Genomic DNA, 230,686 nt, shown 5'->3' on the forward strand with positions numbered 1-230,686 from the left:
TGTTCAACTTTAACGCTTCTGAAACCGCGATATGTTCTTTCTTAACGTCGATCAGGAATAATGCTGCAGGTAAACGGTTCAAGTCAGAGATACCACCTAACAGTGTTTCTAATTTGATACGCTCACGTTGTATCATCAGTCTTTCTTTTTTAGAAAGGTTGCTGTAAGTACCGTCTTTAGTCAATTTATCGATGTTTGACATCTTTTTGATCGACTTACGAACAGTTGCAAAGTTAGTTAACATACCACCCAACCAACGCTCGGTGATGTATGGCATGTTTACTGTTTTTGCGTAATCAGCAACAATATCTTTCGCTTGTTTCTTTGTAGCTACGAATAATACCTTACGGCCTGATTTTACAATTTGTTTGATAGCTGCAGCAGCTTCTTCAACCTTGGTTAAGGTTTTATTTAAATCAATAATGTGGATACCGTTACGCTCCATGAAAATGTACTGTGACATTTTCGGATCCCATTTGCGGGTAAGGTGACCAAAGTGTACACCTGCATCAAGTAAATCCTGATATGTTGTTCTTGCCATTTTGTTGTCCTCCTTTGATTAACGTTTACTGAATTGGAATCTCTTACGTGCTTTCTTGCGTCCTGGTTTTTTACGCTCAACCATACGGTCATCACGTGTCATTATACCTTTAGCGCGTAGTGAAGGTTTCTTTTCAGGATCAAGTTCAACAATGGCTTTCGCAATAGCTAAACGAACGGCTTCTGCCTGTCCTTTTACACCACCACCTGCAACATTTACTTTAACATCAAATTTTCCGGTTGAGCCAGAAACCTCAGTGCTCTGAGTAACGATGTATTGTAATGGCAATGTTGGGAAGTACTCTTTGTAATCTTTACCGTTTACGATGATCGCACCATTACCCTCGGTAAGATAGATGCGTGCAACGGCTGTTTTTCTTCTGCCTGAAGTGTTAGTTGTTGGCATTTCTTTTCTCCTTTAAAATTAAAAGTTAAATGGTTGTTGGGTTTTGTGCTGCATGAGGATGCTCAGAACCTGCATATACATACAGATTACCAAATAATGCTTTACCCAAACGACTTTTAGGTAACATACCACGAACGGCTTTTTCAATTACGCGCTCAGGATGTTTTGCCATTAACTCCTTAGGAGAAATGAAACGCTGACCACCTGGATAACCAGTGTAAGAAACATATTGCTTTTCGCTGAATTTGTTTCCGGTCAACTTTACCTTGTCTGCATTGATAACTATTACATTATCACCACAGTCTACGTTCGGGGTGAAATCTGGCTTGGTTTTCCCCCTGATGATCATTGCGATCTTAGTGGACAAGCGCCCCAAAATCTCGCCTTGTGCGTCAACAACAACCCATTGTTTGTTAACGGTTTTTTTGTTGGCTGAGACAGTTTTGTAACTTAACGTATTCACTTGCTTTAAATTAAATTGTTTAAACGTTTATTATACCCCGCATTTTCGGGACTGCAAAGATACGCTTATTTGTTTTATAAGCAAATAGTTTTGAGGATTTTATTGGAGGATAATTAATGATATGGATATTGTATTGAATGCCTTTACAAATTTATCTAAGTTTTTGAGGAACGACTTCCCATATCCAATACAGCCCATGACGATGAAAAAATAAATGAAGCTCTTTATAAATTTCTATTATGTAATAAATTCCCGCAATGCAAGTTCCAGCTGCTATCCAAACCGTCAGATTCTTTATGCTCTTTTCACCTTTTATTTTGTCAACTTCTAAGGTATTCAATCGAGCGTCTTTATAAGAAATCAATTCATTCTCTTTAGCGTAACCTGAAGTTAAAACAAAAAACCTTCCATCAAAAGTGATAATGTAATACCGTACTTTTGATGAATACTCCCCTTCCTCATCTTCGTAAAATATTTGCCTATCTTCAAATTGAGCATATCCGTCACTTATCAGTTTATTAAGGATTAAAAGCAACTCACTTTCATTTGTCAGACTAACCAAATCCTTAGAAATCTCACCAATACTCTTAATTGGTGGTTGCTTTTGTTTTTCAAGATATATTAAAACGCTATCGAGCTTTTGGAGCAGTACATTTTTATCCATAAATAGGTTTAGTTAAAACTGTTAATATAGTAATAGTTATCTGTTTTTAATTACTTATCGGCTCAGGTCTAATTATTAAAGCTAACGAATTTTAGGGCGTTGCCTGCGGCCGGGCTATCCGCTCATACTGCACACCACAAGCCGGTATCCGCTCCTATCCCTAACGCGGGTGGCGTTTTATCTAAAAAAAAATCAGTAAAATATAACGATCAATTAATGGCCGGCTATTTTAATCCTCCCTATATAATTTTATATTAGCGGGGAACTCTAATAAATCAACCCTAATTGATACTATTCATTTGCAGGTATGCGCTTATAGTATGCTTTGTGATTTTAAGCGTCTGTACGCTGTTTGCCCAAACAGAGGTAAACACTACAGATTCCTTAGAGTCGCAACGGGATGCCAATGGCATTTTAAGTTCTTTTTTCAGCGGCAATAGCAAGCCAATCAACCCTGTTAATATGAGCAAGGTAGGTAGTTGGTCTGTTCTGCCATCTGCTGCTTATAACCCCAGCGTTGGTTTCGCTATCGGGGCAATTTCGTCAGGTGGTAAATACTTTGGCGATCCGGTCAATACTACGCTATCCGTAATTAATGCCGGGGCATATATTTCAACCAACAAGCTTTCTACATTTGAGTTTAAGCACAATGCTTTTTCTTCCCAAAATCAATGGAACCTGCAGGGTACCATGCAAATTGGTAAAACAATAGCTAAAGATAACGGCCTGGGCACCGGGCGCAAAAGCTTTGGCGATGGAGAGCTCCACATGAATGACCAGCATTTTCCAAACAACCCCAATGAGTTCCCGGTGAGGTATGTATATATAAAAATGAATGAGCGTATTTACAGAAAAGTTGCTCAACATTTCTACGTAGGCGCTGGGCTCAGTTTCAATTTCTATAGCCATATTGATGACGATCGCAAAAACATCCCGATAACTGAAACACACAATTTCAGGTATAGTATTAAAAATGGCTATCCCGTTAATGCTTATCAGGCCAATGGTATATTGGTAAATTTCCAGTTCAACAACCGCGATCAGCCCAATCGACCCTTCAGGGGGATTTATGCGGATGTTATTTTAAAGGAAAATGAAATCTGGCTGGGGAGCAACCGCAAAGCCATGCAATTAAAAGTAGAATTCAGGAAATACTGGAGCCTCTCAGACGCCCAGCCCGAAAACGTATTGGCCTTTTGGCACTGGGCAAGCTACCTGATCAATGGTTCGGTACCTTACCTTGACCTGCCGGGTACAGGCAGCGATGCTTATGGCCGCATAGGCAGGGCATTTATTATTGGCCGTTTTAAGGGTTTATCATTTGTATATAATGAAGCCGAATATCGTTTCCCGCTTACTGCCAACAAACTGCTGAGCGGTGTAACCTTTGTAAATGTGGAATCGGCTAATAACCAGCGCGACATCAAACTATTCAGGTATTGGGAACCGGGGGCGGGGGTAGGGCTAAGGTTGCTGTTTAATAAATATACCCGCTCAAACCTGTGTATCGATTATGGCCGGGGCAGCTATGGCTCCAGCGGCTTTTTCTTAGGGCTTAATGAAGTGTTTTAAAACGCATATCAAAACAAAAGGGGTGCATTTTGCACCCCTTTTGTTCTATATTAAAATTTAAATATGTCTTGATTAAACAGATAATCTGCCTTCATGTGCATCTGTTGACATGAGCGAACCTTCACGAAGCGGCTCATGCGGCCCATCTGTAAATGGCGAACCCTGAACAAAAATACCCATTACTAAAATTAAACCACCTAAAATTACTTGTGGCCAAAACGTTACTGAAGCATAATCATATATCCATGGTGAGCATAACAGGAATGAACCAGAAAGTACATCCAAAAAGTTATGCATTTGCATAGGGAACTGCTTAATAAAACCCAGTTTGTTATTACTGAAAATAGCCATAATAAGCTGGAACCATCCTATGATCATGGGTAGCAGTAAAGCGGCGCCTATTTTATGACCTTCAAAACCAAATAACCATGGAGATGCGATCAGTACAATAGCAACTACATAGTTTAAACCTGCATAAAATGTTGTTGGAATAAAACTTTTCATTTTTTAGCGAATTGTTGTAATTTATCTATATAAATATATGTGTATCAAAAATTGTGTCAAAGTTAGCATTTATGCGGGCAGTTGGCAAATATAATTACCCTACACCATGCTTATTATTAATTAAAAAAACTACCTTTAATTAATTGCTGCAATATTGAGCTAAAGATATACGTTTCAAAAATTAAAGCAATTCTTTTTCTTCCTGTAAGTCGGGCATTAACTACCATTAGCCCGCAAATTACTGCAATAATACACACTAACGGATGCAAATATCAGCATCCTGTTATAATTTATCATTAAAAAACTATAAAACTATGAGCAAGGACAGACAAGCCGTAAAAGAGAAAAAGAAACCCGCTGCAGAAGGCAGTAAAAAAGCTCCTTCTGATTATCAATCGGGTAAAAAGGATTCCGTAAAGCCAATTGGCGATCCAGCCAAAAAGAAAAAGTAATTCAGAATAACAATAAAAGCCCTTTCACTCTTGCTATGAAAGGGCTTTTATCGTTTAAGATTATTAGTCAATTAATTGTCCTTAGTAGGCTCAACTGCTTTCTTTTTGCTTTTAGAGGTGATCACGATAACGCCGTTAGCTCCCTTATCGCCATAAATTGCAGCAGCTGATTTATCTTTTAACACATTTATGTTTTGAATAGTGTTCGGGTTAATCATTTTCATATCACCTGCTGTTATTTCTTTACCATCCAATACATATAATGGCTCATTAGACAATTGCGGACCAGTTAAAGACCTGCGAATCAAGACAGAATCATTTTCATCTTTCGAGCGTTTTACATTTGCATAAGTATTCGCATTGTTATCGCTTTTAATAGCTCCGGTTTTATTGGATGCTGGTTTATCATCAGCTAAAGTAAAACTGATAGGGATAGAATATTGTACCCTCACCTTTTTACTGTTCTCTATGCCCGGCTCCCATTTTGGAGATATCGCCATTACCCTTAATGCTTCTGCATCAAGATCTGGACTAACCCCCCTTAAAATTTTAAAGCTTGATAAAGAACCATCCGCCTCTACAACAAAGGTCAAAATGACCCTTCCCTGTATATGTTTTTCACGTGCTGCACTGGGATACCTGATGTTTGTTCCTAAAAAACGGCCTAAAGCATTGAGGCCTCCCGGAAACTCAGGCACCTGCTCAACCGATGTGTAAATAACTCCCGTTCCCTGCGATGCATTTTCATTAGCAGTAGCTATTTCCTTTGTTTTATCTGAAACAGGCTTACCCGATTTGTCATTAGCTAATGTAAAACTTATTGGAACAGAATATTGAACCCTTACTTTTTTGCCATTCTGTATGCCCGGTTTCCAGTTTGGTGACTGTCTGAGCACCCTTAATGATTCCTCATCCAAACCCTTACTGATACCCCTTGCAATTTTTAAACCCAATAAAGAACCATCTGTTTCAACAACAAAGGTTGCAATAACCCTCCCTTGTATACCTTTATCCCGTTCGGCTTTAGGGTACCTGACGTTTGTACCTAAAAAACGACCGAAGGCATCAAGCCCACCCGGAAATTCAGGAACCTGTTCAACCTCAGTAAATATTTGCCCACTTTTCTTTGTGGTGTCAACAACAGTGGTTTCATTAGTTCCAGAAGTTCCTTTTTCAGCTACAGTTGGTTTATCACCAGCAAGTGCATCCCCTAAAATCACAGGTGTGGCAGGTGTTAAAAATATTTGGTGCGCCTTGTTATTAATAACCGTAACCGTTTTACTGTTATTTATTGTTGCTGATGATAAAATAAGCATCAGGATAAATAAAGGGGCCGAAAGGCCATATTTGATAAGCGATATTCGCTGTGATTTATTTTTTTGCAACATGATAATACGCTGTTTTAATAAACTGTGATTAAAAAATGGATTTACCAGCTGATGTGCCGGCGTGTTAAATGTTTGACTCAGCAGTAATAAGGCGTATTCGGCTTTGTTGGTACCAGCTTGTACAGCCTGCCTGTCGGCAATGTATTCATGAATGTGTTTAATGGCAAAACGATACATATATACCACCGGGTTAAACCAGTTAATGATCATGATGAGCTCAATAAGCAGTACATCGGCCGAGTGCCACTGCTGTGCGTGCACCTGCTCATGTGCCTCTATGATCAGGTTGTCGGCATTTTCCTCATTTAGTTTAACCTTCTTAAAAAAGGAGTAAGCGGCAGTTGCCTGCGGTTGGTTGATCACTCTTTTTAATTTAATAAGCTGCCAAATGAGCCGTACTGATAAAAACAATATACCCGCGCCATATAAAACGGCAAGTATCTGACCTATGCTAATGTGGGTGGCTTCTATCGGCTTAAAACCATAAACCATTACCGGACTGCTATAAATAGTATATTTTACTTGCTGCGTAATAAACAAATTCCTAACCCAATCTACCTGTATAAGAGGTATAAAGAACGATAGTAACGCGGCCGTTACCAGGTAAACCCGGTTAAGTTGAAAGAAAGTTTCTTTCCGTAGCAGTAAAACATAAAACGCATAGAACAGTACCAGGTAAATATTTACCAGTAATAAGTATTGCCACCAGCTCATGATTATTTGTCTTTAAGTTTCTCTATCAGTTTCATTATGGCATCAGCCTCTTTCAGGTCAATCTTTTCCTTTTTCACAAAAAAGGACAACATGCGGTTTACCGAGTTATCAAAATATCCGCTCAATAACTTATCAGCGGCAAAGTTTTGGTATTGATCTTTACTTACCACCGGATGGTACTGGTGGCTTTTGCCAAATGCAGTATGCCCTACAAAACCTTTTGTTTCCAATATCCTGATAATGGTTGATACCGTATTATAAGCAGGCTTGGGTTCAGGTAACAGATCGATCACATCCTTTACATACCCTTTTTCAAGTTGCCATAATACTTGCATAAGTTGTTCTTCGGCGCGCGTTAGCTCTTTAATTTCCATAGTACTTTATTATAAAATTTTGATGCATTAACCAACACTGCATCAAATATCCAATTGGTTAATTCGAAGATAAATACTATAAATGAAAATAACAACTAAAACTTTAGTTTTTATTTTTTAGGCTTTTATTATCATCTTGCATTAGCATTTTTACACCACTTATAAATGAATATAACCTTTCATGGCGCTGCCCGCAATGTTACAGGCAGCAAACACCTGATCCGACTTAAAGACGATACCTCTATTTTATTGGATTGCGGCATGTTTCAGGGCATGGGCGAACATTCTGAAGACATGAATGAGCATTTTGGCTTTAACCCTAAAAAGGTTGATTACCTGATACTATCACATGCGCATATTGACCATTGCGGCCTAATACCCCGCCTGGTGGCCGAAGGGTTTGATGGCCCCATATTTTGCACATCGGCCACTATGGACCTTACCCGCATCCTCCTGATGGACTCAGCACATATACAAATGCAGGATGCTGCCTACAGCAACAAGCACCGTGCCCGCAAAGGTTTGCCGCTATTAACCCCGCTGTATACCGATGAACAGGCGATGGATGCGCTTAGGCTTTTTAAAATTGTGGAATATCACGAGGAGTACGAAATAACACCCCGCGTAAAACTCACCTTTACCGATGCCGGGCATATTTTGGGCAGTGCCGCCGTACATTTATCCATACTGGAAGATGGAAAGCTTACTCATATTACCTTTAGTGGCGATGTTGGCCGTTATGATGATATGCTCCTAAATGACCCCGAAACATTTGAGCAGGCCGATTATATTCTGCTGGAATCAACCTATGGCGATTCGCTGCATAAAGACCTTGGCCCTATTGAGGATGCATTGCTTGATATCATCAAACAAACCTGCGAGATAAAAAAGGGTAAGGTAATTATTCCCGCGTTTAGCGTTGGCCGCACACAGGAATTACTGTATGCTTTAAATACACTCGAATTAAATGGCACGCTACCCGATATACCTTATTATGTTGATAGCCCGCTGTCGCAAAAGGCTACCGAGGTGCTCATGAACCATCCCGAGGTATATAATAAAGGTGTTAAAGAAGTTTTAAAAACCGATGTTAATCCGTTTGGGTTTAAGGGTCTGCGGTTCATACAATCAACAGAAGAATCAAAAGCGTTAAATAATGACCCGAGGCCTTGTGTTATCATTTCTTCATCGGGCATGGCCGAGGCCGGGCGTGTAAAGCATCACATTAAAAACAATATCAACAGCAATAGGAACACCATTTTAATGGTAGGATACTGCGAACCCAACTCATTGGGCGGTCACTTACTAAATGGCGACCACGAAGTACATATTTATGGCGAGATGTATGAGGTTAAGGCCGAAGTACGGTCGATCAAATCAATGAGCGCCCATGGTGATTATGAGGACCTGCTGCATTTTCTGGCTGTGCAGGACCCTGAAAAGGTTAAAAAAATATTTCTTGTTCATGGCGAGTACGAAGTACAACAGCACTTTAGTGGCAAACTGAAGGAGAAAGGGTTTAGGCATATCGAGATACCATATCAGCATCAAAAGATAGAGTTGGAGTAGAATGTCTTAATCTACAATACGTCGTTGGCACGAAGCAATCACGTTCACAACTTTGTCATCCTGAGGAGCGAAGGATCTATTCGGCGATAGATTCTTCGCTATGCTCAGAATGACAAGTTTGTTATTTGCTTCGTTCCTCAATGAGGCGGCTTATAAAAAAAGCGATGGGTAACTAAACCCATCGCTTTTCTTTTTTACCTTGCCAGCTGCACTTTTGGCAACTCTTTGCGGGGTATCATTTCTGTACGTTCCGAAGTATTGTAAACAAAGGATGCTATGATGGTTGCAGCCTGCTTAAGGTCATCCTCAATCAGGCGGTCATAAGTATCCTGGTTACTGTGATGGGTACGTGAGCCATAATCAATGGCATCCTGTATAAACTGGAAACCGGGGATGCCCACCGCATCAAACGATTGGTGATCGGTTCCACCAGTATTCCTGATAGTTACGGTAGTAGCGCCCAGGTCTTTAAACGGTTCCAGCCACGATTTAAATATCGGTCCGGCCGCCGAATCGCCCTGTAAATAAATACCGCGTATTTTACCCGTACCATTATCCAGGTTATAATAGGCCGATAATTTGGCCTGTTCTGGCTTTAACTGCATGGTTTTAGGATCGCCAAAATGGTTTAACACATACCCGCGCGAACCAAACAAGCCCTGCTCTTCTGAGCTCCATAACGCTATACGTATGGTACGTTTAGGTTTAAAGTTGATGGCTTTTAAAATACGCATGGCCTCCATCATTACCGCGCTGCCTGCGGCATTATCTGTAGCGCCTGTGGCCGCGTGCCAGGAGTCGAGGTGGCCGCCTATCATGATCACCTGTTCTTTTAATTTTTTATCGGTACCCGGTATTTCGGCCACTACATCATAGCCTTGCATATCGTCGGTTAAAAACTGGATTTTAATATCAGCTTCCAGTTCTACTTTTTGTCCGGCCTTTGCCAGGCGCAAAATGCGCTGGTAATCCTCGCTGCTGGTTTCCAGTTCTGGCGCTACAGCTTTAGCGGTATCGGCGTATGATGCGCCGTTGGTGGTAAATACGGTACCATCAGTTCCGCGGGCCTGGCTTAATATCAGCGCCGCTTTTTCGTCATATATAAAAGCACGTAAGGTAGTTTGAAAAGCACGTAACTTACGCATGGCAGCAAACTGCGGCGAGTTCATATCGGGTGCCCTGCGCCCTTCAGATGGCTGCATAGTGGCGTTAGCCATTTCGGCAAGTTCCTCATCAGTATCCCGGGCCGCATCTGATTTAAAGCTGCGTTCAACCAATGGCTTTACATCAAATATCACGATCTTGCCTTGTAGTTTCCCTTTATATTTATCCAGGTCGATAGCTGAATCGGCCTTTACTATTACTACATCGCCTTTGATCAATCCGCCGGTGCCGGGTGTCCAGGCTTTAGGGATAGCTATAATAGCATGGTAGTAGGGAACGGTAATGGCGGCATAGTTTTTTTGAACTTCCCAACCCTTGCCAAACTTACCCCAGGGCTCCAGTTTTGCGTTGGCCATTCCCCAGGTTTTCAATTGGCTAACCGCCCAGTTTTGAGCGCGTTTTAATCCGGGTGAACCCGAGAGGCGCGGTCCCGAAACATCGGTTAAATAAAAAGCGGTTTCCATTACTTTTGAATGGTTTAAACCTTCTTCCCGGATCTTTTGAACAATTGCCGGGTCAACGGTTTCCTGCGCAAATACGGGTAGGCTTATACCCGCCGAAATGAGACATGAAAAAAGTAGTTTTAATTTCATAACAATAAATTAATGTGATCAGTTAATAACAAACCTATTTATTAATCATCATAAAAACCACCATCAAGTGTTAACAAAGTTGTTACACGTAAGTGTAATATCGAATTAAGGTGAGTAGTATTTTATATATTAGAGAAACTATTTGTATTTGGGAAACCTAACTCTGTTACCATGCTCCAAACCGCCATTCCTGTTTTAGCTTCGCTTAATGAAGACGAAACCGTAAAATTTTACACCGAAAAGCTGGGATTTACCTTTCATGCCAGTTGGGATGGCTACCTGATCATGAGCCGCGATGGGGTTTTTATACACCTGTGGCCCTGCACTGATTCTGCAATTGCAAAAAGTACCAGCTGCTATATGAATGTAACCGAAGTAGAAAAGCTATATGCCGAATACAAATCAGCGGGCGTTGTCCATCCCAATGGTGAGCTGCAGGACAGACCCTGGAAAATGAGGGAATTCAGTATCCTGGACAATAACGGCAACCTCATCCATTTTGGCCAGGATATTTCGGGCAATTAATTGATGAGTAATTTATAGCCCCTGCCGTGCACGTTAATGATTTCCACATTAGGATCGTCTTTTAAATACTTGCGTATCTTGCTTAAAAACACGTCCATACTACGGCCGTTAAAGTAATTATCATCATGCCAAATGTTCAGCAACGCTTCCTCGCGGGTAAGCACTTCATTTTTTCGCATACACAGTAAACGGAGCAATTCGGCCTCCTTGGTTGATAGCTTTTGCTGCGCATCGCCTATGATGATGATCTGAGTGGTATAATCAAAAGTATAGTTTCCTATTTTAAACGTAGTTTGCTTTTCTTCTTCCCGTTTGTCGGTATTTTCGGTTCTTTTAAGCAAAGCATTTATACGCAGCAGTAATTCCTCTATACGAAAGGGTTTGGTGATATAATCGTCGCCGCCCAGGTTAAAGGCCTGCATTTTATCTTCTATCATGCCTTTGGCAGTGGCGAAAATAATAGGCACATGCGGGTTTATTTTCCTGATATCCTTACCCAGGGTAAAGCCATCCTTTTTGGGCATCATTACATCCAATATTAACAGGTCATATATTTGTTTGGTAAAAGCGCGCAAACCCTCTTCGCCGTCTTTACACAAAACAACATCAAATTTACCCTTCAACTGCAGGTAATCCTGCAACAGTAAACCCAAATTGGCGTCATCCTCAACCAGTAGTATTTTCTTCATATTGTATAGTTAGGCCAGCGGAAATTTCAGTTCAAATTCCGAGCCTTTTTCTTTTTCAGATCTTACACTTATTGTACCGTTAAGCCTTTTCACTATGGTATTTACATAGCTCAATCCTAATCCAAATCCTTTAACATCATGAAGGTTCCCGGTAGGGATACGGTAAAATTGTTCAAATATTTTTGTTTGCTGATCCCTGCTCATGCCTATGCCCTTATCGGCCACCCTGATAAGCACCTGTCCGCCTTTAACCAGCGTGGTTATGGTTATATCAGGTGCAGTTATACTGTATTTTATGGCATTATCTACCAGGTTATACAACACGTTCGAAAAATGCAGTTCATCAGCTATGATCACTGTGTTTTCTTCGGCAACGTTCAGGGTAGTTTTGGCACTGCACTTGTGCAGTTTAAGGGCCATGCTATCCAGCACTACAGCCACCATATCGTTCACATCCAGCGGTTTTTTATCCAGCTTAAAATCGTTCTTTTCAATACGGGCAATGTTCAGCACACGTTCAATATGGCTGCCCAAACGCTCGTTCTCTTCAAAAATAATATTAGCCAGACGTGATACACGGCTTTTATCCTCGGCAATTTCCTTATCCTTTAAAGCCTCACTGGCTATCATGATGGTTGATACCGGGGTTTTAAACTCGTGGGTCATATTATTAATGAAATCAATCTTCATTTCGGATACCTTTTTTTGCTTAAGGATGGAAAAAATGGTATAGCTGAAACAAAATATCAATACTGCCAGTAAACCGCCGGTGGTACCCATAGTGGCGGTCATGTTTCTTAATATCAATGAGTTTTTTTGAGGGAAGGCCAGCTTGATCTTACCCGGGTCATTGATTACATCCTTACTGAATATGGGGGTTTGATAAGTATTGGCTGCAATGAATATAGGTTTATTACCATCATTGTCATATGCGCTCGAAAATATAAGCGAATCGCTGTTGGCGGTTGTTACCTCGTAGCTAAATGGCAGATAGATCCCTTTGTTATGCAGCTCGAACCTTAACAAGGAATCTATCCAGAAAGGGTTTACGCGCTTGTTTAAAGGTTCGCCGGTTTTACGGTATTCCTCGGCCAGGTTTTCGATCACGGTTGTTTTACCACTGTTTAAATTTTGCAGCGAATCTGTCTCCAGCATTTTCTTTATCTGCACAACCTGCCGTTCCTTTTGCTTACGTAATTGTTCCTGCTGCCACAATGGGTTGATGCGTGGTTGAGAAATTAATTGTTTACCAAATTGTGGATCAATATAAACATATCGTAAAGTATCATACTTGTGCAGTTTTTTAGGCCGGTTTATGGTACGGGTTCGTACTATTTGCGGTGTAAAACGACCATGTACAACGCCAAGGTCATCTGTATATTCCTCTACCCTTACCTGAAACTCAACAGTACCTTCCTGTTGCAGCAGATTGGCCAGTTCATCATCCATCTTTTTATGCATGATCATCCGCTCCAAACTATCGCGTAAAAGGGCTATTTTCTTTTCGCGTAAGGTTTGCTTTTTTCTTGTTTTGGATGCATACTGCCTGTTATCCTTGCTTTTTACTATCCTTAAGCCTGCATCACTATCACTTCCTGCTGCAACATTCCTTTGTGCTTTGTTACTTAAAAAATTAACAGCATCCTGCTTGCTAACTTTTGACACCACGTTGTTAAGTGCCTCGCTAACAGATCGGTCAAACAATTCGGATTGCATCTGGTACGATTGCCTTAAAAAGTACAATTGCATGGCCATTACACCCAAAAGTGCAAAACCCATTAACCCAATAATTAAACCGATACTTCTTTTCTTCATTTGTTAACAAACAAAATTATTTTAAATAACCGGACAATAACTGCTTTTAACAAAATTTAACAATTGATAAGCTGTAATAACCGTTTGAAATATAACTCGTTGCTATTTTAACCGACCAATATCCAGGCCGTAATTACACAATATACAAAATGGGAGGGAAAGGCGGAAATTAAACGCCGCTGGGAGAGATGATGTGTGCTATAGCTACACAAAACAACTATAGCCAAAAAGATCCCTTTTTAGTTTTTAAAAAAGGGATCTTTTTATTTACATAATTACCTTATTGTTTAGGCACTAATTAAAACGGCAGATCATCATCATCGCTTGATGAGCTGATATCTGATGCCGGTGCTGCATATTCTGGCGTAGTAGCGCTACCGGCACCTGCTGCCAATGCATTTACTCTCCATAACTGTAACGAGTTAAAATAACTTTTTTTGCCCGCTTTATCGGTCCATGGACGGCCTTTCAGGTTAAAGAAAACTTCAACATCATCACCTACCTTAACATTATCCAATAAGCTGCAGCGATCCTGTATAGCTTCAAATTTCAAATATTCAGGATATTGAGGATTCTCAATATATTCAAGTATTAATTCGCGTTTTTTAAGTGACTCAGTTACCTGCACTGTTGGCGACACTTCATATACTTTACCTTTAACTTCCATAATAATCTTCTCAAAAAAATTTAAAATGTAAAGTTAATAGATAAGAAATTAAAATAGGGTGTTTTTAATTCATAAATTCGCAAAATATCATGCAAGTTTTCCACACCGAGAGTAAAATCATCATTACCTGTAATAAAAGGCTGTCATCATACCTGCAACAGGAAGTAGAAGCATTAGGCTTTACGCCAGTCCGCGTTTTTCAAACCGGGGTTGAGCTTAAAGGTACCGTTACCGATACTATTGCACTTAACCTTAACCTGCGCTGTGCAAGCCAGGTGCTTTATTTAATAAAAAGTTTTAATGCCGATGATCCCAATCAGCTTTATGATGAACTTGTTACCATTGAATGGGAAAAACTGATCGACTTCTCGGGATATTTTTCCGTGTCGTCAAATGTTAATAATGAGCATATTCTTACGCCTTTGTTTGCCAACGTAAAGGTAAAGGATGCCATTGCCGACAGGATAAAATCAGTAAAAGGTATCAGACCAAACTCAGGCGCCGAAGCCAATAAAACACTAATACACCTGTACTGGCAGGATAATGAGGCCGATATTTTTATTGATACATCGGGCGAAACACTGGCCAAACACAGTTACCGCAAAATACCGGGCAAGGCTCCTATGCTGGAGGCCTTGGCCACATCAACCATCATGGCAACCCATTGGGACAGGCAAAGCACTTTTATTAACCCCATGTGCGGTTCAGGTACGCTGGCTATTGAGGCAGCCCTGCTGGCAACTGATAAATGCCCTGGTTTATTCAGAATGAATTATGGCTTTATGCATATTTTAGGCTATGATGAAACCGTATTTTTTGCCGAACGCCGTAAGTTAAAGGACAAAGCAAAAAAAGAAACAGGCTTTAAAATTATAGCTACAGATATATCTGAAGACGCGGTTGACATAGCTCAAAAAAACGCAAAAACCGCCGGGGTAGAACATTTGATCGACTTTAGCGTTTGTGATTTTGAAGATACCGAAGTGCCCGAGGATGCAGGCGTGGTAATGTTTAACCCCGAGTATGGCGAACGATTGGGCGTACACTCCAAACTGGAAGCTACCTACAAACGCATGGGCGATTTCATGAAAAAGAAATGCCTGGGATACCGTGGCTATATTTTTACCGGCAACCCCGACCTAGCCAAAAAGATAGGCTTACGCCCGGCACGGAAAATTGAATTTTACAATGGCAAGCTGGATTGCCGTTTATTGGAATATGAGCTGTACGAAGGCAGCAAAAGAGAACCAAAAGAAGTATAAATGAAGAAGATCGTATTATTTACTATAGCTGTTTTATCATCCGTTTACTGTAGCGCACAAACCGAACTGGCTTTCCCTTTTCAGGGCGGCGGTACGGTAATGACGCGTTTTTTTAGGGATAGCCTAAAGGTTTCGCCCGAGATCATTAAAAAGAAAGCTACCGGCACCGCAGTATTTAAGTTTACTGCTGATGAAAAGGGAACTATTAAAAAAATAATCGTTTACTATGCCGATGATTATCTTTTAACCTTACCAATTATTGAAGCGCTTAAAAAATCAAATCATAAATGGGTTATTCCTGATCATGAAAAATTCCATGATTTTATTATCCCCTTTTCCATCAGTTTTAATCCGCCGGCTATGGCAAGTAACGCTACTATTAAAGACGCTTATAAATTTTATAGTCAGCGTAAACCCATTATATCCTACAACCAGGTGCCATTAGAGTATGCTACTTTATTGCCAACGATTGTGGTAAGCTATGATGTGCCGGAGTAAGGTTGTACCTTATTTTCTTATTATTTTGTTGTCCTGAACCAGGTGAAGGATCCGTTGATCTATACATATTTAACGGTAGATTCTTCGTTTCCCTGACACCACTTATTCCCCAAATTATTCCCCAAATAAAAAAATATTTTAATTTAAACTAAAAATCAGCAATCCTTTTAGTGGTTAATCTCGTTAATAATACATTATCAATACACTAAATGCATGAACGAGAAGCTGAATTATAAAATAAAAGCAATTGCAGCTAACATCAGAAACACAAGGGAGCGCCTGAATTATACCCAGGAATACCTTGCTGCAAAATTGAGTATATCTCAAAATGCTTATAGCAAAATTGAACTGGGCTATACTAAAATAACTGTTGAAAGGCTTTTTCAAATAGCTGCCATATTAGAGACAGATGTTCACGAGCTGATTGATACCGAAAAAGTAGCAGCTGCTTAATTAGCGCAAAGCCAAAGGCAAAAGCCCAAAGCTTTGATGAGTTATACGACGAAAGATCATTTCCTTCGCTTTGAGCTTTCTGCTTTAAGCTTTTTGCTCAAATTCGGGCTTTTCGCTTAAATTTGCGGCAGATGGAATATGATAACCTTATTAAAGCAACCGTACAATTTGTACGCGATACCCTTCAAAACGCCGAAGGTGGGCACGACTGGTGGCACATTAACCGGGTTTGGACCAATGCCAAACTGATAGCCCAAACCGAACAAGCCCACTTGCTTACTGTTGAACTGGCAGCCTTACTGCATGATATTGCTGACAGTAAATTTCATAACGGCGACGAAGAGATTGGCCCCTTTACTGCCGGTCAATATTTGCGCAGCATGAGTGTTAATGCCGCTATTGTTGAGCATGTGCAACAAATTATAAGGCACATGTCGTTCAAATCAAGTTTTGACAAACCCGCGTTTCACTCCCCCGAATTGGCCATAGTACAGGATGCCGACCGTCTGGATGCCATTGGCGCCATAGGTATTGCCCGCGCATTCACTTATGGAGGATTTAAAGGCCGGGAGTTATACAATCCTGAAATTAAGCCCAACCTGAATATGAGCAAGGAGGAATACAAAAACACATCGGCCCCCACCATTAATCATTTTTACGAAAAGCTTTTGCTACTAAAAGACAAAATGAACACCCAAACGGGAAAAGAGCTGGCCCAACAACGGCATGATTTCATGACAGCTTATTTACGACAGTTTTATGCGGAATGCGGATTGTAAACTAAATAAAGTTTGCTTTCTTTGCGCAAAAATTGGGCTTATGAAAAAAACCTTACTACTTATTGCTCTCCTGCTGAATATTGCAGGTATGGTGCGGGCGCAGGATACCTTGAAACAACAGCGTTTTAACTTTCATTTTCAACAAACCGTTATTACTCAATATAAACCATCCTTTGGTGCTGATTATACCGGCGCAAACAGTTTGCTTACAGGTTCAGAAACACAAAGTTCTATAACTACTACACTTTTTGGCGGGGCCAGGTTATGGAAGGGGGCCGAGGCCTATTTTAATCCGGAGCTGTCTGGCGGATCGGGCTTAAGTAAAACTCTTGGTGCAGCCGGCTTCCCTAATGGAGAAACCTTTCGCGTTGGTGGCGCTGAGCCTAAAATTTATATCGCACGACTATATTTTACACAGAATTTTGAGTGGGGTACGGAAAAGGACACCATTCAGGATGATGCCAATCAGCTGGGCGGACTAAAAAGCAAACGCTATTTCTCTGTTACCGTGGGTAAATTTGGCATGGCCGATTTTTATGATGGCAATGAGTTTAGCCATGATCCCCGTACACAGTTCATGAACTGGTCATTAATGGATAATGGCGCTTGGGATTACCCGGCCAATACCCGCGGCTATGTAATGGGCATCCATACCGAATTAGGACAACCTAACTGGACGCTGCGTTTTGCCTTCACCATGTCTACCACTACAGCCAATGGGGCTATATGGGATGCCAAATTAGGCAAGGCCAATACCCAAACTTTGGAGTATGAAAGGCGATACACCCTTAACGGGAATAAAGGAACAGTAAGGCTTTTAGCATTCAGGAACAATGGTAAAATGGGTGATTATCGCCAGGCACTGGCTGCAAGTCAGGTAAACCCGGTGGTTGATACCAATCTGGTATACGGCAAACATAAATATGGTTTTGGCATCAGTGCAGACCAGTATCTGAGCAAAGATTTTGGTGTATTTGCCAAACTAAGCTATAATAACGGCCGTACGGAAACCTGGTACTTTACCGAGATTGACCGCTCGCTGAGTTTTGGGGGCGTACTTAAAGGCAGTTCATGGAAACGAGCCGATGACGAACTGGGCCTTGCATTTGTGGCAAATGGCCTGTCCAATCCGCATAAAGATTACCTTGCCGCCGGTGGCTATGGCTTCATTATAGGCGATGGCAAACTGAATTACGCCCCCGAACTGATTGCCGAACTGGATTATAAAATAAACGCTTTTCAAAAGAAATTCTGGCTTACACCCGGCTACCAGTTTATCCTAAACCCCGCCTACAACAAAGACCGCGGACCGGTAAATGTTTTCTCGATAAGGGCGCATGTGGAGTTTTAATGGGATGGTATAAAATAAAAAAAGTAAGGATTCGTGCGATTCCTTCCCCCGCAGTCGCTCGGCTCCAGCCGAGTGAAGATTATCTCACAGGCCTCCGGCCTGTGATTACAGACGCACTTGATTTGCAATTGCGGCCAGAGGCCGGGTAATAGTAGTCACTCGGCTGGAGCCGAGCGACGGCATGGAGGTATTCGCTAATTAAGAGTCATCAGCTAATTGATATGCTCCGTAGGAGCTACCCATTTGTAGACGAAAAAAATCCATTATTTTTTGCCCCGTAGGTGGCTACCCTATAAAACATTTGGTAGCTGGCATCAACAACATTAAATTTGATTATGCCTAATACCTATACTCAACTATACATCCATTGTGTCTTCGCTGTAAAATACCGGATGGCGATTATTCAATCTGAATGGGAAGATCATCTACATAGATATCTTACCGGCATTGTGCAACGTAACGGCCATAAATTATTGGCAATAAATTCAGCCACAGATCATTTGCATCTTTTTATCGGTCTTAATCCCCAACAATCAATATCTGAAATGATGCGACTTGTAAAAGGTGATAGTTCTGAGTTTATAAACAAGGCAGGATATACGAAACGGAAATTTCAATGGCAGGAAGGGTATGGTGCTTTTAGTAACAGCAATTCGCAAATTGACGCTGTTGTTAAATATATTAATAACCAGAAGCAGCACCACCTTAAAAAATCTTTTAAAGAAGAATACCTTGATATATTAAAAGATTATTCAATCAAGTACGATAAAAAGTATATTTTCCAGGATTTAATGGATTAATTACTATTGTATAAGGGTAGCTCCTACGGAGCAAAAATAAAATGAATTATTTGCTACAAACGGGTAGCCTCTACGAGGCATATCATCCTCAGTATAATATTTCAACTGCCTTTAAATCATTTATATATCCTCGCAGAAGAATTACCGCCTTGAGATAACGTTTCAACTGCCTTTAAATCATTTACATATCCATAGAGAACAGAATTACTGCCTCATAGAGACTACCCATTTGTAGACAAACCAACCAAAGATTCTTTTGCTCAGTAGGGCTATCCTCATAAGTGGTTCCCGTTTGCAAAGAAATCTCGCATAGAACAAAGAAAGCTATTCTTGTTATCCTTCACGATGCCTCGTAGAGGCTACCCATTTGTAGACAAACCAACCAAAGATTCTTTTGCTCCATAGGAGCTACCCTGTCATCATGCTTCTCCACTACCCAAATATCGCCAGCGCCCCAAAATAAATCAGCATACATGCCGAGCTAAGGAAATTCATCCTCATGGCGTTTTTATAGTTAGCATTTTCGGTTGATTTGCCCACTTTGTAAAACCAGTAGTTAAAAAACAAAAATATAGGCAGCGCGCAAAGCAGAAAAAAGTAAAAATTCAGCATTGTACCCGCCAAATGCCAGTAATACCAGGACAAGGCTATCCCCATGGCAAATAAGATCCCTGAAAAAATAAAAGAACCTTTATAGCCCAGCAACAGGCTCAGCGTCCTATCGCCCCGGCGGCTATCCTCAGCATGTTGATAAACCTGGGTAAGCGGGTACGATGCCCCTATTAAACAGGAGCATATAGCTCCGGCCACCACAAAACCCGTATCCCAATGCCTTATCAAACTTAAACCGGTCAGGGCCGAATAGGTTGTATAATAAATGAATGCCCCCTGAAAAAAGAAAACTACTAAAAAACTAATAATTGGATACTTCTTTAGGCGTGTAGCCGGGTGACTATATAGTTTGGACATAATGCCATACAACAATACCGCGAATGCAAATTCCCAGTTGATCAAGAATCCCAATAAAAAAGCTACGGCTTCCAGCAGTATCGAAAAATAATAAAGACTGATATCCACTTCGGGGGGTTTAGCTAAAAGGGCAATGCTTTCTTCATCGCGATCAAAATAGCTGTTATAGCCATTACTTGCCGGGAAGGCCAGCAAATGCCAGATAAAAAATATCAGTATAGCCTGAGCCGGGTGAACAACATCGGCCTGACTAAAGGCAAATAAATATACCGGGAGCAAAAAAACAGAAAAAACAAAACGCAGGTGCGCCCATGCCGATGGGGTGGGTATTAGCTGTTTAAATTTCATTCAAAGCAGTTTGTTTTTTTTTAAAGAAGTAAACATTATTAAACTTTTAAGGGCAACCTTTTGTAGTTATAACAACGTGATAATATTAAACATAGTTGCTTCGTCTTCGTCTAATATAAAAATTTGTATTGTATAAAATGTTATGTTTGAAATGACGTTCGTATTCATGATGAAAAAGATTTATATCACCGTAATTTTAATTCTTTTAGTAACCAGCAACTTTGCACAGGTAAAAACCACGGTTACCCAATCAACAATTTCGTTTAAAATTAAAAACCTGGGTATTAATACCAGCGGAAGTTTTAACGGTTTACAGGCCGATATACAATTTAAACCCCAGGATCTGACTGGCAGTATTATTGAAGCATCGGTTGATGCGGGCTCTATTAATACCGACAATGATATGCGCGATAGCCACCTGAAAGGTGCGGATTACTTTGATGTAGCCACCTACCCAAAAATCAAGTTGAAATCGATATCATTTAAACATAAAAACGGAGGCAACTATACCGGCAACTTTAACGTAACTATAAAAGATAAAACAAAGTTGGTTGAAGTACCTTTTACTTATACTGAAACAGGCAATACCGCTGTATTTAATGGTAGCTTTAAGGTAAACAGATCTGATTTTGGCATTGGTGGCAAAAACATGATCTTATCAGACGAAGCCACAATTACAGTGAATACCGAGATCAGTAAGTAACAGGGTTTATAAAATTTAAATGGATAGTTGCATAAGTGCTATTGGGATAGCAAATCCCGACAACCGTATTGCGCAAAATGACATTTACCATTTTATGGTGAACGCGTTTGGGTTGGATACAAGTAATGCTTCGCGGCTTAAAAGTATTTATGATCATTCGGGTATTGATTACCGCTACTCGGTGATCCCTGATTTTGGCATCAGTGATCCTTCACAATACACTTTTTTTGAACAAACTGCCAATCTTGAACCTTTTCCCGGCACGCAAAAACGGTTAAAGTTTTACGAAAAGGAAGCCATAACTATTGCCATTAATGCCGTACACAACTGCCTGATTGGCTTTGAAGATGGTATTTTACAGCAGATAACCCACCTGATAACCGTTAGCTGTACCGGTATGCATGCCCCCGGTATTGATATTGAACTGGTTGAAAAACTACAACTTAACCGCGATACCGAGCGTACCTGCATTAATTTTATGGGATGCTACGGCGCTATAAACGCCCTAAAGGTGGCCGACTATATTTGCCGTGCCGAGCCAAGTGCAAAAGTACTTGTGGTAAGTGTTGAACTTTGCACGCTGCATTTTCAAAAAGATAATACCCTTGATAACTGGGTGGCCAACTCGCTGTTTAGTGATGGCGCGGCTGCAGTACTGGTCGAAAACACCGCTAATCGTTTGGGTAAGGGAACATACCTGTCATTAAAAAACTTTTATACAGAGTTTGTAACCGAGGCCCGTGATGATATGGGCTGGTATGTGGGCAATACCGGGTTCGAAATGAAACTCACCTCGCGGGTTTCTAAGCAGATCAAAAAACATATCAAGGCATTGATGGGTCGTTTTTTACAAAAAGTTAAGGTTGATGCCGGGCAGATCACCGCTTATGCTGTACACCCTGGTGGCCGTAAAATACTGGAAGCTGTTGAAGAAGCATTGGAACTGCCCGAAGAAAGCAATGCCTTTGCTTATCAAACACTGCAGGAGTATGGCAATATGTCGTCGGCTACAATACTGTTTGTTTTAAAAAAAATGCTGGCAGCACAAAATCTCAATGGTCAAAAAATAATGAGTTTTGCCTTTGGGCCGGGTTTAACAGTTGAGGGCATGATACTGGAAATGCATTAACCCATGAGCGATGTAATTGTAGTTGGCGGCGGTTTGGCAGGTTTATTCAATGCTATTTTGCTTAACCGGGCCGGTTTGCAGGTTACAGTCGTCGAAAAAAAAAGCTACCCCATGCATCGTGTATGTGGGGAGTACATATCTAACGAGGTAATTCCCTTTCTCAGTAAACTGGATATTGACCTGGAACCGCTGAATGTGGCACGCATCAACCGGCTGGAGGTCACCGCGGCATCGGGCACCAAACTTTCGCAAAAGCTTGATCTGGGGGGCTTTGGTTTAAGTCGTTTTACTTTTGATAACTTCCTTTACCGCAAAGCCCTTGCCGAAGGGGTAAATGTGATGACCAATACCAGGGTAGAAGATATCCGTTTCATGAGCAATCATTTCGAAGTGGTTACACCCGGCGATGTATTAACTGCTCCATTGGTGATCGGTTCTTTTGGCAAACGCTCCAATCTGGATCAAAAATTAAAACGGCCATTTTTTTATAAACGCAGTCCGTACCTGGCCGTAAAGTTTCATGTCAGGATGGATTTCCCCGATGATCTGATACAGCTCAACAATTATAAAGATGGCTATTGTGGCGTAAGCAAAACCGATGGCGACCGCTACTGCATGTGCTATATGGCCCACCGCGATGACCTGCGCAAGTATGGCAATCTGCCCGATCTGGAAGAGAACGTGATCCGGAAGAACCCATATCTCGATGACATTTTCCGTAATGCTGAATTTTTACTGGATAAGCCAGAGGTGATCAACGAGATTTCCTTTGAAAAAAAGGCACCGGTTGAAAACCATATCCTGATGAGCGGCGATACCGCCGGTATGATAGCCCCGCTTTGCGGTAACGGCATGACCATGGCCATCCATTCCGCTAAAATACTGTCCGAAAAGATCATCAGCCATTATCAGCGCGGTAAATTTACCGACAGTACCCGTGCAGCTCTCGAAGCCGATTATACCCAAAGCTGGAACGGTGAGTTTGCCCAGCGCCTGTGGGTGGGCCGCCAGTTGCAGCGCTTATTCGGCAATAACAATACTACCGCCCTTACCCTAAATATTTTAAATGGCCTGCCCGCCGTATCCCGTTTTTTGATCAGTAAAACACACGGCAAACCTTTTGTATGAGTCTAACGTATCTATTGCATGGCTGATTTAAAAATGCGTGTCTTCGACGCTGAAATAATGGACGATTTTGACCTACCTAACAGTGAGATCGCACCCGTTTTGATAGGGTTAGGCAAGGTTAACGCATGGTTTGGCGGGCATAACAGCTTAATAAAAGCCTTAAAAGACTTCCCCGTGCGTACAAGTTACTCCATAAGCGATTGGGGCTGCGGCGGTGGCGACACCTTAATTGCCATTAACAAGTGGGCTGCTAAAAATAACCTAAAGCTAAAATTAACAGGGGTAGATGCAGCACCGGCGGCCATCAGTTTTGCACGTGAAGCATCAGCCGGGCTTAATAACATTGACTATTTACAAGCCGATGTTATTGATGATGCAGACCGCATCAGGCCATGTGACATCATCATCAGCAGTTTATTTACCCATCATTTTGACGATGAACGCTGGATAAAGCTCATCAAAAACATGCAGGCATCGGCACGTAAAGGCATCATCATTACTGATCTGCACCGGCATTGGTTATTGTATTATGGCGTTATGGCCATAACCCATATGCTCACCCGCAACAAAATGGTGCGTAATGATGGCCCGCTTTCTGTAAAACGAGCCTTCAAAAAAGGGGAATTAGTGGCTTTATTAAAAAATGCAGAAATTGATAACTATAATTTAACATGGCATTGGCCATTCCGCTGGCAGTTAATTGTCTACAAATCGTAACTTTACGGATATGAATTTGCGTGTACTGGTTTTAATAACCGCCCTGGGCGTGGCTATAACGCTATCAGCTGTTAACTTTTATTTTCAACATAAGTGGTATGATGTAATGGTGACCTTTGTAGCCACACTGGTTACCAGCTATGTAGTTTTTTATTACCTCATTGAAAAATACATTTACTCCCGTATAAAACTTATTTATAAGCTTATTCACAATTTAAAACTGGGCCGCGATCTGCGCGATGCACTGGGCGAGCATGTAAGCGCCAACCCCATTAATGATGTGGAAGAGGAAGTGAAGGAATGGGCCAAACAAAAGAAAATAGAAATTGACGAGTTGCGTAAACAGGAAAAATTCCGCCGCGACTTTCTGTCAAACATATCGCATGAGTTTAAAACCCCACTTTTTGCTATACAGGGTTATATTGAAGCCCTGCAGGATGATGATTTTGACGACCGCGAAATGGCCCGTCAATTTTTGGATAAGGCATCAAAAAATGTAGATCGCTTAAGCTATCTGATCAAGGATCTTGACGAGATCTCTAAACTTGAATCGGGCGAAATACCTATCAATTACAGCAAATTCAAGATCAATGATCTTATTAAAGAGGTTTTTGAATCATTGGAGATAAAAGGCAAGCAATACCATATTAAATTAATATTTAAACAAAAATACGATGAAGGCATCCTGGTATATGCCGACCGTGAAAAAATAAGGCAGGTGCTGGTTAACCTGATTGATAATTCCTTTAAGTATGGCAAAGAAGAAGGCAGCACCTCCGTAAGCCTTTTTGTATTGCATGACCAGGTTTTAGTTGAAGTGACCGATGATGGCATTGGTATTGAAGAAAAGTTCCTTCCGCGTCTGTTTGAGCGCTTTTACCGCACAGACACCAGCAGATCAAGGCAAATTGGCGGCTCGGGGTTGGGGCTGGCCATTGTAAAACATATTATTGAAGCCCACCAGCAAACTATTAATGTGCGCAGCACCGAGGGGCTTGGTTCAACATTTGGATTTACCTTGCAAATTGTTAAACAAACCTTACCCTTTCCCCACATACCAGCGCTAAAAAGTTAACATTAAATTAACATAAGCAACCGTACCTTTATCCCAATTTAAAGCATTATGTCACTTAACAGTATATTCCAATATTTTGTACCCAAGGACAAAAAAATATTTTTTCCTTTATTTGAGCAAGCGGCAAGCAATGTAGTTACCATGGCTACGGTATTGGTTGAGGCTGTTAACTCCAATAACCCCGCCACCCAGGAGGAACTGTATAAACAGATTGATAAATTAGAAAATAAGGGCGATGAGTTAACCCACCAGATATACCTGGAACTGGGCAAAAACTTTATTACCCCCTTTGATCGCGAAGACATACATGCATTAGCTACAGCGATTGATGATGTGGCTGATTATATTCATGGGGCTGCTAACCGCATGAGCCTTTACAAAATTGACGACTTTAACGAGCATATCCGTAAACTGTCTGACCTGATATTGCAAGCCAGTATTGACCTGGAAAAAGCGGTTAAGGAACTAAAGGACCTTAGGAACGTACGTAATATTGCCGATTCATGCATCAGGATAAACAGCGTGGAAAACCAGGCCGATTATGTTTTTGACCGCGCCGTGGCCGATCTGTTCCTGTACGAAAAGGATGCTATCCGCCTAATAAAATATAAAGAAATACTTGCTGCCCTTGAAACCGCTACTGATATGTGCGAAGATGCAGCAAATGTTATGGAATCAATTTTAGTTAAAAACGCTTAAGCATACCTAATCATCATTAAATGGTTACTTCCCTACTTGTTGTTGTTATTGCCCTTGCACTTATTTTTGATTACACCAACGGCTTTCATGATGCAGCCAACTCCATTGCCACTATAGTATCAACCAAAGTGCTAACACCTTTTCAAGCGGTGTTATGGGCAGCGGTCTTTAACTTTATTGCTTATTTCTTTATAAAGGAACACTCTGTGGCTCAAACTGTATCAAAAATAGTTTTAGAGCATTATGTAACTATTCACGTTATACTGGCTGGTTTAATAGCAGCCATATCCTGGAACCTGATCACCTGGTGGTTCGGGATTCCTTCCAGTTCATCCCATACGCTTATTGGTGGTTTTGCCGGCGCCGGTATGACCAATGCGCTTTATATGCATGCCAATCCGCTAAACGCTATTGAAATGCACTACGTTTTAACCATTATAGCCTATATCGTGTTAGCGCCGTTTATTGGTTTGCTTATAGCCTACCTGGTTACTATTGCCATACTACACATTTGTAAAAGGGCAAAACCTGCCGTTGCTGAGCGCTGGTTTAAAAGGCTGCAATTAGTTTCGGCTGCAGCATTAAGTTACGCGCATGGTGGTAACGATGCGCAAAAGGTAATGGGTATATTATATGTAACCCTGGTTACATCAAACGTAATTAAAAGCGGTGCGCCAATGCCTGAGTGGATCCCGCTGGCTTGTTATTCGGCCATTGCTGCCGGAACCATGTCGGGCGGATGGAAGATCGTGAAAACCATGGGATCAAAGATCACCAAGGTTACACCACTTGAAGGTGTAAGTGCCGAAACCGCAGGTGCAATAACCCTGTTCATTACCGAAAGATTTGGTATCCCGGTATCAACCACACATACTATTACAGGTTCAATTATAGGTGTAGGCTTAACCAAGCGGGTTTCGGCCGTGCGCTGGGGGGTAACTATTAACCTGGTTTGGGCCTGGATCATTACTATCCCTATATCGGCCCTTATTGCTGGTGGCGTATTCGCTCTATTAAAGGTGATAGGGTAATTTTTTGTGGCAGTAACTTTTTAATAATTTTAACCGCTTATGAGATCAAAAATTTTAGTAATAACCTCTTTGTTAGTGTTTATAACATTAACCAGTTGTGATACACTGAACCAGGCAGCACAGGCAGCTGTGCAACAACAGGGAACCCCATCAACATTAGAGATAGGCAATGGCCTTAAACAAGCCCTTGAAATTGGCACTGGCAAAAGCTCTGACCAACTATCGGCATTGAATGGTTTTTTTGGTAACGCGGCTATTAAAATCCTCTTCCCTCCTGAGGCTCAAAAGGCCGAAAAAACATTGCGCGGACTTGGCCTGAACAGTTTATGTGATAACGTGATATTATCACTTAACCGTGCTGCCGAAGACGCAGCCAAGCAAGCGAAACCCATTTTTGTTGATGCCATTAAGCAAATGACACTGCAGGATGTCACCAACATTTTATTAGGTAACCAGGATGCGGCAACTCAATACTTTAAGCGCACTACCACCTCACAATTATCTATTAAATTTAAACCGGTGATACAGGGCAGCCTGAATAAAGTAAACGCTACAAAATACTACACAGATGCAGCCACTGCATATAACAAGGTACCTTTCGTATCCAAACTTAATCCCGATATCAGCGATTATGTAACTCAAAAAGCCATTGATGGTTTATTTGTAGAGATAGCGAAAGAAGAACTGAACATCCGCTCAAATTTGGGCGCACGTACCACACCATTACTGCAAAAAGTGTTCTCTTTTGCTGATAAGAAGAAAAAATCCTGATAAGGAAATATAGCATAAACAAAAAGCGCGATGGTGATCACCATCGCGCTTTTTGTTTATGGTCAATAACCCTTTCATGAAACACAAATCTTATTTCTTTTCTTCCCGTCAGCAGATAAGCTTCGGATGAAAGCAGACAGAACATGCTGGACTTGTGCGACTGCAGGGGCATTAGCAATTTTGCCAGAAGCGATGGCTATGAGCGAACGAAAGTGGCGGCAAAATTAAGCAGCCCGTGGTTCTGGCTGATTTGCGAGGCGAAGGCCTTGTGCGGCAAAGAAGCATTTCTGCGGAAAGCCCTTTGGTTACTTTGTGGCTACAAAGTAACTGGCCCACCCGCGGCCAAGAGCGGGTCTGCTATAGGCATATTCGCTCTGTATAGCATAAAGATTGCTTCGTTCCTCGCAATGACGAGTTGGGAGGCAATGTCTATATTAAGCTTATTTTTGTTTTTGAAACTTCACCTTAACCGTAACCTGTTCAGGTTGGCGGTTGTTATTGCCAACCCATGAAGGGCCAGCCTTAATCAGATCGATAGCTTTTTGATCAGCAGTGGCATTCAGGCTCTTTTTAATTTTAAAATCGCTAAGGTTACCATCTGTATCAACAGTAAAAGCAACACTTACACTCCCCGTTGTACCATCGGTTAAAAAGGCATTTGTTTGTAAATATTTTTTAAGCGAACTCCATCCATCCTGCGGATGTGCACTTTCAGCGGCGGGTTCATCATTTGCATCTTTTTTAGTCACTACAACTTCACTAAGGGCACCTTTAATCTGATCGAGTTCTACTTTTAAGCTATCACCTCCTTTTGCACTTACCTGCTTGTGCTCATAACCAATAGATGCAATATCCAATGTTTCTTTATTTCCTGACACGGGTAAAGCAAAATACCCGTTGGTATTGGTTACTGTTGATTTATTTGTTCCCTTAATGCGTATAGCGGCGCCGATCACAGGCTGACCATCATCCTTTGAAATAATGATGCCCGAAATATTAGTACCGGCAATGTGTCCGGGGCCAAATTGCGTTTTTGAATCTTTTGATGTAATTACCGTTAAACCCTCTACTTTACCCTGCAACTTTGAGTCGATAGTCGCTGCGGAAGATCTTGCTTTTCCCCTGGCCAATTCGGCCTTTTCCAGACTATCCTGTTTACTTTGCTGATTATAGTTCATGACCACAACCTCGCTTAGTTGTTGCGTATTATCCTTTTTCTCTTCCTGCAGTTTAATTGTTGGCGCGGCCGGAGGCGTTTCATTCGCCGTGTACCCATAGTTTGAATCAGAAGCAACTTTACTATCATTCGCTGATATTTCCTGCTGATATAAGGCCTTATCGCTTAGCTTACCGGCCGGTTTTAATACGGCGGCCGGTTTCGCATTTTGTGTAATTAACGGAGCTTGTGCAACAGAAGCAGCGGGCGCTTTTAAAGTGTCTTTTGATTGTTCAACCTTGGTCTTATCAGGGACGGGCAGCGCAATATTGGCTATTTTCTCTGCCGGAGGTGTTTTTTTAAGCCACAAGCCGCCAATAGTTAATACCACAATAATTGACGCGGCTATTGACAATATCTTCCATGGAATAATGCGAGCTTTTTTTACACTGGTACGCTGTTCCAATCGTTCAGATAGCTCATTAAGATTAGTCTGCTGATCTTTACCGGCAGTTTCATATCCTTCTAACGCGTCCATCAAAAATGGATCGTCAAGGGCCTCGCGTTCAAGCTTATGCATGGCAGTGGCACTAAGCTCCCCGTTATGGTACTTCCTGATCTGCGCTATGTCTACTTTTTTATTGCTCACTGTTCTTCTCCAGGCAAATTTTCAGGTTTCGTTTGCCGTTTTGTATATAACTTTTTACCTCATTTAAACTAAAACCGGTAACATCTGCCACTTCCTTATAGCACTTCTCTTTTAAATAAAACAAATCAATGCTTTGTTTTTGCGCCCCGGTTAGTTTATCAATACAACGCTCCAAAGCGTTATAAGCTTCTTCGCGGTTATTATCATCAGGATGCAAAAGCGGGGTAAATTCCATAACCTCATCCAAAGCAACCGTTTCTAATTTTTTACCGGCCCTTAATTGCATTAAGCAATAATTGCGCCCAAGTACATATAACCAGCTCCTGAATATGCTGATATCATGTTGTTTAACTTTGGTCACCAACTCTTCAAATATCCCCATCACCGCATCCTTTGCCAATTCTTCATCCTTCAGGTATTTTAAACAAACGCCATAAACTAAAGGCATATACCTTTCATACAGTTGCCCTAAAACTGCAACATCACCGCTACTACGATAAATAGATAGCAGTTCATCGTCGGTTGATGAGCTTTGTTTATTTGGTTTGATAGAATTGGCCATTAAAAAGCGCAAAATAAATTTTTTAAATCGTTTATGGAAATTAACAGTTGCATACATCCTTATTAAAAACAAAAATGTTATGAAACAGCTATTATTCATTCTGATACTTGCGGGCTTAACAGGCTTTAAGCCAACCAGCAGCCGTCACATCAGCGGAACCGTTTATGATGATACCCGCTCGGTATTGCCGGGTGTACAGGTATTAGTAACAGGTACCCGTATTGCCACACAAACAGACACCAAAGGGCACTACGCCATTGACGTACCGGAGGGTAAAACCAGTTTAACATTCAGTTTTATTGGGTTTGAGCCTCAAACCATTAAAATAAGTAAAAGCAATACCATAAATGTTTACCTCAAAGCATCATTTAAAACACTTAACGAAGTAGTAGTGACAGGTTATGGAACGCAAAGAAAAGTAAACATTACCGGCAGTGTAGCAACCATCAATCAGGCACCTGCTTCAGCTAATCAAAAGCTGGCTGGCAAGGTAGCCGGGATTGCTGTCAGCAAAAGCAAAATGTCCTCAAATGGTTATATAACGGCTGATGCAAGAATGATGCCCCCTCCGACAGAAAACGATGAAAGCTATAAGGGCATCAACGAAAATGGCTTTAAAACTGTCGACAGCGAACCCTTATCTACCTTTTCTGTCGATGTTGACGCAGCCTCGTATAGCAATGTAAGGCGCTTTATCAATAACGGGCAGTTGCCGCCTGCCGATGCCGTAAGGATTGAGGAAATGATCAATTACTTTCATTACAACATACCAGGTCCAACCAACAATGAACCTGTAGCCATTAATACCGAACTATCTTCCGCACCCTGGAACAGCAAACATCGTTTACTTCGCATCGGCTTAAAAGCTAAAACCATTGCTACCGATAAACTGCCCGCTTCAAATTTGGTGTTCCTGATTGATGTTTCGGGATCGATGAATGATGTTAACAAATTGCCGTTGGTACAGTCGTCATTAAAAATGCTGGTTAACCAATTAAGACCACTGGATAGAGTTGCTATTGTGGTTTATGCCGGAGCAGCCGGCGTGGTATTACCAGCCACCACCGGCGATAAAAAAAACACCATAAACAATGCCATTGATAATTTACAAGCCGGCGGCTCTACAGCCGGGGGAGCTGGTATTACACTGGCCTACAAAATTGCACAGGAAAACTTTATGAAAGGCGGCAATAATCGCGTGATGCTGGCAACCGACGGTGATTTTAATGTTGGCGCATCCAGCGATGATGATATGGAAAAACTGATTGAAAAGGAACGTGAAAGTGGCATATCGTTATCTGTTTTAGGTTTCGGGATGGGTAATTATAAAGACAGCAAAATGGAAACCCTTGCCGATAAGGGTAATGGTAATTATGCCTACATTGATAATATTACCGAAGCCCGCAAAACCCTGATCAGCGAATTTGGAGGCACCTTATTTACCATTGCCAAAGATGTAAAGCTGCAAGTAGAATTTAACCCGGCCAAAGTACAGGCCTACCGCCTGCTGGGTTATGAGAACCGCGCTTTAAACAAAGAGGATTTTAACAATGATAAAAAAGATGCCGGCGATATGGGTTCTGGTCATACGGTAACCGCGTTTTATGAAATAGTGCCAGCCGGAATTAAGGATGATTATTCGGGCAGTGTTGATCCGTTGAAATATCAAAAACCAAAACCTGTTACCTATATAAGCACTACCGACGAAATGCTGACCATTAAATTCAGGTACAAACAACCAACCTCATCAGTTAGTAAAGTGAGCCAGGTTATCGTTAAAGATACTCCGATAGCGTTAAAAGCAACATCAATTGATTTTAGGTTCGCGGCCGCTGTTGCTGAGTTTGGTATGGTGTTACGTGATTCGCAGTTTAAACAACATTCAAGCTATGACCAGGCCATACAAATGGCCCGCGCCGCAAAAGGAGAGGACACCGAGGGTTACCGCGCCGAATTTATAAAACTGGCAGAAAGTGCCAAACTACTAAGTCCGGGCAAAGTACTGGCATCTGACGAAGAAAATTAATGTGTTTATCGATTAGAATTTTCAATGGGTAAAAAAATAGATGTCATTTCGAACGTAGAGAGAAATCTTATACTACTTGCATTATTCGCCCTTTGTACATTTTATAAGATTTCTCCTCGTTCCTCATTCGAAATGACATTCAAGATTTGTTTTTAATTAAAGGTACTCGGGAGCATTTATCGTTAAACACATTAAAACTACTGCAGAACCAGGTATACAGGATCAATAAGGGGAATGTGGCTGATTTGTATCACCTGCCTGTAAAACAAGGCCTCTGCTTATGCAGGGGCTTTTGTTGTACCATAAGTTTATCCGTAATTTGCACCACATTTATAATCTGTGAAACTCTACGTTAAAAATATGGTATGCAACCGCTGTAAAATGGCGGTAAAAACCGAACTGGAAAAAGCCGGTGTCGAGCCACTGAGTGTAGAACTTGGTGAGATAACCCTTAACGAAAATCCAACAGGAAAGCAACTCGATGGATTGGGAAAAGCATTGAACGCTTTAGGATTTGAAATTATTGACAACCAGAAAAGCCGCCTCATAGAGCAGATCAAAACACAGATCATTAAGCTGGTGCATTATACCGATACGTCAACTCCATTAAAACTCTCAGCCATATTAACAGATCAGTTGCACCACGATTACAGCTACCTGAGCAATTTATTTTCGGCGGTGGAGGGCACTACTATTGAAAAATACTACATCGCCCAAAAAATTGAACGGGTAAAAGAGCTGCTGGTTTATAACGAGCTCAATCTGTCAGAAATAGCCAACCTGATGGGGTATAGTAGCGTGGCTCACCTTTCGGCACAATTTAAGCAGGTAACCGGCATGACACCCTCAAAGTTTAAAAGCCTGCAGATACATCACCGTCAAAATCTCGACGATGTGTAAACTATCTCTTAACGAAGTGAAATCTTATAAAATCCATCTATAATTCTGTAAAGTCTACAGGGGCTTCGGCGGGTAAATTTGTGTTATCAATTTAATTATTTAAATCAAATGACACATACTTATCAAATAGCCGGCATGACCTGCAGCGGCTGCCAGCATAAAGTCCAAACCTTGCTTTCGCAGGTAAAAGACGTGCGGAACGTAGATATTTCACTTGCCGAGGGCACAGCCGATATTACCATGGGCCGGCATGTCCCTACATCAGCATTACAGGATGCTTTAAAAGATTTTCCTAAATATCAGCTAAGCGAGGCTGCGCACAATCACATGGCCAGTATGGAAATGGATGATATCGAAAGCAGATCATGGCTGGCTACCTACAAACCCATACTGCTGATATTTGGCTATATATTAACCATAGCGCTTATTGCTGGTTACACCGCGCATGGTTTTATGACCATGACCGCCATGCGCATATTCATGAGCGGCTTTTTCCTGGTGTTCTCCTTTTTTAAACTACTTAACCTGCAGGGCTTTGCGGATAGCTACTCCATGTATGATATTATAGCCAAACGTTTCAGGCAGTGGGGATATATTTATGCTTTTATCGAACTGGGCTTAGGCCTGGCCTTTGCCCTGGATATTCAACCGTTCACCGTAAATTTGATCACCTTTATAGTAATGAGCGTGAGCCTGATAGGTGTGCTGCAAAGCGTGCTGAACAAAAGAAAGATACAATGCGCATGTCTCGGCGCTGTTTTTAATTTACCCATGAGCACGGTTACCATTGTGGAAGACGCTTTGATGATTGTGATGAGTGCAGTAACATTATTTAGTGTTTTTTAAGCCATACATTCAAAAGCAAAGGTCTTCCCATCATATCGGCCTTTGCTTTTGAATAATGTAACACACTGCCAGGAGTAACTATAGTTTTACTTACTTAAATGTCATTTATTTTACATGTTAATGTACCGATACGTTAAAAACCATCTTATTCCCTACATTTGCGGTTTGCCCAAAATATAAACGTACGGAGGGCAATTTATCATAAACAGAAACTTCATGTACGATATTTGTTGCATAGGGCATATTACGTTAGATAAGGTGGTTACACCAAGGGCGGTGGCACACATGGCCGGTGGCACATCATTTTACTTTTCAAGCGCCATCCGCAATATGGATGTGAGCTATACACTGGTAACTTCGCTTGCCGAAAGCGAAATGCATACTGTTGAAACCCTGCGCGCAAAAGGCACCGAGGTACATGCTTCTACCTGTGCGCATACTGTATATTTCGAAAACATTTATTCAGGTAATCAGGATCATCGTACCCAAAGGGTATTACAAAAGGCCGATCCTTTTACTATTGAGCAATTGAATGGTATCAATGCCAGTATATTCCATTTAGGTCCGCTGCTTGCTGATGACATTCCGGTTAATCTGATCAAAGAACTAAGCAGCCGGGGCAGGGTATCGTTAGATGCACAAGGTTATTTACGCAAGGTTGAGGACAAAAATGTAATTGCTGTTGACTGGCCGGCCAAAAAAGAAGCTTTGCAATACATTGATATTTTAAAGGTGAATGAGCACGAGCTGGAAGCGCTTACCGGGCTTACAGACATCAAGAAAGGCGCTGAAGTATTGGCCGATTGGGGTGTTAAAGAAGTGGTAGTTACCCTGGGCAGCATGGGTTCTGTAATTTATGCTGATGGTATTTTTTATAATGTACCTGCCTACATACCAACTGCTGTTGTTGACGCTACCGGATGCGGCGACACCTACATGGCTGGCTATTTATATCAGCGTACCAAAGGCGCTTTGTTCCAGGAGGCCGGAGAGTTTGCCGCGGCTATGGCCAGCTTTAAAATAGAATCATCAGGGCCGTTTACCGGTACTAAGGAGGATGTAATGAATTTGCTGGAAATTGGGCAAAAGACTTTTAGTTACTAAATTATAATTTGTCATCCTGAGCGACAGCGAAGGATCTATTATTGAACGTGCCTATCGTAGAATAGATGCTTCACGTTGTTCAGCATGACAAAATAGTTTACTTATATTTCCTTTACATCAGTAGCGCTTATCCAGCCTTCGTTACCGTTGGATAGTCTTATTTTCACCCAGTCGTTACTGTGCTGTAAAATATCAACTTTGGTTCCGTCATGCAGCACAAACAAGTTTTTTGAAGTATTACTCGGTGCACTTTTTATGGTCACCGAACTACTAAAAATAATGGCCTGCCGATGGCTTTCAAAATAGTCGGCTTGCCTTGCGGCCACAAAAATGGTAGCCAAACCAAAAAACAATAGCAGGATAGCGGTATAAAAAGAGATCTTTTTCACGCTGACCGAATTGGTAAACCTGTAAAGGATAAAAACGAGTGAACCAGCCAGAAAGAACAACACGCTCAGCACTGCCAATGTACCTAACGAAGCTCCTAAAATAAAGGCATGCCACCATTTGCTTATAAAAAACTCCGGAGCTTCATCCAGCTTATCGCTGGTTTTTAAGTTGGCCAGCTGGATATTAACGCGGATATCCTCATCGCCCGGCGAAAGCTTATGCGCCTTTTCATAATACAACAATGCCGGTGCGATATCATCTGTTTTATAATAGGCATTACCCAAATTAAAATAAACCGCCGTTGACTGATAACCACCATCCACTAACTTTTGGTAAGATGTTATAGCCTCTTTATATTGGGCTTTGGCATATTGTTCGTTTCCCTTTTTAAACAGCGCAGCTGCTGCATCATCATTACTAAAAGCTAATAATGGCGATACAATGAGCAGCAACAGGTATATGATTCGTTTGATCATGTTATATTTTATTTTCAATGTCATTGATCATATTTTTTGCTTTGTCAAACATCTGTTGTTCAGATATCCCCGATACAGGTGCATAACGGGCCATATCGCACAGATCAAGCGTATCCAGTAGTTCATTGATCAACCCTTCATCAAGCGCCCGGATTTTTAGTTCGGTAGCTATCCTTTCACGGTTCAAATCAGCTGCAGCAATATTCAGTTTATCGCTTAAATAACCATATAAGCCCCTAAACACATTTTCATAAAATGCTTTTGAATTATTGGCCGATAGTTGCGCGTGCGCGCTGGCCAAATGTTTGGCTGCTATTTTACCGGCCTTGCGGCTTTTTACTTTAACAATATCGCTGTTGTTCTTTTCGTCCCATTTACCATAGGTCAAAGCTCCTAAAAACAAAAGCGGCCCAAAGGCAAGCAGGCTATAATATAAACCCGAGCCATAAAACCCTTCGCCTTTTTTGATGATATCGTCACCATCGGTTTTAATATAGCGGATGTCCTTATTCAGCATTTTAACATCCTGCCTATCAGCACCTGAATAAGCGGTAACATTACTTTCAGACAATCCCTTATTTACTTTTATAGAGAACGCCTTTGTTGGCAGTGTTACATATTTGCCGGTTGAAGGATCAAAATAAGAGAATTTTACAGGCTCAATATTGAAATTCCCTTCATGTCTCGGTATCAGCAGATAAGTATACACACGGCTGCCTGATACTCCGCTTTCTTTTTCGGCAATGGTATCAACCGTTTTAGGGTCATATTTTTCGAAATCGGCCGGGAACTCCTGACTTAATGGTTTCAATAGTTTAAGGTTCCCTGTTCCCGAAATTTTTATTTTATAGTTGAGGGGCTCATTGGCTTTAAGCTCTTTTTTATCTATACCGGTACTGATAGAAAAGCGACCAACGGCACCGCCAAAGCCATCGGGCTTACCCTGAGGCAGGGGCTTAACGTGTACAACTACCGGGGCGCTTTTTATTTTGTATTTAACATCATTGTACGAATCAAAAAACTGATCGAACGGATCGCGGGATGCTGCAGATTCCCTTACCACAAAAAACATGGACATGCCATCAATAGTAATGTCGCCTTCATGCTCCGGAAAAAGGATACTTTGCTTCATATCGGCAACATTATACTTTACGCCTTTGTAAGTCTCGGTACGCCAGTGTACATTTTGATCGGGGTTTTTAATATCCTGACTGTAAAATCCATTCAGATCGGGTAATTTCTCAGGCTCGCTACCAACAAGGGGCACCCTGGTGTATAACCTGTAAGTTAAGGTTATTTGTTCGCCCAGGTAAACACGGCTTTTATCAACCACCGCCTTAATGAATAATGATTTGGCGATATCAGTCCCGGGCTGGTGCATGGTTACGCCATTATTAGGACCATTTTGACTTTGCGCGGCCGCGTTATTATTTTGCTGAACAGCCTGCCCTTTAACCGCTTTAATTTTTATGGGATTGGTGCTCAGTTTTTTGCCGTTTACCACTATAGTTGCAGGCCCAATGGTATAGGTACCTTCTTTTACCGCAATCAGATCATAACTATAAGCCATGCTCGACGAGGCATTGCCATTGATAACCGACATGCTGGTAGACACATTAGGACCGGATACGACCAGGAAACCATTGAACGAAGGGGGAGTAAAGCGGTCGCCATTAGCATTTACAGTAAAAGTAACCTCAAACTGCTCCGTGGTACCCACCTCAGTTTTACTAACCGATGCGGTGAATTTTATATCGGCAGCAAAAAGCAAACTTACCTGAAGCAGTAACAGCAATAATATGGAATATTTTTTTTTCATTGTTTACAACACTAACGCTTACCAGTCTTTTGTAATATTCACCTTAGCCCCTTTTAACTTTTTGTTTTTCAGCTTATCCTGCGTTTGTTTTTCATCGTTGTTCAGGGCTTCCAGCATCCGTTCCGCATCTTCTTTGGATACATTATTTGGCTGTGGCTGCTCACCATTTTGCTGGTCTTTTTTATCCTGATCTTTATTCTTGTCGTCCTGGTTCTTTTTGTCTTTGTCCTGATCCTTCTTGTCTTTATCTTTATTTTTATCGTCCTGATTCTTCTTATCCTTATCGTTCTTGTTCTTATCTTTATTCTTATCGTCCTTATTCTTTTTGTCCTGTTGCTTTTGTTGCTGTAGCTTTTTTTGAGCATAGGCCAGGTTGTACCTGGTTTCATCATCCTGCGGATTGTTCAGCAGTGATTTTTTGTAGGCGGCAATGCTTTCCTCCAGTTTTTTGGAGTCGAGCAGAGAGTTACCTAAATTATGGTATGCTTTGGCCAACACTTCTTTATTGTTTGATGAGGATGCAATTTTATTGAATTGCGCACCGGCCTCGGCATATTTCTTTTGCTTGTACAGGGCGTCGCCCAGGTTAAAGTTACCTTCAACCGTTTTGTCTTTTTTACCAACTGATAGCCTATAGCTGCTTTCGGCATCTTTATAATTTTGCTGCTGGTATAGCTCATTACCCTTTTTGATGAACTTTTTTTCTTGCTGGGCAAAAAGGAAAGAAGCTTGCAGTACTAATAATACAACTATGATAAATTGCTTCATGGCTTTTTTACTTCAAATAATTTCAACCCGCTCAAGCGCATATTTTTGCGGTTCGAGATAAAAAACTCTATCATCAATAACACCAGCGTAATGGCCACAAAAAACTGGAAACGATCTTCAAAATCCTTATAAGTTTTGCTATCGTACATTTTACGCTGTACTTTACCTATCTGGTCCATCACAATGCTTAACCCGCTGTTGGAATTGTTGGCTCTTACATACACGCCATTACCCGCCGCTGCAATATCCTTACACATATCCTCATTTAACTTACTTACAACGGGTTTACCCGCGCTGTCGGTATGGAAACCTGCGGGTTGCCCGTCCTTGTAAATGGGTATAGGTGCACCTTCAGCAGAACCAACACCTACTACATTGATGGCTACGTCCTTGTTTTTAGCCAGTGTAGCTGCCTCAATTGCATTATCCTCATGGTTTTCACCATCGGTTATAAGGATCATAGCCTTACCGGTCCCGTTCTTAAAATCAAACGATTTCATGCCCAGGTCTATTGCCGCACCAATAGCTGTACCTTGCGTAGGCACCATATTGGTATTGATGGTATTTAAAAACAGCTTAGCTGCAGAGTAATCAGTAGTAACCGGCAATTGTACATAGGCCTGACCTGCAAAAACAATGATACCTATCCGGTCGTCATGCATTTTATCAATCAACTGCGCAATGGCTTGCTTGGCATTCTCCAGGCGGTTTGGGGCCAGGTCCTGTGCAAGCATACTGTTTGATACATCCAGCAGGATCATCAGATCGGCGCCCTTGCGTTTTACTTCCTCGGTTTTGGAACCCATCTGCGGATCGGCCATGGCTACTATTAAACTGGCATACGCTACCAGGAAAAAGATGAACTTAAGCCATGGTCTTGAAAAAGAAACCTGGGGCATCATCAGTTTCACTACATTTTTATCCCCCAGGGAGGCAACAGCCTTCTTTTTCCAGCGACTTACCACTAAAAACAGCAGGATAAAAACCGGAATTACCAGCAGTCCCCATAAAATATCTATATGTGCAAAACGTAGCATTTTATTAAGTTAAGGCCCCTTTAAACAGGGTGTTTTTTAATAAAAATTCAAGTGATAACAATACCAGGGCTATAATGGTCCATGGCAAAAACATTTCTGTTTTTTTGCGGTACTGGGTTACATCAATTTTAGCTTTTTCCAGTTTATCTATCTGGGTATAAATTTCTTTCAGCGTTTCGTTATTGGTGGCCCTGAAATATTTACCCCCCGTTATGCTGGCAATTTTTGATAGTGTACCCTCGTCAATATCAACCTTCATGCGCTGGTATTGAACCCCAAAAGGCGTTTGAACCGGATACGGCGCATAACCGTTAGTACCAAGCCCTACCGTATACACCCTTACATTAAATTGTTTGGCAATCTCAGCAGCGGTAATGGGTGGTACCGATCCGGCATTGTTTGAACCATCAGTAAGCAAAATGATCACTTTGCTTTTTGCTTCGCTGCCCCGCAGGCGGTTCACCGCGGTTGCCAGGCCCATGCCAATAGCGGTACCATCCTCAATCATCCCGTTTTTGATATCAGCATACATGTTAATCAGTACATCATGATCAATAGTTAGCGGACATTGCGTAAAGCTTTCACCGCTGAATACGACCAGGCCAATCCGGTCGTTGGGGCGGTTTTTTATGAAGTCAATAGCGATGTTCTTGCCGGCTTCCAACCGGTTGGGTTTAAAATCCTCCGCCAGCATACTGCCTGATATATCTGAGGCTATCATAATATCAATACCCTCGGTAGTGCTGTCTTGCCAGCTTAATGACGATTGCGGCCTGGCCAGCGCAACTATTAACGCAATTAGGGCCAATGATCGCAATACAATACCCGAGTGCCTGTAAGGGGCTATATTGCTTTTTTTAATAGTGAAACCCTTAAGCGTAGGCACACTTAAATTCCCTTGCAGCTGGCGCTGTTTCCATATATACCAGCTCACCATTAAGGGTATGATGATCAGTAACCAGAAAAATCCGGGATGGGCAAATTCGATTCCGTTTAACCAGCTCATTTCTTATCCTCTTCCTTTACAACAGGTGCTTGAATCACTTGCTTTGTGTTGTTTACAAAAGCCACAGCATTATCCAGACTTTGCTCATTTTCATAAGGCAACGGTTTTTCCTTGGCAAACTTCACCAAATCGGCCAGGATCAGCATCTGGCGCAGCATGTTTCTGTTCTCCTCGGTAATATCCATGTACCGCAGACTGGCAAATATTTCATCAGATGTTTGCTCCTGTGCCTGTATGGTGTAGCGGTTCTCTAAGTATTCGCGTATCACATCGCTTAATTCCGTATGGTATTGTTTTACCTGTTCCTGCTGCCATAGTTTTTTATCACGCAGTTCGGTTAGTTTTTGTAAAGCGGTAATGTAGGCTGGTATAACAGATTTGGGAGCTTCTACAATAACTTCCTTTTTAGGTCTTTTCCGTAAATAGTAAATAACCGCGCCAATCACCAGTAAAACTCCTAAAACAATAACCACCAATTGCCAGTTATCGCGCAGCCAGTCCCACAAAGAATATTTTATGGCAAGCGGCTGCTTAATATCATAAATAGCTTTGGTGGTATCAACCGCTACCGGCGATACCTGCAGCCTTAATGCCTCAGTTTTAGAATCGCCGCCCGTTGCGTGGAACGCGTATGATGGGATCACATAATCGCCGCTATCAAACGAAGTGATGGTATAACTCCTTCTGATGGTTTCCATACTTACATCCTCTTTATCAAATGTAGTATCGGCCTTAACGCTTACAATTTGAACTTTACCGCTGATGGTATCCGTTAACACCGGGAAATCAACCTTATCCTTTACGTGGAATTTAACGCTCAAATGAAATTGGGTTTGCTCGCCTATCAGTATCACTGCCCTGTCGAGCTTGGCCTCGGCCCTGATGCTTTGCGCGCCGGCCTTATAAAAAGAACCCATTAGTACTATACACAGGATCAGGGTGTATTTAAAACTCCGCATAATCATCTTCTGCCTTCCCGCTTTTTAAATAATGTCATTAATGGCTTTACATATGATTCATGTGTACCCACGCTGGTAAAATCAACACCTGATCTTCGGAAGGTTTCTTTCAGCAAGCCATTCCTTTTCAATGCTTCTGCTTTAAAGGCATTGCGCACGGCCTGGTCGGAGGTGTTAATCCATAACAGCTCCCCGGTTTCTTCATCCTTCATCGGGATCAGGCCCAGGTTCGGGAACTCTTCTTCATGTTTATCATACAGCCTTAAAGCGATGATGTCATGCTTTTTATTGGCGATCTTTAATTCATCATCAAAACCGGGGCTTATAAAATCGGAGAGAATAAAAGCCGTGCATTTTTTCTTGATAACCCTTGTAAAATATTTCAGGGCTTCGGCAACATTGGTGCCCTTACTCTCCGGTTTAAAGTCAATCAGTTCCCTGATGATCATCAGGATATGGGTACGGCCCTTTTTAGGCGGAATAAATTTCTCGATCTTGTCGCTAAAGAAGATCACCCCCACCTTATCGTTATTCTGTATGGCCGAAAATGCCAGCACTGCGCAAAGCTCGGTAGCCAAATCCTGCTTTTGCTGGTTTTGGGTACCAAAATTTTCAGAGCCGCTCACGTCCATGAGCAGCATTACGGTAAGTTCACGTTCCTCGTCAAATACTTTAACGTAAGGGTGATTAAAGCGGGCGGTAACATTCCAGTCAATAGTTCTTATCTCATCACCCAACTGGTATTCACGCACCTCACTAAAAGCCATACCACGGCCCTTGAAAGCCGAATGATATTCGCCCGAGAATAAGTGGTTACTTAACCCCCGGGTTTTGATCTCGATCTTCCTTACTTTTTTAAGCAGTTCTTTGGTATCCTTAGCCATATTGAGCCCCCTCTAAATCTCCCCCTGAAGGGTGAGACTTTTGATCAGCATTTTTAATAATTAGGTGTAATTCCTTTTAAAGCCCTCTCCTTTGGAGAGGGCCGAGGTGAGGCTACGGCACCTCTACCGCGTTTAAAATCCCTGTGATTATATTTTCGCTGGTAATGTTCTCTGCCTCGGCCTCGTAACTTAAACCTATACGGTGACGCAACACATCATGGCAGATGGCACGCACATCCTCAGGGATCACATATCCCCTGCGTTTAATAAAGGCGTAAGCTTTGGCAGCCAGCGCCAGGTTAATGCTCGCCCTTGGCGACGCGCCAAAGGTGATCAGATTTTTATAATGAGCCAGCTTAAACTGTTCAGGGTAACGGGTAGCGAAAACAATGTCAATAATATACTGCTCAATTTTTTCGTCCATGTATACTTCCCTTACAATTTTACGGGCACGTACAATTTCTTCGGGTTTAATGATGGCCGTAGGTTTAGGCATACCATTAGGTAATATATTGGCACGGATAATTCTTTTTTCTTCTTCCTTATCCGGGTAATTGATAACTACCTTCAGCATAAAACGGTCAACCTGTGCTTCGGGCAATGGGTATGTACCTTCCTGCTCTATGGGGTTTTGCGTAGCCAGTACCAGGAAAGGGTTAGGTAGCGGGAAAGTATTATCGCCAATAGTAACCTGGCGTTCCTGCATAGCCTCCAATAACGCGCTTTGCACTTTGGCGGGAGCACGGTTTATTTCATCGGCCAGGATAAAGTTGGAGAACAACGGTCCTTTGCGAACAATGAACTCTTCCTTTTTTTGATTATAGATCATGGTACCCAGCAAATCGGCTGGTAAAAGATCGGGAGTGAACTGGATACGGCTGTAATCGGCCTGTATGGCTTTTGCCAGCGTGTTGATGGCCAGCGTTTTTGCCAACCCGGGAACACCTTCTAAAAGGATATGGCCATCGGCCAATAAACCGATCAGCAATCGTTCTACCATATATTTTTGTCCGATGATCACTTTATCCATCTCCATTTTAAGCAGATCGATAAATGCACTTTCTTTTTGTATCATTTCATTCAGTGCCCTGATATCGGTTGAATACGATAAGTTACCAGGAATTGTGCCTGATGAAACGTTTTCGGTATTACTTTTTAATTCTTCCATGCAATCTTTTTAATTCGGTAGGCAAACTTAAACACACAATCATTTTTTCGCCAAAAAAAAACGGTGCTTAAATGTTAAATTTTGTTAAATTTTCATCTGCGGCCATAAATATATATGTTATAGCAGGCATTAAAGCTTAATTCTGGCTTAAATGTTAAAACTAAACGCATATAGTTTGACGATCAATATATTGTGCATCACATTATATCTTAATGAATATGATTTATAAGTTATATTTATGCTATATATTAACCCCTGCCTTATGTATAAAAACTATTACTGGTATGTACTGCTGATAGCGGTAACTACATGCACTTCGATCGGCGTAAGCGCTCAAAGCTCCTTCAAACCCATTTCTTTACCACCCAGTATTAACAGTGTAAATGAGGAGTACTCGGGCATAACCATGTATAATAACCGGCTTTATCTGGAACCGCAGTATGGCAGTCGCAAAGAAACCAAACTTGACGGCGACTTTTTTATATATAGCATACTGGCCGACAGCATAGGTAGGGTTATAGATGGTAAAGACACCTCGCTAACCAGCTACAGAACCATCAGCGTTAAAAACCTGAATAAACTACCCGATTCAGTAAAAACCTGGTATGAGGGATTCGAAGCTATAGCCTTATTCAACAATACTGCCTACTTGTCCATAGAAACCAATGATACCTCTGACTACTGCTTTTTGCTGAAAGGAAAACTTGATACAGCTAAAAATATACTGACAATTGACCCGCTGAATTTCATAACGCTTAAAAGACCGGTTCATATTGAAAACGCCGGATTTGAAAGCATGACCTGGCTGCCTAAAGAAAAAAAACTTTTGGCATATTACGAGTTTAACGGAGCTCCTAAAGGTGGCAGCGGGTATTTAATTGATACTGCTTTTAAAAAGGTTGAACAAATAAAAACGCCATCGCTTTATTTTAGGATAACAGATATTGCCACTACCAGCGATGATAAAATTTATGGCATCAATTACTTTTGGAACGGCGACTATAATGCCTACCTGAACAACGATATCATAAAGAACCAGGAAGAAAAAATTAAAAAAACTATCCCTGATCTGAAAGACAGCCTGACCAGTAACCCCGACTATTTAAAAGCAAAAACCACCAGCTACGGCCGTATTGTAATGCTCGATAACCGTAAGGATACTAACTGGAAACAGGTTACATCAGCCTTCCCGGCACCAAAAAATAATTGGGAAGGTATAACGCTTTACAGAAAAGGCGCTTTGATCATTACAGATGCCAACAGGAGCAGCAGGCAGTTAAGTACGTTTGGATATATTGCTTTTTGAGTAATGATGAGGGTGATTACATTTTTTACCTGGTCATCCTGAGCGTAGCGAAGGATCTATTCGCAGACATGCATATTGAAGAGTAGGTTCTTCGCTATGCTCAGAATGACAAATTATGTTTTCCTAACCAACTTAATGTTTATCTCCCAAACCAAATTCCCTGTAAGTATTAGGTTTACTATCGGCATTGCTGAAAGCAAAGGTGTAGGTAGAGCCCCAGCTTTCAAAATCAGCATTTTTATCGGTAGATGTTTCTACATGTACTGAACTAACCATATATATACCCTCACGGCTCAGTTTAAAGTAAACTTGTCCCAGGGCATCAGAACTTAACTTTTGCGGAAACACATTGCCGTTAATGGTTCTTACATAAACTATAACAACGGCATCTTTTAATATCTTGCCTTTAAATAGTATTTGAGCAGTCACATCATCACCATAGCTGGCCTTATATGGGTTTTGTTGCAGCACTATTTCATAATCTTCGCCCAGCGGTTTATCAAAATCTTTACCGTTAGCTTTATCAATAGCAATCAATGTTTTTAAATAGCGGTTTGACTTTTCAACAAAATACTGCTGATTACTGTTTTTAGCGTCTTCGGCTATCTTATCCAGTCCTTCGTTATCCAGGTATTTTAAAAATTTGTTTCTTTCAGATTCTATGCTTTCACTTTTCACCAGTTCTATCAAGGCTAAACCGCTGTTTTCAAACTGATAATTAAGTATGTTGGCCGATGTGTCTTTCGGAGCCGGAGCCTTGCTCAGGTCAGTTTTTTTTGATCCTTCATACAGCATAAATTTCGAGATCTTGCCGGCCTCGTATTTATATTCCGCGTCTTTTTGAAATTCATTGCCACTCAATAAATGCAGATTAAGCTTATCGCCTTTTTTCAGATAAAAACTTTGGGGCAATAAAAAATAATCCTGAGAACTGGCCGCAAAACCAATGATCAATAATAACGCGAACAATAAAAAACCGATTCGTTTCATAGTTTTTAGATAGGATCATCAAACATACAAAGTTTTAAAAACTTCAGTAGTTTTACGCTATGATTTTTGACCGTAAAAACCTTAATAACGAAGATTTAACATTTTTTTACAAAAAATTGTTGCTGCCGCGCCTGGTTGAGGAGAAAATGCTGATCCTGTTACGACAGGGACGCATTGGCAAATGGTTTTCGGGAATAGGGCAGGAAGCTATTGCTGTTGGCAGTACACTGGCCATGCAAAGCGACGAATATATTTTACCCATGCACCGAAACCTGGGCGTTTTTACATCGAGAGATATCCCGCTTTCGCGATTAATGGCGCAGTGGCAGGGTAAGCCATCAGGCTTTACCAAGGGGCGCGACAGGTCCTTTCATTTTGGCACGCAGGAATATAAGATCATCGGTATGATATCGCACCTGGGGCCACAGCTGGCCCTTGCCGATGGCATTGCATTGGCGGATGTTTTATCAGAGCGGAAAAAATCAACCCTGGTATTTACAGGCGAAGGAGCCACCAGCGAGGGCGACTTTCATGAGGCCCTCAATATCGCTTCAGTATGGAAATTGCCTGTTATATTTTTGATCGAGAATAATGGCTACGGTCTTTCAACCCCGGTTAATGAGCAATATAACTGCCTTAAACTGGTGGATAAAGCTATAGGTTATGGTATAGAGGGCCGTAGAATTGATGGCAATAACATACTGGAAGTTTACCATACCATCAAAGATATTAACCAAAGCATTCGTGAAAACCCACGACCGGTGTTGCTGGAATGCATGACCTTTAGGATGAGGGGTCACGAAGAAGCTTCGGGCACCAAGTATGTTCCGCACAATTTATTTGAGTGGTGGGAAGGTAAAGACCCGGTGACTAACTTTGAAAATTATTTATTGAGCGAAGGTGTGCTGCAGCCCGAATTGATCCCGGTGATCAAAAAGGAAATGACCACGCTCATCGAATCGGAATTTGAAAAGGTATACAGCGAGGCTGATATTGTTCCGGATATAGAAACCGAAATAAGGGATATGTACCAGCCTTATCAGTTCCCTGCCGCACAACCGTCTGCGTCACCAGCAACCAGCAAACGGTATATTGATGCTATAAGCGATGGATTAAGGCAGGCTATGCGCAAACATACCAATCTGGTGATCATGGGTCAGGATATTGCCGAATATGGCGGGGCTTTTAAAATAACCCAGGGCTTTGTTGAAGAATTTGGCAAAGGCCGGGTGCGTAACACCCCTATTTGTGAGTCGGGCATTGTAGGGGCAGGCATGGGTTTGGCGCTAAACGGCTACAAAGCCATTGTTGAAATGCAGTTTGCCGATTTTGTTACCTGTGGCTTTAACCAGATCATTAACAACCTGGCCAAAACCCATTATCGCTGGGCGCAGGGCGTTGATATGGTGATACGTATGCCAACCGGTGCGGGTACGGGTGCAGGCCCTTTTCACTCGCAAAGCAATGAGGCCTGGTTTACAAAAACTCCCGGACTTAAAGTGGTATACCCAGCTTTCCCGGCAGATGCCAAAGGGTTGTTATTGGCTGCTATTGATGATCCCAACCCTGTAATTTACTTCGAACACAAATACCTTTACCGCAGCATCAGTGGTGAAGTGCCTGACAATGATTGCCTGATTGAGATAGGTAAGGCCAATATTGTAAAACAGGGAGAACAGGCCAGTATTATTACTTTTGGACTGGGCGTACATTGGGCTTTAGAGCATGCAGAAAATCACCCTGAACAATCTATTGAGATCATTGACCTGCGCAGCCTACTACCCTGGGACAAGGAGGCGGTAGAAAAAAGCGTAAAGAAAACCGGGCGCGCTTTGGTTTTGCATGAAGATACTTTAACCAGCGGTTTCGGTGCGGAGATAGCCGCTCATATTGCTGAGCATTGTTTTAAATACCTGGACGCCCCTGTAATGCGTTGCGGCAGCCTGGATACTGCCATCCCCATGAACAAAGCATTGGAAGACCAGTTTTTGGCTAAGGCAAGGCTGGAAGGAACAGTGGGGAAATTGCTGGCGTATTAGGCCCCCTAGCCCCCTAAAGGGGGAGCTCTAAGCGGTCGCACTAATCAAAAGTTCCCCCTTTAGGGGGGTAGGGAGCTCTCCATTTAAAGCTCTTGATCATCACCTCCATATCCTTTTTTATAAAATTGAGCACAGGTTGTATGGAATCAAGGCGGGGCTCGGTATTAAAATAGAGCGCTCCACGCAAGTAGTTTTTGGTGCTATCGGTCAGGAAAAATTGTGCCGATGATGCCGCGTTGCCATCAATGGTATAGTAAATACCATAAACCTTACGGTCGGCAAAGCTGATCACACCTTCATCAATAGAGGTGGCTTTTACGGTATGCTTAAAGGCAAATGTGCGAGCATCCTCCACCAGTTCATTAAACACTTTTTTTGATGTTACGGGCTGGTAGCTTAAATGCAGCGTGGCCCCAAACTGCGGAAACTGCATATTTACCCAGCAGGGTTTTGCGCCTTTGGTTTTATCAGGTTCAATAAAGGCGTATTTGGGGTAGCTGAATGTATACGGGCAACCCGCATTATAATCCTGGTATTCCTTTTTTGGGAAAACAATGCGGTAATACCCCCGCGGCTTCGGCGAATAATCGTGGTTACCACCGCAAGCCGCAAAAAATATCATTACTATGATCATTAAACCTATATATTTCATAGGCGGTTATCTTTTGCATTCCATATCTCCCATGATCTTTCGGCCTGCAAAACAAGCATTTCGTAGCCATTTTTGGTAACAGCCCCCTGTTCACGCCCTTTTCTTAAAAACAAAGTTTCTTCGGGATTATATATCAGGTCGAACAACAAATGACCATCAGTTATGGCCTCATAAGGTATGGGCGGGCATTCATCAATTTTAGGCGATGTGCCAACCGGTGTGGTATTAATAATGATCTTGTGCTGTTTTATGTGGTGCGGTTTAAGGTCGCTAAATAAAATATGATCAGGATGAGGTTTGCGGGTAACCGTTTTATAGGTGATGCCCAGGTTTTCCAACACACATTTCACAGCTTGTGCCGCCCCGCCATCGCCAAGTACCAGTGCTTCATCATTGGTATCTTTAATTAATGGCCTTATCGACATTTCGAAACCGTAAAGATCTGTATTGTAACCCTCCAGCCTGAAATCATGGCCTTGTACGCCCACCTCGCCCGTAAAAGCCGCCTGCAATGGGCTTTCAGCAATTACGCAAATGCAGTTTACCGCACCGGCCTTGCGGGCATCATGCTCTATCCAATCAAGATAGGGCAACACCGCCACTTTATGCGGGATGGTTACATTTATTCCTAACAAGTTGGGATTTTCATCAAGCAGATCCTGCAGGTCTTTGATATTTTCAAGCGGGTACAAATCATAAACCGCGTCTTCAATATTTTCGGTTTTAAATTTTTCGGTAAAATACTTCTTTGAAAAAGAGTGTGAAAGCGGATATCCTATAAGTCCGTATTGTTTCATGTGGTAATATTAGCAAGAAAACAGCTAAAGATAATTATTGATTTATTTTTAATAACCCTTATAAATATCTATTTAAAAGGATTACCTGTAACATACTGACTAAAAGAAATCTCCAATTTCATTTTGGCCATGCGGTTGATATTTAAAATATCAATATGCGGACCACCAATAAGACCATTTCCGTAATGAATATCTTTATCAACCTGTATATATGCATCCGTATTGTTTACCAAAGCTTCTACACCTTTTTTGTCTTACTCTAAATAATCGAGTAAATTTTTAAGCTTATTTTCAAAGGTGTCCGGCTCAGGATTAGGTTCATAGTTAGCACAACTGTATTTATAAACAGCCGTACCAGATCTTCTTTTGTCCCCTTTATTAAAAGTTTCAGTTGCTTTTAATGTTGTCATTGCGGTAATTTCCTGCCAGGTAAGTGTATCTGAAGTGGCACGCAAATAAATCTTAGTATAATCTTCTGTTCCTATATACCTGATTGAAACCTCAGGAACAGTATCAAAATAAATAGCAAGATAAAATCTTTCCCCTTCTACAGGAAGATAGGCAATTGCGCCTTCGTCCTCATTTTTTAAATCAACCCTTTCAATCTTTGGAATCCCATTAATTCTTACCACATCATGAATTTGCATATATTGTTCTGTAGCTCCCCAGCTTTTTTGCTCAATTTCCAGTATGGCAGCTTGAATAATCTGGTCTTGTAAATCCATTAAGAGTTATTAATTAAATTATAAAACTATAAAATGTGTGCAGAATAAAAAAGCCCTCAGAAATTAATCCGAAGGCTCCGTTAACTTTATAGTAAGATCAGTCAAAAGTTACAAATTTAAAAAATGGTCAAAAGTATCGCTCCTGATACCCAGGCGCAATGTTTCGAGTGGGATAATATCTGCCGGGGCAATATTGCCCAGGCTTACGTTGGCACCAATCAGTTTAATAAACCAAACCTGCTGTGCCTTTTGCGGAGCCTCCCAAATAATGGTTCCTTCGGGTATCTGGGTCAATATTTCATCAACCAGGCCCTGTCTTACCTCGCCCGAGTCGCGGTATATACCCACGTTACCGCTTTCGCGGGCCTCGGCTATTACCTTCCAGGAGCCGGCCTCAATTTCGGCGTTCATCAGCTTGATCCATTTGTAAGGGGCAAATATCTTTTGAACGTCTTTTGAGCCTACCTCTGATATTACCGTTACCTGTTTGGCCAACTTGCTAATGTATTCACATTTAACCTCGTGCTCAATAGTGATCGACCCATCAGATACTTCACAGTGCTCCAGTTTGTATTTATCCAGTATACGACAGTAGTCATCAAATTGTTGCCTTACAATAAAGGCCTCAAACAATGTACCCCCAAAATATACGGGAATACCCGCCTGTTGGTACAGCTTTATTTTTTCGCTTAGGTTTGATGTAACGTATGATGTTGCCCAACCCAACTTAACGATATCTGTATATGCCCCTCCAACCTCAATAAAATCTTCAACCTGCCTTAAACTTAACCCTTTATCCATCACCATAGTAATGCCTTTATCACGGGGTTTGCTTGTACGTTCGGGTAGATCATTGATGGTATAATTCATACAGTAGTTGGTTATAGCCTATAACTAAAAGTTCTAACGACACAAATGTCGGAAAAAAAACTGAAATCAACTATGCTAATTTCAGATATGCAGATGTGTAAATGATGAAGTTTTTGTAAACTCAGCCATCCGGATAAAAGATGTACAGATCAGAGATTTGCAAACTTCAAATGTGCCGATATGCAAATTTCAAATCTAAAGCATAAAAAAATGCAGATAATGATCAATTAAAATATCAATCATCATCTGCACATTTTAAATCTGCACATCTGCATATCCGGGATCTGCAAATCTACTTCGTATACCTGTTAATAATATCCACAATCACCTTATTCTTTTGTAGTTGCGGCAGGTAATCAAAAAGTATATAATGCTTTTCGGGGTCACTGGTAAGTGCCATTTCCAGGTGGTTCAGGGCTTCGTTATATTCGCCTTTGGCAAATAAATAGGCTACCATCCTGTAATATAGCTCGGCCGCTTCAGGGTTGTTTTTTATGGCTTCCGAAATTATTTCAATAGCGCCAACCAACCTGTCCTGTTCATATAGTATAGACGAATAGTCCAACCAGGCGTCAATATCCAGCGGATTTAGCTCAACCACTTTTTCATAGGCCTGCTCAGCTTCGGTCATATGGCCCAGCTTATACTCGGCATCGGCAATGGCAAACCAGTAGTCGGCATTGGCAATATCCAGGTCAAGCGCTTTTTTATAAAAGTGCAGGGCCTCAAAATAGCGTTCCTCAAAATCAAGTGTAACACCAATCCCAAACCAGGCATCGGCCAGTTTAGGATCCATTTTAACCGATTTTTTGTAAAAGGCACGCGCATCGTCCATTTGCTCCAGCTTTTCATAGCATTCGCCAATGGCACAATACGTATCGGCATTAGGCTGTTCATACTCAAAGGTATGACGGTACACCTCAATAGCTTCGGCGTATTTTTCCAGGTTAACCAGGGCATTACCTTTGTTAAAATAGGCTGATGCAAAGCTGTCTTTGATCAGTATGGCGTAATCATAAGCGTCAATGGCTTTTTCAAACAGGCTCAGCTTGGTATAGGCGTTGCCTAAGTTATACCATGCGGCATAACTGTAAGGCTCATTATCAATATATTGCTGATAAAACTGCACGCTTTCCTGCTGGTTGTCCATTACGTCGTAGCAAAAAGCCAGTTCGTAAAGAGCATCCTGATTTTCCATGTTTTGCTTAAGGCATAGCTTAAGGTAAGTTATCGCGGTATCATAATCGCCCATGTTTTGATAAACGTAGGCAATATGCAGCAGGATCTCGTCGGTTTCTTCGGCAAGGCCCAACGCTTTTTCATAGTTTTCCAGGGCTTCGCCAAAACGCTCCATGCTCTCGTACAAATTGCCGCGAATAATATAAATATCAGCGTCAGAAGCTTCGAGCATGGCCGCTTTATCTAAAGCCGCAAAAGCCTCGGTTACTTTGTTGGTTACTACCAGTAACTGGGCTTGTTTAATTAAAAAAACCGCTGCAAAAGGGTGCTGGTTACGCGCGTACTCTGCTACTTGCAGTGCTTTGGCCGGATCATTTTTTTCGATGTAATAGTCGATAATGTTCTCAAACGCCTGGGCATCAAAAAAGTACTGGTCGTGATTACGAATCATCTCCTCGTACCGTTCTACCGAAAACTTTGGATCTTCGGTAAAACCAAATTCAAATTCTTCTTCCATTCAATTTTGTTTGCAGAACATCCGCTTTAGGTTAACAATTGTTATTGCCTTGTAAAGACTTATTGAGTTCAAAATACAACAAGTAAGTGTCCATACGGCAATTTAGTTTTCAACATTCACACATTTTTAACACTGTTGGTTTGCAAAGCATTGATAATTAATTAACAATCAATTATTAGGCCAAGGGTGAGCGAACAAAAAATTGCCTTAAGATTTTTACCTTTGACAAAAGTAACAATTATGACCCTCGATATTTCAGATATTCTAAAACGTTTACATATAAACGATATAAATGATGCTTTTAGTACGGGCAGTACCTGGGGCAGCAGTGCCGGCGCTACTGTAAAAGATATCATATCCCCGGTTGACGGGCAAAAAATAGCATCGGTAAAATTTGCTGCCGAAAGCGATTATAACCAGGTTGTTGAACAGGCTGCCAAAGCTTTTAAAACCTGGCGTACCACTCCCGCCCCAAAACGGGGCGAAATTGTACGCCAGATAGGCGAGGCCCTGCGCGTCAATAAGCATGATCTGGGTACCCTGGTATCCTACGAGATGGGTAAAAGCCTGCAGGAAGGCCTTGGCGAAGTACAGGAAATGATAGATATTGCTGATTTTGCAGTTGGTATTAGCCGCCAGCTTTATGGTTTAACCATGCACTCCGAAAGGCCCGAGCACCGCATGTATGAGCAATACCATCCTTTAGGTATTGTGGGTATTATTTCGGCATTTAACTTTCCGGTGGCCGTTTGGAGCTGGAATGCTTTATTAGCCTGGGTTTGCGGTGATGTTTGTATCTGGAAACCGTCAGAAAAAACACCTTTAACCGCCATTGCCTGTCAGCACATAGCGCAGGAGGTATTTAAAAGGAACAATATTGACGAAGGCGTATCAAACCTGATCATTGGCGACCGCAACATCGGTGAGATGATGGCTGCTGATACCCGTGTACCATTAATATCGGCTACCGGATCAACCCGTATGGGGAAAGCCGTTAGCGCGGCAGTAGGTGCCCGCCTGGGCAAAAGTTTGCTGGAGCTGGGCGGCAACAATGCTATTATCATTACTGAAAATGCCGATCTGGATATGTCGCTCATTGGCGCTGTGTTTGGTGCGGTAGGCACTGCCGGGCAGCGTTGTACCAGCACCCGCAGGCTCATCATCCATGAAAGTGTTTACGAAGCATTTAAGCAAAAGCTGGTGAATGCCTACGGACAGATCCGTATTGGCAACCCGCTTGATGAGCATAATCACATGGGGCCACTGATTGATCATGATGCGGTGAGTCTGTATTTGGATTCTATTGAAAAATGCAAAGCCGAGGGCGGTAAATTTGTTGTTGAGGGCGGTAAACTCGAGGGCGAAAACTATTTATCGGGATGTTACGTAAAACCCTGTATTGCTGAAGTGGAAAACCATTTTAAAATTGTACAGCACGAAACCTTCGCACCTATACTTTATCTGATAAAATACAGCACGCTTAATGAGGCTATTGAGCTGCAAAATGGTGTTCCACAGGGTTTGTCATCGGCTATCATGACTAATAATTTGCGTGAGGCAGAACAATTTTTATCTTACGCTGGTTCTGATTGTGGAATTGCCAATGTAAACATAGGTACATCGGGTGCAGAAATTGGCGGCGCGTTTGGTGGCGAAAAAGAAACCGGCGGCGGTCGCGAGTCAGGATCTGATGCATGGAAAGTGTACATGAGGCGTCAAACTAATACTATTAATTATTCAAAAACGTTGCCATTAGCGCAGGGGATCAAGTTCGACCTCTAAAATTTTTTTATTACTAACTTTTATACATGTTTAATTTCCCTAAGTACATTACCGGCGCCGCTCTATTAGTTTCATTAACCTTAAGCCTACCCGCTTCGGCACAAATACTTCCAAAACCAGAACCCGAACCACCCAAAGGCTGGCAGCTGATGGACCTGAAAGAAAACGGGTTCTTTGGCATCAGCTTAAAACCAGCCTATCTTTTTTTACAGGGCAAAAAAAGCAAACCCGTTGTAGTGGCCACTATTGATAGCGGTATCGACACCTTACAGCAGGACCTGAAAAGCATTTTGTGGGTAAACACCAAAGAAATTCCGGGTAACGGCATTGATGACGACCATAACGGTTATATTGATGACGTACACGGATGGAATTTTTTGGGTGGCCCAAATGGCAAAGCCGATTTTAATGAAACCACCGAAGAAGTGAGGGAATATAATAAGCTCAAAGGCAAATACGAAGCTATTACCGATACCAACTCCGTAGATAAAAAGCAATATGCCTATTGGAAGCGTGTAAAAACCATTTACGATACTACGACCAACAAGGCCCGTACCGAAACTGAACAGCTGCAACCCATCATGAATGCGCTCATGGTAACCAGTGGTTATATTAAAAGAGGACTTAACTTACCGGCTAACGGAACTTTTAAACAGGCCGATCTGGTAAAACTTAAAATGACCAATGATACCCTTACTCAAAGTAAATACGTATGGGATTCTATATTTTCGCAGGAGGGTGGCAACCAGAACAATGCCGCTATTATAAAGGACCTGAGCGAATACCTGGCCAAATTGAATAATGATCTGTCGCCTGATCTGGAAGCCCGCAAACGTATAGTTGGGGATAACGTTGATAGCATGGATCACAAACCATACGGTAACAACCTGCTTAAGTTTGCTGATGCATCGCACGGAACAGGCGTGGCCGGGCTTATTGGCGCGGTACGTAACAATGGTTATGGCATTAATGGTGTTGCCGATAATGTAAGGATCATGGCCATAAAAGCTGTACCTAACGGCGACGAATATGATAAGGATATTGCCAATGCCATACATTATGCTGTTGACAATGGCGCGCAGATAGTTAACATGAGCTTTGGCAAAAAAATATCGCCTCATAAGGAATGGCTTGACGAGGCCTTTAAATACGCGGCGTCAAAAGATGTGCTGCTGGTGCAGGCCTCAGGAAATGACAGTGAAGATATGGATGTAAATCCCGATTTTCCGAACGATACATTTTTAGATGGCTCAACCGATGCTGACAATGTGGTTAACGTTGGCGCATCGGGCCCCAAATTAGGCGAACATCTTGCCGGCGATTTTAGCAACTACGGCAAAACCAATGTTGATGTATTTGCCCCCGGCGTTAAAGTAACCACCGTTGATACCGATGCCGAGTTCATGACAGAAGATGGCACCAGCTTTTCATCGCCTATTACAGCCGGCATCGCGGCTTTGGTACTGGAGTATTATCCAACCCTTAGCTCCAAACAACTTAAGCAGGTTATCCTTCAATCGGCCACGCCTTTAACAGGCACCATGGTACTTAAACCCGGCAGCAAAACCATCAAGGTTGATTTTGCCAGCTTAAGCAAAACCGGCGGCATTGTAAATGCCTATAAAGCTTTGCAGATAGCATCAAAAATGAAGGGTGAGCGGGTTCCATTGCCATAAAAAATAGCTCGTCATTGCATGACGTGTTTTAAAGTTTAAATAAAAAGAGCCGCTAATTGCGGCTCTTTTTATTTCCCCCTCTGTTTGTGTCCTCACAAACAGGTTGCCTGTGAAGACACAGGCAACGGGAGAGAAAGGAAAACAATACAACACAAAAAAGCCGCGATAAGCGGCTTTTCATATTTTAAATGCATCTTAAATTAGCTTACTCTTCAACCATCTCACTGTTGGGGCTGTTTACTTCAGGAACTTCATGTTTGAAGTAATGCTTCTGAAAAATCAGTATCATAATTACCCCTACGCATATCGCCGAGTCGGCAAGGTTAAATACCGGCCTGAAAAACTCGAAAGGCTCATTGCCCCATATCGGGAACCATGAAGGATAAGTGCCTCTAAACAGCGGGAAGTAAAACATATCAACTACACGCCCGTGAAAAAGCGGGGCATAATTATACATCACACCATAAAAGGTTGAATCAATAATATTGCCCACCGCACCGGCCAAAATAAGCGCTACGTTCATGATGAGGCCGCGGTGGTATTTATGCTTTATCAGGTAAATAAGGCAGTAAACAATACCACATACCGCAAAAATGCGGAAAAGCGTTAAAGCCAGTTTACCGGCATCACCGCCCCATTCCATGCCAAAGGCCATTCCATTGTTTTCGGTATAGTGCAACATACCGCGGCTGCCCAAAAAGCGAATCTCTTCGCCCATAAACATATGTGCCCTTACCCAGGTCTTTATGATCTGGTCAATAAGAATAATAAATATAGCAGTTAGAAAAGGTTTGGTGTAAGCGGCCTTCATTTATTGCTTTAATTTAGCTTCCATAGTAAGGGTGGTATGCGGCACGGCACGTAAGCGCTCTTTTGGTATTAGTTTGCCAGTTTCGCGGCAAATACCATAGGTTTTGTTTTCAATACGTACCAGGGCAGCTTCCAACTGGTCAATAAATTTTTTCTGACGGGCAGCTAACTGGTTTATTTGTTCTTTTTCCAGTGTTGCAGACCCATCTTCAAGGGTTTTATAAGTACCGGCAGTATCATCGGTTCCGTTAGCGTTAGGCGAACTTAACGAAGTTGCCAGGGAGTTTAACTCTTCTTTGGCAATACGCAGTTTATCAAGAATAAGAGCCTTAAACTCCTGCAGATCTGATTCAGAATATCTGGTTTTTTCGTTTTCTACTTTCATTTATACTTTACTAATAACAATAAATATTTCATTTCCATCAATCTCTACTTTATCACCCTCATTTAACTGAGCATCAAGCACTATACTGTCAGCTAAAATTTCGGCGCAAATATAAGATAAATTATTTTTTACCGCTTCTCTAATATAAGGATGATCGCTAATGCGCACATTTATCCTGTCTGTAACTTCAAATCCTTTCGCCTTACGCAGATTCTGGATGCGGTTTATCAACTCGCGCGCTATACCCTCCTCCCTCAATTCGTTGGTTATGGTAACATCTAAAGCTACAGTTAGTTTTCCTAAATTTGCAACTTGCCACCCGGGAACATCTTCTGCTATAATTTCGACATCCGAAGCTTGTATTAAGTACTTATTATCAAGTACGTTAACGGCCCCTTCAGTTTCCAGTTTAGCAATGTCGTCCTGTGTAAAATTATTTATAGCCTCTGCTACAGCCTTCATGTCCTTACCAACTTTTTGTCCCAGGGCCTTAAAGTTTGGTTTTATCTTCTTTTTAATGAAACCAGCCGTATCGGTAATGTACTCAATATCCTTAATATTTGTTTCAGATAATATTAATTCTTTTACCTGCTCCACATGCAGCTTAAACCCTTTATCTAAAATAGGTAACAATATTTTACCAAGCGGCCGGCGTACCGGAATTTCAATTTTTTTACGTAACGATAGCACCAGCGATGATACATCCTGTGCCAACTGCATGCGCTCTTCCAGGTCGGCATCAACCAGTTCATCATGATAGGTTGGGAAGTATGCTAAGTGAACTGATTCAAATTCCTCTTTACCGGTTACCTTGTTCAGGTCTTTATATAAACGATCAGCAAAGAATGGCGCTATAGGCGACATTAATTTGGCTATAGTAACCAAACAAGTATATAGCGTTTGGTAAGCAGACAATTTATCATCCAATTTATCAGACCTCCAGAAGCGGCGGCGGCTTAAGCGGATATACCAGTTGCTAAAGTGTGCGTCAACAAATTCCTGTATGGCACGGGCAGCTTTGGTAGGCTCATAATCGGCATAAAAACCATCAACCTCGCGGCTCAGGGTGTTTAATAATGATATAATCCAGCGGTCAATCTCCGGGCGTTGCGCTAACGCTATCTCTGGCTCGCTATATTTAAACTTATCAATATTGGCATACAGCACAAAGAACGAGTAAGAGTTGTACAGGGTACCAAAAAACTTACGGCGAACCTCATCTATGCCTTCCTCATTAAATTTAAGGTTGTCCCATGGCGATGCATTGCTGATCATGTACCAGCGGGCAGCATCTGCACCATATTGTTCAATGGTTGCGAAAGGATCAACAGCATTGCCTAAACGTTTAGACATTTTGTTGCCGTTTTTATCCAACACCAAACCATTTGAGACCACGTTTTTAAAAGCAACTCCCTTGTTACCAACCTGGGCATTTACCGCTTTTACTTCATCACTGCATTCACTCAGCATTACCGCTATTGCGTGCAGGGTAAAAAACCAGCCACGGGTTTGGTCAACACCTTCGGCAATAAAATCGGCCGGGTAGGCTGTAGCAAACAACTCCTTGTTTTCGAAAGGGAAATGCCATTGCGCATAAGGCATAGCACCTGAATCAAACCAAACATCGATCAGATCGGGCTCACGGAACATTTTGTTACCGGCTGATGAAGTTAAAATAACATCATCAACATAAGGGCGGTGCATGTCTTCCAACTTAAAGCCTTCGGGCATAAAGCCGGCTTTAATTGCTTTGGCTATTTCCTGCTCCAATTCGGCAATGGAGCCTATGCATTTTTCTTCCGAACCATTCTCTTCACGCCAGATAGGTAGCGGTGTTCCCCAGTAACGTGAACGCGACAGGTTCCAGTCAACCAGGTTCTCCAGCCAGTTACCAAAACGACCAGTTCCGGTTGATTCCGGTTTCCAGTTAATGGTTTTATTCAGCTTCACCATTTTATCCTTTACCGCTGTGGTACGGATAAACCAGCTATCGAGCGGGTAATATAATATCGGTTCGTCTGAGCGCCAGGAGTGTGGGTAGCTGTGCTCATATTTTTTAACGTCGAATGCTTTATTCTCTGTTTTTAATTTGATAGAGATAAGCACATCGGTACCTTTAAAACCGGGTACTGCACGTTCTTCGTCGCTGTAATATTCATCTTTAACATAAAAACCGGCAAAGTCGGTCACTTCATCAACAAAACGGCCCTGTTTATCAACCAGGGGAACATCCTTGCCAAATTCGTCCTTCACCATTACCGATGGTACGTTATTCTCTTTACAGGCCCTAAAGTCATCGGCACCAAAAACAGATGCGGTATGTACTATACCGGTACCATCCTCGGTAGTAACAAAATCGGCCGGGATCACGCGGAAAGCATTTTTCTCCAGGTCCTCGTTAGTTACATAAGGCATCAACTGGTGATAGCGTAAGCCGATCATTTCAACACCTTTAAACTCAGCCCTTACTTCCCAGGGGATAACCTTATCGCCACCTTTATAGTCCTGGAACGACGCATTTTCGCCCTCGGCTTTAAAATATTTGCCAACCAATGCTTTTGCAAGCACCACGCTAACCGGCTCATAAGTATAAGGGTTGAAAGTACGCAGCTTTACGTAGTCAACATTTTCGCCAATAGCCAGTGCGCAATTTGCCGGTAATGTCCACGGAGTGGTCGTCCATGCCAATATGGTAGTATCTTCGTTTGTATCCTCAAATAAAACCGGTATTAAGGGGTGCTGCTGGTCATTCTTTAAATGAAACTGGGCCACTATCGAAGTGTCCTTCACCATTTTGTAAGTACCCGGCTGGTTAAGCTCATGCGAGCTTAAGCCTGTACCTGATTTTGGCGAGTATGGCTGTACGGTGTAACCTTTGTATAAAAGGTCGTTCTTATAAAACTCCTTCAGTATCCACCAAAGGCTTTCAATGTATTCGTTTTTGTAGGTGATATACGGATCGTTAAGGTCGACCCAGTAGCCCATCTTTTCGGTCAGGTCGTTCCATACGTCGGTATAACGCATAACCTCCTTGCGGCAGGCATCATTGTAATCTTTAACGCTGATCTTTTTGCCGATATCGTCCTTGGTTATTCCCAAAGCTTTTTCAACAGCCAGCTCAATAGGCAAACCGTGGGTATCCCAACCGCCTTTACGCTTAACCTGAAAGCCTTTTAATGTTTTGTAACGGCAAAAAATGTCTTTTATTGACCGTGCCATTACGTGGTGAATACCTGGCATACCATTAGCACTCGGCGGCCCTTCGTAAAACGTGTAGGGGTTATTTGCCGGGCGACTGCTGATACTTTTTTCAAAAATGCTGTTCTGCTGCCAAAAATCCAGTATCTCTTTGCCTGTTTGCGATAAGTTTAACTGCTTATATTCTTTGTACATCTATATATTCTACCTTTTATCACCTCTTTTTTAAGAGGTTGCAAAAATACGGAATTTATAAATGATTTTTTTAATTTAGACGAGTGAAAAATAAAGTAAAGCGTACTATATTAATGCTATTAATTGCCGTGATACTATTTTCGGCATCAATGGTGATCCCCGCGTTACATAATTCAAAATTTAAAGACCTGGTACAGGGCGGCGCGTTGGGCTTAACGCTTGCCGGTATCATCAGCATAATTACCCTGATCATTGATTATTTGCGGGAAAGTAAACGGGGAGCTTAGCTAAGCTAATAAATACTCCTGTTAGCTCCCCCATCAACCTGTATGGTGGTTCCGCTAATATAGGCTGCCTGTTCCGATGCTAAAAAGGCAACCAGGGCGGCCAGTTCTTCGGGTTTGCCTATGCGGCCAAGCGGTATACCTTTTGTTTTTTCTTTTAAAGCCTGTTCGGGGTCAATATCCTGAGGTAGTGTATGTTTGATCCTGTCGGTAAGGACCAGGCCCGGGGCTACGTTATTTACGGTGATGTTATAAGGTCCAAATTCGTCGGCCATTAATTTGGCCATGCCCACCACGCCCATGCGCATACTGGTTGACAATACCGAATTGCCCAGCACCGCCTTTACCGAGCCGCTGATGATATTGATGATACGCCCGCTGCCTGTTTTTTGCATGTGCGGCAACACCAGCCTGCTCAAACGCGCAAAGCTGAGCAGGTTTAGCTCAAATGCTTTTTGCCATTGTTCATCATCAAAGTTCTCGAACTTATCAAACGGCGGACCGCCGGCATTGTTCAATAAAATGTCTATCTGCCCAAATGCTGCAGCCGCTTTTTTAATAAATGCATCTATCTCATCGGCTTTTGATACATCAACCGGTATATCGATCACCACGTTACCGGTAAGTTGTTTTATCTCGGTTGCTGTTTTGGCAAGCTCCGTTTCATCGCGCGAACCAATGATCACTCTTGCACCTTCGGCAGAAAGTGCTGTGGCTATAGCGTTCCCTAATCCTTTGCTGGCTGCCAATATTACAGCTACTTTATTATTGAGTTTAAGATCCATAAAACCTCTCCTAAATCCTCTCCTAAGGAGAGGACTTTAATTAACATATTTAAAATTATTGTTTCCAACTCCCTCTCCTTTGGAGAGGGCTGGGGTGAGGTTATTCCTCAATATCTGGTCCTTTAATTTTTTGGCGATCGATACCACGCTCCAGGCTTAGTAAAAATGCAGGCAGCAGGGTCAGGTTGCTGATCATGGCTACCAGCAGGGTAATAGATAGCAAAACACCCAAAGCCACCGTACCGCCAAATTTTGATACCGCGAATATACCGAAGCCAAAAAACAATACCGTTGCAATAAATATCATGCTCACCCCGGTTTCTCGGATGGTATCTGATACGATGTGCGATATGGTTTTTTTGCTGTGCCGCAGTTCATGACGATAACGCGTTATAAAATAAATGGTTTGATCTGACGAGATACCCATCGCTATACTAAAGATCAATATAGTTGATGGTTTTAACGGGATACCAAAAAAGCCCATGATACCGGCCGTAATGATAAGCGGCACCAGGTTGGGCAATAGCGAAACGGCAATCATTTTTACCCCTCTGAACAGGATCCACATTACCCCGGCAATTAATAAAATGGCCCAGGCCAAACTTTCGTACAGATTGGTTAGCAGGTAATTGGTACCCTTTATAAATATAATGCTGGAACCAGTAAGCTCCACATGGAATTTTTTAGGATCGAAAATAGAATCGATACGTGGCTGCAGTTCGGCCAGCACGGCATTCATTTTTTTAGACCCGGCATCAATCATTTCGAACGTTACCCGGGTTACCTGGCGGGTACTATCCAGGTAACTGTTTAATGTACCGGAGCTTTTACCGGAGTTACCTGCATAGTTGAGGATAAAATTTTGCTCCAAACCATCGGGTAAACGATAGTATTCAGGGTTGCCCCCATAAAATGCCTGGGTCGAAAATTTCAATACCTGTATCAAAGATATTGACCTGCTAAACTCAGGATAGGATGAAATAAGCTTTTCCAGTTTTTCAACCTTGCGAATGGTACCCAGGTTCATGACACCGTTTTTACGCTTGGTGTCAATACTTACCTCCAAAGGCAGCACCCCGTTAAAGTTCGATTCAAAGAACCGAAGATCGCTGAGTGTATTGTTATGCTGGGGCAGGTCATCAACCACATAGCCATTAATGTTGATCCTGAATATTCCAATAACCGAAATAACGATCAGTATTAGCGTTACAATGTAAATACCTTTACGTTTATGGTGCACCAGGGTATCCAATTTAATCAGGAGGGTTTTCATTAATTTACTATCCTTAATGCCCGTTTTTGCTTTGGGGCTTGGCAAATAGCTAAAAACAATGGGTACCAGTATAAGGCTCAGTGCAAATGTAGCCAGTATGCTCAGCGAGGCTACCAGGCCAAACTGGGTCAATAATTCGCTATTGGTAAAGCAGAGTACGCCGAAACCAATAGCGGTAGTAATGTTGGCTATAAAAGTGGTTATCCCGGCTTTTTCAAGGGCAATTGTCAGGGCATCCATTTTATTGCCCGATATTTCAAACTCGTGGTAATACTTATTCAGGATGAAAATAGTGTTTGGGATACCAATAACCACCACCAGCGGCGGGATGATACCCGTAAGGATGGTCATTTCATAATGCATTAACACCAGTGTCCCCAGGCTCCACACTACCCCAAGCACCACAATAAGCACCGGGAAAATAACTGGAAAAACCGACCTGAAAAAAATTGATAATATCAATGCTGTGATCAATATCGACAGACCTAAAAACATCGAGAACTCGTGCGCAACCAGATCGCCAACAACAGTACGTATAAGCGGCAGGCCAGAGTAATGTACCTTTATGCCATGTTTTTGTTCAAACTGCTGGCCAAGCTGATTTATCTTTTTAATGATGGGTACACGATAAGGTGTATTGATAATTTTATCATCAAAAGTAATGGCCATTAAAGTTGATTTGCCATCATCGCTCAATACAAGGCCTTTATAAAATGGCAGATTTAAAAGCTGTTGCTTTATACTATCAACAGCCTGCGTGCTTGGCAATACTCCGTTAACCAACGGTTTAATTAAAAAGCGATGGTGCGTGGTGTCTTTTTGCAGGTTGTAAACATTAGCTACAGAAACTACTGCTTTAATGCCTTTTACCTGCTTTAACTGGGTGCCTATCTGATACCAATCGTTAAATACATCCTTATCAAAAATTTTATCAGATTTAATACCAATCACCATGGATGACGCATCCTGGCCAAAGGTTTTTTTGAATTGGTTGTAACGTATATAGGCCGAATCGGTAACCGGGAGCACCTTGCCGCCATTAAAGGTTATCTTTACTTTTGATGCCTCAAATCCCATAAAAGCGCTCAGTGCTATAACGCAGACAAATACGATAAGCCTGTTTTTAAGGATAAAAGAAGCAGTATGTTTCCAGAACATTATTTGTGATATTAAGGGCGGTGCTAAACTACGAATTTTGATCTATGTGACGGTTGAAGATATTGACTTTGTGACAATGCCATAACCGCCAGCACTTTTTTATAGCCACCAGAGGGTAAATAATTAAGTTAATAAGTACCAATAACAATGTATTTTTGTACATGAAAAGACTGATACGCAGTTTTGGCTTTGCCTTTAAAGGCTTACAATATGCAACAGCTTCCCAGCTCAATTTCAGGATACACCTGGTGGCCAGTATTGTTGTTATAGGTTTGGGCTTTGCACTGCAAATTTCTGTTGATGAATGGCAATGGATCATGCTGAGCATTACTTTGGTGCTGGTAACAGAGCTTTTAAATACGGCTATTGAAACATTAACCGACCTGGTTTCGCCTACTTATAATATTAAAGCCGGGCACGTTAAGGACGTAAGCGCCGGAGCTGTGGTAGTTGCTGCCGCGTTTGCCTTTATTACAGGCCTCATCATATTTATACCGAAACTTCTTTTACTGTTACCACATGCTGCATAAAACCAGGGGCATTGTATTTAAGGCAACCGACTATGGCGAAAGCAGTGTTATTGTACAGATCTTTACTGAAAAATTTGGTCTGCAATCATACATAATCAATGGTGCTAAAAAGCCAAAAGCCAAAATTGGCCGCAATATGCTGCAACCCCTCCACCTGCTTGACCTGGTGGTTTATCATAAAAATACAGGCAGCGTACAGCGAATAGCCGAACTTAAAAATTCGCCGGTACTGCAAACTATTCCTTATGATGTAATAAAAAGCTGCCTGGCTATGTTTTTGAACGAAGTATTATATAAAGCCATAAAGCAGCAGTCGGCCGATGAAAATTTGTTTGATTTTGTATTTAGCGCCATAGAGTGGCTTGATCATCAAACGGACAATGTGGCCAATTTCCACCTGTTATTTTTAGTACAGCTTACACGGTACCTGGGCTTTTACCCCGATAGATTTTTGGCCGGCAACGCCGATTACTTTGACATGAAGAACGGCACATTCAGCAAATACAAACCCGACAGTGTTTTATACCTGTCGCCGCCGCATACACAAAACTTTAGCCTGCTGCTGCATTGGAGTTTTGAAAATATGCAGCAATTAAAGTTTAGTAATGACGAACGCCGGTATCTGATACAAAAACTATTGGAATATTACGCCCTGCATATCGAGGGCTTTGGCAATATACGCTCGGCAGATGTGCTGGAAGAGGTGCTTGCTTAGTGAGATGAATAACCGGCATCGCAATAAAATTACTGTGTCCCATCTGAATCTGATCGAGATACCGGTATCCTGAATTACTGTTCAGAATGTTCTAAAACATGTTTTTTTATAAACTCAATACTGGAATCTGGCAAATCACTGCCTCCAGTTTGAACGATACTACCATCAGGCTGAATCGCCAGTTCAGCTTTAATATTACTATCTATAAAAACATGTAATTTGTTTTGTTCTTTTTCTACCCGACAGGCCAGCTCCCGGCCCGAATAATTGATGTGAAATTCGTATTTACCATCTTTAGCTGCAGGTGAGGTGTCTTTTGGATCGATCATGATACAGTGTTTATTGGTGTTAACACACTAAGTTGCATGATGTTTAATTTATCGGTAAATAAAATTATAAAACCCATTTAAAACAAAAAAAGAGAAAGCCAGGGCTCTCTCTTTTTTTTAGTTGACTGACCTCATTATTTACCATAAAGAACTAATTGGTTAGATCGATAATAACAATTGTTACAAATATATGCACTATAGAGTTAGTAGACTAATTTTTTAATAAAAATTTAACATGCATTTTGCTTATAATGTGCACTATAGCTAATAAACAGGTTATTTAAGACGATATCTATTTAACAAATACACATTATAACATGCCTGGTGGGGTGGCATCCGCTCCATGCTTACAGGAGTTTTATTGTTTTTAATCCATCAAAGATATTTACTTTTGTCATCGCTGTAGCATAAGTGGTTATTTATTAAAAAGTTAAGAATTACTTAATGCTTATATAAGTAGATTCGCGTGGTATAGCTATTATATAATTTGGAAAAGGTAAAAGCAAAGTTTAATGTGTTGTGGGGTTATGTGGTCAATTTTTTCACTACCCTGTTTAGCAAAGAGAAAAGCAGACAATTTATAAAAGATCATCTGTTTAACCCTCATCATTCTGCCCGGCTCAAAGCATCATCAATTGGTTTTGGGGTATTTATGGGCATAGTTCCAATTTGGGGATTTCAGCTCTTAGTGGCCTTTTCGCTGGCTATGTTATTCAGGTTAAATAAAGCCCTGGTTATTTTAGCAGCACATATCAGCTTTGCACCTATGATACCTGTAGTAATTTTTCTGAGCTATAAAGCAGGTGGTTACTGGGTGGGAAACAAAAATACAGATATTCCTTTTACCGCTAACATGACTATAAAATCAATTAGCCTTCACATGGAGCAATACTTATATGGCAGCATATCCCTTGCCATAGTTGCCGGGATAACGGCGGGCTTATTAACCTTTGCATTACTTAAAATATTTAAAAAGGAAGTTGTTATTACTACAACTTAAGTTGTCAAACAGCTGATACTACAAACATTTATTCCCCCATCGCATCATCAAAGTTCCATCCATTATTTAAAGGGACGTCATTGTAAAACCATTTACCAATAAGTTAAAAGGATTTACCCTATCAAGCAACTTACGCGTTATCAACGAAAACGTTATCGTAAATAAAAACAGGTAAAGCCTATGAAAAACTGTTCACTCGGAATATTTTTGATAAGTACAATAACAAAATTTTAACCAATTGTAAATAAATAAGCGCTTTAATTAAAAACGACTTAATTATTAATTGTAAATATTGCTTTCTATATTCCGTGAATTTTCATTGTCCTGCAGACATGAATACTGTTATGCTGCATATTGCATGACAGGGTAAATAGTAGCATATTGATAAACCATTAACCTTAGATCATGAAAAAATAAATCAAGGCTCACCAAAAAAAAGAATCGGTAGTGGGTTCAGCACTACCGAAATCTGTATTGTCCCGTTAAGCCAAACAACAACATTAAATGTTGCAGGGGACTCTTTTGCCTAATTCAAACGGAAATTTAAATAAGCAATACAAATATGAAGAAAAAACTTTCACAATTTGTCGTATAAACGGCTTTTACGCAGGATATTATCTGTAATAATTAAGATACCTAACCTATAACTCCGGGTTTTAAATTCCCTGTATTGCATCAATTAAATTTTATGGTAAGCTAAACAGGTCCTGCATGCAGGATCTGTTTAGCTGTTTGCGTAGCAAAATGAATCAGGTAATTGCTTTACTGAATCAAAACAACCTACAAACCAACCAATTAAGTATTAAAATTATGAGAAAACAAATTACTCTCCTTATTTTATTTTTACTGGCAAGCTGTACGCTTGCCCTCGCCCAGGATATATCTGTAAAGGGTACTATTAAGGACGATAAAGGATTGCCAATACCTGGCGCAACTGTCAGGTTAAAAGGCGGCACCAAGGGCGTCGCGGCCGATTTAAAGGGTAATTATACCCTTAACGCACCATCAAACGGCACACTGGTATTCAGTATAATTGGCTATACAACGCAGGAGCAACCTGTAAATGATCGCACAACTATTAATGTTAACCTGGCCGAAGATAACAAACAGCTAAACGAGGTAGTTGTGGTTGGTTACGGAACGCGGCAAAAAAAGGACGTTACCGGCGCGGTATCCAGCGTAAAGGCTACACAGCTTGAAAACGAAAACCCCAACAGTATTGGCGATGTGCTTAAAGGCAATATCCCCGGGCTTTCCGTAAGCATGAATACATCGGCAAAGGGCGGCGGCGATCTGCTGGTGCGCGGAAAAACCACGCTAACCGGTAATACATCGCCATTAATAGTATTGGATGGGGTTATTTATCCTGGTCAGCTTGCTGATATCAACCCTAATGACATAGCATCAATTGATGTACTGAAGGATGCAAGTGCGCTTGCCGTATATGGTTCAAGATCAGCAGCCGGTGTGGTTGCCATCACTACAAAAAAGGGCAAAAACGGCCCGCCGGTTATTACACTTAATTCCAATTTTGGTATAGCACAATTAGAAAAAGAGCAAAAAGTATATGGCCCTCAAGGGTTTTTAGACTGGCGTGCAGATGTAATGAGAAGCATCAACGTCAACAACCCTGGTTATCAATATACTGACCCCAGAAATTTACCTGCCGGTGTTACATTGCAGCAATGGATGGATTTAACAAAAGCCACCGGCGACCCGGTTGATCAATGGTTAAGCAGACTTGGTTTGGTAGCAAATGAAAGAGCTAATTACACAGCCGGCAAAACAGTTGATTGGTTTGATAAGGTTTTTCGTAATGGTTTTAGACAGGATCATACGGTCAGCATGTCGGGCAAAAGGGAAGATGTTAGTTATTACATGTCATTAAACTATACCAATAATCAAAACCTTATTGCCGGGGGTAAATATAGCAATATACGCGCCCGGTTAAACCTGGAAGGACAGGCCACTAAGTTTTTAACCGTTGGTATTAATGCACAGTATGCAGTAAGAGATGAGAGCGGCCTTCCAACTATTAGTAATGTTACTGATAATACGGTTGACCGGACCCATACCACCGAAGCTGACTGGACCCAGATCACCAATAACTCTCCTTATGGCGATTTTTATAACCCTGATGGTTCATTAAGAAGGATACCAACCGACGATGCCGGGCTAAACGCCAGGAACCCCTTTTTAAATAATTATTACGATGAAAGTATGAATGTGCAAAATACACTGTTTGCAAATTTGTATGCCAGGGTAACATTGCCATTGAATATTACTTTTCAAACAAATTTTACACCCAGTTTTGACTCCTACCGCAATTTTTATCACAGTTCATCACATAACCCCAATGTGACTGTACCAGGCGGTCAGGCTCAAAGGTCAATGGAAAACAGGTATAACTACCAGGTAGATAACTTACTCAAATGGAACCAAACCTTTAATAATATTCATAATATTGATGTTACCTTATTGGTTAATACAGAAAAATATCAATCATGGCTCACCAGGGAAACCAATGAAGGTTTTAGTCCTGATGACGACCTGAGTTTTCATAACCTTAGTGCAGGTAATAAACCAACAGCAAGCAGCGATGACCGTTACTCCACTGCAAATGCATACCTGGGTCGTATAGGCTACACCTTAATGCAGCGTTATTTGCTTACTGCTTCCATCCGGCGGGATGGTTATTCGCTCTTCGGACAAAGGCATCCGAGCGACAACTTTCCCTCAGTGGCAGCAGGCTGGATATTTACCGATGAGGAATTTATGAAATCAAATAAGTGGCTAAACTATGGAAAGCTACGTTTATCATACGGTGTTAACGGTAACCGTGATATAAGAGACGCTACCGGTACAGTTGACCCTAACAGGGCGCTGGCCGTAATCACGAATGAGAAATATCCAACGGTAACGCCTGGGGGTACAGCCACTGCAAACGCCGCCCTTTACATCAGCAGGATGGCAAGCCTTGAATTAAAGTGGGAACGAACCACTTCATTAAACGCTGGTATTGATTTCACGATCTTTAACAACCGCTTAAATGGTTCAATAGATGTTTATAATAAAAAAACAACCAACCTGCTTGTCCAAAGAGCATTGCCAGATGTGGCGGGCTTCTCAGATCCTAATAACGCCGGCAACAGGGGTGTTATATCAAATATAGGCGAAGTAAACAATAAAGGGTTTGAATTTAACCTTACCAGTAAAAACATAGCATCAAGTAATTTTATCTGGAGCAGTACACTCAACTTTTTTTTAAACCGCAATACCATCAAACATTTATATGGTTTAGCTAATGTTATTAACGCCGACGGAACCACAAGTCGTGTTGAAAACAGTGATAAGGCCAATGGCTGGTTTATAGGAAAAGATATTAACGCTGTATGGGATTATAAGATATTAGGGGTTTGGCAAACCAATGAAAAGGACCAGGCTGCCCTATACGGTGCTGTACCTGGCGATTTTAAGCTGCAAAAGCTGGTAAACAGCGGCCCTAATCAATATAAATACACTGATGATGATAAACAGTTTTTAGGTTCAAAGTCGCCAAGATTTACCTGGACCTTACGCAATGATTTCAATATCTATAAAAACTTTGATTTTTCCTTTTTGCTGCTTTCAAACTGGGGCCAGCTCAGACAATATAATCAGTCTATAAATAATCAGGGTGGTGTAAGTATTTCAAGAACATCCTCATATGTACAGCCATACTGGACACCGGCTAATCCCATAAATGATTATGCCCGCTTAAATTCAGGCTCAAGTGGTACCACTATCAATGTATGGCGAAAAGCTTCGTTTATACGGCTTAATACAGTTTCAATAGGCTATAATTTCCCTAAAACCTGGCTTACACCTTTAAAAATACAAAGTGCAAAATTATATGCTAACGTAACCAATGCCTCGGTATATGCCCCCAGCTGGGATTATTGGGATCCTGAAAATGACGGACCAACTCCAAGGTATATATCAGTAGGCGTAAACGTAGTATTTTAAAAATTGAACTGATGATCATGAAAAAGATAAATAAAAAAATAGCAGCAATGATTACTTTAACAGCATTGTTGATTACAGGAAGCTGTAAAAAGGACTTTTTAAAACCTAAAGATCTTTCTGACTTTACTCCGGATCTTACCTATAACTCTGTACCTGCTATGCAGGCGGCGCTTAATTATCTGAGCAAGAATTTAAGAGCAGAGTTTTTTGGCGACTCGGCACCGATGCTTACTGAGTCTATTTTTTCCGATGTTGCCGTTGAGGGTACTACAGATAAAACAACGCCAGCCCAGGATCTGAATGTGCGTATCACCCCTACTGCTAATTTGAACAGTGATGATTATAACAAAATTGGCTGGTATTGGCGACAATGGTACCAGGGAGTGCGTTATGCCAATACTATCATATCGCGCATTGATAATGTTAAATATACATCTGATGCACAGCGAAATTTGATTTTAGGCACCGCATATTTCCATAGGGCCTATTGCTATTACCGCCTGGTTCATGAGTTTGGCGATGTACCCTGTCCAATTAAAGAAGAAACGGTTCCTAATGTTGCTTATGCCACGGTAAAACGGGAGGTAATACTTCAGCAAATGAAAACTGATTTGGAGTTTGCACAGCAATGGGTAACCGATGGCGGCAATAAAGGTGATGTTACCAAGGGAGCCGTTAACCACTTACTTACCAAAGTTGATTTGGCTTTGGGTAAGTTTGATGATGCCATTGCAGCTGCAAGTTCTGTAATAAACAGTGGCCCATATCATTTAATGACTGGCCGTTTTGGAAGCACCGGCGCCGACGCAAGCAAGAATGTTATCTGGGATTTGCACCGCCCGGATAATAAAGCCATTGCTGCTAATACCGAGGCTTTATACCTGGTAATTGACAGGGATAACCTGGAAGGTAACACAGCCAATGGTTCACAACTCATGCGTAATTGTACGCCATTTTATTCTCAGGCTAATACGATACTTACGCCAGGTAAAAACAAAGCAGGAATAGTTGACGCGGTAACGGCCGAAATTCCGCTTACACTTTATTACGGCAGGGGAATAGGCAGGTACAGGGGAACACCATATAGCACACAATACATCTGGACAGACAATACCGATTTAAGACATGCTCCCGGAAACTGGATAAACATGACCGACCTGGTTTATAACAACCCGGCTTTAAAATCAGGTTCAAACGCAGATCCCGACTGGTATGGCAAGCACCTGGAACAATGGACAAAAGACAACGTAGCTACAAGATTTATAAATGGTCCCCGGGATACCATACGCTGCTGGTTTGGCTGGCCTCATTATAAGGTATTTATAAGTTCAACTAATTTAGCTACTGATAAGTATTGGAGTCCGCCACGTGGTACCAATACTGACTGGTATGTGTTCCGCTTAGCCGAAACATATCTGTTAAGAGCCGAAGCATATGTATGGAAAGGCGATCTGGTGAATGCAATGGCCGATCTGAATGTAGTTAGGGCACGGGCGCAGGCAGCCCCGTTAACCGATCCCAGTAAGGTTAATATAGGCACCGTACTTGACGAGCGGGCCAGGGAGCTTTATTGGGAAGAGCCCCGTAAAACCGAGCTCACCCGTATGGCCTATATTTTTGCTTTAACCGGTAAAGCATCAAACAGCGGCAAAACATACAACCAGAATAATTTTTCTGAATCCAACTTCTTTTATGATCGCATTATTGAAAAGAATGATTTTTATAATAAAGGGGTAATTACCAATTCAGGAAACACTTTTACCATATCGCCATATCATGTTTTATGGCCTATACCCAATAGCGATATTCAGTTAAATATTAACGGGCATATCAATCAAAATAAGGGATACTCAGGCTCAGGAAGTAACGTTCCGGCATTGGATAAAATTCCATAGTTTACCTATAATGCGGATAAAGCCATAATGGTTTTATCCGCATTATTTAAACCGGTAAGGTTTGCATTCATTGTTTATTAAACCCAAATAATAAACATTTTAAAATGTTACCAACAGCCAAATAAATTATTGATTAACATACAATTACAAAGCAGCATAACAGTTATTAACACTACCGTGTTAATAAACATCCCGGCTATAAGCTCATATGTACCTTTTCATATCAAGTAGGCCTCGTATGTGATTTTATATCAAATGTCTCTTCTAAACCGGTCAGGTTTTGCTTACAATTATCAGCACATATAAATGCAATTAAAATAATTTTCACAATTACCTTGTTTTGTTGTTAGTCAATAAATAAGTAATCAGTGATGAGGAATTTCGAAGTAGTAATAGGCCACGGCAAAGAATCTGAGGTGTTTGATGTTAGGGATAATAAGGACCATGGTAACGGTAAATGCCAGTTTGAGGTATTTCGTAATGAAGCTATAGTACTGAGCTTAGAACCGGAAGGTCCTTATCTACGCACATGCAGCAATCCCGGCAACCTGGCTGAGGAAATCATTTATCAGATCATCGCAAAAATAAAATTAAACCGACTATAGCTGTGTAGTTTTATTAATCAGTAGTTTTTTTACCCAGAGCAAATCTTCAGGCAACAAAAAACCCCTCAGAATTTAATCTGAAGGGCTTAAAAGTGTGGGGGTTACTGGGTTCGAACCAACTTCCTTAAATTTGATTTCTTGAATAGTTTAAAGAATGAATCTACCTTTAACTGACAATATATCATTAAGGGTGTTCTTACCACGCGAAAATCCTTTGATTCGGCGTGTGAAAATAATTTTTCCATGAGGTTTTCCTTATAGATATCAGCCTCAACGGGGGTAAAATATGGCTTCGAAATATTTTTTATTTCAAAAAGATTGATACAATCGCTGGCAGGTGTTTGCCTGTTAGGGTCGGCTAATCCAAGCCATGACTCATAATAATATCTAAAATCGGATATTTCAGGCGCAGTACAACTTGCCAAATATCCTCCTTTAGCATACCAGAAGTTATACCAGATCCATCCTTGTTCTGATGAAAATAAACCCACCTTATTTATTCCTTCCTTGTTCAAAAGCTGGATGTTTTTCCTCCAATTTTCAAAGGTTTTTGTAAGCAACATTATTTCTTGCAGAGATCGTGAATGCAGGTTATGGGTCATCCCCTTACTATGAAAATATATGAAATTATTATCGGGATATTGTATTGCCAAGTCATATAAAAGTTTAATTGCAGGATACTCAAATTGATTGTTATACGAGGCGCTAATTATAGCGGCAGGTACTATGCTATTAATTAGCCCTTTTATTTCTTCAAGGTAATTATTACTGTCCGTAACATGAATATACAAATCGGCCTCTGATAATATACCATAGCTTTTCAATTGATATAATTGGCCTGAAACTATGGCACGCCAGTTTGAATTTGGACTTGTGTATATATAATATATGATCTTTATTCTATTAATTTTGTTTGTCAGATCAAGTTTTATATTTTCAATATATTCGTCTTCTGCTAAATTGAAAACTTGATCATTGACTGATATTTGCAGGTAGTTTCTTTTGTTATTGCCAACTTTACCAAACAGCGTATCAAAATTAGTATGTTTTGGAATTTCAATTATATTACCATTCAAATACCTCTTAACTTTGTCGGTAACATCGATAACATCAGAAGGTAACATATCAATATTAAACTTTCCATACAAGGCATTCATTTTTTAAAGACGATAAGGTTTATAAACAAAATAATATAATTAGTTTCTTATACATAACAAGAAACTAATGCAATCATAGTAATAACATATATATTATATTTTTATTATGACTGTTATTATTTAAATAAAATAATGCATCAGAAAGAGCCTATTAGCAGGGGAAATCAACAAAAAACCCCTCAGAATTTAATCTGAAGGGTTTAAAAGTGTCGAGGGTTATTTATTTTTACGCTTTCTTTTCTGTACCATAATTGACCATCCAGCATACCCCGTATTTATCTTTAAAGCTGCCAAAATAATCACCCCAGAACTGATCCTGCATGGGCATTTCCACCTCGCCGCCCTCTGATAAACCTGCAAATAATCGGTCTGCTTCGTCTTTGCTTTCCGGGCTAACGCAGATGTAGTTGTTATTGCCTACTACCAATTTTTGCCCCATAGAAGGCATAGTGTCCGAAGCCATTAGCACATCGCCACCTGTTATTGGCAAGGCAACATGCATCACCCGGCCTTTTTCTGCTTCAGTAATATTTTCGCAGCCCGGCGCTTCACCCATTCTCATAACACCTCCTGCAAACTCACCACCGAAAACGGATTTGTAAAAAATGAACGCTTCTTCGGCATTGCCGTCAAAGTTCAGATACGAATTCAATTTTGCCATGATAATTATTTAAAAAAGTTATTTATTATAATCAATTCACAATACTGTAAACCTGCCGCTTAATAGCCTAAGCCATCATCCATATCATATTTTACGGCTCCATAATCCAACACCTTACGCATCAGGCCCAATTGCCCGAAAAGATAGCTTTCACGGTCTATGCACATACCCACCGTGTTCAGCTTGTTCTCTTCTACGTAAGAAACATTCATCCCGAATTCATGGGCCTGCACAAGTTCCGCCTCCTCCACGGATAGTAACTTTTGATATAACAGCGGTGATATCTTATGCCATTCCTTTTTTAGCACATCAAGCGATGGATATTTGGCGTTTATATCCAGCGCTTTTGCATCCTTAAACAGATCTTCGTTCGGATCTTTCCCTGGAATGCCCAAAACACCAGCCAGCCAATACCGGCAGTTAACCAGGTTCCCCACCATCCAGGCCAAATGGTTGGTTTTATTTTCAATACGCGTTTGGGCATCCTGTTCCCGAACACCATACAGCATGTTGTTAAACATCTGGCTATGCATGCGGTAAGCCGGGATAACGATTGTCAATGATTTAGCTACAGGCTTTTCCATTGTGTTCTTTTTATAAAATTAAAGTTTACTGTTCTGAGAGTTCCTTTACTATTTCCAGGCCTTTGGTAAAGCCATTGTTCATCATCTCTTCCCATTCTTCTCCTGTTTGTACAGAAGCTTTGAGGGTGGTAATGCCGTTGTTTTCGGAAAGGTGATATTCTTCTAAGGAGCCCGCCCAGCTCTTCACTTTTTCGCTGGAGGTATCTTCTTTTCCATCTATTACTTCGCCCAGGTGCTCAAACACAATTTCATGTGGTTCGTTCTTAGCCTTTAGGGTACTCACCATGCCGTTGCCTTTAGTATCCAGAAAAAGTGTTTTCCCGCCTATTTTCCAATCACTTTGCATAGTAGAGCCGCCGTTAGGATTAAAGGGGGCCGTCCATTGGGAATACGTGGCTTCATTCCAAAGCGTATCCCAAACTTTTTGGGCCGGTGCTTTGATTTCTTTTGTGTACTGTAACGTTTTCATAAGCTTATTTTTAAGAGCTTTGTGTTTTATTACAACAAAATTATAGTATAATACAAGAGGCCGTGAGGCATAAAAAGACAATTTAAGGGGTAGATTGCGACATTATTCAATCGCGGCCGATGAGATACACCAAATATGCTTACCCAACCGCTTTATCACATATGAACAGTTTTCTGGCATGGATGGTTTTTATTTATGCAGATTTCTTCAGCACATCAAAGTTTAGGTCGTGTGGTGTTAGCCACAAGTCTGGATTATTACTCAAACTATATATGGAAAAGAGCTCTTATTTAGAGCTTACCTTATATCGAACCATTTCCTTGTTGATTTGCGGTTAATAGCGGATTTGAACCAATAAATTATTTACTATATTTATTTGCAATGATTATTAAAATTATATTTATCTAAAATTATAAGGCAATTAATTTAATGATCACTCAGGAGCACATAGACAATTTTAGTAGTGAATTGACGAAGATTTTAAATTCCGAACTTCGACTTGGTAACGAAATTGTTGAAACCTCCAAAGGTTGGCCGAACGAAGAAACTATTATGGTTTTTCTAAAATCCCCATTTATTGGGTGTTACAAACTTAACGATATCGATTATCGGGACATCAATGATATCCACTATTGGAAAGCTGAGTATTTTGACAAGTCGACAAATCATGGGCTTGCCTGCAAATTTGATGTAGATCGGGTTTTTAATTTTTACCATAATACAATCGCTCATTCTCGGCTAAATACGCACATTTGGGGTTCGATTAGCCGTCAGTTTGGCTACTTTATTTTAAAATAGTTTCCATTTGATGCAGATCTGTTAATGAACATTTTCCTATTTGGAAATTTTTAAGGATAAGATTCGCAATTGAGAATTGAAAATTGTCTACCAAATCGTCGACTAATTTTTCCAGATAGCCTTCCTTGGAAATCTGCGGAATATAAATGTGTGCTTTAGCAGTCGTATTAGTTGTTAAGAAACCTTTTTTTACAAGAATTCTGACAATGGTTGAAATAGTATTGTAAGCGGGGAGTGGTTTTTTTTTCCAATTTTTTATAATTTCATTTACATTGCCACTTTCTAATTCCCATATAATTTGCATTACCTCTTCTTCTAAGCGCGTAAGTTTAATTATCTCCATTTTAGATGAATTTTTTGTACAGCGATTTTTGTTGACTCCATTAATCTAAAAGCAAATATATCTTTAATAAATAATATTTTTTTATTAACTGTTTAAATTTCTAACTTCATAAAAATATAACTCGTATTATGAAAAAAAGAGGCATTCAACACGCTTATTGGCTGTTATTATTAATTATTTCCTCATGTGTTTCAAAAAAAGAAATACTCCCGGGTTTTGTAATGTATAATTCATTAAACGATATGGATAGCCCTGGAGGAATATATCGGATTGGACAAGACAATAAAACTGTCCGATTAGTTGAATATAGGGATAACACGCCAGCTCCCAATCCCATTCAAGTAAGCAACTCGGAGAAATCTAAGGTTATAAACATTAAAACCCTATTATCATTTCTTTCAAATGGCGACACAACTATAGTCGGCAGTCTTGGAGTCAATTCAAAAAAAAATATTAAGATAAATATTAAGATCGTGCAAGGTCAGCTTTATAAAATGACGGATGAAGACATGAAAATATATAATAAAGATCTAAGAAAAAGGCTAATAATTGACACATCACTTCCAGAGAATAAGCCTTCAATGTATTTTATTTTAAGGGAAGCGGTATCAGCAAAAGAAATTTATCTTGACCTCAGGAAACTCCCTGCTATTGACTCATCATATAAAGAAAAAATAAGGCAGGTAACAGAGGGACGGCCTAATATAGTCTGGTTAAATTCAAATGAGATAAAAATTTCTCTTAAAGAGGATGAACTTGTATTTTACAAAACGGACAGAATTTTACTTGTTAGCGACCCAAGCGGCAATGCTGAGTTAAAGTTCGAGCCATTGGATCCTAAAAGTACCAAGCTGTTGAATTTTGAAAATTAATTTAAATTTCTGAAAAGTTATTACTCAAAATATAATGTGAAAGTACTAATGAACAAAAGGTTCGAATGCTGAATAATGGATGGCTATAACCGTTAAGCTATTGCTGTGGAAACTGTTTGACCGAGCCAATCATGCGGGTATGGAGCTGACTTTTTATGAGCAGAACAAGATCAACCTGCATTAGAGTAGATGGCGGCCCCAAGTTTATCGACAAAGAGTTTAAGGGGCGATTTGAAAGCAAAGAATCGCAGTGTAATATTCACAGCTTGACAAACCTATGCAGAACAGTTATTTCGAACGGTTCAGTAGAGCCTACAGTGAAAACATACAGGATACGCACTATTTTCCATTCATTAACCAAGTACAACTTTCTTGGGTAATAGCGTCAATGCCCCTTTCGCGCCTTCGATGATATGGCCCGTATATCTATTGGTTTAAAAAAACGGATAGCTGAAAATAGCAACCTTGAAATTGAGTTTCGCTATTTCAAGGTTAAAGAAAAAACATTTAATATCCTAAAAATCTATCAATTAGGCTTTTATTACCTATCACAATCTCTGCCGATAACTGCATTCCTGCTGTAAGTGAGTTTGCGATTTTTTTTGACTTGACAGGCAAATCCTTTATAGGTATGTCAACAGTAACCAAGACCTTTTCACCATTAAGACTTGCGATGGCAGCTATCTGCGCCTTTAGATAACCTATTTCTTGAAATTTATATCCGGTTACTTTCAACAGCACTTCTTGCTTAGGTATTATCTTTAAAGCTCTTTTCTTTGTAACTATTCCCTCAGCTTGTAGTTTAGCGACTTTTGAGGGTGTCAATACGAATAATGGCTTTCCTATTGAAACTGAGTAATGGTTAGGCTGCAAGTAGCTGACCTTTCCGTTATATGTTGCTGTTATTATATATTTAGTTTTATAACTTGCAACCGCTTTGTTCAACGCGGTGAAAGATTGCCATAACCGATCTTCTGGTGAGGACAGCCGAGCTAAATGTCTTAAGGTATCAAGTTTGGTTCGTATTACTGTGAGATTTTCCGACAATCTTTCCGTTTCAAGCTTCTGGTTCTCCAGTGCTTTAGTTCTTTTGTTAATTGTAGGTTTAATTGTCTCAGCATATTTTGCAGCCAACTGAATGCTAACTAGTAATCTGTTCCTTTCATCAAGGGTCCGATTAATTTCCTGAAGCGCTTCAAGAATATTGCTATAACAATTGAGTTCTGTCTCATTATGTCCATCCAACAATATATGGTATTTTATAAAAAGTGTTTTGAATAATGCCAACGGCTTTGCTAGCTCGCCTACATCTTTTATAGAAAGCAATCCATCCCTGAATTCCGGTAATTTTATTGTAGAGCTATCTTTCGTTAATCTATTTAAGAGCGAGTCTAAATAGCTGATCTGCCGCTCATCAGCACCACTCGTAATCAGTGCTAATAATTGGCCTTTGCGTACCATTCGGCTTTCCAACAAAGGGCTTAAACTAAGCGTGCCTGAAGATTTGGCATTAATTATAACAGGAGCGCTACCGTTGGTTAACTTAAGATTTACGTTTATCGACTCTGGTGTTTTAATGCTATTGAGCAATAAATAAATTGCCACTAGGGTTGTAAAGATTGTCAATATCCCCCACCGGAGGATCCAGGACGGCACTCGTGTAATAACCTCATCGACTTTCTCATTGTGGCTAGTAATGTTGATTGGCTTAATTTTGCTCATTTAGTTTCCAAGCTCCAATTGATTTTTTATTAATTCAAAATATTTCCCGGCTTTCTTTACCAACGAATCATGCGTCCCTATTTCTGTGATTTCTCCCTTGTCTAGCACGATGATCTTATCAGCGTCTTTAACCGTACTTAGCCTGTGGGCAACAACAATAACGGTGCGATTCTTAAAGAATGTTTGAAAATTCTTCATAATTTCCTTTTCATTATTGGCATCAAGAGAGTTCGTTGCTTCATCCAGAAAGAGAACCTTGGGGTTTTTGTACACGGCCCTCGCAATAAGAATGCGTTGCTTTTGGCCTTGGCTAATTCCATTTCCTTCGGCACCTATCAGCGTGTCGAGACCTAGCGGCAGTGAGTTTATGAATTCATCAATATTAGAAATTCTCGTCGCTTCTGCCAATCTCTTTTCATCGGGATTTTCATCCCCTAAGGCGATATTATTTGCTATGCTTTCGGAAAATATAAATCCATCTTGCATCACTACACCACACTCCGAACGCCAAGCCGAATTATTGATTGATTGTAAGTCGTGACCATCAATTAAAATTTTCCCGGCCGTTGGTAAATAAAATTTCAACAACAATTTGAGTAACGTCGTTTTTCCACTACCGCTCACGCCGACAATTGCTGTCAATGTTCCTTCCCCGATTTCAAGATTTATATCATTTAATACGGGCTTTGATAATTGGTTCGATCCAGGGTAGTTAAATCTTAAGTTGTTTATACTAATAAGTTTCTGATGTGGCACTTCCTTAAGTTCCTTACCTGTTTGCCAGTCATCACCCCTTATAGCATAAACTTCGTTAAGTCTTTCGATGCTTATTTTGGCATCTTGAGCTGACTGGGAAAACTGAATTAACTGCTCAACTGGACTATTTAACTGCCCTATTATATATTGTATAGATAGCATAGTGCCAAGTGAGAGGTCTCCTTCAAGTACATATTTAGCAGCTAGAAAAGTTATAATTATATTTTTTCCCTCGTTAACAAAGAGCCCGCCAATCTGTTGATATTGACTGGATGTCATGATCTTAACATTTACATCAAATAATATCAAGCGCAGTTTCTCCCAACTCCATCTTTTCTGCATCTCAGCATTTGCCAATTTGATATCCTGCATTCCGCTGATGAGGCTAAAAAGGCTTGATTGTTCCTTTGACAGAATATCAAACCTCTTGAAATTGAGGTTCCTGCGTTGTTGAATAAAAAGTAAGACCCACACGCCATATAAAGCACTCCCGAAAAGAAAAACTAAAAAGATCGTCACCGAATAATAGCACAGAACAATGCCGAAGACGAGCATGTTGAGCACTGAAAAAAGCATGTTAAGAGTCGAATTGGTGAGGAATGCCTCAATATATGAATGATCCCGGATCCTTTGTAAGATGTCTCCGTGCTTCTTGACATCGAAAAAGGACAAGGGTAAATTCATGAGCTTGATTAAAAAGTCAGAAAGTATGGAAAGGTTGATACGGGTGCTTATGTGAAGCAGGATCCAATTTCTTATAAATTCGGTAGAAACTCTGCCTGTGAAAAGCATCAGTTGGGCAAACAGAATTAGATAAATAAACTGAAGATTGTTTTTGTTAATTCCGTAATCAACCAGTGCCCGCGTCAGAAATGGAAATATTAGCTGAATCAAGCTTCCGACAATTAGTCCAAGTAGTAATTGGATAACTAACTTTCGGTAGGGCCGCAAATATTTGATAAGATATTTAAAACTCACATTTTTTGCTTCACCCTCATCAACAGATTCGTAAAATGAAGGTGTTGGCTGCAATAGCATCACTATGCCATTCTCACCAGACCGTTCCCATTTTTGAAAAAATTCATTAAGTGTATAAGTAATAATTCCGATTGCTGGATCAGCAACTTTAACTGCGGTAACTTCGTTTCGCACCTTATGGATTACGGTACCGATAACAACGACAAAGTGGTTTTGATTCCAATGGATAATACAGGGCAAGGGAGCTTTTGTTAGTAATGTTTCCCCATTAACTTTAGCGGACATCGTACGAAATCCTAGTTTTTCAGCTGCTTGTCCGATCCCATACATGGACACACCTTCTTTGCTTATAAAAGATTTTTCGCGAATGCTTTGAATACTATAAGTCTTGCCATAGAATTCGGAAATCATTTTCAGGCACGTGGGACCACAATCCATCACATCCAGTTGTTTGTAAAACTTAAATTTCATATTGTATTACCAAGTATAAAAAATAATATGGTAATTTTAAATTATAAATGCAGAAAGCCGCAGTTTTAATAATTATTTTTTCGCTTACCGTCAGTTGTCGTCGTAATTCATAGTTCAGCAAGATATATTAAGGCAATGATGAGTAAGTTGTCGAAGTGGCCTTTACACATTCATACAGAAAGGCAGCTATAATGAGCGCATTTTCAGTAAATAATATTCATTACTTTACTAACGAGGGCTTCAAAAGTCAGATTTTTTTATTCGACAAGCAACGGGAAAAAATAGTTTCAAACTGCTATTTGCAATGAATTAGTAGAGAAGTTATCAGTTTAAACGCAAACATAATGATCATATATGGAGAGTTTCGAATTTTATTAAATAATATTATTATATTGCATCAACGACGATTTTGGCTAATTTATGACAAATGGATGCGTTGAAACCAAATGGAGCAATTTGAAGAGTTAAATGACACCCTTTTTCAAAGGATTAAACAGGAAGAACTTGTGCTTATTCGTGGCGGAGTCTCTGAAGCCAATGTTCGGACAATTACGACTATTGGGCACGAGGTGAGCGATTACGCCAATGATCCCGGCAATTGAGAACCAGGTTTTTATTAAACGGCATGGGGTTTGAATAATAAATAGTTCGAATCTACATGCCGCTTAAATTTTAGACTAATTACGAATTTCGTTCAAAATTGCTTTTTAGAGTAACCCGCTGAATAATATTGATGACAGAAGCATGGTGATTGGTGAAATTCATAGGCGATGATGGTGACGTCATGTTTTTCTTAATCATATTTATTTCAGAATGACGAGATTTGATACATACTGTAATACACTTGTTTAAGAGCGAGGTTTAGAACATAGTATTAGGGCAAATCAGATATGACGAAGGGATATTTAAAAATTTACCAAAGTATCCACACGCTGAATTTCATTAGAGTGCTTATTGAGATTAGCGCATATGATTGAATGTTATAGTAAGAAGAAATATACTCAATAGGAAAGTAATCTCAGTTTTTGCAAGAAGAACAACCTTAACATTATTAATATTTAATTAGCTGAAATATGATTTTAATCCTGTCAAGATCGTCCGATTATTCAAGTTATGCGGTAATTGAGTGGATCGAGGCATTAGGAGGTAAGTATAAAAGACTCAATGAAAATCAATTTACGAGTCTAAAATCTGATTTTGAATTTAAACTATCCAATGATGATTTCCATTTTGATGATACAAATATCTCCATGGAGTTAGATCAAACTACAATTGTTTGGTTTCGCCGATGGTTTTACCAAGAAGCGTTTAATGATCTTTTTAAACTAACGGATAATAAGATATGGGCTTCCTATATTTACGATTACATATACAAGGAAATGAATGCCTTCGGAAATGCATTTCTTTCGTCGATCGTCGGTGCTAAATGGTTCGACCACCCTGAAAACGTAAGGAAGAATAGGAAAATGGAAATTCTAGTTAAAGCAAAGGAGTTTAATCTTTTGATACCGAATACAATCATTGCGAATAATAAAAAAAGTGCCTTGCAGTTTTTATCTCAAAATAAAAGAATTATTTCTAAGCCTATCACAGAAATTCCTTACTTTCATGATATCCAATACGAGTTCTTTCTCTTCACGTCTGAAATGACTGAGGATATACTTAATTCAGGACCCGCTAATTTCTACCCCACACTTTTTCAGCAGCTTATTGAAAAAAAGTATGACATAAGGGTTTTTTTCATGAATGATGAATGTTATTCGATGGCAATCCTTTCTCAAAACGATTCCAAAACAACTATAGATTTTAGAAATTATGATTTCGAGCGGCCTTCCCGAACAATTCCATATAAATTGCCGGCTGAGATCGAAAATAAAATATGCAAATTGATGAGGTCAATAAACCTATCAAATGGTTCATTAGATTTTGTGCTTTCCCAAGACCATAAGTTTTATTTTTTAGAAGTCAATCCCATTGGTCAGTTTGGAATGACCTCGTATCCCTGTAATTATGAAATAGACAAGAAAATAGCCCAATTTTTAGTTAATTATGACCGACAACAAACTCAATCCTGAACTAATTGATCTTTTCAATCAAGAAGAGGAACTGATTAATCACTTACCCGCAAATTTCTCTCAATTCAAATGCCGAACGTCAGCGGAATGGGAGAATGATTTTAACTACACCAAAAAATTCGCGCTAATTTCGGATCCTGACCACATCGTTTTTTGCCAAGCTTTTAATAAAAGAATTTCCAAATGTTTTTAATTTAACATATGTTAAACAAATCAGTTTTTAAACTTTTTGCCAACTGTTTACCAGTAAAAGGGGCGAAAAGAAGCGTTATATGTGATCTTCAATATTACACTTATAAATTCATACCGAATATCTTATTTAAGATTCTCACTGAACATAAAAACCTGACAATGGAATCAATTAAATCTTATTACAACAATCAATATGATTCTAAAATAGAAGAGTATTTTAACACTTTGATTGAAGAAGGTTTAGGTTTTGAATGTGGCGAAGAGGAAATTGAACGGTATCCAGATTTGAACCTTAACTGGGAACGCCCGGAAAAGATAACAAATGCGATCATAGACATTGATGCCCAGAGCACCTATGATTTAAGCAAATTTGTAATGGAAATTGATTCCTTAAGATGCAAAGCGGTCGAAGTTCGTTTGTTTTCAATGGTTGGCTTAAGCCGAATAAATGAAATATTAAAAACCTTTGATGTTACAAAAATTCCAGGCATTGAAATATTAATGCCTTTTGATGATTCAATTAGTGAACAAGCCTTAATCGAATTATGTGAGCTGTTTCCAAGAATTAACCTAATTACCCTGTTCAAAAGTCCTCGATCTTATTTAAAAGAAATAAACAGGGTTGGCGTGACAATTAATTTTATCGATACCAATATTACGTCAGCCGCTCACTGTGGAATTATTAATCCTGCATATTTTAATGTTAATCAAGCCATGTATCGGGAAGCGCTCAAATTTAATACTTGCCTCAATAAGAAAATATCTATTGATGTTAACGGTTATATAAAAAATTGTCCATCCATGGATAAATCGTATGGCCAAATATCACAAACAAATTTAAATGAAGTATTAGAAATATTAAAATTCAAAGAATATTGGAATATAAATAAAGACGAGATAAATATCTGCAGGGATTGCGAGTTCAGATATATTTGTACCGATTGCAGAGCTTACACACAAAATCTTACAGTTCAATATAATAAACCACTCAAATGTTCTTATGATCCTTATCTGGTTAAATGGGGGTTCTAGTTAAGTGTATTGACTCCGTAAACGAGATTTACGAAAGACACCTTAAACGGAAAAGGGCAGCTATTGCCACCCTTTTCCGCTGTGTTAATCCATTTTTAATGGGATTAGTCGCGTGATGAGCTGTCTTGGAAGGTAGGATCACTGCTCTTAGCGGTAATAGTAACTTCGTAAGCAGGTGCGTTGCCACCTTTCATTGAATTTAGTTCTTCCTTTTCAACTGGTTTGAAAAGCTCATCAGATAGGTTTTCGAAATTTTCCATAAGTATTTTTTTTATGCAACCAGTTAGTCTACAGTGAATAACGTCGTCATATACAAGTATATTTAATTTATTTAATATTATAAAATTATTTTAAATATATATTTTACTTTTTTTATTTTTTGAGTTTTGCTCTTTTCCATTCGAATCATATTTGATAATAACAATCTTTAATATTCCTTTTAGCGAAGATTTTCGTCTCAGTTTATAATTTAAAATCCCTTAGCGCAGCTGGTGCTAACGAGCCTAATTTACTCAGCGAACTCGTTAATTTTGACACCAATGCACGATAAGTGATTGGCTCGCCTTTGACAGGTGGGTTAATCATGCCGGCCCCAACTGGTTCTTCTATTACTTTAGTAGCAAACCAAGTCACATTCTCGTGAGGAAGCGCTACCCCAAGAATCATTCCCGGTAATCCATAAAAAGATTCAGGCCCCGACGAAACATGAATTTGCTCACAATAAAAAGCAACCACATAAACTGAATCTTTTGTTAAGCCATTTGCTCTCCTGCATTGAAAACCTGCTATGTCCCGCCTTTCATCAGTAATCTTCCATTTGATGCTTCTTAAACTATCTCTTATCAGAAAGGTACTGCCGTAGACATCCTTTTGAGTGATAAAGGATTTAGATTTCATATTGCTATATGTAATATTATGTTGACTGGCCATGGGGTCCCTGTCAAATTGATCTATCTTGTCAATGTTACTTTCTGGCTCATAGACGGACTCCGCATTAAGAAAAGTTAACGTTCCCTTAAGTTTTTTGAACTGTGGATTTGAAGACTTATAGTCTTCAAATGCTTTGGTTCTGTAGATTTCGTTATCTTTATGAGTGTTTTTTGCAATTATTACATACATGTTTACCGTTCTCTCATATTCTATCCGACCTTGGGTTATGAACCGCTTTGCCTGCCCGCTAACCAGCGTTGGCACAAAAAATAAAAAACAGATTAAAATTCTCATAGCAGTTATTTTGGAGAATTAACTTTGTTAAAGTTGTAATTTATTGAAACCATAAAATATCTTCGGATGCTGGTATAAGTTGTTTGCGTAAGTATACCGGCAGCTGTGACCCGGTCATAGCCTTTGTTTTGATCAAGCAGGTCGTACCCCTTAAGCAATACTTTCAGGTTTTCATTCTTAAGAAAAGATTTGCTTAAAGTTGCATTCCAAAGAATACGGCTAAAGTTGTTATCAAAGGCGTCAGTTTTCGCCCTGAATTGATAATCGCCATCTGTCCCAACCTGAATTTTTCCCGGCAGGTAAATTGTGACAGAGGCGCTCCCGTTAAAACCTGGCCCATTGTTGTTTATCGCCTGCAGAGATGATTTGCTAACTGTATACTCCGGGCCTAACGCGACATAAAAGTCATATTTTTCTTCTTTGTATTTACTTATACTGAACAGCATGGAGTAATTGGCTCCCCTGGTGAAATTTTCTTGGTTGTTCACTAAATTATAATAACTGTTGCTATGAGCATCCAGCTGGATACCAAGCGTAGCATCTGATTTTTGTAATTTTTGCTGCATGATTACACTTAAATTATACGCTAACGAATTTTTATTGGTCATGTTTACATATTGGTAAGTACTCTTTCCTGAAGAGTCAGTCATAATATTAGACACAATTGGTTTATTGATAATTGAATAGGAACCACTTGCATTAATAAACTGGTCGTTCACTGCCTTGAAAGATGTATAATCCAGTCTAATTATATTTCTAAACGCTGGTTGCAGATTTGGATTTCCAACTGTTAAGTTGAGCGGATCCGTATTAACAGTTAGCGGTTGAAGTTGGTCTATTGTTGGCTGCAGCGTATTGCCGTAGTAATTTAATTTAAGCGAACTTTCTTTGGATAAAGCGTAGCTGATCCCCGCATGCGGGTTCCACACCGTAAAATTGCGATTGGCTATTTCGTTCGTAAAGTTATTAAGTTGTTCATATTTGGCATTTCCTAACGTCGTGCCAAGGTTGTAATTGACTTTCTTCTTAAAGTACTTAAAATTGAAACCGAGCTCATTATAATACTGATCAAAATGATAGCTGTTACTAAAAGCGGAATCCAGGATGCTTGGTGAAGCCCGGTCAAAAGAACGTTTATCGGAGCTGTTATTGGTGATGCCTAACGCATAGCTGAATATACCACTTAAGTCCTTTAAAATGGGTTCGGTATAACTGACATTCGCTTGTAACACAGTATTCTTCTCTTTGCTTACCTTCAATTGATTGGTAACCTGAACGCTGTCTAACCGTCCACCAGCGCCAAAAAAATTCGTATTCGAGTTGATATAGCCATTGGCATTATTTTGATTAAAGTACTCATCGAAAGTAAAAGAAATGCTCCTCCCTTTTTTCTTTAGCTTTTTAGTCAACAAGATATTACTGTGTAATATAGACCGATCGGCATCGTTGTACAATTCCCGGTTATTTTGGTTTAAGAGAACATCATCTTCCTTTGATCCGACTGTATTAAACCGATTAAGGCTTTTTCCATTAGTCGTTGCTTCATCAATCGCGATTTTTAGGATAGCTGTCGTATCTAATTTTTTCATGTAGGTCACATCAAATTTTTGTTTGAAAAAATCATTATCGAATACCTGGTTAACATCGCTTTTGAGATATCCTGATGGTAAGCTGTTTTGTGTCAATATATCTCGACTGCCATTAACAGATAAGGACCCCGCTTTATAATTAGCGTTGAGAGATTGATTGCCCTGATCCCATTTATCATTAAAATGCAGACCTCCTGCCGCCGCCTTTGGGATTCCCTGGCCGTTGTATTTGCCATTGTACGATTCCAATTCATCAGTACTCTCAATATTCACGACAACGGCGCCTCCTACATCCAGCATTTGAACGTCAGAGGACGATGTATAACGATTATTATCCTGATAACTTAGGCCAAGTTTGCCAGTGTTTGCAAGCGTACCATAAGCAGATATCTTTTGGTCTCCGTTAAATTTGTTGGCCAAAAGTTGATTTTGATAATATTTATTCGTGCCGATACCGCCATCTAATTTTCCAAATGTTCCCTTTTTCTTATTCGCTTTCAGTTTAATATTGATCGTTTTTTGTTTTTTGTTATCCTCAGCGCCTGTAAATGCAGCTTGATCACTCTTTTTGTCAAATAGCTGAATTTTTTCAACCATGTCTGCCCGTATATTTTGTGTTACCAGTGTAGGGTCATCTCCAAAAAATTCCTCGCCATCTACTAATACCTTATTTACAACCTGTCCCTGCGCTCGTATCTTACCATCTTTGTTTACCTGTATGCCTGGCAGTTGCTTGAGCAAATCCTCGACATTTGCATTGGGTTGAATCACGAAGCTGCCGGCATTAAATTCTAACGTGTCTCCTAAAAGTTTTGTGCTTGTTTTTCTCGCCTTCACAATGACCTCTTGGAGAATATGACTTTTCAGCTCGAGATCAATGACACCAAAATCAATTTGATGGTTTAACGAATCAAGCGTGATGCGTTCCACGAAGTCTGCGTAATCAGGATAAGAAACTATTAAAATGTATTTGCCCGGGTTTAATCCGGTCATTCGGAAACTTCCATTACTTAGGACATATGAAAAGTCTTTCAGGATCGAATCTTTTGCTGATAAAATAGTTATCGTAGCATTAGCCAAGTATTGATGGGAAGACGTATTCGAAACACTCCCCTTAACCTCATAATTTGATTGGGCCCATACCGCCTTGGTCAAACAAAGAAATATAAATAAAAATAAAACTCTCATGTTTGTATTTTTCGAATTGCTAATTGATTTGTGCTTTATATTGATGGATTTATTATAAGTAAATGTTATTAACCACCCGGTCAAGAGAGGGTAATTGACTGTTTTTGGTATAGATCAGTCAGAAAAATAATCGTTTCCCTGGCAGATAACTCTGGAGACAAATACTTTAATATATCAGCGACAGTTAGCTTTTCACGTGAGTCTAATTTTTCGATTAGTTGAAAAATCTTTGGCTCGTTTTTCAGTATCAAACTATGTCCCCGGTAATAGAGGTGACAATGATTCTCTTTTACCTCATAGTATATTTTATAAGGACTAACAATATGCACAAATTTCCCCAGGTCATTTTTTGATAACTGTTTCCCGCTTTCTATAAGGGTTTTAGAATTCCAGTAGGCATTGCTTGAAAGTTTTAGCTTTTCAGCATTGAAGTAGTTATACATCAAATCGTCAACAGAATTAAAAGACCCTTCTTGATTAATAATGTATTTCGAAAACGTGTCTTTATTCGTGACGAGTGAAAATAAATCGGCTGGGAGAATTGACTCATTTTCTTTAAGATCGTATTTCATTGTTTCCTCGAACAGCCTATGGAGATATGAAAATCTGGTAGGATTGTTAAACCAAACTGTAACACCTACAGAAAATTCACCTGTATAGCCTATGTGGTATTTATTCCATGGCATATAAAACAAGTCACCGCTTTTAATAACAAACTTATCAGCGTGAAGCAACTGTTCTTCCTGCGGTAGCGCACGTAAAGCATCAATGTCAAAATCATGTTCATTCCAATTGTACATAATCTTTTCAGATGGCCCCAGGTGATAATGTAAAACATTATTACCCGGCCCGTCCTGGTGTATTCCTAACGGAGTATAACCATAGTTCCCAAGAAATATAGTAATATTATATCCTCTTAAAGGTATACCGATGTGCTGAATCAGCGGCTGGAGGTCATGAAAAATTTGAGCAGATAAGAACTCAGATAGCTGTTCGCTTTGATTTATTATCATTCCGAATTTTCTTTCGCAAAATATTCTTTTTACCCAGTTGGTTAAGCTTTCTCCCATGTCAGGCATGGAAATGTTCATGACCTTATTGTCCTGCTGTACCCCATCTATGTATATCCTGAACTTATTTCCTAATGATGCCTGACCTAATAATTTTTTTAGCTCCTCATTGAAATTCTCTACCTGTTCAGAAGTCAATGCACTGCTTATTTTGACAGCATTCTTCATACCATCAGATTGTTCTAAAAAATCGTTCCACCACTCGGAACTAAATGTTTTGTGTGTCGTTAAGTATTCTTTTTTTTGCATAGGTTTTATGTCAAACGCTTCTCAACCTGGTAGTAAAGATTGAAAAACGGTATTGCTTTTAAGGAAAGGTAAAATAATAATATTTTTATTAACTTGACTATGGTTTTTCGAAATAATAAGAAAAATAATTTCAATTAATAATTTTGTCTTCAAAAACTATAAATAGAAACAATTTTGCTAGAATACCGTTTAATAAGTATTAAATATTGATTGCAGTTTAAAAACTTTTTATAGTGGTAATTAGAAAAAATGCAATATTGAAGTTTATTTCCATGTACTAAAAGTGTCAACCACAATTTATTTTATTTGAATGAAAACACGTTTTATGATTCCATTGGTATTTATTACGGTTAGCTCTTCTGCGCAAAATCTTGAATATTTCAGATCCGTATTCAAGGCGGATTCTCTATTGTTCCACAAAAAATATCTTGCCGCGGGTCAGTCTTACTCTGAAGCCATCGACAATACGGATATTATTGTTAACGAAGACTACTATAATGCGGTGGCTTCTTACGCTCAGGCAAATAAAAAAGATGTCGCGTTCAAATATTTAAAAGTATTAGCAGAAAAAGGAAGGTTTAATGATCTCTCTATAGTTGAAGATGATAACAACCTCAATCAGTTAAAAAAAGATGCCAGATGGAACTCGGTCACTGCAATAATTAAAGCAAATCAGGCGGAGGCTGAAAAAAAATATAATTTGAAGGTAAAAACAATATTGGACGAAGTTTATAAAAATGATCAGCAGCACAGGCGGTTGTTGAACGAAGCAATCAAACAATACGGAATCCAGAGTGACCAGGTAAATGATTTGCAAAGCAAAATTAGTAATGACGATGAGAAAAATTTTTCATTAGTAAGCCAAATTATTGACAAGTATGGTTGGCTTGGCTCTCACAAAGTGGGAGGAAAAGGAGAAAAAGCGTTATTTTTAACTATACAACATGCTGATAATCATCCTGATGATCAGGTCAAATATCTTAAAATATTTAAACAGGCCATAAAAAGCGGTATTTCTGATGAGAAGGCCGATTATGCTTATCTCGAAGATAGAGTTTCCATATATTTGCATAAGTATCAACTGTATGGTACTCAACTTAAACTGGAAAAAAATGGGTTGCTTATTCCACAGCCTATTTTAGACGTACGGAATGTAGATAAGCGGCGACAGCCGTTGGGGCTTCCTCCGCTCAAATATTATTTAAGTTCTGTTAACCAATACAAGTAAGTATATGTGGAGTTCAGGATTTCTAAACTTTAGTTTCCCCACTTTGCCTGATAAGGATCGTATGAGCATTTAAGCGGTTTATTCTGGCTAACATTCAGATCTTGTGTGAAAGCTCTGCAATCGGTACAAATGTATCTGAACTCACAGTCCCGGCATATGTTCACCTGATCCTTGTTTACAAACCACAAAGCCTTAAAATCATCATTTTTAACAACATCTGCTATATTCACTTCCGATGAGTGTCCGTAAGATTTGGACATACTTGGGCAGTTTTTGATAAAGCCACCTGAATCAACTGAAATTTTCCTGTTCAAACATGAATTAAAGTTCAGGGCTTCCAAATACATATCTAAGTTAACGTTGAAATACGAAGGGTTAATTATTCCGCAGTGCGAAGCAGAATCAATATTTTTTTGAATGTACATCATCGTGACGCCAAGGTGATTGATCTCCTTAATTTCTTCAAAGGGACTAGCATAATACGTTATTAGGTTTATTCTTGGAAATTCTTCACAAAGTTCAAAGTACTGCAAAGCCTTATCCGCATCATAGCATAGGATTAGCTGGATATCCTGTACAACTGTTGATTCAAACAAATTTAACAGCGTAGACAGTTTATCCAATTGCATCTTATGAAAGATTCGTATCTCAACGGCTTTGCACTTCAATGCATTAAGCTCGCCAATAATCTTCTTCAGGTTATAACAACTGATTGCATCTAAATCTATAATTGCATTTGTCAAAGTCGTCGGGCATTCCCAAAGCAAGTCCATATCGGGATAATTATCGACTTCCGATTCGCTACATTCAAATCCCAGATTGTTTTCCATCAGGAAGTCAAAGTAGCTATCGATCTGTGGATCATATTTGTTCTCGTAACAGCTTTTTACAATCCCGACCGGTTTATTTTTGTGAGCTGTCAAAATTTCGTATAAAATGTTAGGAATGAATTTGTAGGAATTGTAATGTAGATCACAAACCACACTCCTTATTGCCCCTTTTACCGGTAGACAGTTTGCATAGAGTTTAAAAATCTTATCGTTTTTCATGTACTTCTAATAGCACTTAGATATTCTTTTATAGAAAGGCCTTACAAATATCTTGTTTAAAGCATTGCTCCCTACGGATACACTTTTTGTCTGATTATAGCTTTGTTCCCATTCATTGGATGTTTTTGTCGTGAACAAAAAATAATTAATGGGCAATCTTTGAAAGTCAGGTTCATTCTGATTTAAAAAATCAGTCAAGCTTGGCACTTCTTTGTTATTTATCATTTTCTATCAAATATTGGGCTATCTTTTTTTCCAATTTATAATTGCACGGATACGACGTCATGCCGAATTGCCCTAATGGATTTACTTCTAAAAAGTAATGGTCACCGTTAGTTGTCAATACAAAGTCCAATGAACCGTTTTTAAGTTGAAGTTCTTTCATGAGATCATTTACCGACAATTCGATTTCCGCCGGAAGCTTATACGGAATCATCCTGGCAAATTTTTTACCATTATAATTTCTAAAATCGATAATCGTATCCGGATCAAATTGAGAAAGTATGGCCATCGCGTAGCATTGACCCGCCAAATAAAACACCCTTAAATCACTCCTTTTTTCGAGTAACTGTTGAAAAAGCGTAGGATAGAACCATTCATTACTTGCCAATAAAAGTTCTTCTGTTATCTCTGTGGTAAGCAGTTTAAACTCATAACTATCGTTATCAAAATAAGCTATATCTGATATTGGTTTAGATATTAGGCGCCCGTATGTTTTTAAAAATTCCAGAGCCCTGTCTCGATTATTGGTTATAAACGTTGTAGGAATTTTTAGCCCATACTTTTGGGCTAAATTAAGTACATCTATCTTTTTAACTCTTCTTATGTGTTCTGGTCGATCAAACCAATTCTTGTTTTTAAATAAAGAAAAGAAAGCATCACTCAAGGTGTTAACCTCTTTGTATAAATGTTCAAAAATACCTAGTGCCCAGTGTTTGTCTTCGGACAGATTCAGCAAATTGTTGAACGATTCAGGATATATCCATCTTCTGAACCATATTATTGAAACTTCTTCTATATCAAAATTTAACGCGGGATAATCAAAATTAATTCCTTCACCATCCCCCGATATTTGCAGGGCGTATCCTTTATCAAATGTTTTGAGATCTGTATCATTAATTTGCTTACAATTCCCTCCTAGTTTTTCGATCCACTCAATGATGCTGTTAGTAGAAGATTCCAGGTTTCTTGAGAATATTAGTATCATAATTTTGATTATGAATGTAAAACTATAATATTAAATGATTAAATAATAACTAGATGCATTTTTTTTATTATTATTTATTAAATATTCATTCAACTTTAATTAAAACTTTGATAATATTTTTTACCCTTGGTTTCAACTCTTAAATATTTTCACTTTGAAATTGATGGCCAAAAGCCTTGGCAAACCCCATAGCGTTATTTTTACTGCAACGTTTATCCACCGTTGTTTATGTATGAAGTAAACTTTTACGAGACCGGTAGTCTTTGAATTCATGCTACATTGGTTCATGGTCATTTCATGGCCCTTACGCTGGATATTCCGGGCCCCTTGACCACGTTATTCCGTGTTCCAGATTCATTCGTTTGTGTATAACGATTCAATAAACAACTATTGAATATAAGATTATTAGCATGGACAAAGTGTTCCAGAACGATTGGTTTGCCAATCCGGAATGGGCTGGTCAAGGGGCCCGGAATGTCCACTTATAGATGGGTGTTTTGGCTATGAAAAGGGAGAAAGCTCATTTCTTGAGCAACTTTTTTATTTATCAGTTCAAATCGCTTTATTGCTCTTTTCGAGCAACTCGCCATTAACTGTTCGGCCAGAATAACAGGGCGTTCGGTTAGTGTCGGTTTTCTATATTATAATGCGATAAATCAAAATACTTCATAGTCTCATAAATGAAAAACGTTCGCAAGTGTTTAGCAACTTGCGAACGTTTGTGGGAGTTACTGGGTTCGAACCAGTGACCCTCTGCTTGTAAGGCAGATGCTCTGAACCAGCTGAGCTAAACTCCCTTGCTTTTGGGTCTGCAAATATAGAAGTTCTAATCTATTCTTCAAAAAAATATTTTAATTTTATATTAAGCTACTGACAGTTAGGTAATTGAATTTTTTTAAATGTTTATTCCTCTCTTTTTTGGGTGCTTTACATGGCTATATTCTGACCCGGGCGTGGGTCTTCGGGTAGTATTTCCATCCTGGGGTAGTTAATATAATTAGCATACCATTTAATAGCATTAACCAAATCAATAGCATCTTCGGCTACAATATCAATGGTTTCAAATGCAAACAGTTTATTATTTGCATATCCATATAGTTGCAGTTCGTTATCATCAGGACTAAACCTTTCTTTATCAAGGCAAAACACTCTCACTTTCAATCGGGTATCTCTCGAATGAATAACATCCCGACAAGGATTTTTAGGGTCAGTAGCCAATAAATAAATATTATGGTCCATAAAAACAACAACAATCTTATTGATGTATGGTTTCTTTGAGCTATTATTTATATTAATTATCTGTTGCTAAAAATTAAACGGTGTAAATAATCACCTCATGTTGGGAAGTATTTTCTACAGCACATTGATTATCAGCAATTAAAATCCCCCTTTAAGCGCTTAATTACATTCATTTAGCAATTGGCATTGCATTTGAATTAAACTTATTACCCTTCTCAAAGGGTTGTTTTTCATAGGTAGATGTAGGGCCGAAACACTGCGAGAGTTTTTCGGCCTTTTTTTGTCTAAAAATCCCCCGGTAACCATTATCATTTTATTGTGATCCGAATATTCGTTTTCTGCTCACCTCAATAACGTTTTCACCAACAATAAATTTAACTAAATTAACCCGCGAGAAAATTACTCCCATTAAGAGTGAATTAATTATTCGTATTCAAAATCTGGCGTATTTAATTAGGCGTATATCATTTACAAAACAAAACTAATTGAAACACTTTTAAAAACTTATCTTATGAAAACAGAATCACAAGAAAGCATATTAAATGCAAATATGGCCCGAAGGTCATTTTTGCGGTATGCCGGGGTTGGGGTTGCATCAGTAGGCTTATTAGCTACTGCGGCCTGCCACAAAGACCACAAGATCATGCCTACATCAACCTGGATAGATCTTGGTGCTAAAAGCGACTTCGCTATTTTAAATTATGCTTACGCATTAGAACAACTCGAAGCCGCATTTTATTTACAGGTTGCAGCCACTCCTTATAGTGGTATAAGCGCGGCAGAAACTGCTTTGTTAACTGATATTCGGGATCATGAGGTTTTACACCGTGAATTTTTTAAAGCAGCCTTAGGAGCAAAGGCCATTCCTGCTTTAACACCTGATTTTTCGTCTATTGACTTTAGCAGCCGTGCAAAGGTACTGGCAGCAGCAAAAGCATTTGAAGACACAGGTGTTACCGCTTATGATGGGGCGGGATACCTTATTGAAAGTCCTGATTATCTTTTAATAGCAGGAAAAATTGTTTCTGTAGAGGCTCGTCACGCAGCATTGATCAGCAATCTGATCACTCCGGGATCTTTCGCCGGACCCGATGTGATCGACCCTACTAATAGCTTAAACAAATCCGCAACTATCGCAGAGGTTCTTAAGATTGCCAACGGTTTCTTAAAAACTAAAGTTAGTGCATCAAATTATGGTTACGTACCAGCTTAAACCCCATCGTCATGAATTTACTAAACATAATAGAAGAAATCGAAAACGTTGATCCGGAAGTTTACGGCAAACTAAGCCAGCGCCGTGATGTGATCAAAAACATAACCAGCTTTGGTTCAAAAGTGGCTATTGCCGCATTACCATTTGCTGTAGGTACCATGTTTAAAAAGGCTTATGCCGCTGATTCAACAGCTCCATCCGTAATTGATGTATTAAACTACGCCCTTACTTTAGAGTACCTGGAGTCAGCTTTTTACAATGCAGGCACAGCCAAAGGCACAGCTTTAATACCTGCAGCCGCGGCTACTAACTATTTTAACCAGGTAACAACAGATGAAAATAATCATGTTACATTTTTAAAATCGGTAATTGGTTCACTTGGCGGAACTCCCGTATCTCCGCCAGAAATTGATTTAACAGCAGGTAACGGAAGTGGAAACGGGCCATTTAAAGATGTATTAACAAATTACGATACATTTCTTGCTGTTGCCCAGGTATTTGAAGACACTGGTGTAAGGGCGTATAAAGGTCAGGCCGGCTTTTTGTTAAAAAACCAGGTTGTATTAACAGCTGCACTATCAATTCATGCAGTTGAAGCGCGCCATGCTTCTGCTATCCGCCAGATCCGTTTACAAAAACCATGGATCATCAGTACCGCGAGTTTAGGTAATGATACAGGTTTAGCGCTTGTAAATGGCAATTATGATGGGGAGCAGAATATAACTCAAGGTGGTGTGGATGTTACTAAACTGAAAAGTGTAACTGGCAGCACCACTTCGGTAGCCATAGCTACCGCGGCGTTTGACGAGGCACTAAGCAGTGATCAGGTTCTTGCCTTATTACAAGGAAGTTTTTTAGTTAAAAACTAACCCTCAATTTGCAGCGTATATAAAACCGGGAGCATATTTGCTGTCCGGTTTTATGCGTTTAAAATTCTACTTATTTAAAGCCTTTACACCAAACTTCACCAGGTCATCGGCTCCTATAAAACCTACTGTTCCCAAAACCGGCTTTCCCTTAGCATCAAAAATAATCATTGTTGGATAGGCGCGTAAACCCCATTGCGCTGCAAGGGCTGGCCCTTGTCCTTTTTCCATATCAATAGCTACATTAACAAAGTTACTATTATAAAAAGCAGCCACTTTATTGTTTTTAAATGTGGTGGCCTTAAGCATTTTACAGGGGCCGCACCAGGTGGCGTATGCGTCAACAAAAATATATTTGTGTTGAGCGGCGGCCTGTTTCAAAGCCTCGCTCCATGAATTTTCAATAAAATCAATTTGAGTTGATCGCTTAACGGTAGTTTTTGAAACACCCTGAGCTTTACTATCAAAAGCAACCGAAAACAAAAATAAGATGATAAAAAAGGTAAAAGATCGTTTAGAAAATAGGAATTTCATAGGATTTAGTGGCTCATATATAAATCATAAAAATAGCACATATAAACCGGATTGGTTTATATGTGCTGTGCTATTATAATTAAAATCTGTATTAATTATTAGGAGGCTGCGGTTTTGTCCGATGGGCATCCTGCTGTTGACGTTGCTGCTGTTGCTGTTGCTGCTGACGCTGTGCTTCCTGCTGCTGTTGGCGCTGTGCCTGTTGCTGCTGACGCTGTGCTTCCTGCTGCTGCTGACGCTGAGCCTGTTGCTGCTGACGCTGTGCTTCCTGCTGTTGCTGGCGTTGTGCCTGTTGCTGCTGACGTTGAGCTTCCTGCTGCTGTTGGCGTTGTGCATCCTGCTGCTGACGTTGAGCCTCTTGCTGCTGCTGGCGTTGTGCCTGTTGTTGCTGACGCTGTGCTTCCTGCTGCTGCTGGCGCTGAGCTGCTTGTTGTTGATGCTGCGCTTCCTGCTGCTGCTGACGCTGAGCTGCTTGTTGCCTTTGCTCATCAGGCTGCTGTTGGCGCCTTACTGCCTGTTGTTTCTTTTGTTCTTCCTGTTGTTGCTGACGTTGCTGTAATTGCTGCTGACGCTGTGCATCCTGTTGTTGCTGGCGCTGAGCTGCTTGTTGCTTTTGCTCATCAGGTTGCTGCTGGCGCCTTACTGCCTGTTGTTGCTTTTGTTCTTCCTGTTGCTGCTCACGCTGCTGCAATTGCTGCTGACGTTGTGCATCCTGCTGTTGCTGACGCTGAGCCGCTTGTTGCTTTTGCTCATTCGGCTGCTGCTGACGTCTTACTGCCTGTTGTTGCTGACGTTGAGCTGCTTGTTGCTTATTTTGTTCTTCTTGTTGCTGCAGACGTTGCTGTTGAGCCTGTTTTACATCAGGCTGTCCGGTTCGTTGTCCTGAGCCTGTTGGCTGTGCAGGGCGTTGGTTTGCCGGTTGTCCGGGTCTTGCATTTGGTTGATCAGGGCGTTGGTTATCAGGCTGACCTTGTCTTGATGGTCTGTTATTATTAACCTTTACTAAGTTGTTGTTATCGCTTTTTGCAACCTGTGCCAGTCTTGCGGCGTTACCACGGTTTACAGTTGCCTGTCCGCCAACTCTGTGAGCAATACCTTCATTAGGATGTTCCTTTCTGTATTCGGTTGCGTTCACTACCCTTGCAGGGCGCGCATCAGGTGTTCTTTTAATTTCGGGCCGATAAATATTAAGCCTGTTGTTGGTAATGCTTGTTTCCCTGGTTGGCCTGTTTACATTATTAACCCTGTAAACTTGTACATTTTGACGGGTAACACGCCTAACCTCATCAACACGCGGTCCGGTTACGTAAGTGCGCTTATTGTAAACATAAGTATTGTTAATAACGGTGGTGCGGTTTATGATGTTAACTACCCGGGTATGTGGCACATAATAATTATAAATATTAGGGCGGTTTATATAAGCCTGCGGAGCACATACCCAATAATAATCGGGCACACGGTAACTGTTACCAAATGACAGGTTGATACTTATACCTGGTTGTAAAGGGGCCCATCCATAATAACCACCACCACTGCGCCAGTTAACCCAGGCCGGTGCCCATTCATGGCCAGGAATCCATTCCCATCCGTAATAATCGTCATAGCGCCAGCGACCGTAATGAAAGGTCGCCCATCCCCATGGATAATCAGAAACCCAGGTATTACCATAATCAGTTACCACCCAATGGCCACGTGTGGCGTAGGGTCTAAATCCATCTTCGGCATCTGGTATCCAAACGTTACCATAGGTAGGGTCATCAACCCAGGTACCGTAAGGATCCAATTCATCATAAAACTCCTGGTCAGAAACATATCCACCTTCCTGTGCCCGGGTTTTATTTGGAGCGGCCAGCATTATTAAAAATGCTATTAAACTTAAACCGCATATTTTCTTTATAAATTTCATTTTCTATCAGGTTTAAAATGATTAATATACATAGGTATGACCAAAAAAATCCTAAAACGTTTAATGTAAAACATTTAAACCAAGAATTGTTTCGTTAGTAAATATTGTTTTGGCGTAGTTAGCAGGTCTTCATTTTTTTTATTTATACCTTGCATATGCTATATTAAAATTTAAATAATTTTACGTTTCATTATCCATACTATTACCATGAGCACAGTAAATATCCCAAGGCTTGATCTAAGCACTTATATAAATGGCAGCGCGGCCGACCGCAAGCAATTTTCAGATGATATTGGCAAGGCATTTAATGAAACCGGCTTTGTAACCATCACCAATCACGGCCTGAGCAAACAATTGATAGATGAGCTTTACGAGCAGGTAAAGGCTTTATTTGCTTTGCCCGATGCCACCAAATCAAAATATGAAATACCCGGCCTTGCTGGTCAGCGGGGATATACCGGTAAGGGCAAGGAAACTGCCAAAGGATTTAAAACACCCGATCTGAAAGAATTTTGGCAGATAGGCCAAACTGTTACAGATGGTTCGGCCATTAAGGAGCAATATCCTGATAATATAGTAGTTGATGAACTGCCCGCTTTTAATACCACAACACGCGAAGTATATAAAAAACTGGAAAGCGCGGGTATCCACCTGCTCAGGGCTATTGCGGTTTATTTAAATTTAGACGAAAACTATTTTGATGATAAGGTGCATAATGGAAACTCCATACTGCGCACCTTACATTACTTCCCTATCCTTGATCCTGATTCGGTTCCTGATGATGCGGTACGTGCCGGCGCGCATGAGGATATAAACCTCATTACCCTGCTTATTGGCGCAAGTGCCGATGGTTTGGAACTGCTTACCCGCGAGGGAGTCTGGTTCCCGGTTAAAGCCCATGGCGAAGATCTGGTAGTTAATGTAGGCGATATGCTGCAACGCTTAACCAACAACAAACTTAAATCAACCACGCATAGGGTAGTGAACCCACCGCGGGAGCTTATGAAAAATTCTCGTTTCTCGGTTCCGTTCTTCCTGCACCCAGTATCAGACATGGACCTTACGAGCCTGGAAACCTGCATTAATGCACAACACCCTAAATTATATCCAGACATTACTGCAGGCGAATACCTGGACGAGCGTTTGAGAGAGATAGGCTTAAAAATGTAAAAGATTCCCCATCGGGAAAGTAAAACGCGTCATGAACAACAGGCCATGACGCGTTTTATTATAATATATTTTGAACGTTTAATTTTTGGCGATAGATGGTGCCGCGACTTTCCCTTCCACATGCACAGATATAACGCTTGCATGCGGCATACCCAATGTTGTACCAGGCATTACTTTCAGGTAATATTTAAGATAGCTGTTCATGATACTTTGTGAAATACTTATATATGATTGCTTAGCATCCTTATCTCCCATAAAGTCAATCAGTGGTATCCGGTAATACATTTGCCCCTTATTATCAACATATACCGAAAACGAATAATTAAAATCCTGATACGCTTTATTAATAGTAATATCAAACGTAGGATCAAGATAATCATCTGACGAGTCGAAATTGTTCATAATGTCGGGCTTAGTATGCCACTGCTTTATGGTTACCAAAGGACTTTTACTTATTAATTGAACTGGCTGCCGGGCAGCGAATGCTTTGGTAATATTTTTATTAGCCTTTACTACCAATGATTTTACAAATAAAGTATCCTTACGGCTGGGATGCCTGAGTGTAGCTGTATCGGTATGCAAAACGTTCTTTACATAATTATCGGCGTAAAAAAGCATATAAACCTTAGCACCCGAAATATCAATAGAGTCGCCCCGGGCCTTGAGTATCTCCATCACGATGCTGTCTTTGCTCATCTTTTTAATTTTGAGCCATGACCGTGCGGCGTTAAAAACAGAATCATAACCGCGGGTAAGCGGAAAGTTGATGAATTGTTTTTTTGTGGGGCTGTAAATGCTCACCGAATCGTCAGAAACAAACTGTAGCTTCCATTGCGGCTCCAGCTGGTAACCATATTCATTAAATGACAGGCCGTTTAGCTGGCGTCTGGCCACCTCGCTGTAACTTATGCCATTAAATGATTTAAACGATATAAGTTCTTTTTTACCATTGCTTGAGCTTGCGCTATTACAGCCTGTATAAATAATAGTAACAAAGCTCACCAGTATTAATGTAATGGCATTTATTGTTTTTGGGGGCATTTTAAACATTTCGGCTTAAAGATATACATTTCGATAAACTGATATAAATAGATTTAAGTACACAATGTTTGATATAACATAAACTTTACAATACATAAATTTTGGATTGTAATTCTTTTTCTATGATTATGAAGCCGTTGCAAATGTTTTAAGCATCTTCGCATCAAAATTTATTAAAATGAAAAAAACCTTAACTCTTATCATTATTTGTCTTATTGCTTTTAAGGCGTCTGCACAAAACAAATTTTTGAAAGCCCTAACTTGAAAACGGCTATCAAAACCCAAAAAACGGTGGCTATTTTACCATTTGTAGTAAGTATCACTTATAAAAAACAGCCTAAAGGATACGACCCCGCTGCTAATAAAGCAGAGGAATTAAAATCTGGGAAATCTATCCAGGCAAGCATGTATACTTATTTGCTTCGCCGTGTTAGCGATTACACTGTTACTTTCCAGGATGTAGAAAAAACAAATATCCTTTTGCTTAAGAACAAACTTTTGGATAGTCTTGACTATCATACCAAAGATGAAATAGCCAAAATACTGGGTGTAGATGCCGTAATTTATGGATCCTACTCACAGGCAACTACCAGATCAGAGGCCGGAGCAATTGTTACAACCGCGCTATTTGGCTTTGGGGGTAAAACAGGTAATGGCATTATTACCATGCAGATAGCCAACGGGACTGATGGAGAAACTTTGTGGAGGTATACTAAAAGCATGAACGAAGGTTTGCTAACATCTACAGACGATGTAATTGAAAGTCAAATGCGGAAAGTTTCCAGAAATTTCCCCTATATGAAATAAGCATTACCAAGCAACAATTGATAAAATGGCAGTAGGGGAACCTGCTGTCATTCCTATTTTTTCATTTCGTCCTGTATCGCTCTTAAAAATTCATTGGCATGCTGAGAGCCGATGATATAGAGCAAGCCATCCCTGTCGGTTAAATGAATAGCATCATTACCGGCGGCATAAAAGCGGATAGTCCCTTTGGTGTGCAGGTTATATACCGGGTTATTGAACAGGTATCGGCTATATGATCCTTTTTCAACTTTTACAATACTGTTCAAGTCAATTTTTACCAGGCGGGCAGTCCATAAACCATTAAGCAGTATACTTTTATTTTCAACACGGGTGCCAAAATGAAGCAAAAACCCCATGATAATGGATATGATGATAATAGCAAAACCAACTACTACCAGCAGGTCGCCGTTGCGTTCACGTTCATCAGTAAAAAAATAGGCCGCAAAGCAAAACATAGCCAAAACCAGGCGTATTGTAATAGGTATAAATTCCCGGCCGAGATATTGTTTTTCTACAAAGGTGGTTTTATCGCTCATCTTAATTTATACAATTCGAAGATAGTAACTTTTTTAGTGTTATTGTTTACTTTATACCTTTCATCGGGCCGGTAGCCCCCAACCCACATCACATCGCCATTGCCATTTACCAGCAAAGGGATTTCATTTTTTTGATGCAGCGCGATCTTTTGCCCGATAAAAAAATCACTTAGCTTTTTCCGTCCTTTCATACCCAGGGGATAAAAATAATCACCCTCCTGCCAGGCCCTCAACGTTAAAGGAAATATCAATAATGCCGAATCAATAGATACCGCCATTGGGTTGTCCTTAACAATCAGCGGGCTATCATCATGCAATAAATTCAACTTGTAATTGCCATAATGTACCTCATGGGTTTTCTCGGCAATAAGCGCAACTCCCGGCTCCCTGCTTGTTCTTTTTTGCAGCACCAGCCTGTCGCGGTCAAGTATCAATATAAACCTGTCTGATTCAAAAACCCGCCCCGAATGTTTATCCAATACAGATATCAGATCATCAACGGAGGTTTCATTAAAACCGTATTCCTGTAATAACTTAAACAGTAATAAGCGCACTGGGTTTAACTGCTTTACCTCATCAAGTAATAAATATATACCGTCGGGCCCGTGTTTAATTAAGGTTTTCCTTAAGCCATCCACCTGGCTTTCGAGTAGTATTTCCAGGTTGCGGAAGTGTTTCAGGTTGCTTTCAAAAGTTTTTTCGAGGCTTGGGTTCAGCTCCTTTAGTTTAGGTATCACCTCCAACCGTATTTTATTGCGGGCATACTTTGTCGAAACATTGGAGCTATCTTCTACATAAGTTAAATTGTTATCGGCAACAATGGTTGCTATTTCGTCGCGGTTTAAAAATAGCATGGGGCGCACCAACCGGCCATTTTTGGGTAATATACCATGCAGCCCAGCAATGCCGGTTCCGCGGGTAAGGTTTAACAATATTGTTTCAATTGTATCGTTTTGGTGATGTGCCAGCGCAATAAGCTGGTAGTCTGATTGCTGGCAAACGGCATCAAACCATTGATAACGCAGTTCGCGCGCGGCCATCTGGATAGATACCTTATTATCGGCCGCATAATTCCGGGTATCAAAATTGATGGTATGGAAAGGTACACGAAGCTGATTGGCCAGGCTGTTGCAAAATTCCTGGTCGCGCAGGGCTTCGTCATCGCGCAGCTGAAAGTTACAATGGGCGATGCCAAAGTTAAAGCCGGCAGCTTTTAATAAATGGGTCATTAAAACAGAATCCATGCCACCGCTTACTCCAGCTAAAATTTTGCTGTTAGGCGTAAACAAAGTATTTTGTTCAATAAAACGGGCAAACTGTTTAACTGGTAGCATTCACCAAAATTATTAATTTAATAACCCCAACAAAAAACTAATTTTGCCAACGTGAGGAAATATGTTTTAAGCTTTTTGTTATTGATGTTGGCGGGCGCTGCTATGGCCCAAAAACAAAAAAAATCAATTGTAAATTTAATACAATCAGAAAGCAGTACGGGTACTAAAATTAAAGGCCGCGATGTAATTAAGGTATATAAAGGCACATTTAAGCAAGATTTTTCTACCTTACGGTCTGATAGTGCCTACTTTTACCCGCAGGATAATGCCTTTGACGCCTTTGGTAATGTAAATATAAACCAGGGCGATACGCTGAACATTTTTTCGGATAAGCTGAATTATAATGGCAACACGAAGCTGGCCATATTAACCGATAATGTAAAAATGGTTGATAGGGACGCCACACTAACAACCAATTATCTAACCTATAATACTGCCACCCGCATAGGTACTTACACCAGTGGCGGCAAACTGGTGAATAAGGATAACGTACTCACCAGTAAAAATGGGTATTACTTTGCTAAGTCGCGCGACTCCTATTTTCGTTATGATGTGGTGCTCACTACCATTGATGCCATTATTAAAAACGATACCCTCAGGTATAATACAGGCACCCGGATTGCCTATTTTTACGGGCCTACCAATATTTACGGCAAAAAAGATAAGGATACCTTGTATACCGAAAACGGTTTGTATAACACCGTAACCGAGCAGGCATTTTTTGGCAAGCATAATTTGTATAAACAAGGCACCAAATCATTAAAGGGCGACAGTTTGTTTTACGACAGGCTAAAAGGATACGGCCGCGCGGTTAAAAACATCACCTTTAATGATACCGAACAGAAAATAACACTCAAAGGTGACCTCGGTACCTATTATAAGGCCGATGAGCGTACCGTGGTTACACAGTATGCCTATGTGGTGATGATAACCGAACAAAAGGATACCACCAAAACAGATTCGGCTATTGCTAAAGTTCCTCCAACCGACTCTAAAAAAATTAAAGCGCCCCCTGGCTCTATGAGCGTTACCAATATGGCAAAAATGGCGCAGGACCTTAAGCCTAAAGGGATAGTAAATAAAGCTGATTCTACAAAAGCGGATTCGGCCATTAGGGCGCTGGCTGTAGAAAACAAAAATGTAAAAGTACCTACTGATGCTAAAAATTTCCCCAAAGTAATAAGCAAGGCAGATTCTGCAAAAGCTGATGCGGCTGTAAGGGCACTTGCTAATCAAAACAAAAATGTAAAGCCACCTGCTAATGCTAAAGACATCACTAACATGGCAAAGATGGCAGCAAATCTTAAGCCCAAAGTGATCAATAAGGCCGACTCTGCAAAAGCAGACTCAGTTGTTAGAGCACTGGCTTTGAAAAATAAAAATATTACGCCCAATAAGGATGGTAAAAAAATACCTGCAGATACCGGCAAGCAGCCTGAAAAAATAAAGCGCGATTCGATATTCATGACTGCCGACACGCTTGAAACCCAGATCATGACCTATAAAAACCTAAAGATATACCAGGAACAACAGCGTTTGTTGCATTTCAGAGACACTTCAGAATTGGGCCTGAAACTGGCTGTTTTGAATGCAAAGCTTAAGGGAATGCCAACGGTATCATTACGCATCCCCAAGGATACCACTTATTTACACCCTTATATTTTCGGGAAGCCTAAAGTTGATTCAACACAGATAAAAAAAGATGTGGTAACCGCCTTGCGAAAAGCAAAACAGGACAGTGTGCGGCGGATAGCCATGAAAAAAGATCCGGTTTTTGCAACCCGCGAGTTTAATATTAGCGATACGGCCAGGGTGCGGATATTAATTGCACATCATCATGCCAAAATATTTAAATCGGATCTGCAGGGCAAGGCCGACTCTATTTTTTACAGCAACAGCGATTCAACCATACGGTGTTATGTTAAACCGATGTTTTGGACAGAAGGCTCACAACTTTCGGGCGATACGGTTTACCTGCAGATGCGCAACAAGAAACTGGATAATATAGAGCTTTTTCCATCCGCCTTTATTGTTAATATCGAAAAGGACGATTCCGTCCATTTTAATCAGTCATCGGGCAGAAAAATGCGGGGCTTCTTTAAAAACGACAAGCTCCATAAAATGTATGTAGCTGTAAATGCCGAAAGTATTTATTTTAAGCGGGATAGTGGCAAAGTTGCCGGTATGCAACGATCACTCAGCAGCCGTATCAGTTCTACTTTTAAGGATAGCAAGGTGTCAGATATCACGTTTTTAACCAAACCCGAAAATAGGTATATACCGATAAATAAAGTATCGGATGATGATAAGGTATTGAAAGGCTTTATCTGGAAACCCAAGGACAGACCGGTGTCGAAGGAATCCATTATCCCATCGCGGCATAAAAAAGTACCGGCAGTAAAACCGCCGCCTAAAGATAAACCTGATAGTTTAACCAAAGCTAAGACCGATAGTCTGAAAAAGCTGGGCAAGGATACAACACAGCTCAAAACAGATAGCCTGAAAAAACCAGGCAAGGATACAACACAGCTCAAGACGGATACCTCCAAACCGCAACCCGTTAAAACTGCAAAAGACACGGTAAGCAAAGTGGGTGCAGGGAAATTACCTGCAATAAAGGCAGTTAAGGATACAACAAGCAAAGCTGGAGCGGTAAGTCTGCCATCAATAAAAGCCGTTATGGATACGACCAATAAAACAGGTACAGGAAAGCCGCAGGATAATATAAAAGCCGTTAAGGATACAGTGAAAAGTCCGGCTAAAAAACCGGGCAGTTAGTTGGATTAATACATCAAAATCACTTGTCATCCTGAGGAACAAAGGATCTATTTAGCGATTAGATTTTTCACTACGTTCAAGAAATAGTTCTTCGTTCCTACCCATGACGTGTTTGTTTTTAGCTCCCCTCTTAAGAGGGGGCGCGTAGGAATCGGGGTGGCAGGGGTGTGTTTATACGTGCGATGAAAAGGACACACCCCTCCACCCCCCTCAAGAGGGGAATAGCCCATCATATGACAGAAGGGTAGCCCACTACGGGGCACACCAAATTTTTACAATTATTTTCTACAAATATGTAGTCCCTACGGAACATGAAATACAGCCACATTTGCAGCTTAAATTGTTGCTCTATGTCCCGTAGGGACTACATATTTGTAGAAATAGAACCAAAAGGTTTTTTGCCCCGTTAGGGGCTACACCTCTTGAATTAGTACAGATACTGTCTTTTCATAGGCTAATTACTCTCAAGAGGGGAATCGCACAACCCTCCGCTTCCTACGTTATTTAACCTTAGATATCACTGGTTTTGATACCTCAGAATGACAAGCTTGTTATTTCTTCGTTCTAATAAAGTGATGGAGGTTTCAACTTTACTTTTTCCCTTTACCTCCAAATCCGTATTTAGCTGCCTTTTTTTGTACATAGCTTTGTCTCCGGTTGCCGGCTTCTGACAGGGTAGCCGAATCAGAAAAGCGGGTGCCGGATACTTTTGGCACTGCGATACGTTGCGCACTGTATATACCTGAATGCCCGCTGAAAAAGTAGGCCGTAAAGCAAGCCACCGCGAAAAACAAGGCATACTGCCCACCAAAAAGCTCCACGCCCATAAAGGTGCAGGCCAACGGTGTATTTGTTGCCCCCGCAAAAACTGCTATAAAACCCAATGCAGCAAACAGACTTACCGGTGCATCCATCAATACCGATAAGGTGTTACCCAACGTAGCGCCGATATAAAAAAGCGGGGTAACCTCACCTCCTTTAAACCCGGTGGCCAACGTAACTGTGGTATAAATGGTTTTCCACAACCAGCTCCAGGAATCAGCACCACCGGCATGAAAAGCAGATGGAATGGTAACCGCCCCCGCATGTTCCGGATCAATGCCTAAACTTAGGTAATCCGGTTTTCCAATAAGGGTGGTAAGGCCAATAATGATGAGTCCGCCTAATACAGGTATAAGCCAGGGTAAGGACACCCGTTTAACAAAAAAAGCTTTCATGCTATGCACCAAAATAGCAAACAGGTAACTGGCCAACCCAAACGCTACAGAGGCGATAATAATTTTAAAGAGCAATATAAAATCAAATGGCAGGTAGGCCGAAAACCAATGTGGCACAGCAGCAAAAGCGTCAATATGATAAGCGGTATGATGAACGCCCCACGCGGCTACAGTTACATCGGCAACAATACTGGCTATAAGGCATGGCAGCAAGGCATCGTATTGGATGCGTCCAATGGTGAGTACCTCCATGGCAAATATGGCCCCGGTTAAAGGTGTGCCAAAAACAGCTCCAAAACCTGCTGCCACACCAGCTATGAGGATAATGGCTGTATCTTTTTCGTTCAGTTTAAACCATTTGCCAAACATTTGGGCTATGCTGCCGCCAATTTGCACAGCTGTACCTTCGCGCCCTGCCGAGCCACCAAAAAGATGGGTGATGATGGTTGTAATGAGCACAATGGGGGCCATGCGTTTAGGTACGCCGCAGCCTGGGGTATGAATTTCGTCAATAATAAGGTTGTTCCCTTTTTCGGATGATTTACCTATCCATTTGTAAATAAAATGGATCAGCACCCCCGCCAGGGGTAAAAGATACAGGATAAACGGATTATGAAACCTAAAATGGATCACAACGTTAAGCAACCATAAAAATAAAGCCACCGTGCTACCAATTGCTATCGCGATGGGGATAATGATGAGTGTCCAGCGGATGAGGTGCTTCAGTATCGAAAAATGTTCGGACGTAAAAATTTTATCATTCATTTTATTGAAGGCTAATTTAGGTTATTTATGACGTGATTGGGGGATGAAGAATAAATTGCTTCCTTTAAATAAGGGCACAGGAAAGCTCCCTTATAAAGCATCAAGCCCATAAGTATCAGTGAAATAATAAAAGCAGGCAAATACCACCGGGAATTACGGCCGGATACTTTTAAAACAGATTTGTTGATTTTATTTTTCACCCACAAAAAATTAATACAGCGTAAACGCTATAAGTCAATTAATTGCAGGCGTCATCAGCTTTTTAAGGCGGTTAAATAGGAAGACACCATTTCCTTACTACGAATATAGCTTTTTTTGTGAAAATGCCATAATTATTCAGGGTAAGCTAAAAACAAACCCTATCCTAAATAATATGAAACTTATAGTTAAACAGCCAGTTCAACCTCTTTAATTGAAAGGAATAATAAACGACCCTGGTATTCAACCCAAACATCGGCGAAACCATTACCATCGTAACCTAAAAATTTCATGAAAGAGTTACCACTTATTATATTTAAATTCTTCCATCTTTTACCAATGTACTTAAGTAATTGACCACGCTTTAGGGTTGTGTGCTTTGCCATAAGTTTAATTTTTAAAAAGTGAAACAATAAACTAAGTTAATTAACATCCGCGATAAATTTTAACTTTTAGAAAATAAATTTTCAAGTGTATCAGGCATATTACATCGGCAGAAATAGTACGATCCCTTGCAGGAATTTACATGAAATCCGTAAAAAACTACATATCAATAAGTTGCATAATTATATGGCGTTTTTTACTACAGGAAAGAGGGCACATGGACTATTTTACTTATTTCCCATATCCCTGCACAGTTCCTTACATTTGTCTTTACAGTTATCAATTACCTCAAGATAGTAATTTTCATATAAAGGTAAAATGGTTGCCAGGTCAAACTCCCTGGCACGGGCCAGCGCATTATCTTTAAAAGTGTTAAGCCTGGTTTCGTCCTCTAATATGTAGATGGCTTTTTCGCCCATCCCATCAACATCGCCAACATCTTTCAGGAAGCCGGTTATGCCATCAACATTTAATTCGGGAAGGCCGCCGGCATTGGTACTGATCACCGGGACCTTACAGGCCATAGCCTCCAATGCTGCCAAACCAAAACTTTCTGACTGCGATGGCATCAGGAACAAGTCGGCTACAGAAAGTATTTCTTCAATAGCATCCTGCTTACCCAAAAAACGTACGTTATCAGTAACACCAAGATCGCGGCATAACTGCTCACAGGCAGAACGCTCAGGCCCATCACCAACCATCAGCAATTTTGAAGGGATCTTTTTAACCACTTTAGCAAATATCTTGATCACATCCTCGGTACGTTTTACCTTACGGAAGTTGGAGGTATGCACCAATATCTTTTCGCCCGATGGCGCTATAGCTTTTTTAAAGTGATCCTTTGCTTTAAGGCTGAAACGGGTAAGATCAATAAAATTTGGTATTACTCTAATATCGTTCTCGATCTCAAAAAACTCATAGGTATCGTGCCTTAGGTTTTCAGATACGGCGGTAACCCCATCAGACTTGTTGATGGAAAATGTAACCACCGGGTTAAAAGTTCTGTCTTTACCTACCAGGGTAATATCAGTACCATGCAGGGTGGTAACCACCGGGATATAAATACCGAATGTTAACAAGATCTGCTTGGCCATAAAGGCTGCGGATGCATGCGGAATAGCGTAATGAACATGCAGCACATCCAATTTTTCATGCCGCACCACATCAACCAGCCTGCTGGCCAGGGCCAGTTCATAAGGCGGAAAATCAAACAATGGGTAATTGGATACCGATACCTCGTGATAAAACAGATTTTCGGAAAAAAGATCTAACCGGGCTGGCTGGTTATAGGTAACAAAATGAACCTGGTGACCACGGTCTGCCAGGGCCTTACCAAGTTCTGTAGCAACAACCCCGCTTCCCCCGAAGGTTGGGTAACATACTATTCCAATTTTCATTAATGTTGGTTAATTATGGCTGCAAGTTTAACAGCAATTTACGGCAAATGTGTTAACACTGTGTAAAATGATTTAACTTAGTTAAGTTACTCAATTTTTTAATTTAGCTACATCAAAATTATCACCCATGCAAAACGCTATTCAATTAAAAATCAACAGCATACAACATATAGGCATACCGGTAACTGATATTAATATGTCACAATCTTTTTACAGCAGGCTTGGCTTTAGTAATGTAATGGAGGCCCCGTTTAAGCACGGGGGAGAAAAGGGCACCTGTGTAATGATGCAGCGCGGAAATATGATCATGGAGCTGTACCAGCTTCCCGATTCGGCATTGGCCGAGATCAGGAGCCGGGGCAACGGCCATGTTGACCATGTGGCTTTTGATGTGAGCGATATTGATGAAACTTTTAAAATAATTAAAGAGGCGGGGTTTAACATCATAGAAGAAGCACCCGTTTTTCTGCAGTTCTGGAAAAACGGGTGCAAGTATTTTAACATCACCGGGCCAGATGGCGAACGACTGGAGTTTAACCAGGTAATTTAGGGAGGCTTACCATTTCGGAATTGGGATGTTCGATTTGGGAATTATTTATTTGTGCCTGTTTAATACAAATCCGAAATCGAACATCCCAATTCCGAAATCAAAGTGGATTATTTATCCACCAGGTATTGCCAAAGGGGTCTTTAACTCCCGCGCTGCGGCCGTAAGGCTGGTCGGCGGGTGGCGTGATGCTTTCGGCGCCGTTATCCAATGCTTTTTTATAGGTTTCGTCGCAGCTGTCAACATAAATGAACATGCCGGCATTTTGCTGAGGGTATGCATCATTACAATCAGCAAACATAATGGTGCTGCCTTTAATATTTAGCTCAGCGTGCATAATATGGTTTTCATCGCGCATTTGTTTGTACTGCTCCTGTGCGCCAAATACGCTTTGCATAAATTCGATGAATTTAGGCGCATCCTTTACAATAAGGTAGGGCATGATACGCTGATAGGTTTCGGGGATGTTGTTTACTGTTTCCATGTTGATCTCTGTTTTTTATTCAAATTTAACCAGCCCGCTATCAGCAAAATTGTAAAAACCGGACATTTTGATGTCGGATCTTTAAACAATTACCTGTCAAGCATTCCGGTACTCTGTACCCTCGGCCTTGCCCGAAAAGTAAAAACCAGGATGGTAGCCGGTAAAGGCCTTCACGTCATGTATAAAATGCGACTGGTCATAATAACCGCACTCCAAGGCTATTTGGGTTAGTGATTTATTGCTGCCATATTGCTGAATGGCATCCTGCAGGCGTATTAACCGCAAATAAGTTTTAGGACTAAAACCAGCATATTCTTTAAACCGCCTGTCGAACTGCCTGGTAGAAAGGTTAAATGTATCGGCCAGTTGCCCTACTGTCCTGCGTTGTTTGGAATGAATTACGTGGCGTATAGAAGTGATGATGCGATCATCTGTGGGGGTATTGTGGCGCAGGCGCATCAGTAAAAAGTCGGTCAGTATTTCGGCGCGTTTCAGGTTATTGGGGGCCAGCATGATCCGCTCTTCCAGCTCGCGACCGGCGTTACCTAAAAAGGTATCATAATCAAGGGCCAGGTTACTGGTTTCACTGCTGGGGATATTAAAAAAGCGCGGAACAGCAAAAGGATATATATAGGCCCCAAAAATGCCGAAGCTTTCGCTCGTTATAAACCGCCGGTAGGTATCGGTTTGGAACTGAATACCTGAGGGGCCACCATTCTGTCTGCCATCATCAGTAATTTCATCAAAACTTGCCTGGTAATGAAACACCATTTCGGTACACCCATCAGCTATGGAGCGGTAAACATATTGAGGTTCATCTGCCGATAGCTCATGCTCCAGCACCCAAAAAAACCTTACAAAAGGTTTTAATATATCCGGTGGCTGAATGGTGTAGTAATTCATTTTTATTTCGGATATCGGATGTTCGATTGCGGATTTATCCTTTTTATAAAGTTAGTGCTAATTGTTTAATTTAAAAATTGATAATCAGGACCTTAATTTGATGGCAAAATTGCGCACAACTACCACGTCATTGCGATAGGTCCTAAAAGTCTCCCCTTTCCGGGGAGGATTAGGTAGGGCTAATTGCAATAATGTGTTTTTCAATCATAAAGTCACAAGCGCTCTTAATGTAAAGAGATCAATGCAGCTTATATAATCAAACAATTGTTAATAAGTAGAAAAATGAATTTTATTTAATGCCCAGCTTGGTTTTAACGGACACCATCAGATCGGTACCTTGATTTGAAACAAGCAGCGGTGAGCCTTGTGAAGCATCCAATACATAAGTAATACCTTTTTCTTTGGCAACATCATTAACAGCTGCACGAGCTTTATCTGATAATGGTTTTACAAGTTCGTTTGATTTAGCTTCAACCTGTTGCTGAGCGCTGGTTTGCAAATCCTGCATACGTTTCTGCAAATCCTGCAACTCGTTTTGCTTGGTTGTACGCACAGCATCTGTCATTGTTTTGCTTTGTGCTTGAAAATCCTTCCCTTTTGTTTGCAGCTCATTGTTCATGGTTGTTAGCTGATCAACAAACTGCTTTTGGTAAGCATCAATTTGTGGCTTAATTGTTTTGGCTTCGGGCATTTGACCAACTAAAGATTGAAAATCGATATAACCGATTTTTGTCTGTGCCTGGGAAAACGTCCCAACAAATAATAAACTCGCAGCAATTAGGGTGAATTTGAACATATTTCTCATACTTAACATTTAATTTCGTAAAAGGTATTAGAACGCCTTGTAAGTGAAATTGTTTTAAATATTGGTTAATTTTATAAAAAATAGCCGCTTATAAGCCATATCATTAAGCAGTTTCTGCTAATAATATTTTATCCTTATTTTTCATTTTAAAAATGAAAAACATAACCAGTGCCGACAGCAAAATGAGCATCAAATAACTGAAACTCAGGTTCCGCTCATCCTTTGCCGGAACAACATTAACGATGCCATAGCTCAAAAAAGAAACAATCACGTAAGTAATGCCCCCTGTAAGGCCCCCTGCAATGCCGGCATTTTTAGGAAACTTACTCAGGCAAAAAGTAAAGTAATTATTAAACGTGTAGCCTGCACCTACGTGAATAATAAATGCAAAAAAGATGAGCGAGTATAAATTGTTTATAAAGTTAAGGCTGATGATCATCAATATCACAAAAAGGAACTGCAGCACTACATTGATCACCAATCTCCTGAAAAATGGGCGGTTGATAGTTGCCTTACCTATAAAACCACCTACCATCCAGGCAAAACCCAGCACCAGGGAACTGTAACCTGCAATAATAGGTGATAAATGCAAATGATGTTCAATGATAAAAGGTCCGGTCATGTTGTAAGTCATTACCATACAATAAGCCAGCCCCAGCATAACAATGCCCAGGGTAAAACTGGTAGTTTTGATCATGCCGGTATAGATCTTTACGATCTTTTGGAGATGAAAATCTGAAAAATGTACCAGGGTTTCTCCACTAAATATGAATTCTAAAATGGCAAACACCAATGCAAATCCGGCCAAAAAATAAAAATTAGATTCCCAACCAAAAGCAGCTTGCAGATAGCCCCCTATAAACGGGGCCACAATAGGTCCGGTTGACCAAATAATAGAGAACAAACTTAAATAGTGCTTTAATTTTTCACCAGCAAACAGATCAACAAAATAAGCCCGCTTGGCTACTATAATAGCGCCTACAGTTACGCCATGTATAACCCTCATGAGGTATATGAGGTAAATATTATGGGTGATGGCTATGACTACACTGGCCACCGCGAAAATAATTAATGAGGCAAGGCTAACCTTATACCGGCCAAAACTATCTAATATGCTACCGATAAATAGCTGTGATACACCATAGCTTATCAAAAAAATACTCAATGTTAACTGCACCTGAATACTGCCAACATGCATTTCGCCAGCCATGGTAGGTAAGGAAGGAATATAAATGTCTGTCGCGAAACCGGATAATGGGATCAAGGCAAAGGCCACCAAGGTTGCTATTCCCTGGTGATGTTCTTTAATAGTTGTTGTTTTTGATGTAGACGTGATCATAGATGCAGCAAAATTAGTATTCTAAATCAGGAGGCATGTTTTGTGAATGTCAAACTAATAGTCACGCAATTCAGATCAAACCAGATCCATTATAAAATTTACATGATGTAAACAAACTGAGCCTCATAAGGGCATGCACAACACGCGTGCATCGGCTTATGGAAAGAGCTCTATACAATGTTGTAAATGTTTGATTTGCAACTTTTAATACTGTTATATTCGTATAACTAAAAGCCTAACCTTATCTATCACCTAAACCGACACCATGAAAAAGCTCACATTATTATTTTTTGTTGCGGTTATTATTTTTGCCGGCTGTTCTAAAAATAAAAACAACAAGCCCGATGATGGGAACAAACCGCCTGTTGAAACCCCGGCCGATACACTGCTCACATTAAATCTTGCAAACGAAGATTTTCATTTTTACAGCAGCACCTATTTTGTACTTACCGACGAAACCGGAGAAATACTGAATGAGGTTAAATATGTAAGCGGTACCAAACTGTTAAAAATAACCTCATTAAAACCATATAAAAAAGAGCGTTTCAATTTTTATGAGATTGATGTAAGTGCAGACGCTACAGTTACACCGTCTGTTATCAAGGGCTTTTTACAGGTAAAAAAAGGAAGCCACTATCTGGATTTTAGTAAGCGGCTATTGCAAAAACCCGTTCACGAATTAAAATACCATTTAAAAAATCCGGTATATTTTGATCAGTTAGATATTAGAGGCGATCAATACGGTTATAGTTTGGGCAAACTTGCAGATACGGTTTTCAGTCTTTATCCGGGATTAACTGATGATGGTAAACTGTATGTGCATTTACTCATAAATGAAAATCATCATTTATACAATTTCTTTGATGTTACTAAAGGGGCAACTGATTTTAATATAGATATGACCAAGATAAACAAGACCCCTTTAGTTAAAAGCATTACTTCGCCCGGATCAAATCTTATAGTAGAGGTAAATGCCAGGGCCGATAAAAACTATTACAGCAGTTATTATTTGGGATTGCTAAGTTCTAAAGGTAACCAGGTTAACTATTATTATCCGCAGGAACCATTTGCTGAGTATATTACTAAAATAAGGTATTCGCTCGACGAGTATAACTACTACTTTACCAAAAACACTACTGTTATTCCTGATAAAGCCGATACCTATAGTGCAGTTATTAATACTCCGGATGGAACCCTTACAACTTTTAAACCCTCTTTTTCGGGTCCGGTTGATTACTATACGGCCTATTTTGCAAGCTTCGACACGCCCGGTTTCTCTGTGCAATTGTCTGGCCCGGCTGCCGGAAGCGCTGTTAACATAAAATTCCCTGATTTTTCTAAATATCCGGAGATAAAAAATGTTGATTTGACCAAGCAAATACTTCAAAACGTTTCTGTGTTTAAGGATAGCGCCTTTGATGAAACATATTTTCCTTACAAAACCGATGGCAATCCGGTTTACCCAAATCTTGATTTAAGATCAGTTAGCCGTAATTATTAACAGCAGGGAGGTCATCAAAACAAATACAAATTAATCCCTTTTGTCGTGCTGAGCGATAAAATCCGGGGACTCTGAAGGGGAAATGACGTTGCTAAAAGGGCTGTCTGTAAGTGTTCATATGTACACCCGTGAACACCCATGAACACTAATTAATATCTGATAATCAATAATTTATACTTTTAGCCCTACTGACAAGTTTCTGTCACCACTTTCAATTTATTAAGGCACAATAGCATTTACCCCCTTGCCAGCCCAACATACTTGCGCCAGTTGGGGGGGAGTTTTTATTTTGTTCCAAATCGCCCCTATTGAAATTTTCTTCCCTACTCAGCAGATAAGCTTCGGGCGAAATCGGGCAGAACAAGTTGGGCCCGTGCGGTTGTAAGGGCATTAGCAATTTTTACTGAAGCGCAGGCGGGCGGGAACAAAGTGGAGTAAAAATTTGGCAGCCCGTGGTTCTGTCAGGTTTGCAGGGTAGTGGCCCTGTGTGGCAAAGAAGCATTTCTGCTGAAAACCTTTTTGGTTACTTTTGTGGCGACAAAAGTAACTGGCCTCCCGCGGCCAAGAGCGGGTATGCGACATCCTTTTTCGCCTTGCTCTGTAAGTCGGGGATTGCTTCGTACCTCGCAATGACGCATCTTTTATTTCTCCATCTGGCGCAAGTATGCAGTGGAGGGCTAAAGAGTGGAGTACTTGTGTCTCGTAAGGCACAAGTAGCATTTACACCCTTGCCAGCCCGACATACTTGCGCCAGTTGAGGATGTTCCATCAATTCCATTCAAAATCAAAAATATCTCAAATCCCAAATCGAACATCCGAAATCCCAAATCAAAAAATTACATCCCCATTCCCTTTGTTATCGCCTCATAAACCACATCCTGTATCCTCGGCCTGATGTTCAGGCTGCCCAGTTTATTACTGACATCGGGGTGTACCCGGTTTGACAGGAATATGTACACCAGGTTATATTTAGGATCAACCCAGATACAGGTACCCGTAAAACCGGTATGCCCATAAGTTTGCGGCGAAGCTAATTTTGAAGGGTAATGACGATCTTCAATAGGGTCCCAGCGGTCAAAGCCCAATCCCCGGCGACTTACAGCCGATTGTTTGGAGGTGAACAGATCAACCACTTCGGGTTTAAAATACTGGGTGCCGCCGTAGGTGCCGCGGTTTAGCACCATCTGGTACAATATGGCCACATCATTGGCGCTGGCAAACAAACCGGCATGCCCGGCAACGCCGCCCATTAAGGCCGCGGTTGGGTCATGCACGTAACCATCCAACAGCGACTGGCGGTATTTCTGGTCGTTCTCTGTAGGCGGTATCTGATTTTGGTTAAAACGGTGCAGCGGTAAAAATCCGGCGGTTTGCATACCCAGAGGGTTGTAAAACTGCTGCTGAACATATACATTTTCGGGGATAGCGGTAATACTTTCAAGCACTTCCATCATCAATAACATGCTTACGTCACTGTATACATATTGCCCCCTTGTTTTAAGCGGTGAGCTCAGCATATCGGGCAGCATTACATCTTTGTAATAATCCTTTCTTAAAAAATAATGATCAGATACATGGATAGGGTAAGCAGCCGACGAATCGGTACTATGGTCTGCAGGTTTTACCTTTTCAAACCCTTTAATATCCGGTATTAGTCCGGCCTGGTGCATTAATAGTTCGCGTACCTGTATATTATTCTTATTGCTATTACGTGCGAGGGGGATATAATCGCCAACGGTGCCTTCCAAACTCAGCTTACCCTCGTCGGTAAGCTTCATAGCCTCCATGGTAGTGGCCGATACTTTGGTCATGGAAGCCAGGTCGAAAATATCGGTTATCCTGTCGGGTATACTATTATCATAAGTATGATAACCATAGGCTTTATTAAAAATTACCTTACCATCCTTAGCCACCAATACTACACAACCAGGGGTAGCATGCTCAGCTATAGCCTCCCGGGCAATATCGTCAATACCCTTAAGGTTATTCGCATTAATCCCTGCATCTTCCGGAACGGTATATTGCAGCCTTATTCTATTGGTAATAAAACCCATGCCCGCGGCAAACTGCGGCGAATAGGTGCGAGTGAGCTTTTGTGTAACAGGCATTCCGCCAAAAATAGCCTGGGCGCTATACAATACCGAAACCGGTGTTAATCGTTCGCTCCATAAAATGGGCACGGTAACATTATTCAATTTACTTAGTATACCGCCACCGCCAAAGGCAGTCACGATCACATTTTTTAGTTTTTGGTTACTGCTGATAAAATCAATGATCTGCGGATTTGCCAGGTCGGCCTCAGTTAACTGCAGTATAATGGTATTATACCATTTCAGATCAGACGACAGATCAATCAATGTTTTTGAACCAGTGTACGCATTACCATCAAAGGTTTGCACCTTATTGTACTTGTTCAGCAAGCTATCAAAAACGGTAGCGTACTGGTTTGAAAAATGTACACTTGCAATTTTTAACTGGTCAAGGTTTTGCAGCGGTATCAGGTATTTACTATTGTTAAACAATACAGTGGAGTGTTCAACCAATCGTTCTTCGTTAACATAAGCCTGTCCTGTAGGGATAACAATAGGTGGGTTTTGTGCACAAGCCGTATTAAATAATGAAAACCCTAACAACACTAAAGGAACACAGCTCCATTTATTTTTTATCATATACTTTAACTCCGTTTATATAAGTTTTGATCACTTTAACTTTTGGTAATTGAGCTCCTTTTACTTTCATAATATCCTGATCAAGGATCACAAAATCTGCATATTTGCCGGGCTCCAGGCTGCCTTTTTCTTTTTCTTCAAAGTTGGCTTTGGCGGCCCAAATGGTAATGCCTTTCAACGCTTCGGCACGGCTCAGCGCGTTTTCGGGTTGAAAGCCCCCAGCCGGGAAACCCTTCAGATCCTTACGTTCCACCGCTGCATAAAACGTGTACATGGGGTTAATATTCTCTACCGGAAAATCGGTCCCTAAAGGGATCCAGCCATTTTGTTTTAATAATTGTTTATACACATAGGCCGATCTTAAGCGTGCCGCACCCAGCCTTTTGCCGGCCCAATACATATCTGATGTGGCATGTGTTGGCTGTACAGATGGAATAATGCTGTTATCGCCAAACACTTTGATATCATCGGGCGATAATACCTGCGCGTGTTCAATACGCCAGCGTCTATCGTTTTTACCTTTTAGTACGGATGCATAGATCTTTAACATGACCCGGTTGGCCGAATCGCCGATGGCATGGGTAGCCATCTGGAACCCCCGGTCATAGATCTTTTTGGCTACTTCCGCAAAATGCTGCGGACTGCTCAGTAAAAACCCATTCCAGTTTTTTTGATCGGCATAGGGCTTTAATAAACACGCCCCTCTTGAACCAAGGGCGCCATCGGCATAAACCTTAAATGCGCGCACATTTAAGCCTGGTGTTTTATAGGCGCCGCGCTTAAACAGGTATTCGTAATTCTCTTCCCTGTCGGCCAGCATCACATACATGCGCATTTTCAGGGAGCCTTTATGTTGCAGCTCGGCAATGGTATTTACCATGGTATAGGGCAGTCCGCAGTCATCAACCGTTGTTAAACCAACCGCGAAGCAATTTTTTTGAGCATCTAAAAGTGCATTTTCTATAATGTTAGCCGGCGGTTCGGGAATTTTGCGGGTTACAATACCCACGGCGTTATCAACCAATATGCCGGTAAGTTTGCCGTTAATGGTCTCAATTTCCCCGCCGTTAATAGTTTGCCCTGGTTTTACCCCGGCAATGTTCAGGGCGGCCTGGTTGGCAATGGCCGCATGGCCGTCAACCCTGCTTAATATCACCGGCCTTACCGGAAACAGTGAATCGAGCCTGGCTTTATCCGGGAATTGTTTTTTTGCCCAGTCGTTCTGATCCCATCCGTGGCCAATTACCCAGCCCTCGGTATTGCGGGTAGAATAAGCCTCCACCGAGTCAACAGCCTCGTCCCAACTATGTGTGCCCACCAGGTTAACTTCCTGCAAGCCCAGGCCGTATTCATAAAAATGGGCATGTGCATCAATAAATCCCGGATATACCGCATTACCTCCGGCATCTACAACTTCATGTGCCAGGTATTTTTGTTCCAGCGTATCTGCATTGCCTATGGCCAAAATTTTACCTGCTTTTACTACAAATGCATTGGCCGTGGTAAAGTTGCTATCAACCGTGTAAACCACAGCGTTTTTAACCAGGAGGTCGGCATTGTATTCTTTTTGTTTGCAGGCTACAGCAAAAAGGAGCAGCGCTGGCAATAATTTCTTCATAGGCGGTTTATATAATATATTGGTAATGTAATTATTAAATGTTAAATGTATATACAAGTATCAAATCATAAAGTTATGCCTTCAAATATTTAATTTAGCATCGAATTCGAAATTGGAGGGATTTTTTTTAAATGTCAGACATAATACAGCTTTTACCTGATGCCGTTGCCAACCAGATTGCCGCGGGCGAAGTAGTGCAGCGGCCGGCATCTGCCGTAAAGGAATTGATTGAGAATGCGATTGATGCAGGGGCCGGAAAAATCCAGCTCATTGTAAAAGACGCGGGCAAATCATTGATACAGGTTATTGATGATGGCTGCGGCATGAGCCTTACTGACGCGCGCATGTGCTTTGAACGCCATGCCACCTCAAAAATACGCAAAGCCGATGACCTGTTTGCCATACGAACCATGGGTTTCAGGGGCGAAGCCATGGCATCTATTGCCGCAATAGCACAGGTTGAAATGAAAACCCGCCGCCATGAAGATGAATTGGGCACCTGTATTTTTATTGAAGGATCAGAAGTGATAAGCCAGGAGGCGTGCTCGGCCAATACAGGTACATCCATCTCTGTTAAAAACTTATTTTATAATACGCCTGCCCGCCGTAACTTTTTAAAAAGCAACCCGGTGGAAATGCGCCATATTATTGATGAATTTCAACGGGTGGCATTAGCCAATCCGCAGATATTTTTCACGCTGCACCATGACGGGCAGGAGGTTTACCATTTGCCAGGCGCCGCGCTTAAACAGCGCATTGTGCACCTGTTTGGTAATAACTATAACCAAAGGCTGGTGCCGGTTGAGGAGGATACCACCATTATTAATTTACGCGGATTTGTTGGCAAGCCCGAATTTGCCCGTAAAACCCGGGGCGAACAGTTCTTTTTTGTGAACTATCGCTTTATACGCGATGCTTATTTAAACCATGCGGTGCTTACCGCGTTTGAAGAGCTATTGCCCGATGATTGCTACCCTTTTTATGTGCTGTTCATTGATATTGACCCTTCCAAGATCGATATCAACGTACATCCAACTAAAACCGAGATCAAATACCAGGACGAAAAAGCTATTTATGCTATTATACGGTCGGCGGTAAAACGTTCACTGGGCAGGTATAACATTACGCCCAGCCTTGATTTTGACCAGGAGAACAGCATTGAGCACCTGATTACCCCTAAGCCATTTGAGGAGATCATAGCGCCAACCATTTCATTCAATCCTGATTTTAACCCTTTTGCTGCCGAGAAGAAACCTGTACGTGAACATCCCTTTTTAAAGGATAGTAACAACTATCATAGCAATCCCATACCTAAAAACTGGGATACGCTATATGAGATCAGTAAAAAGGAAACCAGCCTGCAGCACGAAATGCACCAGGAGGAGAGCATCGCTGTTAATGAGCAGGAAATAAGTAAATCAAGCGAGCGGCAGTTATTCCAGATCCATAACCGTTTCATCTTGTCGCAAATCAAATCGGGTTTTATGCTGATAGGTCAGCAGGCGGCACATGAACGTATTTTGTATGAGCGTTTTTTACAGCAATTGCAAAATCATTCGGGAGTGAGCCAGCAAAGTTTATTTCCGCAATCGGTAACACTAAACGGAAGCGATTTTGAGTTATTAAGAGAACTTTTGCCCGATATAAAAGCACTTGGTTTTGATATACGCGAATTTGGCAAAAACACCGTAGTTGTTGAAGGTGTGCCTGCCGAACTGAATAATGTAGACGAACATGAGCTGCTGGAGCATTTGCTGGAAGGCTTTAAAAACAATATGGCCATTTTGAAATTAGATAAACGTGATAACCTGGCCAGATCACTTGCGCGCAACGCGGCTATTAAAACCGGGACCAAATTATCATTAGAAGAAATGAACCAATTGATTGATCAGCTTTTTGCCTGCCAAATGCCTAACCAGGCATTGAACGGTAAGCCCGTAATCAGTACCTTTACATTAACTGAATTATTAGAACGATTTGAAAAATAGCCTCGGGCTTTTATTATACTATGAATCAATCACCATTTGCCAGTATAACTCCAGTTGTAAAAAACCTGCTGATCATTAATGTTTTGTTTTTTATAGGCTCCTATGTCTTAGAAAGAGCGGGTATTAATTTGGATGTGTTACTTTCTGCATTTTACTTTAATTCGCCATTATTTCGCCCGTGGCAGGTAGTTACCTACATGTTCATGCATGCAAATTTTCCGCATATATTTTTTAATATGTTTGCCTTGTTCATGTTTGGCCCAACTCTTGAATATATTATGGGGCCAAAGCGTTTCTTGCAGTATTATTTTATTACAGGCATAGGCGCGCTGGCTTTGCAAATGTTGGTTCAGGCCATAGAAGTGCACGGCGTAATTGGGTCGTTCACTGTTGCAAACAGGGATATCGGTCCTTATGTTAATTATGCGGGCTTTAATAAACTAAAAGAGATATATTATGGGATCACTTTAGGAGCATCAGGCTCCATATTCGGATTGTTACTCGCTTTCGGGTTTCTGTTCCCCAATGTGGAAATGATGGTACTGTTTATCCCCGTTCCTATTAAAGCTAAATACTTAATTGGCGGATATATAGTTTTAGAATTAATTGGTGGTTTTGGGCAGTTTGCCGGCGATTCGGTAGCACATTTTGCACATCTTGGGGGAGCTTTATTTGGCTTCCTGTTGCTAAAGTACTGGAGAATGCAACGGCCCGACAATTTTTATTAAGAAACAGGAGTTATCAAAATAAATAGCGCTTTATTATGAGTACCCTTTGGCAAAATATTCAATACAAAATGCTGCGGTCGGGCAATAAGTTAAACCTGCTTATCGGTATTAACGTTATTGTTTATTTAGGTATTAATATCCCTGCAGTGCTTGAGCTTCTTTTTACAGGATTTGATCACGAAAGCATTATTGCCTTTTATGCTAATGAATACCTGCGCATGCCGGCCGATTTACCAAAACTGCTTACCCGTTTCTGGACGCCCTTAACCTACATGTTTATGCATGCAGGTATTTTTCATATCCTGTTTAATATGCTTTGGCTGTATTGGATGGGGCAAATATTTGAAGAATACCTGGGTAATAAACGCACCATAGGTTTATACATTATGGGAGGGCTTGGGGGCGCAATAGCTTACCTGCTATGTTTAAATACAATTCCTGCTTTTACAAACTTACATGCCGCTGTAAACAGTACAATTGTAGGGGCATCAGCCAGTGTTATGGCCATTGTTGTTGCCACAGCTACCTTATTACCCAACTATACCATATCATTAATATTAATAGGCCCTGTAAAATTAAAGTGGCTGGTGTTTGTTTTCCTGGTTATTGATTTTCTGAGCATTGTTGGGCCTAATGCCGGCGGCGAAATAGCACACCTGGGCGGCGCGTTATTGGGTTTTGTATACATTAAGCAGCTAAAAAGAGGACACGACTGGATCGGAGCTATCGGTAGTATTTTTAAATCCAGATCCAAACTTAAGGTAGTGACCAAAAATACCAGCAGAAACTCAAGCGAGTATCCCCGCCAGGAGGAAATTGACCGTATATTAGATAAAATATCACAATCGGGCTACGAAAGCCTGAGTAAGCAGGAAAAGGAAATTTTATTTCGCGCAAGCAATAATGAGAGTTAAAAGGAAACAAAGTTTTATCGGTAAAATATTACTATGGATAAACCTGTTGCTTTGCCTGGCATTACTTATCAGTTATTTAGCTCCTCATGTTAACCCTCAAAAAGTTTGGGTCTTTGCTTTTTTCGGATTAGCGTACCCTCCGCTACTGATAGCCAACCTTATTATGATGGCTTATTGGCTACTGCGTAAAAGATGGCAGTTCGTGCTATCACTTATCACTATTTTATTAGGGTACAATGTATTATTCAATAATATAGGCTTCAGATTTTCAGGGGCCGATGTAGCTAAACCCAAACAGGAAAATTCAATCAGGGTAATGACCTATAACGCACACAATTTTAAGCGTTATGGATCAGGCAATGATATACCAACCAAACATGAAATTTTGGCTATGCTCAATGAGCAGCAGCCTGACATAATTGGGTTCCAGGAGTTTTATACCAAAAACCGGGGTCAGTATGAAATGCGCGACTCCATTATAAAAATCATGGGTGCCAATAATTTTTATTTTGAGCCTATTAATTTTAACAATACAGAAGCCATAGGCATGGCCATATTCTCCAAATTTCCCATAGTAGCTAAAGGCATGATCCATTTTTCTGATACCAAATCAGAGAATCAATGTTTGTATGTTGATGTGAAAAAAGGTGAAAAAACTTTTCGCTTATATAGTGTACATCTGCAATCCATTCGTTTTGATCCCGAAGATTATAAATATCTCGACAGCGTTTCAAAAAAGGGCAAAACAGATATGGGGTCAACCAAAAGGCTGGGCGGTAAATTAAAAATAGCTTTTATAAAAAGAAGTAAGCAGGTATTCACGGTAAAGGATCATGCCGCCAAATGCCCGTATCCTTACCTCATCACCGGCGATTTTAATGATACGCCTACTTCATTTGCCGTTAACCAAATGGCTAAAGGTTTGAAAAACGCATTCCGGGAAAAAGGATCGGGTTTTGGGCGAACCTATAATGGCGATTTTCCAAATTACCAGATCGATTATATCATGGCCAGTAGGCAGTTTGATGTATTGACTTACAAGATCATCGAAAAAAAATTATCTGACCATTATCCCCTGCGCAGTGACGTGGTGCTGAATTGATAACTTAATCAGAATCAAGAGCCAGGAAAAATGGCCGTGGTAATTTATCACCATTAGCAACAATCTTATATCTTGTTTTTATCCTGATTCTTGTATCTTGATTTCAATTTTAAGATGATACACTTGTCAGCCCAAATACATTTCCCATTACTGCATTAGCTTGAAATTGAAAAAATCGTAAGTTTGCGCTCATGAAACAAAATTTGTTTGTTTACAACACTTTAACACGTAGAAAGGAAGAATTTAAACCACTTAACGCGCCACATGTTGGCATGTACGTATGTGGCCCAACTGTTTACAGCGATGTGCATTTGGGTAATAGCCGCACCTATATATCGTTTGATCTGATATTCAGATACCTTACTCATATCGGCTATAAAGTACGTTACGTTCGTAATGTGACCGATGCTGGTCACCTGGAAGGCGATGCAGGGGATGAGGGAGAAGACAAAATATCAAAAAAAGCTAAAATAGCCCAGCTGGAACCAATGGAAATTGTGCAGAAGTACACCGTTGGCTTTCATGATGTAATGCAGATATTTAATACACTACCTCCCAGTATTGAACCTACCGCCACAGGTCATATTATTGAACAGATAGAGTTGATAAAGGTTATACTTGAAAAAGGTTACGCCTACGAAGTTGATGGCTCTGTTTATTTTGACGTTGAAAAATATAACAACACCCAGAATTATGGCATATTAAGCGGCCGTAACCTGGAAGATCTGTTAAACAATACCCGTACACTGGGCGGCCAGCAGGAAAAGCATGGCAAGCTTGATTTTGCCCTGTGGATAAAAGCCAAACCCGAGCACCTGATGAAATGGCCGTCGCCTTGGAGCGTTGGATTTCCGGGATGGCACCTGGAATGCTCGGCCATGAGCCAGAAATACCTGGGCAACCAGTTTGATATACATGGTGGTGGTATTGACCTTGTACCAACACACCATACCAATGAAATTGCGCAGCATGTAGCCTGCTGCGGTAAAAATCCGGCCAATTACTGGGTACATACCAATATGCTTACGGTAAACGGTCAAAAGATGTCAAAGTCATTAGGGAATAGTTTTTTACCTCATGAGCTTTTCACAGGCAATAACTCTATACTCAACAAAGGTTACAGCCCCATGACCGTGAGGTTTTTTATGTTGCAGGCACATTACCGCAGTACGCTTGATTTTGGCAACGAGGCTATGGAAGCATCTGAGAAAGGTTTTAAGCGCCTAATGAACGCCTTTGCCCTGCTTAATGGCTTAAAGGCCGGTAACACTACAGAAATTGAGATAGAGCCCTTAATGGGCCGTTGCTACGCCGCTATGAACGATGACTTTAACAGTCCGGTACTTATTGCCGAACTATTTGAGGCATCGCGCATTATTAACTCCGTGCATGATGGTAAAATGAAGATTGATGAGCCCAATTTACAATTGCTTAAAACGCTCATGAACACTTTTGTGCTGGATGTGCTGGGATTAAAGGACGAACAGGCTGACAATGATGACCTACCAAACATCCTGAACCTGATAGTTGATTTGAGGAGTGAAGCAAAAGCCAATAAAGATTATGCCATGTCTGATAAAATACGTGATGGCCTGTCAAAAATAGGCTTTCAGCTAAAAGACAGCAAAGATGGTACACACTGGAGTAAGTCCTGATTTTTAAAGCGAGTTGTAATAGCTGAACAATTTGGCTAAAGCAGCATCGCTTTTACAATTCACTGTATTCCTTTTCATATAGTTTTGTAATTGATCTGCCTTATCACCCAAGGGAGCACGCTGAACAGTTGTTTTTCCATTAACAAAGTGAACAGACGCTACGACCCAATTAGTGAAAAGATGAGGCTGCCGTCAACTTCGGAAGCAGAAGATGCATTTATTCATCACACGGTAATTTTTTATAAATATGTTCACTGTGATATTTTAAATCCAAACATAATTATGCTTATTGGGTTAATTAGTTTTTATCCCGGCGCTTAAGTTAATAGTTTAGCGTTTTGTATAATGTATAAGTTTTTGCATGGTAAACTCCTCTCAATTACAATTAAATATAATCATATCCGTTTCAGATAAAAGTATATTTAGCTGCAATGCTATAATAGGATTTACGCATAGCAACGGCTCAAATTACATTCCTGACTTAAAATTTATTATTAAATTGCCCAAAAATCTAATATAACATGAAGAAAATAATATTAGCTGCTACATTTATTGGCTATAGCGTATTTGCCTTAGCGCAAACGGCCGCTGTTCAAGTAAATACGGTAGTTAGTGCCGAAGAAGCTTTTAATAAATTAGTTGAACGTAAAGGTATAAAAGATGGTTTTTTATCTGTTACTGATCCCGAGGGTATTGTATTTAAACCCAATGCCGTTAAAATAACTGATTTTTATAATAACATTGATAAACAAGCAGGCAAACTAAGCTGGCAACCAAAATTTGCCCGGATTTCGGCCAACGGCGACCTGGCATTTACTGCCGGCCCCTACATTTACTCGAACGGTAAAAGTGAAGACGATAAGGTATATGGCGATTATGTTTCTATTTGGCGGGCCGATGCCGAGAACAAGCTAAAATTGCTTATTGACCTGGGCATACAACACCCAGAGGCCGAGAAGGATGTAATAACTGACTTTAAAGAGCCTACTGCACCCCGTACAGCACCAAGTAAAGACCCATTTACCGGGAAAAGCATTATTATAAATACCGATAAAATATTCAACCATTCTTTAACCATATCGGCATTAGCCAGTTATAAAGAATTTTTGAGTCCTGAGGGCCGTTATTATTTTCCTGGTTTTGAGCCAATGACCGGTCCTGATGTAATTATGAAATTTATAAATAATCAGGCTATCAGCATCACTGCCGAAACTACCGACGCAGGCCGCTCAAGCAGTAACGACCTGGCCTATAGCTATGGTCATGCACGCATTACAAAAGGTAACGTAGTAAGTAATTACAACTATGTGCGTATTTGGGAGCTGGATAAGACAAAGAAATGGGATATCCTGTTAGAAGTGTTTTCGGCAGTTGAAAACGAATAGATAGTAATTGACTATATAAAAAAAGCGAGATACACTTAAGTGTATCTCGCTTTTTTTATACCTAACGTCATCCTGAACTTGTTTCAGGATCTCTCAGGATGGTAAGTTGCCATAGTATACAACTTTATATGTGAGATGCCGAAACAAGTTCGGCATGACTTCATCGGTTAATTAAAACAGCTGTTCAATAATATCATCAGCCGACAGGCCTTCGGCCTCGGCGTGATAGCTGCGTACAATACGATGGCTCAAAATAGGTTTGGCAATGGCCTGCACGTCTTCAATATCAGGCGAATACTTTCCGTTGATAACAGCATGGCATTTGGCCCCCAGAATCAAAAATTGCGAAGCACGCGGACCTGCACCCCAGCTGAGTAAACGATTGATCTGCGGTGTTGCAAACTCACTGTTGGGTCTTGTTTTTGACACCAATTTTACAGCATATTCCATTACATGATCAGTAACCGGGATATTGCGTACTAATTGCTGAAAATAAATGATCTGACTGGCATTTAAAATCTTGTTAACATCTGGTTGCAGGGTACTGGTTGTGTTTTTAACTACCTGCAGTTCCTCCTGAAACGATGGGTAGTTTAGTGCTACGCTAAACATAAACCGGTCAAGCTGTGCTTCTGGCAGGGGATAAGTACCTTCCTGTTCAATGGGATTTTGCGTAGCCAATACAAAAAATGGCTGTGCAAGCTTGTGGGTAACCCCAGCGGCCGTAACTGCTTTTTCCTGCATGGCTTCAAGTAAAGCTGCCTGTGTTTTGGGCGGTGTACGGTTAATTTCGTCGGCCAGAATAATATTGGAAAAAACCGGGCCGGGTATAAATTTAAAGTTCCGGTCTTCGCCCAGTATCTCAGACCCGATAATGTCTGATGGCATCAGATCGGGTGTAAACTGTATGCGTTTAAAGTCAAGGTCAAGCACCCGGGCAATAGTTTGTACCAATAAGGTTTTAGCCAAACCAGGTACGCCTACCAGCAAACAGTGGCCATTGCTGAAAATGGACACCAGCACAAATTTCACCACCTCATCCTGTCCTATTATAACTTTGCCTATTTCGGAGCGTATTTGCTGATATGCCTGCCTTAAAGCATCAGCAGCTTCCACATCAGAGTGGTGTTGCATATTTAATTAAGGTTTAACTTCCGCAGTAGCAGTAGCAGTTGGTGTGGTAATCCATTTTTTTAATATATCGCATGACTGGTATCCCTGGTCAATTTTAATAAAGGTTTCTTTCCTGCGTTTTTCAAACCATTGAGTTACCATACGGTTATTTTTATCCTCATAAGCAAACTCCTTTATTTTAGGAAAATCCTGGGCCAGGTTTGCCTTATGTGCGTTTGTTGCCGATTTAAGGTACAAAATTTTATAGCTCTTTTTACCATCGGCACCAACAAACAAATCCGGTTTTGAAATACTTCCAATTTTCATGGTATCAACAGTAAGAGCAACTTTAGGATCAAGCTTGTCAGTAGGGATAAAGGTTGACCGGTTTTGAACATTCTCTGCATTTAACATCATACCACCATTGTATTTTGTATCCTTATCATCAGAGTAATAGGCTGCCGCGCTTGAAAAATCAATTTTCTTGTTTTTCATCATCAGCGTATAAATACTATCTGCCTTGGTTTTTGCTCGCTCCAAACTTGCCTCGGTCACTACGGGTGTTATTAATATATGCCTTACGTGTATCTGCTCACCACGGCGCTCTATTACCTGTAAAAAGTGGAACCCGAAATCAGTTTCAAACACCGGCGATATTTCGCCTGCCTTTAACTTAAATGCGTTGGCTGTAAATTCCTTTACAAAAGTAGTACGGTCGGCAAAACCCAGGTCACCGCCATCAGGTGCCGATCCGGGATCTTGCGAGTATAGCCTGGCCAGTGTTCCAAAATCTTCTCCCTTTTTAACCCTTGCACGCAGTTCCTCGGCCTTTTGCTTATACATTTCCTTCTCCTCCTTGTTCAGTTGTGGCTGAAACGCTATTTGACCTACTTCTACCTCTTTATTAAATGATGGTAAGCTATCCTTTGGAATTTTTTCAAAATAGTCTTTAACATCCTGTGGGGTTACATTTAATTTTTCAGTAATGTGTTGCTGCATTTTCTGGGCAACCAACTGCTCTTTCAAATCCGGGCGTATCTCATCTTTATACTGAATAACGGAGCGGCCTAAAAATGCTTCCAGCTTTTCCTGCCCGCCAGCCCTTTGGGTCATTTCGCGCATCCTGCGGTCCACATTATTATCAACTTCATCATCTTTTACCTCAATACTATCAATAGCAGCCTGTTGCGCCAGTAGTTTTTGGGTTAATAATGATTGCAGTATCTTGCATTTAACATCCGGATTGGGTTGGTTACCCTGAACCAGGTATTGAGCGTATGATAATTCGATATCTGATTGTAATATGGGGCTGTTACCAACAATGGCAGCAATTTTATCAAGCGTACGGCGCGGGCCGCTTGCAACAGTTGAATCGGCCTTGGCAAGCGTTTTTGTAGTTGAATCGGGCTTGGCAAGTGTTTTTGCAGTTGAATCGGGCTTTGTTTGCGCCCTGGCAACTGATATGCTTAAAATAAAACTTAAAATAACTATCCCTAACTTTCTCATGTAATGCTCTTATACTCTAAATAAAACGGATCAATAGTCCGTTAAAAACTTCGAATTTCGGTAAAATTTATTAATTATAGCTGAACAAAAAATGTCAATTAAAATACAACAGCTTATAATTGTGCTAATATGGTTATAAAGCTTGAAACCGTTTAACTACTTTTGGTTAAAATTTGTTAAAGTGAAAGTTGAAAATCCGGTTGCCCTGCGCTTTATATTACAAGATGAGCTTTATCTTTTAAACGCGGATAAAACGCTGTATGAAAAAAAGGCCATACCCGATCACGTTATTGAAGCACCTATACCTGAAGTAAAAGCACAGGTTGTTGATCCCATTATTATTATTGAAGAACCGCTACCTGAAGTAAAAACGCAAGCCATTAATTTTAATTATCTGGGCCAAAATTTAAAAAGCTTTTTGATACTGGTTTATTACCCCGAGTTGGAGTTTATTGACGACAGCCACTTAGCTGCCCTTACCAATATTATTAAGCGAAAGGATTTAAGTGTAGAGGATATTGCCATTGTAAACCTGGCCCGGCATGCCAATGCGCAATACGATGAGTTGGTAAAGTTTTTTAAGCCTGCTAAACTGTTAGTATTAGGCAAAAGCGCCTTGCCGCAAGGCATTGCCCAGTTAACTTTAAATGCCCCCAAACCTTTAGGCGGTATCACCGGCTTATATAGTTTTAGCTTTGGCGAAATGATGGATAGTGTTGATCACAAAAAAGCCTTTTGGGAACAGATGAAAACTTTGTAAGTCCTGGCTCAACGTTTTAACTCCAAAGTCCTTTGTCTTTTATCCCCAAATCCTTAATCCCCCAAAAATGCAATTAGTTTTTGCAACAAATAACCGCCACAAGCTGGAAGAAGTGGCTACTAAAATAAAAGGTGAGTTTAAATTATTAACCCTGAATGATATTGGCTGTACCGATGATATTGAGGAAACAGGTACAACCTTTAAAGAAAACGCATCGATCAAAAGTCACTACATCTATCAGAAATATAAACTGAACTGTTTTGGCGACGACAGTGGACTGGAAATAGACGCTTTAAACGGCGAGCCTGGCGTTTATTCGGCACGGTATGCAGGTGAGCATGGTAACCATGCAGCCAACATCAGCAAAGTACTTCAAAATTTAACCGGCGAAACCAATCGTAAAGCCCGCTTCCGTACGGTTATATCATTAATATGGAACGGGGAGGAGCATTTTTTTGACGGAACTGTAGAAGGGCAAATCCGTACCGCCACCAGTGGCACAGCAGGTTTTGGTTATGATCCGATTTTTGAGCCGGATGGTTACAACATCACTTTTGCCGAAATGAGCCTTGAACAAAAAAACAGCATAAGCCATCGCGCCAGAGCTATGGATCAGCTAATCAATTTTCTGAATACAGTTCAGGATTAGCCTGTGCCATTAGTTTAACTCCATTCGGTGCAACCTTAGTTTGGGCTATTCGTATAACAACATTTACCTATTACCTATATAGCCGATGAAAACAGTAATAAATTTAAGCCGCGCCTTATTTTCAAAAAAGGCCAACCAAAGTGTTGCCAACAGCCTTAGCAAAGTTAAAGAAGCCGACCAGGTAACCGAAACTATTACTAAGCGATTAAAGGAAATTCAAAAGAAACTTAAACTCAAAAACAATTAAGGTGTAAAATCATATTTGGCAGGGTTTATGCTCTTAAGCATTAAAAATAACCTCAGTCATGAAAAAAATATTTCAAACCTCAATCGCAATCCTATCACTTATTGTTGTTTTATCAGCTTGTTCTGCTCCTAAAAACACGGTTTCGAGCAATGTATCACGTGGTAAATTTGTTGGCACATGGACATTAAACAATGTTAGTTACGATGGTCTGGTTCAAAACGCGGTTCAAAATGTATTTGATCAGGCACCTCCCGAAGCCTTTGTTGGCAGCACATGGAAATTAACAAACAGCGGCAATGGTGTGTATACTTTAGCAAACGGTAATTCACAAACTATTTTTTGGTCTGTTTACAATGGCGGCACCACGGGCACACAATTTCAGTTTAAAAAACTTTTTGAAGGCGACAAAGCTAAAAATGTTGCCGAAGGTTACCGCCTGGATATAGCCAGTAATGATGGATCAGCAATGACCCTGAAATCGCCGGTTGCCGTTGGCAACGGAACAGGATACATTATTTACTCGTTTACAAAAAGCAATTAAAAAGGTAAAAGGATAAAGGCGAAAGGTAAAAGGTTCGCAATTTAGACAAACAAAAAAGGGTAAAGGGAATTTAGGCATTCACCTTTACCCTTTTTTAGTTTATTAGGGGGACAGCATTCAAACCTTTCACCCTTAACCTTTACCCTTTCACCTTCTACATGGCCGGTGCAAATTTTAAACATACCGGATTACCTATATCCAGTTTAAAGCCAGTGGGTGTCAGTTTGCCGGTGGCGTTATCAATTCTGAATACATATATGCTATCGCTGTTTTGATTAGCTACGATCATGAATTTACCGGTTGGGTCAATAGCAAAATCGCGCGGGTTTTTACCAAAAGACGATTGACGCTGAACAAAGGTAAGTTCGCCTGTTTCCTGGTTTATGGAGTAAACAATAATTTCATTGGTCTCCAAACGGTTTGAAACATACAAGAAGCGTCCATCGGGAGATAAATGTATGGCAGCTGCCGCAGTTTGACCTTTAAACCCTTCGGCCAGCAGGCTTACTGTTTGTTTTTGCTTTAGTTTTCCATTATCATAATCAAACACATGAACGTTCGAGCCCATTTCAGTTGCCAGGTATACGTACTTTTTATCCAGCGAAAACTCGAGGTGTCTTGGACCGTCGCCCGGGGTCACACTCACAAACGAAGGAGTCGCCGGCTCAAGAGGTTTATCTTTTGATGCTTTATAACGGAGCACATTTACTTTATCAGTACCCAGGTCATTATATAACAAGTATTTCTCGTCGGGCGAAAGTATAGACATGTGTGCGTGCGCCGCTTCCTGCCGTTCTTTATTAGGGCCGTGACCAGCATCATGCAGGGTTTGGGTAGCTTTACCTATGGAGCCATCCGTACCTAAAGGCAATACAGCTACAGTGCCGCTGCTGTAATTGGCTACAAAAATATTTTTCTGCGCTTTATCAACTGCTATATAGCATGGGTCGGCGCCTTCTGAGGGCTGTTTGTTGATAAGCACCATTTTACCTGTTTTAGGTTCAAATGAAAAAGAACTTACTTCACCTTTGGGCAGTTCATTTACAGCGTAAATAAATTTATTATTACTGCTTAACGTTAAATAGGAAGGATTATCTACCCCATCAATCTCACTTAGGTAAGCCAGGCGGCCATTTTCTGCATAAAAGCGGTAAACCGCAATCCCCTTACTGCTACCTGTGGTATAAGTACCTATGACCAGATCATAGGTTGAAGGACCCTTTTTTTTATTTGATTTATTTTGCGCGTAAATAAACCACGGCGATAACAAAGCGATGATCAGAACAATTTTTTTCATGTGGAATGAAATTGGTTACAGAGCGCAAGTTAATAAAACCAACAAAAAACGCCCTGATAAACAGGGCGTTTTTTTATTTTATTAAATGTTTTAATTGAATGATCTCTTTTTCATCCAGGTAACGCCACCTGCCGCGCGGCAGATCCTTTTTGGTAAGGTTGGCGTAAACCACCCGGTCAAGCTTTACTACCTCATAACCAAGGCTTTCAAATATACGGCGTACAATGCGGTTTTTACCGCTGTGTATCTGTATACCTATTTCTCTTTTTGAACCGCCGGCAACGTATGATACCGAATCAGGTTTTATTAAACCATCTTCCAGCTCAATACCAAAACCTATTTTATTCAAATCGCCCTGGGTTAAGCTTTTGCTCAGCTCCACCTGGTACAACTTGCTAATATTGCTGCGCGGGTGCGATAGCTTATCGGCCAGTTCGCCATCATTGGTCATTAAAAGTAAACCGGTGGTGTTCCTGTCTAAACGGCCTATAGGGTAAATGCGCTCTTTAGTGGCTTTTTCAACCAGATGCATTACGGTACGGCGTTCCTGCGGATCTTCGGTAGTAGTTATATAGTCTTTAGGTTTATTTAACAATACATAAACCATTTTTTCGCGACGCAGGGTTTCGCCATTGTATTTGATCTCATCCCTCATCGGATCGATCTTGGCACCCAACTCATCAACAACTACACCATTAACCATTACTACACCGGCAATAATCAGCTCATCGGCCTTGCGACGTGAGCAAATGCCCGCGTTTGAAATATAACGGTTAAGGCGGATAAGCCCATCATCCTTGGTTTTAGGTTCAGCAGATTTTTTACGGCCGCGTAAAGTTTTAACCGGAGCATCAAGGTCCTTGGTTATTTTATCGTATACTGGTTTGCGTTGTGGTGGCCTTTCGCCCGAATATGGTTTAGCAGCGCCTTCGCGTTTTTTAAATCCACCTTCGGTTGGCCTGTCGCCAAATTTTTTATCGGTTGAGCGTTCTCTTGGTTTTGAACCGGCATCAAATTTACGGTCACCGGTCGATTCAGCACCAAAACTTCTTTTAGGCCTGTCTTCAGAGTTTGATGATGTTCTGGTACGTGGTGATGAGTAAGGTTTCTTTTCGCCGGCAGAGCTGCCTCCGAAACTTCTTTTTGGTCTTTCGTCCTCGCCTGATGATGGTCTGCCTGAGTAAGGTTTCCTGTCGCCGGCAGCCGAACTTGCGCCAAAGCTTCTTTTTGGTCTTTCATCATCGCCGCCGGTTGGCCTGCCTGAGTAAGGCTTGCTGCGTGGCGAAAATGATTTTTTATCACCAGATGAAGCGCCATCCCTGAAGCTGCTTTCGCCGGTTGGGCGTCCTGAATAAGGTCTTGGTCTTGATGATGATTTTTTATCGCCTGATGATGCTCCATCCCTAAAACTGCTTTTAGGTTTGTCATCACTAAACCTGTTGCTTTGAAAAGGTTTGGGTTCTGGCTTTGTGAATTTCTTTTTCTCTCCGTTTGGAGTGGCTTTGCCTTTAGCCGTTGCAGGTCTTTTAGGTTTATCGTCGCCTCTTGAGCTCCGGCCCGCTGTTCTCTTGGGCTTGTCGTCGCGACTACCTGTTGGTCTCTTAAATACCATATTTTTTTGTTTTGCGCTTTCGCAGCGTGAGGGTCAAAGGTACGCTTTTTCGGCAAAATCTGATCAAAAAAATCAAAAATTTTATGCGGTTCAAAAACTGTGTTTAAACAGTTTTAAAGCCAGTTTTTGAACCGAAAACTGCAACTAAAAAAGTTAGCAAAAAGCTAAGTATTTGATTATGTGAATTGTATGACATACCTTTGCAGCACATTTTACCTAAATGTATAGTTAATGATAAAAAAAGAAATGATCAAAAAACACTTACTTACGTGCTCCGTAATGCTGGTGCTGGTTCTCATTTCAAAGCTTAATATTTTCAGCACAACCATAACTGAAAAGGTTGTAAATAATGGAAATATTAGCCATTGGACTTCGAAATTTATTTTTATAAAAAGCAATGCAAATGCATATAGTTTTGCAAACGAAGCCTTACCTGTTAATGACGCCAGGGTTACGCGTAAACTGAAACGATCGCTTTATAAGCACAACTTTAAAACCGTTCAGTCAAACGTTTTACATCGCAAAGCCGAAAAATGGTTCCCTATTATTGAGCCCATTTTAAGACTTTATGGCATTCCCGATGATTTTAAGTACGTCCCGCTGGTTGAATCGGGCCTTTGCGAAGGTACATCACCAAAAGGGGCAAGAGGTCTGTGGCAGTTTATGCCCGGTACCGCGCGTACTTACGGACTAAAAGTGGGCCATGGTGTTGATGAACGTAATAACCTGCGTAAATCAACCATTGCAGCCTGCAAGTATATCAAGGAACTATACGGTGAATTTAATAGCTGGACACTGGCGGCAGCCGCTTATAACAACGGCTCCATTAAGCTTGAACGGGCTATTAACAAACAAAATGAGGATAATTATTTTCGCATGAGCCTGAACCGCGAAACCGGTTCATACATTTACAAGCTTGTGGCAATGAAAGCAATTATCCAGCAACCAAAAAAGTATGGGTATAATAATTATTTTGCTATGACCCAGCCTACACCGTTGCTGAACTTTAATTAATATTGATATTCAGTGTCATAATTAATTAAAGATTACATTACGGAGCACCCCGAGGCCGACTTTCCAGGATGGAAGGTCGGCCTTTTTTAATTATTGAATGACTGAATTAGTGATTTATTGATTTTCTTCTTTCGCTGCCGCGAGCTTCCAGCTCGTGGATAGCATGGCTTCAGCTTTCAGCTGAACTGAAGCCTGAGGCTTTTTTAAGGCAGTTATTGAACTTTAAGCTCGTGGTCGGGGCTATCACTACAGCTGTTCCGAAGAATCAAAGTGGATGAATCACACGATAGTTTTGGCTAAAGCCCATATAAATTTCACTTGTAATCCGTTGGCTAAAGCCAACGGCAATAATATTTAAAGAATGACTTTCAATTCATTGCCGTTCCATTTATGGAACGGATAGAGCAATCTGATATGGGCTTTAGCCAAACCTATAATCCTCAGAACACCTGTGGGGCTATCACCGCACCACTATTTATGTTTCAGGTAATGTATTTCAGCTGGCGGTCGGGGTTATCTCATTTACTGAAGTAGGCCGCTTCCGTTATTCTGGTAGTATCACCTTTGGTAAAATTATACGAATTAAAGAATATTACGAGTTTATCAGTGGTTAATAGTTTAATATCGCCAGTTTGCGAAATTCCTGCAACAGTGTAACTTCCTCCCGGACTACCATAATTAAATTTATAACCCTGTAAATATTAACCCTATGCTGACATGCTTACCATAAAAATCTACACCAATTTCTGTATCTTTGCGTAATTTTTTAGCAATGCTTTTAAAGGCCACTATCTCACAAACAATTTACGTAAGCTTTTAAAACCAAGCCCGTTTACCCGGGTTTAATAAATTTGGTACCGATAATACATGATGAACGAAACTACTGTTGACCTGGGCGAACAAAGCGAAGTTGAAGTTTATGGCGCCAGGGTTCATAACTTAAAAAATATTGACGTTTCTTTTCCGCGCAACCAGCTGGTGGTTATTACCGGCCTAAGCGGCAGCGGAAAATCGTCACTGGCCTTTGATACTATTTATGCCGAAGGGCAGCGCCGTTATATGGAAACATTTTCGGCCTACTCGCGCCAGTTTATGGGCGGCATGGAGCGGCCTGATGTGGATAAAGTATCGGGCTTGAGTCCGGTTATTGCTATTGAACAAAAAACAACCAGCAAAAACCCACGCTCAACCGTAGGAACCATTACCGAGATCTATGATTTTATGCGTTTGCTTTTTGCCCGTACCGGCGATGCCTACTCCTATACTACCGGCGAGAAGATGGAGCGCATGTCTGAAGATCAGATCCTGAAAACCATTACCGAAAAATTCGACGGGCAGCCGGTTAATATCCTGGCCCCGGTGGTGAAAGCCCGTAAAGGTCATTACCGCGAACTTTTTGAGCAAATACGCAAACAAGGCTATCTTAAGGTGTGGATTGACGGCGCTATGGCCGATGTAGAACCCAAAATGCAGGTTGACCGCTACAAGATACACGATATTGATATTGTAGTTGATCGCCTGGTGGTGAGCGAAAAGGATAGCAAACGTTTATATACATCGGTACAGGCTGCCCTTAAAATTGCCAAAGGCATTATCCGGGTGGGCGATAAGGACAATAATGTAGCCTATTACAGTAAATACCTGATGGACCCGGTATCGGGTATATCCTATGATGAGCCTCAGCCTAATACATTCTCCTTTAACTCGCCTTATGGTGCCTGCGAAAAATGTAATGGTTTAGGTTATATTTTTGAGGTTGATGAAGCTTCGGTTATCCCTAATCCAAAACTAAGCATCCTGAACGGCGGCCTTGCCCCCATTGGCGAGTACCGCGAAACCTGGATATTCCAGGTGTTGAAATCGCTGGCCAAAAAATATGAGTTCTCTTTATCCACACCCATAGAAAAACTAACCAGGGAACAACTGGATATCATCCTGAACGGATCGCCGGAAATGATTACCGTTGCCGTGGAGTATAATAAATGGAACGTACAGAGCTACCAGATCACTTTTGATGGCATCATCAGGATGCTGGAAGAGCAACAGGAACGCCGCGGCGACGAAGGTATGGACGATATGGAAAACTATCGTGTGCTTAGAACCTGTCCGGTTTGCGATGGCGCCCGGTTGAAAAAAGAATCATTGCATTTTAAGGTTGATAACAAAAATATATTTGAACTGGCCTGTATGGATATCCGTACCCTGCAGGAATGGTTCACCAACCTGGAGGACAGGCTAACTGAACGCCAGAATGTTATAGCCAAAGAGATATTAAAGGAGATCAGGGCACGTATTGTATTCCTGCTTGATGTTGGCCTGAGCTATTTAACGCTCGACCGTACGGCTAAAACCCTTTCGGGCGGCGAAGCACAACGTATCAGGCTGGCCACGCAAATTGGCTCCCAGTTAATGAACGTTATGTACATACTGGATGAGCCAAGCATCGGCCTGCACCAGCGCGATAATGAGCGTTTAATAAATGCCCTTAAAAACCTGCGCGACCTGGGCAACACCGTATTAGTGGTTGAGCATGATAAAGACATGATACTGGAAGCCGACCATGTAATTGATATGGGCCCGGCCGCAGGTGTACACGGCGGACAGATAGTTGCGCAAGGCACCCCGGCTCAACTCATGAAAGAACATACACTTACCACTTCGTACATTAACGGCGAACGCTCCATAGCTATCCCCGAAAAAAGGAGAGAAGGCAACGGAAAAATATTAAGCCTTAAAAAAGCAACAGGTCACAATCTTAAAAAAGTATCTGTTGATTTTCCGTTGGGTAAATTGATAGGTATTACGGGTGTATCCGGCAGCGGTAAATCAAGCCTGATCACCGAAACATTATACCCTATATTGAACCATCATTTTTTCAGGGCCAAAAAACATCCCTTGCCTTATGAAAAAATTGAAGGACTGGAAAATGTTGATAAGGTAATTGAGATAGATCAAACACCTATTGGCCGTACGCCACGCTCAAATCCGGCTACTTATACCGGGGTGTTTTCAGATATCCGTAACCTCTATGTGGCATTGCCTGAGTCAAGGATCAGGGGATACAAACCAGGTCGCTTTTCGTTCAATGTAAAAGGCGGTCGCTGTGAAACCTGTCAGGGTGCCGGCATGAAGGTGATTGAAATGAACTTTTTACCCGATGTACAAGTACCATGTGAGGAGTGCGGCGGCAGGCGTTACAACCGCGAAACGCTGGAAGTGCGTTATCGCGGCAAATCCATCAGCGATGTATTGGACATGAGCATTGAAGATGCCACGCCATTTTTTGAGCATATCCCGGCCATATACCGTAAGGTAAAAACCCTGAACGATGTTGGTCTGGGTTATATCACTTTGGGTCAGTCGTCAACCACACTATCAGGTGGCGAGGCGCAGCGCGTTAAGCTGGCAACTGAGCTTTCTAAAAAAGATACCGGTAACACTTTTTATATACTGGATGAGCCTACAACCGGCTTGCATTTCGAGGATATCAACGTACTGTTAGGTGTTTTGTATCAATTGGTTGACAAAGGAAACACCGTACTGGTGATTGAACATAACCTGGATGTAATTAAGGTAGTTGACCACGTTATTGATCTGGGCCCCGAAGGTGGTTCAGGTGGTGGCAATATACTGTTTTCAGGCACTCCTGAAGGATTGTGCAAAGTAAAAAATAGCTTTACCGGTCAGTTTTTGAAAAAGGAAATGGGGATCAAGTAAAACAATAAGATTGTCATGCTGAACTTGTTTCAGCATCTCACAAGGCAGGCCAACACTACATATATACTGATGCTTAGCATGTGGAATGCCGAAATAAATTCGGCATAGCTTAAATTCTATACTTCATTTTATTAGCTTTACCTATAAAGCATTCATTAAAATGAAAAAAACCTTCCTATTCCTTTTTGCTGCGGCTACATTAGCGGCCTGTAATCAGCCCAAAACAACAAATTCATCCAAAACAGATAGTAAAGAGCTTGCCAAAGTATTTGATAATTACTTTGAGGAGTCATTAAAACTATACCCGCTTAATGCCACTTATATTGGCGATAACCGCTACAATGACCAGCTTCCTAATGATGGTTCGGCAGAGTTTTTAGCAAAAGCCAAAACTTTTTATACCAACTACCTCGATCAGGTTAAACACTTTAACCGCGAGGACCTGAGTGAGGCTGATCAGCTTTCGTATGATATTTTTATCTACGAGACACAACTGGCCATTGATGGTTTCAAAAATCATTTTGAATACATGCCTTTTAACCAATTTTATGCTTTGCCTCTCACTATGGGGCAGTTAGGTTCGGGTTCAGGTGCGCAGCCATTTAAAACCGTTAAGGATTATAACGACTGGCTTAAACGCGTGTCGGCATTTTCTATTTGGGCCGATACTGTCATCAGCAATTTTAACAAAGGCATTAAAACAGGCGTGGTTTTACCTAAGGCACTGGTTGTAAAAGCCATCCCTGAATTAGAGGATTTGGTAGTTGCGGACCCAACCAAGAGTTTATTTTATGGCCCTATAACTAATTTACCGAAAGATTTTTCGGATGCTGATAAAAAGCAGTTAACTGAAGCTTATAAAAAAGCCATATCCACCGTTATAAGTCCTACTTACAAAAAACTGGCAGACTATCTAAAAACCGAATACCTTGCCCATGCACGTACCACATCGGGCTATTCATCGCTGCCTGATGGCGCTGCCAAATATGCCTACCTCGTAAAACAACAAACCACAACCGATAAAACATCCGAAGAAATTTATCAGATAGGCTTAAAAGAAGTAAGCCGCATTCGCGGCATCATGGATAGCATTAAAACCAGGGTTGGCTTTAAAGGCGATCTGAAAGCGTTTTTTGAATACATGAAAACCGACCCCAAGTTTACGCCCTATAAAACTCCAAAAGAGGTTTTGGATGCTTTTGAGAGCATCCACAAACGCATGGAGCCCAACCTGAAAAAGATGTTTAACCATGTGCCAAAAACGCCTTTCGAGATCAGGCAAACCGAGGCATTCCGTGCAGCATCAGCAAGTGCCGAATACAATCAAGGTTCGGCTGATGGCAGCAGGCCGGGTATATTTTATGTGCCGATACTTGATGCCACTAAATTTAACATTACATCGGGCATGGAGTCATTATTCCTGCATGAAGCTATTCCAGGTCACCATTACCAAATTTCCTTAACGCAGGAAAACACGTCCTTGCCAAAATTCCGCAGGTTTGATGGTAACGAGAATGCTTATGTAGAAGGTTGGGCTTTATACTGTGAATCATTGGGTAAGGAACTGGGCTTATATACCGACCCATATCAATATATGGGCGCCCTGGGCGATGAGATACACCGCGCTATCCGTTTGGTGGTTGATGTGGCTATCCATACCAAAGGCATGACCCGCGAACAGGCCATTAAATACATGATGGATAACGAGGCCATAAGCGAACAAGGTGCCACTGCCGAAATTGAGCGTTATATGGCCATCCCAGGCCAGGCATTAGGCTATAAAATGGGCGCCCTTAAAATACGGGAGCTTCGCACCAAATACGAAAAGCAACTGGGCGGCAAGTTTGATTTGGCAGAGTTCCACAACCAGGTTTTAAAAGACGGTGCCATGCCGCTTGCCGTATTTGAAGGAAAAATGGACGCCTGGGCTGCAAAACAGTAAATAAAACAAAGGCTGCCATCATCCTTGAAATAGACAGGCTTACGAAGTTTTAAAAACTTCGTAAGCCTTTTTACTACAATCCACGGCATTTTGTCGGTAATTACCCGCTCAATTGTCGTATTGCCCCCCTATCAATTTGCGTTACAACACCGATTTTTGTATTGTCAATCAAACTGTGCATAAAAAGGGATATTCAGATGGCAAATATCAATTCTTACCTAACCTTTAATGGCAATTGCCTGGAGGCAATGACCTTTTATAAAGAATGCCTCGGCGGCGAACTGATCATTCAAACAGTTGGCGAATTAGGGCTACCGATTACCGAACCCATGCCGCCATGTATGGAAAAATGCATCGTACATTCCACGCTTATTAATGGTTCTATTGTGCTTGCCGCCTCTGACATGGTACCAGAAACGGGTTTGATAAAAGGAAATTCAGTTTCGCTGTTATTGAACTGCAACAGCGAAGAAGAAGCAAGAACCATTTACGCTAAGCTATCAACAGATGGTGAAGCAACACATCCGCTTGAAGACACTTTTTGGGGCGCCATATTTGGCGATCTTACCGATAAATTTGGGACCCATTGGCTCATCAATTTCGAAAATGCATATTAACAGCCTAAACTACACTCAACCTTACCGGTCTTATATTTAGCCTTTTATGATGATAAATATAAGAACCTGCTATCAAAATATACCCGATCAGGATTGGAGATACCTGTAGCAGTGAGTCGCCTACGGCAAGGCCCGAAAATATAGCCCCCGTAAGGTCAAAAACAAATCCGGCGTAAACCCACTCCTTAACTCTTGGGTAGCCAGGAATTAATATGGCTATTACCCCCAGTAATTTAACAGCCCCCATAAAGGGTGATAAATAAGCCGGATAACCCAAATGCTTAAACACGGCAAGTGCCTCGGACGTGGATAGCAGATCAAGAATAGCGCCGGGCCCCATAAAAGCCAATAAAAGGCCAGTGAATACCCAGTAGGTAATGTTGATTTTTTTGGTAGACATGCAATTGCTTTTTTAGATAGTATTACGATTGATTAAGACATATCTCGTTTTCATGAGCTACGCTCAAAGAACTCTTTGTCTTATTATTACGAATACTCCATGGAAAATGTGACAGTGATATAGTAAATTTTCCATATTTGGCCATATTAACAAGCAATACGCTGAATAATATGACCAATAAACCAAATATTTGCAATCCTGAAATATCTTCATGGGCAAACAAAATACCTAACACCACCGCGATAACCGGGTTTACATAAGAGTGTGTGCTAACCTGTGTGGCCGGGCGTACTTTTAACAGCCATACATAGGCACTAAAGGCGGCTATAGAACCAAACAGGATAAGATAGCCAATGGCAAACCAGGCCTGTGCAGGCACCTGGCTAAAATGAAATGACTTAAATTCATGATTAAACATGCTGGCAGGTATAAATGCCAGGCCCGAAATGATCATTTGCCATGAGGTGTTTACACGGGCCGGTGCATCACTTCCTCTTTTTTTAGAATATAGCGAGCCGGCAGACCATGCGATTGGTCCTGCAAACAGCAAAAGCAAACCATTTAGTTGCGCATGACTGATAGCACCCACAAGCGACTTGCTTATCGCTTCGCCAAATAATAATACCACCCCCGCAAAACCAAACAAGAGGCCGGCAATAGTTGTTTTGCTTTTAAGGTTTACCTTCCAGTTTACCCTATCCAATATTACAAACCAAATTGGATTGGCGGATACCATAATGGCTACCATAGCGCTGGGTAAAGTGCGCTCTGCCCATATTACTATCCCGGTGGCAACAAAAAGCATGAGCAAACCACTAATGCCTGAAGTAATGATATCTTTTTTAACCCATAATTTATCGCCTTTGATGCTGCACCATATAAGCAATAATATGCCTGCGGTAAAAAAGCGCAGGGCTCCCAACAGCATAGGTGGAAAGTCATGTATGGCCATCTGAATAAAAAAGTAGGTTGAACCCCATACCACATATACAATAGCAAATGCGATAACTACGAAAAGGGTTGATGGTTTATTTGATGATGATGAAGTTTCCATGTTGTTTAATTTTTTACAGGTACAGAAGTAGGTTTATTTTTTTCGGCGATAAAGAATATTAACAGCTTTGCGGGTTTATCCGGGCTGCTATTCTTGGTTACCGCATGCAGGCCGTTGGGCTTTTCATAAAATGAATCGCCCGGTTTGTAATGGTATGTTTTACCCTCAAATGTTGATTCCAGTTCACCTTCCAGCAAATAACCGAAGGTTGGGAATGGGTGCCTGTGAGCTGCCGATACACTTGAAGGTGGAAAAGTTACCACCAGCATTTGCACTTCTTTATTGCTGATGCCGGGTTGATTCAGCAAGGTCTTAAGCAGGTAGGTTTCTGTTATTTTATCCTTTGTATTCATGTGATCATGATCCTGCGCATGTAATACACCCTGGTGTGATAAAAAAAGGATCAAAATGCTTATAACTAATATTTTCATTTTATTTGTGGTTTAAAATTGCTTCGGCGCTGTTCATATTCTGATAAGCACTCAATTGTTTGTTAATTTTTATGTGTGAGAGCCAGGAGTCGGTACTCCATGCATAAGATGGTAATGTAGCCAGTAAAAAGCTTGCAGCGCTCAGGGTAAAAACCGAATAGCCCAGCGGCGATTCGATACCAAATGATATGGCCATAGCTATTGCAAAACAAAGACCCAAAATTCCGCTGCCTATGGCGGCTACGCGGGTAAACAAGCCAATCAGGATCAAAAAACCAAAAACAGCTTCGCCAATAGTGGCCAGGGTTGCAAAAGCAGGGATCAGTGATGCCGGCAAAAAACTCATTACCTGACGGGCATAAGCTACAAAATGAGCCCAATCGCCCCAGCCTACATGTGGTTTACCGTTGGCTCCCAATACCCCTAAACGATCAGCAACTTCCCATAAATAAGCAGAGCCGATGGCTATACGGAGATACAGGGAGGGCAGTTTAAAACTTTGAATGAGTTGCATAATGGTAAGGATTTAATAAATAATACCTAAAGGTAAGCACGAATTGGACCATACAGCTGGTCCACAAATAACAAACAAGATGGTCCACTGTCTTTGATTTATCAAATCAATTGGCCTATATTTATATGAAAGAAATTACCAATCAAATAGACCAGTATGCTACTGACAGAAAACCTCATAAACATTGATAAATCGGTTCAAACACCGGTATACCTTCAAATAGCTAATGGGATAATAAACCACATTAGGCAGGGGAAACTAAAACCCGGCTCTGCCTTACCCGGCAGCCGAGTACTCGCCAAAAAATTAGCGATACACCGCCAAACGGTAGTTGCGGCTTATGATGAATTGTATGCGCAAAGCTGGGTTGAAGTTTACCCCCGAAGAGGCATTTTTGTAGCTAAAAACCTGCCTGATATCACCCCACGCCCTTTATTGGAAACCGTCGAGAAAAGCGGCATGGCATCGAAAACCCATTTTGATGTTGATGACAATAAGATCCCGTATCCGCTGCAGTTTAAACCGGCCAACAACACTCACCTTGTTTTTAATGAAGGTTTTCCTGATACCCGCCTGGCCCCGGTTGAGCTCATAGTGCGCGAATACCGCCGTTTTGCCAACTATCATTTTACATCCAAATATCTGATGTACGGTCCGGAGCATGGTTCAGAAAACCTGCGGATAGAACTTGCCGGTTTCCTGAGCGAAACCCGCGGCCTGCAGGTTAACCCAAACCATGTGCTGATTACCAAGGGTGCGCAAATGGCCTTGTACCTTACCGCACAGATCCTGCTTTCAAAAGGCGATACGGCGATAGCTGCCGACCCGGGATATCCCGAAGCAAATAATGTTTTTGAACAGGCAGGCGCTCAGGTGGCGCTGGTGCCTGTTGATGAATGCGGTATCGACCTGGACGCGGTAGAGGCTATCTGTAAAAAGAAAAAGGTAAAGTTGGTATATGTAATTCCACATCATCATCGCCCCACTACGGTAACGTTAAGCGCCGAACGGCGCATGCGGCTGCTGGAACTTGCCCACCAATACCGCTTCGCTATTATTGAGGACGATTACGATTATGATTTCCACTATTCCAGCGGCCCTATATTGCCTTTAGCCAGCGCCGACTATTACGGTAGTATAGTGTATATCGGGTCGTTCGGTAAAACCATTGCGCCGGGTATCCGCATAGGCTTTATGGTGGCGCCGCCCAACCTCATTGATCAGGCCACAAGGCTGCGCAGGCTTATTGACAGACAGGGCGAATTACTTTTGGAAGAAGCCATGGCCAACCTGTTAAAAAATGGCGATATCAGCCGTCACCTGAAAAAAGCAAATAAAGTGTACCATGAAAGGCGCGATATATTTTGCAGCCTGCTTCAGGAGCAGCTTGCCGGATATATCAGCTTTAAAATTCCGGATGGTGGCTTTGCGGTTTGGATAAACTATTTAAATGGTATCAAAGCCGATGAGGTAGCCCAAAAAGCGGCAGCCAACGGCCTTACTATGAGTGATGGTAAAAGCTATTTTCAAGACAAAACCCAACCATTACATTATGCACGGCTGGGTTTCGCGTCCATGAACCCTAAAGAACTGGAAACTGCTGTTGATATATTAGCTGCCTCTATTAAAAAGCTGTATTAATAATTAACGTAATCCTCGGTAAAACTGCCATCGGCATACAGATCAAGGAGACCATAGCCCGGGGCGGTTTCCCTTCTGTTGCCTTCCCACCAGGCACCGCTCACAGCACCATTGCATATATAGGTAACATGGTTATAAACTACTTTGTCGCGCAGGTGAATATGGCCGCTCAAGCATAGTTTAACATTTGGGTGCTGATAAAACAGGCTGATTATTTTGGCATTATCGGTATGCATATCGCCACCCAGCATTACCCATTTGTTAACCGTATTATCCTCAATTAAATTGGTAGCTGTCAAAATAGGGATATGCGTCATGACCAGTACCGGCATAGCAGGATCGGTAGTTTTCAATTCCTGTTCGAGCCAGGCAAATTGTTCCTCGCCTAATTTACCTATATACCAGGTATTGTCAATATCTAAATGAACACTATCCAGGATGATGAATTTCCATCCACTTTTAGTAAAACTATAGTATGGTTTAACCAGCCCTAACTGGTCCATGGAATATTTTTTCCCATATATGGCTTGCCCTTTATCATTCTCGTTCCACCAAATGTCATGATTACCCAAACAGTAATGGACCGGCAAGCTACACTCTGCTTTCATGGTCGATTTAGTAAGCTGCCATTGATCATTAATGGTACTTAGGTTTTCTTTATTCATATCAAACACCGCATCACCGCCATTTAATATCAGGTCGACCTTTGGGGTTTGTTGCTGTACATGGTGCAGGCACTTTACGAATCGGGCCGGAGCATCAAATTTATTTTTAAGATGTATATCAGTTAAATGAGCCACCCTTAAACCCGGTTGTTTTTTTGTTGAGGTATTAGCAAAACTCAGAGAGGGGACCAAAAGCAATCCCCCAATGTTTTTCAGCGCCGATCTTCTTTGCATAATTTTTTAAGCTATATAAATGCAAAGTTGCTTTATCTATTTTGATTTTAGCTTAAGTGGGAGTTAAATAATCTGTTAAAAATGGTTCGGAGATAACATCATAAGTGTTCGAAAGATTGGATTTTAATGTAGAGACGTATCACATGCATCTCTAATCAACAGGGAGACACATGTGATACGTCTCTACATAAATAGGTCTGTTTTTTTCATCCGGCAACAAGCGCCTATTCATTACATTTGCCGAAAAAACAAAAAATGATAGCACACCACGTATTATTCTGGCTCAAAGCCGATACATCCACAGAACAAAAACTGGCCTTTCGTAATGGCCTGCAAACTTTAGAAAATATAGAAGGTGTAAAAACATTCCATATTGGCACGCCTGCTCCAATTGAGCGTGCTGTTGTGGATACAAGTTATACTTTTAGCCTGATCCTGCTTTTTGAGGACCTTGCCGCGCATGATGTTTACCAGGTTCATCCACTGCACAAAGCCTTTTTAGAAGAGTTTCGTGTTTTTTTTGAAAAGGTAGTTATCTATGATGCCGAATAAGGGCAAAGCATTGAAAATCTTATACATTACAAAGCCGCTCTACTTTTGTAGAGCGGCTTTGTCTTTTTTCGGAAAAAGAATAATACTATGAAGAATGCTTTAATACCTACGCTTGGGTATAAGCATTGGCCAATTCGATTTGCTGCTGCACCTGGCTTACTTTATTAAATGAAATGATTTCGTAAAGGTTTATATTAGGTTAGATCACCGTTACTATTAATTAAATATGGGGCTTCCACGGTTTTTAATAAATTAAGCACTTCCTGCCATGATACAACCCGCTGATGGTGGGTGATGTTAGTGTTATGGGCAGCATTAAACATAATGGTTATACCTTCAAATTTATCCAGATTTTTAGGATGGTCGTCAATCATATAATCTGCATTAATGATGCTTTTATCGCCGCAAAAAACAATATTGTTCCATGGTATAAATGGAAAATGTTCCTGAAGCCAGGCATGTTTTTCGGCAAGTGATTGCGGAAATTCCATGGCAGCCGATACAATATAAATTTCAAAATCCTCCATTAACTCTGTTATGGCTTCAATTGCACCAGGCATTACCGGGAGCGTACGGAAAAACCCTGGAGTGAATGCAAATTTCCGGATGGCTCCTTTTTCAGGGAAGCCTTCGCCTTCAGGCTTTCCCAACAATTGTTCATACGGAACCTGTACCCCGTAAGCATTATAATACCAGGTTATAAAGTGTGTGTCGGTATCGGCCAGCACACCATCCATATCTACAGCGATTCTTTTCAATGTTTTCATATTGCAATATTATGCAATATATTTCAATTAATTGCAGATAATTATAATAAAACTGCAACAATTTGCAATTATTGATTTATAACCTATATTTGTTTATGCTGAAAGCGGAAAGACTTCAAAAAATAGTAGAACAAATTTCAAAAGACAATAAAGTTATTCTTGATGACCTAAGCCAGTTGCTTAACGTATCAACAGATACGGTAAGGAGAGATATCAAAGAATTATCTGATAAAGGCTTATTGAAGGCCGTGCGAGGAGGGGCCATCATTGGTTCGCCTGTGCATCCCCATTTTAAAGAGCGTCAAAATATCGACACACAACATAAAAAGGTAATAGCCCAAAAAACATTAGAGTTTATTAAGCCCGGACAGGTTATTTTGGCAAACGCTGGTACAACAACCACGGCTGTAATGGATGCATTACCTAAAGACATTTCCCTTACTGTTATAACCAACTGCTTTCCAATCGTATCGGTTTTAGAAGAGTACCCAAACGTAAATGTGTTTTTTATTGGCGGGCAGCTTAATAAACACAGCTTTTCAACAACCGGGTATGAAACCATCGAAGCTATCCGTAATTTCAGAGCAGATATATGCCTGCTGGGTATTTGCAGTATTGATTTAAAAATTGGTATAACCGGCTTTACTTACGAGGAAAGCCTGGTTGACAGGGCCATGATTGAAACTTCAAAACACGTGATAGCCTTATCTACCTATGAAAAAATAGGCGCATCGGATCCATACTATGTATGTGCCGCCAATGCCATTGATGCACTGATCACAGAAAAAGATCCGTCCATAGCAGACTTGGCCGGATTCAAAGACGCCGGCATCATGATCAAATAAGTTTACGTTGCCTTTAAAAAACATTTGTCATGCCGAACGACAGTAAAGCATCTGCTCTGCTACATAATCCTATAATAGATCCTTCGTTCCTCGGGATGACAAATTGCACAATGTTATAACTTACTTTTTTAAAACCCGGGTTGTACTGGTATAATCGGTATAAATATATTTACCTAATATAGTGCGATACAGCATTAGCTTGTAAGTTCCCCAGGGCTCATTTACTTCGGTTACTATACTGTCTGTTTTGGCTTTTAAAGGAGCGGTTGCCGGCACCTTTTCTGTTAACAGTTCATATACAACCCGGCCGTCCATTTGCTGCGGCACCGGGAGATTGTGCAGGTGCAGTACTGTAGGTGCTATATCAACATTTGAAGTTGGCAACTCACTTTCAAAACCCTTTTTAAAACTTGGTCCTGAGGCCAGCAAGGCAATATGTACTTCGTAAGGACTAAACCCACCGTGACCAGCAACACCACCCGAAAAACTTGTGCCAGCATACCCGAATTTATTTTTACGGTCGTCCCAGTTTCCACCTGTAAGTATATCCCCGGAGCGGGTTGGATGATCCCAGTGGATGGATTCGAAAGAAAGCGTACCGTTAACCCAACCTTTCAAATCACCTTTCTTAATGCCTTTTGTAAACACCGGACCAACAGATTCCTGTTCCTGCAAAACGGCTACTATCTTTTTTATCGTTTCTTTATCATGGTTTTTTACATAAATAGCGCCATCGGCCATTACTACATCGTCTGATAACTTATCCTTTTTCAACCCTTTAGCAATCAGCAGCCCTACCACATTGGCGCCGCCCCCGGCATGGCTTATAAAACCATGATCGGCAGAAACGATGATATTATAGCTCTGATCAAGGTGTTTACTTTTCAGTGAATCCAGAATGCGGCCAAACTCATGATCAACAGATTTAATGGAAGCCATGGATGTTTCTGCGCCAATACCGTCTTCATGTGCCGTACCATCAGGGTCAGAAAACCAGATAGCGCTTACATCAGGGCCATTTGCAGCCAAACCAAATCTGATCAATGCATCGGCTACCCATTTATGCTGCGGCATATTAGGTTTTGCATGCTGAGGTATCGGACCAATAGCGTTCACTACGGTATCTTTAAACGATTCGGGAAGGATCATGGATGGGTTAACAATAGCGCCGCCGCTAACTTTATGGTTTTGCAGCAATGCCTGCCCGGTTGAGCCCGAACTAAAAACCATCATCCGTTTGCTCGCAGCTTGTAATAATTCGCCCAGCGATATGGCTGTAAGTAAATTGCCGTTCGTAGCCTTGGTGATCCTGTTCAAGTCTTCCGCCTCACCTGTATTTAACCCTTTTAATTTATCCACTTCCGGAAAATATACTGTATTGCCCATTAAGCCGGTTTTGGCCGGATAGCTGCCTGTTGAATATGCCGATGAGTTTACACGGGTTACCGTTGGGTAAACGCTATGGTGCTGTTTACCATATGCCCCCCGCTTGCTGAACGCATACAGGTTAGGCATTGCTTCGGGTGTAATATAGTCAGGTCTTAGGCCATCAAAAAAAACGATTATTGTTTTTAGCTCTTTAGGTTTTGACTGATCCTGGGCATTTGCCACTGATGCCACGAAAAGCACGGCAAGCATATGCCGTATTATTGATTTTTTTAACATGATATTTTGTGGGTCTTTGGGAACCACCGGCAAAATAAATGCACCCGTATTACCTTTGTGTTAACTCTGTCAAAAAGCATATAGCTTGTTACAATTGAGTTTATAAACTCAATAGCAAAACCCGCCTTGATGCGAGAGCGGGTTTTGTTCACAGGTGATTGATCTATGTATAAAGGGCCGAATCTCAACATTGCCATTTGCGTCAAAATATCCCGATAATTAAATGCTATCTTACTTACATCGCGTGTGCACCTGGTTTGTAAGTTCCAACAACAGCGGGGGCAGGGAAAGCAAGATTAAGACGGTTGTAACTGTTTATGGTGATAACCGCCATCGTCAGATCGACCAATTCTTCTTCAGAAAATTGTTTACTTGCTTCTTCATAAATGGCATCCGGAACTGGTCCGGCAAGTTTTGTAAGGGCTTCGGCCCAGGCAAGTGCCGCGCGTTCACGTTCGGTATAAAAAGGAGCTTCACGCCATGCATCCAAAACAAAAAGACGCTGCCCGGTTTCGCCCTTTGCAAGCAGATCTTTAGAGTGCATGTCAAGGCAATAAGCACAGCCATTAACTTGCGACACCCTGAAATAAATTAAATTTAAAAGCGATTGCTCCACTGGTGATTTAGCCAGGTATATCCCTAAACCATACATCGATTTTATTGCACCTTGTCCTTTTTCGAAAACATTAACTCTTTGTTTCATTTTGTTTTTAATTTTTGTTGAATATTAAATTATACTCCAATAATGATTGAGATTATAGAAATTGGACAACTTCGAAAAAATTTTTTTTCACTCGGCTTTTTAGTCAATTGTTATGCTACCGGCATCTGATATTAACGTAAGCCCCCGATAAAGGTTTAAGAAGTGAATATACAGCAGTTAGTCGAAGGAGAGTTTATGACTTTTGCATTGCTGATATTGTAATCAGTACATTACAAATCACGCTATAATATTTGCAATAATTTGCCTAAAAATTAACATTAAGCATCCATAAACTAAAAGACATGAGCACCCTTTTAATTAGCTTGACAAAACCTGAATCAAAAAAATAATTTACTAATCAGTCTGAATTTGGGTATACTATACTTTACAGTTATTGTATAAATATATTTACAACAAGTGTAAATATTCAGGGGTAAATTACAATTTTATATTAAATTGAAAAGTTGCTTTATTATTGAACACCAATTAAATACATTTGATAAAACAAAAGAAAATTATTAACCTTTTTGTTCTGATGAATAAAAGCCTTACACAAAGCTTCATATTAAAGTTATAGCGAAAATAGAAAACTCCGCCAGTGCGGGTAGCGTAATATTGCTCTAAATTTAAAAGAGCAGATCAGATTACTGGTCTGCGATTAAATATTAATAATATAAAAAGGGATTGTAATAAAGCGTGCTCTTATGCAATTACCAACCCTTTGGTTGATATTTAATTCAAAAAATAATTATTTTAAAATGGGTCATGTAAGTGAGCTTGCGAAGCTGTGACCGACCAGTAAATTGACCTGTTTTTAGCTCGGGTAATCAGCATTATATTTTCAGCATATCAAGCTAACCAATTAAATCTTCATAATAACAATGCAACCGAATAAAAATAATATTGGAATTATAGGCCTTAGATATATTGGCCACCCGTTAGCCTTAGAATTTAACAAAAAAAATAAGCCGTTTAAAATTTACACTGACCGTGTAAAAATAATTGGGGTATTATGGTAAAACAGGATTTGATGGTCAGCGTTTGCTGTTCAGCTTACAATCAAAAGCAATTTATTGCCCAAACCGTTGAGAGCTTTTTGATGCAGAAAACAAATTTTCAATTTGATATTGTTGTTGGTGACGATTGCTCAACCGATGGGACATCCGAAATACTTAAATCATTTGAGGAAAAGTATCCGGATAAAATCAAAGTGATGACTCCTGAAAAAAATGTAGGTCCGCATCTTAACATGATTAATGCGGTTAATGTTTGTAAGGGGAAATACATTGCGCTTTGTGATGGGGATGATTATTGGACAGACCCTTACAAATTGCAAAAACAGGTTGACTTTTTAGAGCAAAATCCAGAGTATGTCATCTGTTGCCATTATACGCGGGTAGTTGACACAGATGGGAATGAGCTGTATGTAGATCCTAAGCCTGTTCCATTGGTACATACTTATAACGACCTGCTTGTAGGGAAACAGGTGGAAACGAAAACCGCTTCGGTAGTATATCATAATATTCCTGAGGTGTCTGAGTTATTTGAAAAGCCCTGGTACTTTACCTGTTATGCGGCCGATAAAATGTTAAAAATTTTTGCAACATATAATACCGGCCGTAAAATATATGTAATGCCAGAGGTAATGAGCTGTTATCGTAATCATGTTGGCGGTATATGGAGTATGATCAGAGAAGAAGCCCGCCTGGAGATGATGATCAATGATTTTAACCTGATCATTAAACATTTCACCTATCGCAGCATCCGGAAGAAAAGATTGTTATTGCTATATTTAAGAAGATACTTATTATTTGAGTTAAAGCGGCAAAGGATACGTAAAGCTTACGATACTGTATTGTATCTCCTTTAGTCATTATTTGTAATCCTTATTTTGTTGCAGGCATCATTACCTGTGCAATTAACCTCTTATTCCCTTTTTTCTGCGCTATGGTTATTAAACAGCTACTAATTGCAGACAGGTGTTTTTTATTTACCACTCCGCCAAATATGTGAACAGTAGTTACCTGTACATTACATATACTTCATTTATTATACCAGAAAGGGACATCGCTACATCAAGGGACATCGTCATTTATAATCTAATTTACCCGTAAAAAAGCTAAAAACAGTGAACAATGCCTATAAGAATAAAAGAACATTATTAACAATTGTATTAAACTAAAATAAATTTATGTATCCCCAAAACTTTACCATTCGAAATAAAAAAGAATGGGATGCTTATATGGACAAGTCTCTAATACACGAGGTTTTCCATACCTGGAACTATCATTCTTTAAATCAAGAAGGAGAACCTCTTTTATTTGTATATGAGGAAGAGGGCTTTTTCATTGCATTGCCTGTAATTAAAAGAAAAATCGAAAACTCTCTATTTTTCGACATGACTTCTGCCTACGGCTATTGTGGGCCGATATCTAATATTGATCTCTCGAGCTTATCGGTGCTAACAATCGCGTCTTTTAAAACCTCTTTTGTGAATTTCATGAAAGAAGAAAACGCGGTTTGTATATTTTCAAGGCTGCATCCATTCCTTAATCAATATAATATATTGGAAAGCATTGGCGGTTTACATGAAAATGGAACAACCCTATATATGGACCTTTCATTGTCTGTTGAAGATCAAAGAAGTAAGTATGATAAAAGGCTTTTCCGCCAGATAAGAAAGTTGCGTGAAAAAGGCTATATCATTAAGGAACTCAACAGCCAGGAAGGAATTAAAAACTTCACTGAAATGTATTACAAAAATATGGATCGGGTTAATGCCTCACGAAACTATTATTTTGATGAGCAATACTTTGCCAATCTTCTTAATGCAGAGCATTTTGAAAACAAACTTCTTCTTATTTACGATGGACCAGAACTTATTTGCGGTGCACTTCTTTTATTGTCAAATAGCATTATCAGAAATCACCTTTCGGCAACGTCACCAGAATACTTGAAAGAATCCCCAAGCAAATTATTAACAGACGAAATCAGTATGATTGGAAGAAGGCTTGGAAAAAAAATCTTCCATCTTGGGGGCGGAGTAGGTGGTAAAGAAGATTCTCTTTTTACATTCAAAAGGTATTTCTCAGATTTACAGGTAAAAGATCATATATGGTGTTACATTAATGACAACACGGCTTATAATGACCTTGTTTTAAAAGCCGGCGTGGATGTCAATGCTGGAGCCAATTACTTCCCATTATATCGTCAGCCAAAAAGAAATACTCAGGCATATATTTCAAATATAGAAACCATGACTGCCTAAATTAACCTTAACCAATTAATAACATGAAAAATAAATTTACATATGCGGATGCTGACATAGCTACATTTGATCAGACTATGGCTGATTATGGGTGGATTGTTTATGAAGATGCGATGGATGCTGCTTTTATTAAAGAAATTACCGATTCATTGGTAAAGGCATATGAGGTAAGGCGCGAAATTCAAATTGCAAATGGGATAAGTGCAAACATGAACGGAACACTTCACCATCTTGTTGAAAGAGATACCTTTACTTTAAAATTTCTCGAACAAAGATATTGTGAAGATCAAATAAAGCATTTTTTAAAAGGAAATTACATTCTAAATTCATTAGGAGCCGTGATCAATTTAAGAGATGACAAGCCATACGTTCAGAATATCCATAGGGATATAAGAAGTTTTACAGGAGATTTTAAAATGATGATCCAAATGATGATTATTTTAGATGATTTTACCCTTGAAAATGGGGCGACCTATTTTTTATCGGGCTCTCATAAACAAGATGATAAGCCAGAAGACGATTATTTTTACCATAACGCCGAACGCGCCGTGGCAAAAAAAGGCAGCATTATTTTGTTTGACTCCAACTTATGGCACGCCGCCGGAAAAAACAACACAGACGGGAAAAGACGAACGCTAACCATGGCCTTTACCCGTCCGTTCTTTAAACCACAACTTGATTATCCCAGGGCATTGGGCTACACCTTTGGCGAGGGACTAAGTGAACATTTAAGGCAAGTTTTGGGCTATAACTCCAGGATACCTGAAAATTTAAACGAATATTACCAACCTGTTGAAAAAAGAATGTATCAGCCAGGTCAGGGTTAATTTTAAGTTCTATACCGTCATACAAAACAAAAAAGCTGCAAATCATAAATTTGCAGCTTTTTTGTTTTGGTATTTTTCAAGTAAATGACAATGAAGAACTGGGTTAGTTATTTGATGGGGTTTCTTTTATAACATCAATGCTCCACCTGTAGTGTATGATATTTGCCAATAACAATGACGCCGCCGAACATACGAATACCGAATAGCTGAACGGAGCCCTGTAACCGGCAAAACACAACATAGACAGCGCAAAGCTCAAGGTTAACAAAAAGCTGCCCAGCGCTGCAAACCTTGTTTTATAACCTACAATAAGCAGGATCCCAAACACCAGCTCGCCAAGCGTTGCAATTGTAGCCAATATATTGGCTACCGAGTTGTTTACATAGGGTACCAGTGAATGGGTATATGTTACAAAATTGCTCCAGTTGCCCCACGCATTTCCATTTGTCCCTGCTTCGCCCAGGATGCCTAACCTGTCCATTACAGGGAGGATAAAGCCAAAGCCCAAAGCAAGGCGAAGAAATAATTGCGGCAGGTCAAAATTTATTTTCATGGTTTTGGTTTTAATCTTCCAAAGCTACTCGTTTTTAAAATTCGCTTTCCCGAACATGATATAAAATGACAAACTATCCAATAACCATTGAATGTTCTATATTTATTTGTTTCAAAAAATATTCATCATGAGAGATGACGATGAGCGTTCCCTTATACTCGTTAATAGCAGCGGTCAAAATTTCGATATTTTGAATGTCCAGATTATTGGTTGGCTCATCTAATATGATGATGTCAGGGGCCTGATTACTTATCGTTAAGGAACAAAGCATCAATCGCATTTTCTCCCCGCCGCTAAGTGCTTTACAAGGTTTGTCCCAATATTCTTTTGTAAACAAAAACCGGTTTAAGCGAATCTTTATATCATGCTCCTGCAACACACCAGAATTAAACTGTTGTGCCTGTTCATAAACGTTAAGCTTGTTGTTTATTAATGAATAGTCCTGATCAATGTAAATGGCCTTAACAGCAACGCTCTCCATTGTTCCTGACCGGGGTTTAAGTTCACCCAAAATCATTTTTATTAACGTTGTCTTGCCTGAGCCGTTTAACCCTTTAATAACAATACGTTCACCGCTTGTGATCTGAAAGTTCAATGCCTGTTTCCAAAGCAATTGATCATTGTATCCAAAATTAACCTCTATTGCAGTAACCAATATTTTCCCTTTATGAAGTGCCGAATTGTCAAAACCCATCTTCATCTTGTCTACATCAGGCAATTCTTTGCGCAATTGATTCAGCTCCAACGAAATGGAATCCACTTTTTCGGAATGAACACCCTTCATACGTGAAGTGCTTTTCTCGGCATTGTTTTTAAACGTTTTCATGGAAATGGTAGGAAGCCCCGCCTTTTCTTGTTTTTTCTTTCCACGGGCATCCAGCTTTTGTTGCCTTTCCAGTGATTCCTTCTCTGTTTCTTTTGCTTTTCGGAGCGCCTTTTCTTTGCTCTTCAAATCCTGATTCAATGCATCGCTTTCAGCCATTTTCTGCTCAGCATAAAAATCATAATTGCCGCCATAAATTGTTATGCCACGTTTGCTGAGTTCGTAAACGTTATCAAGCAGATTTAATAAAGTTCTGTCATGACTTACCACCACTAAAGTATTGTTAGTAGATTTTATATAATGATAAAGAATGCTTCTGCTGAACGTATCTAAATGATTGCTTGGCTCATCCAATAAAACTATTTCAGGTCGGTGTATATTGATCCCGGCAAGGAAAACTTTTGTTTTTTGCCCACCACTAAGGGTTCCCATTTTTTGAGACAGGTCCAATTCATCAAGCTTCCAATGCGTAAAAGCTTCTTTGCACCGTTCTTCAATTGCCCAGTCATCGCCGAGCAATGTCATATTTTCATCGGTTACATTGCCATCAAGAATTTCTTTTAACGCTTTTAATTTATCCTCAACCCTAAGGGCTTGAGCTACACTATAATTATTGTACTGGCCAAAAAGCTGGGGTATATAATAAGGCCTTGAAGCAGCTTTAACATGTCCGCTTGTAGGAGGTAAGCTTCCGGCTAAGATTTTCAGAAGGGTGGATTTCCCTGCTCCGTTATTGCCTATTAATGCAATTTTATCCTGTTTATTGATGACGAGATTTATATCAGCAAACAATAAATCTCTGTTGGGATGTATGTAAGTAACACCTTGAAGAATAAGCATATTTAATTCCTTTAAAGAGTGAATAATTACAGGAACCTGTTATGATGGCTCTGTTTATTTTCCTGAAAGAAATTATTTATTACATATAGGCGTACTTATGATTATGCGGGCAATGATAAGAAAAAAAATTGCTGTAAACAAAAATAATACAAGCAGCGAGCTACAGCAAAGCATTATATCTGGCAGCTCAGGATTCAGCAATAATTTTATTTACCTGACGTTTCAGCAAGGTTTAATGTGATGGTATTCACCTGCGGGCTGATTCTTAATATACATCCGTTATCTGGCTTGGTAAAAAACCCTTCGACTGCTTTAACAGCATAGTTCATACCCTCAAACCGGCAATCCAGGCTTTTACCATTTACCCCGGTAAACGGCAGCTTAATACCATCCGCCGTATTCAGATCAAAAAACCAGTTGATGGGCTTAAGAGTCACCAGTTTCATTTTAATTTGTTTTTCACTCAAATTAACTTCAAATGTTCCTTCCACCGATGTTAAAGGCCAGGTAATACGCATTGCTGACGGTCCGGTTTTAATGAATTCAGGATCTTTTCCCTGCAATAATATTTCTTTTCCGTCAACTATTGCTTTTAACCGTAAACCGGCAATCTGATCTTTTGCACTCCATATATAGCCATCTACAAAAGGCAAGGTGAAAAATGTACATTCATTTGACGTAGCTGCCTGCGTTTCATACACAGATGGAAGTTTTTCATTAAACAGGTGAATGTCCCGTATCCTCAACCCGCCTTTTTCCCATAACATATTAACCCTGTAAAAACGACTGTTAAACCATACTGTTTTAAGGTCACTTCCGTCTATGTCCTTACTTACCGAAAAGGACGTTGATGGCGTAACCCTGTACTTGTTTTTAAACCAGCGGCCCGATGCTTCCAATGTTTCTACCCTTACCTTATGTTCATCCCTAAGCCTTGCTATCAACGGCATCTGTAATTCAAGGCCTTTGGCCATGGCATCCCAGGTAAAAGAATTTTCCTGTCCGGCCTGCGTATAGTTGAATCCCAGTGCATTATCATCAGCGAATGTTTTGAAGAACCAGTTTACCCAGGTCGAATCGCCGCCCCCGAATTTGTAAACAGGTTCCAGGGTGATCACCCCTTGCCTGTTAGATCCTAATCCGGTATCATACTGTCTTACCGGATCGCTGCCGAGCATGCGAAAAATGGGTACAGGGATCTGGTTCTGTTCATGCTGGGCGGGCATATAAGAATTGAGCTTACTTGGATAATAAGCCTGGTTCCAATAACCACCCCATAGGGTATACCCATCTGTACCATACTGATCCTTACAATTTGCAGATGCAACGATGTGGTATTTTTTATACATGTAATTGAGGCTGTAGGCATCGATAAACCATGATGCAACCGATTTGGGATAATAGCCAAAGATCTTCTTAAAATCGGCCATGTAAACATCAATAAGTTTTTTTCGTTCCGTGGGAGTGTACCCGGTAGAGAAACCAATATTTGCCCTCCAATCCCAAGGATAGCGCCCTCTCCATTTCAACCCGGCCTTCTCAACCAGCGGTTGAGGGATCTCCCACCAGGCACCTATTTCAAAGGAACCTTTGGGAAGACCGGCCAATAATTTCTGATATCTTTTATCAAGCAATGCATCATATTGTAAAAGAAACGTTCCGCCAAGCTTGTATTTTTTCATGATTGCCACCTGCTTAACTACCGTTTGAAAAAGCACCTCCTGCGTAATTTTTGGATCTCTTGGTTCAAGCAAGCGGATAAAATTGACAATATTGACGATCCTGGGAGATTCATCATTGTTTTTTAGCACGGGTTGCTTAACCAGATAAAAAGAGCACAAGGTGCTGAAAACAGTAATGCAGCAAAGTGTGATCAACCATTGTTTCTGGCGGGTATTTATTTTCATAGGCTTAATTATTTTTTAATTAACTCCAGTTTCACAGGCCCCAGCAATCCTGATGACTGCAGTTTACTGTTCGCATTGTAAGGGTTATGCATGGTCCAGGTTTTCCTCTCATTAACCGGCAGACGACTGTCGCCAATAAGCCGGTTCACCCAAGTATTTACAACCTTAATCTCCAGTTTATTTACACCTTTTTTTAGTGCCTTTGTAATATTTATTTTATAAGGAGCTGTCCAGGTGCCGCCGAGCATGATGCCATTAAGCGTTACCTTGGCTATAGCATTCGTTGCTGCCATTGTAAGAAATACCTGGTCGCCATCGGTAATTTTATCCCACATAAATGAATTATAATACCTGGCAGCGCCCGAATAATAACGAATACTGTCGTTCTCATTGATTGACCAATCGGTGAGTGTTTTAAAGATAACAGGATTAGCCGGTCCACGCATGCTATGGTCAAATTGAACAGACCAGGGTTTATCAATCGTTATCGTTTTAACAGGGGCTGGATAGTTCGTATCAAAGGTGTTTATTTTATTTAAAATAGTATCTTTTCTAAAAACAATAAATGCGCTTTCCATCGGCTCCAATTGCAGAGGAATAGTAGTTAGGCCTTCGGTTTGGCGATAAGCAGTAAGGTTACGCCTGGTGCCGTTTAACGGATCCCACAATTCTGGCAATTTTTTATTGATCCTAAACTCCGGTTCAATTTTTATAGTTTTTGTTCTTTGGTTTGAGATAAAATAAACAGCACCCTCCTTTAATTCACGATGAATAAACAGCACCGAATCGCTTTGTGGAATTCTCAAATCAGGTTTGATCTTAACCGCGTCCAGTGCCTCCTGCATGTTCATGCCACTCATCACCATACCTTTTCCAACACGGTTAATTTTTATTGCATTCCCATCAATGTTACCCCAAAGCTCATCTGCAAGTTGCTTAACTTGTTTATCCGCCGCAGGATAGTTTTGTAAACTTGGCGATGTTGCAGGCCTTGGGCCAAGTACAATAGCCCCCTGCTCAACCAAATTTTTAATTTTCATCAGCAACTCCGGGCGGATCGTTTTTAATTGCGGCAGAACGAGCATACTATAAGTCATGCCATCGGGTAATATCAGTTTATTATCTTTAACGGATAACCGGGTTTTAATCACTTCAGCATTAATGTAATCAAAGGAATAACCCTGCGGTAAAACAGGATCCTGAACACCTGTCATTTTGGGGGCATCCTCACTGATGAAATAGGCCACATCTGCTACATACTTGCCCTGCTGCAGCATCAGGTTACATCTTTTGATATACTGCAAAAAAATATCCATGTCGTAAAACCAGGTATTTAACCGGTTAAATTCATTCCCGAAATAGGCATTAACACCTGGAGCCTTATCTTCGTAAGGCTGGCTGATATATACATGCAAAAGAGTATTGTTAATACCTTCTGTAAAAAACCGGTCGGCACGTTGCTTCATCATCGCCGGGTAACGGGAATAAGCCGCGCCCGCACAGGTAAACGACTCGGCCGATACTTTGGTTTTGCCGTAAATGTGCGCGGCTGATGAAGCTGCCCGGTTCTCGATGTTTCCCAGGCTCCCCTCACTCCAAAACTCCCCACCGATTTCGTCTGACTGTCCTCCGTATTGCAGAAACTCCCCCGGGAAGCCCCAATGTCCATAGTTCTCCAGCCAGGTCGTGAGGCCATGTTGATGGCTGATCTCTCTAAGACCTGCAACATATTCATAAGCTACATTATCGGCAATCAAACGGCGCAAATCCCAAAGAAAGCGGTCTGATTTCTCTGCGCTTCCAACAATACTTCCCTGTAAAACCGGGATATAAGGAGTAGGATCGTAGCCATATTGTTTTTCAAACTTTCCGATAAATCCGTCCGTCCAGTTCTGCCCTCCGGTTTCATAACTATCTTCCACGGTTACTTTCCAGGTTTTCCTGTCTGCTGCAGGTATACGCCTGATGATTTCGCCTAAATATGCATTAAAATGAGCGGCGATATGTTCCTTGCTCATCTTATCCGTTTCCAGGCCAGTACCCTGTGGTGATGCAGGCCCGTTATGAACATTTGTTGGCGCCATACCACTACGCTCAATTACCCAGTTACCCGCAGGTACATCCCATTTTAAAATGCCATCGGCCGTCATAAATTTAGAAACATCAATAACTTTCGCTGGGTCAATTACCAGGTTGCTATCAGTTATAGGCTGCGGTGCCCATTGGTAAGCATCCCAGTATGGAAAAGGTGTTTGCCACATTTTTGCCAGCGTTTTTTCAATATAATTTTCAACAACAGGAGTAGCCGACAGTTTTACTTCGGCAATTCCACCGTTTTTAGAGAATTTAGTAAACACTAACCTAAAATTATTTGATTTACTTGCCATAACGGCTATCGCGGCAGGACCATATGGTTTAAACCCAACATTAGGTTCATTGTTGCTGCGGTCTATTTTAAAATGCTTAACTGTTTTATAAATACCATTTGTTTCTATTTGCAGGTCGCCTTCCAATATCATTGGATTACGGTTGGGAACAATAGTTAAACTGCGAACAGTATATGGTTTACTTGCGGTAATATCAATAGTATATGGGCCAGCGCCTTTAAAAATTACGCCGGTAGTATCATTAAAGTCCATGATACTTTTTATGCCGGCAATAGCGGGAACCACATTTATTATTGGCTTGAGGGCCCGCATGTCTCTAAAATATTCGCTATTTACCGGGTAAGCAATAACTTTTACATCCTGAAAGTTAGGTTCAGGAACTGCCAGCAGCTTGTTTAACTTCAAAGGTCCTTTAACGTTGAATTTTGTTGACGTAAGGTATCGCATGGATTGTTCCGGCTTCACCCACGGACCACCAGACTGGCTCCATCCCGGGCTGTTGAATATTCCTATTTCAATATTTAGTTCGGTAGCCCGCTTAAGGGCGGCATGCAAAATATCCCACCACTCATTGGTAAATATTTTTACTTTTCCGGCAGGAACATCATCCTGCCAAATATTGCCAATGAATGCCCTGTTGATCCCAACCTTTTTCATCGATTCCAGATCACGGATAACGCCTTCTTTTGAAATATTATCCGATAACCAGTACCAGTAAATACTGGTCTGAATAGAATCAGGAACGGTCATAAATCCTGCTTCCAGGGCAGCCATTGGTACGGCAGCAGAAATAACGGGCACCTTCTTTTTTGTTACACAGGCGGCAAGTAACAAAGTGCATGATAAAAAGAGGGCATTAACTGACCGAAGTCGTTTTCTATTCACTTTCATGATCTTCATTACCTGGGACATTTTTAATTTCATACCCGCTCTTAACAGGTATATGTTTACCTGTTAAGAACGGGTTGCCCAGTATAAGCAAATTCGGCAGATATAACTAACCTATTGCTTTTTTTTCTTCCTAATTTTTGTTGCCTGCGGTTTCAAAAAGGGCGAGCCTTTACCTGTTGTAAGGTAAGCCTGCAGGCTCGCGAGAAACGTATCCCAAGAAATTGGATATCATTATACAAGTTTCCATTTTTGAGCCAACTCTGCATTAAAGCCATCTTCTTCTTTGGGGTTGGGTTCGCCTTTGCCGGTAGTAATCAGGTTGCGTAAACTGTTCTGTATATAATTGGTCCATGCTTCCCTGCAGATCTCATAACATTCATATTGAGGAACCAAACCCTCATGCGTGAACCTGATCTCTGTTTGATCATCTTTTCGCAAAATATCAAATACGAGTTTTGTACCTATCCATTCGCTTTTGTCTTTAGTGAATTTGAAATAATTGTCAAGTACCAGCCAAACCACTCTTTGATCCGCAACCAGTTCAATCAATTGCATTTTACAGTAATGAACATCTTTATAATGATAGATAAATTCATCATTAAGTTTGTCTGTACTTCCTTCAACTCCTTCTGACCACCATCCGCGAATGTTTTTGATGGCCTTAATGGCTTCTTCCGGGGTCTGATCTACCAAAAAGGTAGTGGTGAATTCTGATGTTTTCATTTTTTTATTGATTTATGTTTTATTCTGCCGTTACCTGTTTTTCAGGCAACTATAAAAGTCAGAAACTTTAATAAGTCAAAATTAGATGGATTTGCAGAGATATTAGAGTGGCAGAAATGACAATTAAATTAGTTGATATTGCCACGTGAAGAATACCTTTATACTTATTGATCAGTTTTATCTCAAGGTATTTTTATGCGCATAGCAATACTTAATTTTGAACACGCAGTTGCTACCTGTGTAACCGGCCCGGCTGAAATATGGAGCACATTAAATCATGTGCAGCCTTTGCTCGCAGACAGCTCTTTAAAACATAATATTGGGATTGATTATATAAGAGCGTATAAAAAAAAGTTATGGCGTAAAGCATTAGATACAGGTAAAGAAGAGCAACTGGCAATTGAACAGGTATATGATCTGGTGATCATTCCTGCTATGCGTTCTGCAAAAATTGATCATGTTGTAAATCACGAGCGCATGCTTGTTGACTGGTTAAAGCAACAGCACACAAAAAATGCTGATTTAGCCAGTATTTGCATAGGAGCTTTTTTACTTGCTGAAACCGGATTACTTAAAGGTAAAAAAGTGACAACAAATTTAAGGTTTGCTGATCTGTTTCGACAAAAATATCCGGAAGTACAGGTAGAGGACGATAAAATTATTGTTGACCAGGGCAATATTTATACCTGTGGTGGGGCTTTCGTTTTTACCACTTTTATGATATACCTTATTGAAAAGTTTTTTGGACATGAGGAAGCTATCACGGTGTCAAAAATCCTAATGATCAATACCCATCAGCAACCCCAGCATACATTCTCTGTTTTTCAGCTTCAACGCACTCACTCCGATGAAAAGATTATGGAAGCACAGATCTTTATTGAAAAAAATTATCAGCATACCTTATCTATCGAAAAATTAGCAGGAGAATACTACATGAGCATCCGGAATTTTATTCGCCGTTTTGAGGGGGCTACCAGCAATACACCTCTTGAATATTTGCAGCGTGTACGTATAGAAGCAGCAAAAAAGTTACTTGAAAATAGCAATGATAATATTGAGCAGATAGCGATGAAATGTGGTTATGATGACATTGGTTTTTTCAGAAAAATATTTAAAAGGCATGTTGCCATAAACCCAAAGGAATACCAGAAAAAATATGGAAAAACAGGGCTAACTGTAACTTCTTATAAATAATATTGAAGAAGGATTCAGCTTTCTGCCCTGTATTCACTATTTGAAATCGGCGTCCAACACTACCCTGTAGTTTGCCTTACCAGATTCCAGGTGTTCAATAGCTTCATTGATTTTGCTCATCGGAAAATGTTCTGTCATTGGTTTAATATGGTGCTGGGCCGCAAAACGAAGCATTTTGTCCAATACCCCCCTTGAACCTCCAGGCGAGGCGGATACTGCTTTCTGTGTTCCTAATAATGCGACTACGGAGACTGGAATAGGCTCGAATATGATACCAACAAAATGTAAACGGCCTTTCGGGGCAAGCATTTCAATGATTTTATCCCAGTCCAATGGCACGGCCACCGTAATAATGATCAGGTTAAATTTACCCTTTAACGATGCCCAATCATCCGTGTTTCTACTGGAAACTACATAGTCAGCCCCAAGCTTCACGATCTCATCACGCTTCGATTCCGTTGAGGAGAACGCAGTAACCTCCGCGCCCCAGGCGTGGCAAAATTGGACGGACAGGTGACCCAATCCCCCTATACCGAAAACACCTATCTTGTCTGTTGGCCTCACCCCATATTCCATCAGCGGAGCAAAGACGGTAATACCAGCGCAAAATAATGGTCCGGCATCCGCACTATCCAAATTATCAGGAATCGGTACAGTCCAAATCCAATGAGCTTTCACCCGGTTGGCAAAACCGCCGTGGTTTCCCCAAATTGTAGCTTTAACTTCATAACATAGATGTTGGTCTCCATCAAGGCATGGCGCACAATGCCCGCAACTTACGTTGTTCCAGCCAACACCAACCTTTTGGCCAATTTTTAGTCCTTTTTGGCTGGCTACTTCTCCCATAGCCACAACCCTTCCCGTGATCTCATGTCCCGGAACCAAAGGAAATGGGATAGTACCCCATTCGTTCTTAATAAAGGATAAGTCCGTATGGCATAACCCGCAATATTCAACCTCTATTTCCACCTCTTCAGCGGTTAAGGTAGCCATTTCGTAATTAAAGGGTTTTAGTTTGGCGCCTGGTTCAAGGGCCGCCCATGCTTTTACTGTTGACATAACGAATTTTTATTTGTTTATAGATAATTGTTTCAAACCTGCACACAAAAGTTATTCATTACTGTTCCGGGCATATTCATTTGTATAAAGCAGTATATAACATTTGGGCGCCTGCGTTATTTTGTTGGTTTATAGATTATTGAGTATAAATTTAAAAAAACATTGATACTTTATATCACAATTTAGCGATGAAAAAAAATGCTATATAAGGTTCGGGATGCGCTTCACCAGGTTTCCAAGTAACTCGCTGTCCGAAGTCTTCAGACTATCCATAACAAAAAAAGCCTCCAACTTTCGTTGAAGGCTTTGTAGCGATGAAAGATTCTTTGAACACCTGAATTCGATTTTAACGGTTTTAGAAAATCAACTATTAACCGTTATGAATAGTTTGTGGATTTTTCAGCTGATGCAATTTTCTGAAAACCGCGGTGTGTAAAAATAAGATGGTGGCGGGCGCAAAAGCGGGGAACCAAACAAACGGAAATACAGTCATTTCCCGGAGATTACCATTAGCACCGATAATAACCGCAATCACAAGCAGATCAATGACGTCAAGTATGCCGAAAATGTTCCAGGCATAAACAGCAGTTATTCGCCATGGATTTCCCCTTGAAACCATCTTTGCTACTGGCAATGCTAAAATTGCGGTAATGATATCTCCAAGGCCAGCCGAAAAAGCAAATTTCGCAGGCAGAAGGTGATAGCAATAAAGAATAATAAAAAATACGCCAACAACCCGGAATACATGTACGGCGATTAGCGATTCGAGTGTAATTGACCGGAGTAATGTCTTAAATAATCCAGTATTGCCAATAAATCCAAATAAGATGACCATTAACGGCATACCAGCCCAAACCATTACTTTAGGCGGTAGGGAATTGACGTCAAACACACCTTTTAAGGCGAACACCGAAACATAAACGAGATAAACAAAGTAAAAGCCAAAAATACCGATCTGAATATTTCTTGATTTGCGCGGCGTCATGCCAGCGTCGAGCGCTGCTTGTTTTGCCGGTTTGGTAATGAAAGCGATTGAATAAAGAAAACTTGCAATAAATAATATGACGGCCCAGAGAGGCATGCCTGATACGTGATTTGCCATTTGATATATTGTTTTAATTAATAAGACAAAGGAAAATCAAATGTCTCAGCTTACACTTAGCAAATGGCAAGAAATCAGCAACGGGCTATTTTTTCGTAAACTCCTTTCTTATTCTACTTAACGAAGTGTCGGTGATACCAAGGTAGGAGGCGATATACTTTAAAGGCACGTTTTGAGAGATTTCCGGACTCGAATTGATTAAATCGTTGTATCGCTGTTCCGCCGTTTCCTGCAACATCGACAACATTCTTTCCTTCAACGTGCTATAGTTATTCACTATGTTCAGCCGTCCAAATTCACGAAACTCCGGGATGGTATGGAAACTTGCCTGCATATCATCGTAAGTTATATACCAGGTTTCACAATCGGTGATTGTTTGGATATATTCTTTTGCAGGACTTCTCTTGAAGAATGAGAGCAAGTCGCTCGTAAAAGTATCTTTTGAATAAAACGCAGTTGTTACCTCATTGCCTTCGAGGTCATACGTATAGGATCTGATAACGCCCTTCTCAATAAAATGAGATTCGCTGCAAACTTTGCCTGCCTCCAAAATATACTCATTTCTTTCAATTTGCATCGGCTTAAACTTGGCCACCACCTGCTCTGCCCTGGCCGGGCTCATTGGCAATACCTGTTGAATAAACTGAATTAAACTATCTTTATTCATCGTTTGCTTTGTGTGAACTCCTCTTTTACAAGTTAAAAGTAATAAACTCTGCCGAAAAATCCGGGTATCTTACCACTTTTGGCCTTCATTAACAGCATAAAACCGACACTGTGCGTCTTTAAATATGCTTGATAATCTGCATAAATCTTCCAAGTTATTTCCTTGTCTTGTTTGCTAACACGGTCCTCAAGTCCACGCTCCCTTCTTTTCCCTTCACTAACAAAAAGCAGCTTAATTTATAGTATTTCTACATATCCGTTCGTTCCATTCACCCGGATCCGTTGTCCGTCTTTGATCAGTTTGGTAGCATTCTCCACTCCAACAACTGCCGGCAAGCCATATTCACGTGCTATAACTGCTCCATGGGTCATCAATCCACCAACTTCAGTTACCAGGCCTTTTATGGATACAAACAGCGGGGTCCAGCTGGGGTCGGTAAATGAGGTTACTAATATATCTCCATCTTCCAGATCAGCATCTTCCATGTTTAAGATTACACGTGCCCGTCCCTCTATCACTCCGGATGAAACAGCCAACCCTGCAATAGCCCCGGCCGGGAGATCATCGTGTTTATACTTACCTGTAACGATCTCACCATCAGACGTAATAACACGTGGCGGAGTTAGTTTTTCAAATAATTGGTGTTCGTATTTTCGTTTGCTGATGAGCTGCTGATCCAATTTATTGGTGCGTACAACTTCGCGCAATTCTTCAAAAGTGAGATAATAGGTATCTTCTTTATCGCGAATAACGCTGGCTTGTACGAGTTGTTCGACTTCTTTCAGCAAAGCCTGCTTATAAACGAAGAAGCGGTTAACTATACCGTATTTTGGATATTCACGATAACCGACGAAATTCCGGATCAGGTCGATCATTGTTTTTGTTTCTTTTGCTTTTTGTTCACCATCCCGTAATTGCTTCAATCGATCCAACAACGTTTGTTCTTTCTTCAGAGCCTCCTGTAGCCCCTGTTCAAATTTTCGCTTGCCGGCCCCAGGTTCAAAGTTTTTGATGTTACCAAGAATCATATGGACAAGTATTAATGGTTTTTCACTCCAGCGGGTTTTCGTAATATCGATCTCACCGGCACATCGCATGCCGTATTTGTGGAGATAAGCATAAATAGCGTCGCGGGTTTCCTGTCCACCATCAAACTTAACCAGTTCATCCAAAAAGTTATCATCCTTTACCTGTTGTAAATACTCAATTACTTTTGGACAAGGGCGAATCACATCTGCCACATCCAATAGTTCCAGGCCCATCTCTGAAGTGATATTGTTTGATACGGATTGAGAAAGTATGTCTGCTACGTTTTTTTCACCTAACCATTCGTTCATCTTTTCATTGATCCACGCTGAAGCATTCATTGCAGCCATGATCACACCCATATGTTGTGCATGAAATATCATCTTCTTTGATTGCTGGATGTCGTCCAGAATAAAATCAAACAGATTTGGTCCCGATTTCGTTTGGATGCTTTGTTTTAGCGCTTCTACCGATGTCTCACTATCCTTAATAAGATCAGAAACGATTGCCGGGTCGTTTCCCACTTGCGCCAAAATATCTGCGGACGACATACCCTTATTGCTTTTAACAAGCACCGGTCCTTTTTCATCATTTGGCAACGACTTTATAAAACCTCCCCGCTCTACTATGGTCAGCAATGCGTCTTTTATCAGCGGATCATGTTGCCCCATGGCCTCTAATAAATTTTCTCTGCCGGCAGGTGTAGCCAGGCTATCCGCAACATCAACAAACAACCTTCCGCCAGCCTTATACATGGGCCTACCGGCTCTTAACTGCCATAAAGACAATCCCAGTGGTTTCATGGGGTCGGTCATCATTTGCTGGTGGCCAACAGATATATAAACATGATTCTCCTGATCATTCGCTTCAGGGATCGGGTATAAAGTAGTGATTGGCCTGCTCTGTACAATATAAAATGTATCATCTGCCAAACACCATTCGATGTCCTGTGGGCGGCCGAAATGTTCTTCGATCTTTCTGCCTATGCGCTCAAGCTGTAAGATCTGCTCATCCGTCAGCGCTTGTTTATTCTGCTGTTCCGACTCAATCTCCTGTTCCTTCGTACCGCCATCTTGTAAGGCATAAATAGCCAGTTTCTTGGTGGATATCTTTTTATCGATAATCTTGCCATTACATACTTTATAGAGATCAGCATTCACCAGGCCCGAGACCATAGCCTCACCAAGACCGAAGCTGGCATCAATGGATAACACTTTCCTGTTACCAGTTATAGGATCGGCAGTAAATAAAATTCCTGCCGCCTGTGAAAAAACCATCTTTTGAACAACAACAGACAGGTGAACTTTACGATGGTCGAAGCCGCTTTGAAGGCGATAAATTACCGCTCTATCGGTAAATAACGATGCCCAACACTTGCTGATATGCTTTAGGATGGCCTCTTTTCCGATAATGTTCAAATAGGTATCCTGCTGGCCTGCAAAGGATGCCGTAGGCAGGTCTTCCGCCGTAGCACTGGACCGCACAGCAAAGGCATCTTTTTCATCGAATTTGGTGAGATAACCCGCAATCTCTTCTGCTATATCTTCAGAAATGGGGGTTCTTTCTATAGCCATACGGATTTTTGCGCTGATCTCGCTGATACTTTCCCGCTCTTCTGCCTTAAAATGCGTTAATTCATTCAGCAAGCTGTTAAGCTCCTGATTATCTTCGGTTATTTTTTTATAGGCTTCAGTGGTAACACAAAAACCCTCCGGTACCCGTATCCCCTTGATTCCGGATAGTTCGCCCAGATTAGCGCCTTTGCCTCCTGCAACCATAAACTTTGATCTGTCGATTTCCTGAAAACCAAGTATATGGGTCTTCATATTTTCTTCTGCTTTTTTGTTTTCCGGTATCATAATGATGGCTTTTTTAGAGATTGCAAAACCAAAAATATAAGGTATGATGTATTAAAATAACGTTTTTCAACTATATTTTTTTTCGCGCAATAAGGTGAAAATATGGACGTTATCCTTACAACAAGAGTGGTTGAGAGGGCACTTTATGTGCTATCTTTTAAGTGGAATTTTATAGCTACTCCGACCGAAGACTCTTGACCGGGTTGGCCAGTGCGGCCTTAACCGACTGGAAACTCACCGTTATGAGTGCAATCAAAATAGCGCCGAGCCCGGCTGCCGCAAATATCCACCAGCTAATACTTGTCCTATATGCAAAGTCTTGAAGCCATAGGCTCATTCCCCACCAAGCAATCGGAAAAGAAATAAGGGCAGCGATACCGATTAACTTCAAAAAATCATTGGAAAGCATCATTATTAAGTTAGTTATACTGGCACCGAGCACCTTTCGAATGCCAATTTCCTTTATGCGTTGTTCTGCAGCGTAGGTAACTAAACCAAATAGGCCAAGACATGCGATCAGTATTGAAAAAAAAGAAAATGAAATAAATATTCTTCCAATATTTTGCTCAGACTGATAGAGATGATTAAATTCTTCATCCATGAAGGAATAAGAAAATGGCTGGCCGGCCATATTTGCGTATTTTGTATGATATAACATTCTTATTTCAGAAATAAGCGTTGACAGGTTTTTAGTTTCGACCCGAAAAGCCATAGCCCCGTTATCTAATGCATTTCTAAATACCAGGGGGGATATTTTACTATGTAATGAGCCCGCATTAAAATCCTTTACTACACCAATAATATGGAAAGGAACTCCACCCGGTCCATAAATAAACTTATTTACCGGTTGTTGGTACCCAAGCATTTTTGCAGCCGTTTCATTGACAATAACAGCTGAGGAATCTGTTAACATCTGTTTGGAAAAGTTTCTGCCATCAGCCATTTGCATCCCTAATGTCGGGATATAGTCCTCATCAACAGACCAAGTGGCCAATGCCATGGTCTGGTCTTTACTTAAAGACGCATCCTTTCCGTAAACTTGGGTGTAATTATTAATAGATGTAGGAAGACAAGACGTCATTGTACCTGACTGAATACCTGTCATTTTTATCACATCGTTTAAAAAAGATTTTGCATGCGGGAATAATGCGCTTGTGTTTTTTAATATCAAAACCTGATCGCGGTTATAGCCTAACTTTTTATTGCTAATATATTTTAATTGTTTGTATATGACGAGCGTACCAACAATTAGAATTATTACGGTTGCAAACTGAAAAACAACCAAACCGCTACGAAGCATACTGCCTTTAAACCCAACCGCCAGTTTACCCTTTAACACTTTTATAGGTTGAAAGGCGGACAAGAAAAATGCGGGATATAAGCCAGCAATAACACCAATCACTAATGTAATTGTTATTAGTACAGGTATAAACCATATATTAGTAAGCCAGCTAAAAGTGATTTGCTTGCCATATAAATCGTTAAAATATGGAAGCAGCAAAATAGCGATAACAAAAGCAATAGCTACTGCAAAGCAACTTGTTATGATTGATTCAATTAAAAACTGTCGAATTAATTGGGCTTTGTTAGATCCAAGAACCTTTCTAACCCCTACTTCTCTTGCACGGCCAGCAGACCGGGCTGTTGAAAGGTTCATGAAATTTATACAAGCGATCAATAATATAAAAATGGCAATTACAGTAAATATATAAACGTATTCCGCATTGCCTGATGGTTCCTGTTCATCCGTTAATGTGGAGTATAAATGAATTTTTGTCAGGGGAATAGTCACAAACCTAAAATGACCGCTGTTTTTTTCAATATCCGACAATGAACTATGAAGGTCTCTCAACAAAATAGGTTCCGCATGTTTCTTTGTGGCTCCTTTGAGGTAATTGTCTAATTCGTTTTGAGTGACACCAGGTCGTGCCAACACGTAAGTAATGTAACTTATATTACTCCAATCAGGGAAATTTCTATCGGGTAATTCATTTATTGATTTAATAAAATCAAAATGCAAATGGGACTGTACTGGTGTATTTTCTATTACCCCAGTGATTTTATAGTCAGTTGCATTATCCAAATGCATAGTTTTACCTATTACATCTGTACGGTTAAAATATTTTCTCGCAATATTCTCTGAAATTACCAATGAATGACTCTGTGATAAAGCACTTTTAGCATCTCCCGCAATCATAGGTACTGTAAACACATCAAATAATGCATTATCTGCATAAAAACAATTATCCTCGCTTAAGGTCTCATTCCCCTTTTTAACTAAAATTTTCCCATTACTTTTAATGCGGACCGCATTTTCAATTTGTGGGTACTCGTTAACCAATATTGAAGCCATCGAAGGGGGGGTCTCGCGGGCATTAAATTGAGTTCCGTTCACTTTGAAGTCAGCATTAACACGGAAAATTCTGTCTGCCTTTAAATTAAACTTATCATAGCTTAATTCATCAATTACAAATAGTGAAATAAGGAAACAGATCGCCAAACCCAATGCTAATCCGATTATGTTTATAGCAGAAAAGGCCTTGTTCCTCCAAATGTTCCTTAAAGCAACTTTTAAATAATTTCTAAACATATAATTGCGGTTTAATTTTTCATAAGCCCAAATTGGCGGGCTTTCTGAACGCAATATTACCAGCCTTGTTGGTGACCGGGGTGCCAACTTATCAATTGACACCTCTTTTTTCAAGCCGTTTTTATATTCCACCGGGGTTTTGCCGGTCATCTCTTTGAAAACCCGGTTGAAGGTTGTTTTAGAATTGAACCCTGATTCGTACGCAATTCCCAGTAAGGTGAGGTTATCAAAGGCCGGATCCTGCATTTTCCCGACAACTTCACGCACACGAAATTCATTTATAAAATCGCTGAAGTTCTTATCCAGTCCCAGGTTAATGATCCGGGATAAGTCATGCGGATGGATTACCAGTTTAACCGCCAATGTGGTCAGCGTCAGTTCGGCGTCTTCGTAGAGCCGATTTGCAGCCACGGCTTCCTTTAGCCTCCGGCTTTTCTCCTTAGCATCTGATCTATCAGTTATTGGCATTGCCAGCTGGACACTACTATCCGGTTTCAGTATTGCGTCCGCGGCCATTCCAATCAGCACCAGGGCAACAGCCAAATAGAAAATATCGCTAAACAGCGATAACACGCAAAACGAACCGAGCAGGAGCAGCGCCCTATTCAGCCGCCTGAAAGCAAAACGGGGCCTGTCCATCAGCACCGGCCGCAAGCGGCTATAGAAATCCTGTATCAGCCGGTGCGACAGGTACAAATAGATCATGACCGAAATTAAAATCAGCCAGTCCGGCATCCAATACCCTACCAGCAAAGGGCAAAAATGCAGCATATCTTTCCGGCGGAAATGCCGATGCGGGTTTGTTAGCTGTCGCACATAAAAGTACAACAGCGGCCCAAGCGCAGGTAAAAAAATCAGTGAAAGTCCGCCAGTCTTCAGTGCCACTATGGCTAAGGCTGCACTTAAAAACAGGTTGGCTGTTTGGCCTTCCCTTTTTGCTAACGCTAAAAGCAGCGCAAGTGTAAGCCCCGAGAACAGGGTTCCCATGGAGGCCAGGTCATACAGGTTAATATGGAGTATATAGGGATTCAAGTAATTTAGATAACCCAAAGGCTGTTCCAAATTTACAACATATTGGCATATAGAAAATTATACGGCGATTGAAATATTTGCTGTTACGGAAGCGAACATTGGACATTCGGTTTTGAATTGCACATAAGGCCATTGGCTTCCCCAGCCTTGTTGGCGTTGTCGCAAATAAGCAGATTAAAACAGAAAAGCCTCCAGTGAAAGTTGGAGGCTTTGTAGCCCGTAGGGGAAAGATATCGAACCGCTTTCTTGATGATTTAAAAAGCTTAGCAAGTTGAGGATGACTTGGGCTAAAGTCTGTACATTTTACCTAAAACTATTTCTTATTCTGGAAAATATTGACCCTCTTATTGTTTTTGATTGTTTTGTTTCTATCCGTGCATTTAGGTTTTTATTATTTTTAAGCAATTGCAAAAGCCAATTAAGTGTTCTCTGCGCAGTCCACACTTTGTCATCTTCAATAAATTTTCGGTCATATTTGTGCGGCAAGTGCCATATTAAGGTTACCCTATCACGTTCAAACACCGGTGATAGTGTAAAGACGATAATTGGGTCATCAGAATTAACGGCAATTAAGCAGTTGGAGTTTGAACTAAAATAGAACGAATTATTATTTGAGCTATCATGATCATTTTGAGCAGCGTAAGAAATTATGAAGTCCCATTCTACAGATGTTATTGTCGTCATTTTATAGCATTCTCTCGATTGGTACAATTCAAGGTTACCAATACCCATAAACATTTTAAACCGTGGTGAAAATTCCACATATACTCTTAAAAAATCCTTCAGAATGGTTACTAATTGATTGTATGCTTCTTTTTTTAAGTGAAGCGAACTTGTGCCAATTATTACAAATGCTGTTTCGCTTTTCTCATTATAATAATGTAATAATACTTCCTCTAGAGTATATTCTTTGCTCCGCTCAATTAAATGCACAATCTGGTCATGATTTAATGTGATCATGTTACTGACCTCATAAAACTCAATTGCACAACTGCCCAACTCAATAAATTTCGATGGCAAAAGAGCATTTAGAACAATCAATGTATCAGAGTTGAAATACGATGGATTGAATGTCGGTTCGTTATGGTCAACAATTGAATAGCTTTTCCCAAATTGTACTTTCTCCTTCAGTTTACGATTTTTGATTGCTTTTTTACATTCGTCTTCAATTTTTGCTTTTTTTTCCTTGGCATAAGCTAAGTAAAATCTTTCAGAAGATTCATTAAAGGCGGAATGTGATTTCTGCCGGTTTAGTAACTTAGAAGTTGGCAATAAATTGGCTAATGAATTCAGGTTAAAATCAGTGCCTAAATCATATTTAGAAATTTTTTCCTGGAGTAATATTTTGTCTGTCGATTTTGGGATAATATGATCTATCTCCAAGTCCTCAAAATTCTCTATCCTATCACCACTATATGCATCTCTTTTCCCATGAGCCACCCATATGGCATATCTTAATTCACTTCTTAGCATCTTAATAGATTTAATCTTATAGAAGTATAAATATATAAAATAAAAAAAGCCGCTCACTTTCGTAAAGCGGCTTAGTAGCCCGTACGGGAAAGATATCGAACCGTTTTCTTGCTGATTTAAAACGTTTAGCGTCTTAATGCTCGTCCTATTCGCTAATGAGAGCAGGACAAATATTGAATCCGGGACCCGTGAATTACATCCCTTTTACAATCGCTAACGATTTTTCAACATGGTCAGTAGCTGAAATGTGATCAGTTTCTGATGAAAAGACAGCCGCAATTTTACCGTCTTTACCAATGACATAAGTAGTTCGTGGGATGAAACCGTGGTTAACCTCTATACCACGCACGTCTTTCATCCCAAGCTTTGGTGGTGTCATGACAAGGCCATAGGTTTTTGCAATTTTACCTCCGGCATCTGAGGCAACCGCGAACTTGCCTGCACAGTAATTCGGATCAGAAGAAAATGTATTCAGTCGCTTAATATCGTCTCCAGATACACCGATAATGGTAGCTCCTGCCGTTGTAAATTTATCTTTAAGTTCAGCAAAAGCATGTGCTTCTGCATCACAGCCGCCGGTATAGGCAGAAGGGTAGAAATAAACCACAACAGGTCCTTTAGCAAGGGATTTTTTCAACGAAAAATTAAATTCACTGCCCCCCAGGCTGGCTTGAGCAGTAAATACTGGCGCTGCATCTCCTTTTGATAGCATCTTCGATTGGGCAAGGCCAGACAGGGTTGTTAGGAGCGAAGAGCTGAAAACTAAAAAAGACAGGCAATAATATTTTTTGATCATGGCTGATTGATTTAAACTTATAATGAGTGTTTATCAAAGCTACGATAGTCTACAGAATAAGGTTGTCTGTCATCAAAATATTACTGTGAATTGCAGCTGCACAGTAATAAAAAAGCCGCTCTACTTTCGTAAAGCGGCTTTGTAGCCCGTAGGGGAATCGAACTCGACTCGCAACCAATTGACTTTCAATATTTTATATGGTTTCAAATTGGGTACGCACCGAAATTGCCAACCACTTTTTGATGCAGACTATTTACAAATCTTACGATTTAAAAATACAAAATTTGCTTTATCTTTCCAAGTATAGCTGCAACTTCGAAAAGAATAATCGAATCTCAACAGGTTGACTATGCCGAAGTCTCCTTTCTTACCATCTCAATATGCTCGATACGTTTTCATCATAAGTGTTTCCATTCAAGGTTTGCATAAAATATAGTACTTTTGCAAACACAATTCCTGACTTTGAGTAATAACAATATCAATGAATTTCCTGAAGATGGTTCGTCAACCGAATCCAGGCAGCTGCATCCGCCCCTCGACCTTGCTCAGATCGCGATCGATTCTGCCAATGTAGGTATATGGGTGATTAATGCGGTAACCGGGGAATTTATGCCGTCCAGCCGTACGAAAGAATTATTCGGTTTTGCTCCGGACGAAGAGATGACGTTTGATGCCGCTATGCAGCAGGTGGTTGAAAAGTACCGGCAAAATACCATCGCGGCTATTGAGAACGCTTATAAAAAACAAACCAACTTATATGTCGAATATCAGGTTATTGGTTTACACGACCATCAAAGCCGGTGGTTAAGTATAACGGGCGGCTTTACAAATCCTGACCTAACCAGCAGCTACTTTTCCGGGATCGTGATGGATATCACGCAACATAAACAGAACGAACTGAAAAGGAGCAAATTCATAGGTATGGTTAGCCATGAGTTAAAAACGCCCCTGACTGCTTTGAAAGCCTATGTCCAGATGCTAAGTAATTGGGCAAAAAAACAAAAGGACGGATTCGCTACCGGTGCATTATCTAAGGTTGACAAGCAAGTAAGAAAAATGCTTAATATGATCAATAGCCTCCTTAATTTATCAAGCGCTGAGGTAGGCCAGATCCACATCAATAAACAGTTGTTCAGCGTAGATGAGCTGATTGCGGAAGTAGTTGAAGAAACGCTTTTTGTGACTTCCTCTCACCATATTACGATTACGCCCTGTGAAAATATTCAGGTCAATGCTGATCGGGAAAAAATTGAACAGGTACTTGTTAACCTGCTCAGCAATGCGGCAAAATATTCTGAAAAAGGGACATCTATCGGAATCTCATGTAAATTGCAGGGGGAAATGGTGGAAATCAGCGTCCTGGACCAAGGTTTGGGTATAGCTCAGGAAGCAATAGACAAAGTTTTCCTTCCGCATTACCGAGTTGAAAGTAAAGAGACTGAAAAGGTTACAGGATTTGGTATCGGCCTCTATTTATGCTCCGAGATCATCAGCAGACACGACGGGAAAATATGGGTGGAAAGCGAACCGGGTGAAGGCAGTACGTTTAAGTTTACACTTCCTGTAAATTGAGCCTGGTAAAAAACGTACCGCGATTATCCTGATTGCTGTAGCCTTTAAGCTTTTGCGGTGATATATTTTGGGGTGATGAGTATTAATAACGTACGGTCAGCTTTAGCTTCATCGTAGTTTTCTTTGATCAATTGTTTGATCTGTTTATTTTTTAATTTAACGGCGGCCATTTGCAGCACCTGAAAAGATGCCATCTCCATGCTTTCGATGTTTTGCATATAAAAAGCAATGGAAAGATCCCGGAGTTCCGGCTCGCCGGCATGTAATTTGATATCTGGGAAGGCATCATCCACTAGTCCGGCTAACCCGCTTTCCCTATTTCGATCTGCAAAAACAAGTGGAAATTGCTGACCGGATTTTTAAGCAAAAAAAAAGCATCCTCCCGCTAAGGAGGATGCCCACAATAATTTTTATAGATGTTAAGCTACTTGTACATTTACTGCGTTAGGTCCTTTACGGCCCTCTTCAACGTCGTAGTTAACAACACTGTTCTCGCGAACGTTGTCGATCAGACCGCTGGAATGAACAAAAATCTCGCTACCACCGTTGTTAGGTGTAATAAATCCGAAACCTTTTGTTTCATTAAAAAATTTTACTGTTCCTTGTTGCATTATAATTTTATTAAATATTTCTGAAAGATACTATTTTAATTTGGTTAATCACTATTAAATCGTTAATCTTAGCGCCGCCATTAGTTAGCGGATAGTTAAATGTCGCTATTCTTTTGAAAATTGAATGGGGTCACGTCGTCATCTCTGCCTGTTTCAATGCAAGGTAAATTTAATGTGTGCAAGGTAAGGCACGAGGTTATTGGTGTTAATAAAAGCCCTAACCTTTAGCACTTTATTAGTATGGGCATCATAAAACACTTCTCCATAAAATGCGCTCAGCCCATATAATCGCACGATCAGGCCATTTTCCTCTCGGTCAGCTAAAAAAGTGCCGTTCCAGATAACTTCCTCCTGGTCATGTATACTCAGCTTATTAAATTCCGTCAGGGTTAGTTTACACATAAGGAGTATAATCAAGATATGGGTTAGTTCACTTAAAAAACCGCATCCCGCCTGAGCAGGATGCGTTAACATGCGGTAGCGAGTTTAATTAGCCGCCTCTTCTTTAGCGGCACCTGCCTTTTGGGCGAACTTTTCTTTTTGGTCATTGAATTTAGTAACAGCCTCCTTGGCGATCTCTTCGATCTTTTTTTTCAAACTTTTGCGGGTTTCGCCGCCGCTTTCGGATAGAAAAAGATACGCTAATGCGCCAGCAGCGATACTGGCAATCGCGACGCCCGCGATAATTGCGGTAGGATCACTTTTTTTAAATGGATTTTTCATAGTCAATTTTTTATAAAGTTAATTTCGCAATGTATTCTTAGGGGGTAAAATTAGAAAATTAAATTCCTGCCAAAAAAAGGAATTTTATAATTTGTAAGTCAATTTTCGACCCACCGTATCGTCTAAATTCTTTAAGCGCGTTAACAATTCATGCTCTGTGAAATTTTACAAGTTTGGACGGTGAATGATCTCGTGGACTTTTTCTTTAAGTACTCCTAAATCAAAAGGTTTGCTGATAAAACCATCAGCTCCGCAGGCCTTGCTTAATGCCTGCAGACCCATCTCTGCCGATAATAGCAGCACCGGAAAACAGCGGGTAGAAGACTTGGACTTGAGCCGGAGGCAGATCATATCTCCATTTTGTCCCGGTGGTTTCAGCCTAATGTCCATCAGGATCAGATCCGGCAGGATCTTCAGCAAATGTTCACAGGCTTGTCCATCTTCCGACTGCACAACTTCATAACCATCCGATTCCAGTATATAAGTCAGTATCTCTAATATATCGGAATCGTCTTCCACGATCAGTATTTTTTTTAACATATGCTTAGCCCTGGACGGTAAAGCAATAATCTATCCGCAATCTGCCAAATAGGCTAATTGTGCTGAAATAAATTAAACTCCATCTAACAACACGGGGAATTAAGCACCAGCCTACAGTCTGTTTCCATTTAAGGTCAACCTAAAACTATCTGTCCGATGTGTTGTTCTTAGCAAATTATTAAATTAAAAACTAATCATTAAACTATGGACGATAAAACGAAAACCGGTAGCCCGGATAGGAAACTGATCAATCTGAATGAAAATTATGAAGTCGAATACTGGACCAAGAACTGAGTGTCAGTAGGGAGAAATTAAAGGAAGCTGTAGCTGCTGCAGGTACTTCGGCAGCGGCCGTACGGGAATATCTCAACAAATAGGGATGGGCCGGATCGAATGCCCCAGGGAACAGGACGCCGATCCTGATTTAGTCTCAAAATATGACAATCCCGCTTGCGTGATGATTGCCAGCTGAAAGGATCATTGGTTTGGGCACGGGAATTGATTTGAGAGATTGTTTAAAAAGGCGGAAAAGTATTGTAATATATAATTTGGTAAAAAATGTCTGTGACTAAAGGGCCAGGTCCCGAAATCCTGAAAGCACTGGAGACCGCGCCGAATATGTATCTGGTGCTATCCCCTGAACTGTATATTATTACGGCCAGTGATCTGTATCTGCAGGCGACCGGGGCCACCCGTGAAGCGATCAACGGCAGACATATTTTTGACGCATTTCCGGACAACCCCGACTTGCCGGACGGCGATGACGGGGTACAAAATATCAAGGCTTCGCTCCAGGAAGTGTTGCGCACTAAGAAACCAAATTATATGCGCATACAGCGTTATGATGTACCAGATAGGAACCATCCGGGCAAATTCATTACGCGTTACTGGGATCCCAGCCATACGCCGGTGCTGGATAACGATGGAAATGTCGCTTATATCATCCAACTGGCAACAAATGTGACTGATAAGGTTACTACTGAGCAGGCACTGCTTAAAAGCCAGTTGGAACAAGTGGCAACTATGGAACAGATGAAAGTCCTTAATGCAGAATTGCTACGGACCAATATCGAACTTCGGGAAACTCAGCAAAATTTGGCCATGCTAAACACGCAGCTTGAAGAACGTGTGGCAAGGCGTACCCGCGAATTAGCAGAAAGCGAAAACAGATACAAGGAAAGTTTCAATGAACAGCAGGGACTTAACGAAGAACTGGCTGCCTCGAATGAAGAGCATGCGGCGATCAATGAAGAACTCACCGCCTCTAATGAAGAACTGACCGAGACCCAACACCAGCTTCAGCATGCAAATCAGGAACTCGTCGCCAGTTCGTCCCGCCTGCGTATGGCGATCGAATCTACGCAATTGGGTACCTGGGACTACAATCCGCAGAGCGGGGAACTTCACTGGTCAAAAGAATGCCGTCAAATTTATGGGATACCTCAAAACCAGGAACCAAGTTTCGAATTATTTACCGGATTGATCCATCCGGAAGACCGTAGCAAAGTGCTGGAAAGAATTGCGGGAAGTATGCGGCCGGACCAGCAAAGTCCCTATGATCTTAGTTACAAGATCGTCCGCTATGATGACGGGGAAACCCGCTGGATAAAAGTCAAAGGGGCCGTATATTTCGACGAGGAACAAGCGACTCGCTTTATCGGTACCGTGCTTGATATTACCGATGTAAAACTGGCGGAAGAAAAAAGCGCCAAGCTTGCCGCGATCATTGCCTCTTCCAACGATGCTATCGTTAGTAAAACGCTGGAAAGCGTGATTACCAGCTGGAACGAATCTGCCGAGCGGATATTTGGTTACACCGCTGAAGAAATGATCGGCGAAACGATCTATAAACTGATCCCGGAGAACCGGCACCACGAAGAGCCACAAATATTATCCAGGCTGAAATCAGGTGAGCGTCTGGAGCATTTTGAGACCAAGCGTTTGACAAAAGACGGCCGGTTAATCGATGTTTCCGTATCCGTTTCGCCTGTCAGGGACCGTGACGGCAACATCATCGGCCTTTCCAAGATCGCCAGGGACATTACGGAAAGAAAACAGGATGAGGCCCGTAAAAATGATTTTATAGGCATGGTCAGTCACGAATTGAAAACACCACTGACCTCACTCAACGCATATTTGCAAATGCTGAGTCAGAAGGCGCAAAATAACGCCGATGATTTTACGGTAAATGCGCTCGAACAATCCGTTAAGCAGGTCCGTAAAATGACCACCATGATCAATGGGTTCCTAAATGTATCCCGTTTGGAATCAGGCAAGATCCAGATCGATAAACAACACTTCGATATGGCTGACCTTGTTAAAGAAAGCGAAGCTGAAACCATATTAATGAATTCAACACATACATTTATTTTCCACCCCGTAGAGCCGACCCCGCTTTTTGCGGACAAAGATAAGATCAGCCACGTGATCAATAACCTGATCAGCAATGCGGTCAAATATTCAAAAACAGGAAGCACTATCCAGGTTGCTTGTGTTACCGAGGGCGGCTTTGCCCATTTTAGTGTGAGCGATGAAGGGATCGGTATCGAAAAGCATCATTTAAAGCACCTTTTTAAACGCTATTACCGGGTGCAAAACAACAGTCATATTTCAGGCTTTGGAATCGGCCTGTACTTGTCATCGGAGATCATTGAACGGCATGACGGCCACATTTGGGCAGAAAGCGAGCCGGGTAAGGGATCGACCTTTTATTTTAGTTTGCCGATAGATCAACCACATCTGACTGATTTTTAAAATTCAAGAGCTTTTAAAATCAATAACGGTTGTCATTAGGTATAATTCTTTCCTTGATCCGTTCATTTACTAAAAAAAGCTCCTATTTGGCAAATACTGGGTATGACGCCATACACCTCGAAAGCTTTTTTTCTCGCATTACCGGGTGTAAAGTAAGGTGACAGAAAAGACTTCAAGTTTTTTATGTGTCAAGATCATTAAGCGCCATAGCGGTAAGACTGAGCCGAAAGTGAATTGGGAAAAGGCAATTTGTTTAATTCACCATCCAATCGAATTAAGGGAGCGGCAATTCGTCTTTTAGCAAACTGATCGTAAAGGTGGTACCCTTACCGACCGCGCTTGTTAAACTGATTTCACCACCCAATGCTTCAACGTGGCTCTTCACCAGAAACAGGCCAAGCCCTTTGCCTTCAATATGGGTATGGAACCGCTTATACGGTTTAAACAGATCTCCCCCATGCCGTTCAAGATCGATACCGCAGCCATTATCCGTAAATTTGATAAATACACTTTCTTCATCCTGCGACAAATGAATATCAATGATCGGTTCATCGTCAGACCTGTACTTAATGGAGTTGCTTATCAGGTTAAAAAAGATACTGTAGATATACGCTTTATGGGAATAGATGCAAAAAGTGCCGGGTGTAATATCGATCCGGGTGTGGCTTCTTGTGATTTTATCAGACAGGTCTTTTTTGATGTTCCGGACCGTTTCAGCCAGGTCCACCTGTTCAGAGATCAGGTCCACCGAACTGTCCGTGGTACTGAGGATCTTACTCAGGTCTTTGATCACCTCATCCAGTCTGGAAATTGAACTTTTAAGATTGTTCACACAATATGCAATCGTTTCGGGGTCGTCCTTTTCCGTTTCCATCAGGTTAGCTATCCCCATAATATTGGCAACTGGTGACCGCAGGTTATGGGAAACGATATAACCAAATTCGTGTAGCTCCCGGTTATGTTTGTAAAGGTCGTCGGTTACACGTTTCATTTCTTTCAACCCTTTCTTGCGTTCGCTGATATCATGCATCGCGCCGACCATCCTGGTGGCCACACCCGACATGTCGCGGATTACGAAACCGCGATCCACAACATCCGCAAATGTACCATCCGCCCTTTGGTAGCGGTATTCTTCCTTCCAATTCGTTTCCGAGCCATTGATCACTGCGTAAATGCTTTTCAGAATGCGACCGGCATCATCGGGATAAATATGTGCTGTCCAGGACTCAATTCCCGGCTGAACTGCGGCAAGTTGATAGCCGAATATCGTTTCAAAATTTTCTCCCCAATATAAGGTCCCCTTTACAATATCCCAATCCCAGATCGCATCGGAGGTGGCCCGCGAAACATATTGGTAGCGAAGGTTACTGTCTTCCAGTGATGACCGCATAAATTCTGCCTGCTTCGTCACCTGCCCGCTACGGGCAATGCAATACAACAACTTTTCCTGTTCATCATATTGAGCTGACCAGAGCAGGGGAACAGCATGTCCGTCTTTATGAATATAGCGGTTTTGTATCTGCACCATGCTTTGCCCGCGCAGGAGTTCAGTAATTGTTTCGGTAGCGGAGGCAAGATCCGCCGGCATGATGAAATCTTGGTAAGACCGTCCGGATAATTCTGAAGGTAAATAGCCGAGTATCCCGAGGGCTGCGTCACTCACGTCAACGAACCGACCTGAAACGTCGATCGTACAGATCAGATCAGCGGAAAAACGGAACAATTTATTAATTTTTATCATTGTTAAAGGCGCTCCCAGGGTTTATAATAAGGTAAATGCATCAGGTAAAGAAAAATATTCCGATTTGTTTTATAATTATTGAATTCCCGTAAGCAACCTTAGTGCCTCAGGCTGGTTTGAGGTTCAAACCGACTAATACCTTTTCCTTATCCGACAGATCGCCAACCAGGGTCCTGATAGGTGCCGGAAGCTTCCTGATCAGTGTCGGGATGGCAATGATCTGTTCACTGGCTGCCAATTCCGGGTGTTCCTTGAGATCGACCACCTCCAGGGTGTAGCTGTTTTGCAAGTGCTCCTCACAGTAACGGTTAATATTTTCAATGGCCCGTACCGCTTTTTGAGTTTTCCCCGCTATATAAAGCGTTAAAATATGTTGCTCTTTCATAACGATGACGTTTGAGTGTTAGCTATTCCTGACTGCAAATAGGGATCATGATACTGCTCGTAAAAATGCTTTTTGTAATCTTTGTAGCTACTGACCGCACCTAATTTATGCATCAGTTTGATATAGTACCAGGCCAGGTCGATCTGGTGTGGTTTAAATCCGCTTCTCGCGCTTTTAGGAAACAAGTGATGGTTGTTATGCCATTCACCCGCGACGAATCCGGGCCAAAGCTGGTTGATCGATTTATCCTTTTGACTGAAGTCAACACCCTCCCTTTGCTTGTCTTCGCCTTTGGCATGGCCTTCATAATTGAAAGTGCGCACGCCGACAGCCCAAAAGCCGGCGGCACCGAATAAACTACAGGCCAGCGCATGACCGCCTAATAAATAGAAAGCTGCGTACCAAAACAACCAGTTTAATATCCAGGACAGCACCGCGTTTGCCGGTTTTACATAAGAACCCCATTTTAAATATTGTTCATAGCTGTTGGCGGCCACACCCGTGTGCCGCATCAGTAATTTAACCCGGTTATAATCCGCCTCACTCAGATCCTTAGCAATCGGCTGATGATTAACATCCGCTAAAAAGCAATAAAGAAAACCCGCTTGCGCATTATAAGGATCACCCGGCTGATCCGATTTGGCGTGATGCACATGGTGAGATATAACATAGATCTCTTCGGGGATCACATTAATGGTCAGGTTCTGTGTAACGAAGCGCCAGAACGCGTTCCTGAATTTATAGGCACCATGTGTACAATAACGGTGGTGCCAGATGGTGCCATGTGTACCCATAATGACCATACTGTACAGGAATGCTGCTAACAGTGTCCACCAGTGCAGATAAAAGACCAGGAAAACAATAAAAAAAGGTACCAGGCAAAGCACCTTTAGCCAGCTAAAAAACGGCAGCCAGTTCTTACGGTCTTTAAAAATATTCAGCCTCAAAAAAAACTCCCGGAAGATCTGTCCGGCATTCGGTTTGACCAGGTTTCCCTGACCGTCCTGCCAGCCGTAAGCCGGGCGTTGTAATACATGATCTAAAAATGGCATGGTGTTAAACTTAAGTTATAATGAATTATACTTTAAAATAAATCCTTATGGTATTCTAAATCGAACCGCAATAATAATTACCGCCCGAAATAAAATAAAATAAAATTCAAAAAAATTAATTTGGGGTGAATTAGCCGAATTGTTTCATCGGTGCAGGCTCGATATGCAGGTGCACGATCCTTAATAATTGTTCCAGATCAAAGGGTTTGTATAACATCCCGTCGCAATTAGCGGGCTGATTGGCATCGTTGGGGCTGAAATAGGCAGAAAAAATAATAACCGGAATATGCCGGTGTTCAGGATCGCCTTTTAAGCGGCGGCATAGGTCGCCGCCATTCGTATCCGCCAGGCGGTAATCCATCAGGATCAGATCCGGCAAAAATTCTGTAATGGCTTCCAGCAACTGGTATCCAAAGGAAATATCCATGACCTCAAAGTTTTCGTAAGCCAGCGCTTCCGTTACTACACCGAGTATCGCTTCGTTATCATCTAGTATTAAAATGCGTTTATTCGCCATAAACAATCGTTTTGCCTAAATAAACATGTGCAGGATAAGAGAGTGGAAACTTAAGCGGTGCGCTATTGAAATAGGAATGTATGTATTAGAGTAACAATTAAAGAAGGAATTGTTTTGTTTCCACACATGATCGTTGAATTTGGACCTTTGGAAATGATGTCGCTGTTCCGGAAACTATAAAAGATATGGTTGAGGGCTATATGGCAAAACAATCTGTGAACTGCAAAAAAAAGGCCGGCGAAAATCCCGCCCGCCTCCGATAATAAATGCACTGTGTTATTTAAGCTCGATCTGGCGACTCGCCATTTTCGCTTCTTCTTTTTTAGCGATATCTACTTTTAAGATACCGTCTTCATAACGCGCTTCGATGCGGTTGTGATCGGCCTGTTCAGGCAATGTGAATGAACGAACGAATGAGGAATAACTAAACTCACGTTTGGCGTAACGTTTGTTTTCTTTACTGTTTTCAGGTTGGTTTTCAACGGCGATATTCAGTACGTTACGATCCAGGCTGATCTTGAAATCCTGTTTTTTAAGTCCAGGTGCGGCAAGATCTACATGGTAATGGTCCGCTGTTTCGCTGATGTTAACTGCAGGCACACGGGCTACCATGCGGTCATTAAAAAAAGTGTCATTAAAGATCGATTCAAAAACGTCATTAAAGCCTGGCAATAATGCGTTCGCTCCTTTGTTGTTGTTAAATTTTACCAGTGTCATGGCTCTTTCTATTTAGGGTTTTAATATGTTATATACATCCTCTTACAAGTCAAATGCCAATTTCAAAAAGATAAAAAAATTACAGTTTCTCTCTGAAAAAATTACAGGAAAAATGTCAGGTTTTCAGAGGCTCAGGTTTTTAAACACATCTCGGGTGATGATCCGCGCGTTATAAGCGATATCTTCCAGGGTGCAGTGCCGGATTTCCATAGGTATGGGAATACCATCTCTTATCTCTGACAGGTCCATATAGAGGACTGAATGAAGGGCGATATCCGGCGTGCCCTTTAACTGATTGAAAATTTCGGTTGCCTGTTGCCGGTCTTCGCCCAGATCGAAAGTGCCGTAAGTTTCAAATCCTGACGGCGTTTTAATGTGCAGTGATATTTGAAATAACGTTTTCATAATTCCCGCTGTACAAACACTATTCCAATTAAAACAATTGCAATACGATCAAACTAATACAAATTGGACAGTGTGTTTACTGCCTCCTATTCAACTGTGATTCGGAATAGAATGCTGTGCCAAATAACGGATAAAAATATATAACTGACCCTCAATGAAACTTAAAACGTTACCAACGCTTATGTAAACCTATGGCAACCATTAAAAATGTAAAACCACTCAGCGCAGAAAAGCTGTTTGACCTGTTAAAAACGGAATTTGCGAATTATATCAATGAAAAGCTGGGTTCTAACCTGGCCATTGAATACGCGCACGTATATGATGTAATTAACGTGATGTTCCCCGAAGTGATCGAAGGCCCGGCGTTAACCATTACCGTTACAGATGATGAACTAATCGTTAGCATCCAAACCATCGATTCGGATTACAACACCGACTTGTTGGAAGAGCACCTCATCGGTTTTCTATCCATTCAAGCGGGGTAAGCAGCAGGCTCACCAGCAAATAGTCCATCCATGGCAGTTTACTAATATCAAAACCCAGGTCAGCAGCTTTGCCGAGGAATCGTTGTTTCATTTCCTCAGGCATGCTGCCATAAACGCGAGGACACGCTCATGAGTAGCCGCAATGCAACCGGGGAAGACTTTGAACATGTGATCACATCAATAAAAGAAGGGCTGGTGCAGCCGGGAAATTATATCACACATCGAGTGCGTTTCGACAACGCGGCGGATGAATTTAAAAGCTGGCTTAACGCGTAGAACGGCGTAATCAAGGCCATGATTGTAGCATAAACAACTTGGTTAATAAAGTTGATATTGTTAAACACATCCGGGAACAGATCATCATTAACCAGCCAATACAACCGCATGTGCGATGCTCGTCCTTGCCACATTAGAATGGGCTAAGTAATAAGCCTGACGGCTTACACCAAACAGTGCGGAAAAGCCACCAGGGAATGTCTGGTCGCTTTTTCCGGATCTTAAAACCAACGAAGCCACCCCCTTTATGGTTGAAGTTGACGATCAGTATTTTGCCAACCTGTGTATAAGTTTAATGGGTAATTAGGAGCGAGGCAGCTTCATATTATCCGCTCATAGCATAATTATTTAGCTGCCATAATCTCGTCCATAGCTTTTATAAAAGTTGTTACTTCAATTTCATTTCGGTGCTGGCTTAAATACCTAAGGAGTTGCCGGTGTGCGTCCTCATGCGTAACCAGATAGTCACCGCCTATGCCATGAAACATAAAAATACCAAGGCCGCCACTTTGCTGTACTTTCTTCACGAAATCTATCAGGTCATCACCGGTTACCTGGTTACCTGGTACGCCCCACGAGGGTACTTTTAAGGGGTCAAGATTCTTAAAATCAGTGATCACCGCATCAGGACCTCCGCCTATGCGGGCGTATTTAATAAGCCCTGTTTTACGGAGGGTGTCAACATAGTTTAGGCCGCCAACTTCAAGTTCTGTACATGGGTAGGCATAGGTGCGGCCCCCCATTTTGCCGTCGAGAGCGAAAAGCAGCGTGTTCATTTCCTTTATTTCGCGCACCATGATATATGGCGTATAGTTGGCCGAATTCTCGGCAGGATTTGACTTTACGTTTAGCAGGCAAGGATGGTATAGGGTATGGTTTGCCAGTTCGTACCCTTTTTTACCTGCCTGGCGCCAAAGGGGCAATGAAGTTTCCGTCATGTTTCCGGTTAAAAAGAATGTAGCGGTAAGGTTCGCCGAATCAAGCTGGGGAATAGCTACATTTAGCTGCGAAGGTAAACCATCATCATATGTAAGCACAATAGTGGCTTTTTTATGCTTAGTTTGCTGTGCACTGGTAATAAGTGATATAATGATTAATAAAAAGAAGATAGATTTTTTCATAAAAGGCTACTTGTTTGATGTTAATATGTTTAAGAAGAGAGTGCACTTACGGAGATCGGTATTTCATTTGATAGCGGGGTTGCGACCATAAAGGTCGCGAAAGCCTCCATTTTTAACACCAAGTACGTCATCGTTTTTGTTTGTTTTTACTGTTAATTTATAATAATTGAGATATTAAGGCGATCCATGATAAAATTGGTTTTTATGCGTGGAACATTAAGGGACAACAAGCATACGGAGGTTATTGATCTTATACCGCTTTTATAGAGGTTAAAATTACATGGTGTAACGCAGTCAGTTGTTTAGAAATAGGGGCACAAATGTTTACCTGCTTGATTTACTGAATTTCAATTATTTATTTTAAAAAAGGCCAGCTTTTACTATCGAAATTGAGGAGAATGGGACTAAAAATAGTTCCACAGGTCGAAAAACAAGCGAAGTCAAAGGTAAACGCCCGGGGAAAAACGAGAATTGATTTAGTAAAATTTAGCAGGCCATCATCTATTTCCTGCCATTATGCTATGTATCTATGCCTGTTACTGAATCTCCGTTCCAAAAAAGGCGGGTATCGGTAATGTGCAAGCGGATGCCCTCCTTTAGCCGGATACAAGTTTTTATACTATTGATCTCGTGGCGGAGATATGCCGTCGCCAGACCGCCACTGGAGAAAATGCCCTAGATAACGAATACGCAAATCAGGCCTGCAAGCGGAGAGAGTGGCAGGGCATCGGCATCGGCCAGGGCATCGTAAAACAAATGACAGGTACCCCGGTAAAAACGAAAGGTATTTTCAGCCATAGCTTCATATTTCAGCTGCACTTTTTCAGGCAACAGGCCAGCATTAAAGATTTTTAAACGCTCGGAAAGTTCAGACATAGGTTAGCTGATTTTAGCTGGTTTACGGTTCCCCGACTTCCTTCGCTGATTTTCCTCGGCGGCATCGATAGAATGCGTACGGGTCAGGTCATTTTCCTTTTGCGCCAGGTCTGACAACCGGATGTAGAATTTATAAAGATGGTCCAGCTCTTCCTCTGTCAGGTCCTCGATGTTGACCATACGGTTACTGGTGCCTTCGTGAGAAGCCAGTAGCTCGTTCAGTTTCAAATGGATCGCCTTGGAATCTTTATTTTGCGATTTCTGGATCAGGAAAACCATTAGGAAGGTGACAATAGTAGTGCCCGTGTTGATTACCAGCTGCCAGGTTTCGGAATAATGAAACAAAGGGCCACTTACCGCCCAAAGAATTATAACAGCAGCGGCAATAATAAACGCAGCAGAACTGCCTGTCGCATTCGTTGCCCAATTGGAGAACCGCTCAAATAAATTAATCTTCTTTTTCATTGCTTTTATGTGTAATTCGCTTGCATTCTACCGGCATTTTTTTGAACCGGTCATTACTTCCAGTTAATCAAAATATCACTGTCGCCGGGCACCGTAAATTCCAGATGGCCATCTTTTGTTTTCGTCGCTTTTAGATCTTCTTTAAGGCTATTGAGTCTAACCGAAAACTCCGGCATCTTGCCTTTGTCCGTCTTAACCAAAAGCAAACGGGCATTAAGCCGCGCATCACCCGCCAGCTTGAATTTGGCCGGCTTATGTTTTTTCGGCGAAAAGCCATAAGTCGGGTAATCGGTATAGATCAGGAAAGTCTGTCCCTCAACCTGCATGTAGTGACGTGGTAAAATTCCAAATGAGTTTCCTGCGCCGTAAACTTCCTGACCAACCTCCCCGGATTTTTCCCAACCGTCGTGCATATCTTCCAGCGCGATCCAAAGGTTCGGGTCGACCTCACCGGTTTTCACCTCATCGGATAACATTTCTTGGGGTAGCATGGTGGGATAATAGTATACCGCCCGGTCCACCAGGAAACGGATATACTCCGCTAATAGCAGGCGGGCGGATGGCAGGATAGCCTCGCCCTCAGCATGCCTTAGATACTCGTGAAAAGCGCAAAAAACTTCCTGTTCCTCGTAAACGGCCGTATAAGGCGCATCGTTCAGCGGAAACAGGGCGAAAAAGGACGGATATTTTTTTCCATAGCCATAGTCACAATCCCAAAGTTTGACATTTTTGAACACATTTGCCAAGCAGAGATAACTGAGTTCTTTATAGACTTCCTTCTTAGTGATCTTATATAAACGTAATAAAGCGCCAGCCGAAAAGGAAGTGTTATTCGCCTGATAAAATAATTCAAATCCAAGACCTTTTAATTTTAAAGCAGCTTTTTCAGCCTCAGCCAAATAACGTTTGTTACCTGTCAGTTCCCAGGCCTGTAGCATCACATGCGCATATAAGCCCGGCACATCCTTTTCGCCGCCCTTGCCCGGTTGTGTTTCCGCTTTGATCACTTCGAGGGTATCCATTTTATAAAATACCGGCCACTTATAATTGAAATGATGGGCTACCTTAATAGCGAATTCCAGTGAATCCAAAAACAGCTGTTCGGCTACTTTATCACCCTTTAAAGCCAGGCGGGAAAGATTGAGCAGGGGATGCTGTAAATACCAGGAATCCATCACCATAGGCTTTTTGTGTTCTTCTTCACCTTCCATGGAATCTGCAACCTTCGGATGCCAGCGCATAATGGTGCCCAACTCCTTGTTATAAAAGGCAGGCAGGCCATCCTTGATCTTCTTCATCACTGTCAGTTGCGAATCATTCCATTCTACATAATCCAGCAAGGGCAATAGCACCGCCAATTGCACCATGATCTCCGGCGGGGTTGCATAGTCGCATACATAAGCATTCAGATAATGATGGCCATCAACCTGGTTCCAGCAACCGGGGCTTTCCTGCAGGTCGGTTAAGCCCTTTTGCAGAATCTCCGGCCAGGGCTGGTAATTAGTTGCCGGCTTGGGCAAAGCCAGATAAACTGTTGAAAGCAGGTCGAGATATTGCCGCACCATTGCCGCTTCATCCACTGGCACCTCTTCGCTGAAAGCGATAAAGGCATCACTCAAAACGTAACTTTTACCGGCTACTAAGGGTTTGTTTTTTAAAGTCGGCGGCAGGGCAAAGCCAATCTCCGGCCATTCGCCTCCAACGGTATTGCCTGCCGATGTTTCCGTATCCTGGTTATAATCTACCAGTGCGGTCAGGTTTTGCAAGTAAAGCACTGAGCCTGCCTTTGGCCTGGTTAGGCTAAAATAGAGCTGCCCCGAACGGGTACCCACCTGGCTCACTTTGATCTCGCCGTCAGCTAAAATATCACTGCTTGCTGCACCAAGCGGCACAATATCGCGCGGCCAGTAAGGGAACAAAACCGGCGCTGCCGTTTTCAACGTTGTGGTTAAGCGCAGTACGGGGATTTCTCCAGCGGGTAACCGGACAACAGCCTCGTACTCACCCATCAGCGATGTGATACGAAAGGTAATATTTTCGTCCTTCTCCACCAGCTTTTTCAGGTCGAGCTTGTCGTTGGGGGAATAAGCCAGCCGAAAGGCTATACGGCTCCGCTTCGGCCAGGAGGCAACCAGCCAGCAGGAATCGTCGATCAAAAAAACTTTAAAGGAATAGCCCGCTTTATCTTGTTGGTAAACGGCGGTAAGGTCAGGACTGTTCAGTTTTTTATTCACAGTCAATAGCCAGGCTGAGGTTGCATTCATTGTAAAAAAAATTTAATCGTTAAACAAAACTTTAATACGCCGTGAACGCTGCGGTTAGCGCCAATAAAAGATGTAAGTCATAAACTGTGCCGTAAATCAAATTGTTTTAATTTTCTTATAAAATTATTTATTTAATTCAAAGCATAGTTTTGGAATGGAAATTGTATATGAAAAAGTTCACCACTAAAACGTAAAATTATGTTTCACCACGTCAAAGATTTACAATTCAATGCAAGGGTATCCCGCCCTGATCCGCGTTTTGCCAACCTGCTCTTGGAGCAATTCGGTGGGGAAAATGGAGAACTGGCCGCGGCCATGCAGTATTTCACCCAGGCATTTGGCGCGAAGGTGCCACACCCGGACAAATACGATATGCTCATGGATATCGCGACCGAAGAATTCAGTCACCTCGAAATTGTAGGTGCTACTATACAGATGTTGTTAAAAGGGATCAATGGCGAGTTAAAAGATGCCGCCGACAATTCCGAGATCATGCAGGTAATGAATGGCAAAGCGGCTAAGGAAAACATTATCCATGAAGCACTTACCGCTAATCCACAGTTTGTGATGATCACCGGCGGTGGTGTAACCCCGCGCAACAGCCAGGGCATTCCCTGGTGTGCATCCTATATCCATTCCAATGGGGACCTGACTGTCGACTTGCGCAGTAACCTGGCCTCCGAATCACGAGCCAAGCTGGTTTATGAACACCTGATGAAATTTACCGATGATCCATATATCCACGAAACATTATCGTTCCTGATGACCCGTGAAGTGGCCCACTATAAAATGTTCGAGGCGGCGCTGGAAACTATCCAGCCGAATTTCCCGCCGGGCGTATTAGCGGCTGATCCACGTTTTACGCAGCAGGCGTTCAATCTATCCGATGGCGCCGTGCGCGGTCCATGGAACCAGGGCGAGATGCCGGGCATTGGCAAGGAATGGATTTTTGTGGAAAATCCTATAGTGCAAGTGGAGGAAACCGAAGGGCAAACCAAATTGCCGCAGGACTTCAGCAAAGAATTGAAAGCCAAAGATAAGCTGGACAAAGAAATGAGCGCGGTAAAAAGCGCCGAAGTAAAAAATGCAGAGCCAAAAGGCACTGCGCAATGGAGCACTTACGAACCTGTAACTACATAACCTCAATCAAGATGAAACGTGTAAAAAAATTGTATGGCTTAGTGATGACCTTTTCATTGCCGTTGATCATGGCGTCCTGCAATGAGCACGATAGTCAGAAAAAAATAGGTGGCAGCCAGGATACGACCAGTGTTACTAAAGCAGGAGGGCCTCCAATCAGGGATACATCTACAATTAACAAGGATCGTCAGGATTCTGCTAAAATACGGCCTAAATCTGGTCAGGCTAAGGGCAATGCAGATCCATCCGGCCATATCAAAAACCAGTAAACTGATGGATAGTACTTTTTTACCAAAGGGCCAACGGATCACTTCTCCTGATGGATCGGGCGAGGTGGTTGAACTTATCGGAGACAAGGTAGTAGTTAAACTGGATAATGGTTCGACCGTAACATTTCCTTCGGATCAAGTAGAGGATGACAGTAATGCCGGTTAAAAAATCAATTAAAAAATAAATACCTATGGAAATATCTGAAAAAGCGATTGATGTGATCAATGACCTCATCAAGATCAATAACGACCGCGTAGCCGGTTTTGAAAAAGCGGGCGCCGACCTGCAAAATGACGACAACGGCCTGATAGCCGTTTTCAATAAACTGGCCGGCGAAAGCCAGCAATATGTTGCTGAACTAACCGATATTGCGCAGCAATACGGTATCGAACCGGCCGAAGGCACCAGTACCTCTGGCGATCTGCACCGCGCCTGGATAGACATCAAGGCCACTTTTACCGGCCATGATCTTTTGGCTGTACTGAACGAATGCGAGCGCGGCGAAGATGCGGCTAAAGCTGCTTACCGCGATGCGCTGGATCCGGAGAACAGAATGGAGTTTGAACTTACGCAAGTTTTACAAAGACAGCAGCAAGGCATTAATGAAGGTCATGACCTGATCAAATCTTTACGCGACCAGGTGGAGACATCCGATAACGATGATGAACAAAGCGATAAAAACACGGTAGCATCCGCAGAACCTGCCTACCAGGAACAACAGGAGCAATTTACAGAGCAGCCATCGTACGAGGGTGCGGCCGGAGAATACCAAAACCAAGCGGCTTATACGCCAGAGCCGGAAAGTATTGAACAGGAAGAAGAATGGGAAGAAACCGGCAGTGGTAATTCCAAACTGATGGAGTTTTTTGTAAATGAATTAAAAGACCTGCTTTGGGCCGAACGTGAACTGGTGGATACCCTGCCGGATATGGCCGAAGCAGCGACTTCTGTTGAACTGAAGAATGCTTTTGAAATGCATTTGTCGGAAACGGAAACCCATGTTCAACGTTTGGAACAAGTTTTCGCTATCCTGGGTCTGGAGCCCGAAAGCCGGAAATGCGAAGCTATGGCAGGGATAACAGATGAAGGTGATGAGATCATCAGCGCGACAGAAGAAGGTACCGCGCAACGCGATGTAGGGCTGATATTTGCCGGGCAAAAAGCCGAGCATTATGAGATAGCTTCTTATGGTGGTATGATCGCACTGGCTAAAACTTTGGGTTATTATGAAATTGCTGAATTATTTGTGTTGACGCTGGGTGAAGAAAAAACAGCAGACGCCAAATTAACAGAGATTGCCGAGAGCCAGGCTAATTACGAAGCCAGCACTGAATCAGCTGAGGAATAATTATCTATAAAAAACATATAACCATGAGATCAATTTTGTACATCATAGCAGTTATCCTTATTATAGGATGGGCTATCGGAACTTTTGCCTATGCAGCGGGCAGCTTAATACATATTTTATTGGTGATCGCCGTGATCTCCCTGATATTGGGTTTCCTGAGAAAGGACACCACGGTAGTATAAAAATAAATGAGCCCGGTTTGCCATGCAAGCCGGGCACTTTAGAATTGCTATCCGCCTCTTAACTCCGTAAATATTCTTCTGCAACATAGTGGAAAAGGCTTGCATTGTCTTCGACTAAATCCAGACATTCACCGACAAGTTGGGCGTAAGGCTGATAGGCGAGTTTTAATGCCATCATGTTTAGCATCTGGCTGGCTCCCACCTGTAAATTTTCGATCACCGACATATAAAACAGGATGGACATATCGCTTTCAAAATGTTTATCCTGATTAAAGGTCACTTGTTTATGTGCTTCTTCGATAACAGCATTCATGCCTAAACAACTGTGGGTTAGCCAGGATTCCTGCATTAACTTAAAGATCGTTTTAAGGGCGATCATCTGCCTTTTTGTGTCGTCGAAATCCTCTTCTAATGCCATTTTAAGATTCTTAAAGGTAGCTTGGCTGACTAATTGCGGAAGGCGGTTGGTTAAACTAACCTTTGCGTTGTAAAGGATACTGAGTTGCTCAATAAAAACAGTACGCAACGTAATAATGTTTAGCGATTGATTCTGTGAATCCATATTAGTGGGCAGATAGTTGATAGTTATTAGAAAAGATTGTAATATAATGGTGTTAGAAAGGTAATACTTTAACGGGGTTAAGCTAAATAGCCTGCTTCTTTATGCATAGTTGAAAAAGGCTTCGAAAGTGATCAGGGGTTGAGCAGAGAACCATATCGAAAGACAGTCAGGAATTCTCGCTATTCGCTGGCATGCTTTGTTCAATTAGCCGCTGCACCGTTTGGACAAGCACGTCGAGGTCGAACGGTTTGCTGATCACCTCGTCGCAACCAAAATCACTGAAATCGACATTCGGACTGAAGTAAGCAGAAAATATAATGACGGGGATATGCTTCAGCGAAGTATGCGCCTTGAGCGCCCGGCACAAATCGCCGCCGTTACCATCGTTCAGACGAAAATCCAGCAAAAAGAGATCAGGACGGTATTTCTCGGCTATAGATACAAATTCGGCACTTTTGGTTGTCGATTGAACATGGAATTGTTCGTAAGTCAGCACTTCTTCAACAATCTGAATAATATCCAGGTTGTCGTCTAACAACAAGATCTTTTTCATGGTAACGCTTTCAGTATGGTGATAAGCTTAAAAAGCTGAAAGCGATAAAGTCGCGCGGAAAAACGGTAGCAATGCCCATCTTCGCAAGTCGACCGGGATCAGGTCCTCAATCCATACATCTTAAAGATCGTTAATTTGTTCGGAATATCCTATTTTTTTACCTTATTTACTTCAATGTTAGTTAATTACATCGTAGTTTGACCTTACTTGTAATTAAAAGACAAAATAAAATTTAATGTGAATGTGTTTTTACAGGGCTGTTAGTAATAGGCAGCTTTTTACGTGCAGTCCATTACAAAATAAAACGTAGCCCCGGCCCCCGGCGCACTTTCAACTTTAATCTCGCTTCCATGGTAACGCAGGATCTCCGAAACCAGGTAGAGCCCAATACCAAAACCTGATACGGTCTTGATCCTTTCATCTTTAGAACGATAAAAACGCTCGAACAGGCGCTTCTGATCCTCGGCGCTAATACCCACGCCTTCATCCTTTACAAATATCTTCACCTGCTTATTCAGCTTTTCACAGCCAATCACAATGCTTCCGCCTTTTGGCGAATATTTGATGGCATTGCTCAATAGATTATTCAGCACCTGCCCGAGCTTGTCCCGGTCAGCTTCCAGGTATATATTTTCGCAGTCTACCAACTTGACCTGGTGACTGGAGGTAAGGAAAGGCGCTTCGGCCGATATCTCTTCAATCAGTGGGTGCAAATCGAATAAAGTTTTATTTAGGGCGATCTTGCCGTCTTCAAGCCTGGCCAGGTTTAAAAAATCATGGATCATCACGCTCATCTTCTTGGCCTGGCTTTCCGCCCGGGCAAGCGCGTTAAGCTGGAAGGAGCTGCCTTCTTTTTTGGCTATCCTCAATAACACCTGCAAGTAAGATTTCATTGAGGTTAGCGGCGTTTTTAATTCATGGCTCACCATCGCGATGAAATCATTCTTCCGCATTTCTTCCTGCTTTTTGTCGGTAATATCCCGCGCGATCTTGGAAACGCCGATCAGGTTCCCTTGCGGTCCCCTGACCGGCGATATTGTCAGCGAAACATCCAGTAAAGTCCCGTCCTTAGCCATTCGTTTGGTCTCAAAATGTTCCACCCTTTCGCCCTGCCTTAAACGGGACAGGATCTGTGGCTCTTCATCCTGCCGGTCTGGCGGAATCAGTTTGAGGATCGATTCGCCGATCATCTCTTCCGCAGTATAGCCGAACAGGCGTTCCGCCGAATCGTTCCAACTGGTGATAATACTTTCAAAGTTTTTGCTGATGATGGCGTCATCTGATGAAGCTACAATGGCGGCCAGCACGGCGCTCTTTTCTTCCGCCACTTTACTTTCGGTAATATCGACCACGGTGCCGATAAACCGCTCTGCCTGGCCCGCATGGTTATGATAGACCTTTCCCTGTGCCCTGATCCAGCGCGGGCTTTGATCATCAAAGCGGGTGATCCGGTAAGTGATATCATACTGTCCGTCACCGTTCGCGTCCATCGACCGTTGGATTTCCCGCTGTACAAGATCCACATCTTCGGAATATATATGTTGAGAGAACGTATCAAAATCCACTGTATCGCCCAATGGCAGGCCATAGATCTTTTTACATTGATCGGACCAGGTTAGCTGACCGCTGAGCGGGTTGTAATCCCAGGTGCCCAGCCCCGTCGATTCCATCGCCATAATTAGCCTTGCTTCACTTTGTTCCAATTCACGCAGCACTTCAACCATCCGCTTTTCTTCATCAAACATAGCCGATACATCGCGCGTAAAGCAACGGGTATGGATGAATTCGCCGTTTTCGCGTTTGACATTGGAATTGATCAGCACACGCTTGATGCCGCCATCCTTACTGAGGAGTTGCGCCGGGTAATTGGCGATGGTTTCATCGGCAGCTAACCGTTTTAATATATCGCCAATAACCATTTGATCTGCATGGAAGCGGGCAATGGGCTGGCCGAGATATTCCTCAGCAGTATAACCCAGTAATTCCAGTTCTGCCTGATTGGCCCAGATAATAATGCCGTTGCCATCTACCCAGTGCAATGGCATAGCTCCCTGCTCAATAAAATCGGCCAGGTCGGCCACACGGAGCTCCAGCGCCTGTATTTTTTCATTATCTGTCATAGCATATAAGCCTAAATAAACGGCTACGGGTAAGTGGATAGAAGCTTAAGCGAACTGCTGAATAGGAATTGTATGATAGTACAACAATCAAAAACGAAATTGTTTGATGGATGTAAAGGACCACCTTGATATATTTCAATTATTTCAACTTGATCTGGCGGCTGGCATTTTTCGTTACTTTACTTTTATCGAAATCAATTTAGGGCATCCAGGATCTCGCTGATCGAAAAATGCGCGCCGCAGACAAACTCATCTGCAGCGCCATAGTATATCGTTAACGTGTCGCCATCTACCACATGCCCATTGGTAAATACCACGTAACCAAAAAACCCACTCAGCTCGTAGGTTTCTGTTGGCACCATAATCGGTTCTGTCGTGCGTCCAATCACTTTTGATGGGTCATTGATATCCATTAAAAAGGCACCCAGGCAGTACTGCTGTTCCATATTAGCGCCGTGATAAATTTCCAGCCAGCCTTGAGCTGTCCGGATAGGTGCTGCGCCGGCCCCGACACGGGCATTATCCCATAATCCTAACCGGGTTTTGATCAAACATTGATGATTGCCCCAATGCAGCCCGTCCGGGGATTCCGCCAGCCAGATATAATTACCTCCGATCTCCCTGCTGCTGGGGCGATGCAGGCAATAAAATTTACCGTTGATCTTTTCTTCAAATATCGCACAGTCTTTATTGTGCGGCGGGAGGATCATCCCGCCAGATTCAAAATGCTGCCAGTCCTTGGTTGTTTGTAAACCTACGCCAACACCACTATCAGATACGGCAGTATAGGTCAGGTAATAGGTATCGTCTATTTGGCTCACCCGGCAGTCTTCAATACCAAACCTTTCCAGATAGCCATGCCCGAACAAAGAAGCATAGCCTTCGGGTTCGGTAAAGTGCACGCCGTCTTCGCTAAATAGAAGATGTAAGTGAGAAATGGTGGTCAGGTAATCCAGCCCTTTGTAACTGATTACCCGCGCGTCGGTAGCGATCAGATCCGGATCGTTCAGCGGCACCTCGATGATCTCGGTGTTACCGGTCGCATTCAGTGCGGGAAAAAAGAGCACACCTTCCTTTTGCGCTACGCCCTCGGCAACTCTGACCAACAGCCAGGTTTTACCAGCGAAACGAAAAACGCCCGGATTAAGCAAGCTGATGATCTGCAAACCATCACCGCTTGGTTTTAGGTCTTTGGGGAGTAACAGTGGATTTTCCGGAAAACGCCGGGCGATGTCTTTCATTCTAATTCAACAACAAAGCAAGGCCACTGTTTTAACTACAGTAAAACTGAAAAACTATAAGTAACAAATGCGGTTGTATAAAAAAGCAAAGCCATGACCAAGACACCCAAAAAACAAAACCGGCAGCCCGGCATCGAAGCCAAAATGGATCCGGCACCCGAATACATCAAAGCCGGCTACCAGGGTTCAGGGAAATTGAAGAACAAGGTTGCCCTGATCACCGGCGGTGACAGCGGCATCGGCCGCGCCGTCAGCGTTCATTTCGCACGCGAAGGTGCAGATATCGCTATTGTTTACCTGAACGAAGATATAGATGCCGAAGAAACCAAAAAGCTGGTTGAAGCGGAAGGCAGGCAATGCCTGCTGATCAAGGGCGACGTCAAAAGAGCTGCTTTCTGCAAAAAAGCGGTACAGCAAACGGCAAAAAAATTGGGCAAACTTAATATACTTGTTAATAATGCAGGCATGCAGTTACCACAAAAGGACCCTAAAGCCATCGATGAAAAGCAACTGGAGGATACCTTCCGCACCAACATTTTCGCTTATTTTCATTTTACCAACGAGGCTCTGGAATTTATGAAGCCTGGCGATAGTATCATCAATACCACTTCGGTAACTGCCTATCGTTCCTCGCCAAACCTGGTTGATTATTCCTCCACTAAGGGAGCGATCACTTCTTTTACCCGTTCATTGGCGACCAATATCGTTAAGAAAAACATCAGGGTAAACGCTGTGGCGCCCGGCCCGGTCTGGACACCACTTATTGTGGCTACATTTACTGAGGAAAAGATCAAAGAATTTGGTTCAGAAACAGCCATGAAAAGAGCCGGGCAACCATCTGAACTGGGTCCGGCCTATGTTTTCCTGGCGTCTGACGATGCCTCGTTTATTACAGGACAGGTCATCCATGTGAATGGCGGTGAAGTGGTCAATGGTTAATTATTATGCCGGCACAAGCGGCCTGGTCTTACCTGTGCCGAATAAAACACATTATCCTCCCGCTTTTAAAGAAAAAAGCAGATTGTGTTACTATGCCTCCCTGTTTAACAGTATTGAAATCAATTCGTCTTTTTATAAAATACCCCAGGCTAAAACAGTTGCTAAATGGGCCGAGAACGTGCCGGATGGTTTCCGGTTCACCTTCAAGCTTTGGCGCGGGATAACCCATGAAAAAGGCCTGGAATTTAACCCGGCTGATATCATCCGCTTTATGGAAGCGATCAACAGCGCTGGAGCCCGTAAAGGCTGTTTGCTCGTTCAGCTGCCGCCGTCGGCCAAAGTTAACCTGATGCCGCAGCTAAAGCATCTGATTGGCTGTGTGCAAAACGCTGATCCGGAAAAAACGTGGAAAATAGCGCTGGAGTTCCGCCACTCTTCCTGGTATACAGATAAACTACTTCAATTTGCTGAATCGAATAAACTCAGTATCGTTATTCAAGATATCCCGGCTTCTGCCACGCCGCTGCAATATGCCATAAGCGACACGGTATACCTTCGTTTTCACGGTCCTGGCGGAAAATACCGCGGCAGTTACCCCGACGATGTATTAACCGAATACAGTACGTACATCCGCGAGTGGCAGGAAGAAGGCAAAACGGTTTATGCTTATTTCAATAATACCATGGGCGAAGCTGTGCAGAACCTGATCACGCTAAATGCGCTCGTCCAGCAACCTTGAGGTCAGCGTCGCGCACACCGCGAATACGATATGAGCCGGCACCAGTTGAATATAATAGTTGGTAAAGTCAATCCATGGCGGTGCAGGGTGCGCTTTCAGCGTTGCTTTCCAGACACCTACGGCCAATGTGCCGCTGAGCGCGCCCAGGATGATGCCGTTGCGTAAATTCCTTTTGATCTTTCCGCTTTGCCAAAGTTCCCGGTAGACCAGCACAAATAATACGCCTACTGCATAATGGGCGCCCCAGCCGGCTAACTGGCTCTGTCTTTTCGAGGTGCCTGGCGACAGCCGGTGGATCATTGTACCCAGGTGTTCAGGTTCGCTGAAATTTTTATCTGCTGCAAGCGATGCGAGGTAACTGAATAAAGTCATCATCGTTGTTCCGGCTGTAGCCGATAATAGGGTATTGGCTGATTTATTCATGACTTTCCAGGTCTAATGTTCTAAGAGGAAGTACTGCTGGTCCGGTCAATACCTGTCCGCGAATATCGTATCGCGCACCATGACACGGACAATCCCAGCTTTTCTCTTCACCGTTCCAATTCACGATACAACCCGCATGGGTACACACAGGACTGAGCGCGAAGATCTCTCCCTGATCATCCCGGTAAGCGGCAATTTTTTTGCCGTCCACCTCTACAACTTTGCCGGTGCCGGGCTGCAGGCGTTTCAGCGAATCCGTTTCATGGATATTAAAACGATCTGCCACAAAATGATATGCGACATCCGCGTTCTCCTGTACAAAAGCGGTAAATCCAGCAAGCGGCTTTAACCTTGACGGGCTGAAGATCTTTTCATACTTGCTTGCTTTACCCTGTATCAGATCGCTTAATATTTTGCCTGCGATAGTGCCCAGCATCATCCCGTTGCCGTTATAACCGGTAGCGCAAAAAACACCTTTCGATGCTTCAGGCATTTGCCCTATATAAGGGAAGCCATCTACCGGTACATAGTACTGGCTTGACCATTGGTATTTTACCGATGAAACGTTATAATGTTTCCGCACATATTTTTCAAGGTCAGCGAAGGCGGCCTCCGGGTCGTCATGACCTGTCTTATGATCATTGCCACCGGCAATCAAAAGTTTCTCCCCCCCAATTACATGCGTCCGGAAATAATGATAAGGTTCCTGCATATCATAAACCAGCGCGTCAGGGTAAGTATCAGTTTTTAATTTAACGCCTAATACATAACTCCGGTACGGTGCGCAACGCAGGCTGTAGGAATTGATCCCCGGCGGAATATGTGTTGCATAAATGATATTGCGGGCCTTTACCTGCACTTCCCCGGCAAGGCCAACATGAATATCTGCTTCTTTTTCGAGCGTTTCAATTTTTGTATTTTCCATTATAACGCCGCCGGCAACAGTAAAGGCTGAAGCCAGCGCCTGCAGATATTTCAAAGGGTGAAATTGCGCCTGCCCCGGAAACTCCAAAGCCGTCTGGAAAGCCAAAGGGGTTGGTACCTCAATGGTGTAGTTCAAGGAAACACCAACGGCTTTCGCTCCTTCATAAATGTCATCCAACTGATCAGCCTGCTCATCATCCTCGGCATAAACATAACCCGTCTTGGGTTCAAAGTCACAATCGATCCGGTAAGTCCTGATATTGGCTTTAATGAGGCCAAAACCCTCATTGACGGCATCGGCGAAGACCTGAGCCCCTTCTTTGCCAAAGGCGCTTTCCGCCTCTTTATACGTCGTATCGGCAAAGGTGTTTATGTGCGCACTCGTACCGCCGGTGGTACCGAAACCTGGTGTGTGCGAATCCGCAATTAGCACCTTACGACCTGCGTTCTGCAACAGCAGCGCGGCGGTCATCCCGGTAATACCAGCGCCAATGACCAGGACGTCATAAACTGCGTCTGCCTGGAACAGGTTTTGCCGACCGCCTGGATTTAAACCGGCTTGCCAGGGACTTTGTAGCGCCCCGTCGCGGGCGATGATAGGATCATTTTTTGTTACCATTACTTTAATACAAAACTGGCGGGCCACTGTTTGCATTTATCTCATAAATCACGAAACAAAAAAATTTACTTTAAGTTAAATTAATACATACTAACCAAACTATCTATGAAAGCAGCAGTGTTTCACAAACCCGGCGATATCCGTTATGATACCGTTGAAGATCCTCGTCTGGAACAGGATAACGATGTCATTTTAAAAGTTACTTCTACAGCGATCTGTGGCTCCGACCTGCATATCCTGAGCGGTGGTGTGCCGCAAACCAAACCCATGATCATGGGCCACGAGTTTATGGGCATCGTGGAAGAGGTTGGAAAGGGCGTGACCAAACTAAAAAAGGGTGATCGCGTTGTTGTACCATTTCCTATTTCCTGCGGGCATTGCTTTTTCTGCCAGCATGATGCATCGCCGGCGTGCGAAAATTCCAATTACAAACATTACGGCCCTGACGGTGATATGGCTGACCAAAAAGGCGCGGCTCTTTTTGGCTATACCGATCTGTATGGCGGCTACTCCGGTGGGCAGGCGGAATATGTAAGGGTTCCTTATGCCGATATCAGTCCGCGTGTAGTACCTGATGATATGACCGATGAGCAGGTATTATTTCTGACGGATATTTTCCCTACCGGCTGGTCGGCTATAGACTGGGCGCAGTTAAAAGGCGGCGAGGTGGTAGCAATCTTCGGCTCAGGCCCTGTAGGCCTGATGGCACAGAAAGCGGCCTGGATCAACGGCGCAAGTCGTGTGATCGCTATTGATCCTTTGAACTATCGGCTGGAAAAAGCCAAAGCAGTAAACAAGGCAGATACCCTGAACCCGCATGAAGTGGACGTAGTTGAAGCCATTCGTGAAATGACTGGTGGCCGTGGTGCCGATGTATGCGTAGATGCCGTAGGCTTTGAGCCCGAACGCGATCTGCTGGATAAAGCTAAAGCTCTGTTCAATTTCGAGGTGGGCAGTATGAAAGTGCTGGATATGGCATTTAAGGCTGTGCGCCGCATGGGTACCGTATCCATCATGGGAGTTTACGGTTCAACTTATGATAATTTCCCATTGCACCGTTTATTCGATAAAGGCATCACCCTGAAAATGGGTCAGGCACCAGTATTGAATTATATCGACCATTTAATTGACCTCGTCAAGGAAGAAAAAGTGGTACTGGATGACATCATAACCCATACCCTGCCATTAAGCGAGGTTACCCATGGTTACGAGATCTTTGATAAAAAAGAAGAGGACTGTGTGAAGGTGGTATTGAAACCCTGGGAACAGCAAAAGCCAACCGACAATACCGAACCCGTTAAGATTGAGGACGCCGCTTCCAGATAAAGATCTGAACAATAATGAAAGCCCCGTTCAACGCTGTGAACTGGTTCTTTTTGAACTTACTTAGACTCAATGTGCAGGAAGATTATCCGGCGACAATTCGGGTTTAAACTTTTTCTGTGAAAAACTGTTATTTTTAAAAAAGGAGGAACTATGCCCTGGTATAATGGCGATTATCCGCCATCCTACAAGAACCAACCGGAATACCTGCGGGAAAAAGCCGTAGAAATAGCTAATGAGGTATTAAAGGATAGCCACGATGAAGGCATTGCCATTGCAACCGGTTTGAAAAAGGCTCGGCAGTATTTCGAGGAACATCCTGATGAAAAACCGGATAAAGAAGTTTAATTATGCCATCTGCTGTTATCGCTGCCTATCATTACGATCCCGTTACCAAAACGCTGGAGGTACGTTACCATTCGGGGAAAGTATATCATTATTTAGACATTCCTGAAAAGGTATTTAAAGAGATGCGTGCTACCATGGTCAAAGGCATCTGGTTTAACCGACATATCAAAAATAAGTATCCATTTAAAGAAGTGACGCCGGGGCTGAACCAAAGAAATCTATTCGATCAGTCCTGAGGCTTATTGGCGATAATTAGAATAAACTTCTTTGCGACGCTCCAAAGGCTAGCCCTGATTGCCGATATCGAAATAAAGTGATTCTGCAGTAATGGGGCCTGCTCTGCTTACCGTTCACTGATGATGTCTGGTTGACCGTTGGCACATACTTGTGAATGCTTTTCGTGTTTAGGTATATGTTTCCGCAGCACTTCGTATAAATGGTCGAGATCAAAGGGCTTTTCAATATAATCATCAAAACCCTCCCGGTCATATACTTCATTTATATTACTGTTGCAGCTCATTGCAACAACCGGCAAGTGCGCGTGGCGGGCTTTTATTTCCCGGCAGATCCGTATACAGTCCGTCCCTTCCAGGCGGTAGTCGAGGATTACGACGTGTGGGCGAAATTTGGCGATCATGCCCAACAGGTTGGTTTCATCGTCCATAACAGTAAAAACTTTAAAATTTTCGAGTTCAAGAGCGGTGGTCAGGATGTCCAAAATATCTTTTTCAGTGTCCTGGATAATAATAGTTTCCATAGATTCTCCTTCTTAAGGAATCCAAAAAGAGAAAGAAACTTTTGCTGTCGGCTAATCGCTGATTGAGGGTTCTTTTATAAAAGCAACCGAACAGGCTAATTGTTTGCATCAGGTAGTGTAAACCAAAAGGTAGCCCCTTCGCCCACCTTACTTTTAACACCGATCTCACCGCCATGGCGCCTGATGATCTCCGCGGAAATGTACAATCCCAACCCTAATCCAGAGGCTTTGGCCGCTTGCCCTTTTACGCGGAAAAAACGGTCGAATAATTGTTCCAATTGATTTTCTTCGATCCCGTTTCCCTGGTCGGTTACGCTAATACGTGTGGCATGCCCCAGGTGCTCGACGCGAATGAAGATCTCTTTTGATTGTGGCGCATATTTTACCGCATTATTCACTAAGTTAACCATAACCTGGTCTATTTTAAACTGGTCGGCAAACACTTTTAAGGAATGATCGCCTTTATATATGATCTTGTATACGCCACTTAAGAGAATATGGCTGCAACAGCTATCAATCACATCCGAGATTGTAAATATGGTTTTATTTAAGGTTAACTGCCCTTGTTCTATTTTGGTGGTATTCAGCAGATCTTCTACTAAATGGGTAAGTTTGGCAACGTAGCGCTGTGCATTCTGACCAAACTGTACCAGTTCGGGTGGAGTTTGCGGTTTCACGTTGATGATCTTATTCATCACCTGCAGGGTCGCATTTAAGCTGGTGATGGGCGTTTTTAGTTCATGACTGGCTACACTGATAAATTCCTCCCGTTGCAAACGCAAATTATGCTGCTCTGTTATGTCCTCCAATATAGTATATCCCAATCGCTGCCCGTTTTCAGGGATTAAAATGGAAGTTACCTGGCACCAGATCAATGAACCGTCCTTTCTTAACAAGCAGGTTTCTAAACTAAATGACGGCGTTAAATTAGACCATAATTTTTGCTGGAGAAAAGTCCAGTCCTTGCGGCGATCAGCCGGCGCATAGTCGAAGATCCGGGTCCCGATGATATCCTCTTTATTTACGTAGCCTAGCATCGTAACCAAGGATTGATTGACCTGGAGAATCTTTAAATCCTGGTCAATTATTTTGTTACCCAGCCTGGATCGCTCGAACACCGTTTCGAAACGATGCTGAATTTCCTCGTAGATCACTTTTTCCCTTTTCAGAAAATCAATTTCTTGCTGTAGTCGTTCTACATCAGTCATTAGAGTCTCTTTCTAATAAAGTTAAAACTTAAATTGTTATCTGTAATGAATTAGGTTTGTTGCCAATCATACTGCAATCTGAAAGCGTCAAGCTTTTGCAAGACGTAAATCAAATAGTCGCTGTCCTTGCTCTTGCCGGTTGTGGGTTCAGCGTTTTTTAAGATTCGTTTTTTGATATATTTGGTTTAGATACATCGCTTTTTGTTCTATTTTTTTAAATAAGCCTCTACGGCATCTGCGGAATTACCGGCAACCCTTACCGCTTCCTTTAGTTGATCTGTACTGACATCGAACTTAGTTGACCAAAACTCTACATCAACACTCTTATCAGTATCAATTTGTTTACTTTCGGCGTCGCCGGTAATCGAATTATCTTCCATACTTAAAATTTTAATTTTTCCTTAAATAAACTTCAACAGCCGCGGCAGAATTGCCTACTGCTTTTACCGCAGCTTTTAAGTCTTCCGCACCTACATTAAATTTCTTTGCCCAGTATTCAACCTCATAATATTCGCTGGTATTGATCAATTTACTGTCCGGACTGCCTGTAATTGTCTTATTATCCATGATTTACTTTTTAATTGATTTATTTTCACAACAATAGAATTTTGGGATGGTTTCCGCTGGAGATGCTTTTTTTATTAAAAAAGGATGTTTTGGATAAAAAAATCCAAAAACGGTTTGCTATAAACGATAGATTACCAGGTAGTTTGAATTCAAGTACTCAATCAGGCATTTCCCTATAAGTACATTATAGCTAATTAAGGTAAATTAAAAATCAGGTATTTGTAGTTATATTTGTAATAAATTTAATTAATAAGAAACTTACGGGATTTATGAAATTACTAGGACAAAACATTCGTATTTTACGTCGCCAGAAGGGCTGGAGTCAGGAGAATGTTGCTAAGCAACTAGATATCTCGATCCCGGCATTTTCAAAAATAGAAACCGGTTTTACTGATATTAATCTATCCCGCCTGGAACAAGTAGCAGCCATTTTTGAAATTTCAGTGATTCAACTACTAACTCTTAATGATGGGAATCAGGAACAATCTACAAATGCATTGGATACGCTGAATAAAAAATTGCTTAGCCGCGAGGCTGAGGTGATAGATCTGCAGAAAAAAGTTATTGCGCTTTTTGAAGAACTAAGAGAATCTAAGGTTACCGCCTGACCTGTTTTTTGAACAGGTGTCCGCTTCTTTTTATTTTTGCTTTTTTATAAAGTCCTTCCGATACCTGCAATATATTCTTTCACACAGCCGGATAAATGTTAAGGGTTCATCAGCGCAAAGAAAACAGGAAACAAATGTCCATCTCGGGCGTACAGGAGAAATTCTCGGTCTTGCTGAAAAAGAACAAACTTAGGCTGATCAGCGTGGGGGAGCGTGGAAAATATATTCTTAAACCGATTCCAAATGCTGGCCGAAAATCGGATCAAATGCCGGCAAATGAGCATGTAACGATGCAAATCGCCCGCCAGGTCTACGGTATTGAAACCGCCGAGAATGCTCTGATTTTTTTTAAAAATGGCGCGCCTGCATATATTACCAAGCGGTTCGACGTTAAGTCGGATGGCAGCAAACTCGCGCAAGATGATTTTGCTTCGCTTGCAGGCAGGACACCTCAAACGCACGGTGAACATTATAAATACGAAGGAAATTACCTTGAGCTATTCCAACTGATGGAAAAATTCGTGCCGGCATATAAACTCGAAGCGCCAAAGCTGGAGATTTCGCTAAAAGTGACCACCTGATTCCGATTTAAAGTGACCACCCGTTCCGGGTTCAAACTGACCAGGGTATTCCGGAACAAACTGACCCCTCCTTTTTTGTGATTAGGCTTAAGATACTGGTTGTCCTGTTTAAATGCCAAAGACCGTTGCCGGATGAACAAGTTAATCGGGAGCCTGGTCACTTGTGCAAAGTCGCGCTGTAAAGCCCTTATTAAAGCGATGAGCGGCCATCAAGGGCAAGGGGTATCCGGTAACTCCCCAAGTATAAAAGCTTCGAAAAAAAGAAAGATGAGATAACCTGAGCAGCATCAAGCTAACTGGAAATCGGTAAATAATTATCTTTGTTTATGCTGCTAAAGCATCAGCTGCATTTCTTTGCCAGCAAAAAGGGTGGTCAGTTTGCCACGGAATAGGGTGTAACATATCTCCGAAACACCCAAATAAAGGCGTAGTTTAATTGACTGATCTCTATATCTGTTTTGCCATATTCTTTTTGCAGGAAGCATGTAAGGTGTTTTTCAGACGTATTATATCCCTTCAACGTATTAGCCTCAAACCCATTTCCGATCAGTGCCTTTACCTTAGCATTATGTTCAGCAAACAGTTGCATCAGATAGCGGCCCTTTTCTGTTTTTCCTGTGAATTGGTTCTGTAGGCTTTCAGTGGTGATGCGCTGGTTTGCATCAATCAGCACCTGGTGCGCATTCCTAACTTTGGTTAGCAGACTGTCCAGATAATTGTTAAGCGATTTGATCTCTTCTTTTGCGCCGATGGCCCGACCCGCATGGCTGTTCCATTTGGCCGGATCACATTCACGTCCGGCAGACATTTCTACGCGTTTACCATCTACGGTAATGCGCATGTAGACAGCCATAGGGCCGCCTTTGTAGTTTTTTTGCTTTCTCAGGTAAAAAAGCAGGTGGAAATTACTTTTCATAATTACAAGCTTAAAAGTGAAACAAAAGTAAGTTTGTAGCCTGCTATTATCAAGATGTTTAATGATTGAACATCTTGATAATCAATTAATTATGATCAATTCGGTGCGTAGTGTTTTTCCATTTAGGTACGCACCGAATTTGCGTCTTTTTTGTTGCAATTTGGTGCATAAAATGGTGTTTTGATAGAAACAAAAAAACCTGCAATCATTTGATTTGCAGGTTTTTAGCATCTTTCGATATTGTTTTAAGTAGCCCGTAGGGGAATCGAACCCCTGTTTCTAGAATGAAAATCTAACGTCCTAACCCCTAGACGAACGGGCCCTTTTTTATTTTGTTTCCCTTGTTTTGGGATTGCAAAGATATAGCTTTACCGATAAATTAAAAATAAATTTAAAAAAAAATATCTACGCCCTTAAACATGCGTTATTTTAGAGTTCTTTTAACAAAATCGTGCCTTCGTCATTGTAATTCTGGCCATGTTAAAGCTATCTTTATAAATAAATAAACATCTCCCTATGAAAGCAATTTGGAACGATCAGGTTATAGCCGAAAGTAATGATACCATAGTGGTTGAAAACAACCACTACTTCCCTTTGGAAAGCGTAAAGGCTGAATACCTGGAGAATACTGATACCCATACAACCTGCCCCTGGAAGGGCCTGGCCTCATATTATACGCTTAATGTTAACGGCAAACAAAACCCGGATGCGGCCTGGTATTATCCACAGCCTAAAGAAGCTGCAACCCATATAACCAATTATGTTGCCTTTTGGAAAGGTGTTAAAATAACTGAATAATATGAAAAAGTACGATGCCATTGTCATAGGTGCCGGCCAGGCTGGGGGGCCCTTAGCAAAAAAACTGGCCCACGCAGGTAAAAAAACCGTGCTCATTGAAAAACGGTTTTACGGTGGTACCTGTGTAAATGATGGTTGTACGCCTACCAAAACCTGGGTGGCATCGGCAAAGGCGGCGTATATGGCGGGTAAAAGCGCGGATCTGGGCGTACCTGTGAAAAAGTTTTCGGTTGATATGCCACAAATAAAAAAGCGTAAGGATGATATTGTGCTTAAGTCAAGAAATGGGGGCTTGCGTGCTGCCGAAAAAACAAAAAATCTTGACGTTTTATTTGGCGAAGCTACTTTTACAGGTGATAAAACAGTTTCGGTAAACCTCAATAATGGCAAAAAACAAACCCTGCAGGCCGATCTTATCTTTTTAAACCCCGGTGCCAAGCCCCTTATTCCCGAAATTGAAGGGATAAACGATATTGAATACCTTACTTCCACCACCATCCTTGACCTGGACTATGTTCCGGAACATTTATTGGTATTGGGGGGCAACTATATTGGTTTGGAGTTTGGGCAGATGTTTCGCAGGTTTGGTAGCAAGGTTACCATTCTGGAAAAGTCGGCAAGAATAGTAGCACATGAAGATGAGGATATCTCTGTTGAAATGCAAAAAATACTGGAGGCCGAATCGATAGTTATACATAACAATACACAGGCTATCCGATTTAAACAAAAAGCAGGCGGTAAAATAACGGCTACCATAGTAACAAATGGCGTGGAGCAAAAAATCAAGTGCAGCCACGTACTAATTGCGGTTGGCCGTACAGCCCAAACAGAAGCGCTCAATCTGCAAAACACAGGCGTTGTTACCGACGAAAAAGGGAACATTAAGGTAAACAATAAACTGGAAACTTCAGCTCCGGGTATTTATGGTCTGGGCGATGCTAATGGCGGTCCGGCATTTACCCACATCTCCTATAACGATTTTACCATAGTTTATCGCAACCTGGTTGAAAAACAGGATCTGAACATTAACGACAGACCAGTACCTTACTGCATGTTTACCGATCCGCAACTGGGCCGCATAGGCATCAGCGAAACGGAAGCTAAAAAACAAGGGCTTAATTATAAAGTTGCCAAACTGCCCATGAGCCACGTTGCCCGTGCCATTGAAACCGGCGATACCCGTGGTTTTATGAAGGCTGTAGTTGATGCAGAAACCAAAGAAATATTAGGGGTTACTGTTTTGGGCCCCGAAGGCGGCGAAATCATGACTGTATTGCAAATGGCCATGGAAGGCGGCATTACCTACGACAGGATACGCTATTGTGTATTTGCCCATCCACTTTATTCCGAATCATTGAATAACCTGTTTATGACCCTGGAAGATTAGTTTAGCGCTTATGATTAAGGTTGACGGTGTAAGCAAACATTTTGGCAAGATTAAAGCGGTAGACGATATCACGTTTGAGGTTCAGGAACAGGAAAACCTGATCCTGCTGGGTACCAGTGGTTGCGGCAAAACCACCACGTTAAAAATGATCAACCGGCTTATTGAACCAACCAGCGGCAACATTTTTATTAATGGTAAAAACATAGCCGATGAGCATCCCGAAACATTACGGCGCAGCATTGGCTATGTTTTGCAGAACAATGGCCTGTTTCCGCATTATACCGTAGCCGAAAACATAGCTATTGTACCGCAACTGCTAAATTGGGATAAAAAGAAGACAGAAAAACGCTTAGCCGAACTGATGGAAAAGCTGCACCTGTCTGCCGATTATCGTAACGTTTATCCTAATGAATTAAGCGGCGGGCAGCAGCAGCGTATTGGTCTGGCCAGGGCCCTGGTCTCTAATCCACCGGTTTTGTTGATGGATGAACCTTTTGGCGCGTTAGACAATGTTACCCGGGCAAATATCCATAAAGAATTTAAAGCGCTTGATGAACTCAAAAGAAAAACCATTATCATGGTTACCCATGATGTACAGGAAGCCTTTGAACTGGGCGATCGTATATGCCTTATGGATAAGGGCAAGATCATTCAATCAGGCACCCCTGCCGATCTGTTGTTTAAACCAGCCAATAAGTTTATAAAAGATTTTTTAAAAGATCAGCGCCTGCAACTGGAGTTTAAAGCCATCAGGTTAACTGATCTTTGGGATCTGCTACCTGACGGGCATAAACAAATAAATGTATCAACATTACCCGCCAGTACAGATCTGTGGGCAACCCTTGAAACGTTCAGGTTTGCAGGTGCCGAAACCATCACCATCAGCAAAAATAAAAATGAAATAAAAACCATTGTTTTTGAGCAATTGATGTCGGCTTTTAATCAATACAAAAACAAACAAGCGCATGAATGAGCAGCAGCAAACCCTGTTTGAGTTTATGCAGCAGCAAGCTGATAAGCTTGCCGTACAAACCCTGCAGCATATAGGGCTAACCTTTATATCGCTTTTCATTGCCGTACTTATTGGGCTGCCTCTTGGAATTTTCATCGCCCGTAAAAGGCAACTATCAGGGTCGGTTTTAGGTATCGCGGGTATCCTGCAAACTATTCCGAGCATTGCCCTGCTGGGTTTTATGATACCGTTATTAGGCATCGGCGCCAAACCCGCTATTGTGGCTTTACTGTTGTATGCGTTGCTACCCATTATCCGTAATACTTACACAGGCATTACCGGGGTTGATGCAGCGGTAAAAGAAGCGGCGGTGGCCATGGGCATGAGCAAGCGGCAAATACTGTTTAAGGTAGAGCTACCCCTGGCCATGCCGGTTATTTTGGCCGGTATTCGTACCGCCACGGTTATTAATGTTGGCGTGGCAACCCTGGCCTCGTATATTGCTGCAGGTGGCTTAGGTGAGTTTATTTTCGGCGGCATATCCCTTAACAATACCAATATGATACTGGCAGGGGCTATTCCGGCTGCATTATTAGCCATTATTTTCGATTTCCTATTATCAAGGGTGCAAAAGCTCAACTTTAAAAAAATAAAAGCAAGCACTTATGCATTACCCGTTCTATTGGTATTGCTATCATCCTTTTATTTTATTCCGACAGCCTATGGGGGAAAACTTACGGCTGGTTTTACTCCCGAATTTATGGGTAGGCAGGATGGCAATCTGGGCCTCGAGAGCAAATATGGTTTAAAGATCCATACCATTGTGATCAGCGACGCGGTGATGTACAAGGCCGCCTATGAAAAACAACTGGACGTGATCAGCGGCTACTCAACCGATGGGCGCTTAAAGGCTTATGGCCTGGTAGTTTTAAATGACGACAAGGGCATATTCCCGCCGTATTATGCCGCGCCTATTGCGCGGGAGGATGCGCTCAGAAAATTCCCCGACCTCGAAAAAACTTTAAATCTGCTATCTGGCAAAATAAATGATGCAGTTATGACCGATTTAAATTACCGGACTGACTATCTTCACCAAACCCCGGAGCGGGTGGCCAAGGATTTTTTAGTGGCTCATCAGCTCTGGAAGCCGTCACGCGAGGGCAATGATGGCGTAGTACGTATCGGCTCAAAAATATTTGGCGAGCAGTACATACTGGCCAACATGTACAGTATGTTAATAAAGGGTTATACCAATTATGATGTATCAACAAAAACAGGCCTTGGCGGCACCAAAATTTGCTTTGATGCTTTAACTAATGACCAAATAGATTTTTACCCCGAATACACCGGGACAGGCTTGCTGGCTATACTGCAGGCACCGCCCCAAATTATTACCGAGGTAACAAAAAACAAGGATAGCACTTACAATTATGTGCAACAGGAATTTAAAACAAAGTATCAGGTAAAATGGCTAAAGCCTATCGGCTTTAATAATGCCTATGCTTTAATGATGAGAGAACAGCAGGCAAAAAGTTTAAATATTAAAACAATTTCTAACCTCAAACGATATTTGAATAGTAAGTAGTTCAATGAATTTAGCCGATTGTTATAAAAAAGTGCGCCAGCGAACAGAGTATATTTGCAGCCCATTGCAAACAGAAGACTATGTGGTACAGCCCGTAGTTGATGTTAGTCCGCCTAAATGGCATATAGGGCACACTACCTGGTTTTTTGAAACTTTTATCCTGAAACCTTATTTTATGGGCTATCAGGAGTTTAATCTCAACTACAATTATGTATTTAACAGTTATTATGAAACCGTTGGCAACCGGGTTATCCGTACAGACAGGGGTAATTTAAGCCGGCCAACTGTTAACGATATTTACCAGTACCGGGCCTATGTAGATGAGGCCATGGAAAAATTCCTGACTGCCGAACCCGCCGATGATGTTAAAGAACTTATTGTTTTGGGTTTTAATCACGAAGAGCAGCATCAGGAGCTATTATTAACCGATATCAAATATATTTTAGGCCATAACCCGCTATTCCCAGCTTATTCAACAACCTATGTATCGCCAAAGGTTGATGAAGTTGATCGTGCTGAATTTGTTAAGATGACCGAGAGGGTATATGATATAGGCTTCACTGGCGAAGGTTTTTGCTTTGATAATGAACTGAACCGCCATAAGGTTTATTTAAACGCTTACGAAATTAACCCCAATCTGGTAACCAATGCCGAATACCTGGAGTTTATTAACAGCGGCGGCTATCACGATTTTCGCCACTGGCATGCTGAGGGATGGGATTGGGTTAAAACTAATAAAATTGAATCGCCGCTTTATTGGCATTTTATAGATGGTGAATGGTGCAACTACACTTTTCATGGCCTGGAGCCGGTTAATTTAAAAGATCCGGTTTGTCATATCAGTTATTTTGAGGCTTATGCCTACGCTGCATGGAAAGGCCTCAGGTTACCAACCGAATTTGAGTGGGAAGCTGCTGCTACAAAATTTAGCTGGGGCAAAAGCTGGGAGTGGACAGAAAGTTCATACTTACCATACCCAGGCTTTGCAAAAGCCCCTGGTGCCATTGGGGAGTATAATGGTAAATTTATGGTGAACCAGAAAGTATTACGTGGTGCGTCAGAAGCTACATCACCGGGACATAGCCGCATCACTTACCGTAATTTTTTTCAAACACATTTACGCTGGCAATTTACTGGCATAAGGCTTGCAAGGTAAATCGCACAAAATAAGGAGATATGGACTCAACCTTAGTACAAACAGAACTGAACGACTCATTAAAAACAAAAACCAACTTGTTTTATAATGATGTGATAGCCGGGTTAAAATCAACGCCCAAGCGGTTAAATTCAAAGTATTTTTATGATGCCAATGGCGATAAGCTTTTTCAGGAGCTAATGAACAGTCCTGAATATTATCCAACCGATTGCGAACTGGAAATATTTTCAGAAAAAACCGCAGAGATAGGCGAGGCTATAATTGCTGATGGCGATGCCTTTGACCTGATAGAGTTAGGTGCCGGTGATGCCATGAAATCAACCTACCTGCTTAAATATCTGGTATCAAAAAAAGCCGATTTTACTTATTTGCCAATTGATATTTCTGAGAATGTAATATCGTACCTGAATATAACATTACCTGTTACGTTACCAGGCTTAAAAATTACAGGGCTTAACGGCGAGTATTTTGATATGCTGGAAAAGGCCGCGTCTATTTCGTCAAGACGTAAGGTGGTTTTATTTTTAGGTTCAAATATCGGTAATATGCCTATAAGTGATGCTATTGAGTTTTGCCGCGAGCTACGCAAGCACCTGTCTCAAGGCGATATGGCGCTGATTGGCATGGATCTAAAAAAGGATCCCAAAGTTGTACTGGCCGCCTATAACGATAAAGAAGGTATCACCAAAAGATTTAATTTAAACCTTTTGGAGCGCATAAACCGCGAACTGAATGCTAATTTTGATGTTACAAAGTTTGACCATTACCCCACCTATGATCCCGAATCAGGCGCTTGTAAAAGCTACCTTATCAGCCTTGAAGATCAGCAGGTAACTATCAACGGTAAAGAAACTATTGCTTTTTTAAAAGACGAGTACATTTACATGGAGATATCTCAAAAATTCACCATCATGCAAACCGACCAGATAGCAATAAACACAGGCTTTGCCCCGGTAGGTCAATTTTTTGATGCCAAAAAATGGTTCATTGATGCTATTTGGATAGCTGCATAATTGTCTGAACCGGGATTTTTAGGATTTAAGGATTGACATGATTTTCTTAAATAATAAAAGATCACGGTAAAACGTGAGAGAGCAGGCCGGTGCCCAATCTAAAATCAAGCCCTTGCTGTAATACAGTCAAGGGCTTTTTTGTGTCATATACTTTCCGGAAGTGTTCATATGTACACCCATGAACGCTTATGAACACTAACCAACACCTGATAATCAGACGCTTGCATATTCAGCCCTACTGACAAAATACTGTCACCACTTTCATCAGCGAAATCAACAACATCAAAAAAATCCTGGTTCAGACAAAAAACTCAAAGCAATTTCGGGTTCAGGTCTGAATCAATTAAACCGCCAATGGGCTTACCCATCAACCATTTTTCGTGATCATTTTTTTGCCAGTTATTTTTGTATGGGGTAATACGCGCACCATCGGCTACATAAATAATGGTCATTATCTCGCGCATTTTATCAGAGTTATTACCTGGCGCATTATGTATGGTAAAACCACGGTGCCAGGTAGCATCACCGGCTTTCATGGTTTTAGCCCGGCTAATATCAAATTGTTTATCCCTTACATAATCATCAAATAACGTTTCTGACTCATCTGATATTTCATGATTAAACACCGCCCCGTTAACATATGATCCTGATGCAAAAGTTAGCATGCCCATCTCTACATCTATATCAACCAGGGGCATCCACATGGTAACTGTATTATTGGTATCAATTGGCCAATAGTATTGATCCTGGTGCCATGGGGTGGGGCCGCCACCCGGCTCTTTAAATAAAGCCTGATCGTGGTATATCCTTACATTTTCAACTCCCATTAAATCGGCCGCCATTTTTGCCAGGCGTTTGGCTATTACAAACTTTTTAGTATCCTTATCAACCTGCCATAAGTTCATGATCTGTAAAAAGGCTTTTCCATAAGTATCGCGTTCTTCCAGTTTGCGTTTTTCGGTATTATACCTGTCGGCAGCACCAACAATTACCGGCCTGTAAGCCGCTATCTCGTCTGCCGAAAGCACATTTTGAATCAAAGTATGCCCCTTTTTCCGGAACTCCTGAACGCGTTCATCCGGCAATTTTTTAAAATCATCCAACGCTGGTAAATAAGAAACCTGTGTATTCATAATTTTTTTAGTTTATTTCTCAAAGTAAGTTTATCTTTATGTTAAGAAAAATGAAACAAATGGCGTAATTATGGGGTATTTTATCCTTAACTTACGCAAATTTAATTTTTACGCCAAAATATGCAATGATCAAGGCCTCTTACGAAGTTCTTCAACCCGCAAATAGTCAATCATTCCTGGTCAGGAAATTTGATAAACTGGCATTTGATGCCCCATATCATTTTCATGAAGAGTATGAACTAACATGCGTTATAAAAGGTAGCGGCAAACGATATGTTGGCAGCCATATGGACGATTTTGTTTCGGGCGATCTGGTGCTACTTGGCCCAAACCTGCCCCACTGCTGGAAACTGGAAGCAGGCGAAATACTCCCCGAAGAAGCCAGCGCTATTGTTATTCAATTTAACGACGCTTTTTTAGGTGATGATTTTTTCAACAAGTTTGAATTACAACACATTAAAAAGCTTTTTCAAAGAAGTGGTTGCGGCATTTTATTCCACTCAGATACCCAGGAAGAGGTAAAAAATCTTTTACTAAACCTGATTGATGAAAAAAGCAATTTCAGGATACTCATCAACCTGTTGGAGGTATTGCAGCGCATGGCCTCATCAGACGAGTATATACTGCTTGATCAGCACCGTGTAATTGCTGAGCGCTCTTTGGCCGAACGCGAACGTATAAATCCGGTACTGGCTTACCTGGTTGAAAATTTCAGAAAACAGGTATCGCTGGATGCGGCTGCAAGTATAGCCAACATGACCACCAATGCGTTTTGTAAATACTTTAAAAAGGTAACCCGCAAAACGTTTATGGAAACCATAATTGAATACCGGTTAAACTATGCCATACAGCAACTGGTACAAACCGATAAACCAATATCAGAAATAGCATTCGAAAGCGGCTTTGGCGATGTATCGCACTTTTATAAAATGTTTAAAACTAAAATGAACCTGAGCCCGCTCAATTACCGTAAAAGATTTATGCGTAACCTGCTATCCGGAGATAAAAAACAATCTGCCTGAGGAATAATAGTGGGGTTCAGGAAACGTTAATGATACCACGCTTTATAGCGTATATAACCAAACCCACCAGGTTTTTTGAACACGTTTTTTCAAACAAACGGGCCCGGTAACCCTCAACGGTACGCACGCTCAGAAAAATCTTATCGGCTATTTCCTGGTTTGAACATTCCTGGCACACCAGCTTCAGTACTTCTATTTCGCGCTCGTTAAGATCGGCTTTGTTGTGGTTTATGCTTTCGGCATGGTCATTAACCACCAATTGTTTAATAAGGGTTATGGACAGGTGTTCATTAAAATAAAACCCTTTATGATAAACGGTTGATATAGCTTCAATGATCTCCTCGGGTTCGGCATTTTTAAGTAAATAGCCAGATGCCCCGGCCTTCATCATGTCAACAATATACTTATCCTCATTAAACATGGATAGCGCCAGTATTTTAATGTCCCTGTAATGCTGGTGCACATAGGTGGCCGTTTGAATGCCGTCCATCTCCGGCATTTTTATATCCATTAATAACACATCAGGAGTTTTGGTGGCCAGCAGCCCCATCAGCTCTTTGCCATTTGATGCTTCAAGTACCAGGTCAAAATCCTCACAATCTTCTAACGTCGCCTTTAACCCGTTCCTGAAAATTTTATGATCGTCTATGATGCCTAATTTAATTGTACCCATTGTATAACAAATAGTTGGCTAAATATAGTTTAAAGATACAAACTATGCTATTTTTAATTTTATGGTTGTTAGCGTGCCGCTCAGGGGCTTGCTGTAAATGTTAATTTCGCCATTTATAAGCTGCACACGGCTCTCCAGATTTTTAATACCAAACCCTTGTTTAACCTCGTCAAGCTTAAAGCCCACACCATTATCCTTAAACTCCATGATCATATAACCAGCTTCCTTGCTTACCGACAGGTGAATAATAGTAGCTTCCGAATGTTTTATGGCGTTACCAAAAAGCTCCTGGGCTATACGGTAAAGTGCAAGCTCAATTTCGGTAGGGAACCGCTGGGCGGTGATATTTTTATCAAATTTTACCGTGATATGCGTGGACTGTTCAACTTTAGTACTCAGGGCTTCAAGCGCCACTAAAAAGCCATAATCGGTAAGTATAGGTGGCAAAACGTTGTGTATAATATTCCGTATTTCTTGTATACACTCATCAGTAAGTTTGCGGGTATCAACAAGCAGGGGCTGGGTAGTTTCGCTCACACAATTTTTATCGAGCCGGTGCAAATTAAGTTTTATGGTCGATAGTACCTGCCCAACACTATCATGCAGATCTTCGGCAAGGCGTTTGCGTTCGCTCTCCTGTGTTTCAAAAACAGCGTTCATCAAATCGCTTTGCCGACGATCATGCATAGCGCGTAATTCTACCTGACTTTTTATCATTTTACGCTGATAAATGATCACGAAGAAAAACAAACAAGTAATTAATACAACAACTACTAATGTTCCAATAATTAATACCGGGATCAGGTTGTTCTCTGTGGTTTGCAAAATAATCCTACTGAAAATAAAACGTTGGCAATAATATTAGTTATACTGTTAATAATGTAATAGTTGTGTCGATCATCAACGGGTATCTGTGTAAATATCATAAAAAGAAAGATATTAACAGAGTAATATATGAGCACTCCTGCATTTATCCAGAAAAGACCTTGTTTTTCAATATCAATAAACTTTTCAGGATTTAGTAATTGATAGAAATAGGTCAGCGATAAAAATATAAGCAGTATACCGCATGCTGTTTTTGATACTGAAGGGTACTCATATAAGTTGAAATTATAATAGAATGTAATAATTAAAGTTATTACCGAAAGGATGATCGTGATCTTTTTTAAGACTGGCTTTATGAATAACTTGTGGTAAATAACTGAAAAAAACAAAACTGTTATTATTATATTAATGTGGATTAACGGCATATTGTTTTTTACTCCCATTTGAATCAAGACCCACATAGCTGGGTCAATAACAGATTCAACGAGAAAAAAAGCAGCAGCTATTTTTAATACATTATCAAGGTATTTATAATTATACATAGCCACGAGAACAGGAAAAAAACCTGATATTGTGGAGATTAAGACTAATGTAACATCAACAGCCATACCTTAATAATATCATTCATTTATTCTTTAATCAAAATCAATGACCTGTTAATTTATTTTTAGGACAACCCGATGAACCCGGACAAGGATATGATTCATCTCCCAATGAATTGTTAGCTGCGGCTGCCGTGAGTTTATATGTTTTCTCGCTTGTTGAAACAGCTGCTTCGCCTTTCATATCCTCGGGTAACATGTCGTCTCCTGTTTCGATAACGCCCGATATTACAAAGCGTTGTTCACCCTCAGCATTGGCCACAACTTTGATAAAGAAATTGCCCACCGCTACAAAAAAGCGCTGCCAGCTGCTTAAGCTTTGGCTATTTGCATAATAAATACGAATACCCAGGCAGCCGTCCTGCTGCAGTATCCTGTTTAGTATTACCTGTCCAAAAAATTGGGAGATGGTAGCATCTTTAGAATGACGGTTACGATGATTTGCTGTCCAGCTGGCCGCTTTTTCAAGTTCAATAGGGCCACCTTCTTCGCCTGTAATTACTCCTCTTTTTTGTTTTGTTTGTTGTTCTGTTTCTTTTGTTTCCATGATTTAATTAATATAGGTTAGGGATTTAGTTCATAAAACTAACACTAATAAGCTATTATTTCAACAAGCCGGCAAGCCAACCCAAACCCTGTTTTTTTAAAATAAACCTCATAACATACTCATAAACAGATAGTAATACACCACCATCAATAACCACCCCTAATCATAATACGTAGTTTTACGTATCAAAAACTGTAGTACTACGCATACTAATATGAGCACTTATTATGCTAATATTACTAAAATACGGCATCCAATACACAATACTTGTTAACAGTTGTAAATAATTACCAATAAACATTTAACATGCCTTGTATTGTTAATATTAAGTTTATTATTTATGTTTATAATAAGTAACCCATTTAACCAAACCTTAAATAAAAACCATGATCACAACTGCATCTATTACCAAAATTGAACCTCAATCTATCGGAGCATTCATTAACCAGGACCGTTATCAGGAACTCGCTCAAAATTTCAGGAACAATTTTCCGGGCGAAGTTAACCAGGTAACACTTTCTAAATCAGCCTTAAAAACTGTACTTCATGATGCTACCGTATCGGGCATCAAGTTCATGAACGGCCTTGAAAACGCCAATGATCCATCATCAAGGATGCTTGTTTTAATTCCGGGTAACTACACCAGCATTGGTAGCCTTCCTAATTCTGTCATTAAAACCGATGGCTTTTTGACCAATGAAGGAAATAATATTTCGTTAGAGAAAACCTGGCAGGTGTTGTTTAACCACGTGCTTAATTTTAAAAGGATAGATGCCGGCGCTAACTATACCAGAATTAACCGCGGCTCGTTCATGGGCCGGGAAATATTAACCGAACTGGCAAATCAAACAGAAGGCGATAACCTGACTTATCACTTTGGTTATGATGTGGAGAATAATTATCCCTACAAGGCGCTTATACAATCGGGCATTAATGGATCTTTAATAGGCGATCAATCAATGCCATGCCCTGGCTCTGTGGGTTGCCCTACCGTAACCACCGAAGAGATGTGTGCCCTTACCCGTATTACTACTAATCTGGCAGGGGGTGAAGCCGAAGGACAATTAAATGTTTTAAGGGCTTTTAGGGATAAACTATTGCAGGAAAAATTTAGCGGTGTGGAGATTGAGAAGTACTATACCATTTCGGCGTCGTTGCTGGAGGCTATTGATAAAGAGCAGAACCAGCAGGTAATTTTTAAAGGTTTGTATGATAAATACATCAAAACCTCGCTTAATTCATTAGCCCACAATGACGAAGAAACAGCTTATACCCTGTTTCAGGAGGCCCTTGAGCATCTTACTAAAACATATTTATACCAATAGCAACTATTAACTGATCATATAAAAACCAAGGGGAGCCGCAGCATTGTGGCCCCCTTTTAAAACAATCGTAATATGTACGAAAACTCGTACACTATAAAAACGATCACCAATATAGCGTGGAATGTCCTGTTGTTTACTTTCATGGCTATCATACACAACAAAAAATGACTGATGTTACGGATGGGGTATTCAATACCGTAATGATGCACATAGGCCTCGCCTTTTATCAGGGTATCTACCAGATCCAACAAATAGCTAAAGCCCAATATACCAAACACCCATTTTCGGCGCGAGTAAAAGTAATCTTCATAATCCTTGTAATCTTTCAGGTCGTCGGGATACAACAGGGCACAAACACTGTAGTATATAACAATGTAAATAATTACAAAAAGGTACTCTGCAAATAGCCAGTGCTTAATATCGTGCAGGTTATACTCCCACCACCAAAAATGAAGCAGTAAAATAAACAGGTAAAATGACCACAGGGAATGTACCCAATAAGGTTTACTGCGCCCGGGATGTTGTATTTGCTTTGCTGCACCCCTTAACAAATGGGTTATGCTAAGGCCCAATATTATACCAATAACAGCTTTAATGTGGCTAAAAGTATCCATAGGTAAATGTTATGGAGGATAATAAAAATTAAAAATATAAATTTTTAATCAGCATTTTACTTCCATAAACCTTTACTATACATATTGCACTAAAATATAGCCTCAGCAATGCGCCGGGTTGGGCCGGCGTTGCTCATGGTATAAAAATGCAATACGGGTACGCCAAACTTTATAAGCTCTTTACATTGGTTTATCATCCACTCCACGCCCATGTCCCTTACATCTTTTTCAGATTTGCAGCCATTTATAGCATCGCACAAGTCTTCGGGCATATCAATATGGAATGTTTTGGAAAGGTTAACCAATTGCTTTGACGAAGTAACAGGCTTTAACCCCGGTATAATAGGTACCGTAATACCATTTGCCCTGCAGCAATTCACAAAGTCAAAGTATTTTTGATTGTCGAAAAACATTTGGGTAACAATAAAATCAGCACCCATGTCAATCTTTTGCTTTAGGTATTTAAAGTCGGTTTTAAGGTTTGGCGCCTCAAAGTGTTTTTCAGGATAACCGGCAATACCAATGCAGAAATCTGTTTTAAGGCTTGAGTCATTATGCTCATGCAGGTATATGCCGTTGTTCATATCCACCACCTGCTGCAGCAGATCAGTAGCGTAATTGTGCCCGTTGGGGGTAGGTACAAATGAGGCATCACCACGCCTTGCATCACCACGCAACACCAACACATTCTCGATGCCCAAAAACTGCAGATCAACCAGTCCATTCTCGGTTTCATCCTTGGTAAAACCGCCGCACAACAAATGCGGAACCGTATCCACTTTATACTTGTTCATGATGGCGGCACAAATAGCAATAGTCCCCGGGCGTTTACGATAGCTCAGTTTCTCCAGCAAACCATTGGAGTGCTCCTTATAAATATAATCCTCACGCAGGGAGGTTACATCAATAAACGGCGGCTTAAACTCCATCAAAGGATCAATAGCATCATAAATACCCTGTATGCTCTGTCCCTTTAATGGCGGTATCAGTTCAAAAGAAAAAAGTGTTTTGCCGTTGGCGTTTTTAATGTGTTCGGTGATCTTCATTTTGGTTCGGGTTGCGTGTTCCGGGTTGCGTTTTTTATACTTCCGTCATTGCGAGGCACGAAGCAATCTCTATGCTATACAGAGCGGCTCTGCTAATCGGGGATTGCTTCGTACCTCGCAATGACGCGTTTATATATATCTTAATAATTTATGTTTGGACCAAGCCAGCGTTCTACATCTTCAAGCGGCATGTTTTTGCGGATGGCATAATCCTCCACCTGATCCTTACTGATCTTACCCAAGCCAAAATATCTTGCTTGAGGGTGTGCGAAATAGAAACCACTTACTGATGCGGCCGGCGTCATGGCCAGGCTTTCGGTCAAATGCATTTGGGCATTGTCTTCGGCCTTTAAAAGCTCAAACAGCGTGGTCTTCTCGGTATGGTCAGGACAAGCAGGATAGCCAGGTGCCGGACGGATACCCTGGTATTCTTCCTTGATCAATTCATCCGTGTTCAGTTGTTCGCCTTTTGAATACCCCCAGTGTTCCTTACGTACCAGTTCGTGCATTTTTTCGGCAAATGCCTCGGCCAGGCGGTCGGCAAGGGCTTTGGCCATAATGCTGTTATAGTCGTCATGGTCGCGCTCAAATTCTGCTACCATCTCGTCGCAACCAATACCCGTGGTTACAGCAAAACCTCCAAAGTAATCAGGCACACCACTTTCTTTTGGCGCGATAAAATCCGACAAGGCATAGTAGGGGTCACCCTTTACCTTTTCGCCTTGCTGGCGCAACGTATGAATGCGGGTTAGCAGCTTCGTACGGGTTTCATCGGTATATAATTCAATATCATCGCCCACACTATTGGCAGGCCAAAAACCGATAACGCCATTTGCCTTTAGCAGCTTTTGATCTACAATTTTCTTTAACAGTTCCTGTGCATCGTCAAATAGCTTTTTGGCTTCGTCGCCTACAAACTTATCGGCAAATATTTTAGGGTAGCTGCCGCGCAGTTCCCAGGTATGAAAGAACGGTGTCCAGTCAATGTAAGGTACCAGTTCTTCCAGCGGGTACGATTCAAATACTTTTGTACCGGTAAAAGCAGGTTTAGGTGCAATATCCCCATCCAAACTGATCTGGAATTTTGCTTTCCTTGCTTCTTCAATGGTCGCAAAACGCTTATCCGATTTTTTATTTAAATGTGCTTCACGGGCTTTTGCATATTCATCTTTTATGCCCTGTATATAACCATCCCGATTGTCGCGGTTCATTAAACTGCTGCAAACCGTAACGCTGCGCGAGGCATCAAGTACGTGGATGGCAGCACCCGAATAATGGGGTGCTACTTTTACCGCGGCATGTATACGTGATGTAGTAGCCCCGCCAATAATAAGCGGAATGGTAAATCCTTCGCGTTCCATTTCTTTGGCAAAATGCACCATCTCATCAAGCGACGGCGTGATCAATCCGCTTAAGCCTATGATATCCACATTTTGTTTTTTGGCTTCTTCAATAATGCGCTGGGCAGGTACCATCACACCCAGATCAATCACCTCAAAATTATTACAGGCCAGTACTACACCTACTATATTTTTACCAATATCATGTACATCTCCTTTAACGGTGGCCATTAATATTTTACCGGCATTAGCTCTGCTTCCGCTGGAGTCTTCGCCGGCATCAATAACCCTTTGTTTTTCCAGCTCAATAAACGGCAACAGATAGGCAACCGCCTTTTTCATTACCCGGGCCGATTTTACCACCTGCGGCAAAAACATTTTACCCGCACCAAACAGATCACCCACGATGTTCATACCATCCATCAGCGGACCTTCTATCACTTCAAGCGGTTTGCTATAGGTTAAACGCGCTTCCTCCACATCATCATCAAGATATTCAATAATACCTTTTACCAGGGCATGTGATAATCTTTCCTGTACCGTTCCTTTGCGCCATTCCTCATCCCGTACTATTTCTTTGCCTTTGCTCTTGATGGTATCGGCATACTCAACCAGGCGTTCGGTAGCGTCATCACGGCGATTAAGCAGTACGTCTTCTACCAGTTCCAGCAAGGTTTTGTCAATCTGCTCGTATACTTCCAGCATACCAGCATTTACAATACCCATATCCATACCCGCCCCAATGGCGTGGTATAAAAAGGCAGAGTGCATGGCTTCGCGTACCACGTTGTTCCCTCTAAAGGAGAACGAAATATTACTTACCCCACCGCTTACTTTGGCATGTGGCAGATTTTGTTTTATCCAGCGGGTTGCTTCAATAAAATCAACCGCGTAGTTGTTATGTTCTTCAAGCCCGGTGGCTACTGTTAAAATATTAGGGTCGAAAATAATATCCTGTGGTGGAAAACCAACCTCATTAACCAGAATATCGTACGAGCGTTGGCAGATCTCCTTACGACGTCCCAATGAGTCGGCCTGTCCGGTTTCGTCAAAGGCCATTACTACGGTGGCAGCACCGTAGCTTAATATTTTACGGGCGTATTCTTTAAATTTATCTTCGCCTTCTTTTAGCGAAATAGAGTTCACAATACCCTTACCCTGTATACACTTTAAACCCGCCTCAATAACTGTCCATTTTGATGAATCGATCATGATGGGCAATTTGGCAATATCAGGTTCAGAAGCTACCAGGTTCAGGAATTTCACCATCACCGCTTCCGAATCAATCATCCCCTCATCCATGTTGATATCAATCACCTGTGCGCCACCTTCTACCTGTTGCAGGGCAACGGCTAATGCAGCTTCGTAATCTTCGGCCAATATCAGTTTGGAGAATTTTGGTGATCCTGTAATGTTAGTACGCTCGCCCACATTCACAAAAATGCTTTCGGGCTTAATGGTAACCGCTTCCAGGCCGCTCAGGCGCAGATCGGGTTCAATTTCGGGCAGTAGTCTTGGGGGATATTTTGCTGCTTTTTCGGCAATACATTTAATATGCTCAGGCGTAGTGCCGCAACAACCACCAACAATGTTAACCAGGCCAGCTTTTATAAAATCATCAACCTGGTGCGCGGTTTCATGCGCGGTTTCGTCATACTGCCCAAACTCATTTGGCAAACCCGCGTTTGGATAGGCCGATATAAATACATTGGCCTTTTCAGAAAGTTCGGCCAGGTGAGGCCGCATTTCCTTAGCTCCTAAAGCACAGTTTAAACCTACCGAAAGCAGATTTGCATGACGGACAGAATTCCAGAAGGCCTCAACAGTTTGCCCGGATAGGGTACGTCCTGAAGCATCAGTAATGGTACCCGATATCATGATAGGCAAATGCTTACCTGTTTCATTTGCATAACGATTGATAGCAAACAAGGCAGCTTTGGCATTCAGGGTATCAAATATGGTTTCAACCAATAACATGTCTGATCCGCCATCAACCAAACCACGAACCTGATCGTAATAAGCTTCGGCCAGGTCATCAAATGTTACAGCACGGTAACCCGGATCATTAACATCGGGCGATAGAGATGCTGTACG

Annotated in this window: 210 protein-coding genes, 2 tRNA genes, 2 pseudogenes and 1 riboswitch (2 of these 215 only partly in view); of the genes and pseudogenes, 91 read left to right on the forward strand and 123 right to left on the reverse strand. The window is 41.3% G+C overall.

Going from position 1 to position 230,686, the window contains the following annotated elements; genetic code table 11:
• From rpsB to M2273_RS16505, 4 genes are all read right to left on the reverse strand, one after another.
• Nucleotides 1–541, reverse strand: partial view of a 30S ribosomal protein S2 gene (rpsB, locus tag M2273_RS16490; RefSeq protein ID WP_429398748.1) — the 5' portion only. The gene continues 326 nt to the left of window position 1, outside the view; the window shows 541 of its 867 coding nt (coding positions 1–541); its start codon is at nt 539–541; its stop codon lies beyond the left edge, outside the window.
• An 18-nt stretch (nt 542–559) separates the two neighbouring features.
• Nucleotides 560–946 carry a 30S ribosomal protein S9 gene (rpsI, locus tag M2273_RS16495; protein ID WP_429398750.1) on the reverse strand — a complete coding sequence of 129 codons (387 nt, stop codon included), beginning with the start codon at nt 944–946 and terminating at the stop codon, nt 560–562.
• Between the two features lie 25 nt (nt 947–971).
• Nucleotides 972–1,409, reverse strand: coding sequence for a 50S ribosomal protein L13 (rplM, locus tag M2273_RS16500; RefSeq protein ID WP_429398752.1), 438 nt, complete (start codon nt 1,407–1,409; stop codon nt 972–974).
• A gap of 151 nt (nt 1,410–1,560) precedes the next feature.
• Entirely contained in the window at nt 1,561–2,073 is a 513-nt protein-coding gene (locus M2273_RS16505) for a hypothetical protein (RefSeq protein WP_429398754.1), read from the reverse strand.
• 327 nt (nt 2,074–2,400) lie between these two features.
• On the opposite strand from M2273_RS16505, the gene M2273_RS16510 reads away from it, so the two are divergent.
• Nucleotides 2,401–3,645, forward strand: coding sequence for a BamA/TamA family outer membrane protein (locus M2273_RS16510; RefSeq protein WP_429398756.1), 1,245 nt, complete (start codon nt 2,401–2,403; stop codon nt 3,643–3,645).
• Between the two features lie 72 nt (nt 3,646–3,717).
• Here M2273_RS16510 and M2273_RS16515 read toward each other — a convergent pair whose 3' ends face one another.
• The gene (locus tag M2273_RS16515; RefSeq protein ID WP_429398757.1) at nt 3,718–4,149 is read right to left on the reverse strand and encodes an SPW repeat domain-containing protein; all 432 of its coding nucleotides are present in this window, start codon (nt 4,147–4,149) and stop codon (nt 3,718–3,720) included.
• Between the two features lie 314 nt (nt 4,150–4,463).
• Between M2273_RS16515 and M2273_RS16520 the strand changes: the two genes are divergently transcribed.
• Nucleotides 4,464–4,601 (forward strand): hypothetical protein, encoded by a 138-nt coding sequence (locus M2273_RS16520; RefSeq protein ID WP_429398759.1) that lies wholly within the window; start codon nt 4,464–4,466, stop codon nt 4,599–4,601.
• A 71-nt stretch (nt 4,602–4,672) separates the two neighbouring features.
• Here the strand turns inward: M2273_RS16520 and M2273_RS16525 are convergent, their stop codons facing one another.
• A complete protein-coding gene (locus M2273_RS16525; RefSeq protein WP_429398760.1) occupies nt 4,673–6,703 on the reverse strand; it encodes a TonB family protein in 2,031 nt (676 codons plus the stop codon).
• Between the two features lie 2 nt (nt 6,704–6,705).
• On the reverse strand, nt 6,706–7,077 hold the full coding sequence (locus M2273_RS16530) for a BlaI/MecI/CopY family transcriptional regulator (RefSeq protein ID WP_429398762.1): 372 nt from the start codon (nt 7,075–7,077) through the stop codon (nt 6,706–6,708).
• Between the two features lie 165 nt (nt 7,078–7,242).
• On the opposite strand from M2273_RS16530, the gene M2273_RS16535 reads away from it, so the two are divergent.
• A complete protein-coding gene (locus M2273_RS16535) occupies nt 7,243–8,646 on the forward strand; it encodes an MBL fold metallo-hydrolase RNA specificity domain-containing protein (RefSeq protein ID WP_429398764.1) in 1,404 nt (467 codons plus the stop codon).
• A 194-nt stretch (nt 8,647–8,840) separates the two neighbouring features.
• Here M2273_RS16535 and M2273_RS16540 read toward each other — a convergent pair whose 3' ends face one another.
• Nucleotides 8,841–10,403 (reverse strand): M28 family metallopeptidase, encoded by a 1,563-nt coding sequence (locus M2273_RS16540; RefSeq protein ID WP_429398766.1) that lies wholly within the window; start codon nt 10,401–10,403, stop codon nt 8,841–8,843.
• Between the two features lie 171 nt (nt 10,404–10,574).
• Between M2273_RS16540 and M2273_RS16545 the strand changes: the two genes are divergently transcribed.
• A complete protein-coding gene (locus tag M2273_RS16545; protein WP_429398768.1) occupies nt 10,575–10,928 on the forward strand; it encodes a bleomycin resistance protein in 354 nt (117 codons plus the stop codon).
• Here the strand turns inward: M2273_RS16545 and M2273_RS16550 are convergent.
• The 3 genes from M2273_RS16550 to M2273_RS16560 all read right to left on the reverse strand — a co-directional run bounded on the left by M2273_RS16550 (nt 10,925) and on the right by M2273_RS16560 (nt 14,099).
• The gene (locus tag M2273_RS16550) at nt 10,925–11,617 is read right to left on the reverse strand and encodes a response regulator transcription factor (protein ID WP_429398770.1); all 693 of its coding nucleotides are present in this window, start codon (nt 11,615–11,617) and stop codon (nt 10,925–10,927) included. The two genes, M2273_RS16545 and M2273_RS16550, sit on opposite strands and share 4 nt — an antisense overlap.
• Before the next feature lie 9 nt (nt 11,618–11,626).
• On the reverse strand, nt 11,627–13,432 hold the full coding sequence (locus tag M2273_RS16555) for a sensor histidine kinase (RefSeq protein ID WP_429398772.1): 1,806 nt from the start codon (nt 13,430–13,432) through the stop codon (nt 11,627–11,629).
• A gap of 298 nt (nt 13,433–13,730) precedes the next feature.
• On the reverse strand, nt 13,731–14,099 hold the full coding sequence (locus M2273_RS16560; RefSeq protein ID WP_429398774.1) for a DUF3127 domain-containing protein: 369 nt from the start codon (nt 14,097–14,099) through the stop codon (nt 13,731–13,733).
• 89 nt (nt 14,100–14,188) lie between these two features.
• On the opposite strand from M2273_RS16560, the gene M2273_RS16565 reads away from it, so the two are divergent.
• The 6 genes from M2273_RS16565 to tnpA all read left to right on the forward strand — a co-directional run bounded on the left by M2273_RS16565 (nt 14,189) and on the right by tnpA (nt 19,242).
• Nucleotides 14,189–15,361, forward strand: a complete 1,173-nt coding sequence (locus M2273_RS16565; protein WP_429398775.1) for a THUMP domain-containing class I SAM-dependent RNA methyltransferase — start codon at nt 14,189–14,191, stop codon at nt 15,359–15,361.
• Nucleotides 15,362–15,859, forward strand: coding sequence for a hypothetical protein (locus M2273_RS16570; RefSeq protein ID WP_429398777.1), 498 nt, complete (start codon nt 15,362–15,364; stop codon nt 15,857–15,859).
• A 213-nt stretch (nt 15,860–16,072) separates the two neighbouring features.
• Nucleotides 16,073–16,312: a helix-turn-helix domain-containing protein gene (locus M2273_RS16575; RefSeq protein WP_429398779.1), complete on the forward strand. Its 240-nt coding sequence runs from the start codon at nt 16,073–16,075 to the stop codon at nt 16,310–16,312.
• Nucleotides 16,313–16,443: 131 nt separating this feature from the next.
• Nucleotides 16,444–17,091: an HD domain-containing protein gene (locus M2273_RS16580; protein WP_429398781.1), complete on the forward strand. Its 648-nt coding sequence runs from the start codon at nt 16,444–16,446 to the stop codon at nt 17,089–17,091.
• Nucleotides 17,092–17,131: 40 nt separating this feature from the next.
• Nucleotides 17,132–18,442, forward strand: a complete 1,311-nt coding sequence (locus M2273_RS16585) for a carbohydrate porin (RefSeq protein WP_429398783.1) — start codon at nt 17,132–17,134, stop codon at nt 18,440–18,442.
• A gap of 335 nt (nt 18,443–18,777) precedes the next feature.
• Nucleotides 18,778–19,242 (forward strand): IS200/IS605 family transposase, encoded by a 465-nt coding sequence (gene tnpA, locus M2273_RS16590; protein ID WP_429398785.1) that lies wholly within the window; start codon nt 18,778–18,780, stop codon nt 19,240–19,242.
• Between the two features lie 432 nt (nt 19,243–19,674).
• Here tnpA and M2273_RS16595 read toward each other — a convergent pair whose 3' ends face one another.
• On the reverse strand, nt 19,675–20,559 hold the full coding sequence (locus M2273_RS16595; protein ID WP_429398786.1) for a UbiA family prenyltransferase: 885 nt from the start codon (nt 20,557–20,559) through the stop codon (nt 19,675–19,677).
• Between the two features lie 166 nt (nt 20,560–20,725).
• Between M2273_RS16595 and M2273_RS16600 the strand changes: the two genes are divergently transcribed.
• From M2273_RS16600 to M2273_RS16635, 8 genes are read left to right on the forward strand one after another with little or no spacing between them, the layout of a single operon-like run.
• Complete coding sequence (locus M2273_RS16600; RefSeq protein ID WP_429398788.1) at nt 20,726–21,262, forward strand: YceI family protein; 537 nt, start codon at nt 20,726–20,728, stop codon at nt 21,260–21,262.
• 19 nt (nt 21,263–21,281) lie between these two features.
• Nucleotides 21,282–22,391, forward strand: coding sequence for a type III polyketide synthase (locus M2273_RS16605; protein WP_429398790.1), 1,110 nt, complete (start codon nt 21,282–21,284; stop codon nt 22,389–22,391).
• Nucleotides 22,392–22,394: 3 nt separating this feature from the next.
• Nucleotides 22,395–23,519 carry an NAD(P)/FAD-dependent oxidoreductase gene (locus M2273_RS16610; RefSeq protein ID WP_429398792.1) on the forward strand — a complete coding sequence of 375 codons (1,125 nt, stop codon included), beginning with the start codon at nt 22,395–22,397 and terminating at the stop codon, nt 23,517–23,519.
• Between the two features lie 18 nt (nt 23,520–23,537).
• A complete protein-coding gene (locus M2273_RS16615) occupies nt 23,538–24,236 on the forward strand; it encodes a methyltransferase domain-containing protein (RefSeq protein ID WP_429398794.1) in 699 nt (232 codons plus the stop codon).
• Between the two features lie 10 nt (nt 24,237–24,246).
• A complete protein-coding gene (locus tag M2273_RS16620) occupies nt 24,247–25,311 on the forward strand; it encodes a sensor histidine kinase (RefSeq protein ID WP_429398796.1) in 1,065 nt (354 codons plus the stop codon).
• A gap of 48 nt (nt 25,312–25,359) precedes the next feature.
• Nucleotides 25,360–26,010 carry a DUF47 domain-containing protein gene (locus tag M2273_RS16625; RefSeq protein ID WP_076371689.1) on the forward strand — a complete coding sequence of 217 codons (651 nt, stop codon included), beginning with the start codon at nt 25,360–25,362 and terminating at the stop codon, nt 26,008–26,010.
• Between the two features lie 20 nt (nt 26,011–26,030).
• On the forward strand, nt 26,031–27,041 hold the full coding sequence (locus M2273_RS16630; RefSeq protein WP_429398799.1) for an inorganic phosphate transporter: 1,011 nt from the start codon (nt 26,031–26,033) through the stop codon (nt 27,039–27,041).
• Nucleotides 27,042–27,080: 39 nt separating this feature from the next.
• Nucleotides 27,081–27,812: a DUF4197 domain-containing protein gene (locus M2273_RS16635; RefSeq protein WP_429398801.1), complete on the forward strand. Its 732-nt coding sequence runs from the start codon at nt 27,081–27,083 to the stop codon at nt 27,810–27,812.
• A gap of 440 nt (nt 27,813–28,252) precedes the next feature.
• On the opposite strand, the gene M2273_RS16640 is transcribed toward M2273_RS16635, so the two are convergent.
• Nucleotides 28,253–29,617, reverse strand: a complete 1,365-nt coding sequence (locus M2273_RS16640) for a carboxypeptidase-like regulatory domain-containing protein (RefSeq protein WP_429398803.1) — start codon at nt 29,615–29,617, stop codon at nt 28,253–28,255.
• A complete protein-coding gene (locus M2273_RS16645) occupies nt 29,607–30,179 on the reverse strand; it encodes an RNA polymerase sigma factor (RefSeq protein WP_429398805.1) in 573 nt (190 codons plus the stop codon). Before M2273_RS16645 ends, M2273_RS16640 begins: the two co-directional genes overlap by 11 nt.
• A gap of 79 nt (nt 30,180–30,258) precedes the next feature.
• On the opposite strand from M2273_RS16645, the gene M2273_RS16650 reads away from it, so the two are divergent.
• The 4 genes from M2273_RS16650 (at nt 30,259) to M2273_RS16665 (ending at nt 35,055) form a co-directional block, all read left to right on the forward strand.
• Nucleotides 30,259–32,205, forward strand: coding sequence for a YfbK domain-containing protein (locus M2273_RS16650; protein WP_429398807.1), 1,947 nt, complete (start codon nt 30,259–30,261; stop codon nt 32,203–32,205).
• Nucleotides 32,206–32,586: 381 nt separating this feature from the next.
• On the forward strand, nt 32,587–33,105 hold the full coding sequence (locus M2273_RS16655) for a helix-turn-helix domain-containing protein (RefSeq protein ID WP_429398809.1): 519 nt from the start codon (nt 32,587–32,589) through the stop codon (nt 33,103–33,105).
• Between the two features lie 108 nt (nt 33,106–33,213).
• Entirely contained in the window at nt 33,214–33,951 is a 738-nt protein-coding gene (locus M2273_RS16660) for a heavy-metal-associated domain-containing protein (protein ID WP_429398811.1), read from the forward strand.
• A 216-nt stretch (nt 33,952–34,167) separates the two neighbouring features.
• Nucleotides 34,168–35,055, forward strand: coding sequence for a PfkB family carbohydrate kinase (locus M2273_RS16665; protein WP_429398813.1), 888 nt, complete (start codon nt 34,168–34,170; stop codon nt 35,053–35,055).
• Nucleotides 35,056–35,156: 101 nt separating this feature from the next.
• Here the strand turns inward: M2273_RS16665 and M2273_RS16670 are convergent, their stop codons facing one another.
• From M2273_RS16670 to M2273_RS16705, 8 genes are all read right to left on the reverse strand, one after another.
• A complete protein-coding gene (locus M2273_RS16670) occupies nt 35,157–35,921 on the reverse strand; it encodes an SH3 domain-containing protein (protein WP_429398815.1) in 765 nt (254 codons plus the stop codon).
• Nucleotide 35,922: 1 nt separating this feature from the next.
• Nucleotides 35,923–37,740, reverse strand: a complete 1,818-nt coding sequence (locus M2273_RS16675; RefSeq protein ID WP_429398817.1) for a BatD family protein — start codon at nt 37,738–37,740, stop codon at nt 35,923–35,925.
• Between the two features lie 18 nt (nt 37,741–37,758).
• Complete coding sequence (locus M2273_RS16680; RefSeq protein WP_429398819.1) at nt 37,759–38,508, reverse strand: tetratricopeptide repeat protein; 750 nt, start codon at nt 38,506–38,508, stop codon at nt 37,759–37,761.
• Nucleotides 38,505–39,545: a vWA domain-containing protein gene (locus M2273_RS16685; RefSeq protein WP_429398822.1), complete on the reverse strand. Its 1,041-nt coding sequence runs from the start codon at nt 39,543–39,545 to the stop codon at nt 38,505–38,507. Before M2273_RS16685 ends, M2273_RS16680 begins: the two co-directional genes overlap by 4 nt.
• A gap of 4 nt (nt 39,546–39,549) precedes the next feature.
• The gene (locus M2273_RS16690) at nt 39,550–40,551 is read right to left on the reverse strand and encodes a vWA domain-containing protein (protein WP_429398824.1); all 1,002 of its coding nucleotides are present in this window, start codon (nt 40,549–40,551) and stop codon (nt 39,550–39,552) included.
• Nucleotides 40,548–41,510 (reverse strand): hypothetical protein, encoded by a 963-nt coding sequence (locus tag M2273_RS16695; RefSeq protein ID WP_429398826.1) that lies wholly within the window; start codon nt 41,508–41,510, stop codon nt 40,548–40,550. The genes M2273_RS16690 and M2273_RS16695 overlap by 4 nt, the downstream gene beginning before the upstream one ends.
• A gap of 2 nt (nt 41,511–41,512) precedes the next feature.
• Nucleotides 41,513–42,394: a DUF58 domain-containing protein gene (locus M2273_RS16700; protein WP_429398828.1), complete on the reverse strand. Its 882-nt coding sequence runs from the start codon at nt 42,392–42,394 to the stop codon at nt 41,513–41,515.
• Nucleotides 42,395–42,506: 112 nt separating this feature from the next.
• The gene (locus tag M2273_RS16705; RefSeq protein ID WP_429398830.1) at nt 42,507–43,562 is read right to left on the reverse strand and encodes an AAA family ATPase; all 1,056 of its coding nucleotides are present in this window, start codon (nt 43,560–43,562) and stop codon (nt 42,507–42,509) included.
• Between the two features lie 262 nt (nt 43,563–43,824).
• On the opposite strand from M2273_RS16705, the gene M2273_RS16710 reads away from it, so the two are divergent.
• Nucleotides 43,825–44,868: a hypothetical protein gene (locus tag M2273_RS16710; RefSeq protein ID WP_429398832.1), complete on the forward strand. Its 1,044-nt coding sequence runs from the start codon at nt 43,825–43,827 to the stop codon at nt 44,866–44,868.
• A 132-nt stretch (nt 44,869–45,000) separates the two neighbouring features.
• Here the strand turns inward: M2273_RS16710 and M2273_RS16715 are convergent, their stop codons facing one another.
• Nucleotides 45,001–45,858 carry a DUF4198 domain-containing protein gene (locus tag M2273_RS16715; protein ID WP_429398834.1) on the reverse strand — a complete coding sequence of 286 codons (858 nt, stop codon included), beginning with the start codon at nt 45,856–45,858 and terminating at the stop codon, nt 45,001–45,003.
• 59 nt (nt 45,859–45,917) lie between these two features.
• Between M2273_RS16715 and M2273_RS16720 the strand changes: the two genes are divergently transcribed.
• Nucleotides 45,918–47,897 carry an alpha-ketoacid dehydrogenase subunit alpha/beta gene (locus M2273_RS16720; protein WP_429398836.1) on the forward strand — a complete coding sequence of 660 codons (1,980 nt, stop codon included), beginning with the start codon at nt 45,918–45,920 and terminating at the stop codon, nt 47,895–47,897.
• A 40-nt stretch (nt 47,898–47,937) separates the two neighbouring features.
• On the opposite strand, the gene gldD is transcribed toward M2273_RS16720, so the two are convergent.
• The 6 genes from gldD to M2273_RS16750 form a co-directional block, all read right to left on the reverse strand.
• Nucleotides 47,938–48,549, reverse strand: a complete 612-nt coding sequence (gene gldD / locus M2273_RS16725) for a gliding motility lipoprotein GldD (RefSeq protein ID WP_429398838.1) — start codon at nt 48,547–48,549, stop codon at nt 47,938–47,940.
• Nucleotides 48,546–49,346, reverse strand: a complete 801-nt coding sequence (locus tag M2273_RS16730; RefSeq protein WP_429398840.1) for a shikimate dehydrogenase family protein — start codon at nt 49,344–49,346, stop codon at nt 48,546–48,548. Before M2273_RS16730 ends, gldD begins: the two co-directional genes overlap by 4 nt.
• Before the next feature lie 68 nt (nt 49,347–49,414).
• Nucleotides 49,415–49,579, reverse strand: coding sequence for a hypothetical protein (locus M2273_RS16735; RefSeq protein ID WP_429398842.1), 165 nt, complete (start codon nt 49,577–49,579; stop codon nt 49,415–49,417).
• Between the two features lie 21 nt (nt 49,580–49,600).
• Nucleotides 49,601–50,071: a hypothetical protein gene (locus M2273_RS16740; RefSeq protein WP_429398844.1), complete on the reverse strand. Its 471-nt coding sequence runs from the start codon at nt 50,069–50,071 to the stop codon at nt 49,601–49,603.
• Nucleotides 50,072–50,179: 108 nt separating this feature from the next.
• Nucleotides 50,180–50,941 (reverse strand): phosphosulfolactate synthase, encoded by a 762-nt coding sequence (locus tag M2273_RS16745; protein WP_429398846.1) that lies wholly within the window; start codon nt 50,939–50,941, stop codon nt 50,180–50,182.
• Nucleotides 50,942–51,233: 292 nt separating this feature from the next.
• Nucleotides 51,234–52,637 (reverse strand): tetratricopeptide repeat protein, encoded by a 1,404-nt coding sequence (locus tag M2273_RS16750; protein ID WP_429398848.1) that lies wholly within the window; start codon nt 52,635–52,637, stop codon nt 51,234–51,236.
• Nucleotides 52,638–52,877: 240 nt separating this feature from the next.
• On the opposite strand from M2273_RS16750, the gene amaB reads away from it, so the two are divergent.
• Together amaB and M2273_RS16760 are read left to right on the forward strand one after the other, a co-directional pair.
• Complete coding sequence (gene amaB, locus M2273_RS16755) at nt 52,878–54,419, forward strand: L-piperidine-6-carboxylate dehydrogenase (protein ID WP_429398850.1); 1,542 nt, start codon at nt 52,878–52,880, stop codon at nt 54,417–54,419.
• Between the two features lie 26 nt (nt 54,420–54,445).
• Nucleotides 54,446–56,095, forward strand: coding sequence for a S8 family serine peptidase (locus tag M2273_RS16760; protein ID WP_429398852.1), 1,650 nt, complete (start codon nt 54,446–54,448; stop codon nt 56,093–56,095).
• 205 nt (nt 56,096–56,300) lie between these two features.
• Here M2273_RS16760 and M2273_RS16765 read toward each other — a convergent pair whose 3' ends face one another.
• Genes M2273_RS16765 through ileS form a run of 3 tightly spaced genes read right to left on the reverse strand, consistent with a single transcriptional unit; the run spans nt 56,301 to nt 60,683 of the window.
• Nucleotides 56,301–56,906 (reverse strand): lipoprotein signal peptidase, encoded by a 606-nt coding sequence (locus M2273_RS16765; RefSeq protein ID WP_429398854.1) that lies wholly within the window; start codon nt 56,904–56,906, stop codon nt 56,301–56,303.
• On the reverse strand, nt 56,907–57,290 hold the full coding sequence (locus M2273_RS16770) for a TraR/DksA family transcriptional regulator (RefSeq protein WP_429398856.1): 384 nt from the start codon (nt 57,288–57,290) through the stop codon (nt 56,907–56,909).
• Nucleotides 57,291–60,683: an isoleucine--tRNA ligase gene (gene ileS, locus M2273_RS16775; RefSeq protein WP_429398858.1), complete on the reverse strand. Its 3,393-nt coding sequence runs from the start codon at nt 60,681–60,683 to the stop codon at nt 57,291–57,293. It lies immediately after the preceding gene.
• 83 nt (nt 60,684–60,766) lie between these two features.
• Between ileS and M2273_RS16780 the strand changes: the two genes are divergently transcribed.
• Entirely contained in the window at nt 60,767–60,970 is a 204-nt protein-coding gene (locus M2273_RS16780; protein ID WP_429398860.1) for a hypothetical protein, read from the forward strand.
• A gap of 5 nt (nt 60,971–60,975) precedes the next feature.
• On the opposite strand, the gene M2273_RS16785 is transcribed toward M2273_RS16780, so the two are convergent.
• Nucleotides 60,976–61,752 (reverse strand): SDR family oxidoreductase, encoded by a 777-nt coding sequence (locus M2273_RS16785; RefSeq protein ID WP_429398862.1) that lies wholly within the window; start codon nt 61,750–61,752, stop codon nt 60,976–60,978.
• A 100-nt stretch (nt 61,753–61,852) separates the two neighbouring features.
• Nucleotides 61,853–64,183 carry an efflux RND transporter permease subunit gene (locus M2273_RS16790; RefSeq protein WP_429398864.1) on the reverse strand — a complete coding sequence of 777 codons (2,331 nt, stop codon included), beginning with the start codon at nt 64,181–64,183 and terminating at the stop codon, nt 61,853–61,855.
• Between the two features lie 161 nt (nt 64,184–64,344).
• On the opposite strand from M2273_RS16790, the gene M2273_RS16795 reads away from it, so the two are divergent.
• Complete coding sequence (locus tag M2273_RS16795) at nt 64,345–64,713, forward strand: diacylglycerol kinase (RefSeq protein ID WP_429398866.1); 369 nt, start codon at nt 64,345–64,347, stop codon at nt 64,711–64,713.
• Nucleotides 64,703–65,428 (forward strand): DNA repair protein RecO, encoded by a 726-nt coding sequence (recO, locus tag M2273_RS16800; protein WP_429398868.1) that lies wholly within the window; start codon nt 64,703–64,705, stop codon nt 65,426–65,428. The genes M2273_RS16795 and recO overlap by 11 nt, the downstream gene beginning before the upstream one ends.
• A 74-nt stretch (nt 65,429–65,502) precedes the next feature.
• Here recO and M2273_RS16805 read toward each other — a convergent pair whose 3' ends face one another.
• Entirely contained in the window at nt 65,503–65,757 is a 255-nt protein-coding gene (locus M2273_RS16805; RefSeq protein ID WP_429398870.1) for a hypothetical protein, read from the reverse strand.
• A 487-nt stretch (nt 65,758–66,244) separates the two neighbouring features.
• Between M2273_RS16805 and M2273_RS16810 the strand changes: the two genes are divergently transcribed.
• The 4 genes from M2273_RS16810 to M2273_RS16825 all read left to right on the forward strand — a co-directional run bounded on the left by M2273_RS16810 (nt 66,245) and on the right by M2273_RS16825 (nt 73,262).
• Nucleotides 66,245–66,757 (forward strand): DUF2062 domain-containing protein, encoded by a 513-nt coding sequence (locus tag M2273_RS16810; protein WP_429398872.1) that lies wholly within the window; start codon nt 66,245–66,247, stop codon nt 66,755–66,757.
• An 810-nt stretch (nt 66,758–67,567) separates the two neighbouring features.
• Nucleotides 67,568–70,762, forward strand: coding sequence for a SusC/RagA family TonB-linked outer membrane protein (locus M2273_RS16815; protein WP_429398874.1), 3,195 nt, complete (start codon nt 67,568–67,570; stop codon nt 70,760–70,762).
• Between the two features lie 17 nt (nt 70,763–70,779).
• Nucleotides 70,780–72,657 (forward strand): RagB/SusD family nutrient uptake outer membrane protein, encoded by a 1,878-nt coding sequence (locus tag M2273_RS16820; protein WP_429398876.1) that lies wholly within the window; start codon nt 70,780–70,782, stop codon nt 72,655–72,657.
• Between the two features lie 371 nt (nt 72,658–73,028).
• Nucleotides 73,029–73,262 (forward strand): hypothetical protein, encoded by a 234-nt coding sequence (locus M2273_RS16825; RefSeq protein ID WP_429398878.1) that lies wholly within the window; start codon nt 73,029–73,031, stop codon nt 73,260–73,262.
• 101 nt (nt 73,263–73,363) lie between these two features.
• Here M2273_RS16825 and M2273_RS16830 read toward each other — a convergent pair whose 3' ends face one another.
• The 5 genes from M2273_RS16830 to M2273_RS16850 all read right to left on the reverse strand — a co-directional run bounded on the left by M2273_RS16830 (nt 73,364) and on the right by M2273_RS16850 (nt 77,274).
• Nucleotides 73,364–74,419 (reverse strand): hypothetical protein, encoded by a 1,056-nt coding sequence (locus M2273_RS16830; RefSeq protein WP_429398880.1) that lies wholly within the window; start codon nt 74,417–74,419, stop codon nt 73,364–73,366.
• Between the two features lie 226 nt (nt 74,420–74,645).
• Nucleotides 74,646–75,080 carry a VOC family protein gene (locus M2273_RS16835; protein ID WP_429398881.1) on the reverse strand — a complete coding sequence of 145 codons (435 nt, stop codon included), beginning with the start codon at nt 75,078–75,080 and terminating at the stop codon, nt 74,646–74,648.
• Nucleotides 75,081–75,139: 59 nt separating this feature from the next.
• Nucleotides 75,140–75,664 carry a DinB family protein gene (locus tag M2273_RS16840; RefSeq protein ID WP_429398883.1) on the reverse strand — a complete coding sequence of 175 codons (525 nt, stop codon included), beginning with the start codon at nt 75,662–75,664 and terminating at the stop codon, nt 75,140–75,142.
• A 25-nt stretch (nt 75,665–75,689) separates the two neighbouring features.
• Entirely contained in the window at nt 75,690–76,133 is a 444-nt protein-coding gene (locus M2273_RS16845; RefSeq protein WP_429398885.1) for an SRPBCC family protein, read from the reverse strand.
• Between the two features lie 784 nt (nt 76,134–76,917).
• Nucleotides 76,918–77,274 (reverse strand): BlaI/MecI/CopY family transcriptional regulator, encoded by a 357-nt coding sequence (locus M2273_RS16850; protein ID WP_429398887.1) that lies wholly within the window; start codon nt 77,272–77,274, stop codon nt 76,918–76,920.
• A gap of 128 nt (nt 77,275–77,402) precedes the next feature.
• On the opposite strand from M2273_RS16850, the gene M2273_RS16855 reads away from it, so the two are divergent.
• A complete protein-coding gene (locus M2273_RS16855; protein ID WP_429398889.1) occupies nt 77,403–78,146 on the forward strand; it encodes a hypothetical protein in 744 nt (247 codons plus the stop codon).
• A 507-nt stretch (nt 78,147–78,653) separates the two neighbouring features.
• Here M2273_RS16855 and M2273_RS16860 read toward each other — a convergent pair.
• Together M2273_RS16860 and M2273_RS16865 are read right to left on the reverse strand one after the other, a co-directional pair.
• Nucleotides 78,654–79,868 (reverse strand): hypothetical protein, encoded by a 1,215-nt coding sequence (locus M2273_RS16860; protein ID WP_429398891.1) that lies wholly within the window; start codon nt 79,866–79,868, stop codon nt 78,654–78,656.
• Nucleotides 79,869–82,073: a peptidase domain-containing ABC transporter gene (locus M2273_RS16865; protein ID WP_429398893.1), complete on the reverse strand. Its 2,205-nt coding sequence runs from the start codon at nt 82,071–82,073 to the stop codon at nt 79,869–79,871.
• Nucleotides 82,074–82,519: 446 nt separating this feature from the next.
• Between M2273_RS16865 and M2273_RS16870 the strand changes: the two genes are divergently transcribed.
• The 3 genes from M2273_RS16870 to gwsS (M2273_RS16880) all read left to right on the forward strand — a co-directional run bounded on the left by M2273_RS16870 (nt 82,520) and on the right by gwsS (M2273_RS16880) (nt 85,372).
• Nucleotides 82,520–82,675: a hypothetical protein gene (locus M2273_RS16870; protein ID WP_429398895.1), complete on the forward strand. Its 156-nt coding sequence runs from the start codon at nt 82,520–82,522 to the stop codon at nt 82,673–82,675.
• 471 nt (nt 82,676–83,146) lie between these two features.
• Nucleotides 83,147–84,148, forward strand: coding sequence for a grasp-with-spasm system ATP-grasp peptide maturase (gene gwsG, locus M2273_RS16875; RefSeq protein ID WP_429398896.1), 1,002 nt, complete (start codon nt 83,147–83,149; stop codon nt 84,146–84,148).
• A gap of 201 nt (nt 84,149–84,349) precedes the next feature.
• Nucleotides 84,350–85,372: a grasp-with-spasm system SPASM domain peptide maturase gene (gene gwsS, locus M2273_RS16880; protein WP_429398898.1), complete on the forward strand. Its 1,023-nt coding sequence runs from the start codon at nt 84,350–84,352 to the stop codon at nt 85,370–85,372.
• A gap of 104 nt (nt 85,373–85,476) precedes the next feature.
• Here gwsS (M2273_RS16880) and M2273_RS16885 read toward each other — a convergent pair whose 3' ends face one another.
• From M2273_RS16885 to M2273_RS16900, 4 genes are all read right to left on the reverse strand, one after another.
• The gene (locus tag M2273_RS16885) at nt 85,477–85,632 is read right to left on the reverse strand and encodes a hypothetical protein (protein WP_429398900.1); all 156 of its coding nucleotides are present in this window, start codon (nt 85,630–85,632) and stop codon (nt 85,477–85,479) included.
• Between the two features lie 202 nt (nt 85,633–85,834).
• Nucleotides 85,835–86,596 (reverse strand): GLPGLI family protein, encoded by a 762-nt coding sequence (locus M2273_RS16890; RefSeq protein WP_429398902.1) that lies wholly within the window; start codon nt 86,594–86,596, stop codon nt 85,835–85,837.
• A 5-nt stretch (nt 86,597–86,601) separates the two neighbouring features.
• A complete protein-coding gene (locus M2273_RS16895) occupies nt 86,602–89,373 on the reverse strand; it encodes an outer membrane beta-barrel protein (RefSeq protein WP_429398904.1) in 2,772 nt (923 codons plus the stop codon).
• Between the two features lie 80 nt (nt 89,374–89,453).
• On the reverse strand, nt 89,454–90,692 hold the full coding sequence (locus M2273_RS16900; protein ID WP_429398906.1) for a hypothetical protein: 1,239 nt from the start codon (nt 90,690–90,692) through the stop codon (nt 89,454–89,456).
• A 310-nt stretch (nt 90,693–91,002) separates the two neighbouring features.
• Between M2273_RS16900 and M2273_RS16905 the strand changes: the two genes are divergently transcribed.
• A complete protein-coding gene (locus M2273_RS16905; protein WP_429398907.1) occupies nt 91,003–91,920 on the forward strand; it encodes a DUF6624 domain-containing protein in 918 nt (305 codons plus the stop codon).
• Between the two features lie 29 nt (nt 91,921–91,949).
• Here the strand turns inward: M2273_RS16905 and gwsS (M2273_RS16910) are convergent, their stop codons facing one another.
• The 4 genes from gwsS (M2273_RS16910) to M2273_RS16925 all read right to left on the reverse strand — a co-directional run bounded on the left by gwsS (M2273_RS16910) (nt 91,950) and on the right by M2273_RS16925 (nt 95,415).
• Nucleotides 91,950–92,969 carry a grasp-with-spasm system SPASM domain peptide maturase gene (gene gwsS, locus M2273_RS16910; RefSeq protein ID WP_429398909.1) on the reverse strand — a complete coding sequence of 340 codons (1,020 nt, stop codon included), beginning with the start codon at nt 92,967–92,969 and terminating at the stop codon, nt 91,950–91,952.
• 214 nt (nt 92,970–93,183) lie between these two features.
• A complete protein-coding gene (gwsG, locus tag M2273_RS16915; RefSeq protein ID WP_429398911.1) occupies nt 93,184–94,176 on the reverse strand; it encodes a grasp-with-spasm system ATP-grasp peptide maturase in 993 nt (330 codons plus the stop codon).
• 722 nt (nt 94,177–94,898) lie between these two features.
• Nucleotides 94,899–94,973, reverse strand: a tRNA-Val gene (locus M2273_RS16920).
• A 130-nt stretch (nt 94,974–95,103) separates the two neighbouring features.
• Nucleotides 95,104–95,415, reverse strand: coding sequence for a hypothetical protein (locus M2273_RS16925; RefSeq protein ID WP_429398913.1), 312 nt, complete (start codon nt 95,413–95,415; stop codon nt 95,104–95,106).
• 511 nt (nt 95,416–95,926) lie between these two features.
• On the opposite strand from M2273_RS16925, the gene M2273_RS16930 reads away from it, so the two are divergent.
• Entirely contained in the window at nt 95,927–96,628 is a 702-nt protein-coding gene (locus tag M2273_RS16930) for a ferritin-like domain-containing protein (RefSeq protein WP_429398915.1), read from the forward strand.
• An 11-nt stretch (nt 96,629–96,639) separates the two neighbouring features.
• Nucleotides 96,640–97,497, forward strand: coding sequence for a ferritin-like domain-containing protein (locus M2273_RS16935; RefSeq protein WP_429398917.1), 858 nt, complete (start codon nt 96,640–96,642; stop codon nt 97,495–97,497).
• Between the two features lie 66 nt (nt 97,498–97,563).
• On the opposite strand, the gene M2273_RS16940 is transcribed toward M2273_RS16935, so the two are convergent.
• Entirely contained in the window at nt 97,564–98,028 is a 465-nt protein-coding gene (locus M2273_RS16940) for a thioredoxin family protein (protein WP_429398919.1), read from the reverse strand.
• 91 nt (nt 98,029–98,119) lie between these two features.
• Nucleotides 98,120–99,934 (reverse strand): DUF6600 domain-containing protein, encoded by a 1,815-nt coding sequence (locus tag M2273_RS16945; protein WP_429398921.1) that lies wholly within the window; start codon nt 99,932–99,934, stop codon nt 98,120–98,122.
• Between the two features lie 207 nt (nt 99,935–100,141).
• Between M2273_RS16945 and M2273_RS16950 the strand changes: the two genes are divergently transcribed.
• The gene (locus tag M2273_RS16950; protein ID WP_429398923.1) at nt 100,142–101,104 is read left to right on the forward strand and encodes an isopenicillin N synthase family dioxygenase; all 963 of its coding nucleotides are present in this window, start codon (nt 100,142–100,144) and stop codon (nt 101,102–101,104) included.
• A 78-nt stretch (nt 101,105–101,182) separates the two neighbouring features.
• On the opposite strand, the gene M2273_RS16955 is transcribed toward M2273_RS16950, so the two are convergent.
• Nucleotides 101,183–102,145 (reverse strand): hypothetical protein, encoded by a 963-nt coding sequence (locus tag M2273_RS16955; protein ID WP_429398925.1) that lies wholly within the window; start codon nt 102,143–102,145, stop codon nt 101,183–101,185.
• A gap of 261 nt (nt 102,146–102,406) precedes the next feature.
• On the opposite strand from M2273_RS16955, the gene M2273_RS16960 reads away from it, so the two are divergent.
• A complete protein-coding gene (locus M2273_RS16960) occupies nt 102,407–102,952 on the forward strand; it encodes a hypothetical protein (protein ID WP_429398927.1) in 546 nt (181 codons plus the stop codon).
• Nucleotides 102,953–103,005: 53 nt separating this feature from the next.
• Here M2273_RS16960 and M2273_RS16965 read toward each other — a convergent pair whose 3' ends face one another.
• Both M2273_RS16965 and tilS read right to left on the reverse strand, forming a co-directional pair.
• Nucleotides 103,006–103,488 carry a hypothetical protein gene (locus M2273_RS16965; RefSeq protein WP_429398929.1) on the reverse strand — a complete coding sequence of 161 codons (483 nt, stop codon included), beginning with the start codon at nt 103,486–103,488 and terminating at the stop codon, nt 103,006–103,008.
• Entirely contained in the window at nt 103,485–104,822 is a 1,338-nt protein-coding gene (tilS, locus tag M2273_RS16970; RefSeq protein WP_429398931.1) for a tRNA lysidine(34) synthetase TilS, read from the reverse strand. The genes M2273_RS16965 and tilS overlap by 4 nt, the downstream gene beginning before the upstream one ends.
• Before the next feature lie 51 nt (nt 104,823–104,873).
• Here tilS and M2273_RS16975 point away from each other — a divergent pair, with 51 nt between their 5' ends.
• Nucleotides 104,874–107,600 carry an OstA-like protein gene (locus M2273_RS16975; RefSeq protein ID WP_429398933.1) on the forward strand — a complete coding sequence of 909 codons (2,727 nt, stop codon included), beginning with the start codon at nt 104,874–104,876 and terminating at the stop codon, nt 107,598–107,600.
• A 590-nt stretch (nt 107,601–108,190) separates the two neighbouring features.
• On the opposite strand, the gene M2273_RS16980 is transcribed toward M2273_RS16975, so the two are convergent.
• From M2273_RS16980 to bshA, 3 genes are all read right to left on the reverse strand, one after another.
• Entirely contained in the window at nt 108,191–109,582 is a 1,392-nt protein-coding gene (locus M2273_RS16980; RefSeq protein WP_429398934.1) for a voltage-gated chloride channel family protein, read from the reverse strand.
• A gap of 238 nt (nt 109,583–109,820) precedes the next feature.
• Nucleotides 109,821–109,885, reverse strand: a riboswitch (Fluoride riboswitch).
• A gap of 83 nt (nt 109,886–109,968) precedes the next feature.
• Nucleotides 109,969–110,166 carry a hypothetical protein gene (locus M2273_RS16985; protein WP_429398936.1) on the reverse strand — a complete coding sequence of 66 codons (198 nt, stop codon included), beginning with the start codon at nt 110,164–110,166 and terminating at the stop codon, nt 109,969–109,971.
• 225 nt (nt 110,167–110,391) lie between these two features.
• Nucleotides 110,392–111,561, reverse strand: a complete 1,170-nt coding sequence (gene bshA / locus M2273_RS16990; RefSeq protein WP_429398938.1) for an N-acetyl-alpha-D-glucosaminyl L-malate synthase BshA — start codon at nt 111,559–111,561, stop codon at nt 110,392–110,394.
• A 127-nt stretch (nt 111,562–111,688) separates the two neighbouring features.
• Here bshA and M2273_RS16995 point away from each other — a divergent pair, with 127 nt between their 5' ends.
• Nucleotides 111,689–112,111, forward strand: a complete 423-nt coding sequence (locus tag M2273_RS16995; protein WP_429398940.1) for a VOC family protein — start codon at nt 111,689–111,691, stop codon at nt 112,109–112,111.
• Nucleotides 112,112–112,208: 97 nt separating this feature from the next.
• Here the strand turns inward: M2273_RS16995 and M2273_RS17000 are convergent, their stop codons facing one another.
• The 4 genes from M2273_RS17000 to M2273_RS17015 form a co-directional block, all read right to left on the reverse strand.
• Nucleotides 112,209–112,592: a VOC family protein gene (locus M2273_RS17000; protein ID WP_429398942.1), complete on the reverse strand. Its 384-nt coding sequence runs from the start codon at nt 112,590–112,592 to the stop codon at nt 112,209–112,211.
• A 96-nt stretch (nt 112,593–112,688) separates the two neighbouring features.
• The gene (locus M2273_RS17005) at nt 112,689–113,495 is read right to left on the reverse strand and encodes a helix-turn-helix domain-containing protein (RefSeq protein ID WP_429398944.1); all 807 of its coding nucleotides are present in this window, start codon (nt 113,493–113,495) and stop codon (nt 112,689–112,691) included.
• A gap of 289 nt (nt 113,496–113,784) precedes the next feature.
• The gene (locus M2273_RS17010) at nt 113,785–114,300 is read right to left on the reverse strand and encodes an OmpH family outer membrane protein (protein WP_429398946.1); all 516 of its coding nucleotides are present in this window, start codon (nt 114,298–114,300) and stop codon (nt 113,785–113,787) included.
• Between the two features lie 103 nt (nt 114,301–114,403).
• Nucleotides 114,404–115,639 carry an MFS transporter gene (locus M2273_RS17015; protein WP_429398948.1) on the reverse strand — a complete coding sequence of 412 codons (1,236 nt, stop codon included), beginning with the start codon at nt 115,637–115,639 and terminating at the stop codon, nt 114,404–114,406.
• A 265-nt stretch (nt 115,640–115,904) separates the two neighbouring features.
• On the opposite strand from M2273_RS17015, the gene M2273_RS17020 reads away from it, so the two are divergent.
• Nucleotides 115,905–117,140, forward strand: a complete 1,236-nt coding sequence (locus M2273_RS17020) for a hypothetical protein (protein ID WP_429398950.1) — start codon at nt 115,905–115,907, stop codon at nt 117,138–117,140.
• An 836-nt stretch (nt 117,141–117,976) separates the two neighbouring features.
• On the opposite strand, the gene M2273_RS17025 is transcribed toward M2273_RS17020, so the two are convergent.
• Together M2273_RS17025 and M2273_RS17030 are read right to left on the reverse strand one after the other, a co-directional pair.
• Entirely contained in the window at nt 117,977–119,809 is a 1,833-nt protein-coding gene (locus M2273_RS17025) for a serine hydrolase domain-containing protein (protein ID WP_429398951.1), read from the reverse strand.
• A complete protein-coding gene (locus tag M2273_RS17030) occupies nt 119,796–121,427 on the reverse strand; it encodes an amidohydrolase (RefSeq protein WP_429398953.1) in 1,632 nt (543 codons plus the stop codon). Before M2273_RS17030 ends, M2273_RS17025 begins: the two co-directional genes overlap by 14 nt.
• A gap of 131 nt (nt 121,428–121,558) precedes the next feature.
• Here M2273_RS17030 and mutL point away from each other — a divergent pair, with 131 nt between their 5' ends.
• The 6 genes from mutL (at nt 121,559) to M2273_RS17060 (ending at nt 129,199) form a co-directional block, all read left to right on the forward strand.
• Nucleotides 121,559–123,415, forward strand: a complete 1,857-nt coding sequence (gene mutL, locus M2273_RS17035) for a DNA mismatch repair endonuclease MutL (protein ID WP_429398955.1) — start codon at nt 121,559–121,561, stop codon at nt 123,413–123,415.
• Nucleotides 123,416–123,435: 20 nt separating this feature from the next.
• Nucleotides 123,436–124,143 (forward strand): rhomboid family intramembrane serine protease, encoded by a 708-nt coding sequence (locus M2273_RS17040; RefSeq protein ID WP_429398956.1) that lies wholly within the window; start codon nt 123,436–123,438, stop codon nt 124,141–124,143.
• A 35-nt stretch (nt 124,144–124,178) separates the two neighbouring features.
• Nucleotides 124,179–125,057 (forward strand): rhomboid family intramembrane serine protease, encoded by an 879-nt coding sequence (locus M2273_RS17045; protein WP_429398957.1) that lies wholly within the window; start codon nt 124,179–124,181, stop codon nt 125,055–125,057.
• Nucleotides 125,047–126,159 carry an endonuclease/exonuclease/phosphatase family protein gene (locus tag M2273_RS17050; protein ID WP_429398958.1) on the forward strand — a complete coding sequence of 371 codons (1,113 nt, stop codon included), beginning with the start codon at nt 125,047–125,049 and terminating at the stop codon, nt 126,157–126,159. The genes M2273_RS17045 and M2273_RS17050 overlap by 11 nt, the downstream gene beginning before the upstream one ends.
• A 191-nt stretch (nt 126,160–126,350) precedes the next feature.
• Nucleotides 126,351–127,814 carry a cysteine--tRNA ligase gene (gene cysS, locus M2273_RS17055; protein ID WP_429398959.1) on the forward strand — a complete coding sequence of 488 codons (1,464 nt, stop codon included), beginning with the start codon at nt 126,351–126,353 and terminating at the stop codon, nt 127,812–127,814.
• A 521-nt stretch (nt 127,815–128,335) separates the two neighbouring features.
• Nucleotides 128,336–129,199 carry a hypothetical protein gene (locus M2273_RS17060; RefSeq protein WP_429398960.1) on the forward strand — a complete coding sequence of 288 codons (864 nt, stop codon included), beginning with the start codon at nt 128,336–128,338 and terminating at the stop codon, nt 129,197–129,199.
• 171 nt (nt 129,200–129,370) lie between these two features.
• Here the strand turns inward: M2273_RS17060 and M2273_RS17065 are convergent, their stop codons facing one another.
• Both M2273_RS17065 and M2273_RS17070 read right to left on the reverse strand, forming a co-directional pair.
• Nucleotides 129,371–130,333 (reverse strand): AAA family ATPase, encoded by a 963-nt coding sequence (locus M2273_RS17065; RefSeq protein WP_429398961.1) that lies wholly within the window; start codon nt 130,331–130,333, stop codon nt 129,371–129,373.
• A 6-nt stretch (nt 130,334–130,339) separates the two neighbouring features.
• Nucleotides 130,340–131,818, reverse strand: a complete 1,479-nt coding sequence (locus M2273_RS17070) for a foldase protein PrsA (protein WP_429398962.1) — start codon at nt 131,816–131,818, stop codon at nt 130,340–130,342.
• Between the two features lie 181 nt (nt 131,819–131,999).
• On the opposite strand from M2273_RS17070, the gene M2273_RS17075 reads away from it, so the two are divergent.
• From M2273_RS17075 to M2273_RS17090, 4 genes are all read left to right on the forward strand, one after another.
• Nucleotides 132,000–132,578 carry a hypothetical protein gene (locus tag M2273_RS17075; protein ID WP_429398963.1) on the forward strand — a complete coding sequence of 193 codons (579 nt, stop codon included), beginning with the start codon at nt 132,000–132,002 and terminating at the stop codon, nt 132,576–132,578.
• Nucleotides 132,579–132,645: 67 nt separating this feature from the next.
• Nucleotides 132,646–133,227 carry a non-canonical purine NTP diphosphatase gene (locus tag M2273_RS17080; protein WP_429398964.1) on the forward strand — a complete coding sequence of 194 codons (582 nt, stop codon included), beginning with the start codon at nt 132,646–132,648 and terminating at the stop codon, nt 133,225–133,227.
• Between the two features lie 85 nt (nt 133,228–133,312).
• Complete coding sequence (locus tag M2273_RS17085) at nt 133,313–133,474, forward strand: hypothetical protein (RefSeq protein WP_429398965.1); 162 nt, start codon at nt 133,313–133,315, stop codon at nt 133,472–133,474.
• A gap of 58 nt (nt 133,475–133,532) precedes the next feature.
• On the forward strand, nt 133,533–134,015 hold the full coding sequence (locus M2273_RS17090) for a hypothetical protein (RefSeq protein WP_429398966.1): 483 nt from the start codon (nt 133,533–133,535) through the stop codon (nt 134,013–134,015).
• Nucleotides 134,016–134,169: 154 nt separating this feature from the next.
• Here M2273_RS17090 and M2273_RS17095 read toward each other — a convergent pair whose 3' ends face one another.
• Together M2273_RS17095 and M2273_RS17100 are read right to left on the reverse strand one after the other, a co-directional pair.
• Nucleotides 134,170–135,312, reverse strand: a complete 1,143-nt coding sequence (locus M2273_RS17095; protein WP_429398967.1) for a lactonase family protein — start codon at nt 135,310–135,312, stop codon at nt 134,170–134,172.
• Between the two features lie 73 nt (nt 135,313–135,385).
• Nucleotides 135,386–136,924, reverse strand: a complete 1,539-nt coding sequence (locus M2273_RS17100; protein WP_429398968.1) for a pseudouridine synthase — start codon at nt 136,922–136,924, stop codon at nt 135,386–135,388.
• 231 nt (nt 136,925–137,155) lie between these two features.
• Between M2273_RS17100 and M2273_RS17105 the strand changes: the two genes are divergently transcribed.
• From M2273_RS17105 to M2273_RS17120, 4 genes are all read left to right on the forward strand, one after another.
• The gene (locus M2273_RS17105; protein WP_429398969.1) at nt 137,156–137,938 is read left to right on the forward strand and encodes a lytic transglycosylase domain-containing protein; all 783 of its coding nucleotides are present in this window, start codon (nt 137,156–137,158) and stop codon (nt 137,936–137,938) included.
• Between the two features lie 870 nt (nt 137,939–138,808).
• Nucleotides 138,809–141,655, forward strand: coding sequence for an excinuclease ABC subunit UvrA (gene uvrA / locus M2273_RS17110; RefSeq protein WP_429399231.1), 2,847 nt, complete (start codon nt 138,809–138,811; stop codon nt 141,653–141,655).
• A gap of 160 nt (nt 141,656–141,815) precedes the next feature.
• The gene (locus M2273_RS17115) at nt 141,816–143,597 is read left to right on the forward strand and encodes a DUF885 domain-containing protein (RefSeq protein ID WP_429398970.1); all 1,782 of its coding nucleotides are present in this window, start codon (nt 141,816–141,818) and stop codon (nt 143,595–143,597) included.
• 197 nt (nt 143,598–143,794) lie between these two features.
• Nucleotides 143,795–144,214 (forward strand): VOC family protein, encoded by a 420-nt coding sequence (locus tag M2273_RS17120; RefSeq protein WP_429398971.1) that lies wholly within the window; start codon nt 143,795–143,797, stop codon nt 144,212–144,214.
• Between the two features lie 4 nt (nt 144,215–144,218).
• Here M2273_RS17120 and M2273_RS17125 read toward each other — a convergent pair whose 3' ends face one another.
• Genes M2273_RS17125 through M2273_RS17140 form a run of 4 tightly spaced genes read right to left on the reverse strand, consistent with a single transcriptional unit; the run spans nt 144,219 to nt 146,613 of the window.
• Nucleotides 144,219–144,614 (reverse strand): DoxX family protein, encoded by a 396-nt coding sequence (locus tag M2273_RS17125; RefSeq protein WP_429398972.1) that lies wholly within the window; start codon nt 144,612–144,614, stop codon nt 144,219–144,221.
• A 22-nt stretch (nt 144,615–144,636) separates the two neighbouring features.
• Nucleotides 144,637–145,668 carry an EamA family transporter gene (locus tag M2273_RS17130; RefSeq protein ID WP_429398973.1) on the reverse strand — a complete coding sequence of 344 codons (1,032 nt, stop codon included), beginning with the start codon at nt 145,666–145,668 and terminating at the stop codon, nt 144,637–144,639.
• 5 nt (nt 145,669–145,673) lie between these two features.
• Nucleotides 145,674–146,099: a cupin domain-containing protein gene (locus tag M2273_RS17135; protein WP_429398974.1), complete on the reverse strand. Its 426-nt coding sequence runs from the start codon at nt 146,097–146,099 to the stop codon at nt 145,674–145,676.
• A gap of 1 nt (nt 146,100) precedes the next feature.
• Nucleotides 146,101–146,613: a TQO small subunit DoxD gene (locus M2273_RS17140; RefSeq protein ID WP_429398975.1), complete on the reverse strand. Its 513-nt coding sequence runs from the start codon at nt 146,611–146,613 to the stop codon at nt 146,101–146,103.
• Nucleotides 146,614–146,769: 156 nt separating this feature from the next.
• Between M2273_RS17140 and M2273_RS17145 the strand changes: the two genes are divergently transcribed.
• Nucleotides 146,770–148,254, forward strand: coding sequence for a PLP-dependent aminotransferase family protein (locus M2273_RS17145; RefSeq protein WP_429398976.1), 1,485 nt, complete (start codon nt 146,770–146,772; stop codon nt 148,252–148,254).
• Here M2273_RS17145 and M2273_RS17150 read toward each other — a convergent pair.
• Nucleotides 148,251–149,153 (reverse strand): metallophosphoesterase family protein, encoded by a 903-nt coding sequence (locus M2273_RS17150; RefSeq protein ID WP_429398977.1) that lies wholly within the window; start codon nt 149,151–149,153, stop codon nt 148,251–148,253. The genes M2273_RS17145 and M2273_RS17150 overlap by 4 nt on opposite strands.
• Before the next feature lie 255 nt (nt 149,154–149,408).
• Between M2273_RS17150 and M2273_RS17155 the strand changes: the two genes are divergently transcribed.
• Nucleotides 149,409–149,705: a Dabb family protein gene (locus M2273_RS17155; RefSeq protein WP_429398978.1), complete on the forward strand. Its 297-nt coding sequence runs from the start codon at nt 149,409–149,411 to the stop codon at nt 149,703–149,705.
• Between the two features lie 194 nt (nt 149,706–149,899).
• Here M2273_RS17155 and M2273_RS17160 read toward each other — a convergent pair whose 3' ends face one another.
• A complete protein-coding gene (locus tag M2273_RS17160) occupies nt 149,900–150,472 on the reverse strand; it encodes a 5' nucleotidase, NT5C type (RefSeq protein ID WP_429398979.1) in 573 nt (190 codons plus the stop codon).
• A 95-nt stretch (nt 150,473–150,567) separates the two neighbouring features.
• Between M2273_RS17160 and M2273_RS17165 the strand changes: the two genes are divergently transcribed.
• Nucleotides 150,568–151,317: a DeoR/GlpR family DNA-binding transcription regulator gene (locus M2273_RS17165; protein ID WP_429398980.1), complete on the forward strand. Its 750-nt coding sequence runs from the start codon at nt 150,568–150,570 to the stop codon at nt 151,315–151,317.
• A gap of 120 nt (nt 151,318–151,437) precedes the next feature.
• Here the strand turns inward: M2273_RS17165 and M2273_RS17170 are convergent, their stop codons facing one another.
• Together M2273_RS17170 and M2273_RS17175 are read right to left on the reverse strand one after the other, a co-directional pair.
• On the reverse strand, nt 151,438–152,982 hold the full coding sequence (locus M2273_RS17170) for an alkaline phosphatase family protein (RefSeq protein ID WP_429398981.1): 1,545 nt from the start codon (nt 152,980–152,982) through the stop codon (nt 151,438–151,440).
• Nucleotides 152,983–153,217: 235 nt separating this feature from the next.
• Nucleotides 153,218–153,685: a carboxymuconolactone decarboxylase family protein gene (locus tag M2273_RS17175; protein WP_429398982.1), complete on the reverse strand. Its 468-nt coding sequence runs from the start codon at nt 153,683–153,685 to the stop codon at nt 153,218–153,220.
• 1,012 nt (nt 153,686–154,697) lie between these two features.
• Between M2273_RS17175 and M2273_RS17180 the strand changes: the two genes are divergently transcribed.
• From M2273_RS17180 to M2273_RS17190, 3 genes are all read left to right on the forward strand, one after another.
• Complete coding sequence (locus tag M2273_RS17180; RefSeq protein ID WP_429398983.1) at nt 154,698–155,555, forward strand: glycosyltransferase; 858 nt, start codon at nt 154,698–154,700, stop codon at nt 155,553–155,555.
• 321 nt (nt 155,556–155,876) lie between these two features.
• Entirely contained in the window at nt 155,877–156,953 is a 1,077-nt protein-coding gene (locus M2273_RS17185) for a GNAT family N-acetyltransferase (protein WP_429398984.1), read from the forward strand.
• A gap of 23 nt (nt 156,954–156,976) precedes the next feature.
• A complete protein-coding gene (locus M2273_RS17190) occupies nt 156,977–157,780 on the forward strand; it encodes a phytanoyl-CoA dioxygenase family protein (RefSeq protein WP_429398985.1) in 804 nt (267 codons plus the stop codon).
• Between the two features lie 103 nt (nt 157,781–157,883).
• Here M2273_RS17190 and M2273_RS17195 read toward each other — a convergent pair whose 3' ends face one another.
• From M2273_RS17195 to M2273_RS17215, 5 genes are all read right to left on the reverse strand, one after another.
• Nucleotides 157,884–158,333 (reverse strand): DoxX family protein, encoded by a 450-nt coding sequence (locus M2273_RS17195; protein WP_429398986.1) that lies wholly within the window; start codon nt 158,331–158,333, stop codon nt 157,884–157,886.
• A 73-nt stretch (nt 158,334–158,406) separates the two neighbouring features.
• The gene (gene abc-f / locus M2273_RS17200) at nt 158,407–159,996 is read right to left on the reverse strand and encodes a ribosomal protection-like ABC-F family protein (protein WP_429398987.1); all 1,590 of its coding nucleotides are present in this window, start codon (nt 159,994–159,996) and stop codon (nt 158,407–158,409) included.
• Nucleotides 159,997–160,202: 206 nt separating this feature from the next.
• The gene (locus M2273_RS17205; protein ID WP_429398988.1) at nt 160,203–161,903 is read right to left on the reverse strand and encodes a hypothetical protein; all 1,701 of its coding nucleotides are present in this window, start codon (nt 161,901–161,903) and stop codon (nt 160,203–160,205) included.
• Nucleotides 161,904–161,911: 8 nt separating this feature from the next.
• Nucleotides 161,912–165,214 carry a glycosyl hydrolase gene (locus M2273_RS17210; RefSeq protein WP_429398989.1) on the reverse strand — a complete coding sequence of 1,101 codons (3,303 nt, stop codon included), beginning with the start codon at nt 165,212–165,214 and terminating at the stop codon, nt 161,912–161,914.
• A 198-nt stretch (nt 165,215–165,412) separates the two neighbouring features.
• Nucleotides 165,413–165,904 (reverse strand): SRPBCC domain-containing protein, encoded by a 492-nt coding sequence (locus M2273_RS17215; RefSeq protein ID WP_429398990.1) that lies wholly within the window; start codon nt 165,902–165,904, stop codon nt 165,413–165,415.
• Between the two features lie 195 nt (nt 165,905–166,099).
• Here M2273_RS17215 and M2273_RS17220 point away from each other — a divergent pair, with 195 nt between their 5' ends.
• A complete protein-coding gene (locus M2273_RS17220) occupies nt 166,100–167,098 on the forward strand; it encodes a GlxA family transcriptional regulator (protein ID WP_429398991.1) in 999 nt (332 codons plus the stop codon).
• A gap of 36 nt (nt 167,099–167,134) precedes the next feature.
• On the opposite strand, the gene ahr is transcribed toward M2273_RS17220, so the two are convergent.
• The 7 genes from ahr to M2273_RS17255 all read right to left on the reverse strand — a co-directional run bounded on the left by ahr (nt 167,135) and on the right by M2273_RS17255 (nt 178,702).
• Nucleotides 167,135–168,157 carry an NADPH-dependent aldehyde reductase Ahr gene (ahr, locus tag M2273_RS17225; protein ID WP_429398992.1) on the reverse strand — a complete coding sequence of 341 codons (1,023 nt, stop codon included), beginning with the start codon at nt 168,155–168,157 and terminating at the stop codon, nt 167,135–167,137.
• Nucleotides 168,158–168,527: 370 nt separating this feature from the next.
• Nucleotides 168,528–169,259, reverse strand: a complete 732-nt coding sequence (locus M2273_RS17230; protein ID WP_429398993.1) for a hypothetical protein — start codon at nt 169,257–169,259, stop codon at nt 168,528–168,530.
• A gap of 85 nt (nt 169,260–169,344) precedes the next feature.
• A complete protein-coding gene (locus M2273_RS17235; protein ID WP_429398994.1) occupies nt 169,345–169,926 on the reverse strand; it encodes a Crp/Fnr family transcriptional regulator in 582 nt (193 codons plus the stop codon).
• A gap of 236 nt (nt 169,927–170,162) precedes the next feature.
• Complete coding sequence (gene ppsA / locus M2273_RS17240) at nt 170,163–172,811, reverse strand: phosphoenolpyruvate synthase (RefSeq protein WP_429398995.1); 2,649 nt, start codon at nt 172,809–172,811, stop codon at nt 170,163–170,165.
• A 175-nt stretch (nt 172,812–172,986) separates the two neighbouring features.
• Nucleotides 172,987–176,106 (reverse strand): ABC transporter permease, encoded by a 3,120-nt coding sequence (locus M2273_RS17245; protein ID WP_429398996.1) that lies wholly within the window; start codon nt 176,104–176,106, stop codon nt 172,987–172,989.
• A gap of 630 nt (nt 176,107–176,736) precedes the next feature.
• Nucleotides 176,737–177,906, reverse strand: a complete 1,170-nt coding sequence (locus tag M2273_RS17250; protein WP_429398997.1) for a GmrSD restriction endonuclease domain-containing protein — start codon at nt 177,904–177,906, stop codon at nt 176,737–176,739.
• Between the two features lie 193 nt (nt 177,907–178,099).
• On the reverse strand, nt 178,100–178,702 hold the full coding sequence (locus M2273_RS17255; RefSeq protein ID WP_429398998.1) for a peroxiredoxin: 603 nt from the start codon (nt 178,700–178,702) through the stop codon (nt 178,100–178,102).
• Nucleotides 178,703–179,143: 441 nt separating this feature from the next.
• On the opposite strand from M2273_RS17255, the gene M2273_RS17260 reads away from it, so the two are divergent.
• Nucleotides 179,144–180,274: an ATP-binding protein gene (locus M2273_RS17260; RefSeq protein WP_429398999.1), complete on the forward strand. Its 1,131-nt coding sequence runs from the start codon at nt 179,144–179,146 to the stop codon at nt 180,272–180,274.
• 44 nt (nt 180,275–180,318) lie between these two features.
• Here the strand turns inward: M2273_RS17260 and M2273_RS17265 are convergent.
• From M2273_RS17265 to M2273_RS17285, 5 genes and pseudogenes are all read right to left on the reverse strand, one after another.
• Nucleotides 180,319–180,570 (reverse strand): annotated as a pseudogene (locus M2273_RS17265) (DUF892 family protein); the annotation flags it as partial.
• 123 nt (nt 180,571–180,693) lie between these two features.
• On the reverse strand, nt 180,694–180,885 hold the full coding sequence (locus tag M2273_RS17270) for a cold-shock protein (RefSeq protein ID WP_429399000.1): 192 nt from the start codon (nt 180,883–180,885) through the stop codon (nt 180,694–180,696).
• A gap of 153 nt (nt 180,886–181,038) precedes the next feature.
• Nucleotides 181,039–181,287, reverse strand: a complete 249-nt coding sequence (locus tag M2273_RS17275) for a hypothetical protein (RefSeq protein ID WP_429399001.1) — start codon at nt 181,285–181,287, stop codon at nt 181,039–181,041.
• A gap of 84 nt (nt 181,288–181,371) precedes the next feature.
• Nucleotides 181,372–181,608, reverse strand: coding sequence for a YtxH domain-containing protein (locus M2273_RS17280; protein WP_429399002.1), 237 nt, complete (start codon nt 181,606–181,608; stop codon nt 181,372–181,374).
• A gap of 165 nt (nt 181,609–181,773) precedes the next feature.
• On the reverse strand, nt 181,774–182,148 hold the full coding sequence (locus M2273_RS17285) for a response regulator (RefSeq protein ID WP_429399003.1): 375 nt from the start codon (nt 182,146–182,148) through the stop codon (nt 181,774–181,776).
• 204 nt (nt 182,149–182,352) lie between these two features.
• Here M2273_RS17285 and M2273_RS17290 point away from each other — a divergent pair.
• Both M2273_RS17290 and M2273_RS17295 read left to right on the forward strand, forming a co-directional pair.
• Nucleotides 182,353–182,525 (forward strand): annotated as a pseudogene (locus M2273_RS17290) (DUF3606 domain-containing protein).
• Between the two features lie 181 nt (nt 182,526–182,706).
• A complete protein-coding gene (locus tag M2273_RS17295) occupies nt 182,707–184,902 on the forward strand; it encodes a PAS domain S-box protein (RefSeq protein ID WP_429399004.1) in 2,196 nt (731 codons plus the stop codon).
• A gap of 274 nt (nt 184,903–185,176) precedes the next feature.
• On the opposite strand, the gene M2273_RS17300 is transcribed toward M2273_RS17295, so the two are convergent.
• The 6 genes from M2273_RS17300 to M2273_RS17325 form a co-directional block, all read right to left on the reverse strand.
• Entirely contained in the window at nt 185,177–186,643 is a 1,467-nt protein-coding gene (locus tag M2273_RS17300; RefSeq protein ID WP_429399005.1) for a sensor histidine kinase, read from the reverse strand.
• Nucleotides 186,644–186,749: 106 nt separating this feature from the next.
• A complete protein-coding gene (locus tag M2273_RS17305) occupies nt 186,750–187,028 on the reverse strand; it encodes a circadian clock KaiB family protein (RefSeq protein WP_429399006.1) in 279 nt (92 codons plus the stop codon).
• Nucleotides 187,025–188,080 (reverse strand): fatty acid desaturase, encoded by a 1,056-nt coding sequence (locus tag M2273_RS17310; RefSeq protein WP_429399007.1) that lies wholly within the window; start codon nt 188,078–188,080, stop codon nt 187,025–187,027. The genes M2273_RS17305 and M2273_RS17310 overlap by 4 nt, the downstream gene beginning before the upstream one ends.
• Before the next feature lie 130 nt (nt 188,081–188,210).
• Complete coding sequence (locus M2273_RS17315; protein ID WP_429399008.1) at nt 188,211–188,597, reverse strand: response regulator; 387 nt, start codon at nt 188,595–188,597, stop codon at nt 188,211–188,213.
• A gap of 276 nt (nt 188,598–188,873) precedes the next feature.
• Complete coding sequence (locus M2273_RS17320; RefSeq protein ID WP_429399009.1) at nt 188,874–189,314, reverse strand: Hsp20/alpha crystallin family protein; 441 nt, start codon at nt 189,312–189,314, stop codon at nt 188,874–188,876.
• Between the two features lie 123 nt (nt 189,315–189,437).
• The gene (locus tag M2273_RS17325) at nt 189,438–189,719 is read right to left on the reverse strand and encodes a hypothetical protein (RefSeq protein ID WP_429399010.1); all 282 of its coding nucleotides are present in this window, start codon (nt 189,717–189,719) and stop codon (nt 189,438–189,440) included.
• Between the two features lie 191 nt (nt 189,720–189,910).
• On the opposite strand from M2273_RS17325, the gene M2273_RS17330 reads away from it, so the two are divergent.
• Nucleotides 189,911–190,204: a hypothetical protein gene (locus M2273_RS17330; RefSeq protein WP_429399011.1), complete on the forward strand. Its 294-nt coding sequence runs from the start codon at nt 189,911–189,913 to the stop codon at nt 190,202–190,204.
• On the opposite strand, the gene M2273_RS17335 is transcribed toward M2273_RS17330, so the two are convergent.
• A complete protein-coding gene (locus M2273_RS17335) occupies nt 190,173–190,295 on the reverse strand; it encodes a hypothetical protein (RefSeq protein WP_429399012.1) in 123 nt (40 codons plus the stop codon). The genes M2273_RS17330 and M2273_RS17335 overlap by 32 nt on opposite strands.
• Before the next feature lie 38 nt (nt 190,296–190,333).
• Between M2273_RS17335 and M2273_RS17340 the strand changes: the two genes are divergently transcribed.
• Nucleotides 190,334–190,480, forward strand: a complete 147-nt coding sequence (locus M2273_RS17340) for a hypothetical protein (protein WP_429399013.1) — start codon at nt 190,334–190,336, stop codon at nt 190,478–190,480.
• A gap of 344 nt (nt 190,481–190,824) precedes the next feature.
• Here M2273_RS17340 and M2273_RS17345 read toward each other — a convergent pair whose 3' ends face one another.
• The 4 genes from M2273_RS17345 to M2273_RS17360 all read right to left on the reverse strand — a co-directional run bounded on the left by M2273_RS17345 (nt 190,825) and on the right by M2273_RS17360 (nt 195,206).
• The gene (locus tag M2273_RS17345) at nt 190,825–191,601 is read right to left on the reverse strand and encodes a polysaccharide deacetylase family protein (RefSeq protein WP_429399014.1); all 777 of its coding nucleotides are present in this window, start codon (nt 191,599–191,601) and stop codon (nt 190,825–190,827) included.
• 675 nt (nt 191,602–192,276) lie between these two features.
• Nucleotides 192,277–192,477 carry a DUF2252 family protein gene (locus M2273_RS17350; protein WP_429399015.1) on the reverse strand — a complete coding sequence of 67 codons (201 nt, stop codon included), beginning with the start codon at nt 192,475–192,477 and terminating at the stop codon, nt 192,277–192,279.
• Between the two features lie 3 nt (nt 192,478–192,480).
• Nucleotides 192,481–192,942 (reverse strand): low affinity iron permease family protein, encoded by a 462-nt coding sequence (locus tag M2273_RS17355; RefSeq protein WP_429399016.1) that lies wholly within the window; start codon nt 192,940–192,942, stop codon nt 192,481–192,483.
• Nucleotides 192,943–192,995: 53 nt separating this feature from the next.
• Nucleotides 192,996–195,206 (reverse strand): hypothetical protein, encoded by a 2,211-nt coding sequence (locus tag M2273_RS17360; protein ID WP_429399017.1) that lies wholly within the window; start codon nt 195,204–195,206, stop codon nt 192,996–192,998.
• 198 nt (nt 195,207–195,404) lie between these two features.
• Between M2273_RS17360 and M2273_RS17365 the strand changes: the two genes are divergently transcribed.
• Genes M2273_RS17365 through M2273_RS17385 form a run of 5 tightly spaced genes read left to right on the forward strand, consistent with a single transcriptional unit; the run spans nt 195,405 to nt 198,146 of the window.
• Complete coding sequence (locus M2273_RS17365) at nt 195,405–196,346, forward strand: manganese catalase family protein (protein WP_429399018.1); 942 nt, start codon at nt 195,405–195,407, stop codon at nt 196,344–196,346.
• Nucleotides 196,347–196,357: 11 nt separating this feature from the next.
• Complete coding sequence (locus M2273_RS17370; protein ID WP_429399019.1) at nt 196,358–196,615, forward strand: hypothetical protein; 258 nt, start codon at nt 196,358–196,360, stop codon at nt 196,613–196,615.
• Nucleotides 196,616–196,619: 4 nt separating this feature from the next.
• Nucleotides 196,620–196,781, forward strand: a complete 162-nt coding sequence (locus tag M2273_RS17375) for a myosin N-terminal SH3-like domain-containing protein (protein ID WP_429399020.1) — start codon at nt 196,620–196,622, stop codon at nt 196,779–196,781.
• A 25-nt stretch (nt 196,782–196,806) separates the two neighbouring features.
• Nucleotides 196,807–197,964: a DUF892 family protein gene (locus M2273_RS17380; protein ID WP_429399021.1), complete on the forward strand. Its 1,158-nt coding sequence runs from the start codon at nt 196,807–196,809 to the stop codon at nt 197,962–197,964.
• A 23-nt stretch (nt 197,965–197,987) separates the two neighbouring features.
• Entirely contained in the window at nt 197,988–198,146 is a 159-nt protein-coding gene (locus M2273_RS17385) for a lmo0937 family membrane protein (protein WP_429399022.1), read from the forward strand.
• A 58-nt stretch (nt 198,147–198,204) separates the two neighbouring features.
• Here M2273_RS17385 and M2273_RS17390 read toward each other — a convergent pair whose 3' ends face one another.
• The 4 genes from M2273_RS17390 to M2273_RS17405 form a co-directional block, all read right to left on the reverse strand.
• Nucleotides 198,205–198,708: a DUF892 family protein gene (locus tag M2273_RS17390; RefSeq protein WP_429399023.1), complete on the reverse strand. Its 504-nt coding sequence runs from the start codon at nt 198,706–198,708 to the stop codon at nt 198,205–198,207.
• Between the two features lie 166 nt (nt 198,709–198,874).
• The gene (locus M2273_RS17395) at nt 198,875–199,261 is read right to left on the reverse strand and encodes a response regulator (protein ID WP_429399024.1); all 387 of its coding nucleotides are present in this window, start codon (nt 199,259–199,261) and stop codon (nt 198,875–198,877) included.
• 278 nt (nt 199,262–199,539) lie between these two features.
• Nucleotides 199,540–201,381 carry a PAS domain-containing sensor histidine kinase gene (locus tag M2273_RS17400; RefSeq protein WP_429399025.1) on the reverse strand — a complete coding sequence of 614 codons (1,842 nt, stop codon included), beginning with the start codon at nt 201,379–201,381 and terminating at the stop codon, nt 199,540–199,542.
• A gap of 194 nt (nt 201,382–201,575) precedes the next feature.
• Nucleotides 201,576–202,622: a glycoside hydrolase family 130 protein gene (locus M2273_RS17405; RefSeq protein ID WP_429399026.1), complete on the reverse strand. Its 1,047-nt coding sequence runs from the start codon at nt 202,620–202,622 to the stop codon at nt 201,576–201,578.
• 93 nt (nt 202,623–202,715) lie between these two features.
• Between M2273_RS17405 and M2273_RS17410 the strand changes: the two genes are divergently transcribed.
• Nucleotides 202,716–203,561, forward strand: a complete 846-nt coding sequence (locus M2273_RS17410; protein WP_429399027.1) for an SDR family oxidoreductase — start codon at nt 202,716–202,718, stop codon at nt 203,559–203,561.
• Entirely contained in the window at nt 203,554–204,300 is a 747-nt protein-coding gene (locus M2273_RS17415) for a DUF72 domain-containing protein (protein WP_429399028.1), read from the forward strand. The genes M2273_RS17410 and M2273_RS17415 overlap by 8 nt, the downstream gene beginning before the upstream one ends.
• Here M2273_RS17415 and M2273_RS17420 read toward each other — a convergent pair.
• Both M2273_RS17420 and M2273_RS17425 read right to left on the reverse strand, forming a co-directional pair.
• Nucleotides 204,274–204,723 (reverse strand): hypothetical protein, encoded by a 450-nt coding sequence (locus tag M2273_RS17420; RefSeq protein WP_429399029.1) that lies wholly within the window; start codon nt 204,721–204,723, stop codon nt 204,274–204,276. The two genes, M2273_RS17415 and M2273_RS17420, sit on opposite strands and share 27 nt — an antisense overlap.
• Nucleotides 204,716–206,266 carry an FAD-dependent oxidoreductase gene (locus M2273_RS17425; RefSeq protein ID WP_429399030.1) on the reverse strand — a complete coding sequence of 517 codons (1,551 nt, stop codon included), beginning with the start codon at nt 206,264–206,266 and terminating at the stop codon, nt 204,716–204,718. Before M2273_RS17425 ends, M2273_RS17420 begins: the two co-directional genes overlap by 8 nt.
• A 105-nt stretch (nt 206,267–206,371) precedes the next feature.
• On the opposite strand from M2273_RS17425, the gene M2273_RS17430 reads away from it, so the two are divergent.
• The 3 genes from M2273_RS17430 (at nt 206,372) to M2273_RS17440 (ending at nt 208,173) form a co-directional block, all read left to right on the forward strand.
• Complete coding sequence (locus tag M2273_RS17430; protein WP_429399031.1) at nt 206,372–207,592, forward strand: zinc-dependent alcohol dehydrogenase; 1,221 nt, start codon at nt 206,372–206,374, stop codon at nt 207,590–207,592.
• Between the two features lie 150 nt (nt 207,593–207,742).
• A complete protein-coding gene (locus M2273_RS17435; RefSeq protein ID WP_429399032.1) occupies nt 207,743–207,937 on the forward strand; it encodes a hypothetical protein in 195 nt (64 codons plus the stop codon).
• Between the two features lie 2 nt (nt 207,938–207,939).
• Nucleotides 207,940–208,173: a KTSC domain-containing protein gene (locus M2273_RS17440; protein ID WP_429399033.1), complete on the forward strand. Its 234-nt coding sequence runs from the start codon at nt 207,940–207,942 to the stop codon at nt 208,171–208,173.
• Between the two features lie 107 nt (nt 208,174–208,280).
• Here the strand turns inward: M2273_RS17440 and M2273_RS17445 are convergent, their stop codons facing one another.
• The 4 genes from M2273_RS17445 to M2273_RS17460 all read right to left on the reverse strand — a co-directional run bounded on the left by M2273_RS17445 (nt 208,281) and on the right by M2273_RS17460 (nt 210,469).
• Complete coding sequence (locus M2273_RS17445; RefSeq protein ID WP_429399034.1) at nt 208,281–208,694, reverse strand: response regulator; 414 nt, start codon at nt 208,692–208,694, stop codon at nt 208,281–208,283.
• Nucleotides 208,695–208,789: 95 nt separating this feature from the next.
• Nucleotides 208,790–209,902 carry an ATP-binding protein gene (locus M2273_RS17450; RefSeq protein WP_429399035.1) on the reverse strand — a complete coding sequence of 371 codons (1,113 nt, stop codon included), beginning with the start codon at nt 209,900–209,902 and terminating at the stop codon, nt 208,790–208,792.
• Between the two features lie 206 nt (nt 209,903–210,108).
• A complete protein-coding gene (locus M2273_RS17455; RefSeq protein ID WP_429399036.1) occupies nt 210,109–210,282 on the reverse strand; it encodes a DUF3606 domain-containing protein in 174 nt (57 codons plus the stop codon).
• Nucleotides 210,283–210,292: 10 nt separating this feature from the next.
• Nucleotides 210,293–210,469 (reverse strand): DUF3606 domain-containing protein, encoded by a 177-nt coding sequence (locus tag M2273_RS17460; RefSeq protein ID WP_429399037.1) that lies wholly within the window; start codon nt 210,467–210,469, stop codon nt 210,293–210,295.
• 269 nt (nt 210,470–210,738) lie between these two features.
• Here M2273_RS17460 and M2273_RS17465 point away from each other — a divergent pair, with 269 nt between their 5' ends.
• Together M2273_RS17465 and M2273_RS17470 are read left to right on the forward strand one after the other, a co-directional pair.
• Nucleotides 210,739–211,077 carry a helix-turn-helix domain-containing protein gene (locus M2273_RS17465; RefSeq protein ID WP_429399038.1) on the forward strand — a complete coding sequence of 113 codons (339 nt, stop codon included), beginning with the start codon at nt 210,739–210,741 and terminating at the stop codon, nt 211,075–211,077.
• A 134-nt stretch (nt 211,078–211,211) separates the two neighbouring features.
• The gene (locus M2273_RS17470; RefSeq protein ID WP_429399039.1) at nt 211,212–211,658 is read left to right on the forward strand and encodes a HipA domain-containing protein; all 447 of its coding nucleotides are present in this window, start codon (nt 211,212–211,214) and stop codon (nt 211,656–211,658) included.
• Between the two features lie 373 nt (nt 211,659–212,031).
• On the opposite strand, the gene M2273_RS17475 is transcribed toward M2273_RS17470, so the two are convergent.
• Both M2273_RS17475 and M2273_RS17480 read right to left on the reverse strand, forming a co-directional pair.
• Nucleotides 212,032–212,574 carry an Arm DNA-binding domain-containing protein gene (locus M2273_RS17475; protein ID WP_429399040.1) on the reverse strand — a complete coding sequence of 181 codons (543 nt, stop codon included), beginning with the start codon at nt 212,572–212,574 and terminating at the stop codon, nt 212,032–212,034.
• A gap of 250 nt (nt 212,575–212,824) precedes the next feature.
• Nucleotides 212,825–212,896: transfer RNA gene (locus M2273_RS17480), tRNA-Glu, on the reverse strand.
• Between the two features lie 194 nt (nt 212,897–213,090).
• Here M2273_RS17480 and M2273_RS17485 point away from each other — a divergent pair.
• Genes M2273_RS17485 through M2273_RS17510 form a run of 6 tightly spaced genes read left to right on the forward strand, consistent with a single transcriptional unit; the run spans nt 213,091 to nt 219,465 of the window.
• Nucleotides 213,091–213,372 (forward strand): DUF427 domain-containing protein, encoded by a 282-nt coding sequence (locus M2273_RS17485; RefSeq protein WP_429399041.1) that lies wholly within the window; start codon nt 213,091–213,093, stop codon nt 213,370–213,372.
• Nucleotide 213,373: 1 nt separating this feature from the next.
• Complete coding sequence (locus tag M2273_RS17490) at nt 213,374–214,759, forward strand: mercuric reductase (protein WP_429399042.1); 1,386 nt, start codon at nt 213,374–213,376, stop codon at nt 214,757–214,759.
• A gap of 10 nt (nt 214,760–214,769) precedes the next feature.
• Complete coding sequence (locus tag M2273_RS17495) at nt 214,770–215,732, forward strand: ABC transporter ATP-binding protein (RefSeq protein WP_429399043.1); 963 nt, start codon at nt 214,770–214,772, stop codon at nt 215,730–215,732.
• On the forward strand, nt 215,725–217,296 hold the full coding sequence (locus M2273_RS17500; RefSeq protein WP_429399044.1) for an ABC transporter permease/substrate-binding protein: 1,572 nt from the start codon (nt 215,725–215,727) through the stop codon (nt 217,294–217,296). The genes M2273_RS17495 and M2273_RS17500 overlap by 8 nt, the downstream gene beginning before the upstream one ends.
• 4 nt (nt 217,297–217,300) lie before the next feature.
• Nucleotides 217,301–218,452, forward strand: coding sequence for an ergothioneine biosynthesis protein EgtB (egtB, locus tag M2273_RS17505; protein WP_429399045.1), 1,152 nt, complete (start codon nt 217,301–217,303; stop codon nt 218,450–218,452).
• A gap of 20 nt (nt 218,453–218,472) precedes the next feature.
• The gene (locus M2273_RS17510; RefSeq protein ID WP_429399046.1) at nt 218,473–219,465 is read left to right on the forward strand and encodes an L-histidine N(alpha)-methyltransferase; all 993 of its coding nucleotides are present in this window, start codon (nt 218,473–218,475) and stop codon (nt 219,463–219,465) included.
• 311 nt (nt 219,466–219,776) lie between these two features.
• Here M2273_RS17510 and M2273_RS17515 read toward each other — a convergent pair whose 3' ends face one another.
• Nucleotides 219,777–220,598, reverse strand: a complete 822-nt coding sequence (locus tag M2273_RS17515) for a phytanoyl-CoA dioxygenase family protein (RefSeq protein ID WP_429399047.1) — start codon at nt 220,596–220,598, stop codon at nt 219,777–219,779.
• Between the two features lie 125 nt (nt 220,599–220,723).
• Here M2273_RS17515 and M2273_RS17520 point away from each other — a divergent pair, with 125 nt between their 5' ends.
• Nucleotides 220,724–221,620, forward strand: a complete 897-nt coding sequence (locus M2273_RS17520) for an AraC family transcriptional regulator (RefSeq protein ID WP_429399048.1) — start codon at nt 220,724–220,726, stop codon at nt 221,618–221,620.
• A 16-nt stretch (nt 221,621–221,636) separates the two neighbouring features.
• Here the strand turns inward: M2273_RS17520 and M2273_RS17525 are convergent, their stop codons facing one another.
• The 3 genes from M2273_RS17525 to M2273_RS17535 form a co-directional block, all read right to left on the reverse strand.
• Nucleotides 221,637–222,293: a response regulator gene (locus M2273_RS17525; RefSeq protein WP_429399049.1), complete on the reverse strand. Its 657-nt coding sequence runs from the start codon at nt 222,291–222,293 to the stop codon at nt 221,637–221,639.
• A gap of 42 nt (nt 222,294–222,335) precedes the next feature.
• Nucleotides 222,336–223,118 (reverse strand): sensor histidine kinase, encoded by a 783-nt coding sequence (locus M2273_RS17530; protein ID WP_429399050.1) that lies wholly within the window; start codon nt 223,116–223,118, stop codon nt 222,336–222,338.
• A 645-nt stretch (nt 223,119–223,763) separates the two neighbouring features.
• On the reverse strand, nt 223,764–224,267 hold the full coding sequence (locus M2273_RS17535) for a hypothetical protein (protein ID WP_429399051.1): 504 nt from the start codon (nt 224,265–224,267) through the stop codon (nt 223,764–223,766).
• A gap of 386 nt (nt 224,268–224,653) precedes the next feature.
• Between M2273_RS17535 and M2273_RS17540 the strand changes: the two genes are divergently transcribed.
• Entirely contained in the window at nt 224,654–225,592 is a 939-nt protein-coding gene (locus tag M2273_RS17540) for a hypothetical protein (RefSeq protein ID WP_429399052.1), read from the forward strand.
• 56 nt (nt 225,593–225,648) lie between these two features.
• On the opposite strand, the gene M2273_RS17545 is transcribed toward M2273_RS17540, so the two are convergent.
• From M2273_RS17545 to metH, 3 genes are all read right to left on the reverse strand, one after another.
• Nucleotides 225,649–226,206: a hypothetical protein gene (locus M2273_RS17545; RefSeq protein ID WP_429399053.1), complete on the reverse strand. Its 558-nt coding sequence runs from the start codon at nt 226,204–226,206 to the stop codon at nt 225,649–225,651.
• An 89-nt stretch (nt 226,207–226,295) separates the two neighbouring features.
• Nucleotides 226,296–227,252, reverse strand: a complete 957-nt coding sequence (gene metF / locus M2273_RS17550) for a methylenetetrahydrofolate reductase [NAD(P)H] (RefSeq protein WP_429399054.1) — start codon at nt 227,250–227,252, stop codon at nt 226,296–226,298.
• A 140-nt stretch (nt 227,253–227,392) separates the two neighbouring features.
• Nucleotides 227,393–230,686: the 3' portion of a methionine synthase gene (gene metH / locus M2273_RS17555; RefSeq protein ID WP_429399055.1), read on the reverse strand. The gene runs 396 nt beyond the window's last position; 3,294 of the gene's 3,690 nt are visible here — the last part of the coding sequence; its start codon lies off the right edge, out of view; its stop codon occupies nt 227,393–227,395.

It is taken from the genome of Mucilaginibacter lappiensis (assembly GCF_050433765.1).
Lineage (GTDB): Bacteria > Bacteroidota > Bacteroidia > Sphingobacteriales > Sphingobacteriaceae > Mucilaginibacter > Mucilaginibacter lappiensis_A.

Excerpts from the sequence above, each read along its gene's own strand:
- rpsI (WP_429398750.1), bottom strand. The coding sequence starts at position 946 with ATGCCAACAACTAACACTTCAGGCAGAAGAAAAACAGCCGTTGCACGC.
- M2273_RS16505 (WP_429398754.1), bottom strand. The coding sequence starts at position 2,073 with ATGGATAAAAATGTACTGCTCCAAAAGCTCGATAGCGTTTTAATATAT.
- M2273_RS16515 (WP_429398757.1), bottom strand. The coding sequence starts at position 4,149 with ATGAAAAGTTTTATTCCAACAACATTTTATGCAGGTTTAAACTATGTA.
- M2273_RS16520 (WP_429398759.1), top strand. The coding sequence starts at position 4,464 with ATGAGCAAGGACAGACAAGCCGTAAAAGAGAAAAAGAAACCCGCTGCA.
- M2273_RS16525 (WP_429398760.1), bottom strand. The coding sequence starts at position 6,703 with ATGAGCTGGTGGCAATACTTATTACTGGTAAATATTTACCTGGTACTG.
- M2273_RS16530 (WP_429398762.1), bottom strand. The coding sequence starts at position 7,077 with ATGGAAATTAAAGAGCTAACGCGCGCCGAAGAACAACTTATGCAAGTA.
- M2273_RS16535 (WP_429398764.1), top strand. The coding sequence starts at position 7,243 with ATGAATATAACCTTTCATGGCGCTGCCCGCAATGTTACAGGCAGCAAA.
- M2273_RS16540 (WP_429398766.1), bottom strand. The coding sequence starts at position 10,403 with ATGAAATTAAAACTACTTTTTTCATGTCTCATTTCGGCGGGTATAAGC.
- M2273_RS16545 (WP_429398768.1), top strand. The coding sequence starts at position 10,575 with ATGCTCCAAACCGCCATTCCTGTTTTAGCTTCGCTTAATGAAGACGAA.
- M2273_RS16550 (WP_429398770.1), bottom strand. The coding sequence starts at position 11,617 with ATGAAGAAAATACTACTGGTTGAGGATGACGCCAATTTGGGTTTACTG.
- M2273_RS16555 (WP_429398772.1), bottom strand. The coding sequence starts at position 13,432 with ATGAAGAAAAGAAGTATCGGTTTAATTATTGGGTTAATGGGTTTTGCA.
- M2273_RS16560 (WP_429398774.1), bottom strand. The coding sequence starts at position 14,099 with ATGGAAGTTAAAGGTAAAGTATATGAAGTGTCGCCAACAGTGCAGGTA.
- M2273_RS16565 (WP_429398775.1), top strand. The coding sequence starts at position 14,189 with ATGCAAGTTTTCCACACCGAGAGTAAAATCATCATTACCTGTAATAAA.
- M2273_RS16570 (WP_429398777.1), top strand. The coding sequence starts at position 15,362 with ATGAAGAAGATCGTATTATTTACTATAGCTGTTTTATCATCCGTTTAC.
- M2273_RS16575 (WP_429398779.1), top strand. The coding sequence starts at position 16,073 with ATGAACGAGAAGCTGAATTATAAAATAAAAGCAATTGCAGCTAACATC.
- M2273_RS16580 (WP_429398781.1), top strand. The coding sequence starts at position 16,444 with ATGGAATATGATAACCTTATTAAAGCAACCGTACAATTTGTACGCGAT.
- M2273_RS16585 (WP_429398783.1), top strand. The coding sequence starts at position 17,132 with ATGAAAAAAACCTTACTACTTATTGCTCTCCTGCTGAATATTGCAGGT.
- tnpA (WP_429398785.1), top strand. The coding sequence starts at position 18,778 with ATGCCTAATACCTATACTCAACTATACATCCATTGTGTCTTCGCTGTA.
- M2273_RS16595 (WP_429398786.1), bottom strand. The coding sequence starts at position 20,559 with ATGAAATTTAAACAGCTAATACCCACCCCATCGGCATGGGCGCACCTG.
- M2273_RS16600 (WP_429398788.1), top strand. The coding sequence starts at position 20,726 with ATGATGAAAAAGATTTATATCACCGTAATTTTAATTCTTTTAGTAACC.
- M2273_RS16605 (WP_429398790.1), top strand. The coding sequence starts at position 21,282 with ATGGATAGTTGCATAAGTGCTATTGGGATAGCAAATCCCGACAACCGT.
- M2273_RS16610 (WP_429398792.1), top strand. The coding sequence starts at position 22,395 with ATGAGCGATGTAATTGTAGTTGGCGGCGGTTTGGCAGGTTTATTCAAT.
- M2273_RS16615 (WP_429398794.1), top strand. The coding sequence starts at position 23,538 with ATGGCTGATTTAAAAATGCGTGTCTTCGACGCTGAAATAATGGACGAT.
- M2273_RS16620 (WP_429398796.1), top strand. The coding sequence starts at position 24,247 with ATGAATTTGCGTGTACTGGTTTTAATAACCGCCCTGGGCGTGGCTATA.
- M2273_RS16625 (WP_076371689.1), top strand. The coding sequence starts at position 25,360 with ATGTCACTTAACAGTATATTCCAATATTTTGTACCCAAGGACAAAAAA.
- M2273_RS16630 (WP_429398799.1), top strand. The coding sequence starts at position 26,031 with ATGGTTACTTCCCTACTTGTTGTTGTTATTGCCCTTGCACTTATTTTT.
- M2273_RS16635 (WP_429398801.1), top strand. The coding sequence starts at position 27,081 with ATGAGATCAAAAATTTTAGTAATAACCTCTTTGTTAGTGTTTATAACA.
- M2273_RS16645 (WP_429398805.1), bottom strand. The coding sequence starts at position 30,179 with ATGGCCAATTCTATCAAACCAAATAAACAAAGCTCATCAACCGACGAT.
- M2273_RS16650 (WP_429398807.1), top strand. The coding sequence starts at position 30,259 with ATGAAACAGCTATTATTCATTCTGATACTTGCGGGCTTAACAGGCTTT.
- M2273_RS16655 (WP_429398809.1), top strand. The coding sequence starts at position 32,587 with ATGGCGGTAAAAACCGAACTGGAAAAAGCCGGTGTCGAGCCACTGAGT.
- M2273_RS16660 (WP_429398811.1), top strand. The coding sequence starts at position 33,214 with ATGACACATACTTATCAAATAGCCGGCATGACCTGCAGCGGCTGCCAG.
- M2273_RS16665 (WP_429398813.1), top strand. The coding sequence starts at position 34,168 with ATGTACGATATTTGTTGCATAGGGCATATTACGTTAGATAAGGTGGTT.
- M2273_RS16670 (WP_429398815.1), bottom strand. The coding sequence starts at position 35,921 with ATGATCAAACGAATCATATACCTGTTGCTGCTCATTGTATCGCCATTA.
- M2273_RS16675 (WP_429398817.1), bottom strand. The coding sequence starts at position 37,740 with ATGAAAAAAAAATATTCCATATTATTGCTGTTACTGCTTCAGGTAAGT.
- M2273_RS16680 (WP_429398819.1), bottom strand. The coding sequence starts at position 38,508 with ATGAAGCAATTTATCATAGTTGTATTATTAGTACTGCAAGCTTCTTTC.
- M2273_RS16685 (WP_429398822.1), bottom strand. The coding sequence starts at position 39,545 with ATGCTACGTTTTGCACATATAGATATTTTATGGGGACTGCTGGTAATT.
- M2273_RS16690 (WP_429398824.1), bottom strand. The coding sequence starts at position 40,551 with ATGAGCTGGTTAAACGGAATCGAATTTGCCCATCCCGGATTTTTCTGG.
- M2273_RS16695 (WP_429398826.1), bottom strand. The coding sequence starts at position 41,510 with ATGCGGAGTTTTAAATACACCCTGATCCTGTGTATAGTACTAATGGGT.
- M2273_RS16700 (WP_429398828.1), bottom strand. The coding sequence starts at position 42,394 with ATGGCTAAGGATACCAAAGAACTGCTTAAAAAAGTAAGGAAGATCGAG.
- M2273_RS16705 (WP_429398830.1), bottom strand. The coding sequence starts at position 43,562 with ATGGAAGAATTAAAAAGTAATACCGAAAACGTTTCATCAGGCACAATT.
- M2273_RS16710 (WP_429398832.1), top strand. The coding sequence starts at position 43,825 with ATGTATAAAAACTATTACTGGTATGTACTGCTGATAGCGGTAACTACA.
- M2273_RS16715 (WP_429398834.1), bottom strand. The coding sequence starts at position 45,858 with ATGAAACGAATCGGTTTTTTATTGTTCGCGTTATTATTGATCATTGGT.
- M2273_RS16720 (WP_429398836.1), top strand. The coding sequence starts at position 45,918 with ATGATTTTTGACCGTAAAAACCTTAATAACGAAGATTTAACATTTTTT.
- gldD (WP_429398838.1), bottom strand. The coding sequence starts at position 48,549 with ATGAAATATATAGGTTTAATGATCATAGTAATGATATTTTTTGCGGCT.
- M2273_RS16730 (WP_429398840.1), bottom strand. The coding sequence starts at position 49,346 with ATGAAACAATACGGACTTATAGGATATCCGCTTTCACACTCTTTTTCA.
- M2273_RS16740 (WP_429398844.1), bottom strand. The coding sequence starts at position 50,071 with ATGGATTTACAAGACCAGATTATTCAAGCTGCCATACTGGAAATTGAG.
- M2273_RS16745 (WP_429398846.1), bottom strand. The coding sequence starts at position 50,941 with ATGAATTATACCATCAATGATCTACCCGAACGTACAAGCAAACCCCGT.
- M2273_RS16750 (WP_429398848.1), bottom strand. The coding sequence starts at position 52,637 with ATGGAAGAAGAATTTGAATTTGGTTTTACCGAAGATCCAAAGTTTTCG.
- amaB (WP_429398850.1), top strand. The coding sequence starts at position 52,878 with ATGACCCTCGATATTTCAGATATTCTAAAACGTTTACATATAAACGAT.
- M2273_RS16760 (WP_429398852.1), top strand. The coding sequence starts at position 54,446 with ATGTTTAATTTCCCTAAGTACATTACCGGCGCCGCTCTATTAGTTTCA.
- M2273_RS16765 (WP_429398854.1), bottom strand. The coding sequence starts at position 56,906 with ATGAAGGCCGCTTACACCAAACCTTTTCTAACTGCTATATTTATTATT.
- M2273_RS16770 (WP_429398856.1), bottom strand. The coding sequence starts at position 57,290 with ATGAAAGTAGAAAACGAAAAAACCAGATATTCTGAATCAGATCTGCAG.
- ileS (WP_429398858.1), bottom strand. The coding sequence starts at position 60,683 with ATGTACAAAGAATATAAGCAGTTAAACTTATCGCAAACAGGCAAAGAG.
- M2273_RS16785 (WP_429398862.1), bottom strand. The coding sequence starts at position 61,752 with ATGGATCTTAAACTCAATAATAAAGTAGCTGTAATATTGGCAGCCAGC.
- M2273_RS16790 (WP_429398864.1), bottom strand. The coding sequence starts at position 64,183 with ATGTTCTGGAAACATACTGCTTCTTTTATCCTTAAAAACAGGCTTATC.
- M2273_RS16795 (WP_429398866.1), top strand. The coding sequence starts at position 64,345 with ATGAAAAGACTGATACGCAGTTTTGGCTTTGCCTTTAAAGGCTTACAA.
- recO (WP_429398868.1), top strand. The coding sequence starts at position 64,703 with ATGCTGCATAAAACCAGGGGCATTGTATTTAAGGCAACCGACTATGGC.
- M2273_RS16805 (WP_429398870.1), bottom strand. The coding sequence starts at position 65,757 with ATGATCGATCCAAAAGACACCTCACCTGCAGCTAAAGATGGTAAATAC.
- M2273_RS16815 (WP_429398874.1), top strand. The coding sequence starts at position 67,568 with ATGAGAAAACAAATTACTCTCCTTATTTTATTTTTACTGGCAAGCTGT.
- M2273_RS16820 (WP_429398876.1), top strand. The coding sequence starts at position 70,780 with ATGAAAAAGATAAATAAAAAAATAGCAGCAATGATTACTTTAACAGCA.
- M2273_RS16825 (WP_429398878.1), top strand. The coding sequence starts at position 73,029 with ATGAGGAATTTCGAAGTAGTAATAGGCCACGGCAAAGAATCTGAGGTG.
- M2273_RS16830 (WP_429398880.1), bottom strand. The coding sequence starts at position 74,419 with ATGAATGCCTTGTATGGAAAGTTTAATATTGATATGTTACCTTCTGAT.
- M2273_RS16835 (WP_429398881.1), bottom strand. The coding sequence starts at position 75,080 with ATGGCAAAATTGAATTCGTATCTGAACTTTGACGGCAATGCCGAAGAA.
- M2273_RS16840 (WP_429398883.1), bottom strand. The coding sequence starts at position 75,664 with ATGGAAAAGCCTGTAGCTAAATCATTGACAATCGTTATCCCGGCTTAC.
- M2273_RS16845 (WP_429398885.1), bottom strand. The coding sequence starts at position 76,133 with ATGAAAACGTTACAGTACACAAAAGAAATCAAAGCACCGGCCCAAAAA.
- M2273_RS16850 (WP_429398887.1), bottom strand. The coding sequence starts at position 77,274 with ATGGAGATAATTAAACTTACGCGCTTAGAAGAAGAGGTAATGCAAATT.
- M2273_RS16855 (WP_429398889.1), top strand. The coding sequence starts at position 77,403 with ATGAAAAAAAGAGGCATTCAACACGCTTATTGGCTGTTATTATTAATT.
- M2273_RS16860 (WP_429398891.1), bottom strand. The coding sequence starts at position 79,868 with ATGAGCAAAATTAAGCCAATCAACATTACTAGCCACAATGAGAAAGTC.
- M2273_RS16865 (WP_429398893.1), bottom strand. The coding sequence starts at position 82,073 with ATGAAATTTAAGTTTTACAAACAACTGGATGTGATGGATTGTGGTCCC.
- M2273_RS16870 (WP_429398895.1), top strand. The coding sequence starts at position 82,520 with ATGGAGCAATTTGAAGAGTTAAATGACACCCTTTTTCAAAGGATTAAA.
- gwsG (WP_429398896.1), top strand. The coding sequence starts at position 83,147 with ATGATTTTAATCCTGTCAAGATCGTCCGATTATTCAAGTTATGCGGTA.
- gwsS (WP_429398898.1), top strand. The coding sequence starts at position 84,350 with ATGTTAAACAAATCAGTTTTTAAACTTTTTGCCAACTGTTTACCAGTA.
- M2273_RS16885 (WP_429398900.1), bottom strand. The coding sequence starts at position 85,632 with ATGGAAAATTTCGAAAACCTATCTGATGAGCTTTTCAAACCAGTTGAA.
- M2273_RS16890 (WP_429398902.1), bottom strand. The coding sequence starts at position 86,596 with ATGAGAATTTTAATCTGTTTTTTATTTTTTGTGCCAACGCTGGTTAGC.
- M2273_RS16895 (WP_429398904.1), bottom strand. The coding sequence starts at position 89,373 with ATGAGAGTTTTATTTTTATTTATATTTCTTTGTTTGACCAAGGCGGTA.
- M2273_RS16900 (WP_429398906.1), bottom strand. The coding sequence starts at position 90,692 with ATGCAAAAAAAAGAATACTTAACGACACACAAAACATTTAGTTCCGAG.
- M2273_RS16905 (WP_429398907.1), top strand. The coding sequence starts at position 91,003 with ATGAAAACACGTTTTATGATTCCATTGGTATTTATTACGGTTAGCTCT.
- gwsS (WP_429398909.1), bottom strand. The coding sequence starts at position 92,969 with ATGAAAAACGATAAGATTTTTAAACTCTATGCAAACTGTCTACCGGTA.
- gwsG (WP_429398911.1), bottom strand. The coding sequence starts at position 94,176 with ATGATACTAATATTCTCAAGAAACCTGGAATCTTCTACTAACAGCATC.
- M2273_RS16925 (WP_429398913.1), bottom strand. The coding sequence starts at position 95,415 with ATGGACCATAATATTTATTTATTGGCTACTGACCCTAAAAATCCTTGT.
- M2273_RS16930 (WP_429398915.1), top strand. The coding sequence starts at position 95,927 with ATGAAAACAGAATCACAAGAAAGCATATTAAATGCAAATATGGCCCGA.
- M2273_RS16935 (WP_429398917.1), top strand. The coding sequence starts at position 96,640 with ATGAATTTACTAAACATAATAGAAGAAATCGAAAACGTTGATCCGGAA.
- M2273_RS16940 (WP_429398919.1), bottom strand. The coding sequence starts at position 98,028 with ATGAAATTCCTATTTTCTAAACGATCTTTTACCTTTTTTATCATCTTA.
- M2273_RS16945 (WP_429398921.1), bottom strand. The coding sequence starts at position 99,934 with ATGAAATTTATAAAGAAAATATGCGGTTTAAGTTTAATAGCATTTTTA.
- M2273_RS16950 (WP_429398923.1), top strand. The coding sequence starts at position 100,142 with ATGAGCACAGTAAATATCCCAAGGCTTGATCTAAGCACTTATATAAAT.
- M2273_RS16955 (WP_429398925.1), bottom strand. The coding sequence starts at position 102,145 with ATGCCCCCAAAAACAATAAATGCCATTACATTAATACTGGTGAGCTTT.
- M2273_RS16965 (WP_429398929.1), bottom strand. The coding sequence starts at position 103,488 with ATGAGCGATAAAACCACCTTTGTAGAAAAACAATATCTCGGCCGGGAA.
- tilS (WP_429398931.1), bottom strand. The coding sequence starts at position 104,822 with ATGCTACCAGTTAAACAGTTTGCCCGTTTTATTGAACAAAATACTTTG.
- M2273_RS16980 (WP_429398934.1), bottom strand. The coding sequence starts at position 109,582 with ATGAATGATAAAATTTTTACGTCCGAACATTTTTCGATACTGAAGCAC.
- M2273_RS16985 (WP_429398936.1), bottom strand. The coding sequence starts at position 110,166 with ATGGCAAAGCACACAACCCTAAAGCGTGGTCAATTACTTAAGTACATT.
- bshA (WP_429398938.1), bottom strand. The coding sequence starts at position 111,561 with ATGAAAATTGGAATAGTATGTTACCCAACCTTCGGGGGAAGCGGGGTT.
- M2273_RS16995 (WP_429398940.1), top strand. The coding sequence starts at position 111,689 with ATGCAAAACGCTATTCAATTAAAAATCAACAGCATACAACATATAGGC.
- M2273_RS17000 (WP_429398942.1), bottom strand. The coding sequence starts at position 112,592 with ATGGAAACAGTAAACAACATCCCCGAAACCTATCAGCGTATCATGCCC.
- M2273_RS17005 (WP_429398944.1), bottom strand. The coding sequence starts at position 113,495 with ATGAATTACTACACCATTCAGCCACCGGATATATTAAAACCTTTTGTA.
- M2273_RS17010 (WP_429398946.1), bottom strand. The coding sequence starts at position 114,300 with ATGAGAAATATGTTCAAATTCACCCTAATTGCTGCGAGTTTATTATTT.
- M2273_RS17015 (WP_429398948.1), bottom strand. The coding sequence starts at position 115,639 with ATGATCACGTCTACATCAAAAACAACAACTATTAAAGAACATCACCAG.
- M2273_RS17020 (WP_429398950.1), top strand. The coding sequence starts at position 115,905 with ATGAAAAAGCTCACATTATTATTTTTTGTTGCGGTTATTATTTTTGCC.
- M2273_RS17025 (WP_429398951.1), bottom strand. The coding sequence starts at position 119,809 with ATGATAAAAAATAAATGGAGCTGTGTTCCTTTAGTGTTGTTAGGGTTT.
- M2273_RS17030 (WP_429398953.1), bottom strand. The coding sequence starts at position 121,427 with ATGAAGAAATTATTGCCAGCGCTGCTCCTTTTTGCTGTAGCCTGCAAA.
- mutL (WP_429398955.1), top strand. The coding sequence starts at position 121,559 with ATGTCAGACATAATACAGCTTTTACCTGATGCCGTTGCCAACCAGATT.
- M2273_RS17040 (WP_429398956.1), top strand. The coding sequence starts at position 123,436 with ATGAATCAATCACCATTTGCCAGTATAACTCCAGTTGTAAAAAACCTG.
- M2273_RS17045 (WP_429398957.1), top strand. The coding sequence starts at position 124,179 with ATGAGTACCCTTTGGCAAAATATTCAATACAAAATGCTGCGGTCGGGC.
- M2273_RS17050 (WP_429398958.1), top strand. The coding sequence starts at position 125,047 with ATGAGAGTTAAAAGGAAACAAAGTTTTATCGGTAAAATATTACTATGG.
- cysS (WP_429398959.1), top strand. The coding sequence starts at position 126,351 with ATGAAACAAAATTTGTTTGTTTACAACACTTTAACACGTAGAAAGGAA.
- M2273_RS17060 (WP_429398960.1), top strand. The coding sequence starts at position 128,336 with ATGAAGAAAATAATATTAGCTGCTACATTTATTGGCTATAGCGTATTT.
- M2273_RS17065 (WP_429398961.1), bottom strand. The coding sequence starts at position 130,333 with ATGCAACACCACTCTGATGTGGAAGCTGCTGATGCTTTAAGGCAGGCA.
- M2273_RS17070 (WP_429398962.1), bottom strand. The coding sequence starts at position 131,818 with ATGAGAAAGTTAGGGATAGTTATTTTAAGTTTTATTTTAAGCATATCA.
- M2273_RS17080 (WP_429398964.1), top strand. The coding sequence starts at position 132,646 with ATGCAATTAGTTTTTGCAACAAATAACCGCCACAAGCTGGAAGAAGTG.
- M2273_RS17085 (WP_429398965.1), top strand. The coding sequence starts at position 133,313 with ATGAAAACAGTAATAAATTTAAGCCGCGCCTTATTTTCAAAAAAGGCC.
- M2273_RS17090 (WP_429398966.1), top strand. The coding sequence starts at position 133,533 with ATGAAAAAAATATTTCAAACCTCAATCGCAATCCTATCACTTATTGTT.
- M2273_RS17095 (WP_429398967.1), bottom strand. The coding sequence starts at position 135,312 with ATGAAAAAAATTGTTCTGATCATCGCTTTGTTATCGCCGTGGTTTATT.
- M2273_RS17100 (WP_429398968.1), bottom strand. The coding sequence starts at position 136,924 with ATGGTATTTAAGAGACCAACAGGTAGTCGCGACGACAAGCCCAAGAGA.
- M2273_RS17105 (WP_429398969.1), top strand. The coding sequence starts at position 137,156 with ATGATAAAAAAAGAAATGATCAAAAAACACTTACTTACGTGCTCCGTA.
- uvrA (WP_429399231.1), top strand. The coding sequence starts at position 138,809 with ATGAACGAAACTACTGTTGACCTGGGCGAACAAAGCGAAGTTGAAGTT.
- M2273_RS17115 (WP_429398970.1), top strand. The coding sequence starts at position 141,816 with ATGAAAAAAACCTTCCTATTCCTTTTTGCTGCGGCTACATTAGCGGCC.
- M2273_RS17120 (WP_429398971.1), top strand. The coding sequence starts at position 143,795 with ATGGCAAATATCAATTCTTACCTAACCTTTAATGGCAATTGCCTGGAG.
- M2273_RS17125 (WP_429398972.1), bottom strand. The coding sequence starts at position 144,614 with ATGTCTACCAAAAAAATCAACATTACCTACTGGGTATTCACTGGCCTT.
- M2273_RS17130 (WP_429398973.1), bottom strand. The coding sequence starts at position 145,668 with ATGGAAACTTCATCATCATCAAATAAACCATCAACCCTTTTCGTAGTT.
- M2273_RS17135 (WP_429398974.1), bottom strand. The coding sequence starts at position 146,099 with ATGAAAATATTAGTTATAAGCATTTTGATCCTTTTTTTATCACACCAG.
- M2273_RS17140 (WP_429398975.1), bottom strand. The coding sequence starts at position 146,613 with ATGCAACTCATTCAAAGTTTTAAACTGCCCTCCCTGTATCTCCGTATA.
- M2273_RS17145 (WP_429398976.1), top strand. The coding sequence starts at position 146,770 with ATGCTACTGACAGAAAACCTCATAAACATTGATAAATCGGTTCAAACA.
- M2273_RS17150 (WP_429398977.1), bottom strand. The coding sequence starts at position 149,153 with ATGCAAAGAAGATCGGCGCTGAAAAACATTGGGGGATTGCTTTTGGTC.
- M2273_RS17155 (WP_429398978.1), top strand. The coding sequence starts at position 149,409 with ATGATAGCACACCACGTATTATTCTGGCTCAAAGCCGATACATCCACA.
- M2273_RS17160 (WP_429398979.1), bottom strand. The coding sequence starts at position 150,472 with ATGAAAACATTGAAAAGAATCGCTGTAGATATGGATGGTGTGCTGGCC.
- M2273_RS17165 (WP_429398980.1), top strand. The coding sequence starts at position 150,568 with ATGCTGAAAGCGGAAAGACTTCAAAAAATAGTAGAACAAATTTCAAAA.
- M2273_RS17170 (WP_429398981.1), bottom strand. The coding sequence starts at position 152,982 with ATGTTAAAAAAATCAATAATACGGCATATGCTTGCCGTGCTTTTCGTG.
- M2273_RS17175 (WP_429398982.1), bottom strand. The coding sequence starts at position 153,685 with ATGAAACAAAGAGTTAATGTTTTCGAAAAAGGACAAGGTGCAATAAAA.
- M2273_RS17180 (WP_429398983.1), top strand. The coding sequence starts at position 154,698 with ATGGTAAAACAGGATTTGATGGTCAGCGTTTGCTGTTCAGCTTACAAT.
- M2273_RS17185 (WP_429398984.1), top strand. The coding sequence starts at position 155,877 with ATGTATCCCCAAAACTTTACCATTCGAAATAAAAAAGAATGGGATGCT.
- M2273_RS17190 (WP_429398985.1), top strand. The coding sequence starts at position 156,977 with ATGAAAAATAAATTTACATATGCGGATGCTGACATAGCTACATTTGAT.
- M2273_RS17195 (WP_429398986.1), bottom strand. The coding sequence starts at position 158,333 with ATGAAAATAAATTTTGACCTGCCGCAATTATTTCTTCGCCTTGCTTTG.
- abc-f (WP_429398987.1), bottom strand. The coding sequence starts at position 159,996 with ATGCTTATTCTTCAAGGTGTTACTTACATACATCCCAACAGAGATTTA.
- M2273_RS17205 (WP_429398988.1), bottom strand. The coding sequence starts at position 161,903 with ATGAAAATAAATACCCGCCAGAAACAATGGTTGATCACACTTTGCTGC.
- M2273_RS17210 (WP_429398989.1), bottom strand. The coding sequence starts at position 165,214 with ATGAAATTAAAAATGTCCCAGGTAATGAAGATCATGAAAGTGAATAGA.
- M2273_RS17215 (WP_429398990.1), bottom strand. The coding sequence starts at position 165,904 with ATGAAAACATCAGAATTCACCACTACCTTTTTGGTAGATCAGACCCCG.
- M2273_RS17220 (WP_429398991.1), top strand. The coding sequence starts at position 166,100 with ATGCGCATAGCAATACTTAATTTTGAACACGCAGTTGCTACCTGTGTA.
- ahr (WP_429398992.1), bottom strand. The coding sequence starts at position 168,157 with ATGTCAACAGTAAAAGCATGGGCGGCCCTTGAACCAGGCGCCAAACTA.
- M2273_RS17230 (WP_429398993.1), bottom strand. The coding sequence starts at position 169,259 with ATGGCAAATCACGTATCAGGCATGCCTCTCTGGGCCGTCATATTATTT.
- M2273_RS17235 (WP_429398994.1), bottom strand. The coding sequence starts at position 169,926 with ATGAATAAAGATAGTTTAATTCAGTTTATTCAACAGGTATTGCCAATG.
- ppsA (WP_429398995.1), bottom strand. The coding sequence starts at position 172,811 with ATGATACCGGAAAACAAAAAAGCAGAAGAAAATATGAAGACCCATATA.
- M2273_RS17245 (WP_429398996.1), bottom strand. The coding sequence starts at position 176,106 with ATGATCTATTTGTACCTGTCGCACCGGCTGATACAGGATTTCTATAGC.
- M2273_RS17250 (WP_429398997.1), bottom strand. The coding sequence starts at position 177,906 with ATGCTAAGAAGTGAATTAAGATATGCCATATGGGTGGCTCATGGGAAA.
- M2273_RS17255 (WP_429398998.1), bottom strand. The coding sequence starts at position 178,702 with ATGATCAAAAAATATTATTGCCTGTCTTTTTTAGTTTTCAGCTCTTCG.
- M2273_RS17270 (WP_429399000.1), bottom strand. The coding sequence starts at position 180,885 with ATGCAACAAGGAACAGTAAAATTTTTTAATGAAACAAAAGGTTTCGGA.
- M2273_RS17275 (WP_429399001.1), bottom strand. The coding sequence starts at position 181,287 with ATGTGTAAACTAACCCTGACGGAATTTAATAAGCTGAGTATACATGAC.
- M2273_RS17280 (WP_429399002.1), bottom strand. The coding sequence starts at position 181,608 with ATGAAAAATCCATTTAAAAAAAGTGATCCTACCGCAATTATCGCGGGC.
- M2273_RS17285 (WP_429399003.1), bottom strand. The coding sequence starts at position 182,148 with ATGTTAAAAAAAATACTGATCGTGGAAGACGATTCCGATATATTAGAG.
- M2273_RS17295 (WP_429399004.1), top strand. The coding sequence starts at position 182,707 with ATGTCTGTGACTAAAGGGCCAGGTCCCGAAATCCTGAAAGCACTGGAG.
- M2273_RS17300 (WP_429399005.1), bottom strand. The coding sequence starts at position 186,643 with ATGATAAAAATTAATAAATTGTTCCGTTTTTCCGCTGATCTGATCTGT.
- M2273_RS17305 (WP_429399006.1), bottom strand. The coding sequence starts at position 187,028 with ATGAAAGAGCAACATATTTTAACGCTTTATATAGCGGGGAAAACTCAA.
- M2273_RS17310 (WP_429399007.1), bottom strand. The coding sequence starts at position 188,080 with ATGCCATTTTTAGATCATGTATTACAACGCCCGGCTTACGGCTGGCAG.
- M2273_RS17315 (WP_429399008.1), bottom strand. The coding sequence starts at position 188,597 with ATGGCGAATAAACGCATTTTAATACTAGATGATAACGAAGCGATACTC.
- M2273_RS17320 (WP_429399009.1), bottom strand. The coding sequence starts at position 189,314 with ATGACACTGGTAAAATTTAACAACAACAAAGGAGCGAACGCATTATTG.
- M2273_RS17325 (WP_429399010.1), bottom strand. The coding sequence starts at position 189,719 with ATGAAAACGTTATTTCAAATATCACTGCACATTAAAACGCCGTCAGGA.
- M2273_RS17330 (WP_429399011.1), top strand. The coding sequence starts at position 189,911 with ATGGCAACCATTAAAAATGTAAAACCACTCAGCGCAGAAAAGCTGTTT.
- M2273_RS17335 (WP_429399012.1), bottom strand. The coding sequence starts at position 190,295 with ATGAAACAACGATTCCTCGGCAAAGCTGCTGACCTGGGTTTTGATATT.
- M2273_RS17340 (WP_429399013.1), top strand. The coding sequence starts at position 190,334 with ATGAGTAGCCGCAATGCAACCGGGGAAGACTTTGAACATGTGATCACA.
- M2273_RS17345 (WP_429399014.1), bottom strand. The coding sequence starts at position 191,601 with ATGAAAAAATCTATCTTCTTTTTATTAATCATTATATCACTTATTACC.
- M2273_RS17350 (WP_429399015.1), bottom strand. The coding sequence starts at position 192,477 with ATGTCTGAACTTTCCGAGCGTTTAAAAATCTTTAATGCTGGCCTGTTG.
- M2273_RS17355 (WP_429399016.1), bottom strand. The coding sequence starts at position 192,942 with ATGAAAAAGAAGATTAATTTATTTGAGCGGTTCTCCAATTGGGCAACG.
- M2273_RS17360 (WP_429399017.1), bottom strand. The coding sequence starts at position 195,206 with ATGAATGCAACCTCAGCCTGGCTATTGACTGTGAATAAAAAACTGAAC.
- M2273_RS17365 (WP_429399018.1), top strand. The coding sequence starts at position 195,405 with ATGTTTCACCACGTCAAAGATTTACAATTCAATGCAAGGGTATCCCGC.
- M2273_RS17370 (WP_429399019.1), top strand. The coding sequence starts at position 196,358 with ATGAAACGTGTAAAAAAATTGTATGGCTTAGTGATGACCTTTTCATTG.
- M2273_RS17375 (WP_429399020.1), top strand. The coding sequence starts at position 196,620 with ATGGATAGTACTTTTTTACCAAAGGGCCAACGGATCACTTCTCCTGAT.
- M2273_RS17380 (WP_429399021.1), top strand. The coding sequence starts at position 196,807 with ATGGAAATATCTGAAAAAGCGATTGATGTGATCAATGACCTCATCAAG.
- M2273_RS17385 (WP_429399022.1), top strand. The coding sequence starts at position 197,988 with ATGAGATCAATTTTGTACATCATAGCAGTTATCCTTATTATAGGATGG.
- M2273_RS17390 (WP_429399023.1), bottom strand. The coding sequence starts at position 198,708 with ATGGATTCACAGAATCAATCGCTAAACATTATTACGTTGCGTACTGTT.
- M2273_RS17395 (WP_429399024.1), bottom strand. The coding sequence starts at position 199,261 with ATGAAAAAGATCTTGTTGTTAGACGACAACCTGGATATTATTCAGATT.
- M2273_RS17400 (WP_429399025.1), bottom strand. The coding sequence starts at position 201,381 with ATGACAGATAATGAAAAAATACAGGCGCTGGAGCTCCGTGTGGCCGAC.
- M2273_RS17405 (WP_429399026.1), bottom strand. The coding sequence starts at position 202,622 with ATGAAAGACATCGCCCGGCGTTTTCCGGAAAATCCACTGTTACTCCCC.
- M2273_RS17410 (WP_429399027.1), top strand. The coding sequence starts at position 202,716 with ATGACCAAGACACCCAAAAAACAAAACCGGCAGCCCGGCATCGAAGCC.
- M2273_RS17415 (WP_429399028.1), top strand. The coding sequence starts at position 203,554 with ATGGTTAATTATTATGCCGGCACAAGCGGCCTGGTCTTACCTGTGCCG.
- M2273_RS17420 (WP_429399029.1), bottom strand. The coding sequence starts at position 204,723 with ATGAATAAATCAGCCAATACCCTATTATCGGCTACAGCCGGAACAACG.
- M2273_RS17425 (WP_429399030.1), bottom strand. The coding sequence starts at position 206,266 with ATGGTAACAAAAAATGATCCTATCATCGCCCGCGACGGGGCGCTACAA.
- M2273_RS17430 (WP_429399031.1), top strand. The coding sequence starts at position 206,372 with ATGAAAGCAGCAGTGTTTCACAAACCCGGCGATATCCGTTATGATACC.
- M2273_RS17435 (WP_429399032.1), top strand. The coding sequence starts at position 207,743 with ATGCCCTGGTATAATGGCGATTATCCGCCATCCTACAAGAACCAACCG.
- M2273_RS17440 (WP_429399033.1), top strand. The coding sequence starts at position 207,940 with ATGCCATCTGCTGTTATCGCTGCCTATCATTACGATCCCGTTACCAAA.
- M2273_RS17445 (WP_429399034.1), bottom strand. The coding sequence starts at position 208,694 with ATGGAAACTATTATTATCCAGGACACTGAAAAAGATATTTTGGACATC.
- M2273_RS17450 (WP_429399035.1), bottom strand. The coding sequence starts at position 209,902 with ATGACTGATGTAGAACGACTACAGCAAGAAATTGATTTTCTGAAAAGG.
- M2273_RS17455 (WP_429399036.1), bottom strand. The coding sequence starts at position 210,282 with ATGGAAGATAATTCGATTACCGGCGACGCCGAAAGTAAACAAATTGAT.
- M2273_RS17460 (WP_429399037.1), bottom strand. The coding sequence starts at position 210,469 with ATGGATAATAAGACAATTACAGGCAGTCCGGACAGTAAATTGATCAAT.
- M2273_RS17465 (WP_429399038.1), top strand. The coding sequence starts at position 210,739 with ATGAAATTACTAGGACAAAACATTCGTATTTTACGTCGCCAGAAGGGC.
- M2273_RS17470 (WP_429399039.1), top strand. The coding sequence starts at position 211,212 with ATGTCCATCTCGGGCGTACAGGAGAAATTCTCGGTCTTGCTGAAAAAG.
- M2273_RS17475 (WP_429399040.1), bottom strand. The coding sequence starts at position 212,574 with ATGAAAAGTAATTTCCACCTGCTTTTTTACCTGAGAAAGCAAAAAAAC.
- M2273_RS17485 (WP_429399041.1), top strand. The coding sequence starts at position 213,091 with ATGAAAGCAATTTGGAACGATCAGGTTATAGCCGAAAGTAATGATACC.
- M2273_RS17490 (WP_429399042.1), top strand. The coding sequence starts at position 213,374 with ATGAAAAAGTACGATGCCATTGTCATAGGTGCCGGCCAGGCTGGGGGG.
- M2273_RS17495 (WP_429399043.1), top strand. The coding sequence starts at position 214,770 with ATGATTAAGGTTGACGGTGTAAGCAAACATTTTGGCAAGATTAAAGCG.
- M2273_RS17500 (WP_429399044.1), top strand. The coding sequence starts at position 215,725 with ATGAATGAGCAGCAGCAAACCCTGTTTGAGTTTATGCAGCAGCAAGCT.
- egtB (WP_429399045.1), top strand. The coding sequence starts at position 217,301 with ATGAATTTAGCCGATTGTTATAAAAAAGTGCGCCAGCGAACAGAGTAT.
- M2273_RS17510 (WP_429399046.1), top strand. The coding sequence starts at position 218,473 with ATGGACTCAACCTTAGTACAAACAGAACTGAACGACTCATTAAAAACA.
- M2273_RS17515 (WP_429399047.1), bottom strand. The coding sequence starts at position 220,598 with ATGAATACACAGGTTTCTTATTTACCAGCGTTGGATGATTTTAAAAAA.
- M2273_RS17520 (WP_429399048.1), top strand. The coding sequence starts at position 220,724 with ATGATCAAGGCCTCTTACGAAGTTCTTCAACCCGCAAATAGTCAATCA.
- M2273_RS17525 (WP_429399049.1), bottom strand. The coding sequence starts at position 222,293 with ATGGGTACAATTAAATTAGGCATCATAGACGATCATAAAATTTTCAGG.
- M2273_RS17535 (WP_429399051.1), bottom strand. The coding sequence starts at position 224,267 with ATGGAAACAAAAGAAACAGAACAACAAACAAAACAAAAAAGAGGAGTA.
- M2273_RS17540 (WP_429399052.1), top strand. The coding sequence starts at position 224,654 with ATGATCACAACTGCATCTATTACCAAAATTGAACCTCAATCTATCGGA.
- M2273_RS17545 (WP_429399053.1), bottom strand. The coding sequence starts at position 226,206 with ATGGATACTTTTAGCCACATTAAAGCTGTTATTGGTATAATATTGGGC.
- metF (WP_429399054.1), bottom strand. The coding sequence starts at position 227,252 with ATGAAGATCACCGAACACATTAAAAACGCCAACGGCAAAACACTTTTT.